The following is a 207,600-nucleotide window of genomic DNA, read 5'->3' as shown; positions in this document are numbered from 1 at the left end:
CGGCAGCACACCGCGCATCCGCACCGGGCCGGATGCGGCGGCGCCCCGCCCGCAGGGCGGCGACCCGGCTTCCACTCCAACCGCTGGCAGCGGCGGCGGTCGTCTCAGCCGCACGCGCGAGCGGCTGCAGGGGGCGGGCCGGCGCCTCGGCGAAATGCGCGATGCGGCCTTCTCGCGCCTGGAGATCTCCGACAGCAACCGGCTCAGCCAGCGGGTGCAGGGTGGCTTCGACACGGTGGAGAACTGGTTCGCCGGGCGCGGCCGGCCGGCCCCGGGCGGCGAGGCGCCGGGGCCCGCACGACTCGCGGATACGGCTGCGCCCCCCAGAAGTGCGGACACCGGGGGCCAGCGCACGCGCAGCGACGGGGACGCCGGCGCGGCCCGGGTGGAATCGGGCAGTGGCCCGCCGCGCAGCAGCGCGGGCGATGGCGACAGCGGCAGGGTTCGCCTGGAAGCGGACGAGAACCTCAGCCAGCCCCGCAATCCCGATGCGGATCTGGTCGCGCCCGGTGCCTCGCGCCGCATAGACCTCGGCGGCAGCGAGCACACGGTGGCGGCCAAGCGCGCCGAGAACGGCGATGTGATTATCGCCATGTGTTCGGGTTGCTCGCGGATGTCCACCACGCTGCGCATGCTGGCGCGGCAGATGCCGAAAGGCGGACCCACCAGGCCGCGGCTGCACAAACTGGCGCGGCAAGTGGAGGCCCTGGAAGTCAAGATCAGGAACGGTGAAATTCCGGAGCCGGAAATCCCCTCCCGCGTAGCGGAGATGGCAGAGCAGATTCGCGCCGTCGCCGATTCCTATCCGAGTACGGTGCGCCGCGCCCTGGCGGAGGAGGATTTTGATCCGGAAGTCATCGCCGCCCGGGAACAGGCCCGCATCGACAATGAAGCCGCCTTCGATCGGGTGGAGGAGCACCTGGGCGAGCCGGTGCCGCCGCTGCCGGACGCACTCGCCGACGACTATGTGATTGACTCCAACGGTGTCGTGCGGCGCAAGTCGCCGAAGGAATCCCGGGTGCAGCTCACCAACCGCGACGGCTATCTGGAAGTGGCCGCCGGCCGTGTGGACAGAACCCCGACCCTGGACGCTGAAGTGAAGCGCAGCGGGCTCACCAGGTCGGAAGCCGCGGAGCTGGAGCGGCTGCGCGATACCCCCAGGTCCCGCCGCAGTGAGGCGGACAACGAGCGTATCAGGGAACTGCGCAACAAGAGCGAGGCAGTGGACCTGAACAAGAGGGTGGGGGCAGACCTGGGTGAGGTGGAACCCCTGGCAACCCCCCTGTCCAACAGCCAGCGCCGCAGGATCGAGGCGGAAATCCGCCAACTGGAACAGAAGACCCACAACCAGCGGACAGCGAAGCAGAACGAGCGGTTATCCGAACTTCGCGCAGAACTGGCCGGCGATGCGCTGCGCCAACGCCTGGACCAGAATATTTCCCAGGGCCAGCGCAACAAGGGCTCGGAGGCGCTGGGGGAGCTGGCTGCGGACGAATTCATCGGGCGCGCCTTCCCCAGTGCCAGGAAAGCCTTCCAGGGCGAGGGGGCCGGCCAGCTGGATGCCGTCTATCGCAATGCCAGTCCGCCGCCGCGATTTATTATCGCCGAGGCCAAGGGCGGTTCCGCCACCAACACCTCCACCCGGCAGGTGGCCGGTGAGCGGTTGCAACAGGGGCGCTCGGATTACCTGCTCGACGTGCTGAATGATCCGCGAAGCGTACACAATATGCCGGCGGACTTGCGTCGCCAGTTGATTCAGGCCATTCGCAACAATGAAATCCGCTATCTGGAGGTTTCGCAGAAAGTGACGAATGAAGGCAACCTGGGTAGTATCAAAACCCGCGAATATATTCTGTAAGTGACAGGAGCCAAAAATGATAAAGGTCAAGGCCCACCAGTTGAAATTTCCCGATGCCGATGGGGAACTGGAATTTGTTGCAGAAGAAGTGGCGCAGGCTCCCGGCTATATAGGTAAAGATCCGAAAAACCTCGGTGTATTTTTTACAGAAAGCCTGCGTCTTTTGGGGTTTCGCTTTTTCCTCAACAAGCCCCAGGCAACGCAGCTGGAAGCCCTGCGACTTGCCTGCGAATACGGTGTGGGACTTTTCCGCCGGGGCTCCGCCACTCCCGATGAAACCGTCACTTTCGATGCCGCCGGCCAGAGTATTTCCGTAGCAGGAGGTACCAGTGAATTCAATACCGCACCGCGCTGGCTTTCGGCCTATGGTGCGGCCATGGCGCTGCGCGATACCGACGCCGCCGACAGCCTGGCCGGTTACAACCCCATTGATTTTGAAGGCAGTTACGACCAGTACCACATCGCCATCGCCTGCGCGCTGATGGCGGAACACAACGGAAGTGCAGATACCGCCGCTGTCTATGAAGAGGCGGTAAAGCAGGCGCAGAATGCCAGCATGTTCCCCGAGTGGGGTAAAAAAGTCGGCCTGCCGCTGGCGCGCATGGCCCGTGCGGTCTATGAAAAAAAATCCGATGGCTTCAGTGAACTGGTGGCGGAGGCGCTCGAGGGCTACGCCCAGCTCTATGGCCGCAAAGGCGAAAACCACCTGGCGGAAGCCGTCCTGCCCCTGACCCACATAGGCCTTTGTGCGCGCGCGCTGGATCGCGGTATGACGCTGGAAGTGGAGAGTGACTACCTGCCGGACTGGATGCTGAAAGGGGATTTCTGAGTAAAAGTGAAGGCGGAAACCCGGATGCCCGGATGCCTGTAGAGGCAACCACTGTCACTGGAGCGGCAATGCTGAAAAAACTTACGGAGTATTGGCGGGAGGGCACCTGTGCCCGGGACCTGCAGTTTCAGGATGGCGACCTGGGGGGGGCACAGTTGCAATCCCTGCAGGCGGACGGCCTGCAAATCCGCGGTTGCAACCTGCGGGATGCGGATTTCAGCCGCGCTCGCTGGCGGCACTCTGCCCTGGCGGATACCGATGCCACGATGAGCCGCTGGCGCGGAGCCGCACTGCGGCTGTGCTCTTTTGAATCCGTCAACTTCAGTAAAGCCGATTTCACCGGCGCGGCGCTGGAAAACAGCACCGCAAGCGGCTGCAGCTTTCGCGGTGCGTCGTTTGCCGGCGCCTCCCTGGTGGACAGCGACCTGTCGCGCTGCGATCTGCGCGAAACGGTTTTTACCGATGTGGACGCGAGCGGCGCCTGCCTGCGGGGCGCGGACCTGCGCGACGCGCGGCTGGCGGGGGCGGATTTTTCCTATGCCGACCTGCGCGGTGCGGACTTCAATGGCACCGACACTTCCGGGGCGGATTTTACCGGCGCCGACCTGCGCGGTGCGTTGTTGGAAAGTAATACGGACGAGCCCGGGGAACCGGATGCCGCTGCCGCCTTGCCGCCGGGGTTTGGCGAACTGGCCCAGTCCGTCGGCCCCCTGCTGGCGGAACTGTTGCGCGCCGGCCGCGACAGCGGCGCCCTGGAGCGGGAGCTGGCCGACCAGTTGCAGGCGCAGCTCGGCCCGGTAGAGGACAATCCACAGCTGCGCGACGCCGTGGCGGCGATGCTGCATTGCGCCGGAGATATCGGTGTCGCGCCACTGATCAACGCATTGGGTGAGGAGAGTCCGCCGCGAGAAGTGGCGCAGATGCTGGAAAAACTCCGCGGAGACTTCGGGTTGGGGGAGGGCGCCACCGCGGAGGATCTGCTGGTTTCCCTGTGCGCGTCCCTACAGGGCAGTAGCCGCGTGTCTGAATGACCCGAAGCGCAGGTCACCGGCTGCCTTGGCTGCTCCCCAGAGATACTGCGGCGGTCGGCACTTGCGCGGCGTTTACGGCCAGCCCGGCAATGGTTCCACATAGACCCAGCGCTTCCTGTGCAGCTTGAACAGCGATACCTCGTGCATCGAGTGCTCTATATCGTTGTCGAAATACCAGGCCCTGAACTCCACCACCGATTTCTTCAGCCCCTGCTTGCTCCGGATCACTTCCAGCCGCGTCCACTGTGTCTGCAGGTCATCCGCATCCAGTTCTGGGCAGGTATCCGGGTGCCAGCTCTTGCGCAGGTAGGGCAGGTTGCCGGTGGCGAAGGCGCTGAAACGGCTGCGCATCAGGGCCTCGGCGGTATTGGGATAGGCCCGGCCGGAAAGGTAGAGATCGCAGCAACTGCCGAAGGATTTTCCGGAGCTGCAGGGGCAGGGTGCATTTGTCTCAAGCATGGGTAAATCGGTGGCCGGTGAGATATGGTCAAAGCGGTATTGTGGCAGGCACGCCCCCGTAAAACCAATATCCTGGCCGTTCGGCTAGACGAGCCTTGCCCTTCGGGATGCAGTCTTCAGTGAATTGATCGATATTCCGGTAAATCGAATTTGTGTACGATTGTGCCAATCTTTGATTGGTAGTAGTCGTATGCGTATTCGATCAATTCCTCACCATTTTGTTGTTCTTTTGTCCCTCCTCGCCGCTGTTCCGGCAGCGGCGACTTCCTACGAGAGATCCGAGTGGTTGCCGCGCTGGTCGGACTTCGACGGCGATTGCCAGGACACCCGCCACGAGCTGCTGATTCGCTACTCCCTGGCGCCGGTCACCTATACCCGCGCCGACAACTGCAAGGTGGCCACCGGCCTGTGGCTAGACCCCTACACCGGCAATTTCTACAGCAAGGCGTTGGACCTGGATGTGGAGCATATAGTGCCGCTGAAATGGGCCCACGAGCGCGGCGGCGCCCACTGGAGCCGTGAACAGAAGCGGAGGTTTGCCGAGGACCCGGACAACCTGTGGCTGGTGGACGACGGCCACAACCAGAGCAAGGGTGACCGCGGTCCCGATGAGTGGATGCCGCCCTATGCGCCGGTTTCACGGATCTACGTACAGCGCTTTATGGCCATAGTGCAAAAGTACGGCCTGCAGCCAAGCCTGGCGGAGGTGAGCCGCTTCGAGGCGCTGGCGGCGGGCTCCTAGCCGCTGTCCCGATCGGTTTATTCTGTTTACACTGCCGGGGCTCCAGTTAGTCGACCGATTGCCAGCATGCAGCAGAGCCCCCGCAAATTAATCGAGTACTTCCGGCGCTGTTATCGCGCCGACAGCTACGATCTTTCGATTTCCAATATCGGAAAAATCCCCGGGAACCGGCGTCTCTTTATCGAGGGCGAAGACGCCCTGGCCAGCGGCCAGCTGCCCCGAATTCCCCTTGTCGGCGAAGTCGCCGAGGGCCTGTTGGAACAGGCGGACAGCTATCGCCGGGAGAAGCGCTTGGTGTACGGCTGCTTTATCGTCACCGGGACTGCCGCCGGGGGCTTTTCCGGCCGGCGCAAACTCTGTGCCCCCCTGCTATACGCCCCCGCAAATCTCTACCGGGACGAGGATCTTTTCCTCGAGGCGGACGCCTCCGATGTGCGCGCGAACCTGCCCCTGTTGAGATTGCTGTTGAAGCCGGATGTGGATTCCGCGGCGGTGGACGGCTTCCCGGTGCCGCAGTGGCCGCTGGATTCCGGACAGATTGGCGCCATGGGGCGCTGGCTGCAGAAAAATACGCTCCTGCAGGAGATAGAGGAGTTGGGGCGCTGGCCGCGGTTGCAGGGAGCCGACGCCGTTTCCAAAAGGGCGAAAGGGAGCAGTCCTCGGCTCACCACCGCCTGCTGCCTGCTATTGGCGGATCGCTCGAAAAGCGTTCGCGGCGTACTGCACGAACTGGCGCAATTGGCGGAGGCGGATACCTATTCCGATCCGCTCGGCGCAGTGCTGGGAGTCCCGGCTGGCGCTGCGCGAGGTGGCACCAGCGCTCCGGAAATGCTGCCGGGGCTTTTGAGCGAGGCGCAGGTCAGGGCGCTGCGCAATGCCGCCCGCTTTCCACTCAGCCTGGTTTCCGGGCCACCCGGGACCGGCAAGAGTTTTACCATCGCCGCCATGGCCATCGACAGGATGCTGCAGGGGGAGTCGGTGCTGGTCGTTTCCAGGACTCCGCAGGCGATCGACGTGGTCGGCGGCAAACTCAAAACCGATTACGGCCTGGGAGCTGGCTATGTGCACGCCGGGGAGCGGGGCTTCCTTTCGAGCCTGAAGGCGCACCTGGACGGGCTGCTGAAGGAGGGTGTGGAACAGCCGCCGGAACCGGCGCGCGGGCTCCGCGCGCAACTCCGGGCCAGCCGCCGCCGGCTCCGCAGTGCGGAGCGGCGCTTCGACCGCGCCCTGCGGGCCGCGCGGCGACTGGGCGGGGATCGCATGCCCGGCTGGCTGGCGGGCATTCTGGTCGCGCTCTATCGCCCGCTGCTGCGCACGGAAACCCTGTGGGGCTTCCAGGATTCCATCGGTGACCTGCGCAAACGCTTTGAGACGCAGGCTGCCAGCTATCTCAATGCCTATCGCCTGGAGCGCCTCGCCGGGCTGCTGGACCGGGAGAGAGGCAACCTGTCGCGCTTCAACCAGGCCCTGCGGGCGAGGACGTCGAAGCGGCAGGTGGAGCGCTTCGGGGAAACGGATTTCGATGTAATCCTGCAGGCCTATCCCATCTGGCTGGTGGGCCTGGACGAGGTCAATCGGGTGCTGCCGTTCTACCGCTCGATGTTCGACCTGGTGATTTTCGACGAGTCCACCCAGTGCGATATCGCCAGCGCGCTTCCCGCACTTTACCGGGCCCGGCGTGCGGTTGTGGTCGGGGACGGCAAGCAGCTCAGGCATGTCTCCTTTCTGTCGGCGAAACGGCAGGAGGCGCTGTGGCGGGACTGCGGCCTGGAGGGGGAAACGCCGTCCAGTTACAGCTACAGGGACCAGTCGCTGCTGGACCTGGTGTCCGATGTCATCGGCAGCCAGAGCGCGGTGACGCTGCTGGACGAGCACTACCGCAGCCGCCCCGAGCTTATCGCCTTCAGCAACCAACATTTTTACGACGGGCGCCTGAAAGTGATGCAGGCGAGACCCGGGGCTTCAAAGGGTTCGGCGCTGGAATTTCGTCGCGTCGACGGAAAAAGGACACCCAGCGGAAGAAACTCGGTGGAAAGGGATTGTGTGCTGCAGGAGTTGCGATGCCATATCGAGAAGTACAGCACCTCACCCGTCAAACCCTCGGTGGGCGTGCTTTCACCCTATCGCGAGCAGGCGGAGTTTCTCGATGCGGAGATTCGCAAAGCCTTCTCGCCCGGGGAGCTGCGCGCCTTCTCCCTGCGGGCGGCCACACCCTACGGTTTCCAGGGGGAGGAGCGCGACCTGATGCTGTTGTCCCTGTCCATCGACAGCAGTTCCATTCGCGCAGCCGCCTACCTGAACAGGCCGGATATGTTCAATGTGGCGGTGACCCGGGCCAAGGAGCGGCAGCTGGTATTCCATTCCATCGACGGAAGCGAACTGCCGGTGGACAATCTGTTGCGCCGCTACCTGTCATTCGATCACGGCGCCAGCGGCTCCAGTGCCCAGCGGGAGTTCCTGTGCCGCTTTGCCGATGAGGTCAGTGAATCCCTGGCCGGCGCCGGTATCCATACCTGGATCGGCTTTGCCATCGCCGGCCAGGAGATCGATGTGGTGTGCGAGTGGAACGGCAGGCTGGCCGGTATCGACTTGATCGGCTTTCCCGGGGACTTCGTCGGGCATTTCGGCGTGCAGACCTACCACGCCCTGCACCGGGCGGGTATCCATGTGGTGCCGCTGCCCTACCGGAACTGGCGGCGGGACAGGGACGGCTGCGTGGAGAGGCTGCTGCGGCTCCTGCGCGGCGGGAGCAAGGCGGGCGGGCTCGGAGAGGGCCGGGAGGTCGCGGAACAACCCTCATAGGCGCTGGGGGCGGTGGATGAGACTTGCGCCACAGCTGCTATGCTTGAGAGAGCTAGTGCTGAGAAACTTCGGGTGCGCTTATGTGGCAGTGGTTGCTCGCCGTCGGTCTGCTGGTACCTGTCTCCCTCGGTGCTCAGACGATTACTATCGGCCCCGACCTGGGCGGCGGGCAGAGCCCGACCCTGAGTTTCTGCCAGCAGCGCTTCTACGAGGAGGATGACGGTCGCCTGTTGTGCAACTGGGCGGTCAATTTCAACTTTGCCTGCTTTGTTTCCTATCCCAGCAACAAGGTGATCCAGGCCGGGGCCAAGCTCTCCGAGCCGGAAGTGGTCGGCGAGTGCGACAACGGCGAACCGGTGATCAAGTTGTATCACTATTGAGCGATTCTGCGGCCGGCCGGTGGGCCTTGGCCTCTTTCACACCGCCGGCTGAAATCCTCTACTCCGGATAACCCCCATCACCGGCTGTTTCGCTCCGGGCTTTGCAGTTCCCGCGCCTCTTTGAGAATATCGGGCATTGCGCTGTCCTCGACGCCGAGCACATCGATGATGGCCGCCAGCAGGTCGGCGGAAAACATGCATTTGCTTACCTTGCTGCGCAGGTTTTCCGGCGTTACCGAGATGCCGCGGTCGGCGAGGGCGCTGGCGAGATCGCTGTAACGCACCCCCTTCAGGGCCATAGAGGCGCGCACATAGCGGGCGATCGCCCGCTTGTAGGGAGCCAGTGCGCGCTGGTTTTCCAGACTTTGTTTGTGGTCCATGGTATCCCTCTTGCTGTTGTGACCCATGATAGCCTGATGTGGTCTATATGCAACAAACATGTTTGATGTGCTATTGACGATAAATATTTAACTGCTATATTCGTGACCAATATTCCACACGTGAAAGGGAGTTGAAATGACCTGGAACAATGAAAACCTGCGGCAACTGGCCGAGCAGCACCCGGACTGGGTGGTTGAGGCAGAGGGAGAGTGCCTCAGTGTCTCCAACGATGAGGGGGTCGATGCCTTCGTCTACGTCGGCGAAAAGCAGATAGTCGTCGAGACCATCCTGTTTTCCGTCGACGAGGTGGAGGACGAGGCCGCACTGAACAAACTGATACTGCAGACGCACCAGTTGGTGCCCCTGACCACCATCGCGATCAAGAACATCGGCGGCGAGAACTATTACGTTGCCTTCGGTGCCCTGTCCGTGGCGAGCAGGGACGAAGTGGTAATCGAGGAGATCGAAACCCTGTTTGCCAATGTGGGGGATTTCCTGGATCTGTACTCGGAGCATTTTGAGATGGAGGGTGTGGCATGAGCCTGAGAAAAATCTGGACCGCTCTGCGGGGCGCGGTGAACGAGGGAACCGAGGCGATCGTCGACAGCCAGTCCATCCGCATCCTCGACCAGGAACTGCGCGATGCCAAGTCCGAGCTGAAAGCCTGCGACGAAAACCTGACCAGGATCATGGCCAAGCGCAAGCTGGCCGAGAACAAGGTCAATTCCCTGCAGGCGGATATCGACAATTACAGCAGCCACGCCATCGCTGCCAGCGAGAAGGGTGACGAGAACCTGGCGATCGAGTGCGCTGAGCGCGTGGCCGAGTTGGAGTCGCAGCTGGAAGTCGAGCAGGGGCTGCTGGATGGTTTCCTCAATTCCGAGCGCTCGCTGAAAAGCAATATCGCCAAGGCCAAGGCCAATGTGCGCCGCATGGAGCAGCAGATCGACCAGATCAAGGCGACCGAGTCGGTGCAGAAGGCCCAAGTGGCGGTGTCCACCCGCCACATGGGGGCCAACAGCAAGGTGAAGACCGCGCTGGACAGCCTCGAACGCATCAAGAGCAAACAGCAGCAGCGCGCGGCGGAGCTGGAGGCGGCGGAGGAGCTGGCCGCGGATGAGAGCGGTTCCAGCCTCGATGCCAAGCTGAAGGCCGCCGGCATAGCGCCGGGCGGCAAGGTCAGTGGCAGCGACAAGCTGGCACAGCTGCTGGCAAGCCGCGAAAAGGCCTGATCCGTGTTGCTGTATAAAATGCGACGCCTCTTGGCGTCGCTTTTTATTAGGGCCAACGCCTCAACGGTGGTCCTCGCGGTTGCCGCCTATGTAGCCAGTTGCTACCTGCTGTTGAATATTGCCGGGGAGAGCGAAATTGTCGCCCCGGAAAATTTCTTCTACTGGCTGGTGGTGACCGCGTCCACCGTGGGCTACGGGGACTTCTCCCCGGCCACGGCGGCCGGCAAGCTGGCGGTGAGCGTCTGGGTGATCCCGCTGGGGTTGAGCCTCTTCGCCATGGTGATCACCCGGGCGGGCTTTGCGATATCGGAATTTGCCCATCGCGGAAAGAAGGGTTTGCGCATGATCAATCACGAAAAACACACGGTAATCATCGGCTGGAACGGCGCGCGCACCCTGCGCCTGATCGAACTGCTGCTGTCCAAGACCAATGGCAGTGCGGCGGAGATAGTGCTCTGTGTCGAGGCGGATATCGAAAACCCGATGCCGGGCCGGATCGAATTTGTGCGCGTGGAATCCTTCGCCCACGCCGAGACCATGCAGCGGGCGGCACTGGATCGCGCGGCCTGTATCATCATCGACAATCCGCTCGACGACGTGACTCTCACCACCGCGCTCTACTGCGACAAGGTGAGCCCCAACAGCCACAAGACCGCGTATTTCCAGGACGAGACCGTCGGTGAACTGCTGCGCGCCCACTGCCCGAACATCGAGTGCATTCCCTCGGTGGCGGTGGAGCTGCTGGCCAAGTCCTCACTGGATCCGGGCTCTGCGCGCCTGCACCGGCAGTTGCTCGACAGCACCTACGGCATGACCCAGTACAGCGTGCAGTATCGGGGCGAGGCGCCGCTGCCGGTGGGCGGGCTTTTCGATCATTTCAAGCACCAACTCGCGGCAACCCTGATCGGTGTGCGCCGCGCCGGTGAACAGAAGATTGATATCAATCCCGGCCTGGATGAGCGTGTCGTTGCGGGGGATACGCTGTATTATATTTCCGCCGAACGGCTGGACGAAAGGCGCTGTTTCGATATTGAGGTAACCGACAGGGAAGGTCTCGGCGAATGTTTGCCAAGCTGATCAAGAAAATCAAAAAGTCGGCACCCGCCGCGCAGACGCCGTCCATCATGGGGCTGCGCCTCGGTGCCAGCTTTGAGGTGGACCCGCTGGCGGTGCGCCTGGTGCTCGACGAACTGACCATCGAATCCTGCTCCCCCACCCAGATCATCAAGGCCGCCGGGGTTGTCGATCTCGACGGCACCTGGGTGTACCGCTTTTACACCGACGACGACGCCTGGCTGCAGGTGGTCGCCGAGGGCGGCAACCGCGATGAGCATGTGGTGGACGTCAAGCTGTTCCATTTCTACGACACCCGGGATATCGCCTCCGAGCAGGCCTGGAACACGCTGTTGGAGCGGGAAATGGGCCGTCCCAGCTACGAACTGCAGGGCCGCACTTACCAGCGGGTCTGGACGGCGGCGGGGGACTACCACAATCCCGTCCATATGGCCGAGAAGACCTACGGAGAGGAGGGCGGCCATTCCACCACCGACCAGTTCACCATGCTGTTCGAGCGGGAACTGTCCGACCGCCGCACCGAATCCCTGTTCCTCTCCGCAGAGGAGAAACTGGAGGAAGCCGGCTACCTGAGCCGCTGCCTCGTTATCAGTACCGGGATTTCCCTGACACCATCACAACTGACCATTCACGGATAACTCATTTACATATAACCAAGGAGAAGACTTCATGGACCAGCCGTATGATTTATTGACTGGTATCCTGCATTTTGCCGCCTATTTCGGCCTGTCACTGGTTTTCCTGATCGCATTCAAGTTCCTCTACACACTGGTGACTCCCCACGACGAGTGGAAGCTGATCCGTGAAAACAAGAACACCGCCGCCGCTATTGGCTTCGGTGGTGCGATACTGGGATTTGCCATCGCCGTGGGCGGCGCCGCCAGCAACTCGGTGTCGCTGGTGGATTTCGCCACCTGGGCGGTGATCGCGCTGGCAGCCCAGCTGCTGGCCTTCGCCATCATCCGCTTCGGTTTCATGCCGCGTATCGTCGCCCGGATCGAGGAAGGGGAAGTCAGTGCGGGGGTGATGCTGGCGGCTATCGCCATCGCTGTGGGTGTACTCAACGCTGCCTGTATGAGCTACTGAGTGGGAGGCACAATGAAACGTACCCGGACCATCAATCTCGGACGCATGCGCAAGGCGGCCGGCGGCCGTTTCCCGGTACGCCCGCTGGCCCTCGGCGTGGCCGCCGCGGCACTGGTCGGCTGCACGCCGGACCGGGAAGTCGTAAAAGTGGTCACCTCGGTGCAGGACTGCCAGGACCAGACCCAATTGGACGAACAGCAGTGTGAGGCCGCCTATCAGAAGGCTCTCGCCGAGGCGGAACGCACCGGTCCCAAATATGCGTCGCGCGAACTATGCGAAGTGGAGTTCGACGGCTGCCGGCAGGCCGCCAGCGGCAGTTTCTGGATGCCGCTGATGACCGGCTTTATGGTCGGTTCCATGTTGAATGATCGCGACCGCCACTACGGCTACTACAACCCGGTCTACCGCTATTCGCGCCCCTACTCGAACTACTACGACCGCCTGATGACCGCCGACGGCGAGGTGATAGGCCGCTACGGAAAGCCCTCCTATACCGTTGATCGGTCCAGTACCAAACCCAAGCCCACGGTGACGAAAACCGTATCCCGCGGCGGCTTCGGTTCGGTGGCGTCGGCCAAGTCCAGCTGGGGCGGCGGGCGCTCCGGTGGCTGGGGAGGCTGACCGGGAGGTAATGGGATGCTGCGAATGCCCATCGGCGAGCGCCCGCACTGGAAGGCGCGGGCGCGTGAGTTCGGTTTCGGTTTCCACACCATGTACGGGGAGCCCTATTGGGATGAAAGCGCCTACTACCAGTTTTCCCTGGAGCAGATAGAAAGGGATATCGAGGCACCCACCGAGGAAATCCACCAGATGTGTCTGGAGGTGGTGTCCAGGGTGGTGGCGGACGACGAACTGATGCGGCGTTTTCGCATTCCCGAAACCCACTGGGAATTTGTGCGGGATTCCTGGCGCAATGGCGACCCCAGCCTCTACTCGCGCCTGGATTTCGCCTATTCCGGCAGCGGGCCGGCGAAGCTTTACGAAAACAACGCGGACACGCCCACCAGCCTCTACGAGACGGGTTTCTGGCAGTGGCTGTGGCTGCAGGACAATGTGGACAGGCGTACGCTGCCCCTGCAGGCGGACCAGTTCAACAGCCTGCAGGAAAAGCTGGTCAACCGCTTCCGCGACCTGCAGTTCCTGACCCCGGGGCGCGCGCTGCACTTCGCCTGTTGCAAGGACACCGACGAAGACCGGGGCACCGTCCAGTACCTGGAGGACTGCGCCCGCGAGGCGGGGATCGACAGCCACTTTGTCTATGTCGAGGACATAGGCCGCGATGCCGTGGGCCGTTTTACCGACCTGCAGGACCGCGTGATCACCTGGATGTTCAAGCTGTACCCCTGGGAGTTTATGTTCCGCGAGGAGTATGGGGAATTTCTGCGGGGCAACAATATTCGCTGGCTGGAGCCGCCGTGGAAGGCGATCCTGTCCAACAAGGCGCTGCTGCCGATGCTGTGGCGGCTTTTCCCGGGACACCCCAACCTGCTGCCGTCTTTCTTCGAGGATGAGCTGGATAGGGCTACGGGGCTGGAAGCCCTGGTCAGGAAGCCGATCTTTTCCCGCGAGGGGGCCAATATCTCGATTGTGCGCGCTAGCGGGGCCGAGGCCCTGTCCGACGGCCCCTATGGCGAAGAGGGCTATATTTACCAGTCCCTGCACCCGCTGCCGAGATTCGGCCGCAATCACACCCTGGTGGGCAGCTGGCTGGTGGACGACGAGGCGGCGGGAATGTCGATCAGGGAGGACGACAGCATGATCACCCGGGATATGAGCCGGTACCTGCCCCACGCAATCATCTAGCGCAACTACTCACCCCCGTGCCACTAAGCCGGCCATGGGAAAAAGCCTCATCGGTCTGTTTACCAGCTGCAGGCGCTTTTCCCGGACGGCCCCCGGTAGCAGGGCCTTCGGATCGAGTTTCGATATTCTTTTCGAGACCCGAGGGTGAGTAGTTGCCATCTGGCGTTCTATCGCGGCTGCAACTGCCCGCCGGCCACCATGGCTCCGATCTTTTCCTGTAACTGCTCGTAGGTAAAGGGTTTCTGGATGCAGTCCAGGATCCCGTCCGCAAGTATTTCCTGCACCTTGCTGTCGACGCTGTAGCCGGTGGACAGTATCGCCTTGATGTCCGGGTTGATACGCTTCAGGAAGGCGAACAGCTGCTGGCCGTCCATGCGCGGCATGATCATGTCCAGTAGCACCAGGTCGACATTCTCATAGTGCTGGCGATAGTAGCTGATCGCCTCCTCGGCGCCGGCAAAGGCGACCACCTGGTGGCCGTGCATCTCGAACAGGGTTTTCGAGTAGCTGCGCACTATGGCCTCGTCGTCCACGACCATAATGCGGATCGTCTGTTCACTGCCGGTGCGCCGGGTCTCGGGCCTGGCGTGTTTCGCGCAGTCCTTGATGATCGGCAGGTAGAGATCGAAGCTGCTGCCTTCGCCCTCGCTGCTGCGGCAGCGTATCGCCCCCTTGTGCAGGTGGGTGGTGCCGTAGACCGCGGCCAGTCCCAGGCCGGCGCCGCGGCCGCTCTCCTTGGTGGTGAAAAAGGGCTCGAAGATGCGGCGGCGCACCTCGGCGGACATGCCGGTGCCGCTGTCGCTGACATTGATCAGCAGGTACTGGCCCGGCTCCATCTCGAAATCCGAAATGGTGGTCGGGCCGTCGAAGGAGATATTGCTGGTGGCAAATCGCAGAGAGCCGCCGTTGGGCATGGCGTCCTTGGCGTTGATGCCCAGGTTGAGCAGGGCGCTTTTCAGCTGCGCTGGATCGCCCATCACGTGGGGGCGGCTGGCGCCCAGCTGTTGCCCGATATGGATGCGGCGGTCGATGGTGCGCTCCAGCATGGCGCAGACGTCGCGGATGATTTCGTGGGTGTTGCACTCGCTCAGCTGGTAGTTGCCCTTGCGCGCGAAGGTGAGCAGCTGCCTGGTCAGTTCTGCGGCGTGGTGTGCCGTGGTCAGTATATGGGTGCTGTATTCGCCGATACGCGGATCGCGGGTCAGCTGCTGTATGACTTCGGCATAGCCGATAATGCCGTGGATCATGTTGTTGAAGTCGTGGGCGATGCCGCCGGCCAATTCGCCGATTGCCTGCATCTTCTGCGCCTGGCGCAGTTCCTCTTCCAGCAGTCTCTGCTTGGTGATGTCGGTGCCGATACTCAGCACGCCGACGGTACTGCCCTGTTCGTCGGTAAGCAGCTTGTTGGTCCAGGCGATCCAGACCCGCTCGCCGCTCCTGGTGATATTCTCGTTGACGTTGTAGCGGTGTTCTTCCGGGTGGTTGCAGATATGCTCCATCAGCGGGCGCAGGTCGCGGCCGGTGGTCTCGCCTGCGGGAACAATGGTTCCGACCACATGCTGGCCGATGATTTCGTCTTCGCTGTAACCGAAGAACTCCTGGGCGTATTCGTTGAAGAAAGTGATGATGCCGTTCCTGTCCCAGCGCAGGATGATGGAGTTTGCGTGTTCGACAAGTTCGCGGTAGCGCTCTTCGCTCTTGCGCAGGGCTTCATAGATATGCCGTGGGTCTTGCGGGCGGGGAGGGGAGCCGGTGGCTTCCCGTTTAGGAGATTTATTTTTTTTGCCTTCTTCCATTCATCCTTCCTGGACGTTTTTTCGTCAGGAATTCCATCATGAAGCGACGATAAAGTCTAGCGCGTGAAGAGCGCTTTTGGGAGGAATCGCACATTTTTTACCTTTCGCTGAGGGGCTATAATTTTCCACCAGTTGCACACTGGATATTGCCGAAAATGGATCCGATCGAGCCGCGAAAGCCGCGGGAACGCGAACTATTGGAAAGTCTGGGGGAGCACTTCCGCCACTTGCGCCTTGCCCGCAATATTTCCCAGGAGGCGCTTGCCTCCGATTCCGGTGTGGGCCTGAGCACCCTGAAGCGGCTGGAGAGTGGCCGTGGCTGCAATCTCGCCGCCCTGGTACAGCTGCTGGCGGCGCTGGACTGCGATGACCGGTTCGAATCATTTTTTGCTCAGCTGGCCAGCGATGCGGCGGCGGGTGATGCGGACAGCCGCCGGCGCGCCTCCTCGCCGCGCAAGCCCGCCGCCGACTGAAACCGGTCGCTTTGGCCGTTTTGGTAATGGCGAAAGGACGGCAACCTGATAGCATGCAACCGGATATCGATTGACGATAGGGAGGGGGCTTTCGGCCCCGCCCGCTTCGACCACATAAAAATGGAAGACTGACTATGCAGCTGTACTTTCGAACCGGCCGGACCGCCGGGCGCCGTGTTGCCGCCCTGCTCAGCGCCGCGACTCTAATCAGAGCCGCGGCGCTGGTTGGAACCGTGGCGCTCCTGTCCGGTTGCGGGGGGGACAAAAAGGCGGGCGACAGGAAATCCGTGGATTTCGCCCGCCAGGATGCCTTTCCCTCCACCTATTCCATCAGCCAGTCCCGCCCGGTGCTGATCCGGGGGGCGACCCTGCTCACCGGCACCGGCGAGCAGCTGGACAACACCGACCTGCTGCTGGAGGAGGGCAGGATCGCCAGGATCGGTGAGGAGCTCAAGGCACCGGAGGGTGCACTGGTAGTGGACGGCGCGGGCAAGTGGGTGACGCCGGGCATTATCGACGTGCACTCGCACCTGGGCGACTACCCGGCGCCGGCGATCGAGTCCTCCCAGGACGGCAATGAGATGACTTCGCCCAATACCGCCGAGGTGTGGGCGGAGCACTCGGTGTGGACCCAGGACCCGCAGTTCGCCCTGGCCCTGGCCGGCGGCGTGACCACCCTGCAGATACTGCCGGGATCCGCCAATCTGTTCGGGGGCCGCAGCGTGACCCTGAAAAATGTCCCCGGCCGCAGCGTGCAGGATATGAAATTCCCCGGTGCCCCCTACGGCCTGAAAATGGCCTGTGGCGAAAACCCCAAGCGCGTCTACGGCGGCAAGGGCACGGCGCCCTCCACCCGCATGGGCAATGTGGCCGGCTATCGCAGCGCCTGGATCGACGCCAGCAAGTACAGGGAGAAGTGGGATAACTACCGCGAGAACGGCGGCGAGATGCCGGAGCGCGACCTGCAACTGGAGACCCTGGCGGGTGTGCTCGCCGGCGAGATCCTGGTGCACAACCACTGCTACCGCGGCGAGGAAATGGCGATCATGATGGATATCGCCGAGGAGTTCGGCTTCCAGATCTCCACTTTCCACCACGCGGTGGAGGCCTACAAGGTGGCCGACCTGCTGGCGGAGAACAATGTCTGCGCGGCCATGTGGGCCGACTGGTGGGGTTTCAAGCACGAGGCCTTCGACATGACCGAGGCCAATATCGCCATCGTCGACCAGGCCAAGGCCTGCGCGATGATCCACTCGGATTCCGCCGTGGGCATACAGCACCTGAACGAGGAAGTGGCCAAGGCCATGATCGCGGGCCAGCGCGCCGGCTTCGATATCCAGCCCAAGGACGCGGTGGTGTGGATGACCCTGAACCCGGCCAGGGCGCTGGGCATCGATGAACAGACCGGCAGCCTGGAAAAGGGCAAGATGGCCGATGTGGTGGTCTGGTCCGGCAATCCGTTTAGTGTCTATACGCAGGCGGAGCAGGTCTTTATCGACGGCAAGCTGATGTACGATCGCGCGGACGAGGCGCGCCAACCGCACAGCGATTTCGAGCTGGGCATTCTCGACGCAGAGGGGGAACGGCTGTGAACGGGCTGTTGAAAAAAAGAGTACTTGTGATTTTCGCCCTGGCCGTCGGGCTGGCGAGCGGCGCTGCGCAGGCGGAAACCGTGCTGATCAAGGGCGGCAAGGTGCATACGCTGACCGATAAGGGCAGTTTTGAATCCGCGGACGTGCTGGTGCGCGACGGACGCGTGGAGGCGGTGGGGCTTTCCCTGGATGTCGATGCCGACCGGGTGATCGACGCCCGCGGCAAGGTGGTTACGCCGGGGGTGATAGCGCCGGTCTCCGAGCTGGGCCTGGTGGAGATAGGCGCGGCCAGTGCCACCAACGACCATGCGGTGAGCGGCGAGAGCATCGGCAGCGCCTTCGATCCGCTGCCGGCCTACAATCCCAGGTCCACCCTGATCCCGTTCAACCGCGCCGGCGGCGTGACCCGCGCGCTGGTCTTCCCGGGCATCAGCCTGTGGGGTGAAAGCGCCGGCGACCCGCAGCGGGTTTTCGCCGGGCGCAGCTTCGCGATCAAGCTGAACGGCGAGTTCGACAGCGTGGTGGCCGAGAACCTGGCGCAGAAGGCCTACCTGGGTGAGGCCGGCGGGCAACTGGCAGGCGGCAGCCGCGCCAGCGCCTACGCCAAGATAGAGAATGCGCTGGCCGAGGCGCGCGAGTACCGGGCCAACAAAGAGGCGATCCGCCGCGGCGACTGGCGCGAGCTGAACCACAGCCTCGAGGACCTGGAGGCGCTGCAACTGCTGATCGACGGCGAGCAGCCGCTGCTGGTCACCGCCAACCGCGCCAGCGATATCCTCTGGGCGATCGAGCTGGCCAGGGAATTCAGCCTGAAGCTGGTGATCCACGGCGCGGCCGAGGGCTGGATGGTCGCCGACCAGCTGGCCGCGGCCGGTGTGCCGGTGGTGATCGATGCGATCAACAACCTGCCCATTTCCTTCTCCAGCCTGGGGGCGCGCCTGGACAATGCGACCCTGCTGACCGAGGCAGGTGTGACGGTGGCGGTCAGCGGCCCCGAGTACGCCTCCACCCACAACGTCTATCTCGCGCGCCAGTCCGCCGGCAATGCGGTGGCCAACGGCCTGCCCTACGAGGAGGCTCTCAGGTCCATCAGTACCAATGTGGCGGAGATCTTCGGTATCGAGGGCGGCGCCATAGAGCAGGGCGCGGTGGCGGATATCGTGGTCTGGAGCGGCGACCCGCTGGAAGTCACCAGCTACCCGGAGCAGGTGCTGATCGATGGCAAAGAGCAGTCGCTGGTCACCCGTTCGACCCGCCTGCGCGACCGCTACCTGAAGCCGAAGAAGGGCCATGAGTTCGGTTACAAATACTGAAAGCGGACCCGAATGGCGCTAAGTTAGCGGGCAGCCGGCACAATGTAAGGCTCTGCCATTGGTGGTCGCCCGGGAAATGTTTGCCGATGAGGCTTTTTCCCGGGCGACCACCGGCGGCAGAGCCGAATCGGAGCCCTTGGCGGCATTCAGGGCAGGCCCCACAATGATCCCCCTGGCAGGAGAAGAATAAATGGCTAATGTAACCGCGCTCTACGCGGGTCTCTGCGCAATCCTGGTCATTGCCCTGGCCTTTCGCGTGGTGCAGTTCCGCCGCGCAAAAAAAATAGGTCTCGGTAATGGCCAGGATCGCGACAACCAGGTTCGGGTGCGGGCCCATGCCAATGCGGTCGAATATATTCCGCTTGCACTGATACTGATGCTGATCGCGGAACTCGGCGGCCTCGCCGCACTCTGGCTGCATATCCTCGGCGGTTTGTTCCTGCTGGCGCGGCTGATGCACGCCTACGGCCTTACCGCGGGGCAGGGCGGCTACCATCCCGGGCGTTTCTTCGGTATTGCGCTGAGCTGGTTGGTGATCCTGATTCTGGCTGCCGTCGATATCAGTTTCGCCGTGATGAATCTGTAGGTATCCCGATCACCGCAATCGTAGGGTGCGCCGCGCGCACCGGAAAGCGCTGCCATCGGCACTGGCTCTGGCGCGGCGCACCCTACGACGAGGCCATTCCAAACGCGCCCAAATAAAAAAGCCCGGCGTAGGGGCCGGGCGCAAAGTACAGGGATGGAAACTTGAAAACTAAGTTTTGAGAACTACTGGTTGGCGGCGAAAGGCGTAACGCGGTCATCCTCCGCTGCCTGCTCTGCTTTTTCTTCTTTCTTCTCTTCCTCTTCCAGCAGCACCTCCGGCTTGCCCTTGCAGGCCTTGGCCAGGTCGTCGCGGCGCTTGGCCAGCAGCAGGCCGATTTCCTCGCCGGCCTCTTCGGAGATACCGTCGATATGGCGCTCTATCAGCGAGGTGATATTGGCGGCCAGTTCCAGCATCTTGTCGTGTTCTTCTGCATCTTTTTTGTTGTCGAACATTGCTCCGTCTCTATCGCATTTCCACACGGCTACTACGGCCATACTCTGCCTCCGGTTATTTTTTCGGCGTTTTGATGGGTCTGTATTTGTGTACAGTATCTGTATAAATATTCAGTGTCAATGGTGGGAGGAGAAATTGTCGGGATTGCGATAAGTGGAGCCGGGGTTGCGGTGGCCCGCCGGCACAGGGTGGTGTGGAATGTCATAATAGCCGTGGCAGTTGGCTGTCTTCCTACCCCCCAACAGGCAGTTAGCTCCGACCCCGCAGTAAGACGTTTTAAGGCCCGCGACACGGGCCTTTTTTTTGCCTGGAAGAAACCGGTTAAATGGTGAGTACCAGCCTCGCCGCCAGGCCGATCAGCAGGACGCCGAACAGCTGCTGCATGCGGTGGCCGGCGGAGCTGCTCACCCAGCTGCGGTTGCGGCCGGCGTAGACGGCGAGGGCAACCAGGCAGTACCAGCCGGCGTCTATGCCCGCGGCCAGGGCGGCCATGCCAAGCTTGGTGGAGAGCGCCTGCTGTTCGGAGACGAACTGGCTGAACAGGGCGGTGAAGAAGACTGCGATCTTGGGATTGAAAAAGGCGATTCCGAACCCCTGCAGCGCCGAGCGGCCCACCGACTGCTGCGGCGCCGGCAACCTGGCGGCATTGGGATTGGGGGCCGGCGCGCGCAGCGCCTTCCAGCCCAGGTAGACGAGCATGGCCGCGCCGGCCCACTGCAGGATATTGAACAGCAGTGGCGAGCGGGTGATCAGCACCGCCAGGCCAAAGGCGGTGAGCCCGGCGTAGATGGCCACGCCGGCGCCGTGGGCCAGGGCGCAGGTGAATCCCTGGCGGAGGCCCGAGGCGGCACTGCGCAGCACTATCAGCAGGCTGGGGCCGGGGGACATGGCGCCCAGGGCGCAGATTCCGGCCAGGGACAGCCAGTTCAGCAGATCCATCAGAAGCCCCCTCCCTGTTCCAGCCACTTCTGTTCCGCCGGCGTCGATTCGCGCCCCAGGGCCTGGTTGCGGTGCGGGTAGCGGCCGAACTCGTCGATGACCTGCCGGTGGGCCAGGGCGTACTGGTAGAAGCTCTCCGCCTGGGCCGCGCCCTCGGCGCCGTTCAGGTAGTCCATGCGCAGGCGGTGGAAGTAGTCCACCGAGCGCCGCTGCATCTCAGGATTCTCGCTGTGCTCCAGGGGCATGCCGAGGAAGGCGCGCTGGTAGAGGCCCATCTCCAGGTCGTCGCCTCTCTTTATGATGCCGAGAGCCACTTCCCGTGCCAGCGGGTCGCCGGCGAAAGCGCGGCTGGTGCCGCGATAGATATTGCGGGTGAACTGGTCGCAGACCAATACCAGGGCCATTTCCCCCTCGAGGGTCTGGCGCCACTGCTCCAGGTCGCCGTCCAGGGCCGCCTCCACCGTATCGCCGAAGTAATCGTCGATCTTGCGGTCGAATTCCTCTCCGCCGGAAAACCAGCGCTGGCGGTGTGCGTCGTCCGGCACTGCATCCAGCTGCGCCCGGCCGAACCAGAAGGTCAGTATTTCTCTGGGTTCCGGCATCGTCTGATGGTCCTTCTGTTCCTTCGCTCGAACGGGGATTATTGCGACTTTCCGGTATGCAGGTCCAGTGGGGATGCCGACAGATGATGGCCCGGGTCGGGCGGGCAATCTCAAAATATTTTCGGCCGCTGCATCCAAAGGCGGCACTGGTGCCGTCTCAAGGCTGTACAAGGAAAATCACCCTGGAGGCAACCATGGTAACCGCAGGATCACTGAAAAAGGTACAATTCTACGCCGGCCTGGCCCTGTTGTTGGGCGCTATGCAGGCCGGGGCCACGGAGCTGAAGCTTCCCCTGGTGGAGGTGCAGCAACAGCTGATCGAGAAGACCGACGAGGCCTTCTCGCGCAAGCTGGAGGAGTGCCGGGAGAAGGACACTGAGGAGCGCGGCAGCCCCCGCTACCCGGTGCGTATCGCCGGCCAGGAGCAGGCGCTTCCGGGCATTCCCGCGCCGCTGGCGGGGACACAACTGGCCGCGCCCTGAGCCGGGAATACAGCCCCGAGCCAGGAATAAGCTTTAGGGACCGAGTTGATAAGAGCACTATCGAGAGCAAAAACATGAGAGCGAGAAATTTTCCCCCCCTGCAGGCCGGCAGCCGCTGGCTGATGGCCCTGGCGATGGCGCTGGGCGCCGCTGCCAGCTGGGCCCAGGAGACCCCGTCCGCAGACGCGGCAATGCCCGAGCCGCCGGCTGCCGCCGAGGCGCCGGAACCCAAGAAGGTGGAGAAGCAGGTGCGCATCACGCGCGACGAGGACGGCACCCTGCGCATCAAGACCCGCGATGAAAGCGGCGAGCGCAGCGAGGTCCAGGTGGATCTCGGCGAGGAGTTCGGCGGTGCCCTGAGTAAGCGCATCATCGAGAAGCTGGAGAAAAAGGGCATTCTCGACGAGAAGGGCCTGATTGCGGAGGAGGCGCTGGACAGCGTGCCGAAGAATATCAGCATCGGCATCTCCGGAGACTTCGACCAGCCTCGCGGTCATCGCGATCACGACGATTTCCCCTTCGATGGAGACATAGCCGTGTTGATTCCCATCATCGCGATCCTGGCGGTGTTCGGTACCCCGATACTGATCGTGTGGCTGGTGACCCGCAACAGCTACCGCAAGAAGCAGCTGCTGATGGATAACATCAACCGCATGGTGGCTGAGGGCCGCGATATTCCGCCGGAGCTGCTGGATGCGATGGAGGGCGAGTCCCCCCGCAACATGAAGGACCGCGGCTTTACTCTGATTGCAGTGGGTTTGGCCATATTCATCTGGCTGAGCATATCCTCCGGCGTGGAGGTCGGCAGCCTCGGCCTGATACCGCTGTTCATCGGTGTCGCCCGCTTTGTCAACTGGAAACTGGATAACAGGCAGCCCCAGCAATAAGGGGATAGGGGACAGCGGTATATGGACCTCAATGACGAGGATTTGATCCGGCGCGTCGTCGAAGACGGGGACCAGCGGGCTTACGCCCAGCTGGTTCGGCGCTATCAGTCACAGCTGCGTTTCTCGCTCCGCCAGCTGTGCGATGGCGACCAGGCCCTGGCCGACGACATGGCCCAAGAGGCCTTTATCAAGGCCTACAAGGCACTGCCGGCATTCCGTGGTGATGCGCGTTTCAGCACCTGGCTGTACCGCATCGCCTACAATCTCGTCATGAGCCACAAGCGCAAGAATGCGCCGGAGATCGACCAGGAGGCGGTGGACAGGGCACAGGCCCAGGAGAGCGTGGAGGAGGCCCAGCAACTGGGCATGGCCCGGGACCTGAATGCGGCCATGGGCGAACTCAGTGACGCCCAGCGCCAGGCAGTGCACCTGTGCATGCAGCGGGGCTTCTCCCACGAAGAGGCGGCCAGTATTATGAAGTTGCCGCTGGGTACGGTAAAATCCCACGTCAATCGCGCGCGGGCCAAGTTGCAGACTCTGTTACAGGCGTGGCGCGAGGAGGTAGTCAATGGATAAGTTCGAACAGCGGCTCGGGCAACGAAAGGGCGGGGCCAATACCTTGAACGATTCAGCGTTGCAGGGCGTAGATCCGGACTTCGACGCCTGGCTCAGCCAGCAGCTGCAGATCAACGAGCCCTATCTGGACAATGACGGCTTCTGCGAGCGTGTGATGGCGCAGCTGCCGGCGCCGTCAAAGCGCGCCGAGCGCCGCGCCACCCGCGTCCAGTACGCGGCGGTCGTGGCCGCCTCGGCCATCGTCGCCTGGCAGTTCCCCTTTGGTGAGGTTCTGGGTGAGGCGGCAAAGCAGTCCATCAGCCTCTACAGCCTGGTGGGGCTGGGTATCCTCTCCTCGCTGGCGGCCATGACCGGCGGCATTCTCGCCGCGCGGCGCTAGCGCCGCCCCACCACAAGGCGTAGGTTGGGCTGAGCGCAGCGAAGCCCAACGCCTGGGCCGGATATCGTTGGGGTTCGCAAGGCTCACCCCAACGTACGCCTTATCTGTATTGATTGAGCCGTACCTCTCCACTCCTGCGCACCGTAATCGACGGCACTATCGACCTGCGCAATCCCAGCTTGGCCTCCAGCTCGTAGGGCACCGTATCCCGGCGGCTGCCGATCAGTTCCGCCGCGGCAAAGATAGACCCCACCAGACTCGCCGTCGCGTCCACCACGATGTTTTCCTGCCCGTAGGGGGCGATCGGCGGCAGGTTGCTGGAGGTTCCGGTAATCACCTTGTGGCCCGCCAGGCTCAGGGTGTAATAGAGGCCCGACAGCGCCAGCTCGGAATCGTTGGGATTGAACACCCGCAAGTGGATGCGGAAGCGCAGGTCGTTGCCCGGCCCCGGTGGGAGAGGCTCCAGCGCCGTGACCTCCACTTCCGGCTTCTGGAAATTCGGCGAGAGTACGGCGCAGCCGCCGAGTAACAGGGGCAGCAGAACGAGCAGGATAGGGCGATAGAGTCTTGTCACAAATGGTCCTTGGTATTTTGTCGAACGGATATTTGTTCTTCCGGGGGCGGCGGCGATAATCCACCCTGTCGAATAATAAACAGTAATAAGCGGAGAGCCACCATGAAGAAACGCCTCGCGGTTTTGACCACACTGGCCCTGGTGTCGTTCGCAGCCTGGAAATGGCTGCTGCTGCCTGGTGTAGAGCGGAGCATGAACAAACGCTCCGGCCCGGAATACCCGCCGCTTTCGGAGCGGGCCGCGGCCCTGCACGAGTCGCTGGTCATCGGCGACCTGCACGCTGACAGTTTCCTCTGGGCTCGCGACCTGCGGGACGAGGCCGACTACGGCCATGTGGACCTGCCCCGGGCGCACCGCGGCAACCTCGCCATACAGGTCTTCACCTCGGTCACCAAGTCACCCCGCGGACAGAACTACACCAGGAACTCCAGTGGGGCCGGCGACAACATCACCCTGCTGGCCGTGGCCCAGGCCTGGCCGCCGCGCACCTGGAACAGCCTGCTGGAGCGGGCCCTCTACCACGCCGGGCGGGTCGAAGACCTGCAGGGCGCAGCGCCGGAGCAGCTGCAGATAGTGCGGTCTGCCGCCGACCTGCGCCGGGTACTCGAAGCCCGGGCCAACGGCGGCGGGCAGCTGGCCGCCATCCTCGGTATCGAAGGCGCCCACCCCCTGGAAGGCGAACTGGACAATATCGGCCGCCTCTACGACGCCGGCTATCGGGTGATGGGCCTGCAGCATTTCTTCGACAACCAACTCGGCGGCTCCCTGCACGGTGAGAGCGGCGACGGCCTGACGGATTTCGGCCGCGCCGCGGTGCGGGAGATGGCGCACCTCTCCATAGTGATCGACGCGGCCCACTCCTCGGAGCAGGTGGTGCGCGATCTGCTCGGCGAGGTGGAGCGCCCGCTGATCGTGTCCCACACCGGCCTGAAAGGCATCTGCGACTCGCCGCGGAATATCAGCGACGACCTGATGAAACAGATTGCCGCCCGGGGCGGGTTGATCGGCGTCGGTTACTGGAAAGGCGCCGTCTGCGACAACAGCCCGCAAAACATCGTCAGAACCATCCGCTACGCCATCGACCTGCTGGGGGTGGAGCATGTCGCACTGGGCTCCGACTACGACGGCAGTGTGACCACCGCCTTCGATGTGAGCGAGCTGGGCCTGCTGACCGGGGAAATGCTGAAGCAGGGATTCACGGAAGCGGAGATCCGCAAGGTGATGGGCGAGAACCTGCGCGATTTCTTCCTCGCCCAACTGCCGCAAACCTGACCCGCCCGTCTCTGTACCCCTATCTGCGGTAGACCTGCCTGGTACCGAAAACGGGCGGCCTCAAACCGGCCGCGCGTCGACAGCGCGGCTGCGATCAACTTTCCAGCAAATGGGAATCAGCGAATTCGGGCTTCCCGCAGGCCCGTTTGCGCTGCTGAAACCTTTTTCGACGGGTTCGCTGAATTCCTCGACTATAGTGATGTCAGCCGATAGTCGTGCGACGTATCAAGACGTTGTGGCGCTATCGCGGTTAAAGAACTGTCTCGACTGAATGGCACTAAGTTAAGACCTCGGGTGGGCCTGCTACCGGGGGTTCTTTGCGGGACACGCCGTGAATACATCCCTGTAGGCTTGTCCGCGAGGTCCCTCTCGCAGACAGTCCCGCAAAGAACCCCCGGCATCAGGCCCTTCGCGTCAACCTCTATTGCTTAACTTAGCGCCATTCCTGTCTCGACTTTATCGGTGAATACCGGAGCAGGGATTGGACAGCCGCACTACACGAGATGTGCCCGGAGCGCCGACCTGCCGCCATGGGCAGCGCATCGCGGAATCCATCCGCGTGCGCGGCCTGGTGCAGGCTGTGGGATTTCGCCCCCTGGTCTGGCGGCTGGCGCGGGAATACGGCCTCTCCGGCAGTGTGGGCAACGACGCCGATGGCGTGTGGATTCACGTCAGCGGCGGCGCCGGACAGATCGACGATTTTGTCACTGCGCTGCGCAATGGGCCGCCGCCGCTCGCGCGTATCGATGCGATAGAGCGCTCCCCCGGTGTTGCCGCGGAGTCGCCGGAGAAAGGTTTTCGCATCGCCCCCAGCCGGCCCGGGGAGACGCACACCCAGGTCGCCGCCGATGCCGCTACCTGCGCGGACTGCCTCGCGGAACTGTCCGCCCCCGGCGACCGACGCCGCGGCTTCGCCTTTACCAACTGCACCCACTGCGGCCCGCGGCTCAGCATAATCCGCCGCGTGCCCTACGACCGCGCCAATACCAGCATGGCGGCCTTCGCCCAGTGTCCCGCCTGCCTGGCGGAGTATCGCAATCCCGCCGACCGCCGCTTCCACGCCCAACCCAACTGCTGCCCGGAGTGCGGGCCGCGCCTGTGGCTGGAATCGTCGGCGGGTCAGATTGCAACAGAGGATACGATCGCAAAGGCGCAACAGCTGTTGCGCGCCGGCAACATCCTGCTGGTAAAAGGCATCGGCGGCTTTCACCTGGCCTGTGACGCCACAAACCCTGGAGCGGTCGCAGAGCTGCGCGCGCGCAAGCGCCGGCCGCACAAACCCTTTGCGCTTCTGGCGCGGGATCTGGAAATGGTCCGGCGCTACTGCGATACAGGCGACACCGGGTGCGAATTACTTCGGCACCGCGCCGCGCCGATTGTACTGCTCGCGCAAAATGGCGAAGCCACACTCGCCGCCGGCGTCGCGCCGGGGCAGCGCTGCTACGGCTTTATGCTGCCCGCTGCGCCTCTGTATCACCTGCTGGTGGCGGGACTGGAATTTCCGCTGGTGTGCACCAGCGGCAATCGCAGCGGTGAGCCCCAGTGTATCGACAATGACACGGCGCGGGCGCTGTTGGTGCAGGTGGCGGACGCCGCGCTGCTACACGATCGCGAGATCATCAACCGCCTGGACGATTCCGTCGTGCGCGAAATCGGCGGTCGGCCCGCCATACTGCGTCGCGCCCGCGGCTACGCGCCGGAACCGCTGGTATTGCCGCAAGCCTTCGCCGCCGCGCCGCCACTGCTGGCCCTGGGCGGCGAGCTGAAAAACACCTTCTGCCTGCTGAAGGACGGCCAGGCAATTCTCTCCCAGCATATCGGCGACCTGCACAACCGCAGCGCCGCCGAGGCCTTCGAGCAATCCCTGAAGCTCTACCGGGCACTGTTCGATCACACACCGCGCGCTATCGCGGTGGACGCCCACCCGGAATACCGCTCGAGCAAGTTCGGCCGCGCCCTGGCTGCGCGGGAGTCCCTGCCGCTGACAGTGGTGCAGCACCACCACGCCCATATCGCCGCCTGTCTCGCCGATAACGGCCTGCCCCCGGACACGGAACCGGTGCTGGGCATCGCGCTGGACGGCCTGGGCTACGGAACAGGTGGCGGCCTCTGGGGTGGCGAATTCCTGCTGGCGGACTATAGGAATTGCGAGCGGCTGGCGAGTTTCGAGCCGCTGCCCATGCCCGGCGGCGAGCGCGCCGTGCGCCAGCCCTGGCGCATGGGCTTTGCGTACCTGCGCCAGCTGCTCGGCGACGACGCCGAAATTCCCGGGGAATTCGGCGGCTTCCTCGCCCGCCAGCCGCTGGAGATCCTGGCGCGCATGCTGGACACGGGATTCAACAGCCCGCCGACCAGTTCCTGCGGCCGCCTGTTCGACGCGGTGGCCGCGGTGACCGGCCTGTGCCGCGAGGCCAGCTTCGAGGGCCAGGCGGCCATGGCCCTGGAGGCACAGGTGGACGGCGGTGCCCTGGCCGCGGGTGAAGGCGGCTATCCGTTTGCAATCGGCGAGATCGATGGCTTGCCGCGGTTGCGGGCGCAGCCGATGTGGCGCGCACTGCTGGAGGATATCCGCATGGGCGCTGCCACCGGTGTCGTGGCCGCGCGTTTCCACCTGGGGCTGGCCGAGGCGATAGGGCGGATGGTCGACCGCCTCGGCGATCGCTGCGGCGCGCGCTGGAATGGGCGGGTGTCGCTGTCGGGCGGGGTTTTCCAGAACGCGGTTCTGAGCGGTCTGCTGGTGCGGCAGCTGCGGCGGCGTGGGCTCGAAGTACTGGTCCACCGCCGTGTACCCGCCAACGACGGCGGCCTGAGCCTGGGGCAGGCGGCGGTGGCCGCGGCACGCCTGCTGGAGGCTCGCCGCGAATTTAAACAGGGAACTGGAACATGTGCGTAGGGATTCCCGGGCAGATCGTCGAGATAGTCGACGCGGAAACCGACACCGCCATCGTGGAAATCTGCGGTGTGCGCCGCGCGGTCAATATCGCCTGCGTCGTGAACGAAGAGCGCGACCACGCCCAGTGCATCGGCGAATGGGTGCTGGTGCACGTCGGTTTCGCGATGAGTCGCCTGGATCCGCTGGAAGCGCAGAATACCCTGGACCTCCTGCGGGAGCTGGGCGAAATGGACGAGGAGCTGTCGGCCATGGGGGAGGAGCCGTCAGCCATTCGGAGCAAGGAGAAATCACCGTGACGGACTATCTGCAAGAGCTCTACCCCTTCCTGCACGGCCGCGAGCGCAGTGCGGATTCCATCGATGCATCGCTGCAGGAATCGGTGCGGGAAAAGGCCAGGCAAAGCCTGCGGGCAAAGATGCGTTTTTTTACCCGCAGTGGCGATGATCTGGTGGCGGTGGCACACATACTGGCGGATCGCTTCCGCCGCGGCGGGCGCCTGCTGTGCATGGGCAACGGCGGTTCCAGCTGCGACGCCGCGCACCTGGCGGTGGAATTCCTGCACCCGGTTACCGCCGGGCGCCCGGCGCTGCCGGCGATAGATCTCGGCGCCAGCAACGCCACCCTGACCGCACTGGCCAACGACGTGGGGGTCGAGCAGATCTATCGGCGGCAGGTGTCCGCACTGGGGCGGGCCGAGGATGCCCTGGTGGGCTTCTCCACCAGCGGCAACTCCACCAACCTGCTGGCGGCCTTCGCGCGGGCACGGGACATGGGGCTGGCCACCATCGCCCTGGCCGGCGGCGACGGCGGTGCCATGGCGCAGTCCCCGCATATCGACCGATGCCTGGTGGTGCCCAGCGACAGCGTGCACCGCATCCAGGAGACCCATCTGGTCATCTACCACATTCTCTGGGACCTGGTGCACACGCTATTGGCGGACAGTCGCGGCGGCCTGAACTCGACGGTGGCGGAGCCGTGAAATTTATCGACGAGTTCCGCGATCCGCAAAAGGCCCGCGCACTGCTGGCCGCTATCGGGCGGCTGGCGGCGCAGCTGCCGCGCGGGCGGCCGCTGCAGCTGATGGAGGTCTGCGGAGGGCACACCCACTCGATCTTCCGCTACGGTATCGAGCAGCTGCTGCCGCGCAATATCGAGATGGTGCACGGCCCCGGCTGCCCGGTGTGCGTTCTGCCGACGGGCCGGGTGGACGACTGCGTGGCCCTGGCGGAGCACCCCAATGTGATTTTCACCGCTTTCGGCGACGCCATGCGGGTGCCCGGCTCGCGCAAGAGCCTGTTGCAGGCGCGGGCGGACGGCGCCGATGTGCGCATGGTCTATTCGCCGGAGGATGCGCTGAAAACTGCGCGGGACAACCCCGGGCGCGAGGTGGTGTTTTTCGCCCTCGGGTTCGAGACCACCATGCCCTCCACTGCGCTGACCGTGCTGCGCGCGGCGGAGGAGGGCATCGGGAATTTTTCCGTCTTCTGCAACCACATCACCATTATCCCCACCATCAAGGCCATCCTCGACTCGCCGGATATCCGCCTGGACGGCTTTCTCGGTCCGGGCCATGTGAGCATGGTGATCGGGAGCGTCCCCTACGAATTCATCTGCCGCCACTATCGCAAGCCGCTGGTGATCGCCGGATTCGAGCCGCTGGATATCCTGCACTCGATCTACCTGCTGCTGAAGCAGATCGCCGAGGGCCGCTGCGAGGTGGAGAACCAGTACCGGCGCCTGGTCCCCGATGCGGGCAACGCGGCTGCGCTGGACGCGGTGCAGCGGGTCTTCGAGTTGCGCGAGTATTTCGAGTGGCGCGGCCTCGGTTCCATCGACCACTCGGGCGTGCGCCTGCGTGAGGCCTACGCCCGCTTCGACGCGGAGCGGCGTTTTCCGATACCCAACCTGAAAATCGCCGACCCCAAATCCTGCCAGTGTGGAGAAGTGCTGAAAGGCGCGATCAAGCCCTGGCAGTGCAAGGTGTTCGGCAGCGCCTGCACGCCGAAAACACCGCTGGGTTCGCTGATGGTATCCAGCGAGGGTGCCTGTGCGGCGGTGCACAGCTACGGTCGCCCGGACCTGATCCGCGCCCGCGAGCCAGAGGAGGCGAGCGAATGAGAGACGCCATTATTGAACGCCGCGCATCGGGCGCGGCACGGGAGGCCAGGATAGGGCTGTCCCACGGCAGCGGCGGGCGCGCCATGCGCGACCTGGTGGACGAGGTGTTTCTGTCCGCTTTCGACAACGCCTGCCTGGCGCCGCTGGAGGACCAGGCCCGTATCCCGCTGGCGCAACTCTGTGCGGCAGGCGACCGGCTGGCGTTCACCACCGATTCCTATGTGGTGGACCCGCTGTTTTTTCCCGGTGGCGATATCGGCGAGCTGGCGGTGAACGGTACCGTCAACGACCTGGCGGTGAGCGGTGCGGTGCCGCTGTACCTGTCCTGCGGAGTCATCCTCGAAGAGGGTTTTGCCCTGGCCGATCTGCGCCGAGTCGTCAATTCCATGGCCCGGGCGGCAACAGAGGCCGGGGTGCAGTTTGTCACCGGCGATACCAAGGTGGTGCCCAGGGGCGCGGCGGACAAGCTGTTTATCAATACCAGCGGCGTCGGCGCAATTCCGTCGGGACTGGAGATAGCCGCGGCCCACGCGCGGCCCGGCGACAGAATCCTGGTCAACAATTTTATCGGCGACCACGGTGTGGCGATTCTCGCGGCGCGGGGGGATCTGGCCCTGCAGGTGGCGGTGGAGAGCGACACCCGGCCGCTGAACGGGCTGGTGCGCGCCCTGCTCGATGCCTGCCCCCGGGTACACTGCCTGCGCGACGCCACCCGCGGCGGCCTGGCCACGGTACTGAACGAATTCGCCGAGAGCGCCGGTGTCTGCATGCAGCTGGAAGAGGCGGCGATTCCGGTGCGCGACGAGGTCCGCGGCGTATCGGAAATCCTCGGCCTGGATCCGCTCTACTACGCCAATGAGGGCCTGTTGGTCGCGGTGGTACCGGACTCCTGCGCGGAGTCTGCGCTGGCCGCGCTGCGCGCCCATCCCGCCGGCGCCCGGGCGGCGCTGATCGGCGAAGTGACCGCCGCGCCCGCGGGGCGGGTGGTGATGCGCAGCGGTTTCGGCGGCGAGCGCATCGTCGACATGCTGGTGGGCGAGCAGTTGCCGAGGATCTGCTGATGAGCCCCCGCATCCATCAACAATTGCAGATCGCCGATATGGGCATGCCGCTGATGCTGGATTACCGCCAGGCGCTGGCGGCCCACGAGGGGGGGGGGCTGTTCGGTTTGGAAAGCCGGCGCGCCGGGAGCAGGCGCCGTGCATGAACTCTCCCTGGTACAGAGTATCGTCGAGACCTGCAGCGCGGAGGCGCGCGGTGCGCGGGTACGCAGGGTGACCCTGGAAGTGGGGGCGCTGTCCTGTGTGATGCCGGAGGCACTGCGTTTCTGTTTTGTCGCCGTGAGTGACGGCACTGCGCTCGCCGGCGCGGAACTGGAGATCCTGCTGCGCCCCGGCTGCAGCCGCTGCCTGGACTGCGGCCGGGCGTTGTCGCTGTACAGCCTGCTGGACAACTGCAGCTGCGGCTCCGCGAATATCGAGCCGCCCAGCGGCGGCGACCAGTTGCGGATTCAATCCATGGAAATCGAGGAGTCGGTCTGATGTGTACCACCTGCGGCTGTTCCGGCGGTGCCCGCCCCCTGTTGACCAATACCGCCACGGGCAGGGTGAGGGCCATCGGTGAACCCATCGCGGCCGGCGGCCGCCCCGCATTGCGGCGCTCTCAGCCGGCGCTCAGCGACAGCGAGCGGGTGCACCTGGAGCGCGACCTGCTGGCGCACAACCAGTCGATCGCCGAGCGCAATCGCGCCCGGCTGCGCGAGCGCAATGTTCTCGCCCTAAACCTGGTCAGCTCCCCCGGAGCCGGCAAGACCACGCTGCTGGAGCGCAGCATCCGCGATCTGCGCGGCGCGATTCCGATCAGTGTGGTGGAGGGCGATCAGGAAACCCGGTTCGACGCCGAGCGCATCCGCGCCACCGGCTGCCGCTCGGTGCAGGTCAATACCGGCACCGGCTGCCACCTGGAGGCGTCGATGATCGAGGCTGCGTTGGGCGAACTGGAGCCGGCGGAGGGATCGCTGCTGATGATCGAAAATGTCGGCAACCTGGTGTGCCCGGCACTCTTCGACCTGGGAGAGCACGCCAAGGTGGCGATTCTCTCGGTGACCGAGGGGGCGGACAAACCACTCAAGTATCCCCATATGTTCCGCGCCGCAGCGCTGATGATCCTGAACAAGACCGACCTGCTGCCCTATGTGGACTTCGATGTGGAAGCCTGTGTCGGCTTCGCGCGCCGGGTCAATCCGGATATCGAGGTGTTGCAGCTCTCCGCGACCCGAGGCCACGGCCTGCAGGCCTGGTACGACTGGCTGCAGGCCCGACTCTTCTCTGTGGAGGCCTGATCGTGAGCGCTTTCCTTGTTCTGGGTTTCCTGCTGGGCATGCGCCATGCGCTGGAGGCCGACCACGTGGTCGCCGTAGCCGCACTGGCGACCCGCAGCCGCACCGCGGGGCAGGCGTTTCTGCAGGGCGCGGCCTGGGGCCTGGGTCACACCATCACCCTGTTTCTCGCCTGTTCCGTGCTGCTGTTCATGGATGCGGTGGTGCCCGAGCGGCTGGCACAGCTGCTGGAAGCCGCTGTCGGCGCCATGCTGATCCTGCTGGGGGCGGATCTGTTGCGACGGCTGTGGCGCGAGCGTATTCATTTTCACACTCATCGCCACGTCGACGGCACGGTGCACTTCCACGCCCACTCGCACCGCCGTGGAACTGGTGCGCACCCGCAGCTGCATCACCATGAGCATGTCCGGGGCTTTCCCGCGCGGGCCTTGTACGTGGGGCTGATGCACGGGCTTGCGGGCTCCGCTGCACTGATACTGATGGCGATAGGCACAGAGCAGTCGCCGCTCGCGGGCCTGGGTTATGTGGCGTTGTTCGGCATCGGCTCCATCGGCGGCATGGCGCTGTTGTCGCTGGCCATCAGCGTACCCTTGCGCGGTGCGCGGCGATTTGTCCGCTTGCATGGGGCCCTGCAGTTCGGTGTCGCCGTCTTGACGGTCGCTATCGGAGTCTCCCTGGTCTGGCACTAATTCGGTTCAGGGGTGGGGCAAAAGTGGCGGGGGAGCTCTGACTAGAAAGCCGCTAAGTTAAGGGTTCCGATTCGGCTCTGCTACCGGTGGCCGCCCGGGAAAAAGCCTCATCGGCAAACATTTCCCGGGCGGCCACCGTAGCAGAGCCTTACATTGTGCCAGCTGCTTGCTTAACTTAGTGCCGTTCAGCTCTGGCTATACTGATAGCTGGATTTGCGCAGGGAAGCGGCGCCGGTACTAGAGGTCAGGGAGGGCAGAGCAATGCAGTTCGAGCAACTGGAACCGGATCTCCAGGAGTGGATTCGCGACGCCGTGCGGCGGGGAACCCAGGCGCAGGTCATGGTGGACACCCTGGTCAACGCGGGCTACCACCCGAGAATCTCCAGCGCGGTTGAGCAGTATATCGCCGGACTGCAGCGCCAATCCCTGCCGGCCCTTTCGCAGAGCCTCAGCCCGGCGCAGTGGAGAAACAGCCTCAGCCCGGCGCAGCAGAAAACCAACACCGCGACCACCTCCGACCGCGAAGTGCAGATCCTGGTGGCGCTGGACAGGCCGTGCCTCGTACTGTTTGGCAATCTGTTGTCCGATGGGGAGTGCGACGAGCTGATAGGGCTGAGCCGGCCGCGCCTGAAGCCATCCCGGGTCATCAACAGTGAGAGCGGCAGCCGCGATATCCACCCGCAGCGCACCAGTACGGGTACCTATTATCATCGCGGCGAAAACGCCCTGATTCAACGCATCGACCAGCGCATCAGCGATCTGTTGGCTGTTCCGGTCAGCCGCGGCGAGGGCTTGCAGGTGCTGAACTATCTCCCGGGCGCGCAGTACAAGCCGCACTACGACTATTTCGATCCCAGGTCCCCGGGGTTTGAAAAGGCGTTGCAAAAGGGCGGCCAGCGTTTCGCCACCCTGATCATCTACCTGAACGATGTCGAAGCCGGCGGCGCCACCATCTTTCCGGAAATCGGCCTGGATATTCTGCCACGCAGGGGCAATGGCCTGTATTTTTCCTATGTGGACGACGCCGGAGAGCTGGATGACCTGACACTGCACGGCGGCAGCCCGGTTGTGGCCGGCGAGAAATGGATAGCCACCAAGTGGCTGCGGCTTGGCGATTATCCCGACTGAGCGGTGTGCGGGTAGGAATCGGTTAATGTTGGGAAAAACCTGTGATCGATATTTCTCTGCTCGTTACTGATATTCCCCTGGCCGGATCCCTCCCCCTGGCTCAGCAGGAGGACAAAGATAAGTCTGCGCTCGAGGAAATCACGCCGGAGCCCGTCTCCGAGGCGGCACAGACGGTGTTGGAATCCCTGCGGGAGATTTGGGACAACTTCCTTGCCCACACCCCCTTTGTGATTGCCAGTATGATGGTGTTGATCATCACCTGGATAATAGTCATCCTGATCCACCACTTCGGCCGCCGCCTTTTCAGGCGCACGACTTCGCGCAAGTCCCTGCAGGACCTGTTCGTGCGCCTGCTTACCATTGCCGTCTGGGTGCTCGGACTGTTGTTCGCCGCAATGCTGCTCTTCCCCGGCTTGACCCCGGCCAGGGCCTTGGGCGCGGTGGGGCTGCTGTCAGTGGCCATCGGCCTTGCGTTCAAGGATATTTTCGAAAACTTCTTCGCCGGCATCCTGATTCTGTGGCGCTTTCCTTTTGAAGAGGGCGACGTGATCGAGTGCGAGGGCGTCATTGGGCGCGTGGAGGCAGTGGAAGTGCGCAATACCAATATCCGCAGGATGACCGGCGAACTGGTGATAGTGCCCAATTTGTACCTATTCAAGAATCCCTGCGAAATCCTGACCAATCGAAAGAAACGCCGGGTGACCATTGTTGCCGGCGTGGCCTACGGCGAGGATGTGACCGAGGCGGTGGAGGTGATCGAAAAGGCGGTGGCCACCTGCAAGACGGTGCGCGATGACGAGCCGGTACAGGTATTTCCGCAGGGTTTCGGCGAGAGCAGCATCGATATCGGAGTCACCTGGTGGACCGGCTCGACCCCGTTTGCGGTGCGTGAGTCGACGGGAGAAGTGGTCACCGCAGTGAAGAAGGCGCTGGACGAGGCGGGTATCGAGATTCCGTTCCCTTATCGGACGCTCACTTTCAAGGAGCCTCTCGCCCTGAAGCGAGAGGCGGACTGAAGCTGTTAAAGTGTACTGTCCGGCTGGTTTTCCGGCCGCGCTTCAACAAATGCCGGTATCTCGCCGCAGGCCTGCGCGATGCGGTGAATTGCCGGGTAGTCGGCGATATCCATGCCGAAGCGCTCGGCGTTGTAGATCTGCGGAATCAGGCAGCACTCGAAGAGTCCCGGTTTGTCGCCGGCGGCGAAGGGCGCCGGGTCCAGTTGCTGTTCCAGTGCGCTGAAGCCCTCGTGGATCCAGTGGCGGATCCAGCCGGTTTTCTGCTCATCGCTGACGCCCAGCTCCGACTGCAGATATCTCAGGATACGCAGGTTCTGGATCGGTTGGATATCGCAGGCGACGTTGTAGGCCAGGGCGCGGACCTTGGCGCGCGCCAGCGGATCGCCCGGCAGCAGGGCCGGTTTCGGGTGCTGTTCGTCCAGCCACTCCAGTATTGCCAGGGACTGGGTCAGGATATTGCCTCCGTCCACCAGCGCCGGCACCAGGCCCTGGGGTTGGAGTTTGCGGTATTCGCTTTCCCGCTGCTCACCTTTCAGCAGATTCACCGGTTTGTAGTCGTACTGCAGGCCCTTCAGGTTGAGGCCGATGCGCACGCGGTAGCTGGCGGAGGAGCGGAAGTAGCCGTGTAGTTCCATAGTTATTCCTTTTCTCGGATTGTTCTTGTCTGCAAATCTGTAGGGCGGATAAGCGTCAAGCGCATCCGCCGGTCGGATTTGGTGGATGCGCCCGGCGTGGATGCGCCCGGCGTGGATGCGCTTAGCGCTTATCCACCCTACGATTTTTCCCGAGTCCCGAGTCCCGAGTCCCGAGTCCCGAGTCCCGAGTCCCGAGTCCCGAGTCCCGATTATTGCGGATTTGCGTATTCCACCACCCGCTGGCTGATGGTGCCGAAAATATCCGCATCCTTCTCATCGTACATCGCAATTTCGATGTGGTCGCCGAACTGCATAAAGGGCGTGCCCGGCTTGCCGTCGGCGATGATTTCCAGCATGCGCACTTCCGCCAGGCAGCAGGAGCCGGAGGCGCGGTCCACATTGGACACTGTGCCGGAACCGATAATGGTGCCGGCGCAAAGGGGACGGCTCCTGGCGGCGTGGGCGATCAGCTGCGGGAAGTTGAAGGTCATGTCCACGCCGGCGTTTGGGGAGCCGATCTTTGCACCGTTCAGCACCGCGTGCAGTGGCAGGTGCACTTTGCCGTCGCGCCAGTGGTGGCCCAGTTCATCCGGGGTCACCGCCACCGGGGAGAAGGCGCTGGAGGGTTTGGACTGGTAGAAGCCGAAGCCCTTGGCCAGTTCGCCGGGAATCAGGTTGCGCAGGGAGACGTCGTTGACCAGCATCAGCAGGCGGATGCTTTCCTCCGCCTTTTCGGCGCTGGTGCCCATGGGCACATCGCCGGTGATCACCGCCACTTCCGCCTCGAAATCGATACCCCAGTCGGCGCTGGCCATGGCGATATCCTGGGTTGGGGCCAGGAAGGTGTCGGAGCCGCCCTGGTACATCAGTGGATCCGTCCAGAAGGAATCCGGCATCTCCGCGCCGCGGGCCCTGCGCACCAGTTCCACATGGTTCACATAGGCGCTGCCGTCGGCCCAGTGGTAGGCGCGGGGCAGGGGACTGTGACACTGGCCGGCGTCGAAGGGGAAGCTGGTGACCTCGTTCTTCTGCAGGGCATCGAATCGGGCCTGCAGCTTGGGTTCGGTGATTTCCCAGTCGTCCAGTGCCGCCTGCAGTGTCGGGGCTATATCGGCGGCGCCGCAGTAGCGGCCCAGGTCGCGGGAGACGACGATCAGTTCGCCGTCGCGACCTTTGTTCAGGGAGGCTAGTTTCATTTTTCTTTGATCCTTCTTCTGTGTTCTTCCTGTAGGCGCGGCGGGTTATTTGGTTTTCCAGCTGTCCACGTACTCCGGCAGTTCCACTGAAATGGCGTCGGGCAGTATGTCCCAGGGCGTGCGGCTGTCGATCATTACCGCCACCTCGTCGGTCTCCTTCTTGGCGTGCTCGGCGCCGGCCTTGAAGGCCTTGGGATGGGGGCCGTGGGTGAAGCCCATGGGGTGCAGGGTCAGCATGCCCGGGTGGATATTGTCGCGGCTGAAGAAGTCGCCGCGGTGGTAGAAGATCAGCTCGTCGAAGTCGTCGTTATTGTGGAAGAAGGGCACTTTCAGAGCGCCGGGATCGCTCTCGATCGGGCGTGGGGCGAAGGTGCAGACCACAAAACCGCGGGCGACGAAGGTGGTGTGGGCCGAAGGCGGCAGGTGATAGCGGTGGCTCATCAGTGGGCGTATGTCGCGCCAGTTGATGCGTACCGCCAGGTTGTCGCCCTTCCAGCCGACCGCGTCCAGGGGATTGAACGGGAAGGTGATGGTGGAGACCTGCTGGCGCACCTTCACTTTCACCTGCCACTCGTCCTCGGTCTGCTGGGCGCGGAACTTGTCGTCCATGCCGGGCACATCCAGCATCGCCGGATCGAAGATCGCGTGCGGACCCACGATGCCTTTGTCCGGCAACTGGAAGTGGCCGCCGCTGGCTTCCACCATCAGCAGTTCCAGTTGTTCGCCGTCGAAGGGCTCGAGGCGCCACATGGTGCCGCGGGGCAGCACTATGTAGTCGCCGTCGCGGATATGCAGGTGGCCGAAGTCGCAGTAGAGATCGCCGCTGCCGTTGTGCACGAACAGCAACTGGTCGCCGTCGGCGTTGCGCACCAGGTGATCCATTGGCTCCCTGCAGGTCCACAGGGCCACCAGGCTGTCGCTGTTCTGCAGTATCGGTTTGTGGTCCCAGGGGCTGTTGCCGCTGTGGACCAACCTTGTGCTGTCGAAGGCGTGCGGGCGCAGTGGGCCCTCGAAATCGCTCCAGCCGGTGGGGGGGTGGCGGTGGTAGAAGTGGGTGGCGGGGCCGAAGAAGCCCTCCTTGCCCATTTCCCGCTCGTAGGTGTTGGCGGGAAAGTTCGCGTGGGCCTGGCGGCTGGTTTCACCCTCCACGCGGGGGAAGTTGATCCAGTTTTTCATGCGCTCGCACCGTCGGTTGATGCCCCTCGATTCCGGGCGAAGAGCCGGCCCGGTAGTCTGTCTTCCCAGTGTGCGCAAATAATTAGCGCTGCGACGCGTTTTCGATACCAAAAATGGCGCGCAAAGCCGTATAATGCGCGACCGATTTTGTCTGATGACCTGCGCCTTACCCGGGGAAAATTTCCGGCAGTAGTGGTTACAATTGAAACCAATGTTAGTTACATTTGTAACCTGGTACAACCGCCGGCGTAACCGCCGGATTACAACTCCGGAGTACAACAGGTGTGTGAACAGCCATGACGACTGATAACAATGCGCCCCACCTCAACGGGCCGGAGGCGGCCGTAGCGCGCGACGATCTGCGCCTGGAAAAATTCTTGCCCTACCGCCTGTCGGTGCTGTCCAACCGGGTGAGCAATGCCATTGCCCAAGCTTATGGTGCGCGCTTCCACCTGACCATTCCCGCCTGGCGGGTGATGGCGATCCTGGGGCGCTTCCCGGATCTCTCCGCCGCCGAACTGGTGGAGCAGACGGCGATGGACAAGGTGGCCATCAGCCGCGCCGTGTCGTCGCTGCTGAAGAATGACTACATTACCCGCAGCGAGGACCCGGCGGACCGCCGCCGCCAGGTGCTGAACCTGTCGGAGCTGGGGCGCGACGTCTACGAGCGTATCGTGCCGCTGGCGCAGCAGTACGAGAACGACCTGATGGCCTCGCTCAGTGCCGAGGAGCGCCAGCAGCTGGACAGCATTATTGAGAAACTGACGGACCGCGCCCAGGCTTGGGCCGAGCGCGGCCTGATCGACTAGCGAAAGAATAGTGTAGAAGGAGTTTTGCGATGTTTGAGCACCTGAGCAGCCTGCCGCCGGACCCCATCCTGGGCCTGCTGGCCAGTTACCGCGCCGATGAGAACCCCGACAAGATCGACCTTGGGGTCGGCGTCTACAAGGATGAGGCCGGCCACACCGCGGTGCTGCAGGCGGTCAAGGAGGCGGAGACCCGCCTGCTGCAGAGCGAGGAGACCAAGGCCTATATCGGCCCGGCGGGCACACCCGGTTTCAACACCGCCATGCAGGAGCTGATCCTGGGTGCGGACCACCCGACGCTGAAGGCCGGCCGCGTGCGCTCGGCGCAGACTCCCGGTGGCTGCGGCGCCCTGCGGGTGCTGGCGGAATTCACCAACCGCGCCAAGGCCGGCGCCACCATCTGGGTCAGCGATCCCACCTGGGCCAACCACGTGCCGCTGCTGGGCTTTGCGGGCCTGCAGATCAAGACCTATCCCTACTACGATCGCGCCACCAGCAGCCTGCAGTTCGACCAGATGGTGGAGACCCTGAAAAATGTGGGCGAGGGCGAGCTGGTGCTGCTGCACGCCTGTTGCCACAACCCCTGTGGCGCGGACCTCTCCCGCGAGCAGTGGAAGGTCATCGCGGAGATGGCGCAGAAGCAGGGCTTCACGCCGTTTATCGATATGGCCTACCAGGGCTTCGGCGAAAGCCTGGACGACGACGCCTGGGGCCTGCGCCTGATGGCGGAGTCGGTGCCGGAAATGCTGGTGGCGGCCTCCTGCTCGAAGAACTTCGGCCTCTACCGCGAGCGCGTCGGCCTGGCCATGGTGATCTACAACAATGGCGCCGATGCGGACAAGGGCCAGAGCCAGATGCTCAATGTCATTCGCGGCAACTACTCGATGCCGCCGTCCCACGGCGCGGCCATCGTCGAGTCCATCCTGGCCGACGCCGGCCTCAAGGCCAACTGGGAGGCCGAGCTGACCGAGATGCGCGAGCGCATCAACGGCCTGCGCGCCGGCCTGGTGGAGAGCCTGGCCGCTGCTGGCGCCGCCGGTGATTTCAGCTTTATCCAGCGCCAGAAGGGCATGTTCTCCTTCCTCGGCATCACCGCCGAGCAGGTGCAGCGCCTGCAGAGGGAATATTCCATCTATATGGTCGACTCCAGCCGCATCAGCATCGCCGGCCTGAGCCAGAACAATATGGAATACTTCTGCAAGGCGGTGGCCAGCATCCTCTGATCTCGGGACTCGGGACTCGGGACTCGGGACTCGGGACTCGGGACTCGGGACTCGGGACTCGGGACCCGGGACTCGGGACCCGGGGCGAGTCTCAGAGTCAGAGCGATGCTCCCTCTTGCTCCCCTCTCCCGCTTGCGGGGGAGGGGCTGGGGGAGGGGGCCGCGGGCGCAGCCCGCAACAATTGCCGTTAGGCAATCGAAGTAGTCAATCTAGAGAACCGAAAATGGAAGTTGAGGTAGATACCCCCGTGCCCGATTCCCCTACCCAATTCTGGACCCCCGAAAGCTGGCGCAATTTCGAGGCCAAGCAGCAGCCCAGTTACCAGTCCCCGGAACAGGTGGCAGGGGTCACCGGCGAATTGTCCGGCTACCCGCCACTGGTATTCGCCGCCGAGGCTCGCGAGCTGCGCCGCCAGCTGGCGCAGGTGGCCGAGGGCAGGGCATTCCTGCTGCAGGGGGGCGACTGCGCCGAGTCCTTCGCCGACTTCAACGCCAACCGCATCCGCGATACTTTCAAGGTGCTGCTGCAGATGGCGGTGGTGCTGACCTTTGCCGGCAACCTGCCGGTGGTGAAGGTGGCGCGCATGGCCGGCCAGTACGCCAAGCCGCGCTCGGCGGACACCGAGATCATCGGCGGCGTCGAACTGCCCAGCTATCGCGGCGACATCATCAACGGTATCGACTTCACCGCCGAGGCGCGGGTACCGGATCCGAGCCGCATGCTGACTGCCTACAATCAGTCGGCGGCCACCCTCAATTTGCTGCGCGCCTTCGCCCAGGGCGGCCTCGCCGACCTGCACCAGGTGCACGGCTGGAACCTGAGCTTCCTCGAGAACAATCCCCAGCGGGAGAAGTACGCCCAGTTGGCGGAGCGGCTGCAGGAGGCGCTGGAATTTATGGCCGTGTGCGGGGTGACTTCCGAAAACACGCCGGCCATTCGCGAGACGGTGCTCTACACCTCCCACGAGGCGCTGCTGCTGGATTACGAACAGGCCCTGACCCGCACCGACAGCCTCACCGGCAAATGGTACGACTGCTCGGCGCATATGCTGTGGATCGGCGAGCGCACCCGCCAGTTGGACGGCGCCCATGTGGAATTCCTGTCCGGCGTCTGGAACCCGATCGGCGTCAAGGTCGGGCCGGGCATGAGCGGGGACGAGTTGCTGCGCCTGATCGACAAGCTGAACCCCAACAACGAGGCCGGCCGCCTGACCCTGATCACGCGCATGGGCGCCGACACCCTGGGCGAAAAGCTGCCGGCGCTGGTGCGGGCGGTGCAGGGGGAAGGGCGCTCGGTGGTCTGGAGCACGGACCCGATGCACGGCAATACCGTCAAGGCCAGCAGCGGCTACAAGACCCGCGATTTCGACAAGATACTGCGCGAGATCCGCGACTTCTTCGCGGTGCACCGTGCCGAGGGTTCACACCCCGGAGGCATTCACCTGGAGATGACCGGCCAGCACGTCACCGAGTGCACCGGCGGCGCCTGGAAAATCTCCGAGGCGGACCTGGCCAGCTGCTACCGCACCCAGTGCGACCCGCGCCTGAATGCGGACCAGGTTCTGGAGTTGGCCTTCAACCTGGCCGAGTGGCTGCGTGATGGTCGCTCTGCCTGAGGTGACCGCACCTGGTCTTGCTTCTTGCCGGCCCGAAAGGCTGGTTTGTTCGTTCGCCAATTCTTGAATGATCCCTGGGGGTGCCCATGTACGAGCTGTTTATCGCCAATAAAAACTACTCCTCCTGGTCCCTGCGCCCCTGGGTGCTGATGCGCCAGTTGGAGATTCCCTTTGAGGAGCAACTGGTGACCTTCGAGGAGGGGGGTAGCTGGGAGAAATTCCGCAGCTTTTCCCCCAACGGACAGGTGCCCTGCCTGATCGATGGAGATACCACCGTGTGGGATTCCCTGGCCATCGTCGAATACCTGGCGGAAAACCATAAGCGGGTATGGCCGGAGGACAGGGAGCCCCGCGCCTGGGCCCGTTGCGCCGCGGCGGAGATGCACTCGGGTTTCTCCGCCCTGCGCAATATCTGCAGCATGAACTGCAGCGTAAAGGTGAAGCTGGCGCAGATACCGCCCAACCTGCAAAAGGAGATCGAGCGCATCGACGAACTCTGGAGCCTCGGTATCCAGCTGTTCGGCGGCCCCTTCCTGGCCGGCGGGGAATTTACCGCGGTGGACGCCTTCTACGCGCCTGTGGCCATCAGGGCCAGGAGCTACAACCTCGCCCTGAGCGATACCGCCAGTGCCTATGTCTCGCGCCTGCTGGAGCTGCCGCCAATGCAGGAGTGGGTTGCCGACGCCATCAGGGAGCCCTGGCGCGAGGAGGGCCACGAGGAAGAACTGCGCCGCGCCGGCACCATAGTCGAAGACTTGCGCCAGTAGACTCCATTCCGGATGCCAGCGAGGGCCGGCCGTATAGCACCGGTCCTGATCTGTAGGGGCCGAAGGCGCCGCGAATACCTGGAGTGGCTGGAACGAACCTTGTGTTCGCCCGCCCAAAGCGCGGACCACTCGCCGCAGTATTTCCAGAACCTCACCTGTGAATACGGTCACCAAACGGGTCCACTGAGAGGTGGCGGCCTCTTGCCTCCGACTTGTGGGCCCGGAAGATCCTCGTGTTCGTCACGGTACTGATTAAAAGAATACACTTAAAAAGTCGTTATCATATTAATCGATCCCAACCAGTAGCCAACTTCATTGCAAATTCGGTGGTTAACCAGGGCTGGGCGTCTGTCGCGAAAATCCCTCTACCTGTCGATGCCCGGGCCGGACTGTGAAGCGGGGATTGGCGGCGGCGGGGCGACTGGGGTTAAACTCGGGCGTTTAATAGTTTCATAAGAAAGTATTTGAACAGGAGAGAACCTATGCGCCAGACATTGATCGCGCTGTCCGTCGCCGCCGCCCTGGCCGCCGCCGGATGCAGCAAAGAGGCCGGGCAGGGACAGGCGGCACAGGAGAGTGCACAGGTCCAGCAGGTGGGCACCGAGGCCGCCAGCTCAGTCGCCACGGAGAAGAATCCGCTGCTGGCGGAGTGGACGGGCCCCTATGGCGGTGTGCCGGCCTTTGACAAGATCAAAGTGGAGCACTTCAAGCCCGCGCTGGAAGCGGCCATGGCGGAGGCCCTGGCCGAAGTCGAAGCCATCGCCGGCAATCCGGAGGCGCCGACCTTTGCCAATACCATTGCGGAATATGAGCGCGCCGGCAGCACCCTGGATCGGGTGTTCGCCTACGGCAACGTCTGGAACAGCAACCTGTCCACACCGGAATTCCGCGAGGTCTACCGGGAGATGGCGCCGAAGCTGGCCGACTTCCAGTCCAAGATCACCCAGAACGACAAGCTGTTCCAGCGCATCAAGGCGGTCTACGAGCAGCGCAATGAGTCCGACCTGAACGCCGAGCAGAAGCGTGTGGTGGAACTGATTTACACCGAGTTCGCGATCAACGGCGCGACCCTGAAGGGCGAGGCCAAGGAGCGTTATGCGGCCATCAACCAGCGCCTGGCCGAGCTGTACACAGAGTTCTCCAACAATGTGCTGGCGGATGAGGAGGGTTACGATATCTTCCTGACCGAGGAGCAGCTCGCCGGCCTACCGGAGTCCTTCGTCGCCGCGGCGGCGGCGCTGGCCGAGGAGAAGGGCCAGAAGGGCAAATACGCGATCACCAACACCCGCTCATCCATGGATCCCTTCCTGACCTACTCCGACAACCGGGAACTGCGCAAACAGGTCTGGACCAACTACTACAGCCGCGGCGACAACGGCGACGAGCACGACAACAACGCGATCATTGTCGAAATCCTCAAGCTGCGCGACGAGCGCGTCGGCCTGCTCGGTTTCGACAACTACGCCGAGTGGCGCCTGCAGGACCGCATGGCCAAGACGCCGGAAAACGCCATGGGGCTGATGGAGGCCGTATGGCCGGCCGCTGTCGCACGGGTGAAGGAAGAGGTTGCGGATATGCAGGCGGTGGCCGATGCCGAGGGTGCGGATATCACCATCGAGCCCTGGGACTACCGCTACTACGCGGAAAAGGTGCGCGTGGCCAAGTACGACCTGAACTCCGACGAAGTGAAGCAGTACCTGCAGCTGGACAAGCTGCGCGAGGCCATGTTCTTCGTCGCCGGCGAGCTGTTCAACTTCACCTTCACGCCGGTGAAGGCCGGCACTGTGCCGGCCTTCCACGAGGACGTGAAAGTCTGGGAAGTGAAGGACAAGACCAGTGGTGAGCACATCGGCCTCTGGTACCTGGATCCGTTTGCGCGCTCCGGCAAGCGCTCCGGCGCCTGGGCCACCATGTACCGCGACCACACCACCTTCGACGGCAAGAAGACGGTGCTGGCCTCCAACAACTCCAACTTTATCAAGGGCGCGACCGGCGAGCCGGTACTGGTGAGCTGGGACGATGCGGAGACCTTCTTCCACGAGTTCGGCCACGCGCTGCACTTCCTCGCCTCCAATGTGTCCTACCCGACATTGAACGACGGCGTGCGCGACTACACCGAGTTCCAGTCCCAGCTGCTGGAGCGCTGGCTGTCCACCGACGCGGTGATCGACAACTACCTGGTGCACTACAAGACCGGTGAGCCGATCCCGGCGGAACTGGTGGCCAAGATCAAGAAGGCCGCCACCTTCAACCAGGGCTTTGCCACCACCGAGTACCTGGCCTCCGCGCTGATCGATATGAAGCTGCACACCACCGATCCGGAAGGTATCGACCCGGACAAGTTCGAGCGCGAAACCCTGGCCGAACTGGGCATGCCGAAGGAGCTGGTGATGCGCCACCGCACGCCGCACTTCGGCCACGTCTTCTCCGGCGAGGGCTACGCCACCGCTTACTACGGTTACCTGTGGGCGGACGTGCTGACCTCCGATGCCGCGGAAGCCTTCGCCGAGGCCGAGGGCGGTTTCTACGATAGGGAAGTGGCTGCCAAGCTGGTGAAACACCTGTTTGCGCCGCGCAACGCGGTGGATCCGGCCGACGCCTACCGAGCCTTCCGCGGCCGCGATGCCAGGATCGATGCACTGATGCGCGATCGCGGTTTCCCGGTGCCGGAGAAAAAGGCGACTACGGTTGCCGTTAAGGAATAGTCTGACCTGACACTGTAGGAGCGGCGGACGCCGCCCCGCCGCTCCTACAATGAGAGAGTAAATTCCGGTGTAGAGGACATGAAGCCATGTCGAAATGGCTGATTATCGCCGGCTGCCTGCTGTTCGCCGCCGGTGTGCTGCTGCACTTTTTCCCGGGGCTGTTCAGCTGGTTCGGGCGCCTGCCGGGGGATATCCGTATCGAATCCGGACGCAGCCGCTTCTACTTCCCGATAGTGTCGATGATTGTCCTGAGCATCCTGCTCAGTGTGATCATCAATCTGTTCCGGCGCTGATTATTCCGATCGCGTGTAAACCCTTCTCCCCTCCACCCAGGTTTCCATCACCCTGGCCTTCCAGATTTCCTGCGGGTCTATCCCGAAGATATTCCGATCCAGCAGAATAAAGTCCGCGAACTTGCCCGGTTCCAGGCTGCCGATCACTTTTTCCTGGTGGCTGGCATAGGCGGCGTCGAGGGTGAAGGCGCGCAGGGCCTGCTCCAGCGTCATGGCCTCGTCGCTGCGCCAGCCCTTCGCCGGTTCACCCCCGCGGTCGCGGCGGGTCACTGCGGCGTGGATGCCGAACAGGGGATTGGCCGGTTCCACCGGAAAGTCGGAACCGCCGGCGATGCGCGTGCCCTGTTCCAGGAAGATCCGCCAGGCATAGGCGCCGGCCAGTCGCGCCTCGCCCAGGCGGTCGCCGGCCATATTCTTGTCGCTGGTGGCGTGGGTGGGCTGCATGGACGCGATCAGGTTCAGGTCGACGAAGCGGGGAATATCCTCCGGCGTCAGGACCTGGGCGTGCTCCACCCGGTGGCGGAAAGGCTTCTGGTCTTTTTCCCCGTGCAGGGTTTCCAGGTGGTCCAGCACTATATGGTTGGCCCTGTCGCCTATCGCGTGCACGTTCACCTGGAAGCCGTTATCGGTGGCGAGCTGCAGCAGGGACAGGATTTCACTTTCCGGGTACAGCAGCAGGCCCTTTTGCCCGGGGCGGTCGCGATAGGGCTCCAGCAGCGCCGCACCGCGGCTGCCCAGGGCGCCGTCGGCGGACAGCTTGATGCTGCGCACGTAGAGGCGCTCCGAGGGCGAGCCTATATGGCCGGCCTCAAGCGTTTTCGCGAGATTGTCGATGTCCACCGAAATCATCGGGTAGACGCGCAGCGGAATGGCCTTCTCCTCGGCCAGCTGGCGGTAGGCGCGCAGTGTCTGCGCGTCTATGCCCGCGTCGTGCACGCCAGTGAGCCCCAGCGACAGAGCCAGTTCGAAGGCGGCCTGCAGCGACTCCTTGTCCTGCTGCAGATCCGGTGCAGGGATGGCTTTCTCCAGCAAAGCCATGGCGTTGTCGATCAGCACGCCGCTGGGCTCGCCGTTTTCCCCGCGAAGTATTTCGCCACCGCCCGGTGCTTTGGTGTTGCTGTCGATAGCGGCGCGTTTCAGCGCGGCGGAGTTGGCCCAGCCGGCGTGGCCGTCGATTCGGCGCAGCCAGATGGGGTTGTCGATCTCCAGGGCGTCGAGTTGTGCCCGGGTCGGGAATTCTTTCCCGGGCCAGAGCACCTGGTTCCAGCCGCGGCCGAGCAGCCACTCGCCCGGTTCCAGATCCTCCGAAAAGCGCCGGGTGGCCTGCAGTGTCTGCGCGAGATCCAGGTCGCGCAGCTCCAGCTGTTGCTGCAGTCTCCCCAGGCCGAGGACGTGGCCGTGGGCGTCGATCAAGCCGGGCAGCAGTGTCCGGCCGCCGGCGTCGATTTTGTCGGCCTTAGGGTAGCGCCGGCTGAGTGCTGCGTAGTCGCCGGTGGCGAGCACTCTGCCCCGATCGAACACCAGGACGTTGAATTTATCGAGGCGGGTTTCCGTCGCCTGGTAGCCGGTGAAATTGTGTACCAGGGTCGCGGCCTGGATATTCCAGGAGACGAGGGCGAGGAACAGGAATGCGAAGTTTCGGAAGAGGTGCATGATTATTAGCCTTATTCTGACCTGCTGTGCGCTTGATATTACCAGTAGGCAGAAAGTGCCAACAAAAAAGCCGCGGTGCAAATGCAGCGCGGCCTTTTTAAGGTTCCGTAGGGTGCGCCGTGCGCACCACACCAGCTCGGAGGCAGGGTTAAGCTTCTTCGCTGCGAACGGCGCACCCCTACGGGCCCCGATCAGAACTCGTACTTCACCGAAGCGGAGAAGGTGCGGCCCGCGGCGGAGCTTACCGACAGATCGCTGCCCGCATCGCGGCCGGCGACATTGACGTAGGGCACATACTCCTTGTCCAGCAGGTTGTTGACCGCCAGGTTGAAGGACAGCTGCTCCAGCGCCTGGTAGCCCAGCACCCAGTCCACGGCACCGAAGCCGGCCACTTCGGTCTCGCCCTCGTTGACGCGGTCCATGCGCTCGGCCCAGCGCAGCAGCAGCTGGCTGGAGAGCTGGTCGCCGCTGTAGGCGGCACCCACCACGCCGGACAGCGGGCTGACGGAGCGCAGGTACTCGCCGGTGGTGTCGTTCTCGCCGCGCTGGTAGCTGGCGCTGGCGAAGAACTCCAGGGCCGGGGTCAGGTACCATGTGACGCTCGCTTCCATGCCCTTGATGGTGACCGAGTCGATATTCCGGTACTGGTAGGTCTCGGAAACACCGACGACGTTGCCGTCGCCGTCGAACTGCAGTTCGCTGTCGATCAGCCCGGCCTCCAGGAAGTCGTCGTAACTGGTGTGGAATACCGCGGAGCTGAAGGCGAAATCCCCGACGTGGCCGCGCAGACCCAGCTCGAAGGTGTCGCTGGTTTCCGGCGAAAGATCGTCCGCCGGTATCACTTCGTAGGCGTAGCCGGGGAAGGACAGCGAGTGCTCCAGATACGCCAGGTCGTAGGCCGGAACCTTGAAGCCCTGGCCGTACTGGGCAAAGGCGGTCAGGCGCGGGTTGATCCGGTAGAGGCTGCCCAGGTTGAAGGAGACATTGCTCTCCTCGATCGTGACGTAGGGCGCACCGTCGGACTTGAGGGCGCCGTTGGGGTCCATCTCGTACCAGTCGTAGCGCAGGCCCGGCGTTACGGTCAGGTCGCCGCCGGCTAAGGTCATCTCGTCGTTCAGGAAGAGGCCGGCGCGGGCCACGTCGTTCTCCGGGAATTTGTCCGTGGTCTGGTCGCGGGTGACCTGGATTTCGGTAGCGCGGGTGGGCAGGGCCTGGCGGAACTCGCGCACGGTGCGGCTGCTCTCGGTGGTTTCCAGGTCGAGGCCGTAGCCCAGGGTGTGCTGTTCATTCAGTGCCTTGAAGGCGTTGGACAGCAGGCCGCGGGTGTCCTGGGCGTAAACGCCTGTCTCCCACATATCGCGCAGTTCCATCACGCCGAACACGGGCGCGTTGATGTCCAGCTGGGCGTACTGCTCGTCGGTCTGTTCCGTCCTGTTCTGGTACAGGCTGACATTCAACTGGTCGTAGATGGGCGTGGCCGTTTTGCTGTGGTAGCGCAGCTGGTAGGCGCGGGTTTCCTTCTCCGAGGTGAAGCTTTCGGCGGCGATGTTGTAGCCGTAGACATCCAGGGAGCGGAAGGGGGAGAGGAGGCCATCGGCGGTATCGCCCAGGGTTTCCTGGTTCCAGAGATCGGCGCTGACGCTGATGAAGTCCTCGCCGCCCAGGTTGAACCTGGCCTTGTACAGCAGGCTGTCGGATTCTATCTCGCCGGGTGCCAGGGTATCGTCGTAGTTCTGCTGCTCTTCACCATCGCGATAGGTCAGGTGCAGCAACTGCTCGAAGTTGCCGGAGCGGAAGGCCAGGGTAGGGGAGATGTGGGCCTGGCTGGAGAGGCCGTTGTAGCCGGTCTTCAGCGCGCCGCCCAACTGATCGCCCTCCGCCAGGTAGTCGCTGGCGTCCTTGGTGGTGAAGACGACGATACCGGCCAGGGCGTCGGAACCGTACAGGGAGGAGGCGGCGCCCTTGGCCACTTCCACCTGCTTCAGGGTGTCCGTCTCGATCATGCCGCGGCCGACCACGTCGTTCAGGCCGTCGGCGCCGTAGCCCTCATTCATGCGCATGCCGTCCTTCACGATCAGCACCCGGTCGCCGCCCATGCCGCGCACCAGGATGTTCTGGGCGCCGCCGGCCCGGCCCGTCACCTCGACGCCCGGCTCGTACTGGAACAGCTGGTTCATATCGTTCATCTGCAGCTTTTCGATCTCGTCGCCGGTAACCACCGAGACGTTGCCGGCCACATCCTTCAGCGGCTTTTCGGCGCGGCCGCTGACGACGATCAGTTCCAGCTCGTCGGCGGCTGCAGTGGTGCTTTCTTCAGCGTAGAGGCTGGGGGCGGACAACAGGCCCAGCAGGGCTGCGGCGAGAGGGTTACGTTTCATGGTCATGTCCTTATTGATGTTTAACTGCCTGTTTTGGCGTCGGATTCGATTGGCGACGGAGGTGGCCTTATGGCCCTGATAGTGGCGAATTATAGGAGTGCGTATTTAAATTTAAAGCTAAATGATAATAGTTATCAAAAAGATTTTGATTGACCTGATGAGTTCCCTTGGTTAATTTGCGCTCCCGTCTAACGAATACGAATAACCCCCCGACGAGGTGCGTCTTGAATATCCAGACAATTGAGAACCTGATGGCCAGCGTGGCCGACCTGTTTATGGCGCCGGTGCTGCTGGCGATCCTGGTACTGTTTGTCTACGCCCTCTACGCCTGCGGCCGCTTCCTGTCCCTGTGGTTGCTGCGCCGCAGGAACGCCATCGCCTACCAGCGCGCCCTGAGCCAGGGGGAAGTGCCGTGGCTGCCCGGCTACCAAGTGCACAACTACTATGTGCGCAATCCCCAGGCCTGCGACGACGAGCTGGAGGTCTTCGCGCTGAAGAAGCTGGAAATGCTGCGCATGGCCACCCGCATAGCGCCGATGCTGGGCCTGATCGCCACCATGATCCCGATGGGTCCGGCCCTGCGCGCACTGGCGGACGGCAATATCCAGGGCATCAGCGAAAACCTGATCATCGCCTTCGCCGCGGTGATCTGGGGCCTGGCCATCTCCACCCTGACTTTCTGCCCGGCGTCGGTGAAGAAGCGCTGGTATGCCTCTGAGCTGATCAATATCCGCAAGCTGAAGGGGGCCGCCTGATGCGCTTTCTCGAGGAAGACGAGGAACTCAACCCGATACTGAGCGCGGTCAACCTGATCGACGTGTTCCTGGTGATCATTGCCGCGCTGCTGATTGCCATCGCCCAGAACCCGCTGAACGTCTTTTCCAGTGAAAAGGTCACGGTGATCAAGAATGCCGGCGAGCCGAATATGGAAGTGATCGTCAAGGAAGGCAGGGAGATCAAACAGTACAAGTCCACCGGCGAAATCGGTTCCGGCGAGGGCACCCGCGCCGGCGTCGCCTACCAGATGGCCGACGGCAGCCTGGTATATGTGCCGGAAGAAAGTGACCAGGCTGCAGGGGGAAATAACAAATGAGTACATTTGTCGATTGCCATCGTAGGGTGCGCCCTGCACACCATAAATCCCGGGGCGGCGCATTGGCTTTCATATGGTGCGCATGGCACACCCTACTGCTGGGGCTGTTTGTGGTTGCACTGGCGCAGGCGGAAGAGAAGCCCAAAGTGCTGCTGATGATGTCCAGCCACACGGCCGAAGCCAAGGGCGACCTGTTGACCGAGTTGGCCGCCGACCAGCCCTTTGCGCTGGAGGTGTTCAACAGTAAGGGCAAGAGCGAGGAAGAAATAGAGCAGGCCTGGGCCTCCGCCGGCCTGATTATGCTCGACGGCATCAATCCGGCCCTGTCCCAGTTTATGCTCGCCAGGTACCAGCCGCTGCTGGCCAAGTACCCGCAGGTGCCGGTGATTTCCCTGGGCGACCTGGATAACGAATCCATGAACCAGGGGCTGGGCGATGAACAGCACCAGGCCGTCGGCAGCTATTTCAATAACGCCGGGCGCAGGAACTACCGCAACCTGACGCTGTACCTGTCGTCGCAGGTGTTCGACCTGTCCGACGCATCAGTGCCTGCACCGATCGAGGTACCCGATGTCGGACTCTATCACCCGCGCTACGCGGACATGGTCACAGACAAAGAAAATGCTTTTTATGACTGGCTGGAAGCCGGAGAGAAGCAGCCGGTAATCGCGGTGGCCATTCACCGCTCCGTGGTCGACTACGAACAGCAGCAGGTGGTGGACACGCTGCTCGAGGGCCTGGAAGCAAAGGGCGCAAAGGCGTTCGGCTTCTTCTTCGAGGGGGAGGATCTGCCGCTCAGCTATCCGCAACTGCTGCAGGACGACAACAACCAGACCCGCGTCGACCTGATCGTCAACTACCGCTCGCTGCACTATGTGGCAAAGCGCCGCGCGGAGTTCGAAAAACTGGGTGTGCCGGTAATTCACGCGCTCAACTACACAGAGGGCGGCGAAGACGCCTACCTGGCCGACAACAGCGGCGTATCCCCGTCGCTGACCCCCTTTTTCCTGGTGATGCCGGAGGATACCGGCAGCATAGACCCGGTGCTGATCGCGGCCAATGACAAGGGCGTCAAGCGGGTAATGCCGGAGCAGATGAACGCCCTGGTGGAGCGCGCCTGGAATCACGCCAGTCTGGCCCACAAGCCGAACGCCGAGAAGAAAGTGGCCACCTTTATCTGGAACTATCCTCCCGGCGAAAAAAATATCGGAGCTGCTTTCCTCGACGTGCCTTCCTCGATCGAGTCCATCGCCAAAGAGATGAAAACGCGTGGCTACCGCATCGAGCTGCAGGACTCCAGGACCCTGATCGACTGGGCCGGCCAGCTGCTGCGCCCCTACTACCGGCGCGAGGACAGTTCCGCGTTGATCGACAAGGGCCTGGCGGACTGGATGCCGCTGTCCACCTACCAGCGGTGGTTTGAGTCACTGCCTGCCAGTGTGCGCGATCCTATCGTCGAGCGCTGGGGTGCGCCCGAAGACAACGCCATGCTGGCGGAACACGGCGGCGAGCCGGCCTTCGTGATCCCGCGCATGACACTCGGCAACCTGATAGTCCTGCCCCAGGGCGTGCGCGCGGACAACGCTAGGGATCACGCATCCCTGTACCACGATATGAAAACCCCGGTAAACCACGCCTACCTGGCGGTCTATCTCTACGCGCGCCAGACCTTCGGCGCCGATGCCTATATCCACCTGGGCACTCACGGCTCCCAGGAGTGGCTGACCGGCAAGGAGCGCGGCCTGTCGGTGTACGACGCACCAAGCCTTGCCATCGGCAATATCCCGGTCTTCTACCCCTACATCATCGACAACGTCGGCGAGGCGATGCAGGCCAAGCGCCGCGGCCGCGCCACCATGATCAGCCACCTGACCCCGGGTTTCGCCAAGGCCGGCCTCTACGCCGAGGTGGCGGAGCTGTCCGAACTGATGGGCAACTACCTGTTGCTGGAGGAGGGGCAGACGAAGCAGAACACCCGCGACAGTATCGTAGCCCTGGCGGAAACGCTGAATATGCTCAGGGACCTGGAGTTGTCGAAGGAGGAACTGACCGCGGACTTCGACAGGCGGCTCAGCCACCTGCAGGACTACCTGACCCAGCTGGCGGATATGAGCCAGCCGCTGGGCATTCACCGCTTCGGAGAATTGCCCAGGTCCGAGCACCTGACCAGCACCATGCTGCAGATGCTGGGCGAGGACTTTATGACCGCCGCCGGCGCATACGAGAAGGAAAACGGCCTGAGCCTGCCAGAGGAGCAGACCCGCGATGAGCGCAATGTGGCGGCGCTGGAGGCCCAGCCCGGCTACCAGCTTTTGAGCGCCTATTTATCCGGGGAACTGTCCGGCAAGGAATTGCCGGAAGGTCTCAGCCACCAGCTGCAGACCGGCCGCGAATATTCGGACAATTTCGCCGATATCGCCGAGCTGCAGAACCTGATGCTGGCCCTCGAAGGCGGGTATATCCCGGTCAGCCACGGCGGCGATCCTATCCGCAACCCGCAGGCGGTGCCCACCGGCCGCAACCTGATCGGTTTTAATCCGGCCAAGGTGCCGTCGAAGGAGGCCTACGAGGCGGGTGTGCAGCTGATGGACCAGACCATCGCCGACTACCGCGCCAAACACGGCCGCTTCCCGGACAAACTGGCCTTCTCCCTCTGGTCCCTGGAGACCATGCGCCACCAGGGCGCGCTGGAGGCGCAGATACTCCACGCCCTGGGCCTGAAACCCAAGTGGAACCAGCAGGGCAACGTTGTGGGCACAGAAGTGATTCCCTATTCAGAACTGAAGCGCCCGCGCGTCGACGTGGTCATCTCCGCGACCGGTCTCTACCGGGATGCCTTCCCCAACGTGATGCTGTGGCTGGCCGAGGCCATCGACAAGGTGGCGCAGATGAAGGAGGACAATAACTTCGTCTACCGCCACGCCCAGGCCCTGCAGCAGGAACTCCTGCAGGAGGGCAAGAGCGAGGAGGACGCCCGATACCTGTCCTCGGTGCGCATCTTCTCCAACGAAACCGGCAACTACGGCACCGGCCTGAACGGCGCCAGCCTCGCATCGGATTCCTGGGAGACCGACGACAAGCTGGCGGATCTGTATATGCGCCGCATGGGCTTCGCCTACGGTGTGGACGAGTCGCGCTGGAGTGAGGATCAGAGGGAGTCCGGATTGTATGGCAAGGTACTGTCCGGCACCGACGGCGTGATCTTCTCGCGCTCCACCAATCTCTACGCGTTGATGACCAACGACGATCCCTTCCAGTACTTCGGTGGTATCGGCCTGGCAGTGCGCAACCTGGACGGCGCGACGCCGGAGATGTACGTGTCCAACCTGCGCCGCAGGGACAGTATCAAGGCCCAGACCCTGGACGAGTTTATCAACCGGGAGATACGCAGCCGCTACTTCCACCCGCGCTGGATCCAGGCGATGCAGGAATCCGGCTACGCCGGCGCCACCGCCATCCTGGACCGGGTCAACAATATGTGGGGCTGGGAAGTGATGACCCCGGAGGCGATCCGCGACGACCAGTGGCAGGAAATGTTCGAGGTCTACGTGGATGACAAATACCAGATGGCCATGCGCGAATTCTTCGAGGAACACAACGCCGAGGCCCTGGCGCAGATGCTGGAGCGCATGCTGGAGGCGGTGCGCAAGGGCTACTGGCAAGCGGACGCCGAAACGCTGAAGAAGATGGTGGAGACCTACGCGGAACTGGTAAAAGAATTCGACGTGGCCACCGACAACGAGAAATTCAAGGAATTCGTCAGCGAACAGGCGGTCGGCTTCGGCCTGGCCCCCCTGGCCAACGGGCAGGTTCTCGAAAATGTCGCTGCAGCAGCGCCGACCCAGCAGGTCAGCGGCCAGAAGCTGGAGCAGGTGGAGCAGCCGTCCAGCGATGACAATTCGCAGATCTATCTGTGGTTGCTGTTACTGGGCATCCTGTTCGCCGGATTTGTCAGTAACCTGGTAGAAAGGCGGCCGGAAAAATTGCCGCTGACGGCCTGATTGGAAGGGCGTGGGTTGGGCTGGGCCCCGCGAAACCCAACGTTCGTGGCGCGGTCCAGTTGGGCTTCATGGAATTCAGCCCAACCTGGGCGGGCCGCCACCGAATTGGCTACAGGGATCAACCCGGACATGGGCGAATACAAGGTTCGCCCATGCGGATCGGCATCAGAACCCTGAAAGCCGACAATACCAGTGCCGCCGCGCGCCCGAATAGCGGCCGGTTGCGGCCCGGCGCTTACTTTTCCAGTAACTGATCCAGCGGCAACTCGGTCCGGTAGCGCACCTGCTTCAGCGAGAAGCTGCTCTTGATATGGTCGATACCCGGCAGCTCGGTGAGCTTCTTGTCGAGGAATTCCTGGTAGGCCTGCAGGTTCGGCACCACGACGCGCAGCAGGTAGTCGAAGTCGCCGGTCATCAGGTAGCACTCCATTACCTCAGGCCACTGGCCGATCACCGACTCGAAATCCTGCAGCTCCTTCTTCACCTGGTGGTTCAGGGTCACCTGGATAAACACGCTCACCGGCAGGCCCACCTTCTCCGGTTCCAGCAGGGTCACCGCGCGCTTGATAAAGCCCTGTTCGTGCAGGTTCTTCACCCGGCGGGAGCAAGGGGAGGGGGACAGGCAGACCTTCTCCGCCAGTTCGATATTGGGGATGGTGGCGTCCTGCTGCAGTATCTCCAGGATCTTTTTATCGATGGCATCCAGCATGTAGGCCATTGTTCTATTCCATGTCTCATCTTTAGGTGATTGCACCAGGCTCGCGGCCAACTATAGTTGCGGTGGCTCGGACTGCCGGCGGGCGGCCGTAACGGGGAAACAGGCGTCAGCCGCACTTTGACTTGCATTCCCCAAAATGGTGCCGATTGAGTGATTCGTTGCCAGTACCAGCCAGTCTTTGGTGACTTGTGCCGGCATTATGCCTTATCAATGCCTATTTTGGTATGACCCACTTCGCCGGCCGGTGTTAATTTTACCGGCAAATAAAAAACCAATAACGACCGATTTGGCGAGGTGGTACCCATGGCGATGGTCGAGAAGGATCAGGAACTGGGCTTCGATAGTGAATATTCCCTGAAGGCCGCATTTACCCGCGATGCCGGCCGCGTCTTTCTGACTGGCATAGACGCACTGGTGCGTCTGCCTATTATGCAGAAGCAGATGGACGAACGGGACGGGCACAACACCGCCGGCTTTATCTCCGGCTACCGCGGCTCGCCCCTGGGCGGCTACGACCAGGCCCTGTGGCGGCACAAGAAGCTGCTGGCCGAACGGGATATCCACTTCGAACCGGGCATCAACGAGGACCTGGGGGCGACCAATATCTGGGGCACCCAGCTGCTGGACCACTACCGGGAACAGGCTACCAGGGAGGGCGTCTTCTCCATCTGGTACGGCAAGGGCCACGGCGTCGACCGCAGTGCCGACGTCTTCCGCCAGGCCAATGTCCAGGGCACCTCCAGGCTCGGCGGCGTGCTGGCCCTGTGCGGCGACGACCACACCGCCGAGTCCTCGATGTTCTCCCACAACACCGACCAGATCTTCGAGTCGGTGATGATGCCGCTGCTGTTCCCGGCCACCATCGACGAGTACCTGACCCTGGGCCTGGCCGGTATCGCCCTGTCGCGCTTCTCCGGCCTCTGGGTCGGCTTCAAGACGATCACCGAGACTGTGGAAGCTGGCGCTTCCATAATGGTGCCGCCGCTGCCGCAATTCACCGTCCCGGCGGATTTCCCGATTCCGCCCCACGGCCTGAACTACGACCCGCACCTGAACTGGCCCGCCGAGCGTCTCGAATACGAACGGCGCATGCTGGAGGAGCGCCTGCCGGCGGCAATGGCATTCGCGCACGCCAACCAACTCGACAAAATTATCGTTTCCGCCCCGCGGAAACGACTGGGCATAGTCACCGTGGGCAAGGCCCACGGCGATCTGCTCGAGGCACTGGAACTGCTGAACCTGAGCGAGCGCGACTTGCGGGGCGCCGGTATCTCCATCTACAAGGTGGCCATGAGCTGGCCGCTGGAACCGGTGGGCATGAGCCAGTTCGCCGAGGGCATGGAGCGACTGCTCGTCGTCGAGGAGAAGCGCCCGCTGGTGGAAGACCAGCTGAAAAAACTGCTCTACGGCTGGGCCGACGGCGCGCGCCCGAAAGTGGTGGGCAAGAAGGACCTGAACGGCGACGACCTGCTGCCGGCCATCTGGGGCTTTGGCCCGGATCGGGTGGCGGTGGCCATCGCCCGCTGGCTGGCGGATACAGAGCTGGCCGAGAAAATAATCCCGCTGGCGGAAAAGCTCGGCGGCAATGTGCCGGCGAAGGCTGAGGGCCTGCTCGCCCGGGAACCGGTTTTCTGTGCCGGCTGCCCGCACAACACCTCCACCAAACTGCCGGAGGGCAGTATCGGCAGTGCCGGTATCGGCTGCCATATCATGGCCCTGGGCAAGGGCCTGCGCACCGATACCTATTCCCATATGGGCGGCGAGGGCGCCCACTGGGTGGGGCTGCACCGCTTCTCCAGTGCCGGCCATATTTTCCAGAATATGGGCGACGGCACCTACAACCACTCGGGCCTGCTGGCGATCCGCCAGGCGGTGGCGAGCAAGGTCAATATCACCTACAAGATTCTGCTCAACGACGCCGTGGCCATGACCGGCGGCCAGCCCGCCGACGGCGAGGTGACCGCGCCCAGCCTGGCGGCGCAGCTGCTGGCCGAGGGCGTGCGCGAGGTGATACTGCTGAGCGAAAACCCGGATCACTGGCTGAAGAACCGCGGCCAATTGCCGGCCGCGGTGGAGATACTGCCGCGCTCGGAACTGGATGCGGTGCAGCGCCGCCTGCGCGAAACCGAAGGCGTGACCGCGATCATCTACGAGCAGGTGTGCGCGGCGGAGAAGCGCCGCCGGCGCAAGAAAAAGCAGATGGTGGATCCGCCCAGGCGGCTGCTGATCAACCACCGGGTCTGCGAGGGCTGCGGCGACTGCAGCGTGCAGTCCAGCTGTATCGCGGTGGAGCCGCTGGAAACTGAGTACGGGCGCAAGCGCCAGGTAAACCAGTCCAGCTGCAACAAGGACATGCGCTGCGCCGACGGCTTCTGCCCGAGCTTCGTTTCTGTCGAGGGCGGCGAGCTGAAGAAGCCGCCGGTGCAGTCACTGGCGGACGCGCTGGATGTGGCCATCGCCGGCCTGCCTTCTGCTCCTGTGGCGAACCTGGAAAAACCGCTCAGTATCCTGGTAGCGGGTATCGGCGGCAGCGGCGTGCTGACCGTGGCCGCGCTGCTGGGCATGGCCGCACACCTGGAGGAGAAGGGCAGCACCACCCTGTATTTCACCGGCCTGTCGCAGAAGAACGGCGCCGTGGTGGCGCATGTAAAAGTCGGCGCGCGCCCGGAATCCATCACCACCGCGCGCATCCGCGACGGCGCGGCGGAACTGTTGCTGGGCTGCGATATGGTGACCGCCGCCGGCCAGAGACCGAAATTCGCCGAAGGAAAAATGCGCGCGCTGGTCAACACCGCAGAGGTGCCGGTGGCCGCGTTTATCCGCGACAACGAACTGGCATTCCCGGCGGACGCGACCCAGCAGAGCATCGAATCCCTGTGCGCCGAGTATTTCGCCTTCGACGCGAACAAATACGCCCAGGCGCTATTCGGCGACACCGTCGCCAGCAACCTGATGATCATGGGCTACGCCTGCCAGAAGGGCCTGCTGCCGATCGGCGAGGCGGCCCTGGAGCGGGCCATAGAACTGAACGGCGTGGCGGTGGAGAACAACCTGCGCGCTTTTCGCGCGGGTCGTCTGCTGGCGGTGAACCCGAAAGCGGTGGAGCAGCTGGCTGTGCCGGCGCAGCCGGTGAAGCTGGTCGAGCCGCAGGAATCTGTCCAGCAGCTGGTTGCGCGACTGACTGCCGAGCTGACCCGGTACCAGAGCGCCGCCTATGCGCGCCATTTCTCCCGCAGCATCGAGCGTTTGCAGGCTGCGGAAAAAGCCCTGGCGAATGGCGACGGCAGCCTGACCCGCGCCGCCGCCAACAGCCTCCACAAGGCCATGGCCTACAAGGACGAGTACGAGGTGGCGCGCCTCTACAGCGGCGAGGATTTCCAGCGCCAGCTCAAGGAGACCTTTACCGGCGACTACAAGCTGAAATTCCATATGGCGCCGCCGGTCATTGCACGCCCGGACGGCAGCGGCCGCGTGAAGAAAATGCAGTTCGGCCCCTGGATGGGCAGGCTGATGCCGCTGCTGGCGAAAGGCAAGGTGCTGCGCGGCACCGTCTTCGACCTGTTCGGCTATACCCGGGAGCGGCGCGCCGAGCGCGATTGGGCGCGGCAGGTGGACAGGGCGGTCAACGCCGTCGCCGCACAGCTGAACGGCGATAACTATTCTGTTGCGCAGGAACTGCTGGCGCTGCCGCTGCAGGTGCGCGGCTATGGCCATGTGCGCGAGCAGAAGTTCGCCCAGGTGCACGAGCGCTGGCAGCAGTTGCTGGGCCGCTTTGCCGACAGCGACGGCGGGGCCGAGCTGGCTGCCACCGCTTCCTGATTGCACTGTCCCCTCTGTAGGAGCGGTCCGGCCGCTCCTACATGGAGATTTCCCTCCCTTACTGCGTCTGTGCAGTCACAATTTTTTCTCCCGCCAACTGGCGCCAGCTTCCACCGGCAGCTAAACCTAATGAGGAACAAGGCGACATTTTGCGGCGCGTACTTTGCTCGCGCCGAGATGGGTTGAGAGGAGTGTTAGATGAAGTCTGGAGTAGCAGTGATGGGGCTCTGCGCTGCGCTGACAGTCGGCTGTGCCACGCAGCCGGAGCAGGTGCCCGGGGCCGGCGGTATTATCATCGATACCTACGGCGTAAATATGCGTCAGTACCAGGCGGATCTGGCGGACTGTAAGGGGCTGTCCTATGCGGCCCGCGCCGATGAGGGGCGCAGGGGCGTGACCCGCGCTGCCGGCGGTGCATTGCTGGGCGGTGCCCTGGGCGCGATTATTGGCGACAGCAGCAGTGCCGCGGCCGCTGGCGCCGGTGCCGGGGCGCTGCTGGGGGGCGTTTCCGGCGTCACCAGTGCCAATGTCGAGGCGACCCGCGTCACCAAAAACTGTCTGCGCGGTCGCGGATATCGGGTGTTGAATTGATCTTTTTTTGATCAGTTCGGTCAAAGAGGCACTGTTTATTGATATTCGGCAAACTCACAGGACTTATTTTGAGCCGGAAACCTCCGGCTCTTTTTTTTGCCCGAAGGTGGCGCGCAAATCGACGTCGGGGCCGGTGCATTGAGAGGGCAGGCTAGACCCACATCCGGTAGTGCAGATTGAACATGATCCACAGGCTGCCGCCGATCATGATCAGGATAAGGACGGCAGCGAAGGCGATGGCCACCATCCTCTCCGGCGGCGTGGAGCGGAGCCCCAGGTGGAGGAAGCAGCGCAGGTGCACCAGCACCTGGACCAGCGCCGCGGCGCCGATGGAGATCAACGCGCCATCCCTGGGCAGTGCACCGGCGGCGACGATGCCGAATGGGATGGCGGTCAGCAGCAGCGCCAGCGCATAGCCGGTCAGGTAGGATCTCAGCTTGCGGCCGGCGGCCGCTTCGGCATTTTTCATTTCAGTATCCCCGGCAGATAGACGGCGGAAAAAATGCCGATCCACACGATATCCAGGAAATGCCAGAAGAAGCCGAGCCGCTCCAGGCGCGAAGCCACCGGCCGGCTCAATCCTTTTGCGGCCACCTGGGCGATCATCACCAGGATAAAAACCAGCCCCGCGCTCACGTGCAGCCCGTGGGTGCCCACCAGGGTAAAAAAGGCGGACAGGAATCCGCTGCGATCCGGCCCCGCACCCCGGGCGACCATGCCCTGGAACTCGCTGACTTCCATCGCCACGAAACCCAGGCCCAGCGCAAAGGTGACCGCCAGCCAGGCCAGGAGGAGGGAGCGTTTGCCGGCATCCAGCGCCAGCGACGCCAAGCCGAAGGTGAGGCTGCTGGTCAGCAGCAGCAGGGTTTCGGCGAAGGTATGGGACAGGCTGAACAGGTCGCCGCCGCCCGGCCCGCCCGCGGTGTTGCCGGCCATCACCAGATAGGTGGCGAACAGTAGCGCAAAGATAATGGCGTCGCTCATCAGGTAGAGCCAGAAGCCGAGCGCCCGCTGCTCATAGGCACCGGCTTCCGGCAGCACAGCGGCGGCGCTCACAGCGCTCCCCCCCTGGCGAGGTTCTCGAAGCGTCCATCCTCGATTGCCTGCACTTCGCTGGCGGGCAGGACGAATTCGGTCCTGTCGCAAAAACTGCGCGCCGCGACGGTGGCCAGTATCGCCAGCAGCGCGCCGGCCGCCGCCCACCAGATATGCCAGACCACGGAAAAGCCGAACACAAAGGCGAGCCCGCCGATCAGTACGCCGGCGCCGGTGTTCTTCGGCAGCAGAATATCCTGGTAGCGCTCCGGTCTGGCATAGACGGCGCCGCGCCGCTTCATATCGTGCAGGGCGTCGATATCCCGCACCCGCGGCAGCACGGCGAAATTGTAGGGGGCCGGCGGGGACGATGTGAGCCACTCCAGGGTGCGCCCGTTCCAGGGATCGCCGGTCAGGTCCCGCCGGTTTTCCCGGTGGCGGATGCTGGTGACCAGCTGCGCGACCAAGCAGGCGATACCGGCCAGTATTGCCGCCGCCCCCAGGGCCGCAACCACCAGGAAGGGGTACCAGGCGGCCACGTCGTAGTGTTCCATGCGCCGGGCCATGCCCATAAAGCCCAGAGCGTAGAGCGGCATAAAGGCCAGGTAAAAGCCGATGATCCAGCACCAGAAGGCGCGCTTGCCCCAGCGCTCGTCCAGGGTGAAGCCGAAGGCCTTGGGAAACCAGTACATATAACCGGCCAGGTAGCCGAAGAGTGCGCCGGGAATCAGCATGTTGTGGAAGTGTGCCACCAGAAAGGTGGAGTTGTGCATCAGGTAGTCCGCTGGCGGCAGCGCCAGCAGCACGCCGGTCATACCGCCGATCACAAAGGTGACGATAAATCCCAGGGTCCACAGCATCGAGGGATGGAAGGTGATGCGCCCGCGAAACAGGGTCATCAGCCAGTCGAAGACCTTCACCCCGGTGGGCACGGCGATCACCATGGTGGCGATACCGAAAAAGGCGTTGACCCCGGCACTGGCGCCCATGGTGAAAAAATGGTGCAGCCACACGGTAAAGGACAAAAGGGCGATCGCCATGGTGGCGTAGACCAGGGACTTGTAGCCGAACAGACGCTTGGCGGCAAAGGTGGAGACCACCCCGGAATAGATACCGAAGGCCGGCAGTATCAGGATATAGACTTCCGGGTGACCCCAGATCCAGAAGAGGTTGATGTAATTCATCAGATTGCCGCCGCCGGCATTGGTGAAAAAGTGCATCCCGAAGATACGGTCCAGGGCCAGCAGGGCGGTGGTCACCGTGAGGGCGGGAAAGGCGAAGATCATCAGGATGCTGGAGGCCAGGGTCGTCCAGCAGAAGAGCGGCATGCGCATCAGTTGCATGCCCGGCGCGCGCCGCTTGAGGATGGTGACGATGAAGTTGATGCCGGAGAGGGTGGTGCCTACGCCGCTGACCTGGATGGCCCAAATCCAGTAATCGACGCCCACGCCGGGGTTGTACGCTGCGCCGGAATAGGGCGGGTAGCCGGTCCACCCCGCGGTGGAAAAGCGGCCAATCACCAGCGATATCAGCACCAGCCCGGCGCCGGCGGCGGTCAGCCACAGGCTGACGGAATTCATAAAGGGGAAGGCGACGTCCCGTGAGCCTATCTGCTGCGGCACGATGATATTGATCAGCCCGGTCAGGAACGGCATCGCCATAAAAAAGACCATGATGGTGCCGTGGGAACTGAAGATCTGGTCGAAATGCTCCGGCGGCAAATAGCCGTCGGAGTTGAGCGCAAACGCCTGCTGGGCGCGCATCATGATGGCGTCGACAAAACCGCGCAGCAGCATCACCAGCGCCAGCATCACGTACATGATGCCGATGCGCTTGTGGTCCAGGCTGGTCATCCACTCCCGCCACACGGTGCGCCACTTGCCCAGCCAGGTGATGGCGCCGACCACGGTGAGCAGGCCGAGCAGGGTGACCACCGCGCCGCCGATGGCGACCCAGCTGTAAAAGGGCAGGGCATCGGCGGCGGTCAGCCTTCCCAGGATGCGCATCTCCATCAATTATTCCGCATGTCCGCTTGCGTATTTTGCGATAACGCCGTCGAACAGCCGCGGCGCGACCCCGGAATAATAGCTGACGGGGTGATCGGTACTGGGCGCGGCCAGTGCCCGGTAGGCGGTGCTGTCCAGTCTCTGCGGCGACTTCCTGGCCCTGGCCACCCAGGCCTCGAATTCCTCCCGGGACAGGGCCCGGGCCCGAAAAAACTGTTCGGGAAAGCCGTCGCCGCTGTACTGCATATTGCGGCCGCGAAAACAGCCGGGCCTGTCGGCGAGCAGGTTGAGGCGCGTCTGCATGCCGGCCATGGCGTAGATCTGCCCGCCCAGGGCGGGAATGAAGAAGGAATTCATCACCGTATCGGAGGTGATCTTCAGGCTGAGGGGCTGGCCGGCGGGAAACGCCAGCTCATTGACCGATGCGATGTCCTGCTCGGGATAGACAAACAGCCACTTCCAGTCCTGGGCGATGGCCTCCACCTCGAGTGGTCGGCTGCCGGCATCCAATTGGCGATAGGGGTCCAGCTCATGGGTCTTGTTCCACATCAGGTAGGCCAGGGTCACCACTATAGCCGCGGGCACCAGCCAGATTACCGCGTCTATTTTTCCGGAATAGAACCAGTCCGGCGCATAGCGCCCCTTCCCTCCGGAGGCGCGGTAGCGCCAGGCAAACAGGAAGGTCATTACAAAGACCGGGACGATCACGATCAGCATGATGAAAACCGCCGTAAACAGCAGGTCGCGCTCGGCCAGTGCGACCGGGCCGGCGGGGTGGAGCAGGGGGGCGGCAATTGGGCTACAGCCATCCATTGGCAATATCGCTCCGGCAATCCGTTAAATGGCTTTCCTCTGCCAAGTAAAGACTTTTTTGCTGCAGTCGTTGGGGATGGCCCGAGTCACAGTCCCGCAAAGGGTTACCGGCATCAAGGCCTTCGCATCGAGATCGCAGTCTTATCTAGGCTCCCCAGGGCGAACACAAGGTTCGCCCTACGGATCGGATCCGGTGCAAGGGGGCTGGGCCCCCCAGGGTTACTGCCCCAGGCTAAACAACTGGGTATTGCCGCCGGTGGCCACGGTGTTGATAGTCTTGGTCTTCTCGTCGGCGAAGCGGAACAGGTAGTGGGGGCCGCCGGCCTTGGGGCCGGTGCCGGACAGGCCCTGGCCGCCGAAGGGGTTCACGCCCACGACCGCACCCACCATATCCCGGTTCACGTAGCAGTTGCCCACGTTGACGCGCTTGAACACCGCGTGGGCGCGGCCTTCGATGCGGGAGTGCAGGCCGAAGGTCAGGCCGTAGCCGGTGGCGTTGATGCGGCGGATCACGTCTTCCAGTTCCTCCGCCTTGAAGCGCACCACGTGCAGGAAGGGGCCGAAGACCTCACGCTGCAGCAGGGAGAAATCCTCTATCTCCACCACCTGCGGGCCGAAGAAGGTGCCTTTGGCCGGCTTTTTCTGCTCGTCGAAGGCGAACAGCGGCTTGGCTTCCTTCTGCATGCGCTCGCGGTGAGCCTCCAGCATGTCCAAGGCCTTCTCGTCGATCACCGGACCTATATCGGTCTCCAATTTGGACGGATCGCCCAGGGTCAGCTCCTCGCAGGCGCCCTTCAGCATGTTCAGCAGGTTGTCCGCGATCACGTCCTGCACGCACAGGATGCGCAGGGCGGAGCAGCGCTGGCCGGCGCTGAGGAAGGCGGACTGGATGACGTCGTCCACCACCTGCTCCGGCAGGGCGGTGGAGTCGACGATCATCACGTTCTGGCCGCCGGTCTCGGCGATCAGCGGGGTGATGGGGCCTTCCTTCACCGCCAGCTGCTGGTTGATCAGGCGCGCGGTCTCGGTGGAGCCGGTGAAGGCCACGCCGGACAGGCGTGGGTCCTCGATCAGCGGTTTGCCCACGGCGGCACCGGTGCCGGTGATCAGGTGCAGTACCTTGGCGGGTACACCGGCCTCGTGCATCAGCTCGATGGCGCGGGCGGCGATCAGCGGGGTCTGCTCCGCCGGCTTGGCCAGCACCGCGTTGCCCGCCGCCAGCGCGGCCACCACCTGGCCGGTGAAGATCGCCAGCGGGAAGTTCCAGGGGCTGATGGCGGCGAAGACGCCGCGGCCGCTCAGGTGCAACTCGTTGCTTTCGCCGGTGGGGCCCGGCAGTTGCTGCGGCTCGCTGAAATGCCTGCGCGCGCCGTTGGCGTAGTAGCGGCAGAAGTCCACCGCCTCGCGCACTTCACTGATGCCGTCGTTCAGGGTGCGGCCGGCCTCCAGGCAGATGAGCGCGGTCAGGTCGTTGGTATGTTTCTCGTACAGGTCGGCGACCTTGTCGAGGATCTTCGCCCGCGCCTCGCCGCCGAGGCGGTCCCAGGCGATCTGCGCTTCGGTGGCGGAGGTGTAGGCGCGGTCGATCAGGTGCTTGTCGGTGTTGGCGGTGTGGCCGACGAGCTCGTTGGTCGCCGGGTTGTGCACCGGCAGGTCCGCCTCGGCCATGACGCCGTCGACGATGGGGCCGCCCCTGAAATGCACGCCGCGCATCTTCTCCACTGCCTCCAACAGCGGTTCCGTGGCAACCGGATCGGTCAGTTCGATGCCGTGTGAATTTTTCCGTGGCAGGGCCTCAGCTCCCATATAGATGTCCTCCGGTACCGGGATTTGCGGGTGGCGATAGGGGTTGCAGGCCTCGCTCTGCTCGAGGGTGTCCTGCACCAGTTCTTCGATCGGGGTCTTCTCGTCCATAAAGCGGTTCACGAACGAGCTGTTGGCGCCGTTCTCCAGCAGGCGGCGCACCAGGTAGGGCAGCAGGTCCTTGTGGGCGCCCACCGGCGCGTAGACGCGCACCGGCACGCTCTTGCCGTGGACCGCTTCCAGTTGCGCGTACAGCAGGTGGCCCATGCCGTGCAGGCGCTGGAACTCATAGTCGTCAGTGTCGCCGGCCAGCTCCAGGATCAGGCCTACGGTGTAGGCGTTGTGGGTGGCGAACTGCGGGTAGATGGCGTCGCGGGCATCCAGCAGCTTCTTCGCGCACACCTGGTAGGACAGGTCGGTGTGGCACTTGCGGGTGTACACCGGGTAGTCGCTCAGGCCCATCTGCTGGGCGTGCTTGATCTCGGTGTCCCAGTAGGCACCCTTCACCAGGCGCACCATCAGCTTGCGGCCGGTGTCGCGGCCGAGCGCGATCAGCCAGTCGGCCACGTGGGGGGCGCGCTTCTGGTAGGCCTGCAGCACGAAACCGAGGCCCTGCCAGTCCTTCAGTTGCGGGTCCCGGGCCAGGGCCTCGAAGATGTCCAGGGAGAGATCCAGGCGCTCCGCCTCTTCGGCGTCGATATTGAGGCCCATGTCGTATTTGGCCGCGGCCACACAGAGGCGTTTCACCTGCGGCAGCAGTTCGTTCATCACCCGCTCGCGCTGCAGCACGCTGTAGCGGGGGTGCAGGGCGGACAGCTTGATGGAGATGCCGTTGGCCTCCACCACGTCGCGCTTATCGTTGTCCTTGCCGATGGCCTCGATGGCCATCATGTAGGCGTCGAAGTAGCGCTCGGCATCCGCCATGGTGCGGGCGCCCTCGCCGAGCATGTCGAAGGAGAAGCGGGTACCGGGCAGGTTCTCCGCCGGGCCGCGCTTCAGGGCCTCCCCGATGGTGCGGCCCAGTACATACTGGCCGCCCATGATCTTCATCGCCTGCATCATGGAGGTACGCACCATCGGCTCGCCCAGGCGGCTGACCAGGCGCTTCATCCACGAAGACGGTTTTTCCGTGATATCCGGGTCCAGCTCGACGATGCTGCCAGTCAGCATCAGGCCCCAGGTGGAGGCGTTCACGAACAGGGAGTCGGACTGGCCACGATGGCTGGCCCAGTTGCCGGAATGCACTTTCTCGGCGATCAGTTTGTCGGCAGTATCCGCATCCGGTACACGGAGCAGGGACTCCGCCAGGCACATCAGCGCCACGCCCTCCTTGTTGGAGAGGCCGAACTGCTGCAGGAAGGCATCCAGGGTGCCGCGCTTGCTGCGGTGCTGGCGGGAGTGGCGCACCAGCTCGCGGGAAGTGTTGAGGATCTTCTTGCGCAGGGCATCGCTGGGGCGCGGGGCGGCCAGCAGCTCGCTGACGCACTGGTTTTCGTCGGCATGCAGATACTCGCGGGCCCGCTGGCGGGCGCTGTGCAACTCTTTGGTGAATTGGCCGGCGAAGTTTGTCGACATATTGTCTCCCGAACTCTGTGGTGTTGGACCAGTATAAAAACCCGGATTATGTGGGAAAGTCCTCAGAATTAATCGCCATATTGCCGCAGGTTGTGGTTAAATATCACGCCTGTTTGCGTGATTACCAGTAGGGTATGTTGCTATGTCTCGACAGTTGGAAGATCTGGACCGTATCGACCGCCAGATACTGCGCATCCTGCAGCGCCACGGGCGCCTGCCGAACGTGGAATTGGCGCGACGGGTAAACCTGAGCCCCACGCCCTGCCTGGAGCGGGTCAAACGCCTGGAGCGCGAGGGCTTTATCCGCGACTATGTGGCGCTGCTGGATCCGCTCAAGGTGCACGCCGGCCTGGTGGTCTACATCCAGGTCACCCTGACCGATACCGCCACCCAGGCCCTGGAGGCCTTCAACCAGCATGTGTCCAGCCTGGAGGAGGTGCAGGAGTGCCATATGGTCGCCGGTGGTTTCGACTATCTGGTGAAGATCCGCATCAAGGACATGCTCGGCTACCGCCGCTTCCTCGGGGAGAAGCTGGCCTCGATACCCGGGGTGCGCGAGACCCACACCTATGTGGTGATCCAGGAGGTCAAGACGGACACCGCCGTGGCGGTGCCGGACCCGGAGCCCAAGGCCAAGGGCGGCAAGCGCTGACAAAAGGGTAGTGTCCGCAGGCTGCCGCCGGAATGCCGGCGTTCGCGCAGGTTGGGCTGAGCTCCGCGAAGCCCGACCACGCGGCTCAATCAGAAGTACCAGCCGATGAGTGAAACCCCGATCGCCGACAACCGCCGCGCCCTGTTGCTGGCCCTGGCGGCGGTGCTCTGTTGGTCCACCGTGGCCAGCGCCTTCAAGCTGTCCCTGCAATACCTGTCGCCGCTGCAGCTGGTGACCATTGCCGCGCTGACATCCAGCGTATTGATGGCCGCGGTGATCAGCTGGCGGCGCAGCTGGAGACTGGTCCCCGACGCCTGGCGGCAGAACCGCCGCTGGTACCTGGCCTTGGGTTTCTGCAATCCCTTCCTCTATTACCTGGTGCTGTTCAACGCCTACGACCTGCTGCCTGCGCAGCAGGCGCAGCCGCTCAACTACAGCTGGGGGATTCTGCTGGCGCTGCTGTCGGTGCCGGTACTGAAGCAGCAGCTGCGCCGCCGCGATCTGGTGGCCGCGCTGGTCTGCTACAGCGGCGTGCTGGTGATCGCCACCCGCGGCGACCTGCTGGGACTACACTTCGATCGACCCCTGGGCGTGGCCCTGGCGCTGTTCAGTACACTGGTCTGGTGCTGCTACTGGCTGCTGAATACGCGCATCGGCGGCAGCGCAGAGATCAACCTGTTGCTCAGTTTCCTGTGTGGCCTGCCGTGGCTGGCGGCGGCGCTAGCAGTGCAGGGCGGCTGGCAGTGGCCACCGCTCGCCGGCTGGTTGGGTGCCGTCTATGTGGGCCTGTTTGAAATGGGTATCGCCTTCCTGCTGTGGCAGGCGGCGATGATGTCTTGCGACAATACCGCGCGCATCAGTAACCTGATTTATCTCTCACCGCCCTTATCCTTGCTATTGATTGCAATTTTGGTCGGCGAGAGGATCCATATGGCAACCATTGCCGGCCTGTTTTTGATTATGCTCGGCGTGGCCATACAGCAGGGGATGTTGCGCAGGTTGATATTCAAGCGATGATGAGAACGCACTGCCGGCTGGTATTTATATGCTTGTCATACCTGCGCAGGCCTGTGCCGGTATGACAGAAGTGTTTTGTAGGAGCGGCCGCTGGCCGCGATCGGTGTCCGGGTTGCCCCATGGTCTGATCGCGGCCAACGGCGGATGGCCGCCCCGCCGCTCCTACAGGAAGAAATTGGCAAATCAGTAAATAAAGAATAAGCAGGTACTCTATGGATTTCGCACTCACCGAAGAACAGCAGATGATCCAGGAAGCGGCGCGCCAGTTTGCCGACAGCGAACTGAAGCCCGTCGCCGGCGAACTGGACAAGACCGGCAACCGCGCACTGCTGCTGGATAAGCTCAAACAGCTGGCCGAGCTGGGCTTTATGGGGATCAATATCGAGCCCGACTTCGGCGGCACCGGCGCCGGCACCATCGCCTTCAGCCTGGCCATCACCGAACTGGCCCGGGGCTGCGCCTCCACCGCGACTACCACTTCCGTCACCAACATGGTGGCCGAAGTCATCCAGGCGGTGGGCAATGACGAGCAGAAAGCCAGATACCTGCCGAAAATCTGCAGCGGAGAGTACGCCGCCGGTTCCTTCTGCCTGACCGAACCCGGCTCCGGCTCCGATGCCGCCGCCATGCGCACCCGCGCGGTGAAAGACGGCGACGAATACATACTGAACGGCAGCAAGCTGTTTATCAGCAGCGCCGAGTTCGCCGGCATCTTCGTGGTCTGGGCGGTGACCGATGCCACGGCGCCGAAGGGCAAGGGCATCTCCTGCTTCCTGGTGGAGGCGGGCGCGCCGGGCCTGGTTATCGGCAAGGCCGAGGAAAAGATGGGGCAGAAGGCGTCTGTCACCAACGAAGTGGCCTTCGAGGACTGCCGCATTCCCGCCGCCAACCTGCTCGGCGAAGAAAACAAGGGTTTCCGCATCGCCGCCGGCGAACTGGCCGGTGGCCGTATCGGCATCGGTTCCCTGGCCCTGGGTATCGGACTGGAGGCGCTGGACTGCGCCCGCGCCTATATCCAGGAGCGTGAGCAGTTCGGCAAGAAACTGGCCCAGTTCCAGGGCCTGCAGTGGCAGCTGGCCGACAAGTACACGGAGATGGAAGCTGCGCGCCTGCTGCTGATGCAGGCCGCCTGGCAGAAGGACGCCGGCATGGCCTTCGGCCCGGCGGCGTCCATGGCCAAGCTCTACGCCAGTGAGAAGGCCAATGAGGCCTGCTATGTGGCCCTGCAGATGCACGGCGGCGTCGGCTATACGCGCGAGTTTCCGCTGGAACGCATGTCCCGGGATGTGCGGATCACCACCATCTATGAAGGCACCAGCGAGATACAGCGGCTGATTATCGCGCGGCACCTGCTGGAAGGTGTGCGCTAGGCTGCTCCCGGTTAAATGCCCTCAAATAAAAAGCCCGGCCACTGCTTGTGACCGGGCTTTTTCCACCCGGTGCAGAGCCCAAAAACAATGTCTGGCGTTTCAGCTAACCGGCCGGCGTCAGCCCACCGCGACAGGGGTCAATAACGGCAATTTCCTTTCTACACTGTACGGAGCGGAAAATTTCCCCCAGTAGAGGTGTGGATTTGCGACATGTGGAGATTCGCGCTGGGATTGCTGTTGTCACTCTGTTGTTCAATCGCTCTTTCACAACAGAGCGGCGCGGACCTGGCCAAACAGTTGGCGAATCCCATCGCCAGCCTGATCAGTGTGCCGTTTCAGGGCAACTGGGATCGGAATGTGGGGCTGTTGGACGACGGTCACCGCTTTACGCTGAACATCCAGCCGGTGGTTCCGATATCGATCAACGGCCAGTGGAACCTGATCAGTCGCACCATTTTGCCGGTGATCGACCAGGAAGATATTTTTCCCGGCAGCGGCAGCCAGATGGGGCTCGGTGATACCACCCAGAGCTTGTTCTTCTCGCCGAAGGAACCTACTGAAAACGGGATTATCTGGGGCGCCGGTCCTGTGCTGCTGATTCCGACGGCGACCGACGACCTGTTGGGCGGCGAGAAATGGGGCGCCGGGCCGACGGTGGTGGCGCTCAAGCAGGCGGGCCCCTGGACAGCCGGTGCGCTGGTCAACCAGATCTGGTCCTTCGCCGGCAGCGACAACCGGCAGGATATCGACCAGACCTTCGTACAGCCCTTTTTCACCTACACGACGCCGACGGCCTGGAGCTTCACCCTGACTTCCGAATCCACCTACAACCGGGAGAATAGCCAGTGGACGGTGCCGGTGGGGCTTTTTGCGGCCAAGGTCTTCAAGATCGGCGAGCAGGCAGTTCAGTTGCAGGCCGGGCCGCGCTACTACGCGGACAGCCCCGCGTCCGGCCCGGAAGGTTGGGGCTTCCGGGTCAATTTTGTGTTGTTGTTCCCGAAAGGGAACTAGTCGGGGCTGCTGGCAAATGGAGTTGACCATGAAACCTCACAAATTCCCTTCCCGAAAACTGGCACTCGCAACAGCGACCGGTTCGCTGCTGTTGGCGCCGCTGGCCAACGCGGGCGGCCTGATGGTGTGGGAAATCGGCACGCCAACGCTGGGCACCGCCGGTGCCGGCTGGGCCGCTATGCCGGAAGATGCGTCTACCGCCTACACGAATCCGGCCGGTACAGTGTGGCGGGAGGACACCGGGATAATGGCATCGGGTCAGTTGCTCTACGGTGACCTGGAATTCAGCGAAGGTGGTGAGAGCAACGTACCCGGTAACGATGGCGGCAACGCGATCGAATGGTTTCCGGGCGGAGGATTCTTTGCCGCCGGGCGCCTGACCGACAGCTTCGGTTGGGGGCTCGCCATGTCCGGCAATTTCGGCGGAGTACTGGACTACGATAACGGCTGGAAAGGGCGCCGCTTCGTGACGGAGACAAGCCTGATCGGTATGAGCCTGCTGCCGTCACTGAGCTGGAAGGCAAACGACTGCCTGTCTTTCGGCCTGGCCCTCAATATCATGGGCGGCTATTATAAATACGAGTCCCGTCCACGCGCCGGTCTGCCGGGTGGCGATGCGCGGCTTAAATACGACGACACCGACATCGGTTTCGGCGGTAACCTCGGTGTCATCTACAGGCCGACCGGGGCCACTACCCTGGGTCTGTCCTACACCTCCCAGGTGGACTGGGAGTTCCGGGACGATCTGCGCCTCTCCGACTTCGGCCCGCTCTTCTCGGAACTGGTAGCGAGGCTCAATGGGGCCCGCACCGATATCGATATGAATGTGCCGCAGACGGTTACCCTCAGCCTGCAGCAGTCCCTTTCTCCGGCGACCACCGTGTATGCAAATTTGAACTGGCAGCAGTGGTCGGACTTCGGCCTGGTCGGCTTTGAAATCGACAATCCTGCGCAGACAAGCGCCACGGTGAACCGCGAATACGACGATACCTGGCATGCCGCCCTGGGTGTGCGGCATCAGTACAGCGCGGGCGCGCTGCAGGGGTGGTCGCTGTCCGTCGGTGTCGCCTACGACCGCAGCATGGAGGACCTCGACTCGCGCACTGCGGACGCGGTTGTCGACAAAACCTGGCGCCTGGGACTGGGCGCCCGCAAGGACCTCTGTCCGGGGTTGCGGCTGGATGTCGGCTACACCCTGGCGTGGGAGGGGGATCCGGATATCGATCAGAGCGGGCTCCCACCGTTCAGCCCGCGCCTGCAGGGCACCTATAAGGATTATTCACTGAACTTTTTTGGGGCATCGCTGCAGTTTGCGCTTTAATTTTATGACCCCCATAAACTGAAAATCATTCAATGAGGTATCCCGATGTCACAGGAGAAAAGATTCCTCTCCCAGTCGTTTTTTGCTTTGACTGCGTCGCTCATCTTCTTTTTCTGTGGCGCTATTGCCCAGGAGCCAAAACCTGCCACTGCCACCACAAAGAATGCCAATGCGGCGGTACTGAAGCTGTTGCCGTTCGAGGAGACCCAGGACTTCAAGGACGTCAAGCGCGGATTTATCGCACCACTGCCCGACAACGGCGTGATCAAGAACGCGAAAGGGGAACCCGTCTGGAATCTGGGCGCTTACGGCTTCGCCCAGGGCAAGGAGGCCCCGGACAGTGTCAATCCCAGTCTGTGGCGACAGCTGCAGCTGCTGTCCGAGGGTGGCCTCTATGAAGTCACGCCGCGTATCTACCAGGTGCGTGGCGCCGACCTTTCCAATATCACCTTTATCGAGGGAGATAAAGGCGTCGTCGTGATGGATCCCCTTATTTCCACGGAGACGGCGAAAGCGGCGCTGGATCTGTACCGCAAGCACCGCGGTGACAAGCCCGTAGTCGGCGTCATCTACACGCACAGCCACGTGGACCACTACGGTGGTGTGCGCGGCGTGGTGGATGAGGAAGACGTTAAAGCCGGTAAGGTCAAGATCATTGCCCCGGAAGGTTTCGTGGAGGAGGCGGTCAGCGAGAACGTCTTTGCCGGCAACCATATGTCACGCCGCGCCACTTTCATGTACGGCAACCTGATTCCGAAAGGCCCCCAGGGGACACTGGGGACAGGTCTCGGGCTGGGCACCTCCCCGGGCACGGTGACATTGATTGAGCCGACCGACACCATCACCAAGGACGGCCAGAAGATTGAGCTCGACGGACTCACCTATGAATTTATCCTGGCGCCGGGCTCCGAGGCGCCCTCGGAAATGCACTTTTACATTCCCGAACTGAAGGCGGTGACCGCGGCGGAAAACTCCAACCATACCCTGCACAACCTCTATACGCTGCGCGGCGCCAAGGTGCGCAACGCACGCGCCTGGTCCGGTTACCTGAACGACACCATCCGGCGCTGGGGAGACAAGTCGGAGGTGCTGTTCGGACCGCACCACTGGCCCACCTGGGGCAACGAGAATGTCATCAACCACCTGAAGAAACAGCGCGATCTGTACAAGTACCTGAACGACCAGACGCTGCGCATGGCCAACCAGGGCTACAACATGGTCGAGACCGCGGAAATGATGCAGTTGCCCCCGGAACTCGCAAACTACTGGGCCAACCGGGGTTACTACGGCAGCGTCAACCACGATACCCGCGCGGTGTGGAACTATTATCTCGGCTTCTTCGACGGCAACCCGGCGCGCCTTTACCCGCTGCCGCCGGCGGAGGCGGGTAAGAAGTATGTCCAATACATGGGCGGCGCGGATAATGTCCTAAAGCAGGCGCGGAAAGACTACGATGCCGGCGACTACCGTTGGGTGGCGCAGGTACTGGACCAGCTGGTTTCCGCCGAGCCCGACAACAAGGCCGCGCGCAACCTGCTCGCCGACGCCCTGGAGCAGATGGGCTACCAGCAGGAAAACGGCCCCTGGCGCAATTTCTTCCTGAGCGGGGCCCAGGAGCTGCGCGAGGGTGTCAAGAAGTTGCCGGCCCCGACCACCGCCAGCCCGGACACCATCCGCAGTATGCCGACCGAGATGTTCTTCGACTTCCTCGGCATTCGCCTGAACGGCCCCAGGGCCGCCGGCAAGAATATCGCCATCAACGTATCGCTGCCGGATGTGCAGGAAAACCACTCCCTGGTATTGGAAAACGGTGTACTCAACTACGGTCCGCCGGTAGATAAACCCCACAGCGCGGTAACCATCAACCGCAGCGACCTGAATGACGTAATCCTCGGCACGGCGACCATGAAAGACAAGATAAATGACGGCTCGGCCAAGGTGACTGGCGACCGGGCACAGTTCGAAACCCTGCTGTCGCTGTTGGATACCTTCGAGTTCTGGTGGAATCTGGTCACGCCCAATCCGCCCCCGAAAAACTGAAAGCCAGGAGAGGTGCGGTCGATGAGCGGCCCGACCCCGACAGTCGTTACGGTAGAGGAAAGCGGCGATGGCAAGTTCACCCAGACCCTGACCTCGGGGCCGCACCACCTGACGGCCGACGAGCCGGAGGATCTCGGCGGCAACAACAAAGGCCCGGGCCCCTATGAATATATCCTGATGGGCCTCGGCGCCTGCACCAGCATCACCGTGCGCATGTACGCCGACCGCAAGGAGATACCGCTGGAGCGGGTCCGGGTGATCCTTTCACACCGGAAGGTCCACGCGAAAGACTGCGAAGACTGTGAAACAAGGGAGGGTAAGATCGACGAGATAGTGCGGGAGATCACCCTGGAAGGGCAGCTCACCGGCGAGCAGCGGCAGAAGCTGCTGGATATCGCCAACCGCTGCCCGGTGCACCGAACCCTGACCTCGGAGATCGTGGTCCGCACCCGTCTGTCATCAGCGACTGCGTCTCCCTGAAGCGGGCATTACTTCATTCCAGGTGGATATTTTATACTGCGTGTCGACATTGATCCTGATCACCACGTAGAGCTCGAGTATGGCAAGGGCGATAACCAGGTTGCTGATGGCATTGATAACCACCTGGGGTATTTCATTATCGCTGTAGAAAATTTTCGAAGTGAAAATGAATTCCGTGAATGTGGAAATGGTCGAAATGAATGTAGCGGCACAAAGAATCAGAGAGAACATGGAAGGCAAGTGCAGAAATGCCAGGCTGAAAGTGACCCTTTTAAGTATCGGTTTTGGCATATTCTCCACACTGCTTGTGCCCGTGTCTTCTGCCGAAAGGCGGATAATTGTTTAATCTCGAAATGGAGAGCCGGAAGAAACAGGCAAAGCCCCGGCGGCTTTCCCTTCGCCATTGATGAAGAAAGCGTAGTTGCCCACGGTTTCTAGGCTGTTGCGGACTCGTAAATTTTTCGTTTCCTTTGCTTTAGTTGGCGGTCTTCCTGGGGCGCACAATGATAGTCGTATCAATGGGTCAGGTTTTCAGATCTGCGATTCGATCGGAAGCAGTGAAAGGAGCCGGGAAAGAATCCGCTGCCATAGGGTGCTGTCGGGATCCTTGCATTTGACAATTGGCTTATTGTCTTCATCGGCTGCATGCCACCTTATTCTTCCGTTGCTGCACAGCTACAGGCGCCAGGCGGAATCCGGTGCCACCCAGGTTTCGAACGGCTGATGTAGTACGGCGGCCTCATCGATCAGTACCGCACGGGCGGCGAAAGCGGACAGCCCTTGGTGCATCAGGTAGAAGCCCGACTCGCCGGTGGCATGGGGGCGGCTTTCCTTCTCGATGCCGCGCGCCAGCCGGGTATTCGCGGTCGGGGCCAGGGCAGCGGAATAGGGACGGTCAACGGCTATGCGCGGTTTCTCCATCGTCACCTCTTTGCCCTGTCTGGGCCGACCTTCAACAAGACGCCTGGCACAAATGACGGCAGTCGATGCCAGCAGTCCTCACTCATCCCGAACAGCTTGATGGCCAGTGCCAGGGTTGGCGAGGCCACTCCATCCAGGCGACCCGGCGCGAGGTAACTTCTCTCAACAGGATTGATTTGTTGGTCCCCGGGTCAATAGGTCACCAGTGACACGGTTCGCTCGATCAGCCACCAGCTCGCGATACCGCCCACCAGATAGGCGATAGAAAGCGTCTCCGACCCGCTGGCCCATCGACCGCCGCCGATTAGTTGTCGGGGCAGTGCGCGCAACATTGTGAAGAGTACGCCGAGCGCTGCGATGAACAGAAGCTGGCCCGCCTCCACGCCGATGTTGAACAGCAGCAGCGCCAGGGGAATCGCCTGCTGGGGAACGCCGATATCTGCCAGGGCGCCGGCGAAACCGAACCCGTGCAATAGGCCGAAGCCAAGGGCCACCAGCCACGGCCTGCGTATCGCGAGGGTGCTGCGGCCGTGGTATTTGTGCAGTATCTCGCTGGCGACAAACAGGATGCTGAGCGCGATGACGGCCTCCACCGGTCCCTGGGGCACCGACACCAGGCCGAGCACCGCGGCGGCCAGGGTGGTGCTGTGGGCGAGTGTAAAGGCGGTAATGGTACCTACCAGTTGCTTCCAGCCGCTGACCAGCAGCATCAGCGCGAGGACAAACAGCAGGTGATCGATGCCGAGAAGGATGTGCTCGATGCCCAGCACAAAATAGGTGGTGGCGATCTCGCCGTTGCCGGCTTTGGCTTCCACTACAAACCACGGCTGCTCCGGCAGGATCCTGGCCATCTGCTCGCGCCCATCCAGCCAGGTGATGTGGGCGAGCACGTCGGTCATGGTTCCCTGCAGACCGGCAATGGTGATAGTACTGCCGGCGAGTCCGCGCTCGCTGCGCAGCTGCCAGCTTTCTGTGTAGAAGCCGCTGGCCAGCCTGCCCGCCGGCGGGGTCAGCGGGGTGGCGTTGTCATCGAGGCGGACATTCAGGGAGAGCCGCATATTTCCCCGAGCGGGGACCCGCCAGGAGACATCGAACATATTGCTTTCGCGTTCGCTGATCTGCAGGTAGGCGGGGCGCAGCTCGTGTGCTGCGGCGCCGGAAGCGAACAGGAAACTGCACAAGAGTGAGACGGTGAACGATAGTAATGGTTGCCATCGAATCATTGCTGTGCCACCTGATCCAGCCGGATGGGTAGGTCTGCGTCCAGGTGCACCTGATAGTTGCTGCGCAGCGCACCGTATTGCGCCTGGAGAATGCGTTTCTGTTCATCTTCCTGCCAGTCCCGCAGCACCTGTGAGCGCACGGCGGAGAAGTCGGCAGCCTGCGCCGGCTCCGCTTTCTCGATCCAGACCAGGTGTTCACCGTAGGCCGATTGCAGCGGGCCCGCCCATCGCCCCTGCGGCAGTGCACCCAGCTGTGCAGAAAACCCCCGGCCAAAAACGCGGTCGATGCGGCCGGCGGGTTCGTCCCGGTAGATCTTCTGTAGCAGGCTGGTGTCACTGAAGTTTTCAACGGGGGCACCGGCCTGTAACTGGTCCAGGGCCGCGCGCGCGCCCTCGCTGTCCGCGGGCCGCGCGTCGCGGGGAAAATGAATCTGGCGGAAGCTGAATCTGGCCGCCTGGCGATACCTGTGTGTGTTGTCGGCGAAATAATCCCGCAGTACTTCCTCTGACGGATCTACTGCATTTATCAGGTCCCGGGCGAGATATTCCATTTTGAGCCGCAGTCGCCGGCGAATCACCGCGTCGTCGCGGTCCAGCCCCAGATTCAGGGCCTCGCGGTACAGCACTTCCTCGCGTATATGGCTTTCCACCAGGCCCCGAAGCTCCTCCGCCGTGGGTGGGCGTTGCCAGCGGCGACCAAACACGGTGGCCAGGTGGTCGATACGGTTCTGGTCGACGACGATTTTATCCTTTTCCACCTCTCCACCCTGGAACAGGGCATTGATGGAGAACAGGATTCCGCCGATAGCGGCGAAGTGTACGATTGGGTCGCGCAGAAATGAAACGTTCATCATCGGATACTTCTTACTACCGGGTCGGAAGCAAAGAATACCCCTCTCCCGGGACACGCTGTGAATACGTCCCTGTACGCTCGTAATCGGCATCCCTGCCTCATACGGTCCCGGGAGAGGGGTATTCTTCCCTTCCGCCTTATTAGTATGTCAATATTTTCCGGGACAGATTCACGACAGCGTAGTCGACGGCGCCTTTCAGGCAAGGTCGGCAAGCCCGGGGATATTCCCGGGCACATGGATCCGCCTTGTTTCGCCGGTAAACTGTCCGGGCTTTTACTGCCATCTTGGGCTGGACCCGGCCGTCATTCCGGCGTGTACCAGATTGGGCTCGAGAAAGCCCGCTCCCGGCCTACCAGGGGCACTTCCTTGTCCATTTCTATGCCGAGACGCACCTTGTCGTACAGGGTCCAGCGAGGTGTGGGGATTTCGAGAACGCGCAGGTAGTAGACTGCCTTTTGGGTTGGGTCGAAGTCGGGGTCCCTGAAGTAGCCGATCAATTGCGGCGCACCTATATCGTTGGTGTACTTGGCGGTTTTCACGTCGACGGTGTTGCCGACATCGGGCAGCTTGTCGCCGGCGTCGGGTTTGCGGTCGCCGGACCATTTGACGTCATAGATTTTCTCGTGGGTCGCGCCTTCTCCGTCGACCCACCCCTTGACTATCTGTAGCCGGTCAAGGTTTGCGCCTTCCGGATCCTTCATCGCCGCGGCGAGGAAGGTGGCCGCCTGGCCCCGTTTGGCGCCGGCCAGCTTGCCGCCCATGGGGACGCCTTTGTCATAGCCGGCGGCGGCCAGGTCGCCGTCGGCATCGGCAGCAGAGAAATCGAAGCCGCCGAAGAAGCGTACGGTCATGCGCGGGCCGGTAGTGGCGAATGTCTCCTTGCGCATCATGGCATCCCAGATGGCCTCGCGGGTATTCTCCTTCGCCCAGACACCCATGATCCCCGAGGCGGCCTGCTCCCAGCCCATTATGTCTCCGTCCTTGCCTTCAAGCAGCGGGAACTTCCAGCGCGCTTTATTGCTCGGTTCCAGAGTTTTGAATTTGCCGAAAAAGTTGTCCTCTTCGACGGTGGACAGGCCTGTATGCGTGTCGGTGGCGGCGTTGGCGCCGTATTGGAAGGGGTTGGTGCCCAGTTCATCCTGCAGGCGCATTCCGGATTTCAGGGCCTCGCGCCAGTACTCGGTCTTTATGGCGCCTTTAGGTTTCGGTACCATGATCAGGTTGCCCTTGTCCCAAAGGTCCCAGTCGGCAAACTCATCCTCCGGTGACAGGGCGGGATGGGACTCGCTCTGGCCTTTTATCTGGGTGACCTCGAATAGCGGCTCATACCTTGCCCGCATCTGCGCCCATTCACTGGTCATCGGCGAGCCGTCGAACTGCTGTTCCTCAAACATGCGGCCGTTGGAGAGGTTGCCGTTGTGGGGAATGGCCAACACCCGGCCGCCGGTCTTCTGCTCGTAGGCCTGCATCCATTCCCACAGCTTCATCGGGTCCTGGGTTTCGAAAGTGGTCAACGGCAGCAGCCTCTTTGTCCTGCCGGCGCCGTCACGGAAGATAACATTGCGGTGCAGGTTGTTGCCGCCATCGGCATTCACTGTCCACTCGAAGGCGATAAATGTGCTGAACTCGCCCGGTTTGTAATACTTCTCCGCCGCCTCGACCGTTTTTTCCCAGGCGGACTTCATCCACTTCGGATCCATCACCACTTCGGGCAGTCTGCCCTCCGCCTGCATGATAATCAGTTCGCTCTTGGCTTTTGCTGCGGCTTCCGCGCTGCCGGAATTCAGCGCGTCGTGCCAGCGCTTCAGCGTCTCATTGGCCATCATCTCCGGGTTGCCGGCGACAAGTTCATTGATGGTGCCCATGCCGTCCGAGTGGTCGGTGATCATAAACCAGTCGTAGGGGCGCTGGAGTTGGGCTTTCAGGCCGGAATTGGATTTCACCGCTTCTCCCAGGGCGAAGCGGTAGGCGTCTTCAGGCGTCAGTATGGCGCCATCCATCCCCGCATCCGCAGACCAGCCGGTGTGCACGTGGCTGTCGCCGAAGTAGACGTTGGTCGGATAGCCGGCGGGCGATGCCGGTTTGCTATCTGCAGCGGAGTCTCGAGCGGGCCTGGCGGCGGGTTCGCCGGCGGAATAGGGGTTGTCTTTGGTGGAGATATCTGCCGGGTCAGGCGTGGCTGTACCGAACTCCTCGCCGATGATCTGTTCGTCCGCAGCTCCACTATCTTCGACAGTGCTTTCTTGATTGTCGCGGTCGCCGCCACAGGCAGTCAGGAGTGCCAGAAATGAGAGCGCTACGGCGAGCGGTGAAAGAGGGGGCCTTTCCATTTTGACTGTTCCTGCGGACACAAGATGGAGGTTATCGTTTGTTTGGGGCTAAGCGCAGTATAGGCAGTTCTGTTTCAGGAGAGTCCGGCCTGGTGTTGGGGAGCACCGCTGACCGCGGCAGTGATCGTTAAAGGATCTAACGTAAAAATACACACTGGCGCAAAACCACAGGTACAATCCACAGGCCGGTAATTCGACGGACTGGAGGGGGAAGCCATGGCACAAGGTTCAAAAAAAGCCGTTCTCTACGCCATCTGCGTCAACGCCATCATCACTGTGCTGAAAGGCCTGGCAGCGTTCGCCACCCATTCGGCGGCGATGATGAACGAGGCGGTGCACAGCCTGATGGACACCCTGAACCAGGTGTTCCTGCTGATCGGCCTGAAGCGGGGCGGCCGGCCGGCGGATCGGGAGTACGCCTTCGGCCACGGCCAGAAGAAATACCTGTGGAACCTGTGGAGTGCCATTGGCCTGTTCTCCATCGGCTGCGGCCTGGGCCTGGCCCACGCCTGGCACGCCTACCACCAGCTGGATGTGATCGAGCGGCCGGCGGCCGTGTCGATCCTGGGGCTGGAGATAGCGCCGATCTGGATATCGGCGGTGGTGCTGTTGATTGCCCTGGTGCTGGAAGGCTATGTGCTGCTGGTGGCGGGCAGGGAATTTGCTGCGCGTATGCGCGCCGCCGGGACGAGGAATCCGCTCCGCTACCTGGGCAATGCGGACGATCCGACCCTGATTGCGGTGCTGCTGGAGGATTCCATCGCAGTCACCGGCGTGATACTCGCCGCTACTGGTATCGCCATGACCCAGGTGACCGGCAACAGGCTGTGGGATATCGGTTTCTCGGTCATCATTGCCGCGATGCTCGGGGTCACGGCCATCTTCCTCGGCAAGATCAACATGCGCTTCCTCACCAGCGTCCGCGACCAGGGTGCCGAGCAGGCCTTCCGGGAGGTCTGCCAGTCGCACCCCGAGATAGAGCGCTTCCACGATGTGCGCTCCGTTATCGTCGATGAGACCCACACCGTCGTGGTGGCCGAGGTGGAACTGCGGGAGGAGCGTCTTGTCGGCGATATGCGCGAACGCATCGATGCCCACGAGCGCGTGCTGCTGTCGCGGGTGCACGGGGAGCGCCTGAATGACAGGGTGCGCGAGTATGCCGAAATCCGCGCGGTGATCCAGGCCACGCTGGAGCGCACCGAGCGGATAATCGATGAACTGGAAACGGAGCTGAAGGGGCGCTGTCCGCGGGTGTTCCACCTGACGGTGGAAGTGGAGGGCATAGCGCCGCCGTCGAAACTGGACACCCCGGAGGCCTTGTTATCTTAGATGGCAATCGATAGTCTTCCGGCCTTTGCCGCCCGGGCACCGGTGCGCCGTGCTGCCTGACCAGGTACAGCTGTTTTGGTCATCAACCCGGCTGTGTGCGCACCGTCTTGCCTGTCGAGCAGCCCCCCCACCGCATCAGATGTAAGCAGGTTTATGAGCAACAAAGACAAGCGCCCACTCTATATTCCCCACGCCGGCCCCTCACTGCTGGAAATGCCCCTGCTCAATAAGGGCAGCGCTTTTACCCTGAAGGAGCGGATCGAGTTCAACCTGGTCGGCCTGCTGCCGAATAATGTCGAATCCATCGAGGAGCAGGTCCGCCGTGCCTACCACCAGTACGAGCAGTGCCGCACGGACCTGGAGCGCCATATTTACCTGCGCGCCATCCAGGACGACAACGAGACGCTCTTCTTTCGCCTGATAGAACAGCACATCGAAGAGATGCTGCCGATCATCTACACGCCCACGGTGGGGGCGGCCTGTGAGGAATTCTCCAATATCTACCGCAACCACCGCGGTCTCTTCGTGTCCTATCCGGACCGCAAGTACATGGACGATATACTGCGTAGCGCCACCAAGGAGAACGTCAAGGTGATCGTCGTCACCGACGGCGAGCGTATCCTCGGCCTCGGCGACCAGGGTATCGGCGGCATGGGCATTCCGATCGGCAAGCTGTCTCTCTACACCGCCTGCGGCGGCATCAGCCCCGCCTACACGCTGCCGGTGATGCTCGATGTGGGCACCAACAACCGCGCGCTGCTGAACGACCCCATGTATATGGGCTGGCGCCACGAGCGTATCTCCCAGGAGGAGTACGACGAGTTCCTGGACGAATTTATCGCCGCGGTGAAGCGCCGCTGGCCGAAAGTGCTGGTGCAGTTCGAGGACTTTGCCCAGACCAATGCCATGCCACTGCTCGCGCGTTACCGCGACCAGCTGTGCTGCTTCAACGACGATATCCAGGGCACTGCTGCCGTCAGCCTGGGCACCATCCTCGCCGCCTGCAAGGCCAGGAAGGAAAAGCTCGGTGACCAGCGCGTGGTGGTGGTCGGCGCCGGCTCCGCCGGCTGTGGTATCGCCGAGCAAATAGTGGCGGCCATGGTGGGGGAGGGCCTGAGCGAAGAGCAGGCCAGGAGCCGCATTTATATGTTCGACCGCTACGGGCTGGTGACGAGCGGGATGAAGGGCCTGCACGACTTCCAGGCCAGGCTGGCCCAGGACCCGGCCAAGCTCAAGGGTGCGGCCGAGTGGGAATTGCCCGAACTGATCCAGCGGGTGAAGCCCGGCATCCTGATCGGCGTATCGGGGCAGGGCGGCCTCTTCACCCGGGACGTGATCGAGGCGCTGCACAAGGGGTGCCCCAGGCCGCTGGTGCTGCCGCTCTCCAATCCCACCTCCCGCGCCGAGGCCACGCCCCAGGAGATCCTCACCTGGACCAAAGGCGAGGCCCTGGTGGCCACCGGCAGCCCCTTCGAACCGGTGGAGCTGAACGGCAGGAAGCACCCGATTGCCCAGTGCAACAACGTCTATATCTTCCCTGGCATCGGCCTCGGCGCCATCGCCGCCGGGGCCCGCCGCATCACCGACAATATGCTGATGGCTGCCTCCAATGCGTTGGCCGAGCAGGCGCCGGTGGTCAGGGAAGGCGAGGGTGCTCTGCTGCCGCCGCTGTCGGAGACCCGCGAGCTGAGCAGGAATATCGCCTTCGCGGTGGGTAAGCAGGCCCAGGAGGACGGCGTGGCGCCGGTGGTCGATGACGAGCGGCTGCTGGCGGCGATAGAGCGCAATTTCTGGACGCCGAGTTATCGTCACTACCGGCGGCGGTCCTTTTAATTCCATTTGCGCCTATTCAATACAGCTGGTGTGGTGGCCGAGCCTCTATTGATTTGGGATAGCCCTTTTTATCAGGGGGTAGGCTAGTTGATGGCCGGGATCGGGTTCCGAGTGGGTTCGAGCCTCGATCGCGGCGGGGCCGCTCCTACGGGTGGTTCAGAGCCCCAGTTTTTCAGCACCCAGGTCAGGGCTTTCTGGACCTTGCCGACGGGGATAGACAATAAGTTTGTCCATGGCTTTCCTCTCGGGCTCCCCGCCCATTTCCCGGAGTGCTTCGTTGAGTAATTCCAGGTCGCTGGCGGCCAGTGCCAGGCTCGCCTCTTCGGGCTGGTAGCTGCTGCCGATGGGATAGTCTTCGCCCGGCGTACGGGACATCTCTATATGGGTGCCGAGTATCGCGGAAATGCGGTTTTCCCGGGAAAAGTCCACCAGTCGCTGGATGCTGGCCTTGTAGTCTTCCCAGTCCCAGATATACAGCCGGCCCGGATAGAGGGTGTCGCCGGTCAGCAACCAGCGGGTGCGAGGGTCGTAGACGGCGATGGCCTCGCTGTGGTGCCCGGGCGTTGGCAGTACCGTGAGTTTGCGCCCGCCCAGGTCGACCGTGGCGCTTCCACTGGGCCAGTTGTCGAATCCGAAGAACTCGTGCACCGACTCGGCATTGGGCTCGACCAGGGTGACGCCGGCCCTGCCGGCGAACTGCGGGTCTGCGGCGGTGTGGTCGCCGTGGCCGTGGGAGTGGGTGACGAGTATCTCCTGTACGTCGCTGCCCGTCGCCTCCCTTCTCTGGGCGATCAGATCCCGCAGGGTGTCGTAGAGGGGGAAGAGGTCGGCTTCGGCGGTGGCTCCGGTGTCCTGGACGAAGACCTTCTGCTCGCCGAACAGCACATAGATGAAGGGCGCCTCGAAATGCAGGCATTTGTCCTGCCGCAATATATAGGTATCGGCGTCAAAGCGAAAAATTTCGATTGCCGGGTCTCTATTCTCTTCGCAGTTTTCCGAACCGTGGTTCCAGACTTTCTGCTTGAGCCGTTCCAGCGGGTCCGCCTGGGCCGCCGTGGCGGTGAATACGAACAGTAACAGCAGGTACTTCATGTGGGACTCCCTTCGGGTATTTATATTCATTGCGATACTTCCGCGGCAGCGGGTATTTATAAACGATCGCCTGCGGAAGGAAAATCCGTGTTGCGGCAATTCACCGCCCGGATATGTCCGCACGGCGATAGTTGCGGGGGAACCGGCCAGCAGGGGGAATCCTTTTATTGGGGCCAGAGCAGAATCACCGCTACGCCCGCGGCAAAGGGCACCGCGAACAGCAACAGCAGTTGGCGGAAGAGGGCGCGGCCACCGAGTATGCCGGCCGCCCCCAGTTTGAACACCAGGTTAGCCAGGGTGGCTATGACCATGGCGCGCCAGGCGGTGGACGGATCGACAGCTTCGGTACCGGCCAGGTTGGCGGTGGAGAGGGTGATGGCATCCACGTCGGTAATGCCGGAGATAAAGGCGACCACATAGATACCGCGATTGCCGAAATACTCGCGGGCAGCGGCGATGGCCACCAGCACGATCGCGTAGACGGCGGCGAACACCAGCGCCGCGGTCAGCTCCGCGGGGTTGCTCTGCTCCGGCATCTCGCTCTTGCGGTTCTTGACAGCGCGGTAGCCCACCGCGCAGGTCGCGATGCTGACCAGCAGCAGGGCGGCCAGTGGGGGAAGCAGCTTGGGCAGTATGTGCGGTGCAACCACGGCGATTTCCACGAACATGCGGATAAACATGCTAGTGGACGCGATCAGTATGACCAGGGCGGCCACAGCGGCCAGGCTCTTTTCGTCCCTGGCGCGGCGGGCGTAGCTGACGGTGGTGGCGGTGGAGGAAATGAGTCCGCCGATCAGGCCGCTGAGCAGTGTGCCGGCGCGCGCGCCCACCAGTTTGTAGGCACCGTAGCCGCCGAGACCTATGCCGACGATCAGTACGACTAAAAGCCAGATCTTGAACGGGTTGAGGACGTCGTAGGGGCCGAAGGTCCTGTCCGGCAGCACCGGCAGTATGATCAGCGAGATCAGCGCGAACTGCATGATCGCGCGCAGGTCCTTCTCCGGCAGGCGCTTGGCGAATTTGTGCATGCTGGGCTTCAGGTGCAGCAGCACCGCCGTGGTGGCTCCGAGGGCGACGGCCACCGACATTTCGCCGAGCACCAGGAAGGCGCCCAGCAGGTACATCAGCAGGGCGGACACTTCCGTGGTGATACCGCTGCTCTCCTGATCGCCGCGCATCCGCTCCAGGTTGCCGAGCACGATCAGCACTGTCATACACAGCAACCCGGCGGGCACCAGCCAGGGCGCATCGTGGACTTCGCCGAGCCGGGCGGCCAGGGCGCCAAATATCGCGATCAGCGGATAGGTGCGGATCCCCCCGAGCCGGTCCGCGGTGCGCTCCCGCTGCAGGCCGATCAGCAGGCCCAGTCCCAGGGCGATGGCGAAGGCAACGAGACTCTCGGAGTCGATAAACGCCTGCAGTGGATCGGGAATTTGGTCCTCAGTGCCGATCGGGGGGGCATCTTGCATCGGTCTTTCGCTTGGCGCCTTTGTTCTGCCACCCCATCATTCTAGTGAATCAATGGAGGCACCTTTGTCGTGACGGCCGGGCCGGGCAGCACCCGGCGCCGGGACCTGGCGCGGGGTGCGGCTTGTAGCGGCCTAGGGCGCGAGTCCGCAGGAGCCGAGACGCTGTTTGTAGGGCTGGTGCTCCTCCAGGAAGGCCAGATAGCGGTCGCGGAAATCGGCGCAGGAGGCGGTGCTGTCGTCGGAGGAGGCACAGCAGCGCAGTGTCTCGCGCAGTTCCCGTTCCGACACGCTGTCGAAGGCATCGGAGTAGTGCTGGTCGTACATGAGGCTGTCCTCCCTGCTCTTTACCGGGCGCCAGGAGTTGGTGCCGTAGGCGCCGCCGTAGTAGCAGCCCGTTTCCGCCTCGCAATTCAGGCCGATATCCTCCGCGCCCCACACCGGTGCGCAGCTGGACTTGAAGTAGTCGTCCTTCTGGTCTTCCGACCAGGAACAGCAGTCGTAGTGGCCGTCGCCGTCGTCATCGCTGCAGATCCCCTCGGCGTCGCGATTGAAGGCCAGGCATTCGGACTTGGTGCCGAAGCTCGGGCATGCAGCGCTGGTGGAGAGGGTGTATTCAGAGGCCGGCTTGAAGCCGTTGCACCACTTGGAACAGCCGGGGGCATCCAGGTTGCCCCACTGCCGGGACATATCGCTGGGCCAGCCGGTCACCGGCGTACCGTCCTTGTTGAAGCCGCCGCCGTAGAGATCCGCCAGGCCGAAGTTGTGACCCACCTCGTGGACGACGGTGTTGCGCTGGGCGTGGAGGGCGTCGTCCGCGCTGCTCCACGCGGGGTTGGCGCCGATATAGATGACTTCCCCGGCGGCGCCGCCATTGGGGGAGGCCGCGAATACCACTTTGATCAGGCCGTGGATATCGTCCGCGGGGCACTGGTCCATGATGGCCTGGTGGATCTTGTCATCGTTGCAACTGAGGCCGCTGCCGCTGTGGGCGCCGCCGTCGGTGCCCACGCACTGGTAGTCCTGGTCGTCGTCGATTTCCATCTTGTAGAAGGCCAGGTTGGCAAAGTACTCGCTGAAGGGCGCTATCGTCTTGAATTGGTTGTAGACGGCGTCTTCGACCAGGGTGTCGAAGTAGGGCGCGTCGTTCAGGTTGATAAAGAGGATTTTCAGCTCCGCGTTCTCGCTACCTTCGAAAGGCAGGCAGGAGGACGAGGTCACGGAGGCATAGCTGCCGGGTGCCAGGTAATATTGCGCGCCCGACTGTCCAGAGCCGGAACCGGTACTGGAGCTGTATGTGGCGTCAGACGGGGGGCTTGTCTCTTCTCCGCCCCCTCCGCCGCCGCCACATCCGTATAGCGCGCACGCGACTGCCATGCCGAGGCAAAGACTCAGAAAGCTGTTCATCGGAATTCGAACCTACAACTCAATGCGCCGGCAGTTTATTGGCGTCGCCCATAGTGTTCGTGGACTGCCAGCGCGAAAATTTTTCTTATCCACTCATCCGGTCAGTGGCTTGGCGCAATAGTCGTGGGTCCTGGGAGGTCTCAGGGGATCGGGACTGCCGGACGTCTGACGAGCGCTGTGCCGTTTCAACCCGGTGAATTTTTAACCAGGTTCGGGACGTCCGTGTGGGTGAGAAATTGTCTAAAAAATAAACAATCTGGTTCTTGGCGACGCAAGGAGTTTACCCGCTATACAGTAGTGATGCCACAGTTGACTCAGTTGGTCGTTTTTTAAACAGGTGTTGAGGGGAGATGGAAAGGAGGAGAGCTCCACGATCGAATCGTGGAGCTGTCTTTATCCGTTGATGGTGAACTACTGCTCCTGCTTTTCAGCTACCGGCTTGGCGGTCACCGTCGTCGGCTGGGATATATCCGACAGGCGTATCTGCAGGTATTTCTCCCAGTTGAACCCCTGCCCGGGATTACCGGGGTCTGTGCGCAGGAAGTCGATGGCCGCCCTGGCGCCGCAGACGAACAGGTGCTCCAGGTGGGTTTCCGGCATGGAGAAGTCCAGCCAGTGCGGCTGCTCGCCATTGGCCAGTCTGGTGATCTCTATCTCCTTCACCAGTTCGTTGTAGTCGGCATTCACGCTGGCGTGGAAGTGGTTGTCCAGCATGCGCCGGCCGGTGTTGACCAGCCCCATCGTGAAGCGGCCGCCCCCGTTGGTTTTCGGCCGGTAGAGATCCAGTTCCAGTTTGACGCCGAAGGTCGGCAGTTTCGGTGCGCCGGTTTTGACGTGGAAGATGTCAAAGGGGAAGTTGGACACCATGCCGCCGTCGACAAACTCGACATTTTGCGGGAAGCCGTTCTTGAAGAAGGCCTTCGGGTCCTTGATACCCTTTATTTTCTTCCACTTTTCCGCCACTTCGCTGCTGAGATCGATATGGGGAATATTGCGCACGATATGCGGCTCGAAGAATCCGGGTACTGACATGGAGGCGCGCACATACTCGGCCGGGTTGATCGAGTCCGGGTTGGAGAAATAGAGGCCGGCGATATCCGGGAATACGGCCCGGGTTTTCGTGCTGGTGTCCGCGGCCACCAGGGCGACGGAACCATTACCCACTTCGGCATCCTTCTTGCCGCGGTATTTCAATGTGGGGAACTGATTGATCCGGGTATTGAGTTGCGCGGTGGATTCTATGCCCAGCTGCTTGAGCTGGTCCTGCAGCCACTGCTTGAAGTTGTTGCCGGGGTTGAGGCCCTTGTTCTTCTGCAGGTATTTAAACGTGCGGATGGAGTCTATCGGATGGAAGGCAAATATGCCGAAGAGGCTCTTGCCTTTGAGCAGCCGCTTGACGGTTTTCCTGGAGAAGTCTTTGCCGTCCTCGAAGCTGGCGAAGTCGGCGTTGGACAGTATCGTCAGCAGTCGTTCGCTTTTGGTTTCGTTCGGGGTGCCGGCGGCGGCCAGGAAGAGGGCGTTGATGGCGCCGGCGGAGGTGCCCGCGATCTTGCGGAAGCGAATGCCCGCCTTTTCCAGTATGTAGGTGTAGCCGGCCAGCGCTACGCCGAGCATGCCGCCGCCTTCCAGTACAAGATCGACATATTGGTTGTCTTCCTCGTCACGGACGTCGCTGAATGTCTTGCCGATGATATTGGACTTGGATACTTCCCATTGCGCATCTGCTTTCGCTAGTGCGCCCTCAACCCAGTTTGAACTTCCCACGTAAAGCTCCTTCGCCACCTGGCGTTTATCGATGATGATTGCTGAGAGGTCAGAATTATTTCATTGCGCGCCACTGGCGATCGGGTTTGGCCGATGCCAAAGCTTGCGACAATAAAAACAGTGAATCTATGGCGTGAAATGCCAACCCCTGGCCGCGAGCCGTTATGCGATTTATGCACTGGCGGCTGGCCGCTATCAATGTAGATCATCCGCTGCCGTATTTTGGTGTTTTGAAATTGATTGGCGTGCGGCTGTCTCTCCAGTAAATGCTTCAATCTCTGCCGAAGGGAGAGGTGCCAAAGCGGAGTTCTCTCCGGGGCAGCTGCCGGTGGCTGGGCTACCCTGATGCTTTCGGCACCGATGCCATGGAAACTCCATACCAAGTGAGATGAAACTATGGGTGAAAAGAGTGCAAAGTCACTGGCTTTGGGTATTAACCACGTGGCACTGGATGTAAGGAATATCGACGAAGAGCTGGAGTTTCTCGGTCACCTGTTCCGATTCGATCTGCGGGGCAGGGGCGATGGCATGGCGTTTATCGAACTGGGCGATCAGTTTGTCGCGCTGTTCGAGGCGGATGAACCGGGAGAGGACCGGCACAGGCACTTTGGCCTGGTAGTCGACGACAAGGCGCGCGTGGAACAGCGACTGCGGGAACGGAGTATTCCGACGATCAGCGAAAGATTTCTCGACTTCCGCGATCCGTCGGGAAACCGCTGGCAGATAGTCGAATACGGGCAGATCCAGTTTGTCAAACACCCGCAGGTGCTGAGGTTTTTGCGGGCCGAAGGGTTGCAAAAAACCGGCGACGCCCTGCGGGAGCTGAATGACAAGGGTATTGATTTGTAGCGGCCCGGAGGGAGCAGGAGGAATTTCGATGCCGGAAGACTTCGACAAATTGCAGGAAGAGCGGAAACCCCAGCAGCAGTCCAGGCAGCCCGGCAGGGAGCACAAGATGGAGCCCCGGCCGATTTACATTCGCGACAACTACCACGGCAGCGGCAAGCTCCGTAACAAGGTGGCCCTGATCACCGGCGGCGACAGCGGTATCGGCCGGGCCACCGCGGTGCATTTCGCGCGCGAGGGTGCCGATATCGCGATTGTCTATCTGGAGGAAGACCGGGACGCGGAGGATACCAAGGCACTGGTGGAGGGCGAGGGGCGGCGCTGCCTGTTGTTGGCCGGGGACATTCGCTCGTCCAATTTCTGCCGCCAGTGTATCGGGAAAACGGCGGACGAGCTGGGGCGGCTGGATATCCTGGTCAATAACGCCGCGGAGCAGCATCCGCGGGAAGGCCTGGAAAAGATCAGCGACGAGCAGTTGCAGAATACCTTCGCCACCAACTTTTTCAGCTTCCACTACTTCAGCCGCGCAGCCCTGGAAGTGCTGCCGGACGACGGAGTCATCCTGAACACCACCTCGATCACCGCCTATCGCGGGAGTCATCACCTGATCGACTATTCGAGCACCAAGGGGGCCATAACCTCCTACACGCGCTCACTGGCAATGGCGCTGGCGTCGAGGGGGATACGGGTGAATGCGGTGGCGCCGGGGCCTATCTGGACGCCGCTGATACCGGCGACCTTTCCCGCCGAGCGGGTGGAAGACTTCGGTGGCTACACGCCGATGGGCCGGGCCGGGCAGCCCTGCGAGGTGGCGACCTGTTTTGTCTTCCTCGCCAGCGAGGACGCCTCTTACCTGACCGGCCAGGTGATCCACCCCAACGGCGGCGGCTTTATCGAAACCTGATTTTCAGCATATGCATGCGCTACTGTTCGTAGCGAATGTCCACTATGTAATAGGTCACCCATTTTTCCCCGACCTTCAGGTCCACCTCGTCGTCCAGTCGCCGGCCGAGCAGGGTGCGGGCCACCGGGGAGTCCATGGAGATCAGGCCTGCCTTTACGTCGAACTCGTCGGGGCCGACGATGCGGTAGCTTTTGGTGTTGCCCTCGTCGTCCTCTATTGTCACCCAGGCGCCGAAGAAAACCTTTTCGATGTCCTCCGGCACCCGGTCCACCACGGTGACTTCCTCCAGGCGCTTGGTGAGAAAACGCACGCGGCTGTCGATCTCGCGCAGTCGCTTCTTGCCGTAGATGTAGTCGGCATTCTCCGAGCGGTCGCCCAGTTTGGCGGCGTCGCTGACCGCCTGGGTGACCCGCGGCCGCTCCACTTCCCACAGCTGCCTGACCTCGGCGCGCATGCGCCGCGCCCCCTCGGGAGTGATATAGCGGGAGCCGCGCGGGCGCGGTGGTCTCCATCTTCCCATTTGTGATTTCTCGTTCTCTATGGTGATACTGTTTCGTTTTCTATGGCGATGCCTGGACCCGGCTCCGGCAGCGGGAAATGGAAAATGCGGCTGTAGAATTCCAGCTCTCCCTCTAAAGCCATTTTGATGCTGTCGCCGCTGCGGAAGCCGTGGCCCTCATTTTCAAAGGTGATATAGGCCACCGGTATGCCGCGCTGTTTCAGGGCGTCGACCATGGTCTCGGCCTGGTTGGGCGGCACCACCTTGTCCTCCAGGCCCTGGAAGAAAATCACCGGGCAATCCAGTTGCTCCACGTGTTCGATCGGCGAGCGCTCGCGGTAAATGGCCTCCGCCTCCGGCCAGGGGCCTACCAGCTTGTCCAGGTAGCGGGACTCGAATTTGTGGGTGTCCCGCGCCAGGGTGGTCAGGTCGCCGATGCCGTAGTGGCTGGCGCCGGCCTTGAAAGTGTTGTGAAAGGTCAGCGCCGCCAGCACCGTGTAGCCGCCGGCGCTGCCGCCCTTGATCAGCAGCCGCTCCGGGTCCGCCAGCCCCTTGGCCACCAGATACTCGGCGCCGGCGCAGACGTCCTCCACATCGACTATGCCCCAGCAGTCCTTCAGGCGCTCGCGGTAGTCGCGGCCGAAACCGGTGCTGCCGGAGTAGTTGACGTCGAGAATGGCAAAGCCGCGACTGGTCCAGTACTGGATTTTCAGGTTCAGCCCGGCGGAGGTCGCGCCCGTGGGACCGCCGTGGCTGAACGCGATCAGTGGTGGCTTTTCGCCCTCCGGCGCTGTGTATTCCGGGTTGTAGGGCGGGTAGTAGAAGCCGTAGACATTGCGCTCGCCGGCGGGAAATTCGATCTCCTGGGCGACGGAGAAAATATCCTCCGGAAGCTTGTTGTTGTTGCTGCTGGCGATGACCTCGAACTTATTGTTGTGGCTGTCGTAGGCAATCACCGCCGGGAAGCGGTCGGCGCCGGCGGCGATCATTACCGCCCGGTTACTCTCGCAGCGCAGGCTCTCGATATCACAGTAGGGCTGCTCCAGCAGTTTGTGTTCGCCGCTGTGAATATCGATGCCGGCCAGATGCCAGCGGCCCTCCTGGGTAAAGGTGCAGAGGATTTCGTCCGAGGTAAGGAAGCCGTAGGTGGACATGCCGAAGACCCACTGGGGCGTGGCGAACTCGGCCTGTTTTTCCCACAGCGGCTTCTCCTCGCCTTGGCGGTAGATATTCCACCAGTTGTTCCTGTCGGAGACGTAGAAGAGTTCGCCCTCCGGTGACCACTGGGGCTGGAAGATGGACTCACTATCGCCGCCGGCGACAGGATCGATATTCTGCAGGTTGCGGTCGGCGTCCAGTTCGGCCACGCAGAGTTCGGTGGCGTCCCAGGGCATATTCGGGTGATGCCAACGCAGGAAACTGAGGCGGTTGCCGTTCGGGCTCAGTGCCGGGTTGGAATAGAAGTCGGCGCCCTCCGCCAGTACCCGCGGTTCGCTTTCGAGAGGCTTGTCGAGGTCTATGGACAGTATGCGGGCAATCGGCTCGCCACCCTTGTTACAGGGGGCGTGATCCTCCTGTACACACAGCAGGCGATTGCGCCGGCGGTCCAAGGTGAGGTCGGCGTAGCGGCTCTGGTTCTCGACAGTGATCGGTTCCGGCAGCTGTTTGTCGAGATCCATGCGGTAGATGCGCTGGTCGTCCGCCAGCACGAAATAGACGCTGTTGCCGCTGACCAGGTAGCTGGCGCCGCCGTATTCGTGCGCCTTGGAGCGAATGCTGAGCGGCGCCGGGATTACATCGCGCCGGCCCGTCTGTGGGGAGTATTGCACCAGCACCGAGCGGCCCTTCTCAGCGGGGCGGGACTCCAGCCAGTAGTAGCGCCCGTCCACCAGGCTGGCCTCGCTCAGGCGCACGCTGCCCTCTACCAGCAGGTCGGCGCCGATGGGGGATTTCCAGCTGCCGTAGGGGGCGGTTTTTACTGACGGGGAGTCGCTCATGGAGTCGGTTCCTTTTCCTTTCCGTTGTGCAGTTCGCGGCGCATTCTGCCGGGCCGCGCTGGGCGATACAAGGTACCTTTTCCCCGCCGAGACCCTGTGTTAGCCTGTCTGACCAAGCAAGCGCTTGGTTTTGCTTGACGGTGGATGGCGGACCGCGGACCGCTATAGGATTGCTTGTAGGGTGCGCCGTGACAGAAAATTGCTCCTGCACTTCTACCATCCATGGCGGCTGCGCACCAAATGAGCCGCTGATAATTGAATGGTGCGCACGGCGCACCCTACAAGATAATTCAGGAGAGCCCGCAATGATGGATGAGGTGGTGATCACCTGCGCCCTGACCGGCGTGCTGACCAACCCGGAGCAACACCCGGTGCCGGTAACTCCGGAGCAGATGGCCCAGTCGGCGCGGGAGGCCTACGACGCCGGTGCCTCGGTCATGCACGTGCATTTCCGCGCGCAGGAGCCGGGCAGGGGGCACCTGCCCAGCTGGGATCCGCAGGTGGCGCTGGAGATTGCCGACGCGATACGCGCGGCCTGTCCTGACGTGATCCTGAACTTCACCACCGGCACCATCGGCCGGGACCAGCGGGGCGCCCTGGACTGTATCCGCGCCGGGCGCCCGGAAATCGCCGCCTGCAACGCAGGCAGCCTCAACTACCTGAAGGTGCGCTCCGACAGCACCTGGGCCTGGCCGCCGCTACTGTTCGAGAATCCGGTGGACAAGGTGGAGGAGCTGCTGGCGGTCTGTCGCGAGACGGGCACCCGCCCGGAGTTTGAGTGCTTCGATGTTGGCATAGTGCGCTCGGTGGGCATGTTCGGCGATGTGGGCATGGTGGACAGGCCCAACTACAACCTGGTGATGGGCGTGGCCTCCGGTATGCCGGCGGATGTGGAGCTGCTGCAGCTGCTGCCCAACTATATGAAACCCGGGGCCTTGTGGCAGAGCACGGTGATAGGTCGCGAGGAGATCTGGCCGGTGCACCGCAGGACCGCCGAACTGGGCGGCCACCTGCGCTCCGGGATGGAGGACACTTTCTACCTGCCCGGCGGCGAACGCGCTGGCTGCAACGGCCAGCTGATCGAGGCGCTGGTGACGGTGGCGGAGGAGTGCGGGCGCAGGGTGGTTTCTCCCCGGCGAGCGCGGGAAATCTTTCTGTAGGCTAGTCTTATACAGAATGCAGTTTTCCGCGCCAGCGAAGCTGGCGTGCTGTTCTGTGGTGGGTGGGAGCGCGCGATGCAAGGCCTTCTGGATACCCTGGCGACCTTTGTCGGCTGGGGCAATTCGATTACCTGGGGTGGATTCGCCGGCTTCTGGTGGCTGGGTATACTGATCGCCGGCCTGCTGCCGGCGGGGCTCTACTTCACCTGGCACAGTCGCTTTATCCAGTTCCGCCATTTCGGTCATATGGTGGCAGTGATGAAGCGCAGCTTCAGGAAGGAGCACTACGACTCCGTGTCCTCCTTCCAGGCCTTTGCCACCAGCGCCGCCGCGCGGGTGGGCACCGGCAATATCGCCGGTGTTGCAGTGGCCATCACCGCCGGCGGCCCCGGCGCAGTCTTCTGGATGTGGATGGTGGCCTGGGTGGGCATGGCCACCAGTTTCGTGGAAAACACCCTGGCGCAGACCTACAAGGAGCGTGGCGAGGAACACGGCACCTTCCGCGGCGGACCGGCCTATTACATCGAAAAGGGTTTGGGCAAAAAATGGAAGTGGCTGGCGGTGCTGTTTTCCATTTTCCTGGTGATCTGCTTCGGTTTCTTTTTCAATGCGGTGCAGTCCAATGCGATGGCTTCGGCCATCAGCAGCGCCTGGGGCGTGCATCCGCTGCTGGTGGGCGCGGTGGTGGCGCTGGTGGCGGCGCTCATCGTCTTCGGCGGTATCCACTCCATCGGCCGCTTCGCCGGCATAGTGGTGCCGATTATGGCGCTGGCCTATCTGGCGGTGGCTTTCGCGATAGTCCTGATGAACCTGGGGGAACTGCCCAGGGTCTTCGCCGAGATTTTTGCCAATGCCTTCGGTTACGAGGAGGCCGGTGCGGGCGCCTTCGGCGCGGTGGTCGCCAACGGCATCAAGCGCGGCCTTTTCTCCAACGAGGCGGGCATGGGCTCATCGCCCAACGTGGGCGCCGCCGCGGATGTGAGACACCCGGCGGTGCAGGGCTATGTGCAGATGGCCTCTGTATTTCTCGACACCATCCTGATCTGCACCGCGACGGCGGCGATCATCCTGCTGGCGGACGTGCATATGGTGGGCAATATCGAGGGCGTGACCCTGACCCAGGATGCCCTGGCCAGCGAGGTGGGCGCTTGGGGCGGCAGCTTTGTCGCCCTGGCTCTGCTGTTCTTCGCCTTTACGTCGATCATCGCCAATTACTACTACGCGGAAACCAATATCTTCTACCTGTGGCACACGCGCACGTCGATTTTCTGCTACCGGCTGCTCTATATCCTGTTCATCCTGTTCGGCGCCTGGGTGGCGCACAGCGGCAGCTCGGAAAATTTCGCCCTGCTGTGGAATATGGCCGACATGTCCATGGGCTTTATGGCCTCGGCCAACCTGCTGGCGATACTGCTGCTCTCCGGCGTGGCCTTCAGAGTGCTCGGCGATTACGAGGCGCAGCGGGCGAAAGGAATTGAGGAGCCGGTGTTCGATGCGCGCAAGTACGATATCCGCGGGGTGGAGCACGATGTGTGGGACGGGGATTAAGACTGAAGCAGTTGATAAAGATTTGTAGGGCGGATAAGCGCTAAGCGCATCCGCCGCTGCGGTTGGTGGATGCGCCCGGCGTGGATGCGCCCGGCGTGGATGCGCCCGGCGTGGATGCGCCCGGCGTGGACGCGCTTGACGCTTATCCAACCTGCGAACTACCCGCATTCATCACTCATCATTCCGCAGCTATCTCCACCAGCAACTGACCGCCGCGGACCTGGTCGCCGGCGCTGGCGGTCAGCCTGGCAATTGTGCCGTTGCGGTCGGCTTTCAGCGGATGCTCCATCTTCATCGCCTCCATGACCGCCAGGATATCGCCGCGGCTGACGGCCTGGTTGGCCTGCACGTGGACCTCGACGATACAGCCATCCATCGGAGCGGTGATGCGGCCGCTGCCCTGGCTTTCGCCGGCGCTCGCCGGCGCCAGGGTAATGTCGACGAACTGCCACTGGCGGCCGTCGCGGAGCAGGTAGAGGGAGTCCGCGATTTGCACATAGGCTTGCCGCCGCCGCAGGCCATCGACCAGCAGCTGTGCGGAACCACCGGCAAACTGCTCCACTTCGATCTCGAAATCCCGACCGCAGGAAGAAATGCGGTAGTTGTGCCCGCCGGGGCAATACAGGTCCAGATCGAATTCCCGCGCCCCGCACTGCAACCGGTAGCGCAGCGGCAGGCTGTTGTCGCCGCTGCGCCAGTTGGCGCGGCCGCTGCGCCTGTCGGAAGGACACAGTTTCTGCTCGTGGACCAGCACCGCGGCCATGGCCAGGGTTTCGGCTGCGGGTTCCATACTGGCGGAGAAGGAAAAGGTGTTTTCCAGGAAGGCGGTGGTCGCCCGGCCGGCACAGAACTGCGAATCTTCGAGCAGCTGTCGCAGGAAATGGATATTGCTTTTCGGGCCGACCAGTTGCAGTTCGCCGAGGGCCCTGTGCAGGCGCCGCCGCGCTTCGTCGCGGTCGCGCCCCCAAGCGATCAGTTTGCCGAGCATCGGGTCGTAGTAGGGCGACACTTGGGTGCCCGCCAGTAATCCGTGGTCGCAGCGGATGCCCTCCGCCCGCGGCTCTTTCCAGTGGCGTATCCGACCCGTTTGCGGCAGGAACTGGTTGTGCGGATCCTCCGCATAGAGGCGCACCTCGATCGCGTGGCCGCGCTGTTGCACCTGTTGCTGCGCAACCGGCAGCGGCTCGCCGCGGGCCACCGCCAGCTGCCAGGCAACCAGGTCGAAGCCGGTTACCATTTCGGTTACCGGGTGTTCCACCTGCAGGCGGGTGTTCATTTCCAGGAAATAGAAATCGCCGCTGCTGTCGAGCAGGAATTCCACGGTGCCCGCGCCCAGGTAGCCGCAGGCCCGGGCCGCAGCGACCGCGGCGGCGCCCATTCGTTCCCGCAGTTGCGGATCCACCGCCGGCGACGGCGACTCCTCGAGGATTTTCTGGTGGCGCCGCTGGATGGAGCAGTCGCGCTCGCCCAGGTGAATCACGTTGCCGAGAGCATCGGCGAATACCTGGATTTCGATATGGCGCGCGTCTGTCAGTGCCTTTTCCAGAATCAGTTCGCCGCTGCCGAATGCGCTTATGGCCTCGCTGCGCGCCGAGCGCAGCTGCGCGGCAAGGTTGTGGGCATCCCGCACCAGGCGCATGCCGCGTCCGCCGCCGCCGGCGGCGGCCTTGACCATCAGCGGAAAACCGATGCGCTCCGCGGTGGCGACCAGTGTCTCGTCGTCGGTATCCGAAAAAGAGAAGCCGGGAATACAGGGCACACCGGCGGCGGCGACGAAATCCTTGGCCCTGCGCTTGTTGCCCATCAGTTCGATGACGTCGGCGGAGGGGCCGATAAACAGCAGATCGTTGTCCGCGCAGGCGCGGGCGAAGTCGGCATTCTCGGCCAGGAAGCCGTAGCCGGGGTGCACGGCCGTGGCGCCGGATTTTTTCGCGGCGGCGATCATTTTGTCGATATCCAGGTAGGACTCCGCCGGTGTCCGGCCGCCTATGCCGACGACGCAGTCGGCGCTCCTTGTGTGCAGCGCGCCCCTGTCCGCGTCGCTGTAGACGGCGACGGTTCTGTAACCTTCGGCTCTGGCGCTGCGCATAATGCGCAGGGCGATTTCGCCGCGGTTGGCGATTAGCAGGGTGTGCATGGTCAGGCCCCGGCTTTGCCGGGCAGTATGCCCATCAGTTTGCAGATAATGCCGAGCATCACCTCGTCGGCACCGCCGCCGATGGCGGTCAGGCGGCAGTCGCGATTGATTGCCGTCTCCTCGATATAGCCCATGCCGCCCCAGAACTGCAGGCACTGGTCGGGAATGGTTCGCGACAGGCGACCGGCCTTGAGTTTGGCCATGGAGGCGAGCGCGGCGACATTCTCGCCGCGCACATAGGCCTCCACCGCGCGCCAGGTCAGGGCGCGCAGACACTCCACTTCCGTCTGCATCTCCGCCAGGGAGAAGTGCACCGCCTGGTTGTTCAGCAGCGGCGCGTCGAAGGCTTTGCGCTCGCGCACATAGTCGATGGTGCTGGTGACGCAGTTCTCCAGGCCCCTGATGGTCAGTGCCGCGCCGGCCAGGCGCTCCTCCTGGAACTGCAGCATCTGCAGCGGGAAGCCGGCGCCCTCGTCGCCGATGCAGTGGCTCCGGGGTACACGGACATCGTCGAAGAATACCGGCGCCGTCTCCGAGGAGCGCATGCCGAGTTTTTCCAGTTTTTCGCCGATGCGCACCCCGGGTGTCCTGGCGGGAATGATCAGCAGGGACTTGTTCCTGTGCACCTTGCCCTCACCGGTGTTTACCAGAGTGCAGAAGAAATCCGCACAGGGCGCATTGGTGATCCACATCTTGCTGCCGTTGACGATATAGTCGTCGCCGTCCGCCACCGCCGTGGTTTTGATCGCGGCGACATCGGAGCCGGCACCGGGCTCGGATACGGCGATGGCGCCGACCATCTCGCCGCGGATCGCCGGCGCCAGGAATTCCTCTTTCAGTGTATTGCTGGCGAAGTTGGCCAGCGCCGGGGTGGACATGGATGTCTGCACGGCGATGGACAGCGGTACGCCGCCGCAGTGGGCCGCGCCCAGTTCCTCGAGAAATACCATCTCGTAGCTGAAGTCCAGGCCCAGGCCGCCGAAGTCGGGGGACTTGCCGATGCCGAGCAGGCCGAGCCGACCGAGTTTGCGGAATATCTCGCGGATCGGGAAGGCGCCGGCCCTTTCCCACTCGGGGATATGGGGATTGAGTTCCTGCTGTACGAAGTTGCGCACCGTGCGCTGCAGTTCGCGGTGTTCGTCGGTCAGTATCATTATTCTTGTCCCGTAAGTTGATCCCGCTTTTCTGTAGGAGCGGCCCATTGACTTTCCGTTAGACTTCGGGCCTCGATCGCGGCCATGGGCCGCTCCTACAGCGTAGTTTTCTAGAACCTCGCCACACCGAAGGTGTTATTTCTGTTCTCCACACGCTCCGCCTCGCGGCATATCTCCAGCAGCATGCCCAGCAATTTGCGCGTATCCCGCGGATCGATAATGCCGTCGTCCCAGAGTCGCGCGCTGCAGGCGAGGGCGTCTGAGCCGGCTTCCATAAAGGCGGCGGTGTCCGTCTCCAGCTTGTCCAGCGCCGCCTCGTCCACCCGGCCGGCGCGCTGCATCTTCTTCTCGGTGACGATGCGCAGCACCTTGCCCGCCTGGGCGGCGCCCATCACTGCGGTGCGGGAATTGGGCCAGGCGAAGATAAAGCGCGGGTCGAAGCCGCGGCCGCACATGGCGTAGTTGCCGGCGCCGTAGGAGCCGCCGACGACGATGCTGATCTTGGGCACACTGGTGTTGGCTACCGCCTGAATCATTTTCGAGCCGTGCTTGATAATGCCCTGCTGTTCCACGTCGGTGCCCACCATAAAGCCGGTGGTGTTGTGCAGGAACAGCAGCGGCGTGCCGCCCTGTTCGCACAGCTGGATAAATTGCGCGGCCTTGTTGGCGCCCCGCGGTGTAATGGGGCCGTTGTTGCCGATAACGCCGACGGGCTGGCCCTCGATGCGGATATGGCCGCAGAACGTCTGGCGATCGAAATCCGGTTTGAAATCCAGCAGGGCGGAGCCGTCGGCGATGCGCGCGAGTATTTCCCGGACGTCATAGGGTTTCCTGCTGTTCGCCGGTATCAGGCCCAGCAGCTCCTCGATCGGGTAGCGGGGTTCCGACCATTCGGTTCGTTGCTCGTGCAGATTCGAAAGAGGCAGGGTGGCGACAATTTCCCGCGCTATGCGAATACCGTCGGCATCGTCCTCGGCCAGGTAGTCGCCGCTGCCGGACTGCCGGCAGTGCATTTCCGCTCCCCCCAGGCTCTCCTCGTCGGCAATTTCGCCGGTGGCCGCCTTCAGCAGCGGCGGACCGGCCAGGTACATGCCGGCCTGGCCGCGCACCATCACCACGTAATCGGAAAGGCCCGGCTGGTAGGCGCCGCCGGCGGTGGCGCCGCCGTGGACCACGGTGACCTGGGGGATGCCCGCGGCGGACAGCCGCGCCTGGTTGGCGAAGCCGCGCCCGCCGGGGGCGAAGGTTTCGCCGGCATACATCAGGTTGGCGCCGCCGCTCTGGGCCAGGGTGAGGATCGGCAGGTGGTTTTCCAGCGCTATCTGCTGCATGCGCAGGGCCTTGTCCATGCCCGCCGGGGAAATGGTGCCGCCTTTCACCGCGTAGTTGTCCACCCGCACCAGGCAGCGGCGGCCGCTGACTCGCCCTATACCGCAGATGGCCCCGCCGCCGGCGCCGCTGCCGTCGCGGTCGTCGTAGAGTCTGTAGCCGGCCAGGGCGCAGAGTTCGATAAAGGGGGCGCCGGGATCCAGCAGCCGGTTGAGGCGCTCCCGCGGCAATAGCCAGCCGCGTTCGCGGTAGCGTCCGGCCTTTTCCTGCTCCGTTTCTATCGGCCGCCGCTCCGCCTCGCGGAAGCGGGCTATGGCGGCGAGCATGTGTTCCCGGTTGTCGCTGAATTCCGGCGAGCGGTTGTCCAATTGGGATTCTATGGGTTGCACCAGAGCTTGCCCTTATTGCTGTGATTATTGTTGCCCCGTCGCTGCTAACATCGTCGGGTGCCGTGGACAATGTTGGGGTTGACTCGCGCCATCCATGGCGCTCGCCCTTCGGGCGGCAGATTTTTGCTCCTGCAAAATCTGCATTTCTGCCATCCATGGCGGTCACCTGCGGCGTCCAAACTTGCTCCCGGCAATTTTGTCGCAAAACTCACCCCAACCTACACGCTTTCCGAGTCCCGAGTCCCGAGTAGCTACTTTTATCGTTTGTCTGTTCCGGCCTGAACTTGCACCGCCAGCGGTGAAAGCGCAGAATGGACCAACGCTACCAAGCAAGCGCTTGGTATTCAATAGCCGGAAGTGGGGTTTGTGTGAAAGGGGCGAGCGCAGTGCAGAAAGTCGAGGAGAGAGGGCCCGCGGTATCGCCGCGCCAGTTGATTGCATCGCTGGTGTCCGGGGGCAAGCTGAGGGATCCGGACTCTCCCCGGGGGCGGCTGCTGAATGCCGCCGCGCGGCTGTTCGAGCAGAAGGGTTTTGCCCGCACCACGGTGCGGGATATCGCCGCCGAGGTGGGTATTCTGTCCGGCAGTATCTTCCATCACTTCGCCAGCAAGGAGGATATCCTCTGCAATGTGATGCAGGAGGTGACCACCTACGCGCAGGCGCGCATGGCCCAGGCGGTCGCGCTGGCGGGTTCGCCGCGGGAGAAGTTGCGCGCCTGTATCCTCTGTGAGCTGGAGGCGATTCACGGCCTGGCGGTGCCCGGCTTCCCGATACTTGTATCGGAGTGGCGCAGCCTGTCGCCGGAGAGTCAGAAAATCGTGCTGCAGTTGCGGGATCAGTACGAGCGGACCTGGCTGGATGCCATAGACGATGCCGGTTGCCCGGGCGGGGATCCGGCGCTGACGCGCCGCCTGCTGTTGGGCTCCCTCAGCCATACCCACAGCTGGTTCAAGCCGCGGGCCAAGTCCAGGGATAAGGGACTGTCGTTGGTGGAACTGGCGGATCGGGTGCTGGATATTTTTGCTCCTGCGTAGCTACTCATCTCTGTGGCACTAAGCCAAGACCCGGGCGGCCCTGCTGTCGGTGGCCATTTGGGGAAAAGCCTCATCGGCAAACATTCCCCGAATGGCGCCCGACATCAGGGCCTTCGCATTGAAGTCCTGTACTCTTTTCAAGTCTTGGGGGAGTAGTTGCGCTCCTGCATAGATCTGTCACCGGCGGCCAAAAGATGCCGACTCCTGTCACTCTCAGTTTGTGCACCCTGCCGCCTTTCGCACCAAAACTCCATCGGCGCTGATCCCGGTGAGAACCAGTGCCCACCGCACCCTGGGGGAATCCATTAGGCTCCGCTGCTCATATCGTTCGAATGTGACACTGGGTGTCACATATTTCGGTGGAGCGCTCAATGTCAGGGCAGGAAAAGTTTCAAGTGGTTTCCGCGGGGAAGACCCTGCACGCCAAGGCGCCGGCGGAAGTGCTGCAGGAGGTGGCGAAGACTTTTTCGATTCCGCTTTCCCAGGCGCGCCGGTTGCTGGTCAAGGGCTGGGTGATCAAGGATCAGCTGTCCTCGAAACAGGTGCTGGAGTACCGCACCCGGCTGCAGAAGATCGGCCTGCGGGTGAAGGTATTCCCGGCGGGCAAGTTCGACAACCGGGCGCTGGTGGCCAGGATGCAGTTCGCACAGAAACGACGAACGCGCAGCCAGGCGGACAGAGTAGCGGCAGCCCCGGTTCAGCCTGCGAAGACGGCGGCGCCGATTGTGGCCGCCGAAGCGCCGCGGACAGTTGCCCCGGCGGAAAATCCCGGCAAGGGCCGGGCCCGGTCCCAGGTGGAATCCCTGTTCGGTGACGGGGCGGCAACGCTGCGCGACCCGTCGGCCGCCAGGGCGCAGCTGGCGCTGGGCCTGTTTCCGGCGGCGCTGGTGCCGGGCCTCTTTTTCCTACTGTTGTGCCTGTGCGGTTACGGCGCCGCGCGCGCCCTATGGCAGCTGCCCCAGTCGGCGATGGCCGGAGAATTCACGGTGTTTACCGCGATCGGCAGTTTGCTCGCGATATTGATGGCGGGCTTTGTCGCTGCGCTGCTGGCCTGGCCCTTTTTTGCGGCGCGGCGCCTGGCGCCCGCGGAGCAGGGCGCGGTGCCGCTGAAGCGCACCGAGGCCCAGGGGCTGTACCTGCTGCTGGAGGTACTGGGGGAGAAGGCCGGCCTGCCGAAAGTGGAGCGGATTTCCGTGACCGCGGGGGTGGAGGTGATCGCCGGGCCGACGCTGGCGGATATCCGACGGCAGCAGTTGCCCCTCAGCCTGGGGCTGGGGGCGGTGCGCTCGTTCAGTGGCAACGAAATACTGGCCCTGGTGGCCAGGGCGCTGGGCATCTACCGCGGCGGCCTGCGGGGTTTCACCGCCTGGCTGGTGCTGGACACGGCGCGGCGGTTGCAGCTGATGCAGTGGGCGCTGGAAAACGAGCGCAATATTTTTGCCCCCAGTGGCGAGCCCGGGGCGCTGAAGCCCCTGCACGCCCTGTTTGCCAACTGCGGCAGGGGGGTGCTGCCGCTGGTGGAGCGCCTCTATGAACTCCACCGGGCGGTTACCGCTGCCGTTGCGCGGCGGCTGGAGCGGCAGGGCGATGCCCGGGCCGCGCAGGTACTGGGCAGTGACGGTTTTGTGGGCTTCGCGGAAAAGTGGCACCAGTTGGTACACGCGGAGCTGGTGGTGGCGGAAATCAACCGCGAGGCGTCCGTCGCTGGCCAGCGTCTGCGGGACTACCCCGACGCGGTGCACTGGATGCTGTGCAACCTGGACGAGGAGACCCGCTCCAATATCGAACTGGCGATGGCCCAGGCCAGCGACTCCTGGGACGCTACCCAGGCGGCGGACAATGAGCGTATCGCCTGGGTCGAGGACCTCGGCCTGCAGCCGCTGGTCCAGAAGGAGTTTTCCATACAGAAGCTGTTCGACAGCCTGGATACACTGACCGCTGCCATCAGCGTTTCGGTCGCCGCCGAAGGCGCCCGTGCGGTGGAGAACCGGCTGCTGCTCTGTGCCAGCAAGGAGGCCGAACAGGCGCTGCAACTGCTGGGGGAGTACTTCAACCAGCTGCCCCCGCGCCGCTTCCTGCCGCTGGAACTGCCGGCCGGCGAGGAGATGCAGTCGATGGACCTGCAGTCGGCCATCGACTGGTTGCGCGGCAAGCTCGTCGAGCTGAGGGAGTTGGAGCAGCGCTGCGACGACCTGGTGGCGCGCGGCGCGGCCATGCAACTGGGGGCCGGGCTGCTCAGGATCCAGGCCAAGATAGAGCCGCAGGAATTCTACCTCGGCGGGGCTACCCCGGCGGCGGCCGACGAGAGCATCAGGGACAACCGCGCGCGCCGGGGGGAGCTGCAGCAGCAGCTGCTGCAGATCTTCCGCGTCTTCTATCTGCGCATCCGCCGCGCACTGGAAGCCATGCCCGCAGCGGAACGGCAGGCGGCCCGGCAGCAGCTGGAACAGCTCCAGGCCTATGCAGCCCTGGCGCCGCGGCTGGAGAAGCTGGACAACTATGCGGATATCCTGGGGCTGATGATCGATCGCCTGTCCCTGGATGCCGCTCAGCGCGAACTGGTGCAGAAATACTTCTTACTGGCCGCGCAGGAACTGGAAGGGATCTTCTCCGCAATAGAGGCCTCTTCAGTCCTGCGCGAGCTGGGCCTGGGCGAGGCGCTGCAGGAGCGCGTCGGCAGGGCCCCGCTGCCCAAACTGCCGCAGCAGCGTCAGGGCGTGGTGGATGGGCTGCAGGCGATGGAGCTCAAATGCAAGAGCGCCAGCGCCGCGATCGGTGAGCACTACCGGATACAGCTGGCGCGGCTGCTGGAGCCCTGCCTGAAGCGGGAGCGGGCACTGGACGTAAAGCCGCTGCGGTTGGTGAAACACCTGTAGGAGCGGCCATTGGCCGCTCCTACAAGGGTGAGGGAAACTAACCACCCGCCAGCTTCACCTTGAAATCCTTCGCCTCCAGCAGCACCTTGATTTCGTCGCGCTTGTCGCCCTGCATCTCGATTACCCCATCCTTGAGCGTGCCACCGCAGCCGCAACGCTTTTTCATTTCTGCCAGCAGCAGCTTCAGTTCGGCGTCGGTCCCCGGAAGGCCGCGCACACAGGTTACGCCCTTGCCCTTGCGCCCCTTGGTCTCCCGCTGAATGCGCACAAAATCATCACCTGCGCGGCGCTTTTCCTGCTCGGGTTCCTCCTTGATACGGCCGCGGTCGGTGGAGTAGACGAGGCGGTTCTCTTTCTTCATGGTTACCACATTTCAGGCTGTCTGGGATGGCGCAAGGGTACTGGCAAAACCCGGGCTCTGTCATCTGCGCCTTTCGGTATCGGGGCGCTGGCGCTATAGTTCGATTTTTCCTGGAGGGACTATGGCACTAACCGGTAGGCGCAAATGGCTCAACGAGGTGATATTCGGCACAGATACGCCGGCGGGCAGGAACTTTGATGTCGTCCTGATCTGGGCCATTCTGATCAGTGTCGGGCTGGTGCTGTTGGTGTCGGTGGAGGGGATTGCCGGGCGCTACGGGGAGCTGCTCTTTGCCCTTGAGTGGTTTTTTACCGCGCTGTTTACCGTCGAGTATCTGTTGCGCATCTACTGCGCGGTGAACCGTCGAGCCTATATCTTCAGTTTTTATGGCCTGGTCGATTTGCTGGCGATCCTGCCCAGTTACCTGGCGCTGCTGTTTACCGGTGCCGGCTATCTGCTGGTGATTCGCCTGTTGCGCGTGCTGCGTATTTTCCGCGTCCTGAAACTGGTGCGCTACCTGCGCGATGCCAATCTGCTCTTGCGCTCCCTGGGGCTGGCGCGGCGCAAGATACTGGTCTTCTATGCCGGCATGCTGGTGATGTGTGTCATTTTCGGTGCACTGATGTTTCTGGTCGAGGACCCCAGGCACGGTTTTACCAGCATCCCGAAGAGTGTCTACTGGGCCATAGTGACCATCACCACGGTGGGCTATGGGGATATTTCGCCGCAGACGCCGCTGGGCCAGGCTATCGCCTCCATGACCATGTTGATCGGTTATTCCATTATTGCCGTGCCCACCGGCATTGTGACCGCGGAGCTGGCCTCCGAGCTGGGGCGTGAGCGCACGCTGCAGCGCTGTGACAACTGCAGCCGCGCCGGCCACGATGCGGATGCGGAATACTGCAAGTACTGCGGCTACAAGCTGGAAGATGTGGAATAGCAGGGGAGGGCGGCGTAGGACCGCTAGATCAGCCGACCTGGACCTGCTCCTCCACGTAGCGCAGACGCCTGCGCCGCGGGCGGGCCAGTGAAAAAGCCAGGGCCAGCGGGCCTATGCGGCCGGCAAACATCAATACCATCAACACACCCTGCGCGGGCAGGGACAGGTCGGTGGTAATGCCCCGAGAAAGGCCCACGGTGCCGAACGCGGAGAAACCCTCGAACATCAGGTCCAGCAGTTGCAGCTCCGGCTCGAAAACGGCCAGCAGGAAGTTACCGAGAATGACCAGCAGCAGGCTCAGCACCACGATGGAGTTGGCCCGGAAAACTGCATCCATGGCGACGGTGCGTCCGAAGGCGTTGGGCTGTTGCCGCCCGCTCAGGAATGCGCGGGTGGCGAGAACTATCACCATAAAGGTGCTGACCTTGATGCCCGATGCGGTGGAATTGCTGCCGGCGCCGACAAACATCAACACCATGACCAGCAGAGTGCTCGGCACCAGCAATCCGGCCGTGTCCAGGGTGTTGAAACCGGCGGTGCGCGGCGTCACGGCGGTGAACCAGGCCGCCCAGGGGCGGTCGCCCGAGGGGAGGGCGCCCAGCGTTCGAGGGTTCTGCCACTCGAACAGCATGATCAGCAGCCAGGCGCCGACGGCGAGTACTGCGGTGCCGGCCAGGGTTAGTTTGCTGTGCAGGCTCAGGGTCGAGAAACGCCGCTGCCGGTAGAGGTCCATTAACACAGTAAAACCCAGGCCGCCGATAATAAACAGCCCGGTAACCGCCAGGTTGATCAGCGGCTGGCTGGCCCAGGGGGTCAGGCTGTTCGGCAGCAGGGCGAAGCCGGCGTTGTTGAACGCGGACGCGGCGTGGAAAAAACTGAACCAGAGCCCGCGGCCCAATCCCATTTCCGGCACCCACACAAGGGCCATCAGGGCAGTGCCCGACAATTCCATGGCCAGGGCCAGCAGGGCCACCCGGCGCACCAGAAACAGCACGTCGCCGGGGGAGGTGAGGTTCATCGCCTCGCGCACCAGGCGCTCGCGGCGCAGGCCGAAGCGTGCGCCCAGGGCCATCACCGTCAGCGCGGCGAAAGTCATCAGCCCCAATCCACCCAAATGAATCAGCAGCAGAACCACCAGTTGGCCGAACAGTGTCAGGGTGCTGCCGGTATCCACCACGACGAGGCCGGTGACGGTCACTGCCGAACAGGCGGTGAACAGGGCCTGGGAGAATGCCAGCCCGTCATGGCTGGAGACCGGCAGCCACAGCAGCAGGGCACCCAGCGCGATCAGTACCAGGAAGCTCACCGCGAGAATGGCCGGCGGGCTGTAGCGCCAGGCGCGCTTCAGGTTGAACTCCAAGATGCCGGCGCGAAGGCCGCGAACCCAGGATCTCATAGCGTCTCTGCGAAGTGGCGCAGGGCCTCCTCATCACCCACCAACAACAAGTGGTCGTTGCGGCGCAACAAGCGGGTCGGCTCGGGCTGGACAATCAACTGCTGGCCGTGCTTGAGCGCCAGCAGGTGGATCTTTTCCCTGTCGAACTGCAATTCTGCCAGCGGCTGGTTTTCCCGGGCTTCCCCGGGACGTATCTCGATCAGGAAATAATCGTCCCCGAGGTTGATGTAGTCGAGCATATTCGGGTGCGCCATGCTCTGGGCCGCGCGCAGTCCCATCTCGTATTCCGGGTGGAGTATGTGGTCGGCGCCCAGCTTCTGCACTATGCGGTGGTGAATGCTGCTGATCGCCTTTACCCAGACCTCCCTGGCGCCGAGGGACTTGACCAGCAGGGTGCAGAGGATGCTGGCTTCGATATGTTCGCCGATGGCGACAAGGACGGCGTCGAAGCGCTGCAGGTCCAGCTCGCGCAGCGCCTCTTCATCGGTGGCGTCGGCAATGGCAGTCTGGGTGAGGTTGTCGGCGTAGCGGTTGGCTTCCTCCTCGTTGGAATCGGCGCCCAGTACGTCGTGGCCCAGGTGCATCAGCTCCAGGGCCACGGCGGAGCCGAAGGCGCCGAGGCCGATAACGGCAAATTGCTTTTTCTTCATACAGCGGTCCTTGCTTGTACAAATCGAGCCCGCCGACCGGTTACCAGTTATCCGGTACCCGCACCGCGACGACCTCGGCGGTGGCGCAGATGCGGCCGCCGCTGCTCAGGGCGCAGTGCAGGAGGGTCTTCCTTTCACTGCGTTCGACGATGGTCGCCTCCAGCATAGCGGGTTTGTCGATGGCCGCCGGCGCCCGGTAGTTCACTTCCAGTTTGCCGGTTGCGTACCAGATCTTGTCCCCACTGCCGACGGAGCGGCCCGCCTGCAGGTAGCCATCGGCAATGGCGGTGCAGATGGTGTGGCAGTCGATCACCGTGGCGATAATGCCGCCGTTCAGGTATTGCACCGGACCGGCGCTGTGGTGGGGCTGGGGGACAAACTCGCAGCGGGTCTTGCCTTCGCCATCCCAGTAGCTCTTGATTCGCAGGCCGCGGTCGTTGTCCGGCCCGCAGCCGAAGCAGTGGTTGCCGGGTATCTGGTCCTGGATGGCCTGTTGCTCACTCATTCTTTCTTATTTCCCTAAATCTTGGTACGTCGTAACTACTTTCCTCCTCGGGACTCGAAAAAGAATACCGGAGTCAGGTGCGAAGGTCCTGCAGCCGGGGAAAGTTTGCGGGACTGTCTGCTAGAGGGACCTCGCAGCCAAGCCTACAGGGGCGTATTCACGGCGTGTCCCGCAAACTTTCACCGGTAGCAGGGCCGCCCAGGCCTCTCTTATTGGTCCCAAGGGCGAGTAGTTACGCTGGCGCCATCCTAACCATTTGAGCCGGGCAGGGGAAGAAACTACTATTGCGCCTCATTTCACCCAGCTGGACGAGACCCATGGAGATCTACGGCTTTTGCGCCCCCGGTTTTGAGCCGCTTTACGACACATTCGCCGCTAATTTTCGCGAGTGCGGCGACAGCGGTGCGGCCTTTGCGGTGCGCCAGCACGGGGAGCTGATAGTGTCCCTGTGGGCGGGCAGTGCGGATCGCAGTGGAGAGACGCCCTACACTGAGGACACCCTGGCCAATGTGTTCTCCTCCTCCAAGGGTGTCCTGGCCCTGCTGGCCCTGCAGCAGGTGGCGGCGGGCCGGCTGGATCTGGATCGCCCGGTGGCGGACTACTGGCCGGAGTTTGCCGCGGCGGGCAAAGAGGCGATTACCGCGCGGCAGCTGCTGTGCCACCGCGCCGGCCTGGTGGCCTTCCGCGACAAGGTCGCCGACGGCCTGATCTACGACTGGGCGGCGGCCTGCGAGCAGGTGGCCGCGACGGAACCCTGGTGGCAGCCCGGTAGCCACCAGGGCTATGCGCCCTTCCTCTACGGCTGGAGTGTCGGCGGCCTGCTGGAGCGGGTAGCCTCCAGGCCGCTGCCGGAACTCTACCGCGAGGGGCTGGCCGAGTCCCTCGACCTGGACGGTGGCTACGGTGCCGAGGGCCACAATTCCGCCCGAGTCGCCGATGTGGGTCCGCTCAAGCAGCCGCTGCCGGAACTGCGGGAAAACGCCGTCGGCCGGGCGATCAAGGAGGACCGCAAGGGGCCGGTGGCCATGGCCTTCACCAATCCGGTGAGCCTGATGATGGGCACCAACAGCGCGGAGTGGCGCGGTGCGCTGATTCCCGCCGCCAACGGCCATTTCAGTGCGCGGGACCTGGCTGCCGTCTACGGCGACCTGGCCTCGGATGCGCCGGCGACCCTGCCGAGGGAACTGGTGGAGGAGGCTGCGCGGGAACAGAGCTGCGGGCGCGATGCGATACTGCAGGCCGAAGTGAGTTTCGGCTGCGGCTTTATCCGCAGCGGCAGGGCCGCCGACCTGCGCTTCGGCGGCGAGCGTGGCTTCGGCCATCCGGGGGCCGGCGGCAGCGTCGGCTTCGCCGACCCGGAACAGGGCATCGGCTGCGGCTATGTGACCACGCGCCTCGGCCAGAGCCTGTTTATGGACCGGCGCTCAGTGCACCTGGTGGAACACCTTTATAAATTGCTGTGATGAGTGACTTGCTGTGATGGAACAGAAACTGGTGGAACTGACGGCGCGGGTAGAGGAGCTGGAAAGCCGCGTCGCCTTCCAGGAGGACACCCTGGCCCAGCTCAACGATGTGATCGCCACCCAGGATGCAGATATCCGCACCCTGGTGGCGCACCTGCGGGAGCTGGCGGACAAGTATCGCGACCTGTCCTTCGAAGTGCAGGGCAGTGACGGGGCGGCAAACGAGAAGCCGCCACACTACTGATCCGGCCTGACCACAATGCCCTGGCCACCTTTCCTGTGGCGCTCATCCGAGTGCGCTGCCTGGTACTTCGGTACCCTAATGACCAGCCGATTGTACTCGAGGGCACCTAATCAGAAATTTTTCTAAAAAATTCATTTCCTGCCGGCGAGTCAAGTATTGACAAATTTTTTTCCACATGTCGGCGGTGCCCTAGCACGCCCGATAGTCACAGCTAAGAAATTGGTACGCAAAACCTTGAACTTTTCGTAACTTACTGTTTTGTAAGGAAAAAAATGGGGAGTTTAAAAAGTGCGCAAATTGCTGGGAGCGAGAGTCTATGCCGCCTGGCGCCGACTTTTACCGCTTCATGCACAGAGTTATCCACAGAACTTGTGGAGTAAGCTCGTCTCCCCCTCTATGGGGTGGTGGAACTATCCGCCCCGGCGCCTTCCAATCCCTGTCAATTTTCCTGCCCATAATTGCGCAGCAATCGGTAGACCTATTTGTCATTTCCACCTAGGCTTCGATACCGATAAGAAGGGGCCGGTTCAGCTGCCAGACAGCTGGGGGCGGCCATACTTCCGGTCACTCGACACACCTTCATCGAACAAAAGCGTTAGGAGAACCTTAGATGAAAAAATTGGTAGCAATTCTCGCACTGGGCTCACTGGTGGGCTGTACCACGCTGGACCCCTATACCGGGGAAAGCAAGACCAGTAACGTAGCCAAAGGTGCCGGCGCCGGTGCCGTGGCGGGAGCCATCATCGGTGCGGCTACCGCCAGCAAGAAGGATCGCAAGAAAGGCGCCATCACCGGTGCGGTTGGCGGCGCGGCCATTGGCGGCGGCATCGGTTACTACATGGACCGCCAGGAGATGGCCCTGCGCCAGCGCCTGGAGGGCACCGGAGTGCGGGTGCAGCGCGAGGGCGATAACATTCGCCTGATCATGCCCGGCAACATCACCTTCGCCACCGACCAGGCCACCATCCGCACCGACTTCTACGACACCCTGGATTCCGTGATCCTGGTATTGAAGGAGTTCGACCAGACGGCGATCCGTGTCAGCGGCCACACCGACAGCACTGGCTCCGATGTCTACAATCAGACTCTGAGTGAGCGTCGCGCTGAATCCGTCGCCGGCTTCTTTACCGACCGGGGTGTCGCCTACGGCCGGGTGCAGGCAGTGGGCTACGGCGAGCGCTACCCCATCGCCCAGAACAACACCGAGTCCGGCCGCCAGGCCAACCGGCGGGTGGAGCTGGAGTTGCTGCCGCTCAAATAATGTGAAATAAGAAGGGCACCTCGGTGCCCTTCTTATTGGGCGGGAGAAAAAGGAGAAGAGCCCGTGAATAACAAAGGAAGTAAAGTGCGCCCTTGGGGCACCGCCCTATTGCTCGGCCTGTCGGCCTGCTGCGCCGAGTTGCTGTCAGCACAGGAAGGGCAGGGGGTGTCTGCGGACGAAGAAGGGGCCGGTGACAGCCTCGCCGAGCGCTACGCGGAGGCGGAGCTGGTGGCCCAGGTGCAGATTGCCGGTGTTCACCGGGATGTGGACAACGCCCTGTCCGAACCGGGCATGGTGGCCATTTCCGGTTATGTCTACTCCGCCGTTTCCCGGCAAGTATGGAAGGGGGAGGCCAACCGCCTGATCGCCTTCCGCCTCGGCCTCGAGTCCTGCGACAGGAAGCTCGAGAAGGGGGCCCGCTACCTGATCTTCGCCAGCCCGGACAGCTACGGCCGGCTGCAGTTGCGCAGCTGCGATGCGGCAGTGGCGGAGTCCGAGGCGGCGCCACTGCTGGCGCGTTTGAAACAGTTTGAACAGCAGGGCTGACCTGTCTCTGGCCGCTTCGCGTAGGTTGGGCTGTGCGCAGCGAAGCCCAGCGAGGGGGCGCCGCCGAGCTGGAGTTCGCTGCGCTCACGCCAAACTACACCAGCCACCTTCCGTCGCCCCGATAAAACTCCCAGATCTAACCCCACCTCTTTTAACAGCAATCCGAACTGATGCAGAGGAACAATGTTTCTTGAAGAACCCCAATGGCGAGTTATTCTTATCGATATTGGCGTCAACTTCTTCTGCCCAATGTGCAACCTGCGGAGAACGGCTTGACGTCAAAAGGCTAGAGTTGGGCGTGTTGTTGCCATAAGCCGCCGGAATAGAGGTTTCAATATCTGATACCACCGATCTGGCGCAACGCAGTATGCCCTGCCGGTGATGTCTCAATTCTCGCAACAGCCAGGGGCCAAAGGTGGGTTTATGAAAAAGCTCTTGCTTCCACTGATAATCTTGCTGCTGATTATCGGTTACTTCATATCGCGCGGCGGCGACCGCGAGGCCAAAGATGCCTACGATTCACTCGACAAGCCCGATACTGAACAACAGATGGAGGATACAACCACGCCTCCGGACGATACGGCCACGCCGCCGGATGGAACGGAGCCCCCGCCCAACGGCATGGGTACCGATGTGCCGCAGCAGCCCGATCAGCCGGATACCGTGCCGCCCGGCGCCACCGATGATCCCACGCTGAGAGAGAAGACAGAGGAAGCCGCTGAGGACGTCGGCGAAACAGTCGGCGGCGCGGTGGAAGGAGCCGGAGAAGCCGTCGAGAGCGCGGCGGAGAAGACCGGCGAGGCGATCGAAGAGGCCGGCGATGCGGCGAAGCGGGCTGCCGAAGAGGCCGCGGAAAAACTGCGCGGCGAGGACGAGGCCGAAGCCGGCAGTGAGGAAGAGCCTCAGGAATGATTCAGGGATTTTTCATAAATTGAAGCGAAAGCCGCGACTGGGTCGCGACTTTCGCTTTACTGCGACAGATGATTGACCACGACTGGTACAGGGAACATACGATACTCGAAGTGCGGCCCTTGGGATCTCTGCAGGAAGAGGATTTCAATGCGCTGGCGGCCCAGGTCGACCCGGTGATCAGCGAGCACGGCCGCCTGGGCGGTCTGCTGATCAACGCGCAGGATTTTGCCGGGTGGGAAAGTTTTGCCGCGCTGATTTCCCACTGCGTCTTCGTGCGTGACCATCACAAACATATTCACAAAGTTGCCGTAGTTTCCGACCAGACACTGCTCGGGTTTGTACCGCGCCTCGTCGACCATTTCGTCAGTGCCGAGATCAGGCCATTCCCCTCCAATGACTACGAAAAGGCGCTGGAGTGGCTCGCCAAGCCGGGTTAGCATTCCGCCCCATTCAACAGATCCCGTGGAAGTACCGTGAGTAACGCATTGGCCGTAGTCGCCAGCGCGGCGGAGTGGTTGCCCGCTGCACAGGCACTGGCAAAAGAATTGGACATTCCCTGTCTCGACTGCCGGGAGCCTGTCGAAATCAATGAACCGGCCTATGTACTGCAGCGCAGTGAGCGGCTGCAGCTCTGCGCCACCGGGCGCAAGGCGCCGGGCCCGGTAGCGGTGGAGTTTGTCGGCGGTGCCCTGGCACACAGGCGCAAATACGGCGGCGGCAAGGGGCAACAGATCGCCAGGGCGGTTGGCCTGCGCAGCGGCTTTTTTCCGCGTGTGGTGGATGCCACCGCGGGACTGGGGCGGGATGCCTTTGTGTTGGCGTCACTGGGTTGCGAAGTGCATATGCTGGAGCGCAACCCGGTGGTGCGGGCACTGCTGCGCGACGGACTCGAAAGGTTGCAGTGTGCCGCAAAGGAAGACAACGAACTGGCCGCTATTGCCGAGCGCTTGACGCTGGAGGAGAGGGAAATCCCTGCGGCGGAATGGCTGGCACGACAGCCGGCGGAGTCAGTGCCGGTGGTATATCTGGATCCGATGTTTCCTGAGCGCGGAAAGAGTGCCAAGGTGAAAAAGGAAATGGTGGCCTTCCACCAACTGGTGGGCAGCGACGAGGATGCGGATACGCTGCTGGCGCCGGCCTATGCCGCCTGCTACTACCGCACCGTGGTCAAGCGGCCACGGCTCGCGCCTTTTCTGGCCGGCAAGAAGCCGGCGCTGTCGCTGGAGGGGAAGTCGGGGCGTTTCGATATCTACACCAGGCACGGACTACCGAAATAGGTGTAGGTTGGGCTGAGTCTTGCGAAGTCCAGCAAGGTCGGGCCAATGGGTGTTGGGCTTCGCGTAGCTCAGCCCAATCTACGCAAAGTCCCGCATGCGTCAGCAGTTGACCGCGTTGACCGCCAGCCCCCCGAGCGAAGTCTCCTTGTACTTGCTCTGCATATCGATACCGGTCTGGCGCATAGTTTCTATGACACTGTCCAGCGGCACTATGTGGGCACCGTCGCCGCGCAGGGCCAGGCGGGCGGCGTTGATGGCCTTGACCGCCCCCATGGTGTTGCGCTCGATACAGGGTACCTGCACCAGGCCTCCTATAGGGTCACAGGTCAGGCCCAGGTTGTGTTCCATGCCGATTTCCGCGGCGTTTTCTATCTGCAGGTTGCTGCCGCCCTGTACCGCCGCCAGGCCGGCGGAGGCCATGGAGCAGGCCACGCCGATTTCGCCCTGGCAGCCCACCTCCGCGGCGGAAATGGACGCGTTCTTCTTGTACAGCATGCCGATGGCGCCGGCGGTGAGCAGGAATTCCACCACCTGCTCCTTCAGGTCGCCGTGCTCCGCGGGATCGTGGACAAAATTGACATAGTAGGCGATCGCCGCGGGAATCACACCGGCGGCGCCGTTGGTGGGGGCGGTGACGATGCGGCCGCGGGCCGCGTTCTCCTCGTTGACCGCCAGCGCGTAGAGGCTGACCCAGTCGAGGATCGCCAGGCCGCTCCTGCGCTCCTCCTCGGATTGCTTGGCGAGCTCCCGGTAGAGTTCCGCCGCGCGCCGGCGCACCTTCAGGCCGCCGGGCAGTATGCCCTGCTGGCGGCAGCCGCGCTGGATGGACGCGTCCATCACTTCCCAGATGCGCCAGAGTGCATCCTTCACTTCCTGTTCGCTGCGGAAGGCCTTCTCGTTGGCCATGGCCAGTTCGGCGATGGTCCAGCCGTGCTGGTCGCAGAGTTCCATCAGCTGTTTGGCGGAGCTGAAATCGTAGGGCAGCAGGGTGGCGATCTCCTCCTTGTGGGCGAAGTCCTCCTCGGACAGCACGAAGCCGCCGCCGATGGAAAAATAGCTGCGCTGGAACAGCAGCTCGCCGCCGCGGTAGGCCTGGCAGGTCATGCCGTTGGCGTGCTGGGGCAGGAATTCGTCATTGTGGAATACCAGGTCGCGGTCGCGATCGAAGGCAATGTTGTGGTCACCGCTCAGCCGTAGCCTTCGCTCCTTCTCGATCTGTGCCAGCTTGTCGTCGATGCTGTCCACATCGACGGTATCCGGCGCCTCGCCGAGCAGGCCCATCAGCACCGCCATATCGGTGCCGTGGCCGATACCGGTCAGGGCCAGGGAGCCGTAGAGGTGCGCCTGTACCCGGTCAGTCTTCCGCAACTGGTCGCGGCCTTCGAGATCCTGCACGAACTGGCGCGCGGCGACCATAGGCCCCACCGTGTGGGAACTGGAAGGGCCGACGCCTATTTTGAAGAGTTCGAATACGCTAATGCTCATAATGATCGGGACTCGGGACTCGAGAGTTGCACTAATTTAGGGCGGACTTTGCCAGTAGTTCCCCAGCAATCAAGCCACTACTGGAGAAATGATAGAAAAGCCTGTTTGGGCGGCGCTTGTGCGCACAGGATGCTACTTGGGGGGAGTTTTCGGCAGAAATATCTCTGACTATTTCCGAGTCCCGAGTCCCGGCCTTAAGGCGCATTCGCGACCAGAATGGCCCTTTTGGGCGCGGGGTGACCTTCGATGGTCCTGTCCGGTGACTCAGGATCCAGGAAATCCGCCAGCGACTCGAAGTGCATCCAGTCGGTGCGGCGCTGTTCGCCGAGGTTGGTGGTATCCAGGTCCACTGTCTGCGGGTTTTCGAAGCCGCATTTGCGCAGCCAGCTCTCCAGGGTGGTGCAGCTGGGAATAAACCAGACATTGCGCATCTTGGCGTAGCGACCCTCGGGCACGAGGCAGTCGCCCGCTTTCCCTGAAGAGTCGCCGTCGATCACCAGGGTTTCCAGGATCAGTTGGCCACCGGGTCTCAGCGTCTCGCGCAGTTCCCGCAGGTGGTCCATCGGCGAGCGGCGGTGGTAGAGGACCCCCATGGAGAAGGTGGTATCGAAGGCCCGCAGATCGGGCGGCAGTGCCTCTATGCCGAGCGGCAGCAGGTCCACCGGCTTTTCCGCGCCCAGGTATTTTTTCAGCGCATAGAACTGGGCTATATATTTGACCGAGGGATCTATGCCGATCACCCGCCGCGCGCCCGCACCGAAGCTGCGCCAGCAGTGGTAGCCATTGCCGCAGCCGACGTCCAGCACCAGGCGGTTTTGCAGCGGTTCCAGGTGCGGCAGCACCCGGTCCCACTTCCAGTCCGAGCGCCACTCGGTGTCTATATCGATTCCGAAGACCTCCCAAGGGCCCTTGCGCCAGGGGTGCAGTTTGCGCAGCTGTGCTTCCAGCTCCACCAGCTGTTTCTCGGAGGTGTCGGCGGCACTGCCGATGCGCACCCTTTCCTCCAGTTCGATACTGGAGGGGATTATATCGGGCAGGGACTCGAGGGCGGCGCGCCAGTCCGGCAGGTCGCCCCAGCGGCGCGAGCTGAGGCCGGCGGCGATCTGTTCCGGCAGCTGCGCCAGCCAGGGGCGCAGTTCGGGGATATGTTGCAGGGCGGCGTAGAGCTGGGTGTAGTCGATCATGGTTCGAAGTTGGTTCTGTGCGAACCAGTAGGAGCGCTCCTACTGGGTGGTTTCATTCAGGTCTTCGCCTTTATGGCAATTAGGGATGCAAAATTAAAACACTGGAACCACACATCGACGCTGGTAAAGCCCACCGCCTTCAGGCGCTCGCGGTGGGTGTCCAGGGTTTCCGGAATCAGCACATTTTCCAGCGCGGTGCGCTTCTGCGCGATTTCCAGTTCACTGTAGCCGTTGGCGCGCTTGAAAGCGTGGTGCAGGTCGATCATCAGCTCGCGGTGGTCCGGGTCGGTAAAGTCGACCTTTTCCGAGATGATCAGTATGCCGCCGGGGCGCAGGCCGTCGTGGATTTTCTGCGCGATAGCCAGGCGCTGTTCCACCGGGATGAACTGCAGGGTGAAATTGAGCACCACCACCGAGGCATTCTCGATGGGCACATTCTGCAGGTCGTCGCAGACCAGCTGCACTGGTATCCGGCCGCTGTCTGCCGCCAATACGATGCGCGCCTGCTCCACCATCGCCTCTGAATTGTCGACGGCGATGATTTCGCAATCCGCCGCCGGAATCCGGTGACGCATGGACAGGGTGGCCGCGCACAGCGAACTGCCCAGGTCGTAGCAGCGGCTGCCCGCCTGGGCGTAGCGCTCCGCCAAGGTGCCGATCATCGCCACTATGGTGGTGTAGCCGGGCACCGAACGCTGGATCATATCCGGAAAGACTTCGACCACCGATTGGTCGAACTTGAAACCGGCTACATCGCCCAGGGGGTTTGCGTAGATATTGTCTTGTTTGCCCATCATCGAGTCGTCAACAAATTGCACTCAACCCTGTAGGAGCGGTCCATGGCCGCGATCAATACTGGAAGAATCCACCGGCCCGATCGAAGCCATCAAATCCAGTGGTTTCTGCGGACCGTCGATCGCGGCCAACGGCCGCTCCTACAAGGGCATTTTTCCCGCATCAGTTCAGAGTTTCTCTTCCTGCAGCTCCAGCTTCAGCCCCGCCTCGCGCCCCTGGGCGCCGGTCACCACCGCGGTGCTGGCCTTTTCCGGGTTCAGATAGGTGGCGGCGACGCGCTTCAGGTCTTCCAGTTTCACCTCGATGACCTGGCGGCGGAATTCCTGGCGCACTGCGTGGGTGCGGCCGTAGAGGGCGGAGTGAAAGTCCTTCTTGGCCTCGCCGGCGGGGGAGCCGGGTTTGTCCAGGGCGCCGACGACGCCGAGTATCGCTTCCTCCACCTGCTCGTCCTTGTGCTTCTCGTGCGCCAGCCAATCCAGGGACGCGTCGAAGTCCTTGAGAGTCTCGGCCATGCGCGGGTCGCGGTAGGAGAAGAAGCGGAATACGCCGATATTGCTGTCGTGGTTGGCACCGCCGCCGTAGGCGCCGCCCTGTTCGCGAATCGAGCGGTGCAGGAAACCGTTGCGCAGGAAGCCGCCCAGCACCGCCAGCGGCGCGGCGTCCGGATGGGTCATGGGCACAGTGGCATAGGCCTTGGCGCAGAAGTTGACCTGGCTGTTGGCGATCCACAGTTGCTGGATGTGCTGGCTGTCGAAGGGCGCATTGGGATCCGCCGCCGGCAGGGTGGACTCGCTGCCCAGGGACACCAGCGCCTGGCTGAATGCCGGCAGCCTGTCCCCCTCGCCGACCAGCAGGAACTGTCGCTCGGCCTTGAGAATCTTGTCGTGTATCGCCTGGAACTTCGCGGTGAGTTTTTCCAGGCCCAGCTCGGCGTCGAGGCCGCGCACCATCGACTTCAGATGGCGCAGGCCGAGCAGGCCGCCGGTGGCGTGGCTCTCGAAGGCGGCGCGGTTGTAACCGGCGCTGGCGGCGGCCATGGCCAGGGCGTGGCCGTTGCCGACCACACCCTGCTCGCGCCGCGCCAGTGTCTGCAGCAGCAGCTCCCTGATGCGCGGCAGCTCGTCGAAGCGCACGCTTTCCATGGTCGCCTGCATTAGTTCGGTCAGCGCCGCCTGGTTGCGGGCCAGGGCCTTGCCGGACAGGACGAAGTGGCCGGTGAGCTGCTGGAGGTCGTCGATGGCGGTGCGGCTGCTGGTGAAACCGTGCAGGGCGCCGGCGACGCGGGTCTGCCACTGCTGTACCTCCAGGTAGTCCTTGTCGCCGAGGCCGACTTCGCTCAGGACCTGGCAGTAGTAGGGCAGCAGCTGCTTCTCCTCCTCGCTGAATTCCGGCAGGGCGCAGACCATCTGCTGGTAGACGAGGCCGTTGGTGCCGGCGCTGTAGCGGGTCAGCTTGTGGCCCTCGAGGAAGATTTCCTCGCCCTCCACCTTGGGCAGTTCCGGCGGAATGTCCTCGACCCCCACCTTGGGCAGTATGGACTCGTCGTCCTCGCGCTGCTGGCGCTCCAGCAGGGCCTGGGCTGTCTGAATGATCCGCTGTTTCTCGTCGTCGCTGAGGCGGGACTTTATTTCCGCCAGCTGTGCCTTTTCTTCGGTCTCGCGGCGCTCGGCCAGCTTGTCGTCCGGCGACAGCACCAGGCGCACCCGGTGCTGGTTTTCCAGCAGCAGTTCGCGCACCTTGTCGGCGATAAAGCGCGGATCCTTGATCTGCTCGCGCAGCTTTTCCAGGATGGGATCGATATTCAGCAGGCCTACGGCATCTCCCCGGTGGGTGGCGCCGGTGAGGGCGGTCAGGATCAGCTGCAGGCCGTAGGGATAGCCGTCGCCGGTGATTTCCCGCTGGTGCAGTTCCAACTGGTGCAGGCTGGCGGCCACCTGCTCGTAGGGCACGCCCTTCTCGGCCACTTCCTCCAATACCGCGAGTACCTGCCTCTCAAGTTCGTCGGCCCTGTCCCGCTCGCTGCCCTCGATGCCGCAGACGAACACCAGCTCGCGCTGGGAGTCGTCCAGGCCCACCAGCGGGGAGGGGGAGGTGCCCAGGTCGGTGGTCTCCAGCAGCTTCATCAGCGGCGAGGCGCTGTTGTCCAGCAGCACGCCCGACACCAGGTGCGCGGTCAGCGCTTCCTCCAGGTCGGTGACATCGCCGAGCAGCCAACCGAATACTATGTGGGTCTTTTCCTTCAGTTCTTCGTCGCTGAGCGGGTAGTGCTCCTCCACAGCAATTGGTGCCTGGTAGCGGTCCTCGCGGCCGACGGAGATGGTCTTGTCCAGCGGTTCGAATTTGTGCAGCACCTTTTCCTCGAACACCGCCTGGTGCTCGGCGGCGGGGATGTCGCCGAAGGTCATGAAGATGGCGTTGCTGGGGTGGTAGTGGCTGCGGTAGAACTCTTTCAGCTGCTCGTAGCTGAGCTTGGGGATATCCGCCGGCTCGCCGCCGGAGTTGTGATGGTAGGTGGTGGTCGGGAAGAGGTATTTGCTCAGCGTCTGCCACAGCTGGGAGCTGACCGAGCTCATGGCGCCCTTCATCTCGTTGTAGACCACGCCCTTGTACACCAGTTCGCTGTCGGGGTTACCGGTTTCGGCGAACTCGAGGCGGTGGCCCTCCTGGGCGAAGTCCAGCGGGTCCAGGCGCGCAAAGAAGACTGCGTCCAGGTAGACGTCGAGCAGGTTGTCGAAGTCCTTGCGGTTCTGGCTGGCGAAGGGGTAGGCGGTCCAGTCGGAACTGGTGAAGGCGTTCATGAAGGTGTTCAGGGAACGCCGTATCATCATGAAGAAGGGATCCCGCACCGGGTACTTGTCGCTGCCACAGAGGGCCGTGTGCTCGAGGATATGGGCCACGCCGGTGGAGTCCTGCGGAACGGTGCGCAGGGCCACCAGGAAGACGTTCTCCGGATTGTCGGCGGCGATATGCAGGTGCTGGGCACCGGTCTTTACGTGGCGGTACTCTTCGACACGCACGCCGAGGGATTCGATTTCTGCGCTGGTCACCGGTTCGAAGGCGGGATGTGAGTTGCTCAAGAGACAGCTCCCTGGATTTATACGAATTCTTTGGCCGGTGGCGCTGTAAACTGAGCCGTCCGGCATTTGGGGCGCTATTCTACCGTCTGCCCTCGTTGGAATAACAGTGTTGACAAGGGCGCCAGCGGCGCGAAGACTGCGCTGGGCCGTGGGTCAAGGGCCCCGGCATAAATGTAGACGAACACGGAGAGAGAAGTTGACTCTGTTGGACATTGCGAGCGTCACCGGCTTTTTCATCACCTGGGCGGGCTATACCGTCTTTGCGCGCAAGAAAGCCAAGGTCACCTGGTCCCTGTCTTCCTCGCTGCAGTGGTACCGGGTCGAGTGGATGCTGCGCATGCTGGAGCGGGACATGCGCATGCCGGACGCGGCGATCATTGGCAACCTGGAGCGGGTGATCGGCTTCTTCGCTTCCACCAGCATCCTGATCCTGGCCGGTTTGGTGACGGCCCTGTCCGCCAACAAGGCAGCTGTCGAGATACTGAGCAGCCTGCCGTTTGCGGAGCAGACCTCGGTGGAACAGTTCGAGTTGAAGATACTGCTGCTGATACTGATTTTTATCTTCGCCTTTTTCAATTTCACCTGGTCCCTGCGCCAGTACTCCTTCGCCAATGTGCTGCTCGGTGCCGCGCCGCCGTCGGACGCCGAGGACATCTCCGAGGAGGAGCGCCGCCGCTTCGCCATCAGCACCGCCAAGGTCATCGACCAGGCGGGGCACAGCTACAACTACGGGCTGCGCTCCTATTACTTCGCGATGTCGGTAATGGGGTGGTTTATCCACCCGATCCTTTTCGTTGCCGGTTACCTGCTGGTGGTCTGGGTGCTCTACCTGCGCGAATTCCGCTCGCGCACGCTGCAGGCCATTCTGGCCGCCGAGGGGCGCTCGCTGGAACACCAGCGGGAGAAATAAGCGGATGGACAGCAAAGTGATACTGGCCGCCTTCGACGAAATCGCGCAGAAGCGCGGCTGGCAGCCGCTGCACACGCCGAAAAACCTGGCCATGGCCCTGTCCGTGGAGGTGGCGGAGCTGTGCCGTCATCTGCAGTGGCGCAGCGATGGGGAGATTGAGCAACTGATGCAGACGGAGGAGGCGGGGCAGTTGGCAGCCGAACTGGCGGATGTGCAGATGTACCTGCTCAAGCTGGCTGCGGTGCTGGATATCGACCTGAACATAGCCGTGGCGGAAAAGATCGCCGAAAACCGGCGCCGCTGTACTGATTCACCGCCGGATATCCAGCCCGAATGACTTCCGACCGCAATTTCGACGACCTGGCCCACCGCTTCCGCAACCGCATCTACGGCGGACTCAAGGGGGATATCCGCCTGGCGGTGCTGAACCGGGACCTGGCGCCGCTGCTGGCGGAGGAGGCAGCAGGCAGCCTGAAGATAGTCGATGCCGGCGGCGGCCAGGGGCAGTTTGCGATGGACCTGGCCGCGGGCGGCCATCGGGTTTTCCTCGCGGATATCTCCGCGCAGATGCTGGAGCAGGCCTCGGAGCAGCTGGAAGAGCGCCAGCTGCAGGAGCGGGTGACCCTGCTGCACAGGCCTCTGCAGGAATTGCCGGAATTACTCGAGTTGCGGGATGCCGATCTGGTGATCTGCCACGCGGTGCTGGAGTGGCTGGCGCAGCCGAAGGAGGCGATAGGGCAGCTGCGCAAGCTGCTGAAGCCCGGCGGCTACCTGTCGCTGACCTTCTACAACCGCCGCGCGCTGGAGTTCCGCCTGCTGCAGCGGGGCAGCTTCAGGCAACTGGACCGCAATGTCGAAACCGGGCACTGGGGCGGCCACCCCGGCAGCCTGACGCCACAGAACCCGCTGCTATTGGAGTGGGTGCAAGACTGGCTGGCCCAGTCGGGCCTCGACCTCGTCGTCCACAGCGGTATCCGCTGCTTCCACGACTTCATGACCCCAGAAATGCGCGAGAAGCTGCCGGCGGCGGCGATAGTGGAAAAGGAACTGGAGTATTCCCGAGTGGATCCCTACCGGCAGCTGGCGCGCTACATCCACCTGCTATGCCGGCTGTAATCGTCGGGTCCGGTGGGTTGGTGTAGGTTGCGCTTCGCGAAGCTCAGCCCAACCTACCCCGACTTCCTGAGCAGCAGCTCCTTGGCCGCATTGACCCTCGAGGCCAGGTAGTCGTTGCCGCCGCGATCCGGGTGCAGCTTCTGGATCAGCCTGCGGTGGGCACCGATGATTTCCTCGCGGCTCGCATCCTCGCTGACATTGAGGATACGTCGTGCCTCGTCGACGGTCAGGGGAGGGGGCTTGTCGGCGTCGGCGGAGCGCTGTTTCTGTTCCTGCTTTGCCTGCGCATGCCTGGCGATCAGCGGCGCCAGCCAGGGCAGGTGCCGGCCGAGCCAGCCCAGGGTTTTACCCAGAACCGGAAGCGCCAGCGCTACGGCCGCCGCCACCCAATGCAGCCGGCCGCTGATGGCGAGCAGGACCGCCGCCAGCGCCAAGCCGATCAGCAGCCACTGCAGCAATAACTTGCGGCGCTCCCTGGGGGCGCTGGCCTTGAATTTTTGCCACGCCAACCAGGCGAAAATGCCGACGGCGATCAGCAGGATAATGCGGCCCAAAGTCTACCCTCTCTATAAAACTTTGACCGCTAGCTTATCAGATGTCGACCCTTATGCCTGCGGCGATAAAGTCGCCCGTTGCCTGGGCCACATCGTTGCTGTCGTCTATGCCGCCCTCGAGGTACAGGCGCACCCGCTCGTTCCACTGGTAGTTGAAGCCGAGGAAATATTTGCCGAGGCGGTACCTGTCCCCGGTAATCAGCGCTTCGTGGAAAATTTCGTCGTCGTGGGATTTCAGCAGGTTGTGGCCGCCGTAAATGGAGTAGCAGTTGAAGGCCCCCCAGGTCCAACTGACAAAGCTTTCTGAACCTATGGCATTGAAGAAGTTGGTGGCGCCCATGGTGGTGCTGGGAGGGGCCAGTTCGTTATTGTGCGAGCGGTGCCAGTTGAAGGCCGCGTAGAGTCCTTCCTGGAAGGCGCCTTTGCCATAGGCGATACCGCCGATAAAGGCGAAGTCGTTGCTACTGGCATTGATCACCTCGTTATCCCGGATCAGTATCGGGGCGCTGGGATCAGAGATATCGAAGAGCAGCCCGTCTTCGGTAAAAAGATCCAGGTTGACCCGGTTGTAGGCCAAGCCGAAAAACCAGCCGTTGCCGACATCCAGTTTGTAGGTCAGCGACGCACCGCGGGACAGGCCATATTCGCAGTCCCCTGGCGGACATACCAGCAGGGTGTCGGGCCCTCTGGCGCCCTCGACGCTGATGTCCAGGTCGGCAACGTGGGCGGCATATTGCAGGCCGATCTGGATTTCCCCGCCGAGGCCCTTCCAGCGCTTGCGCCAGGTCAGAGCAGCGTCGGCGCGGCCGGTGCCGGTAATGCCGCCGTCCCCGCCCAGGGCAAAGGCGCCGCTGGCGAGCCCGCCGGAAACGTTGTACCAGTCGGTGATCCCCGCCACATCGTAGTAGACGGCCCACTGTTTGCCGGCGGCAAAATCGCCCCAGAATTCATGCTTGGCATAGGCGTGACCCTGGCGAACATAGAGCGGGTCTGCGAGTTCCCCAGGCTCTGCCTGCTGGTCACCGGATATGACGATCTGCCGGTTGGGAGAAACCAGCAGGAGCCCCCATTCGATATTGAACCCCACGTTCCACTTATCGTAAGCGGGTACATCGAGATTGAAGCCCAGTCGGGAGGCGCCGTCGATGAGTTCTGTGTTTCCCTCAATATTGATTTGATGGGTGGTCATGTAGCCCTGGATGTAAAGGGCAACCTCTTTGGACTCGTACACCGGCAGTGCCTGGACACCGGTTGCGGCCAGTATCGGGACGCCGGCTAAACCAATCGGTATGAACTTGCGCATTGAGCTCTTCACGCCTTTCCTGTCGTGCTTTTGCGGTTATTTCTTGAGCTGTCGATAAAAAGGTAGTCCAGTAAGCCGGGATGGCGTAATCGAGATAAGTCGGCAATCGGCTTTTGGCGGTTGGCCCTTTTTTCTGGCGGCACAGTGCCCACTTGTACGGGGATGTGTGGGTAACGGAATCCGTAACTGTCCGACTGTCTTTGGGCTGAAAGCCCCGGCCATAGTCGGTACACTTATGTGTCGATCGCCAACTGCCACGTTAATCCGGTGGCGGTTTTTCATGCAGTGCCCAGATAAGAAGGAGGTGATTCCAGACCATGACTTCCGGCCCTCTCAGCCGCCGTCTCTTCGGCCTGACCATCCGCAAGAATGCCCACCCGGATATGCGCCGGCTCCGCCGCGAGGCCGGTGACGCCAGCTTGCACGGCAACAAGTTCTGGAAAAGTTCCTGCCTGATGATGGACTACCTGAAGCGGCACCCGCTGAAGAAAGGCGCCAGGGTGCTGGACCTGGGTTGCGGCTGGGGTCTCGGCGGTATCTTCTGTGCCAGGCAGTTCGATGCGAAAGTCACCGGCCTGGATGCGGATCCCAGTGTCTTTCCCTTCGTGCATTACCACGCCGAGCTGAACGGCGTCTCCGTGGAGACCTGGCGCTGCTATTACGAGAAGGTGACCAAGGCCGACCTGGCGGGCTTCGACGCGGTTATCGGCACCGATATCTGCTTCTGGGATAAATTGGAAAAGCCACTGTACAATCTCACCCGCCGCGCGCTTCAAGCCGGGGTGCAGAGGGTGGTCCTGGTGGACCCGGGGCGCTCCCCGTTCCTGCGCCTGGCGGTGCGCGCGGAAGAGAAACTGGGAGCCGATTTCCTGGACTGGGAAGTTTCCCGGCCGATGAAAGCCAGTGGTTGCATAATGGTCGCCAAGAATTAACGCAGGTAGAACATGCAGTACGACAAATTCACCATCCCCAGCGCCGGCGAGGCCCTGCCCGGCCGCGATCAGGCCATGCCCATCAGCGGCGTGCACTATGTTTCCGGCCGCACCACAGTGGAGCCATTCCCCGCGGGGCTCGAAAAGGCGATATTCGGGATGGGCTGCTTCTGGGGCGCCGAGCGCCTCTTCTGGGAAATCGACGGCGTCTACAGCACCGCGGTGGGCTACGCCGGCGGCAGCACGCCCAACCCCAACTACCGGGAGGTCTGCAGCGGCGGCACCGGCCATGCGGAGGTGGTGCTGGTGGTCTTCGACCCGCAGAAGGTCTCCTACGGGGAACTGCTGCGCCGTTTCTGGGAGGAGCACGACCCCACCCAGGGCATGCGCCAGGGCAACGACCTGGGCACCCAGTACCGTTCCTGTATCTACTGCTACGGAGAAGGGCAGCTGCAGGAGGCACGGGAGACGGAAGCGCAGTTCCAGGCAGCTCTGGAGGAGAAGGGGCTGGGATCAATCACCACCGAAATAGCCCCGGCGCCGACCTTCTACTACGCCGAAGAGGATCACCAGCAGTACCTGGCCAAGAATCCGGGCGGTTATTGCGGTCTCGCCGGTACCGGTGCTTGCCTGCTGCGTTGATTCAACCTGGAAACCGCCGACCGTAGGGCGGATAGGCGCCAAGCGCATCCGCCGGGTGTGGTGGATGCGCCTGCGCTTATCCACCCTACGATTGTCCCGAGTCCCGAGTCCCGAGTCCCGAGTCCCGAGTCCCGAGTCCCGAGTCCCGAGTCCCGAGTCCCGAGTCCCGAGTCCCGAGCCCCGAGCCCCGAGTCCCTCACTCCGCCACTTCGGCTTCCGGATAGACGATATGCGCGCACCAGTCGCTCCAGCTGCCCGGGTAGAGCAGGGCGTCGGTGCGACCTATCAGGTGCAGTGAGAAGAGGTTCACGCAGGCGGTGACGCCGGAACCGCAATAGTTCACCAGCCGCTCGTCGGCGGGAATATCCTGCCAGTGCTCCACCAGTTCCCTGCGGCTTTTCAGGGTGCCGTCTTCATGGGTCACCCCCTGCCAGGGTTTGTTGACTGCGGTGGGAATGTGGCCGGCGATGGGGTCTATGGGCTCCTCGATACCGGCATAGCGCCGCGCGTCGCGGGCGTCGACCAGTTGCCAGGGCGGGTTGTCCAGCCCGCCGTATACCTGCCGGTGATCGAGCAGGGCGTCGGTTCGCGGCTCGGCTGTGAAGTCGCCGGCTGTTGCCGCGGGGCTTTTATTCAACTCCGGGGCGCCAGGCTCCAGGGGCAGGCCCGCGCCGCGCCAGGTGCCGAGGCCGCCGTTCAGTACGGCGATCCGCTGGTGGCCGAAGTGGTGGAGCAGGAACCAGGCGCGGGCGGCAAAGGCCAGGCGGTGATCGTCGTAGAGTACCACCAGCGAGTCGCGACTGATGCCTTGCGCGCGCGCGAACTGCTGGAACTGCTCCGCGCCGGGCATCGGGTGGCGGCCGCCGTAGCGGGCCAGGGGGCCGGAAAGGTCGCGGTGCAGACTGGCGTAGCGGGCACCGGGAATATGCCCCTCGGCAAACGCCCGGGCGCCCGCCTCCGGATCGGCCAGGTCGTAGCGGCAATCCAGGATCACCACTTCGGGATCCGGCGCTATATCCGCCAGTTCCCATACCTCAATTACTGCCTCTTCGCTCATGCTCGTCGTGTCGCCGCACTTATCGTTGTTATAGGGGCGAAATTAAGCGCAAGCGGTGGCTTTGTCCAGATATCGGGTCAGTTTTTCCCAAAGCTGCCGAAGCTGAGCACAGAATGACTAATTTATACGCGGGATGCGGTGGGCCTCAGTCCTGCTGACTGTACTGGCTGTTCGTCGACACCTCTCCCCCGGCGGGCTCCTTGTCCGCCAGTTCCTCCTGGCGGCAGGCCTTCACCGATTCCTCCTGGTTCTCCTCGGGATTGTCGAGGAAGCGCGCCGCCGCCTGCTCCGCGCAGTTGCTGGCCGAGATGACGTCGTGGGCGAGTTTCGGGAACAGCAGCCACTGGTGATTTGGCAGCTTGCGCCGCGCCTTGTCGGCATCCTCGGCGGCGAGCACCGGGTCCAGGCCGCCGTGCATCACCAGTACCGGCAGGGGTGTCTCTATGGCGCGGGATTCCAGCAGCGACGCCGAGGGGATGGCCCAGATACGGCACTGCACCTGCATCAGCTCGATATCGCTGCGCACGGCGCCACCGAGGATACCGGTGTCGGCGGCGCTGGTGCGGGCCTTGTTGAAGTCGACGAAGGGGGCCTCTTCGTAACAGAAGTGGCTGATACCGGCGGCGTCGCCGAAGTAGGGATCGAGCACTATCTCCATAAAACCGGCAACGGCCTTGCGCGCGGGCTCGTTTTCGCCGCCTTCCAGGGCCGCGATCAGTGGCGGCAGCTCGCCGTAAAAGTTTTCGTTGTACAGGGCCTGGAAGAGCACCCGCAACAGCCGCTGGCCGGTGAGGACGAAGGGATACTCGTCGCTGGAAAAGCGGTGCTTGATCGGTATGGTGAGCGGGTTTTCATCCAGGGACTGCACCACGTTTTCCAGGCGGTGCTTCAGGTCCGGGTAGCGGCTGTTGCACAGCTTGTCATCGGTGCAGTATTGCAGGCCGCGCTGGTAGGCGGCGACGGAGTCCTCGGCCAGCTGCTGGGTGTACTTGATATCGGGAAACACCGCGCTGTTGAGTACCAGGGCACGCACCGAGTCCGGGTAGTCGCGGGCCAGGGTCAGGGCGTAGCGGGACGCGTAGGAGACGCCGTACAGATTGAGCTTCTCCTCGCCCAGCTGCTTGCGCAGTTCCTCGACATCCCGCGCGACCGTAACGCTGTTGTACTGGGCCAGGTCGGCGACTTTGGAGAGTCGGCTGTAGCAGCGCTCCATGCTGAAGGTGAAGACCCGCGCTTCCTCGTCGGCGGACAGGTCGCGCTGGAAGGCGGTGTTGGCGTCCTCGATGAATTCATCGCAGGTCAGGCGGGGCTGCGCCATGCCGGTACCGCGGGGGTCTATGACGATCAGGTCGCGGCCGTCGTCGACGGTCATTTCCGCGTAGTTGATCCACAGCCACTCGCTGGCATTCTCTGGTTCCAGCCCCATGCTGGCGCCGGGACCGCCGGCGCCCAGGTGCAGCAGGGGGTGCTTGTCGGGATCCGGTTCGGCGGCGAGGAAGCGCACCACCGGGAAGCGGATCCTGCGCTCCGACGGCTTGGCGTAGTTCTCGGGTACTTCCATCATGAAGCACTGGGCCACCGGCCAGCTGCCGTCGGTTTCGAACCAGCAGGGTTTGGGTATCAGCTGTGCCGGGGATTCGACCTGTTCCTGTTTCGCCTTCCGATCGCAGGCGCCGAGCAGGAGGCAGAGGGAGCAGAGGAAAAGAAAGGCTGCTTTTGGAAGGCGAAGATCGCTCACTGCATTGATACCTGTAAAAACTGCATGCTATTCATTTGGTGCCGATGCGGGCTATGGGTGCGGACAGGTTCCAGCGCAGCGCCGCCAGTCGTATCGACAGGGTGACCAGTACCGCTGTGGCCACCACTATCTCTCCGGGCACCCTGCCGGTCGCATCGAGCAGTACCAGCGAGGCGGCGCCGGCCAGTGCCGCCGTTGCGTAGATCTCGCGACGCAGCAGCAGCGGTATATCGCCGGCGAGAATATCGCGGATCAGGCCGCCGAAAGTGCCGGTCATCACCCCCATCACTATGGCGATGGCGGGGGAGTGGCCCAGTTCCAGCACTTTCTGGGTGCCGATCACCACGAATACCGCCAGGCCCATGGCGTCGGCGATCATCAGCAGGCGCATGGGCACCTGCAGGTAGCGGATCAGGTAGAAGCTGATCACACCGGTAGCGGCAGCAATCCACAGGTAGTGGCTGTCCTGCAACCAGAATACTGGAATATTCAGGATCATGTCCCGCGTGGTGCCGCCGCCGGTGGCGGTCACGCAGGCCAACACCACGGCCCCGAACAGGTCCATCTGCTTGTGGCCCGCCGCCAGCACGCCGGTAAAGGCGAAGACCACTATGCCGATTAGATCGAACCAGTACAGCAGTTGTTCCATAAATATTCAGCTGTGTTGGGGGGCTTCGACATGGGTGGGGGGGCGTTTCAAGAGCAGGGCGGCCCTGCTGTCGGTGGCCGTCCGGTCAACAGCCTCATCGGGCCATTTTCGGCCGCAGGCGCTTTTCCCGGACGGCCCCCGACATCAGGGCCTTCGCATTAAGCGTCGGTTATCCTTTTGGAGTCCCGAGTCCCGAGTCCCGAGTCCCGAGTCCCGAGTCCCGAGTCCCGAGTCCCGTTTTTTAAAAGAACGCCTGCAACCCGGTCTGCGCCCGCCCCAGGATCAGCGCGTGCACATCGTGGGTGCCCTCATAGGTATTCACCGCCTCCAGGTTCATCACGTGGCGGATTACATGGAACTCGTCGGCGATGCCGTTGCCGCCGTGCATATCGCGGGCCACGCGGGCGATGTCCAGGGCCTTGCCGCAGTTGTTGCGCTTCATCAGCGAGATCATGGTGGGGTCGAAGTGTTTGTCCTCATCCATAATGCGGCCGACGCGCAGGGAACCCTGCAGGCCGAGGGCGATTTCGGTCTGCATGTCGGCGAGCTTTTTCTGGAACAGCTGGGTCTGCGCCAGCGGCTTGTCGAACTGCTTGCGGTCCAGGCCGTACTGGCGCGCGGCGTGCCAGCAGAACTCCGCCGCACCGATGGCGCCCCAGGAGATGCCGTAGCGGGCGCGGTTCAGGCAGCCGAAGGGGCCGCGCAGGCCTTTGATGTCCGGGAATTTGTTTTCCTCGGGCACGAACACATTGTCCATCACGATTTCGCCGGTGATGGAGGCGCGCAGGGAGAACTTGCCCTCGATCTTCGGTGCGGACAGGCCCTCCATGCCCTTGTCGAGGATAAAGCCGCGGATATCGCCCTCGTCGTCCTTGGCCCAGACCACGAAGACGTCGGCGATGGGGCTGTTGGTGATCCACATCTTGGAGCCGGTCAGGCGGTAGCCGCCGTCGACCTTCTTGGCGCGGGTCTTCATGCCGCCGGGGTCGGAACCGGCGTCCGGCTCGGTCAAACCGAAGCAGCCCACGCACTCGCCGGTGGCCAGCTTGGGCAGGTACTTCTCTTTCTGCTCCTCGGAGCCGTAGGCGGAAATCGGGTACATCACCAGGCTGGATTGCACGCTCATCGCGGAGCGGTAGCCGGAGTCCACGCGCTCAACCTCGCGGGCCACCAGGCCGTAGGAGACGTAGTTCAGGCCGGCGCAGCCGTAGCCCTCGATGGTGGAGCCCAGCAGGCCCAGCTCGCCCATTTCGCGCATGATCTCGCGGTCGAAAATCTCGTGGCGATTGGCCTCCAGGACGCGGGGCATCAGTTTGGTCTGGCAGTACTCGCGCGCGGTGTCACGCACCATGCGCTCTTCGTCGGAGAGCTGGCGGTCCAGCAGCAGAATGTCGTCCCAGTGGGCCAGGGGCTGATGTTTGCTCATGGTGTTTTCTCGTCTACTTCTTCCGTTATTGATTTCGACCGGCGGTTCCGGCCGGTCAATTGTAGTTGGGCGTGCCGCTTGCGCGGCCCGAATTGAGGCCAGTTTGTGACCGTCCAGTTTAGTGTGGCGCATCATACCTAAGTAGGGGGTGTCCTGTCTCATGGTAAATGCGGTTATCAGAGCTCCCCAAATCGTTCACAGTTAGGTGCCGCTCGCAGGGAGTGGCGCACCCTTTTCAAGAGCGGCAGCGCAGCTGTGGGCGATTTTGGGGAACTCTCTTCGGGCGGGCCGCATTTACCATGAGGCAGGACACCGAGGGCACGCCGGGCATTCCCAATTTCCCACTGGCTTTTCCTCTACAAGCGTAAACAACGGTAAATTGCCTTGCAGCGGAAAAGGCGACTTCCATAATTAGCGCAATAATTTTTCAACTTTCACTCGAATACAGACACTTTGGTGGTATTCCCTTGCGATTTCCCCGGTCGATTCACCGGTTTATGGCAATTTGCCTGCCGCTGCTCACTGCCTGCGCCACCCAGACTCTGCCGCCGGATCTGCCGAGGGAAAGCCTCGGCCTGCCGGACAGCTTTCGCGCCTCCGGCAAGGAGACTGCCGAGGTCCGCTGGTGGCGCAGCTTCGACGATCCGCAGATGGACCTGCTGGTGCAGTTGGCCCTGCAAGACAGTCCGGACCTGCAGGCGACCCTGTGGCGCCTGGAGCAGGCCGATGCCGCGGTCAGGGGCGCGCGTTCCGGCTTCTGGCCGCGCCTGACCGCCCGGCTCGAGAACACGGAGCAGCGCCGCGCCGAGGGCGACTTCGATTTCGAGGGCAGCGAGAACGAGGGCAATACCTGGAGCGGGCGCCTGGCGGCCAGCTACGAGGTGGATCTCTGGGGCCGGGTGCGCGCAGGCAGCAGAGCCGCCGAGGCGGACCGCCTGGCCGCGGAGCAGAACCTGCAGACCGCCGCCCTCAGCCTGGCCGCGGAGGTCTCCATCGCCTGGCTGCAGCTGCGCGAGCAGTGGGGCCAGCACGACCTGCTGCGGCAGCAGCTGGAGGTGAACCGCAAGACACTGCGCGTGCTGGAACTGCGCTTCGGCGGCGGCGTCAGTTCCGCCGCCGACGTGCTGCAGCAGCGCCAATTGGTGGTGCAGTCCGAGCAGGAACTGCAGCAGGCGGAGGCGGATATCGAAAACCTCAAGGTGCAGCTGGCGGCGCTGCTCGGCATCAGCGACCAGCGGTTGGAGGGTTTCCTGCGCGCGGAGAGCGGGCTGCCGTCCATGCCTGCGCTGCCGGATACCGGTGTGCCGGCGCAGCTGCTGTTGCGGCGCCCGGACGTGCAGCGGGCCCAGCGCGAACTGCTCGCCGGCTACTACCTGGCGGATCGGGCCTGGGCCGACCGGCTGCCGGTCATCAGCCTGTCGGCGATCGCCAGCGGCGGCGGTCCCTCCATCAGCGACATCGTCGAAGACTGGCTGCTGACCATCACCGCCGCCGCCGAGGGGGTGCTGTTTGACGGCGGCCAGCTGGCCTCGGCCCAGGCCCAACAGGGTGCGGTGCTGCAGGAGCGCTGGGCCCTCTACCGCAGCGTGGTGATCGGGGCCCTGTCCGAAGTGGAGCAGGCGCTGATCCGCGAGCAGGCGGTAATAGAGCGGCTGCAGCACCTGCGCGAGCGCGAGCGCCTCGCGGACCAGATAGTCGTCCGCCAGCGGCGCGCCTATGGCCGCGGCACCGTGGATTTCCTCAATGTGCTGACGGCCACTATCGATCAACAAAGCCTGGCGCGGCAGATACTGACCGCGCGGCGCGAACTGATGGAGAACCGGGTAACCCTCTACCGGGCCCTGTCCGGCGGCCTTCCCGAGGAAGACCTGCCGGCAGCGGATCCGGTCGAGTTGGAGTTGTACCGGACGGGGGAGACTTGATGCTGAAGCGGTTTAAGAAGCTGAACTGGAACTTCGCGCTGCCGATAGCGCTGATCCTGCTGGCGGCGCTGATTTCCAGCTGGCTGTTGCGGGAGAAGCCGACACTGAGCCGCGGCGAGCGCCGGGCCCCGGCGCCCACCGTGGAGGTGGTGCCGGCCGAGCGCGGCCAGTTTCCGCTGACCGTCGTGGCCCTGGGCCGGGTGACCGCGCGGGAGCTGGTGGAACTGCAGCCGCAGGTGGAGGGGCGCGTGGAGTGGCTGGATTACGACCTGGGGCCCGGTTCCACCCTGGACCAGGGGCAGCCGCTGCTGCGTATCGAGGCCGAGCCCTACCAACTGGCCCTGCAAACGGCGCGCAGCACCCTGGCCGAGCGCCGCGCCGAACTGCAGCAGGAGGAGGGCCAGCGCACGGTGGCCAGGGAGGAATACGAACTGCTGGGCACATCGCTGCCGCAGGCGGACCGGGCGCTGGTGCTGCGCGAGCCGCAGCTGGCGGCCGCCCGGGCGCGGGTGGACGCGGCCGAGGCCCAGGTCAGCCTGGCGCAGAGAGACCTGCGCCTGACCGAACTCCGCTCGCCCTTTACCGCACTGCTGGTCAGCCGCAGCGTGGACGTGGGCGACCGGGTGGCGCCGGGCACGGTGCTCTATACGCTCGCCGGCGCCGGGCGTTTCCAGATAGAGGTGGAGGTGCCGGCCGCGCAGCTGCAGCGGGTGAATAGCCCGGATGCGGAGGTGCGCATCCGCGGCAGCCAGTGGCCGGCGGACAAGTACCGCCGCGGCGACTTCGTGCGCGTTATCCCGGTGCTGGAAGAGCAGGGCAGGCTGGCGCGGGTACTGGTGGAGCTGGAGGATCCGCTGGCCATCGAGGACCCGGCCCGGCCGCAGCTGCTGCTGAACGATCTGGCGCGGGTGGAAATCACCGGCCGCACCGCGAAGGAGCGGGTGCGGGTGCCGCTGACCGCGGTACAGGACGGCGACCGGGTCTGGGTGGTGAAAGACAACCGCATCGAAATCCGCCCGGTGGAGATCGAATACCTGAGCGGCGACCACGCAGTGCTGGCCGGCGGCCTCGATGGCGGTGAGACCCTGGTGACCACGCGCCTGACGACGGTGACCGACGGCATGCCTGTGCAGGTCGCCGGGCAGAAACCGGCGGAGAAGAGGGTGGAGAAGCCGGCGGAGAAGGGAGCGCGCGGATGAAAACGGGCGGTACTACAAGAGGGCCGGTGGTGGACACCCGCTCCGGCCCCATAGCCTGGATGGCCCACAACCACGTGACCGCCAACCTGCTGATGCTGGTATTCATCGCCGGCGGCCTGCTCTTTTCCCTGACCATCAAGAAGGAGGTCTTCCCCGAGTTCAGCCTCGACATGATCTCGGTGAACATCTCCTATCCCGGCGCCAGCCCGGCGGAAGTGGAGCGGGGCGTGCTGGTGGCGGCGGAGCAGGCGGTGCAGGGCATCTTCGGCATCAAGGAGATGCGCGGCAGCGCCTCCGAGGGCAGCGCCAGCCTGACCCTGGAGCTGGACGAGGACGCCAATGCCAACCAGGTCTACCAGGACGTGCAGCAGGCTATAGACAGGGTCACCACCTTTCCGTCGGACATCGAGCGGCCCCAGGTCAGCCTCGCCGAGCGCAAGCGGGATGTGATGGATCTGGTGATCCACGGCGACCTGGACGACCGCACCCTGCGCGATATCGCCATGCAGATCTACGACAAGCTGGAGGCGCACCCGGATATCACCCAACTGGAGACCTCCGGTATCCGCGACTTCGAGGTGGCGGTGGAGGTGAAGCGGGACGACCTGCGCCGCTACGGCCTGTCGCTGCCGGACGTCGCGCAACTGGTGCGCAACGCCGCGGTGGACGTGCCGGCAGGCGGGGTCAAATCACAAGCGGGCGAAATACTGGTGCGGGTCACCGAGCGGCGCGACTGGGCGCGGGAGTTCGGCAATATCGTCGTCGCCCAGGGGCAGGGCGGCGGCACCGTGCACCTGCGGGATATCGCCAGTATCCGCGACGCCCTGGTGGATGAGCCGCGCAATATGCTTTTCAACGGTGAGCCGGCAGTGGGTATCGATATCTTCCGCATCGGCGACCAGACCCCGATGAGCGTCAGCGAGGCCGCGCGGCAAGTGCTGGCGGAGCTGGAGAATAGCCTGCCCCCGGGTGTGCATATCAGTATCCGCGACGACGACTCGCTGATCTTCAAGGAGCGCTTGTCGCTGCTGTTGAAAAATGGCTTTATCGGCCTGCTGCTGGTGTTTGTCGTGCTCGGCGCCTTCCTCGAACTGCGCCTGGCCTTCTGGGTGACCCTGGGCATTCCCACCAGTTTCCTCGGCGCGCTGCTGTTCCTGCCCGCGCTGGATATCTCTGTGAACATGGTCAGCATGTTCGCCTTTATTATCGCCCTGGGTATCGTCGTCGACGATGCGATCATCGCCGGCGAGAATATTCACGAGTGGCGCCGCCTCGGCTACAGCAACCTGGAGGCGGCCGTCGCCGGCGCGCGCCAGGTGGCGGTGCCGCTGACCTTCGCGATCCTGACCAATATCGTCGCCTTTATTCCGCTGATGTACCTGCCCGGCTTTATGGGCAAGATCTTCGGCATCATTCCCTTCGTGGTCGGTTCCGTGTTCGTGATCTCCTGGGTGGAGGCGCTGTTTATCCTGCCGGGCCACCTGGCCCACTCCCGCCGCGGCTATCGGAAGGGGTGGGCACGGCGCTTCGCCGCGCGGCAGAAGATGATCGCGCGCAGCCTGGACCGCTTCGTCGAGGTGCGCTTCAAGCCGCTGCTGGACCTTTGCGTGCGCCACCGCTACACCACCATTGCCGTGGCCATCGCCACACTGCTGGTGATCGGCGGCTATGCCGCCAGCGGGCGCATGGGCTTCACCCTGATGCCGCGGGTGGAAAGGGACAGCGGCCGCGTGGAAATCACTTTTCCGCCGGGCACGTCGGAGTCACAGCTCAACGAGGCGCGGAGCCAGATAATGTCCGCGGCCAACCGGGTATTGGAAGGCGTCGATAGAGAGCGTGTCTTTCTCGGTATTCGCGGCCTGGTGCGCGGCGACATGGTGTCGGTGGATGTGTATTTCGTACCCTCGGATCAGCGCGATTTCACCACCGGCGAGTTCGTGCGCAACTGGCGCCGGGAGGTGGGGCCGGTGCCGGGGGCACTCAGTTCCAGTTTCGCCGCCGACCGCGGCGGCCCCGGCGCCGGCAAGGCGCTGACGGTCGAGCTGCGCCATACGGATACAAAAATCCTCGAGGTGGCGGCACAGCGGCTGGCGCGGGAGCTGGAGGCATTTCCGGCCGTCAGCGATATCGATGCGGGTATTTCCCAGGGCAAGCAGCAACTGGACCTGACCCTGACCGAAACCGCCAAGAGCCTGGGCCTCTCCGCCGAGGACATAGGCCGGCAGCTGCGCGCCTCCCTCTACGGTGCCGAGGCCATGCGCCAGCAGCGCGGCCGCGACCAAGTCAAGGTGATGGTGCGCCTGCCGGAGCAGGAGCGGGTTTCCCTGGAGGATGTCTCCAGCATCATGATTCGCGCCGGCAACGGGCTGTGGCTGCCGCTGCCGGACCTGGTGGAGGTGGACAAGGGCCGCGCCTACGCCACCATCAACCGCCGCGAGGGTCGCCGGGTGCTGACGGTCACCGCCGATGTGGAGCCGGCGGACCAGGCCGCGCTGGTGATCAACGAACTGAACGCCAGCGTGATGCCGCAATTGCAGGCGGAGTTCGCCGGCCTCGGCATTTCCTACCAGGGGCGCCAGGCGGAGGAGCGGGAAGGGCTGGCCTCGCTGGGGCTGACTTTCTCCCTGACGATGGCGGCCCTCTACCTGCTGCTGGCGATCCCGCTGAAGAGCTATATCCAGCCGCTGACGGTGATGGTGGCGATTCCGTTCGGCGTTATTGGCGCGCTGCTCGGGCACCTGGTGATGGGCTACGGCCTCAGCATGGTCAGCCTGCTGGGTATGGTGGCGCTGGCGGGGGTGGTGATCAACGACACCCTGGTGATGATCGAGTACGGCAACCGCTTGCGGGAAAACGGCACCGACCTGACGGACGCGATCAAGCAGGCCGCCGCGCGCCGCTTCCGCCCGATCATCCTGACCACGGTGACCACCTTCTGCGGCCTGATGCCGATGATCTTCGAAACCTCGGTGCAGGCGCGCTTTATGATCCCGATGGCGATTTCGCTCGGCTACGGCATACTCGCAGCGACCACGATTTCCCTGCTGCTGGTGCCCTGTCTTTACCTGATGTTCGCCAAGGATATTCCGCGCTTCTTCGGCATGCTGAAAAACAACCGGAAGCTCGCCAAGGCACGGATTTAAATGTTGGGGCAGCGGGGCCTTCACATCGGGCTCAGAGACGTCAATCCCTGCGCAACTCATCCTTGATCGCAATCGGGTTGGGGAAATTCAACACCACTATGTAGGAGGAGACCAGGAAGGTCAGTATCGCCGTGGCCTGGATCAGGTGCGAGGCGCCGCTGCCGATCAGCTGCTGGTTGAAGGCCAGGAAGGCGATCAGCAGCGAGAATTCGCTGATCTGCCCCAGGCGGAAACCGAGATCCCAGGCCAGCACCTTGTGCTCGCTCTGGTTGCCGAGCAGGTAGCGGAACACCAGCGGCTTGATCGCCAGCACCGCCGCGGCGGTAACGAGGGCGGGCAGGGCGATTTCCGGCACCATCGCCAGCTTGAACTGGGCGCCGAGGCTGAAGAAAAACAGGATCAGGAAGAAATCCCGCAGCGGTTTCAGGCTCAGGGCTATGTACTGGGAAATGGGGCTGGTGGCCAGTGTGATGCCGGCGATAAAGGCACCGATCTCCCGGGAGAGCCCGAGGATCTCCGCCAGTTCCGCCATTCCCATGCACCAGCCCAGCGCGAGCAAAAACACATACTCGTGAAAGCGGTCGAAGCGGGTGAACAGCGGCATCAGCAGGTACTTGACCACCACCCAGGCGAAAAACACCAGCAGGGGCAGGGCGGCGAAAGAAAGTCCCAGCTGCGCCAGGTCCAGCTGGCCGGTGCTGCCGGAGAGCAGGATCATCAGGCAGACGATGGCAACGAAATCCTGGAACAGCAGCAGGCCCACCATCAGCTCACCCAGGTGCTTGTGGTGCAGTACCGTTGTGGGCAGCAGCTTGATGCCGATAATGGTGCTGGAAAACATCATCGCCATGCCGATCACCCAGGACTCGATATCGGTGTAACCAAACAGCATGCCTATGGCGAAGCCGAGACCGAGAAAAACCGCACAGCTGAGCAGGCCCACAAAGGTGGCCTTGCGCAACACCGACATCAGCGCCCGCGGCTGCATATCCAGGCCGAGCAGGAACAGCAGGAAAATAATGCCGATATGGGACATGTCCGCCAACAGCTGCACATCCTCCACCACCGCCAGTCCCGATGGGCCGAGCAGGACCCCCAGGGCGATATAGGCCACCAGCAGTGGCTGGCGCCCGAACAGGGCCAGGGACGCAACTATGGCCGCACCGCTGAAGATCAGGAAAAAGGACTGGAAGAGGGTGTGTTCCGTCACTGGACGTCCTTGCTGGATGGACAATGTGTCCCATTATCCATAGATGTCGGTACGGCTGGAACAGTCACATTAGTGTCGTTGGGGCTCTCGTAGGGTGCGCCGTGCGCACCGCTCGAAAGTGCTGGTGCGCGCGGCACACCCTACAGAGCTCGATTCAGGAACTCGCGATTTTTACTCACCGGGCGGTATCGGCAGTTCCGTGGTGCTCTTGATCTGCTCCAGCGCGAAATTGGAGATGATGTCGCTGATACCCACATGGCGGATCAGCTCCTTGTAGAAGCGGTCGTAGGCGGCGATATCGCTGACCACTATGCGGAGCAGGTAGTCGTAGTCCCCGGCCATGCGGTAGCAGTCCACCACCTCCGGCAACTCCGATATATGTGCGGCGAAGGCGTCGGCCCATTCCGGCGTGTGCTGGTCGGTCTTGACCTGGGCGAATACCGACACCGGCAGCCCCAGTATCTCCGCATTCAGCAGCGCCACCTTGCGGCGGATGATGCCGCTCTTCTCCAGTTTCTGGACCCGCCGCCAGCAGGGGGTTTTGGTGAGCCCCACCCGCTCCGCCAGCTCCTCGATGGAGAGGCTGACGTCGTTCTGCAGAATGGCAAGAAGTTGTCGATCAATCGCGTCGAGTGAGGACATGGTTCTACAAAGCTCCCTAAGCCGCGGGGCCGTGTATCCCTGAGTGACGATTTGAGCGCCGTCAGTGGCGCAACACCCCTTGTGAATGCCCTGATGCCTGAGTGGAGTCATCCGCCCCTCAGGGACGGTTGGGCTCACACTGCACCCATGGCTGTAACGATAGGCTCCGATTGATCGCGCTGGTAGCGAAATGTTTCAGTGGCGAGTGGTTGGTGGTGCATGCAGGAGCGGCCGTTGGCCGCGATCGGTTTCTAGCCCGGCACTTCGCCGGCTATGCCGATCGCGGCCAAAGGCGGATGGCCGCCCCGCCGCTCCTACAGGGGGCATTTACATCAGGCGGCGTCTTTGGGCGGGAAGCGCGGCTCGAACAGCCCCAGCTCGATGGCCTGATGCACCTTGGCCATCAGGTCCATCTCGGTGAGCTGCTGCAGCTGTTGCAGGCCGTCCAGCACATAGTAGATAGGCTGCACAATATCGATGCGGTAGGGGGTGCGCAGGGCATCCAGTACATCGAAATCGTAGCGCTCCGGCTCGTTGCCCAGGGCGTACATGGTCTCCTTCGGCGAGGACAGGATACCGCCGCCGTAGATACGCAGGCCGTCTTTGGTATTCAGCAGGCCGAACTCCACCGTGAACCAGTAGAGGCGGGCCAGGTAGGCGCGCTCCTTCGGTGTCGCCTTCAGGCCCAACTGGCCGTATTTCTGCGTGAAGTTGGCGAAGGCGGGGTTGGTCAGCATGGCGCAGTGACCGAAGATCTCGTGGAAGATATCCGGCTCCTGCAGGTAGTCGAATTCCTCCGGCGTGCGGATAAAGGTGGCCACCGGAAACTTGCGGTCCGCCAGCAGGCCGAAGAAAGTCTCGAAGCCGATCAGCGCCGGTACCCGCGCCACCTCCCAGCCGGTCTCACGGCGAAGCACACTGCTGATTTCCTCCAGCTGCGGTATGCGGTCGCGGGGCAGGTCGAGCAGTTCCAGGCCGTGCAGGTATTCGTCACAGGCGCGCCCCGGCACCACCTTCAGCTGGCGCTCGATCAGTCGCTGCCAGGTCTCGTGCTCGATGTCGGTGTAGTGGATGAAGCCCTGTTCATCCGGTTTGCGCGCCACGTACTTGCTGGGCTTTTTTGCGTCTTTTTTCATAACTCTGTGCTCCCGGCAGTCACCAGTCTCGCTGCCCGGATGGACAGCTGATTCGGTACCGCTCTGCCTTTTGTTGTTATCTGTCCCCTATTTTTAGGCAGTTGCTCTGACGGCGGGGAGAGCCGGAGAGGCGCTCTTGTGGCTGGAGGTGAGCCGGAGCTACACTTTCTGTAAATAATTGTTTACAGGTGTGCGGTGAGAGTCGAAATAACCTGCGCCAATCGTGTCGGCATTCTGCATGAAATCATGCTTATCTTTGGCGAATATCGAATAAATGTTACCTCTGGTGAATTGGGTGGCGACAGCGGGGACAAGGTCTACCTGTCGGCCCCGAGCATGCTCGCCACCCAGTACCAGGCCATCGAGAAGTCCCTGCTCAGGGTGCCGGGCGTACAGCGGGTGCGGCGCATTGCGCTGATTCCGTCGGAGCGGCGCCACTTCGAGCTGGATACGCTGCTGCGCCATGTGGCCGATCCGGTGCTGTCGGTGGACCGGGAGGGCCGGGTGGTGGCCGCCAACCTGGCCGCAGCGCGGGCGTTCGGGGTCAGCCTGGACAAGGTGCCGGGCCTGCAACTGCAGCGCTTCCTGCCGCTGATGCAGGTGGCGGAACTGCTGCGGGATTTCGCGGTGCCGCGCTACGGCCTACCGGTGACGGTGCGCGGGTACGACTTCCGCATGGAGTGGTCGCCGATTGCTCTGGCCGACAGCCCCGATACCCGCGGCGGAAGATATGGGGCGGTGGACTCCCTGGCCGGTGCGGTGCTGACGCTGCAGTCCTGGGATTCGGGGCGGGCAGTCTCCGAGCTGCCGCGGCCGATGGCGCTCTGGGACTACGACAGGCGCCGGCAGATCTGTCTGCAGCTGCAGGAACTGGCCGCGCTGGGCGCGCCGCTGCTGATCGCCGGCGAGCGGGGCAGCGGCAAGAGCACCTTCGCCGCGGCGCTGCACTACCTGTCACCCCGGGGGGCAAGTGGCGACTGTGTCAGGTATGTCCCGCGGGACGGGGAACTCCAGTTGCCCGCCAGCCTGCGCGGCGCGAGTACAGTGATCCTGGAAGACCTGCACAAGCTGTCCGCCGAGACCCAATTGGCCCTGGTGCGCCGCCTGCGGGATCTGCCGGCGGAGATACGCCTGGTGGCCACCTGCATGAATGCCGACGGGCTGGAGCCCCCGCTGGCACAGCATTTCTCGTCCCTGGCCCTGAGTCTGCCGCCACTCAGGAATATGCGCCCGGCCTTGGATCGCTTCGCCGCGGCCATTCTGAGGGGGCTGTGTCGCGAGGGGCCGCTGTTGGAACTGGACCAGGAGGTACTGCCGCAGCTCAGGAGGCACGACTGGCCGGACAACTTCAACGGTCTGCGGGACTATGTTACCGCCGCCGCCAGCAGCTGCCGCGCCCGCGGCGGCGCGAAGATCGAGGCGGAGGACCTGCCGGATCTGGCGGTGCGTGCGGAACTGCCCTGGCGAGACTGGAGTCGCGGCCTCAGCTATAGGGAGATGATGGGACAGCTGGAGAGGGCACTGCTCGCGGACCTGGTCGCGGAGCAACCGTCGACGCGCCAACTGGCGAAGCGCCTCGGCATATCCCACACCGCAGTGGCCAACAAACTGCGCAAATACGGCCTGTCCCGAGCCGACTCGTAGGGTGTTGCATCGGCGCCGTTGCCTGGCCGACGCCCTTACCGATCAGTTTTTCTCGTCATACCGGCGCAGGCCGGCATCCCTAAACTGGATGCCGGCCTGCGCCGGTATGACGAGCCAGTGGCTTGACTTGAAACAGAGTATCTACGGATCGAGTGACAGTGATCTCTTTCCACGCACTGGGCTTCCCGTGTAGGGGGGAACCTTGTGTTCGCCCTGGGCGGGAAATGCGCTCAGCGCTCAATCCGCCCCAGCAACATATCCTTGAACATCACAAAATCCCCCCACAGGCTGTAAAAGGGGTTCTTGAAGGTGGCCGGGCGGTTGTGCTCAAAAAAGAAGTGCCCGATCCAGGCAAAGCCGTAGCCGGCAAAGGGCACCGCCGCGAACCAGAGGTAGTTGCCGCTTAGCAGCGCGATGGCGACCAGGGCAATCACCAGGCTGGTGCCGACAAAATGCAGCCGGCGGCAGGTGAGGTTGCGGTGCTCTTCCAGGTAGAAGGGATAGAAGTCACGGAAGGATTGGAACTTTCTCTGCGGTGCGGCAGCCATAGCACTGCTCCTTATTCTTCTAGTATTGGCGTCAGTGTAAGGGCATTTACCGACCCGTCCAAGCCGGGCACCGACCGGTCAAATCTGGTAGGCTGCGCTCGATTTTCCCCATTGGGGACAGGGCAAGCTCAAGAAGAGGAAGTTATGGCCGGTCCGCTCGCGCATTTAAAAGTTCTCGATCTCAGTCGCATACTGGCCGGCCCCTGGGCCAGCCAGGTGTTCGCCGATTTCGGTGCCGAGGTCATCAAGATCGAACGCCCGCAACGCGGCGACGACACCCGTCACTGGGGCCCTCCCTACCTGAAGGACGGGCAGGGCGCGGACACCGCCGATGCCGCCTATTACCTCTCCGCCAATCGCGGGAAGAAGTCTGTCACCGTGGATATCACCACCGAGGCGGGCCAACAGCTGATCAGGGAACTCGCCGAGCGCTGCGATATCCTGCTGGAAAACTACAAGGTGGGCGGGCTGAAAAAATACGGCCTGGACTACGAGTCCATCAGGGCGGTGAACCCCGGCATCGTCTACTGCTCCATCACCGGCTTCGGCCAGACGGGTCCCTACAAGAACCGCGCCGGTTACGACGCCATGATCCAGGGCATGGGCGGCCTGATGAGTATCACCGGCGTGCCGGAGGGACAACCCGGCGCCGGCCCGCAGAAGGTTGGTGTGGCGGTGGCGGACCTGATGACCGGCATGTACGCCGTCTCCGCGGTGCTGGCTGCGGTGATACACCGGGACCGCACCGGCCAGGGCCAACACATCGATCTGGCCCTGCTGGACACCCAGGTGGCCTGGCTGGCCAACCAGGCGCAGAACTACCTGACCTCGGGGAAGGCCCCCGAGCGCCAGGGCACCGGCCACCCGAATATCGTCCCCTACCAGGCGGTCGCCTCCAGTGACGGTTACTTTATGCTCGCGGTGGGCAACGACGACCAGTTCAAGCGCTTCTGCCAGATCGCCGGTATCGAGGAGCTGGCCGAGAACCCGGCCTACGCCACCAACTCCGCGCGAGTGCTGGCGCGCGAGCAGCTGGTGCCGCTGATCGAGGAGGCCACCCGCCAGAAGGATTCCGCCTGGTGGCTGCAAAAACTGAGCGACGCCCATGTGCCCTGCGGGCCGATAAACACCCTCGACCAGGTGTTCGCCGATCCCCAGGTGCAGGCCAGGGAGATGGTCATCGAGCAACCCCACCCGCAGGCGGGCAGCGTAAAGACGGTGCGCAATCCTGTGCTGTTTTCCGAGACTACACTCGAGTACGAGCAGGGGCCGCCGGTGCTCGGGCAGCACACGGAGCAGGTGCTGCGGGAATGGCTGGGCAAGAGCGATTCCGAAATAACGCGGCTGCAGCAGGAAGGTACTGTCTGAATAAGGTGACAGAATGGAACTCGACCATATCAATATCAGCGCGCCGATGGACCTGCTGCAGCAGGTCCGGGACTTCTATTGCGCCGTGCTCGGCCTGCGCGAGGGGCACAGGCCGAACTTTTCCCGCCGCGGTTTCTGGCTCTACGCCGGCGACAGGCCGCTGGTGCACCTGACCGAAAGCGGGGTTCATTTCCCGAGCGGGAGCCTGGGGCACCTGGACCATATCGCATTCCGGTCCGGGAACCTGGCCGAGCTGGTAGGGCGGCTCGAATCTTCGGGTGTCTCCTATACCAAATCCCATTTGCCCGACAGCGGCATGACACAGATCTTTTTCACTGATCCGGCGGGTGTCCGCGTGGAGGTCAACGCCGTCGACGAGACCTGATCGGGGCAGGCAGGGCCCATCGCATGTTCAACAAATTGGTCGACAGGCTGGGAACTACCCTCTATGTGCAGATCTGGGAAAAGCGCATTCGCGTTACCGATATCGGCAGCGGCAGTATCTTCGACGAGGCCCCGCTGGTGGCGGTGGAGAAGAAGAATGGTCGCAGTACCGTCGCCGCCGTGGGCAGTCGCGCCTACTCCGTTTCCGGAAAAAATATCGAGATCGTCGATCCCTTCTCCCACCCCCGCTCCCTGATTAGTGACTTCGCCGCTGCCGAAAAGCTGCTGCAGCATATTTTCCGCAAGCTCGCCGGCGATACCCTGCTCGCGCCCTCACCAATTGTAGTGATACAGCCGATGGAAAAGACCCAGGGCGGGCTGACGGAAATAGAGGTGCGCGCCTTTCGCGAACTCGCCCTGGGCGCCGGTGCGCGGGAGGCGCTGGTCTACCAGGGCGAGGAACTGACCCGGCATACCTTCGACTACCGGAAGGTCAAGGCGAAGAGCGTGGGCGGCGGCGAGGGTGCTGCCGCCGGGGGCGGCCAGGCGGTGCAGTGGTTTCTGGTGCTGCTGTGGATTCTGCTGATTGTGGCGATGGCGGTGTTTGGAGATCGAGCCTAATACCGTTCGTCAGATTATTGCGTCTGTAGGAGCGGCCGTTGGCCGCGATGGATCTCTCAGGCCGCATTATACTCCGATCGCGGCCAACGGCGGATGGCCGCCCCGCCGCTCCTACAGGGGAAACAAAAAGCCCCGCAGTGCAGGGCTTGCGATCAGAAGGCGATATTTTTCGGCGTGCGCGGAAACGGAATCACATCGCGGATATTGCCCATGCCGGTCACATAGGACACGATGCGGTCGAAGCCGAGGCCGAAGCCGGCGTGGGGCACTGTGCCGTAGCGGCGCAGGTCGCGGTACCAGTAGAGGTGTTCCGCGGGGATGTTCATCTCGTCCATGCGCTCGTCCAGCTTCTCCAGGCGCTCCTCGCGCTGGGAGCCGCCGATGATCTCGCCGATGCCCGGCGCCAGCACATCCATGGCCGCCACGGTTTTGCCGTCGTCGTTCATGCGCATGTAGAAGGCCTTGATGTCCTTCGGGTAGTTCATGACGATCACCGGCTTCTTGAAGTGCTTCTCGGCCAGGTAGCGCTCGTGTTCCGAGGCCAGGTCGACGCCCCAGGACACCGGGAACTCGAACTTCTCCTTGCAGTTTTCCAGTATCTCGATCGCGTCGCTGTAGTTGATGCGGGCGAAGTCGTTGTCGATGATATTTTCCAGGCGCGAGATGGCCTCCTTGTCGATGCGCTGGGCGAAGAAGGCCATATCGTCGGCGCGCTCTGCCAGCACTGCCTTGAAGACGTATTTCAGCATCTCCTCGGACAGGTCGGCGATATCCGCCAGGTCGGCGAAGGCCACTTCCGGTTCCACCATCCAGAACTCCGCCAGGTGGCGGGTGGTGTTGGAATTTTCCGCGCGGAAGGTGGGGCCGAAGGTGTAGACCTTGGACAGCGCCAGGCAGTAGCTCTCCACGTTCAACTGGCCGGACACGGTCAGGAAGCTCTCCTCGCCAAAGAAATCCCTGCTGAAGTCGATGTCGCCCTTGTCGGTGCGCGGCAGGTTCTCCAGGTCGAGGGTGCTGACCCGGAACATCTCGCCGGCGCCCTCGCAGTCTGAGGCGGTGAGGATCGGCGTGTGCACCCAACTGAAGCCCTGCTCGTGGAGGAAGCGGTGGATCGCCTGGGCGATGCAGTTGCGCACCCTGGCCACGGCGCCGCTGACGTTGGTGCGCGGGCGCAGGTGGGCGTGCTCGCGCAGGTGCTCCATGGTGTGGCGCTTGGGGGACATGGGGTAGGTGTCCGGGTCCTCGACCCAGCCAACCACATGCACTTCGGAAGCCAGCAGTTCGATGGCCTGGCCCTGGCCCTCGGAAGGCTTGATGGTGCCGGTGATATCCACTGCGCAGCCGGTGGTCAGGCGCAGTACTTCGGACTGGTAGTTGTGCAGATCGGACTCGACCACCACCTGGATCGGGTCGAAGCAGCTGCCGTCGTGTACGGCGAGGAAGGACAGGCCGGCCTTGGAGTCGCGGCGGGTTCTGATCCAGCCCTGCACGCGGGTCTCACTGCCCTCGCGGCCGCTGGATTTCAACAGGCTGTCTACGGATTCGACTTTCACTGTCATTGCTTATCTGTACTCTCAAATATCGTCAGGGGCGGGGTTTGTGTCCGCGCCGCCGTGGGTTTACCGGCGGCATATTGACGTTTTGGCGAGGGGAAATCCAGCCCTGCGGGGGCGCCGAGCGGTCGGTGGCGTGTAGGAGCCAGCCCTGCTGGCGAAGGGGCGGCAAGCAAGCGTAGGTTGGAGTGAGCTCCGCGAACTCCAACATCATTGCCGGCGCCCTCGTTGGGGTTCGTTGTACTCACCCCAACCTACAGGTTGGGGGATCAGAGATGATCCCGGGGAATCCTGCGCTGCCAGTTCTCCGAGAAGACCCGATTGTCCCCCTCCCAGGCGTCCAGCTCCGCATGAATGTAGAAGTTTTCCGCATCGGCGGTCAGCAGGGTGCGGGTGGCGGTGCGCACCGACCAGTTGCCGCGGCGGAAGATGCGCTCGGTGCGGGTTTCCCCCTGCAGGGAGTCGTGGTCGTCCTCGCGATAGCGGTACCAGTTCCAGATGCGGTTGGCCACTTCCATATCGATGGCCTCGAAATACTTGAGTCCATCGTCCTTGATCACTTCCAGCACAGACTCGTCCAGGGCCAGGTCCCGGTGCACCAGCCAGTTGTGCTCGGGCGGCTCGACGATCCTGATCCGCGTCGGCCTGGCGCCCTCCGGCGCCTCGAAGCGGATGTTGTCGTCCGACCGGCGCGGTTTCCGCTCGGGCAGGATCAGCCGGCTGGCCGCCGGGTAGACGGCCATCCGCACCGGCCTGGGCGATGGCCAGGCCAGGGCCCAGTAGGAGGTGGACAGGCTGAGGCGCAGCCGGTGGCCGGCGGGGAAGTTCTGGCCGATATTGTTCATCGGCACCCGCACCCGGTAGCGCCTGCCCGGTACCAGCGGTTCCGGCTTGGCATGGCTGTTGCGATGGGTCAGGTTGAAGAGTCCGTAGGTGACGCGGGTCGCCTTGCCGTCCGGGGCCACGTCTGAAAGCCGCGCCGCGACCATGGCCACCGGTTGGCTGACGCTGAGCTCCAGTTCGACGCAGGGGGCGCCGAGTATCTCCAGGTCCTTTTTCAGCGGCGCGCTCTCGAACACCAGGGCGCCGCCGTCCTCCTCGCGCTGGTCGTGGGGCAGGTCCGGGGCATAGGTGTAGGAACACCACTTGCCGGCGAATAGGCCGACGCTGAGGGGGGACTGTATCTCCACCATCTCGTCGCCGGGGCAGGGGGGCTCGCCGGCCATCAGGATGCGGGTGGCGTCCAGGGGATAGGCGGCTTCGCGGATGTCCGGCGCCGGCCAGGCGTTTTCCGCGACCCAGCGTCCGGGGCGCTCCAGGTAGCGGGTGGTGGGGGGCACGCTATCCTGCATCCAGGCGCGCAACATCGGCTCTTCCAGGATGCCGGTGTCCTGTCCCTTCAGCCAGTGATCCCACCAGCGCAGCGTCTCCTGCAGGAAGCCGATCGCCGGGCCGGGCGCGCCCATATGCGGGTACTTGTGTCCCCAAGGCCCTATCAATCCCTGCCGGGGCACCCGGAGGTGCTCGAGCAGTCGGAAGATCGCATTGGTATAGCCGTCCGCCCAGCCGCCCACCAGCATCACCGGGCACCGGATGGCGTCGTAGCGCTGGCTGACCGAGCCGTGTTCCCAGTATTTGTCCCGAAACTGGTGGCGCAGCCAGATGTCCAGCCACAGGCCGCTGCCGCGCAGCCGCTGCATCCACATGTCGCGCCAGCGCTCACCCACCAGGGCTGGGTCCGGGGGAGAGGTGTTGGCCGTGAACATGGTGGTGGCCTCGGACAGGTTGTCCGTCAGCAGGCAGCCGCCCATATAGTGCATGTTGTCCAGGTAGAGGTCGTCGGTGGAGCAGGCGGACACCACCGCCTTCAGTTGTGGCGGCGCCAGTGAGGCCACCTGCAGGGCGTTGAAGCCGCCCCAGGAGATGCCCATCATGCCCACGTTGCCATCGCACCAGGGCTGCTCCGCCAGCCAGCGGATCACCGCGACGCCGTCGTCCAGCTCCTGCTGCCGGTACTGGTCCACGAGCACGCCGTCGGACTCGCCGCTGCCCCTCAAGTCGACCCGCACACAGGCGTAGCCGTGCCCGGCCAGGTAGGGGTGGGTGATGGAGTCCCGCAGGCGGGTCATGTCGCGCTTGCGGTAGGGGATATATTCGAGAATCGCCGGCACCGGGTGCTGTTCCGCTCTCTCCGGCAGCCAGATGCGCGCGGCCAGGCGGCAGCCGTCGGGCATGGGGATTTCCACATGCTCGTGCATTTTCACCCGGTAGGGGAAATGCTCCACCACCTTCATCAGTAGCGCACCCGATTGAACTGGAACTCCTCCGGCCCCTCGCCGTCGGAAAACTCGAAATGCAGCCGGTCCGCCACTTGGCGGTAATCCTCCAGCAGTTCGCGCTGGTTCTGCGCCCCCAGCAGGACATCGGCTATCTCATAGCTGTAGCTGTCCTGGCTGAGTTTCTCCGACAGCTGCTGCCCCTCCTCGACGGTGAGCACGATTTTGCAGTCGGCCACGGAGGATTCGATCTCCCGGATCTCCGCTGCAGTGGGAACCCGCTCCACCCGCGCATCGCGGTAGCGGCGCAGCATGAACTTCGCCGCGCACTGGTATTTTCCCCGGCAGTCGCTGAGATCCGGCGCACGCCCCAGGGCCAGGTCCACCGGCACCTGGTGATTGGACACCCCGTGTACCTTGATGAACTGGTCGCTGTGGGACTGGGAGATGCGCGTGTTGATCTCCAGCGCCTTCAGGGCGTTTGTCTGTTCGTCCCAGAAAAACTCGATGCCGAAGGGGGAATTGTCGAAGCCGATATGGCGCAGCAGTTTTTCGCCGGCCGCGCAGATTTTCTGCTGCGCCTGCCGCGGCCATACCGACGGGTATTCGTAGCGGGTGAAGCTCCAGTTTTTGCTGTCCTTTACCGTGTCGACGATGCCGTGCACCCGGTAGTCGCCATCCAGCATCGAGCCCTCGATACCACACTGCTTGCCGCTAATGATCTCCTCGGCGATACACCAGTTGCCGTCCACTTCACCCACCTCCCGCGGCACATCGACGTGGGCCAGGGCCTGGTTGAAGGCGTCGCCGAAGCGGCGGATTTTCTTGCGGACCATGCCGATTGCGTGCCGGAAATCGTCGTCGCTTTCAATGCGAAAGCCGAGGAAAGAGGAGTGGGCCTTGATCGGTTTGAGCCAGAGGGGGTAATCGATGGTCAGCTGTTCCAGTGGATTTTCCGCAAATGGATTGATCGCGCAGAATTCCGGCGTCCACTCCGGCAGCGCCGCGCGCTGCTCCAGCCGGCTCCAGTATTTGTGCTCGCACTTGAGCACCGCGCGCAGCGATGCGGAACGCAGGCCGACTCTCTCGCACAGGTGGGCCAGCAGTACGCTGGTGGGAAAATCCCAGTGGCCGAGGATGCCGGTGATGGGTTCGGGGAAATCCCGCAGCTGCTGCTCCGCCTTTTGCAGCAGCTCGTCATAGGGATAACTTTCCGCGAGCACGAGTTCGTCGAAGCCGAGCAGCCGATGGAAGCGATACTGTTCGGCATCGCGCACGCTTTCGGCATAGGCCTGGCGCAACGGATCCAGCCCGAGGACAAAGAAGTGCTTGGGCATAAACTGCTCCAGCCTTGCACCTGCCGCCTGCTGCGGTTAAAAAATGACTTACCAGCAGTCTAGCAGTTGGGGCGTGGAACGGGATGTCCCGCTCTTCGGCTACGGGGCAACTTGAAGGGATCAAATTTGGATGCTGAAAACACCCATAGGGCTGCGTCAGGAAAGCCGCACATAATTAAGGGTGGGGAAGACGAGAGATGTCTTTCCTGACATTTGTTGTATGTAATGGCGTGTAATTGACTCAGTCTGCCGGTGGCGCTATTTTCCCGCTCTTCGCGTCCGACAAAAATCTAAGCCGAATGCCTATCTCCATCGCACGATATTTGTGCAATGATTATGCATAAACAACTGTAGTGCCCGTCGGGCAGACTGGTCGGTGAGTGATATCGGCGGGGAGGCCGAGTGCTTTGGATAAAAGAAAATTAACGTAATAGCAACCAGCTAGTGCAAGTTAAGCTGGGTGGATATGTGGAGCATTCCCACCTCTCGACTTCGTAAAAAGAGCCGATAACAAAAGATTCGTACCGTCCTTTGGGGGAAACCATGCGCAGTACCATCGCAGGCCTCTGCATTCTGTTCGGTCTTTTTGCAATACCCGCCTCTGCCAACGGAATACACCTGGACGGCTACTCCATCTACGAAGGTGATATCAATGGTGACGGCATTGCCGACCTCTATTTCGAGTACTAGTGGGCCATGCGGTTAATTCGGTAACACCTTCTTTGCCCGCTCGACAGCCGCGATAATTTTCTCTGCCGTCTTTGTCCATTTAAATGGTTTTGCCAGATCTCGATTATGAACTTTTATGAAGCGGTTAATTTCCTCTTTGAGATCTTTCACACTGCTAAAAACGCCTCGATAGAGAGCCCTTCTCTCCAGCTGAGCAAACCTGTAGTGGTCAAGTGATTTAGGCAGGGCATCTATATCTTCTATCTGTACTTCATAAGCGATAGTAGGCTTATGCCATCAAAGCAGCAGACCTGAAAGGTCGGCTGTTTGGTTTAAAGTCCGCCATAAGGCGGTAAATGTAAAGAAAGGCGAAGCCCTACAAAATCATCATGGAAGCGGTAGCGACTTCCAGCACGGCGGTGTACTGGGCGCCTTTGGCAGAGTTGACAACGCCGTCGCTGAGGTTGCTTGGCATGATGCGTACGCCTGTGCCCCCGTACTTGCCGCCGAAGGCGAAGAAGCCGAAAATGTAGTCGTGCTGGAGGATTTGGCCGTCGTCGGTGGGGGCGTAAAAGCCATCGGAAGGGTAGTACTTCTGGGCTATCCAGCCCGGACCTCGCTTGGCTAAGCGTAGTACGCTCTCCCAGACAGCCGAAGTGGTGAATTTGCCCACGTATACATGGTCGCCGCCCAACAGGCCGTCACGCTTGATCACCCAGTTGTCTTTGCCTGTCATCAACTTGTCGTCTTCAATCAGTGGGTTGGGGCCAATCAGGGAGGTGACTTCGGTGCTGAGGTGACAGGTCAACGGGATGTATTTTTTTACAAGCCGGGTTTCGGCGTCGTTCAGGCGGCTTTGGCCAAGCAGGAAGTGGAGGTTGGCGAAGCAGGATTTGTTACCAGTGCTCAAGTCCACCGGGTTGTCCGAGAAGAGCAGTTTATTTTTCCTGTGCAGTGCATTGAGGCCTAAAATGCGCTCGTCGTTGGGATCCAAGTTGAAAATCGGGATGTTGACGATGTCAATCGGCGTGCCGTCAACTGTTGCGCCTTTGGTGTCCACCCGGAGTTTGGAAAAGTTGATGTCGGTCACGATATTGAGGTTGAGGTTGAGCCGCTGGATAACCTCTGTAAAAAAGGCTATGGACTCTTCACTCAGCTCCTGTTCATTTTCAAATTCGAACAGCAGGTTGTAGCGGCGGCCGATGCCGCCGAGTTTTTCTCGGGCCATGTGGTCGGTTTGGATCAGGTAGGCATCGAGGATTTGGGTCAATTCCAGTTTGTTGTTGCCACCTACAATCTTGCGATAAAGGTCACCGAGGTGATACAAGTGCCAGCCGCCAATATTAGTGCCCGCGTTAAATTCTACCAATTTGAGGGCGCCACGAGCCATCAGTGCATCGTAACGGCCTACAATGAAGTGTCTGGCCGGTTGATCCGGGTCCAGCTCATTGAACCATTCGATGGGCAAGGGGTATTGCTTTTTGAAAAGGTCCGGATATTCCCTGGCCAATATCACCATAGATTTGAATAGCAGGTCGGATACTTTCTGTATGACCTCAACCATATCATTTTTAGTTTTGGTACCGATGATGACTGGCCAGGGAGATACGGATGCTCTCAGTTTTTCATAGGCCTTAGGAATGTTCCCGCCGCGAATTGCTTGGATTTGCGCCCCGATACCTTCAGGGTTTTTCAACATACTTTTAGTAAATTCGGCATTGCTGTTGGCGAGGGCTTTGTGGTTGTCTAATAATTGCATACTTAAATCACCGATATATGGTACCTCTGGATGGGAAAAGCTGGTGACAACGGAGATGTTGCCACCAGCGGCACCTTACTCGTAACGCAGGGCGCCTATGGGTTCCATTTTCAGTGTGCGCTTGATAGGCACCATCACGGCGATGACGATGATCAAGGCTATCAGTAGGGGGATTGCCACAAATACCGCCGGATATAGTTCAACCAGTCCGGATTGTTGCAAGGCATGATTGAGTGAAATTCCGGCTGGGATACCCGCCGCCAACCCAATGGCCAACAGGATGCCGGCACCACTGAGGAAGTGCTTGGCGACGTTGGCGTCGTCTGCCCCCAGCGCACGACGAATCCCCACTTCTTGGGTTTTCTGGCCGATGGAATGGGACATTACGCCGTAGATACCGCTGAACGCCAGCACCACAGAGGCCACTGCGAAGGCAGTAAACAGCATGCTGAGGAAGTCAATGAACGCCAGACGTCGTTCTTTGAGTCGCTCGCTGGTGACATAGCGGTATGGGGCAACGTGGTTGGAATCCAGCTTGAAGGCTTCGGCGGCGATGAGTTCGGTCAATTGGCTTGGTTGCAGGGATGACTTCACCACCATGGTCAGGAAACTGACCGGATTCTGGTCCATGCTGAGGAAGATGCTGGCACGTGCTTGGGCGCGGCTGGACGGTGCGCCGTGAATGACGTCGTTGACCAGACCGACAATCAGGTGCCAGTCGTGGTTGCCCTGACCATCGACGATGCGGACTTTTTTGCCCATGTAATCACCAGTCGGGAAGTGTTGGTCAGCAAAGTTTTGGGTGATGATTGCCACCCGTTGGGAAGTCTCCCGATCACTTGCTTCAAATAGGCGTCCTTCGAGTAAGCGAATGCCCATGGTTTCAAAGTAATCCACACTGACCGAATTGACCTCCGCCTGAGGGTACTGGTGGTCCGGGCCAGCATCGGTATTCTCCAGGGCAAACTGACGCCAGTTGGCCCAGGTCAACGGCAGCATTTGCGCATAAGAGACTTTTTCGATGGCCGGGTTTTGTTCCAATACACTTTCCATTCTGCGCAGGTAGTTGAGCTTGCCCTGATCATTAGCGTACGGCTCAACCTCATTGGGGAATTCCACCAAGGCGGTGAAGTAGCCTTCCATATTGGCACCGTAATTCATGGTGTTTTTATCATGCACCGTGTACATCAAGGAAATGGAAGGGATGAGCAATGCGCAGGACAGGCACACTTCCAAAATAATGATGGTGCGGCTCAGGTGTACAGAAAGCTTGCTTTGCGAGCCTCGGGTGCCGTCACGCAGTGCAGCGTTAATGTCGGCAAAGGCCGACCGTAATGCTGGCAATACACCAGTAATGATCGCGGTGACCACAGTTATCGCCAAGCCCATGGCGATAGTGTTTGTAGTCAAGGAGAATTGCCACCACATCGGCGCTTCACTGGCTTTGTAGGATTTACTCAGCAGGTCAAGGCTGATCCCGATGCCGATATTGGACAAACTCAGTGCTAGCAAGCCGGAGAACAGACAGATGATCACGCTTTCCATCAGGACGTGCCTGAACACACTTTGGCGGGTAGCACCCACGGCGGCACGGATGGCAATTTCTTTTTTCCTGTCTATGGCTCTTGAGAACATTAGGTTGGCAACGTTAACCGAGGACAAAAGCAGGATGAGAACCACACAAATCTGCATTGGCAGAATCATGTTGAGCGGCAGAGGCAGCCAGTTTTCCTGGAAGGTGATGACTTCGGCATTAACCTTGGCATTCAGGCGCGGATGGGCAGCACGGATGGTATCGAGAATCTGGCCGATGTCAGACTGGGCCTGTTCGTCATTGACTGTACTTTTGAGTCGACCGTAGACACTTACCATGGGGGCCTGTTCACGGGATATCCCTTTGCCTGTGGTTTTAAACGGCAGGTAAAGGTTTCCCGAATTGGGGAATCTGACATGAGGAATAACCCCCACGATGAGATAAGGTTGTTCGCCGATCATCAGGTTCTGGCCGACCACATTGGCATCGGACGAGAATGAGGCGCGCCACATTCTCTCGGTGATCAGGATCACATTTGGGGAACCCGGTGCCAAATCGCTTGCCTGGAAGGCTCTCCCGAGCAGTGGTTTGACGCCGGTGATCTCGAAGAATTTGTCGCTGACGTGGAAGCCTTGCTCCTGATAGACCTTGCCACCTTGGCTGAAGGTGTAGTTGGCTCCGCTGTAGGCATCAAAAATTTCAAAGCTGTTTTGGCTGCTGGCCATGTCTTCGTAATCATGGATACGGAAGCCGCCCCAGTTGACCCCTTTATTGGACACCAAGCGAATATGGTCGCCGTTTTCAAACGGCAGCGGTACATGCAGAGTGTTGTACAAGAAGCTGAACATGAAAATGCACAGTGTCAGGCCGGTGCTCATGATGCCCACCGTCAGGGCGGTAAACTTGAGGTTGTGCCTCATCGAGCGTATAGCAAACAACACATCTTTCAATATATTCATGTTTATCTTCCTTAGGCGTACTGCTGCTCTAGGACTTGTTCTTCAGTGACAATCTTGCCATCCATAATATGGATCACCCGTTCGGCGCGCTCTGCGCCACGGGGATCGTGGGTAACCATACAGATGGTGGCGCCGTCTCGATGGAGTTTGTCGAGCAAGCTCATCACCAATTCGGCATTTTTTGAATCGAGGTTACCTGTCGGCTCATCCGCCAGCAGGATGGACGGATCGCCAACGATGGCTCGGGCGATAGCCACCCGTTGCTGTTGGCCACCGGACAATTGGCTGGGGTGGTGTTTGGTACGGTGTTGCATGTCTACCTTTTCCAGAGCCTTGGCGACTTTATCTGCACGCTCGGCTTTGGAGATGTCTTTGCGGTAGGTTAAGGGCAGAGCCACGTTTTCTGCCACGGTCAATTCACTGATGAGGTTAAACGACTGGAAAATAAATCCCACTTCTTTGTTGCGAATGTGAGCGCGCTGGGTGGAGTCCAGATTGGTGACATCATGGCCATTTAGGTGGTATTGCCCTGAGGTGTGGGTATCGAGCAGTCCCAACACCGACAGCAGGGTGGATTTGCCACAACCGGAAGGGCCAGACAGTGAGACATATTCTCCGGATTCGATCACCATATCGATGCTGGCCAGCGCGTGGGTATCCACCTCATCTGTAGAAAAGATTTTGTTGAGGCTAGTGAGTTTGATTAGTTCTTTCACAACGATTATTCCTAATTTTTAGTTGTTAAACTTGACTGTTGATTTTGTTCCTGTACTGGCCCCGCTACCAGCCAGCGGGGCCAAGACCGAATCACAGAATAGAGATCTTGTTGAAGGTCGAGAAGTCAGTTGTTTCAGAGACGATGATCTGATCGCCGGCTTTCAAGCCCGAGACGACTTCGATTTCCTGACTTGAGGCTAATCCAAACTGTACCCTGACTTTTTCAGCCTCATTGGTTTGGCTGTTGACCCTGTAAACTTCCAGAGTATTGTTGGCTTTGGAAAAGGCAGGCCGGCGGACAAATAAGGTGTTGGGTTTTTCCGTTATCAAGATCTCTCCATTGATGGACAAATCCGGGCGCGCTTCGCTAGGCAAGCCGGAGGTCAGCTCCACCTCAATCAGCACGGTACCGTTGGTGACCGCAGGGTCAATGCGCATCACTTTGCCTTCAATTTGGTTGAAGCGAGTATCGATAATGGCACGCTGGCCGATGGCAAGGGCTGAGGCGCTCAACTCCGGAATTTGCAGCTCGGCAATGAGGTCATCTTTATCGGCGATACGGGCGATGTTGCTACCGGCAATGAGCTGTTGACCGACATCAAGTTCCATCGCCTGCAAAATGCCGTCAATAGGTGCCTTGACCTCTAGTGAAGTCACCTGGAAGCGGGCCCGCTCGAGGGCTTTCTTCTGACTGTTCAGGCGAGCCTCTTGGGCCAAGTATTCCGCGGCGAGGTTCTTTTCCAGTTGCGACAGCAGGTTTTTGTCCAGCTCCATAGTAGTTTCTAAGTTAGAAACTTGCATTTTTCGGCTCTCATAGTCAATTTTGGACACCGTGGCATTTCCTTTGTTAATCAGTTCCTTTTCTGCTTCCAGGCGAATTTTTTCCACAGAGTATTCCATTTGATTACGGAGCATACGGCGTCTCATTTCCATTAAGCGGGTTTCATGCTGTATTTTTAGCGCAACGGTTTCTTTCTCCATCGCTTCGACTTCCCAGGCTAGCTCTTCAGTTTGTTGCACCAGTTCTGGGTTTTCCAGGTGCACGATCACCTGGCCTTGCTTGACCTCGGCACCGGCCCTCAGCAAAATGCGTTCAACTCGGCCAGCTACTGTGCTGGCGACCAGCCGGACGTCCTTTGGTGCCAGAATACCCGGTCCGGCGACTTTGATGGAGAAGTCGCCCTGACGTACTTGGCTGGTCAGGATCAGGTCTGAATCTACGCTGTGGGCGCTGATGCGCAGACTGGACAGGGCGAACATCGCCAGTGTGGCCAATCCGATGATGGTCACTATGATCACGGGCTTCCTTTTATAAAACGGCGCTGCCTTCTTTTTTATAATGTCCATAGATTATTCCTTTTTATAGAAGAAACATGGGGCTGATTTCGTCCAGCGCATTGAAGAACAAGCGCACGTCGTCGGCTGTGTTGTACATGTATGCAGAGACTCGCAGTACCTCCCCCTTGGCCTGGGCGCTAACAAATGGTTGTGCACACAGGTGACCGTGACGACAGACGATACCATAGGAGTCGCTCAATATTCTGGCAATGTCGTCGAGGTGGTCCAGCTGCTTCAGACCCAGGCTCAATACCGCGCCACGGTCTGCTTTTGGATCGCCGACCACTTGGATGTAGTCGCGATCGAGCGCCATGTTCATCATGAGCCTGCCAATTTCCCGGTCATGCTTTTCCAGCTGTTCAAAGCCAACTTTGTTGAGATAATCCAACGTCGCACCAAAACCATAAGCTCCAGCGATGTCAGGCGTGCCGGCTTCAAAACGGTGAGGGATCTTACGTAGTCGATAGTGTTCAGTATCCACCCAGTCAACCATTCCGCCGCCGACACACATTGGGTCGAGGGCTTCAAGCATTTCCTTGCGGCCGTACAAAATGCCAACCCCTGTGGGGCCGGCCATTTTGTGCGCCGAGAAAGCCAAAAAGTCGACATTGAGTTTGCGTACGTCTAGTCTACGATGGGGAATGGATTGGGCTGCATCGACCACCACAGTGGCACCGGCTTCCTTGGCAGCTTTGGTCATTTCTTCCAGCGGGTGGTAAATCCCAGTCACGTTGGAACAGTGGCTGATGGCGACCACTTTTGGGCGTTGTTTTAGCAACTTGTAATAATGATCGATATCCAGCATGCCGCTATCGGTAAAGTGGACTATTTCCGTGGCGGCATGTTTCATCCACGGCAACAGGTTGGAGTGGTGAGCATCGGACAGTACCACTACTTTGTCTTCTTTTTCTAGATTGAGACCGGTAGCCACCATATTGATGGCGGCGGTGGTGTTGCTGAGCATAACCACTTCGTTGCCGGAGCAGTTGAGCAGTTCTGCCACCTTGTAACGGCAGGCTTCAAAACGGTTGGATACCACTTCCAAAGTAAAGCTCTTGCCACGATGGACGTTGGAGGAGATACCAAGGTAGTATTCATTGATGGCATCCACCAGTGCATGGGGCTTCAGGGATGTTGCGGCATTGTCCAGGTAGGTTACCTTGTGGCCGTCAACTTCGACATTGAGCCCCGGAAAGTCCCCCGCGATTTGTCTTGCGAGTTGGTTGATTGTCGATTCATCTGATGGGTTCATGGTTATAGGGCTCCCTTTACAGCTTGGAATTTCCCGGAACGTTCCGCGGGGATATAATCGAGCAGTATGACATTGACGTTTACGTTCCTGCCCAGTTGATCTTTGAATGCTTCGATTATGGGTTTTTCTACGTCCGAGCTGTAGCCATCATTGACTATCATCCGTAACACAAACTCATCATTTTCGAGCTGCTCGAGTTGGTAGACGTCAAGCCACTCAGGGGCTTGTATGATCTGGTCGAACTCCCAGGGTGACATGACCGGCTTTTGCCGGTCAGTAATGAAATGCGTCGCCCGGCCGAGCACGTGAACTCGGGTGTGTTCACTGCCACACTTACACTTGCCTCTGTAGTAGCGCACCATATCACCGGTCATATAGCGAATATGGGGTGAGGCACCTTGGTCGATGCTGCTGATACACAACTCGGCGTTTTCGCCCTCGGCGACCGTTTGGCCGTGCCCGTTGATAAATTCGAAGTAAAAACTGTTGTCATTCAGGTGGATATGACCGGCGGGACAACTCATGCCAATCCAACCCATTTCCGAGGAGGATAGCAACTCGGCAAAGTGGGTTTGCTGCGGGAAGAGCTCGGTGATCTGGCGACGGGTCACCAGATTGGCCGCCGAGTATGAAGTCACTACGGGAATATTCGGCAACGGCTGACCTTGCTTTTTAAAATGACGCAGAAGGAAACTGAAGTGGGTCGGGTCGACGTAAAACAGATCCGGCTGATAACTAATGACCTCATTGATGGCCTGGTCAATCATCTTTTGCGAGGTGGTCATCAAGTCGTGGTAGACTGGTAATACCAGGGTTTGATCCGGCAATAGGCGATCTTCAAGTGCACTGTTGGGGTTGGCGCATTCTACATCCGAACAGTTGGGCGCAGCATATCGGCAGATTTTTCTCCCCTGACGGTGAAACGCCTCGCCAACCGTCGCGTGAATCTGGGAGCAAGCCATGGCCCGCTGCAACAACAGCATGCCGATTTCCACTGTTATCAAACGTTCTCCGGCAGTACCGGAGCTGTTGGATTTGGTCAACATTGGGTGGCTGAGAGTAAAGCCTTTGGCTATCACCCCGACTGGAAAGCTTTTACGGTAATCGATCTTGTAGGTAAACGGCAGAGCGCTTACATCGTCGACGGTTTCGATAGATTTCGGGTCGATACCATTCTCGTCTAGTTTACGTTTGTAGTGTTGTACATTGTCGTAGGCATAACGGATCTCTTTGATCACACTTTGTAAATTGTCCATTGTCACTGCCTTATCAAAATTGCTGCGCGTCTAGCAAGTTAAACGGTCGGGTCATGCCGACTAGTGTCTGGCGTTCCCCGGTGAAGGGCATCCGGCCATGGCTGAAAAGCATGTTGTCCAGCAACAACAAATCGCCTTTTTGCCAGGGGAAATGAATTTTGATGTCCTCGTAAATATTGCGAATAATATCAAGCACTTCGTCTTCAATGGGCGAACCGTCACCATAGTAGGTGTTGCGAGGCAGGTTTTCCAAGTCAAAGGAGCTGAGCAGAGCGCTTTTCAATTCCGATCCAAGGGTGGATACATGGAACAGATGCGCCTGGTTGAACCACAACATTTCACCGGTGTCCGGATGCTTGCAGATGGCGGGTAGGACTTGCTTGATACGCAGGCCATTGCCACTCATCCATTTAAACGTCACGTCATTTTCGCGGCAATAGTCTTCTACTTCTGCCCGGTCTTCTGTACAAAACACTTCCTGCCAGGGCAGATCGACGTTGGAGAAGTTGCGCACATACATGACGCCTTTTTTGGCGAAGGTGTTGCGAATGTCTTCGGGAATGCGGCGGTACACCTCCCGGCTGTCGGCGATGGGTGTTTCGCCGCCTTGTTCCGCGGGCAGCATGGAGAAAAAGCCCAGCCGCATCGGCCAAATGTTGGTATAGGCTTGTTCGTTATGCTGCTGGATCAATTGGTCCGAATGATACTCGGTGGCCGTGTACACATTACCACGCAGCTCTGTGCGTGGTGTGGAACGATGACTGTAGGAGATCAGCGGCTCGCCGAACAAGGCTTCGAGAAGCTGGCCAAATTGACGGCTGGATGAAATACGCAGCCCCCTGAGCAGCAAGGAACCACGGCTTGCCAGCCAGTTCTCTATTTCGTCAACATGGGCTGTGGCCCAATCCTTGAGAGTCATGTTTCCCTGATCTACATTGAGCAGTAGGGCATTACCTTGTACGTCTATGACCTTTTCACTGATATTCAATTGTGCTGTCATTATTGTTTTACTACCTCTTGCAATCGCTTGGCGATCTTGGCCACCAATTTGGATAAATGTGGTTCTACCAACATGGTGGTATGATCACCACCGACATTGGTTGTGGTCAGTTTTCCTGAAGTGGCCTGGTCCCAGTCCAGATATTCATTGCAGTGCATGGATTGTTCGACCTTTTGCTCGGCCACATAAATGTCCATGTCAAAATCACAGGACTTGGAGCGATACTTGCCGTACATAAAATACATGTCACAGAAGAACTGCATGTATGGAATAAAGGCTGACCGTTCCACTCCTTCGATTTGAATACCTAGGTCGACCAGCTCCTGTTTTAGCAAAGTCATGCCTTCGAGCTCGGTCAACTGGTCAAGTTGCGTCCAGTCAAAATCCAGATGCAGGTCGAGATAGCCTTGGAAGGCCCGTCGGATGGGGAAGTACCAGGGTTTCCATGAATCGTCTTTCTCCCAGGAATTATAGGGATTGTCTAATTGACTGATGTGCGCAACCGTTTTGCCCATGGCCTTTAGCTGTTGTGCCACTTCGTACGCGATTGTACCGCCCATAGAGAAGCCCATGAGATGGTATGGACCCTCAGGTTGAATGCGTGTGACGAGCTTTACATAAAATTGACACAATTGATGCATGTCGGTCTTTCTCAGCCCCAAGTGGACCTGGGGCGGCTGGAATCCGTAGAATCCGGCAACATCGGCGCAACCTGTGGCGATATGGCGATACACAAACGCGGTTCCGGCACCGGCATGGAAGCAAAATACCGTATGGGGCGATTGGGATTCGTTGAGCTTGATCGCACAGTTGCCGACCTCCTTGACTACGGCCTCGAATCGCTCGTTGCGCTCATCGGTTTGCGGCCTTTGCGATTCAATACCAGCTTGGGTATCAATGTAGGCAGCTAACTCCATCAGGGTGGGGTGTTCAAACACTGCAGCGATACTTAGCTGGATATCGTAGGTGTTGCGTACTTCGGCCAACAATCGCATGACCATCAGGGAGTGTGCACCGAGTTCGAAGTAGTTCTCGTTGCGGCCGACTTGATGACCAAGTTGGCGCGACCAAATCTTGGCCAGCTCTTGTTCGGTCGGGGTTTCAGGCTCAACATACTGAGCGGCACAGTCTGTGGCGATATCCATGGCCAGCAGTGCGGATTTGTCGACCTTGCCGTTGGTGGTCAATGGAATGGCATCCACCAAATGAAATGCCGAAGGCAACATGAACGACGGCAATTTGGCTTTGAGGTGCTGACGCAAAGGAGCGATCAGTTGTTCACCGTTCGTCTTGTCGGCGGGGATCAGCCAGGCGCCAAGGCTGTCGTCACCGGAAGCATCGGTGACTTTCAATACTACAGCGGCCGCTACACCTTCATGGCTGAGCAGCTGGTGTTCTATCTCTTCAAGCTCGATACGATAACCGCGAATTTTGACCTGTTCGTCGGCACGGCCAAGATACTCCAGCTCGCCATTGGCCAGTATTCTGGCCAAATCGCCACTGCGATAAAAACGACCTTTCGGACCCATATCGAATTCAATAAAGCGTCCGGCGTTGACATCATCCATATTGATATAGCCACGGGTCACCCCAGCACCACCGATATACAGCTCACCCACCGAACCCGGTGCTACAGGGTTGCCTTCGTCGTCCAGAAGCAGCATCTGCATGCCGTCAATGGGGTGGCCGATAGGGACCACGCCACTGCGGCGCAGCGTATCTTGTGGCGATACGTAATAGGTGGTACAGCCAACGGTAGCTTCAGTCGGGCCGTACTCGTTGATGAAGGTGCTGTTCGGCAGATAGTGGCGCCAAGGCAGTAGCATGTCCCAAGTCAACTGTTCGCCGCCGAGGACGAACAGGTGGGCGCGCGCTTGGTTGGGAAGCAACTCACGCACCAAACGCAAGCCGACCAGGTGAGCCGGCGTCAATTTGATCAGCCAGTCGCTGTCGCCAAACAGGGTATCAAGAATGGCCGGGAACATCTGTTCGGTGTCCTGCGGCAGCAGGGTAACCTGTTTGCCGTATGCCAAAGGTGCCAGCAAGCTGGTGACGGTGGCGTCAAAGATCAGCGGTGTCGCCACCAGGGCTCCGGTCACACTGGTTTGCTCATAGTAGTGGCGGCAGTGACTGATGTAATGTGTCAGCTGATCTCGTTCAACCATTACTCCTTTGGGTTCTCCGGTGGAGCCAGAGGTGTAGATGACATAAGCCAATTGATCGCCTGCTACGTCAACCTGTGGCGCTTCGCGGCTGAAGTGACCATACTCCGGATGTTCGGCGGCACAACCTTCGATATTGATAAGGTCCATGCCGGTCACCGGAATATTGTCGAAGAATTTTTGAGATGACAAGATCCACTCCAGACCGGCCGATTGACACAGTTTGACCAATCGCTCTTTGGGCTGTTGGTGGTCTAGCGGCACATAGGCACCTCCGGCTTTGAGAATGGCCAGTACACAAACCACCATGTCCAGTGATGGGTCAAGACAGACACCGGCCAGCTCACCGACTTCAAAACCCATCTCGATCAGGGCGTGGGCCATCTGGTTTGAGCGAACTTCGAGGGTTCTATAATCCAGAGTCAGTACGCCACAACTGACCGCCACCGCGTCCGGACTGAACTGGGCGGCAGTGGCGACCCGGGTCAAGAACGACTCTGTGACTGCCGGAGGCTGGCCCTGAACTTGACAGTCGGCGAAGGCCTTACTCATATCGCTACTGTCTATGGCAAGCAGTAGCTTCATGGACTGGTCGCTGCTGTTTGTCAACAGGTTGTCCAGTAATGTGACAAAACCATCTACCATGTCCTGCATGTGCTTGTCATTGAACAGGGTGGAGTCATAAACCCAGTGAACTAAGGCGCCCTTATCGGAAAACTGGACGTTGACTTCTAGGTCGTGTTTGATTTCGTTGGTGTTGATACTGACCGGACTAATGTCCAGGCCAGGCAAGGCCAGCGATGAACGTCCGGTGGTGTCAAAGTTGAGCAATATCTGGAATAGTGGGGTGAAGGCCCGGCTGCGCGGGGAGTTGAGAGCTTCAACCAGTTTTTCGAAAGGAATGTTACTGTTGGTTTGGGCATCCATGTGTACTTGCTTGACGTGATCAAAGTAGTCTTTGACCGTCTCCTGTGCGGTGTCGACCCTCAGTACCATGGCATTGATGAACAGGCCAATCACCGAGCTGAGCTCTTTGAATGGACGCTCAATGATTGGCGCTCCGATCACCACATCACTGTTGCGACTGTGAATGGAGATAAGCTTGGCCAATACGCCATGCACCAACATAAATGGGGTGATGCCCAATTGCTTGGCGTACCCTACGATATAGTTGCTTGTAGTGGCGGATAATTCGAACTTAATCAACTCACCCTTGTTGGATTTATTCTCCGGACGCGGGTTGTCCAGTTGCAAGCCGTGCACCGCAGGCAGACCAGCTAGGTGTTTTTGCCAATAATCCAACTGGGATTGATATCCTTCAGTGGCCATCTGGTTACGCTGCCAGGCGGCAAAGTCGGCATATTGCATCGCCAGAGGTGCAATCGGGCTGTCCTGACCTTTGAGCAGCGCACTATACTCGGTAACGAACTCTTTGACGAACAGGCCCATGGACCAGGCATCGGAGACTATATGGTGGGTACAGAAGACGATTAGCCCTTGGGCCTTTCCGTCTTCATCCGCCAGTTTGAGGTGGGCTACCCGCACCAGAAGGTCCGCAGACAGGTCGAAACGAGCCATGGCGTGTTCACGCACCGCCCTTTTGATAGCGTCTTCATCGGCATCCGGCGGCAGGTTGATGTCCTGGATAGCAAAGCTTTCAGCCGGGTTGACCTTTTGGAATACTTCGCCGTCTTGCTGAACAAACGCGGTTCGCAGACTGGTTTGTCGCTCGATAATGCGGCTAATGGCTTGATTGGCGGCGGCTAAATCCAGCGCGCCCTGGTACTTCACCGCATAGCTAATGTTGTACTCTTCGCTAGAGCCTTGCATGGAGTCGATAAACCACAGGCGTTGCTGGGCAAAGGAGGTAGGCAACGATCGACCTTCCAGCGGCTGTTTTTCTTCCAACGGCTCAGCTTCAAGTTGTGCTTGCTCTTGTGGTTCAGGTTCCGACATTAAGCTTTCGATGTAAGAAGCCTGCGTGGCTAGGCTGACGTTCACAAACAGATCGCGAATGGTTAGTTTGACACCGAACAACTGGTCAACCTCAAACAACATTTTGACTGCCAGCATGGAGTGTCCGCCGAGGCGGAAGAAGTCATCGTCATCGCTGATCTGATCAACATCCAGCAAGCCCAACCAAACCTTACGCAGCTGTTCTTTGACCGAAAATTGTGCGGTATTGGCAATGGCCTCTTTCTCTAATGCCGGGCTTTTGGCTTCGTCTTGGGCAACTGTGCTGTTTTGAAGGAACACCAGTTTTTGACGGTCGATTTTGCCACCGGCAGTGTAAGGCATTTCTCTGACGAATACCCATTTACTCGGCAGGGCGTATTGGGGCAGCGCATCACTTAGTTGAGCAAGCAGGTGTTCGCGCAGGGCGGACTCATCGCTTTGGCTGTCGAGCTGAACGTAAGTGTGGATCTCTTTGGAAGCCCCTTCGCCTGCGGTCACCACCACGGCGACCGCAACGCCTTGACAGCTGCTGATAGCTTGCTGAATTTCATCCAGCTCAATCCGGAATCCGCGGATTTTGACCTGGTTGTCCACCCGACCGAGGAATTGCAATTGGCCCAGGTTGTTGAAACGTACCAAATCGCCGGAACGGTACAGCACTTTGCCCGGCGCCCAGGGGCAGGAGATAAAGTTTTCGGAAGTGCGTGCAACATCGTTGAGGTAGCCCGAAGCGATGTTGTCACCGCTGAGATACAGTTCACCTGCGGCGCCCACCGGGACTTTTTGCAGGTTGTCATTGAGGACCCAGGCCTGGCTGTTGACCACAGGGCAACCAATGTGCGGCTGTTCGCCTTCAATCATGCCGTAGGTAGCGTTGACTGTAGCTTCGGTCGGGCCGTAGGCGTTGATACCTTTACGGCCGTGCTCGTCGAGGTAATTGCGGATTACCTGCCACAGTTCGCTACTAACCACATCACCACTGACAATCAGGTGTTTAGCCAGTTTTTGCTGTTGCAACAAAGGCACTACCAGTTCCATCATCAACGGTGGCACGTTGAGCACTTCAATATTGCTGCTATGCAGTAGGCTGACAAGCTCGTTGGGATCTTGGGCTTGCATTTTACTGGCCAATACTAGGTGATGGCCACGGCACAAAGCCACAATGGCTTTTAGTGAGGCATCGAAGGCGTAAGAAGCATTCCACAGCCAGCCGCTGTCCGTATCCAGCCCCAAACTCTGCAACTGGGCTTCAAACACCGAGTAGAAATTATCTAGGCTGTTCTGGCTGACACCCACGCCTTTTGGCACACCAGTGGAGCCAGAGGTATAGATCACATAGGCCAGCTGCTCAGGGCAGGATTGCCACTGGGGTTCCTCATCACCGGCTTGCTCTAGAGCGGTCTGCATATCATAGCTGTCGAGCGCCAAAGTCTCGACTTCAAAAGCCTGCAACTGTGCCCGGTGAAGCTTTTGACACAACAGGGTGACGATCTTGCTGTTGGCCAAAATGGCCTGAATTTTTTTTGCAGGGCTGTTGGTATCCAAGGGCACATAGGTAACACCGGCTTTGAGACAGGCCAATATTGCAGTGACGGTATCAAAACCGCGCTCCAAATGTAGTGCCACCTGCTTGGTTCCTTTGGATTGCAGGTAATTGGCCAAACGGTTGACCCTGCTGTTCAGCTCAGCATGGCTCATGATGCTGCCTTCAAAATGCAGTGCAGCACTGTCGCAGCCTTTGATCAACTGCTCGCACAAGCGTGCTACCAGAGGTTGCCGTCGTTCAACAACAGGGCCTTGACCCCATTGCTCCAGCTGTTGCACTTGCCCACCTGCTACTACGTTTATGTGGGCCAGTTTTTGCTGACCGTTGAGCAACACGCTTTCGAGAAGGACATTGAAGGCATCGGCCAGATTGCTGATGGTCTGCTCACTGAAGATGTCGGTGTTGTAAGACCAGACAAAACGAAGGTTATTTTGGCTCAGGCTAGCCACTAGCACTAGGTCAAACTTGGCGTCAACTACTTCACCGGCGATGGGCTCAAGCTTAAGGCCCAGCACGCTTTGCCCTTCGCTGCCGCCCTGGGTCTGATCCATGAAGGAGAAACGCAACTGGTTGACAGGGCTGTAGGCCGTGTTGCGGCTATGGCCCAGCTCAGATACCACCATGTCGTAAGGCACTTGGGCGTGACCGAAGCACTTAAACACATTTTCACGGTTTTTTCGCAGCAGCTGGTTGAAGGTGTCGTTACTGTCGAATTGGTTGCGAATAAGAATGCTGTTGACGAAACAGCCCATCACCGAGGAGAGCTGATCGGAGTCGCGCAAGTCGAACGGGCTGCCGATCACTACATCATTGGTGTTGCCGTACTGGGCCAACAGGTAGGCATAGGCGGTTTCCAAATAAATGTACGGCGTCAGTTGCTGGGCGCGGCAGGTGTTCTGCAGACGGGAGACCCAGTCGGCACCCAGTTGGGTGACCACGGTTTTGCCCCTAAAGCTCTGGGTCGGCGGACGCGGGTAGTCGGTAGGGATACTGTGCAGCTCTGGGATACCGTCAAGATAGGTTTTCCAGTGATCCAGCTCTCTTTTCAGAATCGCACCGGTAAATTGCTCCCGCTGCCAGATGGCGTAATCGAGATACTGGATGTCCGGTTTGGCCATACTGTCAGTCACACCGCGCACGATCTGGGCGTAGGCTTGGTTGAACTGACTGGTCAACAACTTGGTGGAGCCTTCGTCACCGGCAATGTGGTGGACGGTAAGGACCAATACACCTTCAACGCCATCTTTGTATTCGGCAACCTGGATCCAGGCGCCGCGGATCATCACATCTTGGCTGAGGTCAAAGGTGGCTTGGGTTTCTTCGGTGATCAATGCCTTGATTTCCGCCTCTAGGCCTTCGTCGCTTTGCTTGACCTGGTAGCGGGTAAACTTGGGTTCGACATCCTGATGGATGCGTTGCATCGCCACGTCGTCTATCCAGTGATAGGTAGTGCGCAGAATTTCATTTTGGGCAACGACCTGCTTAAGCGCCTCTTCTGCCGCCTCAATGTCGAAATTTCCGGTGACCTTGATGGAAATGGGCATGTTGTAGTGGGCACTGCTGCCTTCCAACTGCTCCATGAACCAAAAGCGCTGCTGGGCAAAAGACAATGGAAAATCTGGGGTGTTGCGCTCGATTGCTGCAATTCCAATGTTGGTGTAATCGCCGCTGTCCTGCTGGGAAAAAAAATCGATGATCGCCTGTTTTTGGCCTTGAATTTGTCCTTTCAGCTCTTCAGGAAAAGTCGGCACTGTAGCCTTGAATTTCAACTGGCCTTCTTCGGCGTAGAGGAAAATTCCCGAATCCGCTGCTTTTCTTATTAAAAGAGAAATACTCATAGGGTGCCTTCACTCAATACTGTGATGTCTTTTTCTTTTTCTTTGAGATAATTTTGTGTGCGAACACTGTCTAGATGCTCAGCCAGTAATTGGATGGTGGGCAGCTCGAAAGCTTTGCGTGGCTCGATGCTCAGATCGAGCCGGGTTTGAATGCTTTGCTTCATCCGGATGACGTGCAGCGAGTGGCCACCTAGGGCAAAGAAGTTGGCCTGGACTCCGAGTTTGTTCGCGGGTAGGTCAAGCAGTTCGGCCCAAATATCCACTAGGACAACTTCGATATCCGTCTGCGGCGCGACATAGCTGTCGTCTGCGCCGAGCAGCTGAGGCTCAGGCAGGCGCTTCTTGTCTATTTTGCCGTTGGATGTCAAAGGCCATTGGCTGACAATAGTGAACAGCGCCGGCACCATGTATTCAGGTAAATGCGCTGCAATATTGGCTCTGGCCTGTTGGACAAAAGTATCCCAATCGACCTGGGACATTGGTTGGGCCGGTTGCACATAAGCGACTAGCTGGGTGGCTCCGGCAATGTCTGTGGCCTGCACGAGAGCGGTATCCACCTCGGGCAACAGGTTCAGCTGATGCTCGATTTCGCCAAGCTCAATGCGGAAGCCGCGTACCTTGACCTGGTGGTCTACCCGTCCGGCAAACATCAGGCGGCCATCTTCGAGATAGTGTACCAAGTCGCCGGTGCGGTAGAGGCGCGCCGAGCTGTCCGGACTGGAACTATCATGCCAGGGATTGGCAATGAAGCGTTGTTCGGTCATTTTGGCATTGTTGAGATAGCCACGGGCCAAACCAGCACCGCCGATATACAATTCACCGGTGACACCTTCCGGCAGCAGCTCACCGTCATTGCCCAATATCAGCAATTGGGTATTGGGGATAGGGCGACCTATGCTGATCTCGGACGCATCAGCCATATTGGCCATGTCGGATTGACCAAATATCTCATAGCTGCTGCCCACGGTAGCTTCCGTCGGACCGTATTCGTTGATGAACAGGCTGTTAGGCATCAACAGCGCCATCTTGCGAGCTAAATCCTGGGAGAAGGCTTCACCACCAACGACCAGCACGTGCCTGGCGTGGATTGGCGCTTGTACATCCAGGCCTTGCAAGTGGGCAGGGGTAAGTTTGAACAAGGCAGCCACATCCGATTGCAGGATGGCCAGTAGATGATCAAACTGGTTGTCCGTTTCCGGCACGATATTCAGGTAAACGCCGCGTGCCCAGGCACCGAACAGCGGTGTGACTGTGGCATCAAAGTTGAGTGAGGTGGACATTACGGTGCACTGAATATCATGATGGGGATACTGCTGCACATTGATCAGATAATTGACCACGCTTTGATGTTCCAGCATTACGCCTTTAGGTAGGCCGGTAGAGCCTGAGGTGTAAATCACATAGGCGAGGTTGTTTGATGTCAAACCAATCTCGTCGGCGGACAGGTTGTTAGCCGGGCTGTCAGCCCAAGGCTGGTCGCTGTCGTCGTTTGCGAGGTTGTCCAGCACCAACAGGGCGCCCTTGTAGTCAATACCTTCACCTTGCAGGCTTTGGCGCAGGTGCTCTTGGGCTAACACCAGTTGTAGGTTGCTGTCCTTGAGCATGTGGTTGAGGCGTTCGTGTGGATAGTTCGGATCCAGTGGCACATAGGCGCCACCAGCCTTGAGGATTGCCAAAATGCCAATCACCATTTCCATACCGCGCTCGATACACAACCCCACCAGGGTATCCGGTCCAACGCTATGGTTTGACCGCAGGTAATGGGCTAGCCGGTTGGCTTTTTCATTGACCGTGCGATAGTCCAGACGGATATCGGTATACACCACGGCAGTTTGTTCAGGGTTTAGCTGTGCCTGTTGCTCAAAGTAGTGATGGATGCATTGCTTGGCCGGATACTCAGCGGCGGTTGCGTTGCGTTCCTTCAGCAGGCGTTGTTGTTCCCTAGCGGACAGCATGTTCAGACCATTGAGCGGTTGTTCGACCTGGCTGTGTGCCACCAATTGACCGAGCAAACGTTCAAAGTCGCTTTGCAGGCGCTGGATATATGCTTCTTTGAACAGGCTGACGTCATAAGTCCAGCGTAGTACCATGCCCTGAGCGGTGAAGTTGAGATTTAAATCCAGGTCGAATTTGGCCTGTACCACATCGTTGGTGTACGGGCTCACTTTGATGTCTGCCAGGCTGGACGATACATTTTCGCCGTGCTGGTCCACTTCATAGCCTGTATTCATGCTCAGCATGATCTGAAACAGCGGGGTATGGGCATCGCTTCTGGGCACCTTGAGTTTGTCCACCAGCAGTTCAAACGGCACATCCTGATGGGATTGGGCGTCTAGGTGCTGCTGTCTGACATGGCCGAAGTATTCGCCGAGGGTTCGCTGCCCGGTGTTGGTTCGCATCACCAGGGTGTTGACGAAAAAACCAATCAACGGGTTGATCTCGGACTGCAATCGGTTGGCCACCGGCGTGCCGATGACGATGTCCTGACTGTTGGAATGGCGCGAAAGTAACAACGACAACATACCGTGCATCAACATGAACGGGGTTAGCTGGTAGTGTTTGGCCACCTGCTGCAGCTGGTCGGATAGACCGGCACCGATGTTGGCGGTCCAGCTGGCGCCTATTGACTGCTTGGTCTTGGGGCGCAGGAAGCTCAGTGGTAGGGAGTGCACTACTGGCAAGTCCGCCAGTTGCTTTTCCCAGTAAGCCAGCCGGATGTCGAGCAATTCACCTTGTAGATGTTCCCTCTGCCAATGGGCAAAGTCGGCATATTGCACGGTCAACTCCGGCAGCGGGTTGGCCTTGTTGTGGCTGAAAGCTTCGTACAGGGCGAAAAACTCCCCTTTGAGCACTTCCAAAGACCAACCGTCCGAAGCAATGTGGTGCATGTTGAGTAGCAGCACGCCGCTGTCTGGGGACATTTTCAAATAGTTGACCCTGAGCATCAGGTCCTGTTGCAGGTCGAACGGCTGCATGATCTCCTGCTCGACCCTGTACTTGATCTCCATCTCTAGGGCGGCGCCTTCAAAGTGGCTCACATCCTGAACTTGTAGGGCAAAAGGAGTCGCTTCCACGGTGCAGATAAACTGGCGGGCTTCGCCGTTGTCATCCAGATAAACCGTGCGCAGCACTTCATGGCGGGCCACTATGGCGGCAAAGGCTTGTTGCACCCAATCGAGGTTGACGGGGCCGTCAACATGGAAGACCAGCGGCATGTTGTACTCAGGCGAACCGCCTTGCAGATTATCAATCAGCCACAAACGATACTGGGCGAACGACACCGGCAACAGACCTTGACGGTCTTCCAGTACCATCAGTTTGTGCTGTGCCTGTGAACTGTCACTCAAAACCCGTGCCAAGTGGCGGATGGTCGGATTGGCGAACACTGCTGATACGGCCAGTTCCACATCATGGCGCTGTTTGACCATAGACAAAAGGCGTACCAGCAACAGTGAATGACCGCCAAGGCTGAAAAAGTTGTCGGTCACACCGATGCTGTCGGCATTCAGACACAATAATTCGGCCCACAGCGCAACCAGATCGTGCTCCAGTTCGGTGCTTGGCGCTTCGTACTCGTTTGAGCTCAAGGCGGCATCTGGGGCGGGCAGGCGTTTTTTGTCAACTTTGCCGTTGGGGGTCAGTGGCCACTGTTCCACGGCGACAAACAAGGCCGGACGCATGTAGGTGGGTAAGCTTTGTTCCAGCCTCGCTTGCAGCTGTTCTTGCCATGTCGCATCCAGCTCGCGGTGTTCATAGAAACGTAGGTAAGCCACCAGTAGTTTGCTGTCAGCCACATCACGGACCACAACCACCGCTGATTCCACTTCTTCCATGGATTGGATTTGGTAGCCAATTTCGCCAAGCTCAATACGGAAGCCGTTGACCTTGACCTGATCGTCGCAACGACCGATGAATCTCAGTCGACCCTCGGGATCGCTCAGCACCAAGTCGCCGGTACGATAAATGCGTTCACCGTGGCTGTCGTCACCTTCGTTGTGATAAGGGTTACGGACAAATCGCTCCGCGGTCAATGCCTCGCGATTGAGGTATTCCCGGGCCAGTCCTTCACCGCCGATATACAGTTCGCCTGGAACGTTGTTGGGCACTAGGTTGAGATGATCATCGAGAATGTACAACTGAGTGTTGATAATGGGTTGACCCAGGGTAATGCAAGCCGGGTCGACCTTGTCTACGCTGGACCAAACGGTAGCTTCGGTGGGGCCGTACATATTGTACAGGGTACCTTGGGGCACTTTGGCAACCAAAGCTTCGGCAAGCTCGCGGGAGAGGGTTTCACCACCACACAACATGGTCAAAGGCCGTTGCAACTGCCAGCCGGTTTCAAGCAACATCCTCCAAGTGGCCGGTGTGGCTTGCATCAGGCAGACCTGATGACGCTCAATGGCCTCGCCCAGCTGTGCCGGGTCTGCCGCCTGGGCTTCGTTGACCAATACCAGTTTGGCGCCATTGATGAGTGGCAAATACAGTTCCAGCACATGGATGTCGAAGTTGATGGACGTGAGAAACATCACTGCATCGTCAGGTTTGACCGCCGTGGTGTCGGTCATGCTTTGCAGGAAGTTCTGCACCGAGCGGTGCTCGACCGCCACACCTTTGGGCTTTCCGGTGGAGCCGGAGGTGTATATCACATAAGCTAGCTGATGGGCGCAGCTGTCCGCCGGGGTGAAGCCTTCGCTGCTGTAGTCGGCAAGCCAGGACAGCTCGCTTTTGCCAAGGCCGTCCAGCCAAACCTGTTGCACCGGCTCGTCGGCCAATACCGCTTCGAGGGATCGTTTGGTAAGGACTGTTTTGACGCCGCTGTCACTTATCATGAATGACAGACGGCCCGGCGGGTAATTCGGGTCCAGCGGTACATAGGCACCGTTGGCTTTGAGAATAGCCAGAATGGCGATCACCATCTCCACGCTGCGCTCAATACAGACACCGACCAGGGTGTCGGGGCCAACTTGATGCTCAGTTGCCAGATAGTGTGCCAGACGGTTGGTCACCGCATCTAGCTGGGCATAAGTCAGGGATTGGTCGCCAAATTCCAGTGCGATGTCGCCGGCATGTTTGGTCGCAGCTTCTGCAATGCTGTGTTGCAGGCACTTGTCGGCAGGGTAGGGGTCACCGCTGCGCTGATAAGCGCCGAGCAACTGGGCTTTTTCGGCATCATCAAGCAGGGAAATCGAAGACAGCGCTATGTTTTCCAGGCGTTGGGTCGACTGGTCGCACAATGCGGCGAATTGGCGCAGCACATTGCACAGGTGACTGTTCAATGAGTCGATGTAGGCGGCGTCAAACAGCTCCACGTCATAGACCCACAAAATGCGTACGGCGTTGTCACCCGACTGGATCTCCACACTGATGTCGAATTTGGCGTTTTCGGTGTCGGACTTGAGCGGTTCAAACGCCACGCCGGGCACCAGCTCCTGGCGGGTGCCGGACTGAGCGCCGACACCGTAGTCATTGTTGGTGGTCAACAATACCTGGAACAACGGGCCGTGGGAGGTGGAACGGGGTACTTTGAGTACTTCCACCAGTTGCTCGAACGGCACGTCCTGATTGAGCTGGGCATCGAGACCGACTTTCTTGATGTGCTCCAGATAAGCGTTCACCGAATCAAAATCGATGCGGGTGCGCAGAACCAGGGTGTTCATGAAGCAGCCGATCAGCCCTTTGAGTTCGGCGTGGTTGCGGTTGGCCACCGGGGTACCGATGACAAACTCGCTTGCACCGGCGTGACGGGCCATCACCAGCGCCAGCGCGCCGTGCAGCAGCATGAATGGGGTCATGCCGAACTGTCGGGCGGTGCGTTGCAGTCCTTGGGCTGTGGCTTCAGGCAACTGGCCTATGCGTTTGTTACCGACAAAACCTTTGACGTCCGGGCGCGGATTGCTGAGTGGTAACGGATAGATTGGCGGCAATCCTGCCAGCTGGTTGCGCCAGTAATCAAGCTGGTTTTCCAGCTCTTTGCCGGCCAGATTGTCGTTTTGCCAGGTGGCAAAGTCGGCGTATTGCAGTTCAAGGGGCTTGAGCGCCGTTCCTTGGCCTGCCAGCTCGCGATAGGCAGCCAGAAAATCGTTTAGCAACACCTGAATCGACCAGCCGTCCGAGGCGATGTGATGCATGTTGATGAGCAGTGCATGACGCTGGTTTTCATCCAGCGCCACAATAGTGGCGTGGATCATGGTATCACGGGTCAGATCAAACACGGTGTTGACGTCATCAGCGATGATTTGGTCCAACGCCAGATGCTGTTCTTGACCTTCCAGGGCGCACAAGTCCAACCTTTTGAGGCCGAACGACCCTTCTGGCAGAATTTTCTGCCACGGCTGATTGTCATGCTCGACGTACACGGTACGCAGCACTTCATGCCGCTTGATAATGGCTTCAAATGCTTGTTGCAACAGGTCCACGTCCAACGGACCATGCACCAGTAACGGCATGAAGATGTTGTATCCGGCAGCGCCGCCTTGCAGGCTGTCGATCAGCCAAAGCCGCCGCTGGGAAAACGATAAGGGCATCAAGCCATTGCCAGGACGGGCCACCGGCTCGATGCGCCTGCCGGCGCCCTCGTCCGAAAACCCTTGCAAATAAGCCACCAGGGCCGCTTTATTACTTTTCAGTTGCTCTACGATGTCTTTGGTCAGGGCACCCTTGGGTGCCTTGACCGACAGTTCGCCATCTTTGCAGGTCACCAGAATATGCTTGTCCAGCAAGGTATTCATCAATTGCGCGGCATTACTCACAGGGAGATCTCCTCTATGCCAAAGTCATCCATGTCATAGAGTTGTTCGGCAATGCTTTGCTGTTTGCGGTTGATATCAAGAAATTCACACAAGCGCCGGATGGTGAGGTGTTCATACACTTGACGCAATTCAAGTTTGGCCCCCATTTGCTGCTCCACCCTGGCAGCCATACGAATTACCAGCAACGAGTTGCCGCCCAGTTCCATGAAGTTGGTATTGACGCCCACCACCTGGACATCCACATTGAGCAGCTGTGCCCAGATCTCGGTCATCTGCTGTTCAGATTCCGTTGTAGGCGCCTCGTAGGCGGTCAGCAGCGAGGAGATGTTTGGCTTCGGCAGAGACTTCTTGTCGACTTTGCCATTGGCTGTTAATGGCCACTTTTCAATCGAAACGAAGAATTGTGGGATCATGTACGCTGGCAAATTGGCCGACAGCGCTTTACGGAACTGTTCATCGAGGTTGCTTTCGTAAAACTTACTGTCTTTGTTCAGCTGTACATAAGCCACTAGGGTGTTTATACCCGACTCAAGTTTGTTGACCGTCACCAGACAGGCGTAAACACCTTCAAGGGCGCTCAGCTGTTGTTCAATTTCGCCAGTTTCAATGCGGAACCCGTTGATCTTGACTTGATCGTCCACTCGGCCCATGAACTCAATGTTGCCATCGCTCATGTAGCGACCCATGTCACCGGTACGGTATAAGCGTTGGCCCAGTCCCGGGTGATGGATATAGCGGTAGGCGGACAGGTCAGGATCACCGTAGTATTCACGGGCCACACCGACACCGCCTATGAATAATTCGGCGACTACACCAGGCGGTACCTGCTGCAGGTTTTCGTTAAGAATATGGAAGCTTTGGTTGGCCAAAGGTTTACCATAGGGCACCGACTTCCAGCCGCTGGTGTCTTGGGTGATACGATAGAAAATTGACCAGATCGAACCTTCTGTGGCGCCGCCCATGCTGACTGCATTAGCACCTTCAAAAGTGTTCCAAATGCGCTTCGGCAAGGCTGGATCAATCCAGTCACCACTCATTAGTACGTTGCGGATGGGGGCGGTGCTGGGGCGACCCAGGAAGTCAAATTGTTCAACCAACAGTTCCACCGAGGCCGGTACCGTGTCCCACAAGGTGACCTGATGTTGTTCAATCAGGCTGGCCCAGTGGGCAGGCTCCATGGCCCGGTCGTGACTCGGGAAGATGATGCTGCCGCCGCAGGCGAGCAGGCCGAACAAGTCATAGACCGACAGGTCGAAGCTGAGTGCCGAGACCGCCAGTACTCTGTCTGCCGCTGTGATCCCGTACTTGTTGTTGATATCCAGCAGAGTGTTGACCACTGAGCGGTGCTCGATGGCCACTCCTTTGGGTTCACCGGTGGAGCCGGAAGTAAAGATGATGTAAGCCAAATCGGTGGGTTTTTGGACGCTGACAAAATCCTGAGCAGCAGCCAGCGGATCAGCACATTGCAACGACAGGTTGGCTACATTGACATGTGCGATATCCTCCGGGGCATCCTTGTCGTCAATCACCAAGGCTAGGTGACAACCGGACTTGCGAATAACCTTGGCGCAACGCTCTCGGGGCCAGGAGATTTCAAGGGGCAGATAAGCGCCGCCGGCCATCATGATGGCAGTGGCGGCAATCAACTGCCAGCGGCCTTTGGGCATGCGCACGATCACAGGCTCTTGTAGTTGGATGTTATGAGTCAGCAGTTGCTGATGCAGCGCCGACACCAAAGCAAATAACTGAATGTAAGTCAGTTCGCCTTCATCATCCACCAGCGCCACCGCATCTGGGGTCAGCTGGGTTTGTTCGATAAACAGGTCATGCATGCACTGTTCGTAGTCCAACGATTCGGCGGTATTATTGACATCTTCGAGGAAGGATAACTGCTGTGGTGTCAGGATCGGCAGATCACAGACTGGCTCGTTGCTGCATCCGGGCAGTTGGGTGAGGATCTGCTCGAAGTGGCTGGCCACGCCGGACATGATGTTCATGTCATAATGACCGTTGGCCACCTGAACTTCGACATTGAGCTGCTCACCTGCCTTGACGATGAGGGTCACCCCGTAGTGTGTGCCTTCATGCCTCTGTACGCCTTTGACCTGAAGGCCATTTTTGCTGTCACTGTCAGCAGCTTCATCTACAGGGTAGTTTTCAAACACCAGCAAAGATTCAAACAAGTCCGGGAAGTCGGAGCCGGCGATGATGTCCTGCAGCGGCAGATAGCTGTACTCATCGGCACATACCTGTTGGTGCTGCATTTGCGCCATCCAGTCATGCCAGTTGATGGTCGGATCGATGTGGCTGACCACTGGAATGGTGTTGATGAACAGCCCTACCATGTTTTCCACCTGATCCAGTGCTGCCGGTCGGCCCGATACCACAGTGCCGAACACTACCTTGCTGGAGGCTGTGTAGAGGAACAATAGATAGGCCCAGGCACACTGGAACAGCACATTCATGGTGCAACCATTTTGGATGCACAGCTCGGTCAGCTGAGCTGTCAGTTCACGGTCAAGGGTGAAGTGGTAATTGGTTCTACCTTGCTCGTCCGACGCCTGCGCAGGGAGGCGGGATATGGACTCCAGCTGCGCAAGGCTTTCGCGCCAATAGTCCCGAGCGGCCCGCTCGTCCTGGCCGGACAACCATTTTACATAATGGCTGAAACCGATAGATTCTGGCAGTTCGATGCTGCGCATTTCGTCGTTGGCCTGGTAAAGTGCAAGCAGCTCACGAATGAGAATGGCACTGGACCAACCGTCCCACAATACATGGTGATAGGACCACAGTAGCTTGTGGCTGGTGTCGGCGACTCTGTACAGGCGCAAACGCATGACCGGTGATACTTCATCCATGTCGTGTCCGGCCTTGTCGTTGAGCCGGTCTGTTTCTATGACATGCTCTTGGGCAGCGTCATCTAGTGCGGACAGGTCAGACTGATTCCAATCCAACACGGCAGGGAGCACAAGCTGATGGTAACCTTCTTCAAGCAACACCAGATTTGAACGTAACACTTCATGACGTTCAACCAATTGCAGCCAAGCCTGGCGCAGGGCGTTCGGATTGAGTCCTTCAAACTCAATCAAGACCTGATTGACATAAGTGCCCGGATTCAGGGCGTTTTGATACAGCAAACCGGATTGCAATCCAGTGGCCGGATACAGATCCTGTATGGTCTGGCCGTCGCTGAGTTTCTCCAGCTCTGCTTGAGTGACGAAGGCCTGCGGGAAGTCGCTTGGTGTCAAGTGCTTACCCGGCTTACATTGGCCAAGACAGTCGATGACCTCACCCAATGCATTGTAAAGGCTGTCAGCAAGGGCTTTCAAAGTTACTTTTGACACTCGGGCAGCATCTAGGGCAATGTCAAAACGCAGTTGTCCTTCGACCACCAGGGCATTGATTAATATGGCCTCTTCAGGCACAAAATCGGCTCCCATGGAGGAACCGGTGGACTCGTTGGTAAATTCGAACAGTCCATGACCTTGGCTAAGCTGGTCAAACTGGCCGAGATAGTTGAATAACACATCTCCAGCAAAGTGTTCCAGTCCGGAATCATCGGTCAACTCACTGAGAATACCGAAACCGATACCATCCCAAGGTACCTGACGCAATTGCTCTTTGACTGACTTGAGCAAATCGACGGTGTTGCTCTCTGGCGTTTTTAGCTTGAGCGGATATTTAGCAGTAAACCAGCCCACCGATTGGCTGAGATCCCAATCTGCGTCGTCGGTATTTCGGCCGTGGGATTCGAGGGTTAAGCAAAGCTCATTGAGGTTTGCGGACTGCTTGAATGCTAGCAGTAGGGCGCTGAGTAAAATTTCCTGCACCTGCATGCGCAGTGGTTCACCGGCACTGGTCAGCAGGGCTTCGGTCAAGGCTGCAGGCCATTGTATGCTACGGTTGGTCCATTCGGTTTTGCGGGTTTGACAGTCGTGTGGTTGAATGGATTCTGCCACTTTTTGCTGTTGCCAGAAGGCCACTTGTTCGTTCAGTGCGCCACTGTTAGAAACCTGGACAAGGTGCTCGTGCCAGTCGCGCAAGTTATGGGTTTTATCGCCAACAGACAGCGCCTGGCCGTTGCTGTGCTGTTCGTACAGCGAAGACAGGTCTTCGAGCAGGATACGCCAGGAGACGCCATCTACCAACAAGTGATGGATAACCCAGAACAAGCGGGCTTGTCCGGCGTCTTTGACCAGCAGCATGCGCATCAGTGGGCCGTCGTGGATATTTAAGCTGGTCTGGACGTCGCTGCAGAGCTTTTCAATGGTGGCGGCATCGAGCTTGACTACTTCGGTTTCATTCAGGCAGTCGTCTAGGCCGAAGTCGTCGGCAAAAAAGCCTTGATTGGCATCGTTGAAGCGTACTCGCAAGATATCGTGACGCTCGATGATTTTGTCAAGCATGGGGCGCAGCTGCGTTATGCTCAAAGTGTTTGGGACCTTAAGCAGTACCGACTGGTTGTAGTGATTTAGTGCTGCTCCTTGTTCAATAAAGCGTTGTTGCACCGGTAATAACGGCAGCTTGCCGCTCACAGGTGCTTGGTCAATCGTTTGCACCGCATCACAACTGGTTTGCTTGGCCAGTGCCGCCACTGTGGGGGTTTCGTACAACTGGCGAGTGCTGTAATGTACGCCGCGCTTGGCGCTGCGGGCGGCCGCCTGAATGGCGAGGATGGAATCACCGCGCAAGGCAAAGAAATTGTCGTGAATACCAACCCTTTTAACACCTAGCAACTGTCGCCACACCTCACACAGGATCTGCTCGGTGGGGGTAGTGGGCGCAACATATTTGAGTTTTTCTTTGGCCTTGCTCTCGATGACAGGTAGGGCGCTGCGATTGACTTTGCCGCTGGGGCCCAGTGGCAATTGCTCTAGGAACATGTAGAACGACGGCTGCATATACTTGGGCAGCAATCTGCTGATGGCGTCCTGCAGCTTTTCGACACTGCCCTCACCCACTACATAGGCAGCGAGGTGCTGGGTGTCTTGATGATCCTGCAGCACCACACAGGCATCAGTGATCCCTGGCTGTTGACGCAAGACATTGGCAATTTCCTCAGGTTCAATACGGTAGCCGCGCAGTTTTATCTGTTCGTCAATTCGTCCCAAAAATTGCAGCTGCCCCCGATCATTCCAGCGCACCTTGTCGCCGGTAAGGTAGCCTTTGCCAGCAATGCCTTCAAGGTCGACAAACTTGGTCCGGGTGAGTTCAGGGTTTTTGTAATAGCCTTTGGCCACTCCGGCACCGGCGATGCACAGCTCACCGACACACCCTCTGGGCAACAATTGTTGTTTTTCGTCCACCACCAATAGCTGGTGGTTGTCCATGGGGGTCCCTATGGGCAGATATTCTCGGCATTGGTCAAGCCCAGCAGTCACATCAAACATCGAACAGCCGACCACAGCTTCACTGGGGCCATAGTGGTTGTAGATTCGACTGTTGGGGAAGCGGGCCTGCAGGCGCTTGGCCAATGGCACATCGAAGCTTTCTCCCCCGATGACAAACACGTAGGCCTGATGGCCGTCATAGTCACCACTGAGCAACTCCAGTAGTGCTTTGACATGACCAGGAGTCATGCGCAGCAACATCGGCTCACTGTCCAGCATTTTGACCGCCAATGCTTCGAGGGTCTGCTCGGTGGGTAAAAAGTGCACCGTGTGGCCTTTCATCAGAGGCACAAATAGGGCAGGTACAGTGATGTCAAAGCTGTGAGAGGTCACAACCATGCTGCCTTGTAGCGCATCTGAATAGTAATTGTCCCGGGCGAATACGCAATAATCAAGCAAACCGCCGTGGCTGATGTCAGTGCCTTTGGGTTTGCCAGTGCTGCCGGAGGTGTAAATCAGATATGCACTGTCGTTGCAATCAAGGTCGAGTATTGGAGCTTCACCGGCATACTCGACAAACCAGTCGTCCTGTTGCCAGTCGTCAAGCATCACAAGGTCTACCCCGGTGAGCGGGACGCCGCTGAGCAGCTGGCTGCTGGAGAGCATGATCTCGATTTGCGCATCTTCGACAATGTATTCAATCCGTTTTCTGCCGCCGACGCTGTCGAGTGGCGTATAAACCGCACCTACGCGCATGGTCGCCAAAATGGCTATCATCAGCAATGCCGAGCGTTCCAGGTAAATGGCAACTGGCTCGCCTTGTTCAACCCCCAGATCCAGCAGATGGTTGGCTAGACGATTAACCTTGTCTTCCAATTGTCGGTAGGTAAGGGTGGTGTTTTCATCCACCAGCGCAACATTGTCGCCGTAGCGTCCGGTAAAGTCGTGCAAGCATTCATTGATGCTGTTGCCGTCAACCGCCACGGTTTTACCGCAAGACAGACTTAGCAATTGTTGTTTGAGGTCGTTGCTGCACAGAGGAATCTGACTAAGTGGCGTTTGGGTATCCTTGGCCACATGATAAAGCAGTTGCTCCATGGAATTGGCCATGTTGGCAATACTGGACGGCAGGAACAGGTCTTCCTTGTAGCTCCAGGATAGGTACAGGGTGGAGTCGACCTCGTAGATGGTTAAATCCAGATCGAAGCGGGTGCGATCTTCACCGAGCATACGGTATTTGATCTGGATGTCACTGCCAAGATCAATGCCTTTGCTGTGATCGGGCTCGTAGAGGAACTTGATTTGGAAAATCGGGTTGTAGGACAGGTCGCGCACCGGATTGATGGAGTCCACCAGAAACTCGAATGGCACTTCCTGGTTGGACAGCACTTCTATGGTTTCTTGGCGGGCAGTTTCGAGTACGTCTGCGAAACCAGGGTTGTCTGAAAAATCGCTGCGGAACACTAGTATGTTGACAAAAAAGCCGATGAGGTTTTCCACTTCTTTGTTGAAGCGGCCAGCGTTGGGTACCCCCATAACGATGTCTTTGTCGCCGCTGAAGCGGCTGAGCAAACAGGCGAAGGCACTTTGCAGCAGGGTGAACATGCTGACATTGTGAGCTTTGGCCAGTCCGACGAGCTGTTCGAACAGATCCTGGTCGAGTTGCTGGATGTGAACACCGGCCACAAAGGATTGGTGCACCGGGCGAGGTTTGTCCAGCACCAGCGAATGCAGCGGCGCAATGCCTTCGAGTTTATCGGTCCAATAATCAAGCTGGTTTTGTAGCTCGTTGCTGGAAAAACGTCGGCTTTGCCATTTGGCATAGTCGGCATATTGCACCGGCAGTTTAGGTAACTGCAGCGGTTGGCCTTGTGCGATGGCCTGGTAGGGGGTCATGAATTCCTTGATCAACAAACGCATCGACGAGCCGTCGGAGATAATGTGATGCAGGTTAAGTAACAATACATTTTTGTACTCGGACAGGTGCAGGTAATGGAGCCGCACCAAAGGTTCGTTGCCCAGGTCAAACTGGTAGTTGGCTTCCTGTTTAATGTACTTTTGAACCTCGGCTTCCTGTTCGTCAGAGGACAGTTGGCTGAAGTCAATTTGTGGTAATTCTATATCGCGGGACTTCAAGGGTTCCTGAACTGGTTCACCGTCCACTTCGATAAAACGGGTTCGCAACACCTCGTGACGGGCAATCAACTGATTGAAGGCTCGGACAATGGCATTCGGCGAGCACGGCCCTTGGATTTCCAGAGCCCGCAGTATGTTGTAGTGCGAAACATCCTTTTCAAGATGTTCCACCGCCCACAAGCGTTTTTGTGAATAAGATAAAGGGAATTGGTTTTCTCCCGGCTCGCGCCTGGCTGAATTGGCCAGACTGCGGTCTTTGAGAAACGCCAATACTTCATCCTTACGCGCTTTGAGCTGCACTTTTACTTCATCAGTCAAGCTACCCGGCGCGGCATTGACCTTGATTTGATCGTTGTCTATCAATGAAAAGCTGATGGAGCGTTCCACACACCATGCGATGAAATCTTGGATGGTCACAGAACAAACTCCTCTGTCTGCTCGGCGTCAACCGTGGTGGCCTGGGTCAGTAGCTCACTTTGCTGCCGGCTTTTAGCATGATTGTCAAGGAAAGCTGCTAGCGCTTCGACGGTTGCGTTTTCGAAGATGTCACGGAACGACAGTTCGATGTCGAATTGGCTCTTGACCTCAGCCACCATTTTTGTCAGCAAAAGGGAGTGACCGCCCAAGTCAAAGAAGCTGATGTTGCAGCTGATCTTGTCTGCATCGATGACCAACAAGTCACTCCACAAGGCTATCAGGGCTTTTTCGGTATCGCTGTCTGCAGCTACGAAGCTTTCCTGCTGAGCAGCTACATCAATTTGCGGCAGGGCGCGGCGATTGATCTTTCCATTCAGGGTCAGGGGCAGGTTTTCCATAGCTAGCCAAGCGGTCGGAACCATATATCCAGGCAGTACGGCGGATAAGTGGGTCTTGACCTGATCGACCAGTTTGGCTTGCTCTACCGGCCATTGCTTTGGTTTGATATAGGCGGCCAGACGGGCACCGGCAGGCAGTTCGTCAAGTATCACCACGGCATTTTCGACTTCATCCATCAAGGTGATCTGTGAGCCTATTTCATCTAATTCGATGCGGTGGCCGCGCAGTTTGACCTGGGAGTCCATACGCCCCAGAAACTCCAGCTGGCCGCTGCGGTTCCAGCGGGCCTTGTCACCGGTCTTGTACAGTTTGGCTCCGTCAAATGGGGAGTCGACAAATTTCTCGGCAGTCAGCTCATCACGCTTGAGGTAGCCTTGGGTCACGGCTTTGCCGGCAATGTGTAATTCGCCCGGTACGCCTATGGGCTGCTCGTTGAAGGCTGCATCGAGGATACGAATTTGATAGCCTGGCAGCGGTTGTCCGATAGGTACACTTTGGCCTTCGTTATTCAAAGTATGTGAACATGCCCAGACGGTAGCTTCAGTAGGACCGTACATGTTGTGGGCTTTGAGCGAGTCAAAACCATCCAGGTGTTCGACCAGGGAGGTCGGCATGGCTTCACCACCGATGAACAGGTGTTGCAATTGTGACAAGGCTGAGCCTTGCATCAGGTGCATGGAGGCGAATGACGGGGTGCACTGCATGTGGGTGACCTGATGTTTGGCCACTAGAGCATCAACATCTTCTGTAGCGGCACCGTTCTGGCTCGGCTCGCCGGCGTAGAGCACCAATTTGAATCCGTTAGTCAAAGTACCGAACAGATCCAGTATCGACATGTCGAAGGCGATACCGCTGACGGCAAGCCAGGTGCCACCATCTTTGAGTTTGTCTGACATGCCGTCGACAAGGGTCAGGACGTTTTCGTGGCTTACTTTGACGCCTTTGGGATGACCGGTTGAGCCGGAGGTGTAAATGGTGTATGCCAGGTGCTGAGGCTCAATGTTCGCCAGGCCGTCACGAGTGATGGCCTGGGTACCTGCCAGCACCTGTTCAACCACAGCTTCGGTCAGTACCTGTTGCACGCCACTGTCGTCAATCATGTAGTCGAGACGGGCTTGGGGGTAGCTGGCTTCGAGCGGTACGTAGAAAGCACCGGATTTGAGAATGCCGAGTAGGCCGACGATAAGCAACTCTGAGCGTTGCATGTTAATGCCCACCGGCTGGTTGGTGTTGGAACCTTGCTCACACAGGTAATGGGCCACCTGATTGGCTTTTTGGTCAAGCTCGGCATAGCTCAGGCTTTGCTCGCCTGCAACCACGGCCACGGCGTCGGGCTGTCTGGCTACCACGGCCTCAAAGCGTTCGACAATGGTCTTTTCGTTTGGCACATCCGCAGGCGCCGCCTTGCTGCTCCATTGTTGCAGCTGTGCCTGCTCCTGACTTGTCAAGATGCTGTAGCTATCCAAGGTCTGGTCCGGATTGGCTACAACCGCTTCGAGCAAGTGTTCGAAGCTGGCAGCGAAACCGGCGATGGTGTCATGCTCGAACAGGGCTGTGCTGAAGTTCCAATCCAATACAAAGCCATCACCTTGTTCGGTGATGGCAAGCTCCAGGTCAGCCTTGACGGCTTTGGCTTTTGGCGTGATGTCTGTTAGGTTCAATCCGGGGAGATTAAGCTCACTGCTGCCGTGGCTGTGGAAAGAGAACATGATTTGGAACAGCGGCGAGTAAGCCAAGTTACGGGTTGGCTTGAGACGCTCAACTACCATTTCGAATGGCACGCTCTGGTTTTGCAAGGCGCCAAGAATAGTTTGCTTGTTGGCGGCTAGATATTCGTTGAAGCTTTGTCCGCCGTCGACCCGGGAGCGTAGAGCCAGGGTATTGGCAAAATAGCCAATCAGCGGTTCGATAGAGGAGTAGTGACGGTTGGCTACTGGGGTACCAATCACCAGGTCTTGTTCGTTGCTCAATCTAGCCATCAACAGAGCATACACGGAATAGCAGAACATGAAGGGGGTGACTTCGTACTGCTGGCAGAGGTTTTCCAATGCCTGACGCTTGACGCCATCAAGCTTGACACTGATATTGTCACCGGCAAAGCTCTGGTTAGTGGGGCGTGGGTGATCCGTTTGCAAGCTGTGCAAGGTCGGTGCCTGGGCCAGATGCTTGATCCAGAAACCCAGCTGCTCTTCGAAGTTGTCCCGGTTGGCGTCCTGCCAGTAGGCATAGTCCAGATATTGCAAAGGCAAGTCGTTAAGGGTCGAGTGGTCTTGGCTGACTTCGGCCGTGTACAGCTGGCACAGTTCATTGACCACGATACGCAGCGACGAGCCGTCACAGGCGATATGGTGCAAGGTCAGTAGCAGTACATGATGCTTGTCGCTGACTTCGATCAGCTGGTTGCGCAGCATCAAATCCTCTTGCAGGTTGAACGGCTTGAGCTGCTCCTCAATCATGAGTCTTTTAAGGGCCGCATCGGTGTCACCCTGCAGCTCGCTCAGATTGACTTCATTGAGACCAATGTCGACTTCAGGCATGACCACTTGGGTTGCGCCGCCGACTTCATAGTGGGTTCGCAGCACTTGGTGGCGGTTGACAATGCTGGTCAGCGCCTTTTGCAGCGCGGGCTTGTTCAAATCACCCTTGAGCTCAAGCGCCAAGGGCATGTTGTAGTGCACGCTGCCTCCTTCAAGCTGGTCAATGAACCACAAGCGTTTTTGGCTGAAAGACAGCGGGCCCGAGTTTTCACCGATGGCTTTGAGCGGTGTCAACAGGAATTGAGCCTCATTTTTCGACAGATACTCAATCAGATCCGGTTTGTGCTTGCGTAACAGATCAATCAATTCATCTGTAGGCATTTCATCGAACAGTACCTCGATGGCACCGTCTTTGAGGTTTAAGTTGACGCTCTGCTCCGAACACATCAACAAGATTTTTTCTACTTCTATACTCATTACATTAACCCCTGGTTATAACACCATTTTTCCTTTGAGTTGTTGTTCTTCGGTGACTACAAACTCCACCGCGCCACGCGCGAGGTTGATCACCGTATCGTCATTGGATTCATTCACCGCACGGCACCAAGCGCCGGAGTAGTGATCATTGAAACCAAAAATGCCCCATACCATGCGATAGGAGGAGAAGCCGACGTGCTGGTCGGCGCTGTAAATTAAGTCGGGAACACAGTAGACTTGGATGAGCCAGTCGCTGTCGTGTTTGTTTTGTTCGTAAAAGTCAAGCCACTCTTCGGTGGAGGTGGTGCAACCTACCAATACGTCTTTACCCTGCATGGACTGGGACTTTTTGAACACAAGCGATTGTTGATTCTGTTTGATGTATTCTGCAGTCAGCACTGACTCGCCATCTCGATGGGTGACTTCGCTGTTGAGTTTGATTGACCAGGGAATGTGGTCCTCAATCAATGACCGCTCGGTGTCGGTCATCACTTCCTGGGCTCTGGGCTCATGCATCAGTGGGAACAGCAATTTGTTGGCCAGCATGTTGAGCCCTTCGTTGTCAGGGAAGTAAAGCTTGCGTTTTTCCGAATAGGCTTGCACTTTGGCCGTGAAACTGATAGGTAGTTCGTTGCCTTTGACCACCGGCAACAACAGGGTGTCCATCACTTCGCCGTCGATGGCCATGTTGCCGTCGGCGCGCCATTCGATGCGATCCAGCTCATTGAAAATGAACAACTTACCGTCTGGGTAGATGTCCGGCTTGGTGCCCATCACAAGCGAGTTGAGGTGCTGGTGCACTACGTCCAGGTTGGTGGTGGCGGTATCGGGCAGAAAGATGAAGACGTTGCCCTTGGCATTGTTGCCTTTGAGACGCACGATGGATTGCCACACTGCTTTGAAAGTGTTTTCGGAGATCTTGCGGTATTTGTGGTTCCAGTCTTTGACCACATCAATGTGATTGAGTGCAGCCTGAATTTCCGGATACAACCAGTCGGACCACCAGCCACCAAGGGAGGAGCCAATATTGATCTCTACTAGCTTCAAGGTTTTGTCGGTCATGATGGCGTCGTAACGGCACATGATGTCTGCGGTATTAATAGGGAGCTTGGTATAACGCTCTAGCCCCAACTCGGAGATGTTTAGATAATCACACAGCCACTCTGGCTCGTGTTCGGCAAAATGGTCAATAACTTTGATCAGAACTGAAGGAATATTGTCCACTACCCGCGAGAAAGTGCGGACTGTGGCATCGTTGATGATCACCGGCCAGGAACTGACGTTGTAAATAAAGTCTGCCATAAAGTCGGAGATGCTGCTGTTGGCATCGTCAAATGACAAAGATGCCATTTTCTTGTCGGCCGCCAACAAGTCTGCCAGTTTGGCGAACAACTCGGAATAGAATGCGTTGTTGGATCTTATTTTTTTTGAAATCATCCTTTTTTACCTTTAAATTAACAGCTTGCTACTTTTGTTTTTGTTGCTGTCTTTATCCAAAACGTCTTTGAACCGAGCCTTGTTGTCAATGCGCCCAGCGATATATCGGATGGTGTGATTGTTGAAAAACTCTTCGTAACCGAGGCTCACGTCAAACTGCTCGTTCAGCCTCTGTATCAACTGGGTGACCAACAACGAGTGGCCGCCGAGTTCAAAAAAGCTGGTGGTTACGCCGATGCTATCTACATCCAGTGTCAGCAGTTCGGCCCAAATAGCCGCCACCTTTTTCTCCGATTCGGCTTCGGCTGCCACATAGTGCAGTTGTTGTTGCTTGAGGTCGGGTTTGGGCAATGCCTGGCGGTCCACTTTGCCGTTGGGGCGCAGCGGTAATTCATCCAGAACCATGTAGAATGTGGGAATCATATAGCCTGGCAGGTCTTTGATCAGCGCCTGCTTGACCACTTCAATCAGCTCGGGCCTTGACAGGTGGCAATCGGTTTCTGCCGCCATGTAGGCAATCAGTTGCTGTTCACCTTTACCGCCGATGGGGTGCACTGTGCAGGTCTTGATAAAAGGCAACCGTGCGATACAGCTGGTGATCTCGCCAAGTTCGACCCGGTAACCGCGTATCTTTATTTGGTCGTCGACTCGACCTAAGCACATGATGTCGCCGCTGTCGGTCAATATGCCCAGGTCTCCTGTTCTGAAGATGCGGCCTACCGGTGAGAGGGTAAAGGCGGCATTGGCGTCGGGTTGACCGATATAGCCACTGGCCAGTGCTGCACCGGACACGGCAATTTCACCCACCACATTGGCCGGTACCGGCTTACCATCAAAACCAATTGTGAAGATCGCGATGTTGTCTACTGCTTTACCCACGACCACCCAGTCGCCTTTGCCGTTGTCATTATCCACTTCCTTGAACGATACATCAGACATGGTCTCGGTAGAGCCGTACAGATTGAACAACCGAGTGTTGGGGAAGCGGTCCAACACTTCCATGGCGTGGATCTGTAGCAATGGCTCTCCACTGACACACCAATGAGTCAGCTTCAGCGGTTCCTTTTGGCTGGTGGACAGGTCGGACAATGCCTTCATCAACGACGGTGCGGTGACGATGCGGGAAATGTTGTGGTCAATCATCCACTGCCACAGTTTGGGCACATCCTTGACCGTTTCGCGCGGGCACAATACCAAATGGGCTCCGCCACACAGGGGCGCCAGCAATTCCCACACGCCACGGATAAAGGCCATGGAAGTCACATGGGCACTGCATTCACCTGCCTCGTAGGGGAAGCTGTTGGTCATCCACTCAATCCGATTGCGAGTGGCCTGGAAAGTGCCTTTCACCCCTTTTGGGTTGCCGGTGGAGCCGGAGGTGAAAATGATGTGGGCGACACTGTCCGCTGCAACATCGGCTGTGGCCACAGGTTCTGCACTTTGCATCTCGACTTGGACCTGTGCATCGTCCAACAACAGTATTTTGCACAGTTCGCTCGGCTGCAAGCCGTGCTTTAGGCTTGCTTCGTCGGTGATCAGCATCACCGCAGCGGATTTGTCGAGCATGTATTGCAAACGGCTGACCGGCAGCTCCTGGCTGAGCGGTACGTATGCGGAGCCCAGTTTGAGCACTGCCAAAATCGCCACTATACGGCTTTCATCACGGTGGCTATAAACGGCAGCGGCCTGACCGGCTTTGAGGCCACGGGCGGCAAAACAAGCGGCCATTTGCTCGACCCTGGTCACCAATTCGGCGTAGTTCAATGTGGTTCCTTCAAAGGACAACGCCGGTTGTTCGCCTTGGGTTTGAGCGTGTTGCTCTATCATGCAATACAGCTGATAGTGCTCTGGTGCATTGATTTCGGTGGCCACTTCATCCCAGCTGCGGCTGCTTTTCCAGGTATGCATCAATACCGGCTTGTGTGGATCGGCACACAGTTGGTGAATAAAAAACTCGAATTCCTGGATGTAGAATTCGATGGTTGTGGCGTCAAACAGGGCTTTGTTGTATGACCAAACGAGGGAAATGCCTTCGTTGACATCGCCTTTGACGTACAAGGTAATGTCGTATTTGTTAGCCATTTCATCGGCTTGTTCGGCGACAAAGCGGCAATCGGCCAGTTTGAGTTCCACCTGCTCGGTATTGTCGTAGTTGATGAACAACTGGAATATCGGTGACTGGTGAATGCTACGCTCCGGGTTGACCTTTTCCACCAGTAATTCAAACGGCAGGTCGGCGTATTCACCGCTGGCCAGATGCTGGCTGCGGGTGCGTTTTAGCATTTCGTACCAATCCGGACTGTCGCCGAATTCACTGCGATACACTTGGGTGTTGAGGAACAAGCCAACCAAGTCGGCACTTTGTGGTTGTTCGCGTCCGGCTACAGGAGCGCCCATGACGATATCGAATTCCCGGCTGATACGACCGGCGAGCAGCGCAAAGGCGGCCTGGAAGTACATGAATACCGTGGTGCCCGTATCGTGCAACTGATCTTTGATTGACTGACACAAGGTGGCGTCAAGCCGTTGTTCAGCCAGACCACCTTCCGCAGGCTTTTCGCCGCGTTTGTAATCCAGCGGTAAGTTGTGGCTGGACGGTGCGTCGCTCAAAAGGTCGGTCCAATAGTCCATTGCCTGAACAAGGTATTCACCTTCAAAGCGCTGTTTTTGCCAGCGCGCCCAGTCGATGTATTGCACTGTCAGCGGAGCAAGTTCAGCTTCAGAGCGACGACCAATGGCATCATATTTCGCCATGAATTCACGCATCAAGATGGCCACTGACCAGCCATCGGCAATAAGGTGGTGGATGTTGAACAGCAATACCGATTCTGGGTTGTCTCCTTGGCTGAGTAGGACATGACTGATCCGGATCAGCAATTCTTTTGTTACATCAAAATGGTAAGCTTGGTGTTCACCTTTTAGTTGCTGTAAGGCAGTGGCTTGGGCTTCTCCAGACTGGCCGCTCAAATCGTGTCGTTCGATGCGGATGCTGGTATTGTCCGAGAGGCTGATTTGCGGTTGACCGTCGACCAGCACAAAGCGGCTGCGCAGGGATTCGTGACGCTCGATAATGCTTGTAAAAGCCAGTTCGGCCTGAACTACATCAAGGCGGCCGTGGATCCTGAGCGCTGTGGCCATGTTGAACTCGGTGCCGGCATTTTCCAGTTGGGTTAAGAACCAAATGCGGCGCTGGGCAAATGACAGCGGATAATGGTCCGTGTCGCGTCCGGTGGCAATCAGCGGATTGATTTCTGCCTGCTCCTGTTGCTGTTCAAGGAGGCGGGCCAGTTGATGGATGGTGGCATGTTCGAACAGGTCTTTGACGCTGCAATTGAGTGATAATTCAGTGCGTATGTCACCGCAGACCCTTACTGCCAAGAGTGAGTGGCCACCCAGGTCGAAGAAGTTGTCGGTCACTCCGAATTCAGGGCAGCTGGTCGACAAGCGCTGCTGCCAAATGGCCAATAGCTTCTTTTCCAGCTCGTTTTGCGGCGCGACAATCTGTTTTTGACCGTGGCTGAACTGGTGCTTCTCCAACTTCTTCTTGTCGATTTTGCCGTTGGGAGTCAACGGCAATGCTTCAAGGACGACCAGTTGTGATGGTCGCATATGCTCGGGAAGTTCGCCTTGCAAGTAGGCTTTGAGCGTATCTACTTGCTCAATTTGTTCCAGCTCGGCATGCTCCTCCAGGACGACAAAGGCCACCAGGCGGCGATCTTGCTCTTCCCCGATGGCCAGAGCACAGACGTCTTGAACACCGGCAGCCTTGATGGCCTTTTCCACTTCGCCCAGTTCAATGCGGAAGCCGCGAATTTTTACTTGATCGTCCATGCGGCCCAGATAGACCAAATCACCCTGTCTGGAGCAATAGCGTACCAAGTCACCGGTGCGGTAAATCTTGCCCTCGCCAAAGGGGTTGGGGATAAATCGTTCAGCGGTCATCTCGTCTTTGTTGAGATATCCAAGTGCCACGCCGTCACCGCCAAGGCACAGTTCGCCCACTGCGCCAAAGGGGAGCAGGTGACCACTTTCGGACATCACGTAGGCTTGGGAATTGCTGATCACCCGACCAATGGGCGGAATTTCATCAAGCGGCGCGCTAAACTCGGCGCACGTAGAATAGGTGGTATCTTCAGACGGACCGTAAAGGTTACACAGCTTGTCCACGCCTGCTGCCAGCACCTGATTGACCAGGCTGGTCTTGAGGGCTTCACCGGCAAGGTTGACTACCATGGTAGATGGCGGGATGGCGTCTTGCTCGACCAGCATGCGCATCGCCGATGGAACTGTGTTGACAAGGGTGACATCCGTCGGTTGGGTCAAAAGGGCCGTGATGTTGTCTACCAATACACACTGGTAACCGAAACACAGTGGCAAGAACAGTTCATATACCGACAGGTCGAAGCTGATGGAGGTACTGGCCAGTACTTTGGCCAGTTCTGCATCGCTGTAGTAGTCGCTTGCCCAGTGTAGCATGGCCACCGCATTGCGATGACGGATTTGCACGCCCTTGGGTTTTCCGGTGGAGCCGGAGGTATAAATCAGATAAGCAATGGCTTCGGCCCGGGCCAATCCCTTCGGGTTTTCCAGGTCATTAGGCACGTCGTCAAAAACCAAGTCCAAATCCACCACTTGTTCAACGTCAAGCTCGTCACACAGCACCTTTTGGCCTAGCAAAAGCTTGATGCCGCTGTCTTCGAGGATGTAATTTCGGCGTGCCAGTGGATAGTCTGGATCGATGGGTACATAGGCGGCGCCCGCTTTGAGTACACCCAACAGGCCCGCTATCATGGATACATTACGGCGGCTGGAAATACCGACCCGCTCGCCCGGGGCAACTCCCTGTTCGAGCAGCTTGTGGCTAATGATGTTGGCCATGTTGTTGAGCTGGCCGTAAGACCAGTGACCGGTCTCACAATGCACCGCGATGGCATCAGGATTGGCTTGGGCTTGCTGTTCAAACAAGGAAGCCAGGGTCTCATCTTTTGGATAGGACAGGGTATTGTCGTTTAGGATGTGCACCAGGAACTCTTGTTCCTGCTTCGTCAACACCTGCAAATCGGCCATGTTTTCGATGTTGTCTGTGGCCAGTTGCTGTAACACGTATTCGAGTTGGGCGCACAAGGTGTCGATCCATTTGGCATCATACATGCTGCTGTCGTAGCGCCAATCCAGAGTCAGTTCACCGCCTGTCAGTTGGGCATCAATTTCTATTTCGAACTTGCAATGCTGCGGCGCTATGTCCAACCGCTCGGCATTGAAGCGTTCAACAAAGGCTTGTTCGGCGTCGGCATCATTGAGGGTAAACAAAATCTGGAATACCGGGGTATAGGCGCTGTTGCGCTCGATACCGCAGGCATCCACTACCACATCGAAAGGCACCGATTGGTGCTCGAAGGCATCCAGGTGGACGCTGCGGACATGGTGCAGGTAATCTGTGAGACTGTCGAAGGCAGTATGAACCCTCAGAGCCAGAGTATTGACAAAAAAACCGATCATTGACTGCATCTGGGCCTGATTGCGGTTGGTGGCCGCGGTGCCCATGACGATGTCTTCGCAGCCGCTGGAGCGGGAGAACACCAGCGCCGTGGCGGCATGAAGCAGGTTGAACAGGGTCAGCTTGTGGTTGCTGGCGGTGGCATACAAAGCGCTCAGTTGTGACTTGTCCAGCTGCATGCGTGTACTATGGCAAACACCTACGGTTGAAGCTTGGCGCTGCTTGACTGGCAAACTGTGACGCAAAGGGGCACCGGCCAGTTGTCGTTGCCAGAAGGCAATTTCGTGTTGGAAACCGAGGCCTTGCAGCATATGCGTTTGCCACAGTGCATAGTCGGCGTATTGCACTTCCAATGCTGGCAATTTGGCTCCTTCGCTTTGATAGAGCGCAGTCAACTCACTCAGGAATACACCGATAGACCAGCCGTCAAAGGCGATATGATGGGCATTGAACAGCAAAATGCCTTCCCGGCTACCGAGACTCAACCAGGCTGCGCGCAAGGGCAGCTGACTTTGCAAATTAAAGTCTTGTTCGCTGAAGCGGATGATCTCCGTTTGCACCGCGTCGCTGTCCACGGTTTGATCTGTCATGTCGATGGTTTCTACGAATAGCTCATCTGCACTCAACTGCTTCTGGTAGACTTGCTCGTTCTGCTCGCAATAGCAGGTGCGCAAGATCTGGTGACGGGTTGCAATCTGACGCAGTGCCCGTTCAAGTGCTGGGACATCCAATCCTTTGGCCATGTAAAGGGCAAACGGCATGTGGTAGTTGCGAGAATGGCCCTGGACCTTGTCGATAAGCCAGAGACGCTGCTGAGTAGCGGACAGCGGAATATGCTGGGGATGGGACAGGGAGCCAATCCGGGGGCCATGTTCCGGATCACTTTTGGCTTCACTGAGCATAGCGGCCAAATCATGCAAGGATATCGCTTCAAAGACATGGCGAATGGACAAGCGGATATTCAAGGATTGCTTCAACTCGGCGGTCAACTTGACAGCTGACAGGGAATGTCCGCCCAGTTCAAAGAAAGAGGCGTCCATACTGACCGTAGCTTCATCAATCTCCAATACCCGTGCGGTCAGCCGGACTAGGTTCTGTTCGATTTCACTGACCGGCTTGACCACTACGCGGTCATCCCCTTCATCTTGCAAGGCCCGCAGGGCCTTTTTGTCGACCTTGCCGTTGGGGGTCAGCGGCAGGGCCTTAACAAACACAAACCTGGACGGGACCATGAAGGAGGGCAACAGTTTTTGGGCACTTTGTTTGAGGCTTTGCGCGGCAGATTCTTCGCCGACCACAAACGCGGTAAGGTTTTCACCAATGACCAATACCACCGCTTCTTTGGCATCCGGGTGACTGACCAATACGTGCTCAATTTCGCCCAATTCAATGCGGAAGCCGCGCAATTTGACCTGATCGTCGGTGCGGCCTATGTAGGCCAAAGTGCCGTCGCCTTGATAGCGCACTAGATCGCCGGTGCGATAGGTCCGACTGCGAGCGAAAGGCAGGTCGATAAAGCGTTCTTCGGTCAGTTCCGGATGATTGAGGTAACCTGCGGTAACGCCGTCACCGGCCAGATACAGTTCACCTATGTAACCGGCAGGCAGCAGTTGGCGAGAAGGCGACAGCACATAAGCTTGGGTATTGGCGATCGGCTTGCCGATATCTGGCATGCTGTCTAGCTTTTCATCAAAGCGTGACCAAGTGGAGTAAGTGGTGTCTTCTGACGGGCCATAGAGGTTGTATACCGTCGTACAGGAGGTGTCCAGCAGGGCGTTGACCACACCGGCAGGCAATGGTTCACCAGCAAGATTCAATGTATTGACTGAAGATGGGATGGCATCTTGTTGCAACAGTGATCTGGCCGCCGACGGCACAGTGTTGATGAGGCTGACATCCAGTTCGGACTCTATCAGTGCCAGGGCATCATCCACCAGCACTACGGTAAAGCCAAACGACAAAGGCACGAACAGCTCAAACATCGACAAGTCAAAGTTGAGGGAGGTGCTGGCCAGCACCCGTCGCAATTGCTCATCGGAGTATTCCGTTCTGGCCCAGTGCAACAAGGACAGTAAGTTGCGGTGGCGGATCATTACGCCTTTTGGCTGGCCAGTAGAGCCGGAGGTGTAAATGCAGTAGGCCAAATCATCGGCAGAAATCGCCACATCTACTGGAGCGGCGATGGTATCGCTGGTTTCATCCAGCAGTTTGTCCACGGCAACGGTTATAATGTCTTCGAGTTTGTCAGCGCAGCTACTGTGGGACAACACCAGTTCGATACCGCTATTGTCGATGATGTATTCGATTCGAGATGCCGGGTAGTTGGGGTCCAGGGCGATGAAAGTCAGGCCCGCTTTTAGTGAACCCAGTAAAGCAACTATCATGGTTGCACGACGCGGGCAATGGATGCCGACGAATGATCCCGGTTGCAGGCCGCGTTCAATCAGTTTGGTGGCCAGCTGATTAGCCATTTGGTCCAACTGGCCATAAGTCAGTTGTATGTCTGCATCTATGGCCAAGGCATCAGGCTTCAATTGTGCCTGACGGGCGATCAACTGATGGGGCAACAGCTCCGTGGAGTAGGGCAGCTGTTCGCCTTCACCCATGGCCAACACTTGAGCCTGTTCTTTGGCAGACAGGATGCGGTAGTCGGCGATGGTTTTACTGTCCTTGTTTAGCAACTGCTCTAGTAAATTGTCCAGCCGGACCATCATGGCCTGTACATCCTGTTCATTGAAAAACGCCAGGTTGTGGTCAATCTGCAATTGAATGTCTTGGCCTTCACCGTATTCCCACACGGTCATCATCACCGGGGTCTGCTCGTGGTTGTGGCTGAGATAAACCAGATGTACCGGTTGACCATCGATATTCAAATCGCTGTCGAGCTTGAGGTAGTTGTAGCCGACCTCGTACAGGGCACGCTGTTCGGCACCGCCGAGTAGGTCACGACGCATGTCGCCGACACTGAAGCGTTGGTGGCGGAAGTTTTGCCGCATCCTTCTGGCTACCTGTTCGCACAACTGCTGCAGGGTTTGGTCGGCTGCCGTGTTTAGACGTACCGGGATCACACTGATAAAGGCACCCAAAGTCACTTTGTCGCGTTTGTCTTTACGGTTATGCACCGGGGTACCCAGTACCAGCTCAGGCAGTTCATGGGCTCGGGCAAAGTAAAGGGTTATCCACACTTGATACAGCTGAGCGACACCAACGCCCAGCTCAGCAGCACGGGCCTGCATTTGCTGATGGCGGGCAGCGCTGATGGACAAAATCTGCCTGAGGCTCGGGATTGCGGTATTTTCAGGGAAAGACTTATGGTAAAAAGGCGTCAAAAACGGCTCCGGCATACCGTCGAGCTGTTCCTTCCAATAGGCTTTGTCTTTTTGGTAGCGGGCGGAGGCGACATATTCGGCTTCTTTGATCACCACTTCAAGCCATGACTTGGAGTGCACCTCAACCTCGCCGTCGGCGTAATATCGGCCCAGCCGTTCCGCCCAGTTGGCAAAGCCCCAGCCGTCGAGGCAGATGTGATGTGCCATGCCGACGTAGTACCAGTGGTCTGTGCCCAGCTTGATGAGGGTTGCGCGGAAAAGTTCGCTTTCGTCCACGGCAAAGGCATCCTGAAAATGTGCTTCCAGCCACCGGGCGGTTGCCGCCTCGGGATCTTCATCGTCGGACATATCCACCAGCGGTAGGTCCAGGGTTCGCTGCTCGTCGATGTATTGTTCGATGCCTTGCTCTGAAGCTACTATACGAATACCGAAGGCGTCATGGTTTTGGATAACCTGACGGTGGGCCCGACGCATACGTTCTACATCAATGCTTGGCAAGTCAATGTAGCCGCCGATGTTGTACAGCGGGCTGCCCAGGTAATGGAGCTGATCAAAATAGATATCTTGTTGCACCATTGACAGTGCAAAGGTTTCAGAACGTATCATTTGGCAAGTATTTCTGATTGTTCGTCCAGAATCATGTCGCCGACCGGGGAATCGGCCGACAACCATTGGCCGGTTGCGACGGTTTCGGTCAGCTGACCGTTGTCCATGCGTAACAGTTTGTCGGCAATGGAGAAATAACGGTCATCGTGACTGATGATCACCACGACTTTGCCCATGGCTTTGAGCTCCGGCAAAATTTCCATATAGAAGATATGCTTAAAGTCCGGGTCCTGATCCGCGGCCCATTCGTCAAAGAGATACATGGCCTTGTCTTCCAAAAACGCGATCAGCAAGGCTAGGCGTTTACGCTGACCGTCGGATAACTTGGTGGTAGAGAAGTGGCCATCTGTGATGCTGACCTTCTTGTCGAGCCTGAATTCTTTGAGATAATGGCGGATGCGTGTTTCGGTCTGTGGCGTCACTTCAATCAGTAGCTCATCGAACAGATGATAATCTGTGTAGATGGCATTGATTTTGTTACGCAAAGTGCAGACGTAATCCTTGGTGACTTCCCGCTCGCCCAGATATATTTTGCCGCTGTTGGGCAAATAATGCTGGGTAATGAGTTTGCTCAAAGTTGACTTGCCCGAACCGTTGCCGCCGATGATGCAGGTGATCTCGCCTTTGTTGAGGGAAAAGCTCATCGGACCTATCGCAAAACCTTTCTCACCCTGGACATCACTGTAATGGTATTCAACGTCTTCAAAGTGGATGCTCTGCCATTCGGGGAGCGGCTTGATATCATCGGTGATGTCTTCCTTGGGAATGCTGGACAACAGGTTTTTGACTTTGCGGAACGATACCGAAGCTATGGTCAAACCTGGGATGGAGTTGAGCACGATGGCGATGGGCGTGGTGATATACAACAGTGCCATGATGATGCCTGCCAGCTCCTGGCGCGGAATCTCATAGTGGTTGACAAATATGAAAGTGATGCTGCCGATGACAAAAAAGCTCAGCAGGTCACCGAGGCTGACGGTGGAACGGGTAACGGTGTAGCCCATGCTCTCGGTGCGAACCAAGTCTTGTTCATGCTGGAGCAATACCCGGCTGTGGTAGTTGTTGCGCTTTTCGCTGTCGAGCTTGAGCTCCTTCTGACCGGAGATAAGGCCGAGGGTGGCGTGCTGCAATTTGTCGTTGATCTCGCGGTTTTTCTCAAAAATCCGGCGACCAACCATCATCGGAAATTGATAAATGGCGATCCCGGTAAAGATTGACAAAATCACCAGCTTGAAGATGTCCATGTTCAAATACATCAAAAAACCGAGCATGCCTATCAGGGTGATCAAATTGACAAACACGGTCGGAATAAGACGGGCGCCCTGAATAATTCTCGGCACATCGATATTGACCGAGGCTATCAGCTTGGCATCACCTATTTTTTCAAGGGACGACATGGGGGCGCTGCTGATCCGCTGATAAAAATCGGTGCGAATATGTTTGGCCACTATGGCACCGACGTGGAGTAACACTATCTCGGACAGGCTACGGGTGAACAGGATGAGAACACATGTCACCAGATAAATGGTGGCCATGTGATAGTTGGACACTTCAAAAGACAAAAGCGTACTGGTGCCGTTTTGCACTTCGGTAAACATGGGGTCTTCCGGTGCGATGCTGGCCATCACCAGGGGGATTAGCATCGAGTAGCTGACACCGGCAAATGCACCCATGGCGATTGACGCGAAGACCTTGTGAGGGGCAGCATCAACAAACAAGCGGAATAACTTCATTGTACTGACTCATGTTTGGTGGCTGGGATAAATTCAATTTGTACTTGTGCTTTGCTGTTGTTGATGTCAATGAACTTGTTTTCGGCAAACATGGTGACCGAATCGTCATAATGGTCACTGGTCAGTTGCGCCGATTGGCCAGTGGAATTAACCAGATAATGTTGATGCTCGGCCGACATTTGAATGACCTGTCTGAAACCGGCACCAAAGAAGGTTTCAAAACCGTCGTTTTTGTTGAAGATGCTGGTTGTCGCGTGCAAGGCGTTGGGCGCGCCGCCGGAGCCGATGCGACGTTCGAAAATGTAGTCAAAGACTTTCATGTTGCTGAAAGGCACATGTTTGTAAACCACCTGTTGGGCGCTGCTCCAGTGCCAATCTTCGGGGTCGTCGCCGTACAATGAAGACAAATCGGCTAGGGCACTGGCCAAGGCGCTTTGCAATATGCTGCTGCAGCTTTCAGAATTATCAGTGGTGACATCGTCACACCAGGCGCTTTGTTCCGTCAGTAGTGTTGCTATGGTTTCCGGCGCCACCAAACCGGGCAGGTTGCTCAGATAGAGTTTGTCAAACTGACCATTCCAATAGCCTTGCAATTCATCGCCAAAGAGCTGCTTTTTAATATGGTACAACCAGGCATAGTAAATAGTTGGGGCGACGCTGTGGCCGTCGGCGTGGCCATCCCATTGGGTGATTTGTTCAAGCGCAGCCGCTTGCAAATCCGTTTTAGGTCCGTGCTTCTTCAGCACTTCCAACAATGGCAAGGATGATAGATCTAGGGCATCGACTTGCATCTGCATGGTACCCGCGACAGTGATTTTCTGTTGATTGGCGATGGTCTGGCTCAATACCTGTTCAATTCGCAGCCCTCTGGCTGGATGGGCAAAGTCGTTGGAAATGACGTAAGGGTAGTCGCTTGGTACGTTGGCATTGTTGGCATTGAACAAAAAGCCGGACTCAGGGTTGAATTGGGTCGGCATATGCTCGAACGAGATATAACCGTTCCAATTGTCTGTGGCCATTTTGTGTTCGGAGAATTGGAAAGGCAAGGTACCGTCCCCATGAATGCGTTTCGGTACTCGGCCTACAGCTTTAAAACCGATATTGTTGGCTTTATCAGCATAAAGCAGGTTCAATGCCGGTGTGATGTGATATTTGGTGGCATCAAGGAATGACTGCCAGCCTGTGGCCTGATTCAATCGATAAAAAGACTCGTAAGTGGTATCTTTTTCATCAAGGGCCACCCAGCGCAAAGTCATTGTGGCTTTCATTCCTGGGACATGGTCACTGACTACCGGCCCCAGGGCGCTATCCCTGATACGCACTTCGATCGGCTCCAAAGGGTTGCGCAAACCAGCAGGAAAATCAGCCTTGACCTTGATCTTTTCCACCCGTTGGTTGAATCGCTGCCATTGGCCGCCAATCAGGTATTGGTTGGGATCTTCAGGATGGATTTGGTGAACCATCAAATCCTGCACATCTGCCATCATGTTGGTGCCGCCCCAAGCGATATTGTCGTTGCGACCGAAAATCACCACCGGCAATCCTACCAGCGACATACCGGCCACTTCACGACCGGGCGTCGATTGCTTAACTGCATACCAAAGTGACGGGATTTGCAGACCCAGGTGAGGATCATTGGCCAGAATGGGGGCGCCGCTGTCAGTATACTTGCCGGATACCACCCAGGCATTGCTGCCGACGTTTTTGCCGCCAATTTGCCAATTCTGTTCCAACGCGTCCACCGGGGCCAACAAAGCATTGAGTGTGGCTGGCTCCAGCTGTGTCCCGTGCTGCGTAGTCGTCGTGGCTTGACGCTTATCCTGCGGGAAAAAGACCGCCATTTGGCTTGGGGCGAGGTAACGCAAGCCGATTTGTCTTTGTAGTTCATTGCGGTAGTTACCCGCCAGATTCAAAGCAAAAACCTTGGACCAGGCCAAGGAATCCACCACCGACCAAGGTTCCGGGACGATGTCGAAAAGCTTGAACTCAAAGGGAAGCTCATTGTTGTCCAAATAAGTATTGATACCCTTGGTATAAGCCTGCAGCGACGCTCTTGCCGGTTCCGACAGGTATGGCAATGCCTTTTCAGCGGACCGATACAGCCCTAGCATTCTCATCCAGGCGTCCACACTGACCGATGTTTTGCCAAAAACCTCAGCCGAGCGCCCTGCAGCGATGCGACGCTGAACCTCCAGTTGCCACAAACGATCTTTAGCGTGCAGGTAGCCCATGGCAAAGTACAGGTCATCGTCGTTTTTGGCGATTATGTTGGCGATACCGCGGCTATCGAATGTTACAGTCACCGGTTTACTGACATTTGTCCCGTCGATGATTTGACCGGATTCGATATCAGGTGCTTCAAGATACTGAAGGTAAAAATAAACGATCGCTCCAAACAAGATACAAGTGGCCAACACCAAATTAACAAAAAATTTTTTCATATACTCATTACCTTTCAAAGTGGTGGCCAGTTAAATTTTCAAGACTTTGAAATTGTCGTTGATCCAGTTATCCACTCATCAGAAATATCGAATAGACGATTGTCGAAAAATTCACATTAAACACTGTGTACTCAATTCCACAAACTTGTCTGCCAGCCCTGGCCTCGAAGACTCGATCAGATCATACGACTTACTAATAAGGCGGAAGGGAAGAATACCCCTCTCCCGGGACCGTATGAGGCAGAGATGCCGATTACGAGCGTACAGGGACGTATTCACAGCGTGTCCCGGGAGAGGGGTATTCTTTGCTTCCGACCTGGTAGTAATACTCATCCCATGATCTTCTACTCTGCCATGATGGCAGTCATAAGTGAGTCCGCTTCAAGAAGAAAATTACACTTGTATGAAGTCCCAATTCCCACTTTCGAAGAAAGTCCGTGCTTCAAATCAAGATACAAGTAACCATCTTTTAGGGAGATCTCTCTTACTTCAGCGCATTCAAACCCAAAGTAGTCGCCGACAAAGTGGTAAAGCGCTTTAAATAAGCTCTCCTTCGCCGAGAAAATCAGTGTGGCTGCTATTTCTTCCTGGATACCTTGTTCTATCAATAAAGAAATTTCTTCTGGTTGGCAAATTGCCTGGGAAACCTGAGCTTCCAATTTGCCAGACATATAGTTCTCGATATCAATGCCAATAAATCTGTCGCTTTGATCAGTATCTAGAATTACCGCGCAAATTGCAGTGGAATGATTATGGGTTATTGCCCCCTTGATTCCCGGCGGCCAAACTGGGCTGCGGTGCTTTCCTATCGGCACATCAGGAACAGGCCCGCGCCAGAATCCCGATTTGGATATCGCCTGTCGCGCCGCATACCTGCCGGCAAGGAACTCCGCCTGTCGTTTCTCGATAGCATTTTCCTGCGCTTGAGGGAGGAGGATACCCAACTCACCGTAATAGCGTTTCTGGTACTGCTTTTGATCAAAGTCGCACATGTATAGGCAGACAGTACCCTCGTGGTTGGTCCAACATTGCTCTCTATTTATAAAATCGAGAGTGGGCCCTAGACCAGTATCTTTGAGTGCAAAATCTGCCGTTACCATCTCTACTCCAGATTAATCTATATCGTAAACATCCTGTCCCTGTACCAATAAGGATGGTTTGCAAGGAGATTCCGCCAGGAAAAAACCTTACCTTTAGGCTTTTTACCCGCTTGCAAATAAAAATTCACCATTTGGAAGTTGAAGTTTACGCGATGTTGTATTCCACCAGTGCCGACCACCTACTCGGACAAACTTCGGCATGAGAACGAAATGCTTCCGTTAAGCTTTTAAAGCTTTTCTGGTATCTCTCAAGATCCATTGAATTTTTTGCGCTTGAAGATCCCATGGTGCCCAATCTTTATTATCCTTGCCTTCGCTTTTCAAAATTTGGCCTAAGACCATTGTGAACAAAAACTACAAGTTGAGAAACAGGCCAAACAATTCTACTGGAGTGCATAAAAATGCACGCCAACAGTAGGAAGTCTACTAGCTAGTAGCCCATGCCGGAGATTGATTTTATAATATCTGCAATCAAATTTTCTTTCTGACTTCTCAGATAAAAATGATCCCCTTCGTAAAAATTTAGAGAAAATTCCTTATTGGTATGACGCTTCCAGGATTCCATATTGTCTACCACGCAAGAATCGTCATTTTTGCCACAATACACGCTTACTGGAACATCGAATGGGGGGGCATCTTTATAGCAATAAGCATCATGTAATGCGAAATCTGCGCGCAAAATAGGTAATACCACATCAACCAGGCCCGGATTAGCTAACAGGGCGCAAGAGTCCCGATCTATCCGCAACACTTCTGCTATCAGCTCATCATCTGAAAGTTCATGACGATCTTTTCGAGTAGATTTAATATGGGGAGCACCTCTGCCCGACAAGAACAAGTGGCAAGGCAGAGGCATATTATTTCGTCGCAATCCTCTGGCAACCTCAAACGCGATCAGGGCTCCGAGACTGTGTCCAAAAAAGGCAAAAGGTAAATCGATAAAAGATTCGAACTCCCCTAAAATTGCCTCAACCAAACTCTCCAGATCAGTGAATGGCCTTTCTCCATAACGATTCTCCCTGCCCGGTAACTGAATGGCCACCAGTTCCACACTTTCCGGCAACAGGTTGCGCCAGACACGAAACGAAGAAGCTCCTCCGCCTGCATGCGCAAAACAAAACAGCCGAATGTCTGACTTCGTTATCGGCGGCACAACACACATCCATGCTGACTTGCTCATACGCGCGATCTCAACCTAGTAGACTCAACGGCCTCATATCTGTCTAAACTTCTATATAATTAAAGTGGTTTCCCTTAGACCCATAAAAACCCAGTATCAAGCACCTATCTGGATGTGGGTTTTCATGTGCCATATTGAATATTGATGGTCATGATTTACGATAACTTTCATCAACACTTAGTCACTCCTACAATTTCTGTCTTACTTTCAAAATGAGACAAATTTCCGGCTGGTTCAAGTCGGCCTTAAGCAATCTTTCCGGCACCGTTGGCATCCGGAGTGGAAAAATAGATACCTAGGTTCGAGAGCGCGAGGGTGAAATCTGCGACTAAAGCATTAGCAGGTCATCCTTAGGGTGATCTTTGATTTTTGGAAGCCGCTTTAAACAAGTCCTCTGTAGATTTCTCTCAGAGAGTTTCTCTTGCTGGAGGGAAAACAATGACGATTTGATGCTTGTTTTTCTGAAAAGTTTTATCTTTAAACCAACAATCTGATGAAACAGGTTAGAGCCAAATAATTTTGAATCAGGGCTGAAAAGAAGGGGCAGCGTGTAGATATAAATTACTTTAACCGTCGATTGCACTTCCATGCGTAAAGCGTGCTTTCGATACCGCTTTCTTTCCTGGAACGGAAGTGCTAAATAACCTATCCTCCGGTCAGGCTCTAAGCACTGTATCTCCATGCCTAAAACCTGTGCATCACGCCAAAGCAAGAGCTCCCGAAAAGCACAAAGCAAACCGACGGTACGAGCTACTGCTGTGAAAATCCCTTTCAAAATGACTTACTCGTTTTTATTTGTATTCTTTAATTCAGCTAAAACAGCTAATCCTTAGGAATCAATCTTAGTGATTTTCGCGACATCGTCAACCATAAATTCTAATCTGCCGCGATCCTTCCACCCAATTTTCAGTCTGTATTGTCTGGCTTGAGATTCGAAGTCCGCACCAAAGTGAAGACAACTGTTTGTTTTTTAAAGAATTTCTCTGTCGATAGGTATTGCAATGCGTCCTAATTTCCTATCTTGATTGTGGTGGCCGACTTTTTTCGAGTAGCGAATTGGGATTTTTCTCCGTTTTTCCGGGTGGTGTAGTGGCATAGTGGATTTGTCCACCTGACCTTGAGTGATATTATTGCTCAACGAAGATCAAGTGAATAAATGACTCAAAAAGAGGGGCTGGGTAAAATTGATCAAGTCATCACGTGGAACGATTTGTGGAATATCTTCAAAGTGGGGGGGGAGGTTAACTCACTGATTTTATTGGGGAAAGTGGTTAGTTGAGCTCTTGCTGCAGGCCTTAACTGGGGAATCCATCGGAATACACCAAGAGCCTCCAAAATACTAAGGCTAAGCCACTAATTTCATTGGAAAAATAGTCAAAAAGGAAGATCTCATCTTGACTTTAGGCATGCTTGCTGGTAATGGAGTCGGCCAATTTCAAGTACATAGCCCAGCTCTTTATATCCAGACACTCCAAGCGACGCGCCAGAATCAATGTCGATCCAGTAATCTCCATCAAGCCGGACATGCTGGTAGAGATCGGTAAGATTGAATCCCTCGCAAGCTTTTGCTTCTCCTTCAGCTAATAGAATGCCTTGGGTTATGGGATGATTACCACCTCCGACCCAGAAAATATTCATGGGAAACCAGTAATGAAGTATGTAGCTGGAATCTTGTTGCCAAGTTCCGCACTTATGGCTCTCGCCAATTTGACCTAACATATGGACGATACTGAAAGGGTGCCACCAGGTAGGTAGGACAATGTTACGTCCTGGTTTTGCAGTAGGCAGTTTATTCTTATCAATAAGGCGCCTGTCACGCAGAAAGTCAATGAGACCTTGCTGCAAGCATGGGATGCAATGAAGCCCTCTGGAGATACGCATCTATCATGTGTTTGCTCTGAATTGGGCGAAGAGCTAAGCGCTGTAGATCTTCAAGGGCTCCTTTTTTTGTATCTGCCAGTTTTTTGCGAGACTGTAAAATAGATTGTGTAACTGCGCATGCCCCCGTACTCTGCACCGGAGGATACCATGAGCAGAACAATGGACAATAAAGACCTCGAACAGCAACTCAAAGCCCACGTCACTGAGCTGGCCAAGGGCATTAAATCTGAAGCCGATCTCAATACTCTCACTCAGAAGCTCGTCAAGATGACGGTGGAAGCTACCCTGGGTGCCGAGCTGGATGAGCATCTTGGCTACCCCAAGCATGGTGCCGCTGGGCGTGGCTCCGGCAACAGCCGGAATGGCACCAGTTCCAAACGCCTCAAGGGCTAGCATGGAGAAGTCGAGATCAGCGTTCCTCGCGATCGGTCTGGATCCTTTTAACCCCAGTTTGTGCGCAAGGGGAAGACCCGCCTGACACAGATGGATGATCAGATTCTGGCCTTGTATGCGAAGGGCATGAGCACCCGCGACATCGTCGACGTCTTCAAAGAGATGTACGGCGCCGACGTCTCTGCAATCCTGGTATCCAAGATCACAGAGCAAGTTCTGGAGGCCGTTACAGAGCGGCAGAACCGTCCACTGGATCGGGTCTATCCCATTGTCTATCTCGATTGCATTGTCCTGAAGATCCGTCAGAACAAACGGGTGATCAACAAGGCCATATACGTCGCCTTGGGGGTCAACATGGAAGGCCAGAAGGAGCTTCTCAGGCTATGGCTCGCTGAAACGGAGGGCGCCAAGTTCTGGCTATCCGTCCTCACCGAGCTGAAGAACCGCGGCCTGGAAGATATCCTGATAGCCTGTGTAGATGGTCTGAAAGGCTTCCCGGAAGCCATTGGGGCGGAATATCCTGAGGCCAAGATTCAGCTGTGCATCGTGCACATGGTGCGTAACTCATTGAAATACGTCTCCTGGTAGGACTACAAGGCAGTTACGACGGACCTGAAGGAGATATTGAGCCCCTGAACAGCGTCATTCGCAAGGCCACCAAGCAGCGCAAGGTGTTCCCCACAGACGACTCCGCGATGAAAGTGGTGTACTTGGCAATGCAGGCCGTTTCGAAAAAATGGACGATGTCAATCCGTAACTGGAAGCCAGCTCTGAACCGCTTCATGATCGAGTTCGGCGACCGTCTCGCCGACTACCAGTAAGCAACTGGCAGGGGCGGTTACATAGAGACTGTAAATTAAATTGTGTAACTGCTCATGCCCCCGTACTCTGCACCGGAGGATACCATGAGCAGAACAATGGACAACAAAGATCTCGAACAGCAACTCCAGGCTCAC

At 60.1% G+C, this 207,600-nt stretch carries 151 protein-coding genes and 3 pseudogenes; 81 read left to right on the top strand and 73 right to left on the bottom strand.

The window, feature by feature from the left end; genetic code table 11:
* The 3 genes from AC6R19_RS06660 to AC6R19_RS06650 all read left to right on the top strand — a co-directional run.
* Window positions 1-1,858: hypothetical protein (locus AC6R19_RS06660; protein ID WP_500579008.1), on the top strand; the 1,858-nt coding region annotated here is incomplete at its 5' end.
* A gap of 16 nt (window positions 1,859-1,874) precedes the next feature.
* Complete coding sequence (locus AC6R19_RS06655; RefSeq protein ID WP_500579007.1) at window positions 1,875-2,687, top strand: immunity 49 family protein; 813 nt, start codon at window positions 1,875-1,877, stop codon at window positions 2,685-2,687.
* 68 nt (window positions 2,688-2,755) lie between these two features.
* On the top strand, window positions 2,756-3,718 hold the full coding sequence (locus AC6R19_RS06650) for a pentapeptide repeat-containing protein (RefSeq protein WP_500579006.1): 963 nt from the start codon (window positions 2,756-2,758) through the stop codon (window positions 3,716-3,718).
* 72 nt (window positions 3,719-3,790) lie between these two features.
* Here the strand turns inward: AC6R19_RS06650 and AC6R19_RS06645 are convergent, their stop codons facing one another.
* Window positions 3,791-4,177 (bottom strand): YchJ family protein, encoded by a 387-nt coding sequence (locus tag AC6R19_RS06645; protein ID WP_500579005.1) that lies wholly within the window; start codon window positions 4,175-4,177, stop codon window positions 3,791-3,793.
* Between the two features lie 190 nt (window positions 4,178-4,367).
* On the opposite strand from AC6R19_RS06645, the gene AC6R19_RS06640 reads away from it, so the two are divergent.
* The 3 genes from AC6R19_RS06640 to AC6R19_RS06630 all read left to right on the top strand — a co-directional run bounded on the left by AC6R19_RS06640 (window position 4,368) and on the right by AC6R19_RS06630 (window position 8,101).
* Window positions 4,368-4,919 (top strand): HNH endonuclease family protein, encoded by a 552-nt coding sequence (locus AC6R19_RS06640; RefSeq protein WP_500579004.1) that lies wholly within the window; start codon window positions 4,368-4,370, stop codon window positions 4,917-4,919.
* A 66-nt stretch (window positions 4,920-4,985) separates the two neighbouring features.
* Window positions 4,986-7,721 (top strand): DEAD/DEAH box helicase, encoded by a 2,736-nt coding sequence (locus AC6R19_RS06635; RefSeq protein WP_500579003.1) that lies wholly within the window; start codon window positions 4,986-4,988, stop codon window positions 7,719-7,721.
* A gap of 80 nt (window positions 7,722-7,801) precedes the next feature.
* The gene (locus tag AC6R19_RS06630) at window positions 7,802-8,101 is read left to right on the top strand and encodes a hypothetical protein (protein ID WP_500579002.1); all 300 of its coding nucleotides are present in this window, start codon (window positions 7,802-7,804) and stop codon (window positions 8,099-8,101) included.
* 77 nt (window positions 8,102-8,178) lie between these two features.
* Here the strand turns inward: AC6R19_RS06630 and AC6R19_RS06625 are convergent, their stop codons facing one another.
* On the bottom strand, window positions 8,179-8,481 hold the full coding sequence (locus tag AC6R19_RS06625) for a DUF6471 domain-containing protein (protein WP_500579001.1): 303 nt from the start codon (window positions 8,479-8,481) through the stop codon (window positions 8,179-8,181).
* A 136-nt stretch (window positions 8,482-8,617) separates the two neighbouring features.
* Between AC6R19_RS06625 and AC6R19_RS06620 the strand changes: the two genes are divergently transcribed.
* The 7 genes from AC6R19_RS06620 to AC6R19_RS06590 are packed head-to-tail and all read left to right on the top strand — an operon-like array spanning window position 8,618 to window position 13,677.
* A complete protein-coding gene (locus AC6R19_RS06620) occupies window positions 8,618-9,022 on the top strand; it encodes a DUF2170 family protein (protein WP_500579000.1) in 405 nt (134 codons plus the stop codon).
* A complete protein-coding gene (locus AC6R19_RS06615; protein ID WP_500578999.1) occupies window positions 9,019-9,714 on the top strand; it encodes a PspA/IM30 family protein in 696 nt (231 codons plus the stop codon). Before AC6R19_RS06620 ends, AC6R19_RS06615 begins: the two co-directional genes overlap by 4 nt.
* 18 nt (window positions 9,715-9,732) lie before the next feature.
* A complete protein-coding gene (locus tag AC6R19_RS06610) occupies window positions 9,733-10,791 on the top strand; it encodes a potassium channel family protein (protein WP_500578998.1) in 1,059 nt (352 codons plus the stop codon).
* Entirely contained in the window at window positions 10,776-11,426 is a 651-nt protein-coding gene (locus AC6R19_RS06605; protein ID WP_500578997.1) for a YjfK family protein, read from the top strand. Before AC6R19_RS06610 ends, AC6R19_RS06605 begins: the two co-directional genes overlap by 16 nt.
* Window positions 11,427-11,457: 31 nt before the next feature.
* Window positions 11,458-11,874 (top strand): DUF350 domain-containing protein, encoded by a 417-nt coding sequence (locus AC6R19_RS06600; protein WP_500578996.1) that lies wholly within the window; start codon window positions 11,458-11,460, stop codon window positions 11,872-11,874.
* A gap of 12 nt (window positions 11,875-11,886) precedes the next feature.
* Window positions 11,887-12,495, top strand: a complete 609-nt coding sequence (locus AC6R19_RS06595; RefSeq protein WP_500578995.1) for a DUF1190 domain-containing protein — start codon at window positions 11,887-11,889, stop codon at window positions 12,493-12,495.
* Between the two features lie 15 nt (window positions 12,496-12,510).
* Complete coding sequence (locus AC6R19_RS06590; RefSeq protein WP_500578994.1) at window positions 12,511-13,677, top strand: glutathionylspermidine synthase family protein; 1,167 nt, start codon at window positions 12,511-12,513, stop codon at window positions 13,675-13,677.
* A gap of 167 nt (window positions 13,678-13,844) precedes the next feature.
* Here AC6R19_RS06590 and AC6R19_RS06585 read toward each other — a convergent pair whose 3' ends face one another.
* Complete coding sequence (locus tag AC6R19_RS06585; protein ID WP_500578993.1) at window positions 13,845-15,473, bottom strand: hybrid sensor histidine kinase/response regulator; 1,629 nt, start codon at window positions 15,471-15,473, stop codon at window positions 13,845-13,847.
* 155 nt (window positions 15,474-15,628) lie between these two features.
* Between AC6R19_RS06585 and AC6R19_RS06580 the strand changes: the two genes are divergently transcribed.
* The 4 genes from AC6R19_RS06580 (at window position 15,629) to AC6R19_RS06565 (ending at window position 19,437) form a co-directional block, all read left to right on the top strand.
* Window positions 15,629-15,946 (top strand): helix-turn-helix domain-containing protein, encoded by a 318-nt coding sequence (locus tag AC6R19_RS06580; protein ID WP_500578992.1) that lies wholly within the window; start codon window positions 15,629-15,631, stop codon window positions 15,944-15,946.
* A gap of 134 nt (window positions 15,947-16,080) precedes the next feature.
* Complete coding sequence (locus AC6R19_RS06575) at window positions 16,081-17,538, top strand: amidohydrolase (protein WP_500578991.1); 1,458 nt, start codon at window positions 16,081-16,083, stop codon at window positions 17,536-17,538.
* A gap of 26 nt (window positions 17,539-17,564) precedes the next feature.
* Window positions 17,565-18,851 (top strand): amidohydrolase family protein, encoded by a 1,287-nt coding sequence (locus tag AC6R19_RS06570; RefSeq protein WP_500578990.1) that lies wholly within the window; start codon window positions 17,565-17,567, stop codon window positions 18,849-18,851.
* A 190-nt stretch (window positions 18,852-19,041) separates the two neighbouring features.
* A complete protein-coding gene (locus AC6R19_RS06565) occupies window positions 19,042-19,437 on the top strand; it encodes an MAPEG family protein (protein ID WP_500578989.1) in 396 nt (131 codons plus the stop codon).
* A gap of 182 nt (window positions 19,438-19,619) precedes the next feature.
* Here the strand turns inward: AC6R19_RS06565 and AC6R19_RS06560 are convergent, their stop codons facing one another.
* The 3 genes from AC6R19_RS06560 to AC6R19_RS06550 form a co-directional block, all read right to left on the bottom strand.
* Window positions 19,620-19,931: a YebG family protein gene (locus AC6R19_RS06560; protein ID WP_500578988.1), complete on the bottom strand. Its 312-nt coding sequence runs from the start codon at window positions 19,929-19,931 to the stop codon at window positions 19,620-19,622.
* Between the two features lie 280 nt (window positions 19,932-20,211).
* The gene (locus AC6R19_RS06555; RefSeq protein ID WP_500578987.1) at window positions 20,212-20,829 is read right to left on the bottom strand and encodes a LysE family translocator; all 618 of its coding nucleotides are present in this window, start codon (window positions 20,827-20,829) and stop codon (window positions 20,212-20,214) included.
* Complete coding sequence (locus AC6R19_RS06550; protein ID WP_500578986.1) at window positions 20,829-21,431, bottom strand: DUF924 family protein; 603 nt, start codon at window positions 21,429-21,431, stop codon at window positions 20,829-20,831. The genes AC6R19_RS06555 and AC6R19_RS06550 overlap by 1 nt, the downstream gene beginning before the upstream one ends.
* Before the next feature lie 194 nt (window positions 21,432-21,625).
* Here AC6R19_RS06550 and AC6R19_RS06545 point away from each other — a divergent pair, with 194 nt between their 5' ends.
* The 4 genes from AC6R19_RS06545 to AC6R19_RS06530 all read left to right on the top strand — a co-directional run bounded on the left by AC6R19_RS06545 (window position 21,626) and on the right by AC6R19_RS06530 (window position 23,755).
* Window positions 21,626-21,913 (top strand): hypothetical protein, encoded by a 288-nt coding sequence (locus tag AC6R19_RS06545; RefSeq protein ID WP_500578985.1) that lies wholly within the window; start codon window positions 21,626-21,628, stop codon window positions 21,911-21,913.
* A 74-nt stretch (window positions 21,914-21,987) separates the two neighbouring features.
* Window positions 21,988-22,800: a DUF6249 domain-containing protein gene (locus tag AC6R19_RS06540; protein ID WP_500578984.1), complete on the top strand. Its 813-nt coding sequence runs from the start codon at window positions 21,988-21,990 to the stop codon at window positions 22,798-22,800.
* Window positions 22,801-22,821: 21 nt separating this feature from the next.
* Window positions 22,822-23,376, top strand: a complete 555-nt coding sequence (locus AC6R19_RS06535; RefSeq protein ID WP_500578983.1) for a sigma-70 family RNA polymerase sigma factor — start codon at window positions 22,822-22,824, stop codon at window positions 23,374-23,376.
* On the top strand, window positions 23,369-23,755 hold the full coding sequence (locus AC6R19_RS06530; RefSeq protein ID WP_500578982.1) for a hypothetical protein: 387 nt from the start codon (window positions 23,369-23,371) through the stop codon (window positions 23,753-23,755). Before AC6R19_RS06535 ends, AC6R19_RS06530 begins: the two co-directional genes overlap by 8 nt.
* A 100-nt stretch (window positions 23,756-23,855) precedes the next feature.
* Here the strand turns inward: AC6R19_RS06530 and AC6R19_RS06525 are convergent, their stop codons facing one another.
* On the bottom strand, window positions 23,856-24,329 hold the full coding sequence (locus tag AC6R19_RS06525) for an LEA/WHy family protein (RefSeq protein ID WP_500578981.1): 474 nt from the start codon (window positions 24,327-24,329) through the stop codon (window positions 23,856-23,858).
* A gap of 102 nt (window positions 24,330-24,431) precedes the next feature.
* Here AC6R19_RS06525 and AC6R19_RS06520 point away from each other — a divergent pair, with 102 nt between their 5' ends.
* The 12 genes from AC6R19_RS06520 (at window position 24,432) to AC6R19_RS06465 (ending at window position 35,783) form a co-directional block, all read left to right on the top strand.
* On the top strand, window positions 24,432-25,601 hold the full coding sequence (locus AC6R19_RS06520; protein WP_500578980.1) for a dipeptidase: 1,170 nt from the start codon (window positions 24,432-24,434) through the stop codon (window positions 25,599-25,601).
* Between the two features lie 481 nt (window positions 25,602-26,082).
* A complete protein-coding gene (gene hypF / locus AC6R19_RS06515; protein WP_500578979.1) occupies window positions 26,083-28,494 on the top strand; it encodes a carbamoyltransferase HypF in 2,412 nt (803 codons plus the stop codon).
* Window positions 28,485-28,790 (top strand): HypC/HybG/HupF family hydrogenase formation chaperone, encoded by a 306-nt coding sequence (locus tag AC6R19_RS06510; RefSeq protein WP_500578978.1) that lies wholly within the window; start codon window positions 28,485-28,487, stop codon window positions 28,788-28,790. The genes hypF and AC6R19_RS06510 overlap by 10 nt, the downstream gene beginning before the upstream one ends.
* Window positions 28,787-29,473, top strand: a complete 687-nt coding sequence (locus tag AC6R19_RS06505; protein WP_500578977.1) for a D-sedoheptulose-7-phosphate isomerase — start codon at window positions 28,787-28,789, stop codon at window positions 29,471-29,473. Before AC6R19_RS06510 ends, AC6R19_RS06505 begins: the two co-directional genes overlap by 4 nt.
* Complete coding sequence (gene hypD, locus AC6R19_RS06500; RefSeq protein ID WP_500578976.1) at window positions 29,470-30,612, top strand: hydrogenase formation protein HypD; 1,143 nt, start codon at window positions 29,470-29,472, stop codon at window positions 30,610-30,612. Before AC6R19_RS06505 ends, hypD begins: the two co-directional genes overlap by 4 nt.
* The gene (hypE, locus tag AC6R19_RS06495) at window positions 30,609-31,673 is read left to right on the top strand and encodes a hydrogenase expression/formation protein HypE (RefSeq protein WP_500578975.1); all 1,065 of its coding nucleotides are present in this window, start codon (window positions 30,609-30,611) and stop codon (window positions 31,671-31,673) included. The genes hypD and hypE overlap by 4 nt, the downstream gene beginning before the upstream one ends.
* Complete coding sequence (locus AC6R19_RS06490) at window positions 31,673-31,819, top strand: hypothetical protein (RefSeq protein ID WP_500578974.1); 147 nt, start codon at window positions 31,673-31,675, stop codon at window positions 31,817-31,819. Before hypE ends, AC6R19_RS06490 begins: the two co-directional genes overlap by 1 nt.
* Window positions 31,812-32,153: a hydrogenase maturation nickel metallochaperone HypA/HybF gene (locus AC6R19_RS06485; protein WP_500578973.1), complete on the top strand. Its 342-nt coding sequence runs from the start codon at window positions 31,812-31,814 to the stop codon at window positions 32,151-32,153. Before AC6R19_RS06490 ends, AC6R19_RS06485 begins: the two co-directional genes overlap by 8 nt.
* On the top strand, window positions 32,153-32,953 hold the full coding sequence (hypB, locus tag AC6R19_RS06480) for a hydrogenase nickel incorporation protein HypB (protein ID WP_500578972.1): 801 nt from the start codon (window positions 32,153-32,155) through the stop codon (window positions 32,951-32,953). The genes AC6R19_RS06485 and hypB overlap by 1 nt, the downstream gene beginning before the upstream one ends.
* Window positions 32,954-32,955: 2 nt before the next feature.
* Window positions 32,956-33,639, top strand: coding sequence for a sulfite exporter TauE/SafE family protein (locus AC6R19_RS06475; RefSeq protein WP_500578971.1), 684 nt, complete (start codon window positions 32,956-32,958; stop codon window positions 33,637-33,639).
* 261 nt (window positions 33,640-33,900) lie between these two features.
* Complete coding sequence (locus AC6R19_RS06470; RefSeq protein WP_500578970.1) at window positions 33,901-34,767, top strand: 2OG-Fe(II) oxygenase; 867 nt, start codon at window positions 33,901-33,903, stop codon at window positions 34,765-34,767.
* A 41-nt stretch (window positions 34,768-34,808) separates the two neighbouring features.
* Window positions 34,809-35,783, top strand: a complete 975-nt coding sequence (locus AC6R19_RS06465; RefSeq protein ID WP_500578969.1) for a mechanosensitive ion channel family protein — start codon at window positions 34,809-34,811, stop codon at window positions 35,781-35,783.
* 5 nt (window positions 35,784-35,788) lie between these two features.
* Here AC6R19_RS06465 and maiA read toward each other — a convergent pair whose 3' ends face one another.
* From maiA to AC6R19_RS06450, 3 genes are all read right to left on the bottom strand, one after another.
* Window positions 35,789-36,418, bottom strand: coding sequence for a maleylacetoacetate isomerase (maiA, locus tag AC6R19_RS06460; protein WP_500578968.1), 630 nt, complete (start codon window positions 36,416-36,418; stop codon window positions 35,789-35,791).
* A 209-nt stretch (window positions 36,419-36,627) separates the two neighbouring features.
* On the bottom strand, window positions 36,628-37,614 hold the full coding sequence (locus AC6R19_RS06455) for a fumarylacetoacetate hydrolase family protein (protein ID WP_500578967.1): 987 nt from the start codon (window positions 37,612-37,614) through the stop codon (window positions 36,628-36,630).
* Between the two features lie 45 nt (window positions 37,615-37,659).
* Entirely contained in the window at window positions 37,660-38,790 is a 1,131-nt protein-coding gene (locus AC6R19_RS06450; protein WP_500578966.1) for a homogentisate 1,2-dioxygenase, read from the bottom strand.
* Between the two features lie 296 nt (window positions 38,791-39,086).
* Here AC6R19_RS06450 and AC6R19_RS06445 point away from each other — a divergent pair, with 296 nt between their 5' ends.
* The 6 genes from AC6R19_RS06445 to AC6R19_RS06420 all read left to right on the top strand — a co-directional run bounded on the left by AC6R19_RS06445 (window position 39,087) and on the right by AC6R19_RS06420 (window position 46,199).
* Window positions 39,087-39,599 carry a MarR family winged helix-turn-helix transcriptional regulator gene (locus tag AC6R19_RS06445; protein WP_500578965.1) on the top strand — a complete coding sequence of 171 codons (513 nt, stop codon included), beginning with the start codon at window positions 39,087-39,089 and terminating at the stop codon, window positions 39,597-39,599.
* A gap of 29 nt (window positions 39,600-39,628) precedes the next feature.
* A complete protein-coding gene (locus AC6R19_RS06440; RefSeq protein WP_500578964.1) occupies window positions 39,629-40,819 on the top strand; it encodes an amino acid aminotransferase in 1,191 nt (396 codons plus the stop codon).
* Window positions 40,820-41,042: 223 nt separating this feature from the next.
* A complete protein-coding gene (locus AC6R19_RS06435) occupies window positions 41,043-42,434 on the top strand; it encodes a class II 3-deoxy-7-phosphoheptulonate synthase (protein WP_500578963.1) in 1,392 nt (463 codons plus the stop codon).
* A gap of 86 nt (window positions 42,435-42,520) precedes the next feature.
* Window positions 42,521-43,201, top strand: coding sequence for a glutathione S-transferase family protein (locus AC6R19_RS06430; protein ID WP_500578962.1), 681 nt, complete (start codon window positions 42,521-42,523; stop codon window positions 43,199-43,201).
* Window positions 43,202-43,683: 482 nt separating this feature from the next.
* Window positions 43,684-45,906, top strand: coding sequence for a M3 family metallopeptidase (locus AC6R19_RS06425; RefSeq protein WP_500578961.1), 2,223 nt, complete (start codon window positions 43,684-43,686; stop codon window positions 45,904-45,906).
* A gap of 86 nt (window positions 45,907-45,992) precedes the next feature.
* A complete protein-coding gene (locus tag AC6R19_RS06420; RefSeq protein WP_500578960.1) occupies window positions 45,993-46,199 on the top strand; it encodes a DUF2905 domain-containing protein in 207 nt (68 codons plus the stop codon).
* Here AC6R19_RS06420 and AC6R19_RS06415 read toward each other — a convergent pair whose 3' ends face one another.
* Both AC6R19_RS06415 and AC6R19_RS06410 read right to left on the bottom strand, forming a co-directional pair.
* Entirely contained in the window at window positions 46,200-47,852 is a 1,653-nt protein-coding gene (locus tag AC6R19_RS06415) for an amidohydrolase (RefSeq protein WP_500578959.1), read from the bottom strand.
* A 191-nt stretch (window positions 47,853-48,043) separates the two neighbouring features.
* The gene (locus AC6R19_RS06410; RefSeq protein WP_500578958.1) at window positions 48,044-50,230 is read right to left on the bottom strand and encodes a TonB-dependent hemoglobin/transferrin/lactoferrin family receptor; all 2,187 of its coding nucleotides are present in this window, start codon (window positions 50,228-50,230) and stop codon (window positions 48,044-48,046) included.
* 224 nt (window positions 50,231-50,454) lie between these two features.
* Between AC6R19_RS06410 and AC6R19_RS06405 the strand changes: the two genes are divergently transcribed.
* From AC6R19_RS06405 to cobN, 3 genes are all read left to right on the top strand, one after another.
* The gene (locus AC6R19_RS06405) at window positions 50,455-50,985 is read left to right on the top strand and encodes a MotA/TolQ/ExbB proton channel family protein (RefSeq protein ID WP_500578957.1); all 531 of its coding nucleotides are present in this window, start codon (window positions 50,455-50,457) and stop codon (window positions 50,983-50,985) included.
* The gene (locus AC6R19_RS06400) at window positions 50,985-51,323 is read left to right on the top strand and encodes a DUF2149 domain-containing protein (protein ID WP_500578956.1); all 339 of its coding nucleotides are present in this window, start codon (window positions 50,985-50,987) and stop codon (window positions 51,321-51,323) included. Before AC6R19_RS06405 ends, AC6R19_RS06400 begins: the two co-directional genes overlap by 1 nt.
* Before the next feature lie 62 nt (window positions 51,324-51,385).
* Window positions 51,386-55,324 carry a cobaltochelatase subunit CobN gene (cobN, locus tag AC6R19_RS06395; protein ID WP_500578954.1) on the top strand — a complete coding sequence of 1,313 codons (3,939 nt, stop codon included), beginning with the start codon at window positions 51,386-51,388 and terminating at the stop codon, window positions 55,322-55,324.
* 235 nt (window positions 55,325-55,559) lie between these two features.
* On the opposite strand, the gene AC6R19_RS06390 is transcribed toward cobN, so the two are convergent.
* Window positions 55,560-56,042 carry an Lrp/AsnC family transcriptional regulator gene (locus AC6R19_RS06390; RefSeq protein WP_500578952.1) on the bottom strand — a complete coding sequence of 161 codons (483 nt, stop codon included), beginning with the start codon at window positions 56,040-56,042 and terminating at the stop codon, window positions 55,560-55,562.
* Window positions 56,043-56,345: 303 nt separating this feature from the next.
* On the opposite strand from AC6R19_RS06390, the gene AC6R19_RS06385 reads away from it, so the two are divergent.
* Window positions 56,346-59,861 carry an indolepyruvate ferredoxin oxidoreductase family protein gene (locus AC6R19_RS06385; protein ID WP_500578951.1) on the top strand — a complete coding sequence of 1,172 codons (3,516 nt, stop codon included), beginning with the start codon at window positions 56,346-56,348 and terminating at the stop codon, window positions 59,859-59,861.
* A gap of 198 nt (window positions 59,862-60,059) precedes the next feature.
* The gene (locus AC6R19_RS06380) at window positions 60,060-60,452 is read left to right on the top strand and encodes a glycine zipper family protein (RefSeq protein WP_500578948.1); all 393 of its coding nucleotides are present in this window, start codon (window positions 60,060-60,062) and stop codon (window positions 60,450-60,452) included.
* A gap of 151 nt (window positions 60,453-60,603) precedes the next feature.
* On the opposite strand, the gene cyoD is transcribed toward AC6R19_RS06380, so the two are convergent.
* The 5 genes from cyoD to putA all read right to left on the bottom strand — a co-directional run bounded on the left by cyoD (window position 60,604) and on the right by putA (window position 67,684).
* Window positions 60,604-60,921: a cytochrome o ubiquinol oxidase subunit IV gene (gene cyoD / locus AC6R19_RS06375; protein ID WP_500578946.1), complete on the bottom strand. Its 318-nt coding sequence runs from the start codon at window positions 60,919-60,921 to the stop codon at window positions 60,604-60,606.
* Window positions 60,918-61,508: a cytochrome o ubiquinol oxidase subunit III gene (gene cyoC, locus AC6R19_RS06370; protein WP_500578945.1), complete on the bottom strand. Its 591-nt coding sequence runs from the start codon at window positions 61,506-61,508 to the stop codon at window positions 60,918-60,920. Before cyoC ends, cyoD begins: the two co-directional genes overlap by 4 nt.
* A complete protein-coding gene (locus tag AC6R19_RS06365) occupies window positions 61,505-63,499 on the bottom strand; it encodes a cbb3-type cytochrome c oxidase subunit I (protein ID WP_500578943.1) in 1,995 nt (664 codons plus the stop codon). Before AC6R19_RS06365 ends, cyoC begins: the two co-directional genes overlap by 4 nt.
* A gap of 3 nt (window positions 63,500-63,502) precedes the next feature.
* The gene (gene cyoA / locus AC6R19_RS06360) at window positions 63,503-64,306 is read right to left on the bottom strand and encodes a ubiquinol oxidase subunit II (protein WP_500578941.1); all 804 of its coding nucleotides are present in this window, start codon (window positions 64,304-64,306) and stop codon (window positions 63,503-63,505) included.
* Window positions 64,307-64,525: 219 nt separating this feature from the next.
* Window positions 64,526-67,684 (bottom strand): bifunctional proline dehydrogenase/L-glutamate gamma-semialdehyde dehydrogenase PutA, encoded by a 3,159-nt coding sequence (gene putA, locus AC6R19_RS06355; protein ID WP_500578939.1) that lies wholly within the window; start codon window positions 67,682-67,684, stop codon window positions 64,526-64,528.
* A 142-nt stretch (window positions 67,685-67,826) separates the two neighbouring features.
* On the opposite strand from putA, the gene AC6R19_RS06350 reads away from it, so the two are divergent.
* The 7 genes from AC6R19_RS06350 to AC6R19_RS06320 all read left to right on the top strand — a co-directional run bounded on the left by AC6R19_RS06350 (window position 67,827) and on the right by AC6R19_RS06320 (window position 75,575).
* A complete protein-coding gene (locus AC6R19_RS06350) occupies window positions 67,827-68,336 on the top strand; it encodes an Lrp/AsnC ligand binding domain-containing protein (RefSeq protein ID WP_500578938.1) in 510 nt (169 codons plus the stop codon).
* A 105-nt stretch (window positions 68,337-68,441) separates the two neighbouring features.
* Complete coding sequence (locus AC6R19_RS06345) at window positions 68,442-69,353, top strand: DMT family transporter (RefSeq protein WP_500578936.1); 912 nt, start codon at window positions 68,442-68,444, stop codon at window positions 69,351-69,353.
* A gap of 212 nt (window positions 69,354-69,565) precedes the next feature.
* Complete coding sequence (locus tag AC6R19_RS06340) at window positions 69,566-70,723, top strand: acyl-CoA dehydrogenase family protein (RefSeq protein WP_500578935.1); 1,158 nt, start codon at window positions 69,566-69,568, stop codon at window positions 70,721-70,723.
* A 210-nt stretch (window positions 70,724-70,933) separates the two neighbouring features.
* Window positions 70,934-71,734, top strand: a complete 801-nt coding sequence (locus AC6R19_RS06335) for a transporter (protein ID WP_500578933.1) — start codon at window positions 70,934-70,936, stop codon at window positions 71,732-71,734.
* 28 nt (window positions 71,735-71,762) lie between these two features.
* Window positions 71,763-73,055 (top strand): OmpP1/FadL family transporter, encoded by a 1,293-nt coding sequence (locus tag AC6R19_RS06330; RefSeq protein ID WP_500578931.1) that lies wholly within the window; start codon window positions 71,763-71,765, stop codon window positions 73,053-73,055.
* Window positions 73,056-73,100: 45 nt separating this feature from the next.
* Window positions 73,101-75,095 (top strand): alkyl/aryl-sulfatase, encoded by a 1,995-nt coding sequence (locus AC6R19_RS06325; protein WP_500578930.1) that lies wholly within the window; start codon window positions 73,101-73,103, stop codon window positions 75,093-75,095.
* Window positions 75,096-75,116: 21 nt separating this feature from the next.
* Window positions 75,117-75,575, top strand: a complete 459-nt coding sequence (locus tag AC6R19_RS06320) for an OsmC family protein (protein ID WP_500578929.1) — start codon at window positions 75,117-75,119, stop codon at window positions 75,573-75,575.
* A gap of 675 nt (window positions 75,576-76,250) precedes the next feature.
* On the opposite strand, the gene AC6R19_RS06315 is transcribed toward AC6R19_RS06320, so the two are convergent.
* From AC6R19_RS06315 to AC6R19_RS06300, 4 genes are all read right to left on the bottom strand, one after another.
* The gene (locus AC6R19_RS06315) at window positions 76,251-76,502 is read right to left on the bottom strand and encodes a hypothetical protein (protein ID WP_500578927.1); all 252 of its coding nucleotides are present in this window, start codon (window positions 76,500-76,502) and stop codon (window positions 76,251-76,253) included.
* A 185-nt stretch (window positions 76,503-76,687) separates the two neighbouring features.
* Window positions 76,688-77,719 (bottom strand): HupE/UreJ family protein, encoded by a 1,032-nt coding sequence (locus AC6R19_RS06310; protein WP_500578925.1) that lies wholly within the window; start codon window positions 77,717-77,719, stop codon window positions 76,688-76,690.
* On the bottom strand, window positions 77,716-78,570 hold the full coding sequence (locus tag AC6R19_RS06305) for a peptidyl-prolyl cis-trans isomerase (RefSeq protein ID WP_500578922.1): 855 nt from the start codon (window positions 78,568-78,570) through the stop codon (window positions 77,716-77,718). Before AC6R19_RS06305 ends, AC6R19_RS06310 begins: the two co-directional genes overlap by 4 nt.
* Window positions 78,571-78,875: 305 nt before the next feature.
* On the bottom strand, window positions 78,876-80,903 hold the full coding sequence (locus AC6R19_RS06300) for a DUF3604 domain-containing protein (protein ID WP_500578921.1): 2,028 nt from the start codon (window positions 80,901-80,903) through the stop codon (window positions 78,876-78,878).
* 216 nt (window positions 80,904-81,119) lie between these two features.
* Between AC6R19_RS06300 and AC6R19_RS06295 the strand changes: the two genes are divergently transcribed.
* On the top strand, window positions 81,120-82,232 hold the full coding sequence (locus tag AC6R19_RS06295) for a cation diffusion facilitator family transporter (RefSeq protein ID WP_500578919.1): 1,113 nt from the start codon (window positions 81,120-81,122) through the stop codon (window positions 82,230-82,232).
* 153 nt (window positions 82,233-82,385) lie between these two features.
* Window positions 82,386-84,065 carry an NAD-dependent malic enzyme gene (locus tag AC6R19_RS06290; protein ID WP_500578917.1) on the top strand — a complete coding sequence of 560 codons (1,680 nt, stop codon included), beginning with the start codon at window positions 82,386-82,388 and terminating at the stop codon, window positions 84,063-84,065.
* 156 nt (window positions 84,066-84,221) lie between these two features.
* Here the strand turns inward: AC6R19_RS06290 and AC6R19_RS06285 are convergent, their stop codons facing one another.
* The 4 genes from AC6R19_RS06285 to AC6R19_RS06270 form a co-directional block, all read right to left on the bottom strand.
* A complete protein-coding gene (locus tag AC6R19_RS06285; protein ID WP_500578916.1) occupies window positions 84,222-85,157 on the bottom strand; it encodes an MBL fold metallo-hydrolase in 936 nt (311 codons plus the stop codon).
* A gap of 164 nt (window positions 85,158-85,321) precedes the next feature.
* Entirely contained in the window at window positions 85,322-86,626 is a 1,305-nt protein-coding gene (locus AC6R19_RS06280) for an MgtC/SapB family protein (RefSeq protein WP_500578915.1), read from the bottom strand.
* A 132-nt stretch (window positions 86,627-86,758) separates the two neighbouring features.
* On the bottom strand, window positions 86,759-87,844 hold the full coding sequence (locus tag AC6R19_RS06275) for a hypothetical protein (protein WP_500578913.1): 1,086 nt from the start codon (window positions 87,842-87,844) through the stop codon (window positions 86,759-86,761).
* Window positions 87,845-88,441: 597 nt separating this feature from the next.
* Complete coding sequence (locus AC6R19_RS06270) at window positions 88,442-89,794, bottom strand: patatin-like phospholipase family protein (protein ID WP_500578911.1); 1,353 nt, start codon at window positions 89,792-89,794, stop codon at window positions 88,442-88,444.
* Between the two features lie 441 nt (window positions 89,795-90,235).
* On the opposite strand from AC6R19_RS06270, the gene AC6R19_RS06265 reads away from it, so the two are divergent.
* Window positions 90,236-90,643, top strand: coding sequence for a VOC family protein (locus AC6R19_RS06265; protein WP_500578909.1), 408 nt, complete (start codon window positions 90,236-90,238; stop codon window positions 90,641-90,643).
* Window positions 90,644-90,671: 28 nt separating this feature from the next.
* Window positions 90,672-91,544 carry an SDR family oxidoreductase gene (locus tag AC6R19_RS06260; RefSeq protein ID WP_500578907.1) on the top strand — a complete coding sequence of 291 codons (873 nt, stop codon included), beginning with the start codon at window positions 90,672-90,674 and terminating at the stop codon, window positions 91,542-91,544.
* Window positions 91,545-91,563: 19 nt separating this feature from the next.
* Here AC6R19_RS06260 and greB read toward each other — a convergent pair whose 3' ends face one another.
* Window positions 91,564-92,064 (bottom strand): transcription elongation factor GreB, encoded by a 501-nt coding sequence (gene greB / locus AC6R19_RS06255; RefSeq protein WP_500578905.1) that lies wholly within the window; start codon window positions 92,062-92,064, stop codon window positions 91,564-91,566.
* Between the two features lie 17 nt (window positions 92,065-92,081).
* Window positions 92,082-94,040, bottom strand: coding sequence for a S9 family peptidase (locus AC6R19_RS06250; protein ID WP_500578904.1), 1,959 nt, complete (start codon window positions 94,038-94,040; stop codon window positions 92,082-92,084).
* A 305-nt stretch (window positions 94,041-94,345) separates the two neighbouring features.
* Here AC6R19_RS06250 and AC6R19_RS06245 point away from each other — a divergent pair, with 305 nt between their 5' ends.
* Entirely contained in the window at window positions 94,346-95,200 is an 855-nt protein-coding gene (locus AC6R19_RS06245) for a beta-keto acid cleavage family enzyme (protein ID WP_500578903.1), read from the top strand.
* A 75-nt stretch (window positions 95,201-95,275) separates the two neighbouring features.
* Window positions 95,276-96,748: an alanine/glycine:cation symporter family protein gene (locus tag AC6R19_RS06240; protein WP_500578902.1), complete on the top strand. Its 1,473-nt coding sequence runs from the start codon at window positions 95,276-95,278 to the stop codon at window positions 96,746-96,748.
* A 178-nt stretch (window positions 96,749-96,926) separates the two neighbouring features.
* Here AC6R19_RS06240 and AC6R19_RS06235 read toward each other — a convergent pair whose 3' ends face one another.
* From AC6R19_RS06235 to AC6R19_RS06225, 3 genes are all read right to left on the bottom strand, one after another.
* Window positions 96,927-98,885: an acetyl/propionyl/methylcrotonyl-CoA carboxylase subunit alpha gene (locus AC6R19_RS06235; RefSeq protein ID WP_500578900.1), complete on the bottom strand. Its 1,959-nt coding sequence runs from the start codon at window positions 98,883-98,885 to the stop codon at window positions 96,927-96,929.
* 2 nt (window positions 98,886-98,887) lie between these two features.
* The gene (locus AC6R19_RS06230) at window positions 98,888-100,039 is read right to left on the bottom strand and encodes an acyl-CoA dehydrogenase family protein (RefSeq protein WP_500578899.1); all 1,152 of its coding nucleotides are present in this window, start codon (window positions 100,037-100,039) and stop codon (window positions 98,888-98,890) included.
* 110 nt (window positions 100,040-100,149) lie between these two features.
* Window positions 100,150-101,757, bottom strand: coding sequence for an acyl-CoA carboxylase subunit beta (locus tag AC6R19_RS06225; RefSeq protein WP_500578897.1), 1,608 nt, complete (start codon window positions 101,755-101,757; stop codon window positions 100,150-100,152).
* 386 nt (window positions 101,758-102,143) lie between these two features.
* Between AC6R19_RS06225 and AC6R19_RS06220 the strand changes: the two genes are divergently transcribed.
* Together AC6R19_RS06220 and AC6R19_RS06215 are read left to right on the top strand one after the other, a co-directional pair.
* Window positions 102,144-102,791, top strand: coding sequence for a TetR/AcrR family transcriptional regulator (locus tag AC6R19_RS06220; protein ID WP_500578895.1), 648 nt, complete (start codon window positions 102,144-102,146; stop codon window positions 102,789-102,791).
* A 371-nt stretch (window positions 102,792-103,162) separates the two neighbouring features.
* Window positions 103,163-105,667, top strand: a complete 2,505-nt coding sequence (locus AC6R19_RS06215) for a hypothetical protein (RefSeq protein ID WP_500578893.1) — start codon at window positions 103,163-103,165, stop codon at window positions 105,665-105,667.
* 37 nt (window positions 105,668-105,704) lie between these two features.
* Here the strand turns inward: AC6R19_RS06215 and yciH are convergent, their stop codons facing one another.
* On the bottom strand, window positions 105,705-106,028 hold the full coding sequence (yciH, locus tag AC6R19_RS06210) for a stress response translation initiation inhibitor YciH (protein ID WP_500578892.1): 324 nt from the start codon (window positions 106,026-106,028) through the stop codon (window positions 105,705-105,707).
* Between the two features lie 121 nt (window positions 106,029-106,149).
* Here yciH and AC6R19_RS06205 point away from each other — a divergent pair, with 121 nt between their 5' ends.
* Window positions 106,150-106,968 (top strand): ion transporter, encoded by an 819-nt coding sequence (locus tag AC6R19_RS06205; protein ID WP_500578890.1) that lies wholly within the window; start codon window positions 106,150-106,152, stop codon window positions 106,966-106,968.
* Between the two features lie 28 nt (window positions 106,969-106,996).
* Here AC6R19_RS06205 and AC6R19_RS06200 read toward each other — a convergent pair whose 3' ends face one another.
* From AC6R19_RS06200 to AC6R19_RS06190, 3 genes are read right to left on the bottom strand one after another with little or no spacing between them, the layout of a single operon-like run.
* A complete protein-coding gene (locus tag AC6R19_RS06200; RefSeq protein WP_500578889.1) occupies window positions 106,997-108,364 on the bottom strand; it encodes a TrkH family potassium uptake protein in 1,368 nt (455 codons plus the stop codon).
* Complete coding sequence (locus AC6R19_RS06195) at window positions 108,361-109,014, bottom strand: potassium channel family protein (RefSeq protein ID WP_500578888.1); 654 nt, start codon at window positions 109,012-109,014, stop codon at window positions 108,361-108,363. The genes AC6R19_RS06200 and AC6R19_RS06195 overlap by 4 nt, the downstream gene beginning before the upstream one ends.
* Window positions 109,015-109,054: 40 nt before the next feature.
* Window positions 109,055-109,519: a PaaI family thioesterase gene (locus tag AC6R19_RS06190; RefSeq protein WP_500578886.1), complete on the bottom strand. Its 465-nt coding sequence runs from the start codon at window positions 109,517-109,519 to the stop codon at window positions 109,055-109,057.
* Between the two features lie 284 nt (window positions 109,520-109,803).
* Here AC6R19_RS06190 and AC6R19_RS06185 point away from each other — a divergent pair, with 284 nt between their 5' ends.
* The 7 genes from AC6R19_RS06185 (at window position 109,804) to AC6R19_RS06155 (ending at window position 115,222) form a co-directional block, all read left to right on the top strand.
* Complete coding sequence (locus AC6R19_RS06185; protein WP_500578884.1) at window positions 109,804-110,982, top strand: serine hydrolase domain-containing protein; 1,179 nt, start codon at window positions 109,804-109,806, stop codon at window positions 110,980-110,982.
* Window positions 110,983-110,998: 16 nt separating this feature from the next.
* Complete coding sequence (locus AC6R19_RS06180) at window positions 110,999-111,226, top strand: SlyX family protein (protein ID WP_500579010.1); 228 nt, start codon at window positions 110,999-111,001, stop codon at window positions 111,224-111,226.
* A gap of 610 nt (window positions 111,227-111,836) precedes the next feature.
* Window positions 111,837-112,487: a YiaD family glycine zipper/OmpA-like lipoprotein gene (locus AC6R19_RS06175; RefSeq protein WP_500578882.1), complete on the top strand. Its 651-nt coding sequence runs from the start codon at window positions 111,837-111,839 to the stop codon at window positions 112,485-112,487.
* Window positions 112,488-112,550: 63 nt separating this feature from the next.
* Window positions 112,551-113,033 carry a hypothetical protein gene (locus AC6R19_RS06170; RefSeq protein ID WP_500578881.1) on the top strand — a complete coding sequence of 161 codons (483 nt, stop codon included), beginning with the start codon at window positions 112,551-112,553 and terminating at the stop codon, window positions 113,031-113,033.
* A 423-nt stretch (window positions 113,034-113,456) separates the two neighbouring features.
* Entirely contained in the window at window positions 113,457-113,945 is a 489-nt protein-coding gene (locus AC6R19_RS06165) for a hypothetical protein (protein ID WP_500578879.1), read from the top strand.
* A 68-nt stretch (window positions 113,946-114,013) separates the two neighbouring features.
* Window positions 114,014-114,382: a SpoIIAA family protein gene (locus tag AC6R19_RS06160; protein ID WP_500578878.1), complete on the top strand. Its 369-nt coding sequence runs from the start codon at window positions 114,014-114,016 to the stop codon at window positions 114,380-114,382.
* 36 nt (window positions 114,383-114,418) lie between these two features.
* On the top strand, window positions 114,419-115,222 hold the full coding sequence (locus tag AC6R19_RS06155; protein WP_500578877.1) for a class I SAM-dependent methyltransferase: 804 nt from the start codon (window positions 114,419-114,421) through the stop codon (window positions 115,220-115,222).
* A 99-nt stretch (window positions 115,223-115,321) separates the two neighbouring features.
* Here AC6R19_RS06155 and AC6R19_RS06150 read toward each other — a convergent pair whose 3' ends face one another.
* The 4 genes from AC6R19_RS06150 to AC6R19_RS06135 all read right to left on the bottom strand — a co-directional run bounded on the left by AC6R19_RS06150 (window position 115,322) and on the right by AC6R19_RS06135 (window position 121,763).
* Window positions 115,322-116,707, bottom strand: coding sequence for an L-serine ammonia-lyase (locus AC6R19_RS06150; protein ID WP_500578876.1), 1,386 nt, complete (start codon window positions 116,705-116,707; stop codon window positions 115,322-115,324).
* A 194-nt stretch (window positions 116,708-116,901) separates the two neighbouring features.
* On the bottom strand, window positions 116,902-117,891 hold the full coding sequence (cmoB, locus tag AC6R19_RS06145; protein WP_500578875.1) for a tRNA 5-methoxyuridine(34)/uridine 5-oxyacetic acid(34) synthase CmoB: 990 nt from the start codon (window positions 117,889-117,891) through the stop codon (window positions 116,902-116,904).
* 56 nt (window positions 117,892-117,947) lie between these two features.
* The gene (gene cmoA, locus AC6R19_RS06140) at window positions 117,948-118,688 is read right to left on the bottom strand and encodes a carboxy-S-adenosyl-L-methionine synthase CmoA (protein ID WP_500579009.1); all 741 of its coding nucleotides are present in this window, start codon (window positions 118,686-118,688) and stop codon (window positions 117,948-117,950) included.
* Window positions 118,689-118,853: 165 nt separating this feature from the next.
* Window positions 118,854-121,763, bottom strand: coding sequence for an insulinase family protein (locus AC6R19_RS06135; protein ID WP_500578874.1), 2,910 nt, complete (start codon window positions 121,761-121,763; stop codon window positions 118,854-118,856).
* Between the two features lie 196 nt (window positions 121,764-121,959).
* On the opposite strand from AC6R19_RS06135, the gene AC6R19_RS06130 reads away from it, so the two are divergent.
* Genes AC6R19_RS06130 through AC6R19_RS06120 form a run of 3 tightly spaced genes read left to right on the top strand, consistent with a single transcriptional unit; the run spans window position 121,960 to window position 123,789 of the window.
* Window positions 121,960-122,673 carry a DUF599 domain-containing protein gene (locus tag AC6R19_RS06130; RefSeq protein ID WP_500578873.1) on the top strand — a complete coding sequence of 238 codons (714 nt, stop codon included), beginning with the start codon at window positions 121,960-121,962 and terminating at the stop codon, window positions 122,671-122,673.
* 4 nt (window positions 122,674-122,677) lie between these two features.
* Entirely contained in the window at window positions 122,678-123,010 is a 333-nt protein-coding gene (locus AC6R19_RS06125; protein WP_500578872.1) for a nucleotide pyrophosphohydrolase, read from the top strand.
* Entirely contained in the window at window positions 123,007-123,789 is a 783-nt protein-coding gene (locus AC6R19_RS06120) for a methyltransferase (RefSeq protein ID WP_500578870.1), read from the top strand. Before AC6R19_RS06125 ends, AC6R19_RS06120 begins: the two co-directional genes overlap by 4 nt.
* A 53-nt stretch (window positions 123,790-123,842) precedes the next feature.
* On the opposite strand, the gene AC6R19_RS06115 is transcribed toward AC6R19_RS06120, so the two are convergent.
* Both AC6R19_RS06115 and AC6R19_RS06110 read right to left on the bottom strand, forming a co-directional pair.
* Window positions 123,843-124,343 (bottom strand): DnaJ domain-containing protein, encoded by a 501-nt coding sequence (locus AC6R19_RS06115; protein WP_500578869.1) that lies wholly within the window; start codon window positions 124,341-124,343, stop codon window positions 123,843-123,845.
* 37 nt (window positions 124,344-124,380) lie between these two features.
* On the bottom strand, window positions 124,381-125,646 hold the full coding sequence (locus AC6R19_RS06110) for a porin (RefSeq protein ID WP_500578868.1): 1,266 nt from the start codon (window positions 125,644-125,646) through the stop codon (window positions 124,381-124,383).
* Window positions 125,647-125,963: 317 nt separating this feature from the next.
* On the opposite strand from AC6R19_RS06110, the gene AC6R19_RS06105 reads away from it, so the two are divergent.
* Together AC6R19_RS06105 and msrA are read left to right on the top strand one after the other, a co-directional pair.
* Window positions 125,964-126,578, top strand: a complete 615-nt coding sequence (locus tag AC6R19_RS06105; protein ID WP_500578866.1) for a class I SAM-dependent methyltransferase — start codon at window positions 125,964-125,966, stop codon at window positions 126,576-126,578.
* Window positions 126,579-126,590: 12 nt separating this feature from the next.
* Window positions 126,591-127,220, top strand: coding sequence for a peptide-methionine (S)-S-oxide reductase MsrA (msrA, locus tag AC6R19_RS06100; protein ID WP_500578865.1), 630 nt, complete (start codon window positions 126,591-126,593; stop codon window positions 127,218-127,220).
* Between the two features lie 196 nt (window positions 127,221-127,416).
* Here the strand turns inward: msrA and AC6R19_RS06095 are convergent, their stop codons facing one another.
* From AC6R19_RS06095 to AC6R19_RS06080, 4 genes are all read right to left on the bottom strand, one after another.
* On the bottom strand, window positions 127,417-128,277 hold the full coding sequence (locus AC6R19_RS06095) for a sulfurtransferase (RefSeq protein WP_500578863.1): 861 nt from the start codon (window positions 128,275-128,277) through the stop codon (window positions 127,417-127,419).
* A 145-nt stretch (window positions 128,278-128,422) separates the two neighbouring features.
* Entirely contained in the window at window positions 128,423-130,015 is a 1,593-nt protein-coding gene (locus AC6R19_RS06090) for an alpha/beta fold hydrolase (RefSeq protein WP_500578862.1), read from the bottom strand.
* Window positions 130,016-130,046: 31 nt separating this feature from the next.
* Entirely contained in the window at window positions 130,047-130,664 is a 618-nt protein-coding gene (locus AC6R19_RS06085; protein ID WP_500578861.1) for a trimeric intracellular cation channel family protein, read from the bottom strand.
* A 241-nt stretch (window positions 130,665-130,905) separates the two neighbouring features.
* Entirely contained in the window at window positions 130,906-132,090 is a 1,185-nt protein-coding gene (locus AC6R19_RS06080; protein ID WP_500578859.1) for an acyl-CoA dehydrogenase, read from the bottom strand.
* A gap of 497 nt (window positions 132,091-132,587) precedes the next feature.
* Between AC6R19_RS06080 and AC6R19_RS06075 the strand changes: the two genes are divergently transcribed.
* The 3 genes from AC6R19_RS06075 to AC6R19_RS06065 are packed head-to-tail and all read left to right on the top strand — an operon-like array spanning window position 132,588 to window position 138,354.
* Window positions 132,588-134,012 (top strand): efflux transporter outer membrane subunit, encoded by a 1,425-nt coding sequence (locus tag AC6R19_RS06075; protein WP_500578858.1) that lies wholly within the window; start codon window positions 132,588-132,590, stop codon window positions 134,010-134,012.
* Complete coding sequence (locus tag AC6R19_RS06070) at window positions 134,012-135,211, top strand: efflux RND transporter periplasmic adaptor subunit (RefSeq protein WP_500578857.1); 1,200 nt, start codon at window positions 134,012-134,014, stop codon at window positions 135,209-135,211. Before AC6R19_RS06075 ends, AC6R19_RS06070 begins: the two co-directional genes overlap by 1 nt.
* Window positions 135,208-138,354: an efflux RND transporter permease subunit gene (locus tag AC6R19_RS06065; protein ID WP_500578856.1), complete on the top strand. Its 3,147-nt coding sequence runs from the start codon at window positions 135,208-135,210 to the stop codon at window positions 138,352-138,354. Before AC6R19_RS06070 ends, AC6R19_RS06065 begins: the two co-directional genes overlap by 4 nt.
* Before the next feature lie 40 nt (window positions 138,355-138,394).
* Here AC6R19_RS06065 and AC6R19_RS06060 read toward each other — a convergent pair whose 3' ends face one another.
* The 3 genes and pseudogenes from AC6R19_RS06060 to phhA form a co-directional block, all read right to left on the bottom strand.
* On the bottom strand, window positions 138,395-139,564 hold the full coding sequence (locus AC6R19_RS06060; RefSeq protein ID WP_500578855.1) for a cation:proton antiporter domain-containing protein: 1,170 nt from the start codon (window positions 139,562-139,564) through the stop codon (window positions 138,395-138,397).
* A 171-nt stretch (window positions 139,565-139,735) separates the two neighbouring features.
* Complete coding sequence (locus AC6R19_RS06055) at window positions 139,736-140,206, bottom strand: Lrp/AsnC family transcriptional regulator (protein WP_500578854.1); 471 nt, start codon at window positions 140,204-140,206, stop codon at window positions 139,736-139,738.
* Between the two features lie 332 nt (window positions 140,207-140,538).
* Window positions 140,539-141,381: pseudogene (gene phhA, locus AC6R19_RS06050) on the bottom strand (phenylalanine 4-monooxygenase); the annotation flags it as partial.
* Between the two features lie 207 nt (window positions 141,382-141,588).
* On the opposite strand from phhA, the gene AC6R19_RS06045 reads away from it, so the two are divergent.
* Window positions 141,589-142,986 (top strand): TyrR/PhhR family helix-turn-helix DNA-binding protein, encoded by a 1,398-nt coding sequence (locus AC6R19_RS06045; RefSeq protein ID WP_500578853.1) that lies wholly within the window; start codon window positions 141,589-141,591, stop codon window positions 142,984-142,986.
* Between the two features lie 230 nt (window positions 142,987-143,216).
* On the opposite strand, the gene AC6R19_RS06040 is transcribed toward AC6R19_RS06045, so the two are convergent.
* The gene (locus tag AC6R19_RS06040; protein WP_500578852.1) at window positions 143,217-143,534 is read right to left on the bottom strand and encodes an Mpo1-like protein; all 318 of its coding nucleotides are present in this window, start codon (window positions 143,532-143,534) and stop codon (window positions 143,217-143,219) included.
* A gap of 144 nt (window positions 143,535-143,678) precedes the next feature.
* Between AC6R19_RS06040 and AC6R19_RS06035 the strand changes: the two genes are divergently transcribed.
* From AC6R19_RS06035 to AC6R19_RS06025, 3 genes are read left to right on the top strand one after another with little or no spacing between them, the layout of a single operon-like run.
* Window positions 143,679-144,902 carry a CaiB/BaiF CoA transferase family protein gene (locus AC6R19_RS06035; RefSeq protein ID WP_500578850.1) on the top strand — a complete coding sequence of 408 codons (1,224 nt, stop codon included), beginning with the start codon at window positions 143,679-143,681 and terminating at the stop codon, window positions 144,900-144,902.
* A 13-nt stretch (window positions 144,903-144,915) separates the two neighbouring features.
* Window positions 144,916-145,287 carry a VOC family protein gene (locus AC6R19_RS06030; protein WP_500578849.1) on the top strand — a complete coding sequence of 124 codons (372 nt, stop codon included), beginning with the start codon at window positions 144,916-144,918 and terminating at the stop codon, window positions 145,285-145,287.
* A gap of 23 nt (window positions 145,288-145,310) precedes the next feature.
* Window positions 145,311-145,907: a rod shape-determining protein gene (locus AC6R19_RS06025; protein WP_500578848.1), complete on the top strand. Its 597-nt coding sequence runs from the start codon at window positions 145,311-145,313 to the stop codon at window positions 145,905-145,907.
* Between the two features lie 152 nt (window positions 145,908-146,059).
* Here AC6R19_RS06025 and asnS read toward each other — a convergent pair whose 3' ends face one another.
* From asnS to AC6R19_RS06010, 3 genes are all read right to left on the bottom strand, one after another.
* Window positions 146,060-147,466 carry an asparagine--tRNA ligase gene (gene asnS / locus AC6R19_RS06020; protein WP_500578847.1) on the bottom strand — a complete coding sequence of 469 codons (1,407 nt, stop codon included), beginning with the start codon at window positions 147,464-147,466 and terminating at the stop codon, window positions 146,060-146,062.
* Window positions 147,467-147,729: 263 nt separating this feature from the next.
* Window positions 147,730-149,754, bottom strand: coding sequence for a CocE/NonD family hydrolase (locus tag AC6R19_RS06015; RefSeq protein WP_500578846.1), 2,025 nt, complete (start codon window positions 149,752-149,754; stop codon window positions 147,730-147,732).
* Window positions 149,754-151,073, bottom strand: a complete 1,320-nt coding sequence (locus tag AC6R19_RS06010; RefSeq protein ID WP_500578844.1) for an ATP-grasp domain-containing protein — start codon at window positions 151,071-151,073, stop codon at window positions 149,754-149,756. Before AC6R19_RS06010 ends, AC6R19_RS06015 begins: the two co-directional genes overlap by 1 nt.
* Window positions 151,074-151,616: 543 nt before the next feature.
* On the opposite strand from AC6R19_RS06010, the gene AC6R19_RS06005 reads away from it, so the two are divergent.
* On the top strand, window positions 151,617-151,763 hold the full coding sequence (locus AC6R19_RS06005; protein ID WP_500578842.1) for a hypothetical protein: 147 nt from the start codon (window positions 151,617-151,619) through the stop codon (window positions 151,761-151,763).
* A 12-nt stretch (window positions 151,764-151,775) separates the two neighbouring features.
* Here the strand turns inward: AC6R19_RS06005 and AC6R19_RS06000 are convergent.
* The 20 genes and pseudogenes from AC6R19_RS06000 to AC6R19_RS05905 all read right to left on the bottom strand — a co-directional run.
* Window positions 151,776-151,961 (bottom strand): annotated as a pseudogene (locus AC6R19_RS06000) (IS630 family transposase); the annotation flags it as partial.
* Between the two features lie 157 nt (window positions 151,962-152,118).
* Window positions 152,119-153,501 carry a hypothetical protein gene (locus AC6R19_RS05995; protein WP_500578841.1) on the bottom strand — a complete coding sequence of 461 codons (1,383 nt, stop codon included), beginning with the start codon at window positions 153,499-153,501 and terminating at the stop codon, window positions 152,119-152,121.
* 75 nt (window positions 153,502-153,576) lie between these two features.
* Window positions 153,577-155,994, bottom strand: coding sequence for an ABC transporter permease (locus AC6R19_RS05990; protein WP_500578839.1), 2,418 nt, complete (start codon window positions 155,992-155,994; stop codon window positions 153,577-153,579).
* Between the two features lie 11 nt (window positions 155,995-156,005).
* A complete protein-coding gene (locus tag AC6R19_RS05985; protein ID WP_500578838.1) occupies window positions 156,006-156,710 on the bottom strand; it encodes an ABC transporter ATP-binding protein in 705 nt (234 codons plus the stop codon).
* A gap of 91 nt (window positions 156,711-156,801) precedes the next feature.
* Window positions 156,802-158,058, bottom strand: coding sequence for an efflux RND transporter periplasmic adaptor subunit (locus AC6R19_RS05980; protein WP_500578837.1), 1,257 nt, complete (start codon window positions 158,056-158,058; stop codon window positions 156,802-156,804).
* Between the two features lie 13 nt (window positions 158,059-158,071).
* Entirely contained in the window at window positions 158,072-159,301 is a 1,230-nt protein-coding gene (locus AC6R19_RS05975) for an aminotransferase class V-fold PLP-dependent enzyme (RefSeq protein ID WP_500578836.1), read from the bottom strand.
* Between the two features lie 2 nt (window positions 159,302-159,303).
* Window positions 159,304-160,557 (bottom strand): phenylacetate--CoA ligase family protein, encoded by a 1,254-nt coding sequence (locus AC6R19_RS05970; RefSeq protein WP_500578835.1) that lies wholly within the window; start codon window positions 160,555-160,557, stop codon window positions 159,304-159,306.
* A 13-nt stretch (window positions 160,558-160,570) separates the two neighbouring features.
* Window positions 160,571-161,557, bottom strand: coding sequence for a TauD/TfdA family dioxygenase (locus tag AC6R19_RS05965; protein ID WP_500578833.1), 987 nt, complete (start codon window positions 161,555-161,557; stop codon window positions 160,571-160,573).
* On the bottom strand, window positions 161,557-169,059 hold the full coding sequence (locus AC6R19_RS05960) for an amino acid adenylation domain-containing protein (RefSeq protein ID WP_500578831.1): 7,503 nt from the start codon (window positions 169,057-169,059) through the stop codon (window positions 161,557-161,559). Before AC6R19_RS05960 ends, AC6R19_RS05965 begins: the two co-directional genes overlap by 1 nt.
* Window positions 169,056-175,811: an amino acid adenylation domain-containing protein gene (locus tag AC6R19_RS05955; RefSeq protein ID WP_500578830.1), complete on the bottom strand. Its 6,756-nt coding sequence runs from the start codon at window positions 175,809-175,811 to the stop codon at window positions 169,056-169,058. The genes AC6R19_RS05960 and AC6R19_RS05955 overlap by 4 nt, the downstream gene beginning before the upstream one ends.
* Window positions 175,808-183,694 (bottom strand): amino acid adenylation domain-containing protein, encoded by a 7,887-nt coding sequence (locus AC6R19_RS05950; protein ID WP_500578828.1) that lies wholly within the window; start codon window positions 183,692-183,694, stop codon window positions 175,808-175,810. Before AC6R19_RS05950 ends, AC6R19_RS05955 begins: the two co-directional genes overlap by 4 nt.
* Window positions 183,691-187,047 (bottom strand): non-ribosomal peptide synthetase, encoded by a 3,357-nt coding sequence (locus AC6R19_RS05945; RefSeq protein WP_500578827.1) that lies wholly within the window; start codon window positions 187,045-187,047, stop codon window positions 183,691-183,693. Before AC6R19_RS05945 ends, AC6R19_RS05950 begins: the two co-directional genes overlap by 4 nt.
* Before the next feature lie 15 nt (window positions 187,048-187,062).
* On the bottom strand, window positions 187,063-188,484 hold the full coding sequence (locus AC6R19_RS05940) for a hypothetical protein (protein WP_500578826.1): 1,422 nt from the start codon (window positions 188,482-188,484) through the stop codon (window positions 187,063-187,065).
* Window positions 188,485-188,496: 12 nt separating this feature from the next.
* The gene (locus tag AC6R19_RS05935; RefSeq protein ID WP_500578825.1) at window positions 188,497-197,916 is read right to left on the bottom strand and encodes a non-ribosomal peptide synthetase; all 9,420 of its coding nucleotides are present in this window, start codon (window positions 197,914-197,916) and stop codon (window positions 188,497-188,499) included.
* Window positions 197,913-199,649 carry a cyclic peptide export ABC transporter gene (locus tag AC6R19_RS05930; protein WP_500578823.1) on the bottom strand — a complete coding sequence of 579 codons (1,737 nt, stop codon included), beginning with the start codon at window positions 199,647-199,649 and terminating at the stop codon, window positions 197,913-197,915. Before AC6R19_RS05930 ends, AC6R19_RS05935 begins: the two co-directional genes overlap by 4 nt.
* Window positions 199,646-202,090 carry a penicillin acylase family protein gene (locus tag AC6R19_RS05925; protein WP_500578822.1) on the bottom strand — a complete coding sequence of 815 codons (2,445 nt, stop codon included), beginning with the start codon at window positions 202,088-202,090 and terminating at the stop codon, window positions 199,646-199,648. Before AC6R19_RS05925 ends, AC6R19_RS05930 begins: the two co-directional genes overlap by 4 nt.
* Window positions 202,091-202,434: 344 nt before the next feature.
* Window positions 202,435-203,190 carry a 4'-phosphopantetheinyl transferase family protein gene (locus tag AC6R19_RS05920; protein ID WP_500578820.1) on the bottom strand — a complete coding sequence of 252 codons (756 nt, stop codon included), beginning with the start codon at window positions 203,188-203,190 and terminating at the stop codon, window positions 202,435-202,437.
* Between the two features lie 430 nt (window positions 203,191-203,620).
* Window positions 203,621-204,370 (bottom strand): thioesterase II family protein, encoded by a 750-nt coding sequence (locus tag AC6R19_RS05915; protein WP_500578818.1) that lies wholly within the window; start codon window positions 204,368-204,370, stop codon window positions 203,621-203,623.
* 328 nt (window positions 204,371-204,698) lie between these two features.
* On the bottom strand, window positions 204,699-205,145 hold the full coding sequence (locus AC6R19_RS05910; protein ID WP_500578817.1) for a hypothetical protein: 447 nt from the start codon (window positions 205,143-205,145) through the stop codon (window positions 204,699-204,701).
* 614 nt (window positions 205,146-205,759) lie between these two features.
* Window positions 205,760-206,251: a DUF6710 family protein gene (locus tag AC6R19_RS05905; RefSeq protein ID WP_500578815.1), complete on the bottom strand. Its 492-nt coding sequence runs from the start codon at window positions 206,249-206,251 to the stop codon at window positions 205,760-205,762.
* Between the two features lie 159 nt (window positions 206,252-206,410).
* Between AC6R19_RS05905 and AC6R19_RS05900 the strand changes: the two are divergent.
* Window positions 206,411-207,465: pseudogene (locus AC6R19_RS05900) on the top strand (IS256 family transposase).
* Here the strand turns inward: AC6R19_RS05900 and AC6R19_RS05895 are convergent.
* On the bottom strand, window positions 207,391-207,600 hold a 210-nt coding region (locus tag AC6R19_RS05895), incomplete at its 5' end, for a hypothetical protein (protein WP_500579011.1). The pseudogene AC6R19_RS05900 and the gene AC6R19_RS05895 overlap by 75 nt on opposite strands.

It is taken from the genome of Microbulbifer sp. SE14 (genome assembly GCF_059834885.1).
Note: the sequence above shows the minus strand (reverse complement) of the source record. Positions and strands in the feature narration are given on the sequence as shown.

What these genes read in the sequence shown, in the direction of transcription:
- AC6R19_RS06655 (WP_500579007.1), top strand. Translation starts at nt 1,875, where the DNA reads ATGATAAAGGTCAAGGCCCACCAGTTGAAATTTCCCGATGCCGATGGG.
- AC6R19_RS06650 (WP_500579006.1), top strand. Translation starts at nt 2,756, where the DNA reads ATGCTGAAAAAACTTACGGAGTATTGGCGGGAGGGCACCTGTGCCCGG.
- AC6R19_RS06645 (WP_500579005.1), bottom strand. Translation starts at nt 4,177, where the DNA reads ATGCTTGAGACAAATGCACCCTGCCCCTGCAGCTCCGGAAAATCCTTC.
- AC6R19_RS06640 (WP_500579004.1), top strand. Translation starts at nt 4,368, where the DNA reads ATGCGTATTCGATCAATTCCTCACCATTTTGTTGTTCTTTTGTCCCTC.
- AC6R19_RS06635 (WP_500579003.1), top strand. Translation starts at nt 4,986, where the DNA reads ATGCAGCAGAGCCCCCGCAAATTAATCGAGTACTTCCGGCGCTGTTAT.
- AC6R19_RS06630 (WP_500579002.1), top strand. Translation starts at nt 7,802, where the DNA reads ATGTGGCAGTGGTTGCTCGCCGTCGGTCTGCTGGTACCTGTCTCCCTC.
- AC6R19_RS06625 (WP_500579001.1), bottom strand. Translation starts at nt 8,481, where the DNA reads ATGGACCACAAACAAAGTCTGGAAAACCAGCGCGCACTGGCTCCCTAC.
- AC6R19_RS06620 (WP_500579000.1), top strand. Translation starts at nt 8,618, where the DNA reads ATGACCTGGAACAATGAAAACCTGCGGCAACTGGCCGAGCAGCACCCG.
- AC6R19_RS06615 (WP_500578999.1), top strand. Translation starts at nt 9,019, where the DNA reads ATGAGCCTGAGAAAAATCTGGACCGCTCTGCGGGGCGCGGTGAACGAG.
- AC6R19_RS06610 (WP_500578998.1), top strand. Translation starts at nt 9,733, where the DNA reads ATGCGACGCCTCTTGGCGTCGCTTTTTATTAGGGCCAACGCCTCAACG.
- AC6R19_RS06605 (WP_500578997.1), top strand. Translation starts at nt 10,776, where the DNA reads ATGTTTGCCAAGCTGATCAAGAAAATCAAAAAGTCGGCACCCGCCGCG.
- AC6R19_RS06600 (WP_500578996.1), top strand. Translation starts at nt 11,458, where the DNA reads ATGGACCAGCCGTATGATTTATTGACTGGTATCCTGCATTTTGCCGCC.
- AC6R19_RS06595 (WP_500578995.1), top strand. Translation starts at nt 11,887, where the DNA reads ATGAAACGTACCCGGACCATCAATCTCGGACGCATGCGCAAGGCGGCC.
- AC6R19_RS06590 (WP_500578994.1), top strand. Translation starts at nt 12,511, where the DNA reads ATGCTGCGAATGCCCATCGGCGAGCGCCCGCACTGGAAGGCGCGGGCG.
- AC6R19_RS06585 (WP_500578993.1), bottom strand. Translation starts at nt 15,473, where the DNA reads ATGGAAGAAGGCAAAAAAAATAAATCTCCTAAACGGGAAGCCACCGGC.
- AC6R19_RS06580 (WP_500578992.1), top strand. Translation starts at nt 15,629, where the DNA reads ATGGATCCGATCGAGCCGCGAAAGCCGCGGGAACGCGAACTATTGGAA.
- AC6R19_RS06575 (WP_500578991.1), top strand. Translation starts at nt 16,081, where the DNA reads ATGCAGCTGTACTTTCGAACCGGCCGGACCGCCGGGCGCCGTGTTGCC.
- AC6R19_RS06565 (WP_500578989.1), top strand. Translation starts at nt 19,042, where the DNA reads ATGGCTAATGTAACCGCGCTCTACGCGGGTCTCTGCGCAATCCTGGTC.
- AC6R19_RS06560 (WP_500578988.1), bottom strand. Translation starts at nt 19,931, where the DNA reads ATGGCCGTAGTAGCCGTGTGGAAATGCGATAGAGACGGAGCAATGTTC.
- AC6R19_RS06555 (WP_500578987.1), bottom strand. Translation starts at nt 20,829, where the DNA reads ATGGATCTGCTGAACTGGCTGTCCCTGGCCGGAATCTGCGCCCTGGGC.
- AC6R19_RS06550 (WP_500578986.1), bottom strand. Translation starts at nt 21,431, where the DNA reads ATGCCGGAACCCAGAGAAATACTGACCTTCTGGTTCGGCCGGGCGCAG.
- AC6R19_RS06545 (WP_500578985.1), top strand. Translation starts at nt 21,626, where the DNA reads ATGGTAACCGCAGGATCACTGAAAAAGGTACAATTCTACGCCGGCCTG.
- AC6R19_RS06540 (WP_500578984.1), top strand. Translation starts at nt 21,988, where the DNA reads ATGAGAGCGAGAAATTTTCCCCCCCTGCAGGCCGGCAGCCGCTGGCTG.
- AC6R19_RS06535 (WP_500578983.1), top strand. Translation starts at nt 22,822, where the DNA reads ATGGACCTCAATGACGAGGATTTGATCCGGCGCGTCGTCGAAGACGGG.
- AC6R19_RS06530 (WP_500578982.1), top strand. Translation starts at nt 23,369, where the DNA reads ATGGATAAGTTCGAACAGCGGCTCGGGCAACGAAAGGGCGGGGCCAAT.
- AC6R19_RS06520 (WP_500578980.1), top strand. Translation starts at nt 24,432, where the DNA reads ATGAAGAAACGCCTCGCGGTTTTGACCACACTGGCCCTGGTGTCGTTC.
- AC6R19_RS06510 (WP_500578978.1), top strand. Translation starts at nt 28,485, where the DNA reads ATGTGCGTAGGGATTCCCGGGCAGATCGTCGAGATAGTCGACGCGGAA.
- hypE (WP_500578975.1), top strand. Translation starts at nt 30,609, where the DNA reads ATGAGAGACGCCATTATTGAACGCCGCGCATCGGGCGCGGCACGGGAG.
- AC6R19_RS06490 (WP_500578974.1), top strand. Translation starts at nt 31,673, where the DNA reads ATGAGCCCCCGCATCCATCAACAATTGCAGATCGCCGATATGGGCATG.
- hypB (WP_500578972.1), top strand. Translation starts at nt 32,153, where the DNA reads ATGTGTACCACCTGCGGCTGTTCCGGCGGTGCCCGCCCCCTGTTGACC.
- AC6R19_RS06470 (WP_500578970.1), top strand. Translation starts at nt 33,901, where the DNA reads ATGCAGTTCGAGCAACTGGAACCGGATCTCCAGGAGTGGATTCGCGAC.
- maiA (WP_500578968.1), bottom strand. Translation starts at nt 36,418, where the DNA reads ATGGAACTACACGGCTACTTCCGCTCCTCCGCCAGCTACCGCGTGCGC.
- AC6R19_RS06455 (WP_500578967.1), bottom strand. Translation starts at nt 37,614, where the DNA reads ATGAAACTAGCCTCCCTGAACAAAGGTCGCGACGGCGAACTGATCGTC.
- AC6R19_RS06450 (WP_500578966.1), bottom strand. Translation starts at nt 38,790, where the DNA reads ATGAAAAACTGGATCAACTTCCCCCGCGTGGAGGGTGAAACCAGCCGC.
- AC6R19_RS06445 (WP_500578965.1), top strand. Translation starts at nt 39,087, where the DNA reads ATGACGACTGATAACAATGCGCCCCACCTCAACGGGCCGGAGGCGGCC.
- AC6R19_RS06440 (WP_500578964.1), top strand. Translation starts at nt 39,629, where the DNA reads ATGTTTGAGCACCTGAGCAGCCTGCCGCCGGACCCCATCCTGGGCCTG.
- AC6R19_RS06435 (WP_500578963.1), top strand. Translation starts at nt 41,043, where the DNA reads ATGGAAGTTGAGGTAGATACCCCCGTGCCCGATTCCCCTACCCAATTC.
- AC6R19_RS06430 (WP_500578962.1), top strand. Translation starts at nt 42,521, where the DNA reads ATGTACGAGCTGTTTATCGCCAATAAAAACTACTCCTCCTGGTCCCTG.
- AC6R19_RS06425 (WP_500578961.1), top strand. Translation starts at nt 43,684, where the DNA reads ATGCGCCAGACATTGATCGCGCTGTCCGTCGCCGCCGCCCTGGCCGCC.
- AC6R19_RS06420 (WP_500578960.1), top strand. Translation starts at nt 45,993, where the DNA reads ATGTCGAAATGGCTGATTATCGCCGGCTGCCTGCTGTTCGCCGCCGGT.
- AC6R19_RS06415 (WP_500578959.1), bottom strand. Translation starts at nt 47,852, where the DNA reads ATGCACCTCTTCCGAAACTTCGCATTCCTGTTCCTCGCCCTCGTCTCC.
- AC6R19_RS06410 (WP_500578958.1), bottom strand. Translation starts at nt 50,230, where the DNA reads ATGAAACGTAACCCTCTCGCCGCAGCCCTGCTGGGCCTGTTGTCCGCC.
- AC6R19_RS06400 (WP_500578956.1), top strand. Translation starts at nt 50,985, where the DNA reads ATGCGCTTTCTCGAGGAAGACGAGGAACTCAACCCGATACTGAGCGCG.
- AC6R19_RS06390 (WP_500578952.1), bottom strand. Translation starts at nt 56,042, where the DNA reads ATGGCCTACATGCTGGATGCCATCGATAAAAAGATCCTGGAGATACTG.
- AC6R19_RS06385 (WP_500578951.1), top strand. Translation starts at nt 56,346, where the DNA reads ATGGCGATGGTCGAGAAGGATCAGGAACTGGGCTTCGATAGTGAATAT.
- AC6R19_RS06380 (WP_500578948.1), top strand. Translation starts at nt 60,060, where the DNA reads ATGAAGTCTGGAGTAGCAGTGATGGGGCTCTGCGCTGCGCTGACAGTC.
- cyoD (WP_500578946.1), bottom strand. Translation starts at nt 60,921, where the DNA reads ATGAAAAATGCCGAAGCGGCCGCCGGCCGCAAGCTGAGATCCTACCTG.
- AC6R19_RS06365 (WP_500578943.1), bottom strand. Translation starts at nt 63,499, where the DNA reads ATGGAGATGCGCATCCTGGGAAGGCTGACCGCCGCCGATGCCCTGCCC.
- cyoA (WP_500578941.1), bottom strand. Translation starts at nt 64,306, where the DNA reads ATGGATGGCTGTAGCCCAATTGCCGCCCCCCTGCTCCACCCCGCCGGC.
- putA (WP_500578939.1), bottom strand. Translation starts at nt 67,684, where the DNA reads ATGTCGACAAACTTCGCCGGCCAATTCACCAAAGAGTTGCACAGCGCC.
- AC6R19_RS06350 (WP_500578938.1), top strand. Translation starts at nt 67,827, where the DNA reads ATGTCTCGACAGTTGGAAGATCTGGACCGTATCGACCGCCAGATACTG.
- AC6R19_RS06345 (WP_500578936.1), top strand. Translation starts at nt 68,442, where the DNA reads ATGAGTGAAACCCCGATCGCCGACAACCGCCGCGCCCTGTTGCTGGCC.
- AC6R19_RS06340 (WP_500578935.1), top strand. Translation starts at nt 69,566, where the DNA reads ATGGATTTCGCACTCACCGAAGAACAGCAGATGATCCAGGAAGCGGCG.
- AC6R19_RS06335 (WP_500578933.1), top strand. Translation starts at nt 70,934, where the DNA reads ATGTGGAGATTCGCGCTGGGATTGCTGTTGTCACTCTGTTGTTCAATC.
- AC6R19_RS06330 (WP_500578931.1), top strand. Translation starts at nt 71,763, where the DNA reads ATGAAACCTCACAAATTCCCTTCCCGAAAACTGGCACTCGCAACAGCG.
- AC6R19_RS06325 (WP_500578930.1), top strand. Translation starts at nt 73,101, where the DNA reads ATGTCACAGGAGAAAAGATTCCTCTCCCAGTCGTTTTTTGCTTTGACT.
- AC6R19_RS06320 (WP_500578929.1), top strand. Translation starts at nt 75,117, where the DNA reads ATGAGCGGCCCGACCCCGACAGTCGTTACGGTAGAGGAAAGCGGCGAT.
- AC6R19_RS06310 (WP_500578925.1), bottom strand. Translation starts at nt 77,719, where the DNA reads ATGATTCGATGGCAACCATTACTATCGTTCACCGTCTCACTCTTGTGC.
- AC6R19_RS06305 (WP_500578922.1), bottom strand. Translation starts at nt 78,570, where the DNA reads ATGAACGTTTCATTTCTGCGCGACCCAATCGTACACTTCGCCGCTATC.
- AC6R19_RS06300 (WP_500578921.1), bottom strand. Translation starts at nt 80,903, where the DNA reads ATGGAAAGGCCCCCTCTTTCACCGCTCGCCGTAGCGCTCTCATTTCTG.
- AC6R19_RS06295 (WP_500578919.1), top strand. Translation starts at nt 81,120, where the DNA reads ATGGCACAAGGTTCAAAAAAAGCCGTTCTCTACGCCATCTGCGTCAAC.
- AC6R19_RS06290 (WP_500578917.1), top strand. Translation starts at nt 82,386, where the DNA reads ATGAGCAACAAAGACAAGCGCCCACTCTATATTCCCCACGCCGGCCCC.
- AC6R19_RS06285 (WP_500578916.1), bottom strand. Translation starts at nt 85,157, where the DNA reads ATGAAGTACCTGCTGTTACTGTTCGTATTCACCGCCACGGCGGCCCAG.
- AC6R19_RS06280 (WP_500578915.1), bottom strand. Translation starts at nt 86,626, where the DNA reads ATGCAAGATGCCCCCCCGATCGGCACTGAGGACCAAATTCCCGATCCA.
- AC6R19_RS06260 (WP_500578907.1), top strand. Translation starts at nt 90,672, where the DNA reads ATGCCGGAAGACTTCGACAAATTGCAGGAAGAGCGGAAACCCCAGCAG.
- greB (WP_500578905.1), bottom strand. Translation starts at nt 92,064, where the DNA reads ATGGGAAGATGGAGACCACCGCGCCCGCGCGGCTCCCGCTATATCACT.
- AC6R19_RS06250 (WP_500578904.1), bottom strand. Translation starts at nt 94,040, where the DNA reads ATGAGCGACTCCCCGTCAGTAAAAACCGCCCCCTACGGCAGCTGGAAA.
- AC6R19_RS06245 (WP_500578903.1), top strand. Translation starts at nt 94,346, where the DNA reads ATGATGGATGAGGTGGTGATCACCTGCGCCCTGACCGGCGTGCTGACC.
- AC6R19_RS06240 (WP_500578902.1), top strand. Translation starts at nt 95,276, where the DNA reads ATGCAAGGCCTTCTGGATACCCTGGCGACCTTTGTCGGCTGGGGCAAT.
- AC6R19_RS06235 (WP_500578900.1), bottom strand. Translation starts at nt 98,885, where the DNA reads ATGCACACCCTGCTAATCGCCAACCGCGGCGAAATCGCCCTGCGCATT.
- AC6R19_RS06230 (WP_500578899.1), bottom strand. Translation starts at nt 100,039, where the DNA reads ATGATACTGACCGACGAACACCGCGAACTGCAGCGCACGGTGCGCAAC.
- AC6R19_RS06215 (WP_500578893.1), top strand. Translation starts at nt 103,163, where the DNA reads ATGTCAGGGCAGGAAAAGTTTCAAGTGGTTTCCGCGGGGAAGACCCTG.
- yciH (WP_500578892.1), bottom strand. Translation starts at nt 106,028, where the DNA reads ATGAAGAAAGAGAACCGCCTCGTCTACTCCACCGACCGCGGCCGTATC.
- AC6R19_RS06205 (WP_500578890.1), top strand. Translation starts at nt 106,150, where the DNA reads ATGGCACTAACCGGTAGGCGCAAATGGCTCAACGAGGTGATATTCGGC.
- AC6R19_RS06200 (WP_500578889.1), bottom strand. Translation starts at nt 108,364, where the DNA reads ATGAGATCCTGGGTTCGCGGCCTTCGCGCCGGCATCTTGGAGTTCAAC.
- AC6R19_RS06195 (WP_500578888.1), bottom strand. Translation starts at nt 109,014, where the DNA reads ATGAAGAAAAAGCAATTTGCCGTTATCGGCCTCGGCGCCTTCGGCTCC.
- AC6R19_RS06190 (WP_500578886.1), bottom strand. Translation starts at nt 109,519, where the DNA reads ATGAGTGAGCAACAGGCCATCCAGGACCAGATACCCGGCAACCACTGC.
- AC6R19_RS06180 (WP_500579010.1), top strand. Translation starts at nt 110,999, where the DNA reads ATGGAACAGAAACTGGTGGAACTGACGGCGCGGGTAGAGGAGCTGGAA.
- AC6R19_RS06175 (WP_500578882.1), top strand. Translation starts at nt 111,837, where the DNA reads ATGAAAAAATTGGTAGCAATTCTCGCACTGGGCTCACTGGTGGGCTGT.
- AC6R19_RS06165 (WP_500578879.1), top strand. Translation starts at nt 113,457, where the DNA reads ATGAAAAAGCTCTTGCTTCCACTGATAATCTTGCTGCTGATTATCGGT.
- AC6R19_RS06160 (WP_500578878.1), top strand. Translation starts at nt 114,014, where the DNA reads ATGATTGACCACGACTGGTACAGGGAACATACGATACTCGAAGTGCGG.
- AC6R19_RS06150 (WP_500578876.1), bottom strand. Translation starts at nt 116,707, where the DNA reads ATGAGCATTAGCGTATTCGAACTCTTCAAAATAGGCGTCGGCCCTTCC.
- cmoB (WP_500578875.1), bottom strand. Translation starts at nt 117,891, where the DNA reads ATGATCGACTACACCCAGCTCTACGCCGCCCTGCAACATATCCCCGAA.
- cmoA (WP_500579009.1), bottom strand. Translation starts at nt 118,688, where the DNA reads ATGATGGGCAAACAAGACAATATCTACGCAAACCCCCTGGGCGATGTA.
- AC6R19_RS06125 (WP_500578872.1), top strand. Translation starts at nt 122,678, where the DNA reads ATGGACAGCAAAGTGATACTGGCCGCCTTCGACGAAATCGCGCAGAAG.
- AC6R19_RS06120 (WP_500578870.1), top strand. Translation starts at nt 123,007, where the DNA reads ATGACTTCCGACCGCAATTTCGACGACCTGGCCCACCGCTTCCGCAAC.
- AC6R19_RS06110 (WP_500578868.1), bottom strand. Translation starts at nt 125,646, where the DNA reads ATGCGCAAGTTCATACCGATTGGTTTAGCCGGCGTCCCGATACTGGCC.
- AC6R19_RS06105 (WP_500578866.1), top strand. Translation starts at nt 125,964, where the DNA reads ATGACTTCCGGCCCTCTCAGCCGCCGTCTCTTCGGCCTGACCATCCGC.
- msrA (WP_500578865.1), top strand. Translation starts at nt 126,591, where the DNA reads ATGCAGTACGACAAATTCACCATCCCCAGCGCCGGCGAGGCCCTGCCC.
- AC6R19_RS06095 (WP_500578863.1), bottom strand. Translation starts at nt 128,277, where the DNA reads ATGAGCGAAGAGGCAGTAATTGAGGTATGGGAACTGGCGGATATAGCG.
- AC6R19_RS06085 (WP_500578861.1), bottom strand. Translation starts at nt 130,664, where the DNA reads ATGGAACAACTGCTGTACTGGTTCGATCTAATCGGCATAGTGGTCTTC.
- AC6R19_RS06080 (WP_500578859.1), bottom strand. Translation starts at nt 132,090, where the DNA reads ATGAGCAAACATCAGCCCCTGGCCCACTGGGACGACATTCTGCTGCTG.
- AC6R19_RS06075 (WP_500578858.1), top strand. Translation starts at nt 132,588, where the DNA reads ATGGCAATTTGCCTGCCGCTGCTCACTGCCTGCGCCACCCAGACTCTG.
- AC6R19_RS06070 (WP_500578857.1), top strand. Translation starts at nt 134,012, where the DNA reads ATGCTGAAGCGGTTTAAGAAGCTGAACTGGAACTTCGCGCTGCCGATA.
- AC6R19_RS06065 (WP_500578856.1), top strand. Translation starts at nt 135,208, where the DNA reads ATGAAAACGGGCGGTACTACAAGAGGGCCGGTGGTGGACACCCGCTCC.
- AC6R19_RS06055 (WP_500578854.1), bottom strand. Translation starts at nt 140,206, where the DNA reads ATGTCCTCACTCGACGCGATTGATCGACAACTTCTTGCCATTCTGCAG.
- AC6R19_RS06045 (WP_500578853.1), top strand. Translation starts at nt 141,589, where the DNA reads ATGCTTATCTTTGGCGAATATCGAATAAATGTTACCTCTGGTGAATTG.
- AC6R19_RS06040 (WP_500578852.1), bottom strand. Translation starts at nt 143,534, where the DNA reads ATGGCTGCCGCACCGCAGAGAAAGTTCCAATCCTTCCGTGACTTCTAT.
- AC6R19_RS06035 (WP_500578850.1), top strand. Translation starts at nt 143,679, where the DNA reads ATGGCCGGTCCGCTCGCGCATTTAAAAGTTCTCGATCTCAGTCGCATA.
- AC6R19_RS06030 (WP_500578849.1), top strand. Translation starts at nt 144,916, where the DNA reads ATGGAACTCGACCATATCAATATCAGCGCGCCGATGGACCTGCTGCAG.
- AC6R19_RS06025 (WP_500578848.1), top strand. Translation starts at nt 145,311, where the DNA reads ATGTTCAACAAATTGGTCGACAGGCTGGGAACTACCCTCTATGTGCAG.
- asnS (WP_500578847.1), bottom strand. Translation starts at nt 147,466, where the DNA reads ATGACAGTGAAAGTCGAATCCGTAGACAGCCTGTTGAAATCCAGCGGC.
- AC6R19_RS06015 (WP_500578846.1), bottom strand. Translation starts at nt 149,754, where the DNA reads ATGAAGGTGGTGGAGCATTTCCCCTACCGGGTGAAAATGCACGAGCAT.
- AC6R19_RS06010 (WP_500578844.1), bottom strand. Translation starts at nt 151,073, where the DNA reads ATGCCCAAGCACTTCTTTGTCCTCGGGCTGGATCCGTTGCGCCAGGCC.
- AC6R19_RS06005 (WP_500578842.1), top strand. Translation starts at nt 151,617, where the DNA reads ATGCGCAGTACCATCGCAGGCCTCTGCATTCTGTTCGGTCTTTTTGCA.
- AC6R19_RS05995 (WP_500578841.1), bottom strand. Translation starts at nt 153,501, where the DNA reads ATGCAATTATTAGACAACCACAAAGCCCTCGCCAACAGCAATGCCGAA.
- AC6R19_RS05990 (WP_500578839.1), bottom strand. Translation starts at nt 155,994, where the DNA reads ATGAATATATTGAAAGATGTGTTGTTTGCTATACGCTCGATGAGGCAC.
- AC6R19_RS05980 (WP_500578837.1), bottom strand. Translation starts at nt 158,058, where the DNA reads ATGGACATTATAAAAAAGAAGGCAGCGCCGTTTTATAAAAGGAAGCCC.
- AC6R19_RS05975 (WP_500578836.1), bottom strand. Translation starts at nt 159,301, where the DNA reads ATGAACCCATCAGATGAATCGACAATCAACCAACTCGCAAGACAAATC.
- AC6R19_RS05970 (WP_500578835.1), bottom strand. Translation starts at nt 160,557, where the DNA reads ATGGACAATTTACAAAGTGTGATCAAAGAGATCCGTTATGCCTACGAC.
- AC6R19_RS05965 (WP_500578833.1), bottom strand. Translation starts at nt 161,557, where the DNA reads ATGACAGCACAATTGAATATCAGTGAAAAGGTCATAGACGTACAAGGT.
- AC6R19_RS05960 (WP_500578831.1), bottom strand. Translation starts at nt 169,059, where the DNA reads ATGAGTATTTCTCTTTTAATAAGAAAAGCAGCGGATTCGGGAATTTTC.
- AC6R19_RS05945 (WP_500578827.1), bottom strand. Translation starts at nt 187,047, where the DNA reads ATGAGTATAGAAGTAGAAAAAATCTTGTTGATGTGTTCGGAGCAGAGC.
- AC6R19_RS05940 (WP_500578826.1), bottom strand. Translation starts at nt 188,484, where the DNA reads ATGATTTCAAAAAAAATAAGATCCAACAACGCATTCTATTCCGAGTTG.
- AC6R19_RS05935 (WP_500578825.1), bottom strand. Translation starts at nt 197,916, where the DNA reads ATGATACGTTCTGAAACCTTTGCACTGTCAATGGTGCAACAAGATATC.
- AC6R19_RS05930 (WP_500578823.1), bottom strand. Translation starts at nt 199,649, where the DNA reads ATGAAGTTATTCCGCTTGTTTGTTGATGCTGCCCCTCACAAGGTCTTC.
- AC6R19_RS05925 (WP_500578822.1), bottom strand. Translation starts at nt 202,090, where the DNA reads ATGAAAAAATTTTTTGTTAATTTGGTGTTGGCCACTTGTATCTTGTTT.
- AC6R19_RS05920 (WP_500578820.1), bottom strand. Translation starts at nt 203,190, where the DNA reads ATGGTAACGGCAGATTTTGCACTCAAAGATACTGGTCTAGGGCCCACT.
- AC6R19_RS05915 (WP_500578818.1), bottom strand. Translation starts at nt 204,370, where the DNA reads ATGAGCAAGTCAGCATGGATGTGTGTTGTGCCGCCGATAACGAAGTCA.
- AC6R19_RS05905 (WP_500578815.1), bottom strand. Translation starts at nt 206,251, where the DNA reads ATGCGTATCTCCAGAGGGCTTCATTGCATCCCATGCTTGCAGCAAGGT.